Below are 229,290 nucleotides of genomic sequence, written 5' to 3'. Positions count from 1 at the left end.
AGATTTTTTCGAACTCTGAACAGTCGGAAAATTTATCGAAGATTCGTGACACGCTCCTTCCAAAATTGCTTTCCGGTGAGCTGGAGATTCAGGAGATTGACGACTGATGAGCGAGCCGAAAGACACTCCAGCAGTCAGGTACTTTGAGAAAGTCCCTTGTTGGCCCAACTTCGCATCTACGGGCGAGATGGGTGGTGGTCGTGTTCCTGCGACCAAACTAGATAGCTGGAGAGACATAGCAAAGATCATCGAAGAGCCATTCTTCAAACGCCAAAAAACGCAGCTTGTGTTCCGTGGGTCACGTCGTTTCGATTGGTCTCTCACACCGAGTCTTGGCCGCCTAGATTCGCGTGGCATCATCACGCAAGAAGTTGCAAATGCTCAGCTCAAACTTTTCCGGCATGCGATACGTGGCCGCATATCGGACCATACGCTGGTAGACATTGACGACGAAAACACCAAGGAGCTTTGGTCTGTAGGCCAGCATCACGGCTTGCATACACCTTTGCTGGACTGGAGCTATTCGATCTATGTCGCACTGTTTTTCGCTTTTGCCGATGACGATGCTTCTGAAGAAAATCCATTTCGCGCAATTTATGTGCTGAACAAAACTCATGTTGAGCACGATGGGCATTGTCCCGAGGTTACGATTGTCGAGCCACGCAAGGACGATCATGGCCGGTTGGTGAATCAAGCGGGCCTTTTCACTTTGTCAGCGTATGGAGATACGTTCGAAAACGTCTTGATCAACTCACTGCAAGACGAAGTGCTAGGCGAGGTTGATGAGGATAAAGAAGATGAAGAACTCGCCAGGTACCTCTGCAAGATCTACATCCCGAACAAGGATCGCGACGAGTGCCTGCGTCATCTCCGGATGATGAACGTTCACTACGCGAGCCTGTTCCCCGATCTGATCGGCGCTGCAAGCTATTGCAATTCCTTGGTGGCTGAATTTTCCAAGTCGACCCAAGAGGAACAAAAAGTTCAGGTCGATGCTATCGCGCAAGTTCAACCGCTCGTTGAGGAACTACAGCCCGTTACGAATCGAATTGCCCCGCCGACAGAAATCATATTCAGCGTACTGCTGAAGCACGCTGGCATCAGCAATGTTCAGCTTGGTGATTCACCTTCTCTGGTTCTGGAACTGGCAGAGGTTCTTCGAAATACCCAGCTTCCCGATTGGGACCGAAGGGAAAGCATATTGGCGTCGATGCGAACGGCAACTCGCGCTGTATTGCGACGACACGACTACCCTGTTGATTTGCGAGATGCGTTGGTGGATGCATTGATAGAAGCGCTTCCACGTCCGCCACGAGAAGAGGGTGAGGTTCTGGAATGACCGAAAACGACCTCGAACAACTCGCCCTCAGCTGGTTTCAGGACACCGGCTGGGACTATCGTGCCGGGCCGGACATTGCGCCTGACAGCGATACGCCTGAGCGCAGCGACTACCGTCAGGTGCTCTTGCAGGGCGAGTTGCACGAGGCGCTGGTGCGGCTCAATCCGCAGTTGCCTGCATCGGTGCTCGACGAGGTCGCGCATCAGCTCGCCAAGCCTGAGCACCCCTCGCTGATCCAGAGCAATCGCGCCTTCCACGAGGCGCTGGTGAGCGGCGTGCAGGTCGAGGTGGAGATCGAGGGTGAGCGGCGCGGTGATCGTGCGGTTTTGATCGACTTCGAGAACCCTGAGCGCAACCACTTACTGGTGGTGAATCAGTTCACGATTCAGGGCCAAAGCCAGAAAGGTGTGCGGCCGCGGCGGCCGGATCTGGTGTGCTTCATCAATGGATTGCCGATTGCGGTGATCGAGCTGAAGAACCTCGCGGCCGAGCAGGTGGGCATCAAGGATGCGTTCAACCAGTTGCGTACCTACAAGGAGGAGATTGCGGATCTCTTCGTGTACAACGAGGCGCTGGTGATCTCGGATGGGCTGCAGGCGCGCGTGGGTTCGCTGACGGCGAACTTCGAGCGCTTCCTGCCCTGGCGCACGGTGCGGAACGAGAACGACCGGCCGCTGCTGGAGTTCGAGCTGGAGAAGGTGGTGCGCGGCTTCTTCGCGCCAGAGTTGTTGCTCGATTATCTGCGCTACTTCGTGTTGTTCGAAATGAGCGATGGGCAGATCGTCAAGAAGATCGCGGCCTATCACCAGTTTCATGCGGTGCGCGCGGCTGTGCGCGCAGCGGTGATCGCCGCTACGCCAGTGCCGGTGAATACGCTGCAGGAGCAGTGGGCGACTTATGCCGACAAGGTGAAGCCGGGCTCGCGCATGGGTGGCATCGTGTGGCACACGCAGGGCTCGGGCAAGAGTATTTCGATGCTGTGCTTTGCGGCCAAGCTGATGCAGCAGAAGGAAATGCACAACCCCACGCTGGTGGTGGTGACGGATCGTAATGATCTGGACGGCCAGTTGTTCGAGACCTTTGTCGGCGCGCGCAGCCTGCTGCGCGAGCTGCCGCAGCAAGCGGGCAACCGCGAGGAGCTGCGCACCCTGCTGGCTGGGCGGCCTTCGGGCGGCATCATTTTCACGACGGTGCAGAAGTTCACGCCGGATGCGGGCGAGGAGACTTTCCCCCTGCTATCAGACCGCCACAACATTGTGGTGATCGCCGACGAGGCGCACCGTTCGCAGTACGGCTTCCGCGCGGTGCTGGACAAGAAGACCGGTCGCTACAAGTACGGTTTTGCCAAGCATCTGCGCGACGCGCTGAAGAACGCGACCTTCATAGGCTTCACGGGTACGCCCATCGAGGGCACTGACAACGACACGCGTCAGGTGTTTGGCGAGTACGTGAGCATCTACGACATTCAGGATGCGGTGGACGATGGCGCGACGGTACCGATCTTCTACGAGAGCCGGTTAGCCCGGCTGAACCTCAACCCGGCGGAGATGGAACAGCTCAATGCCGATGTGGAGGAGGTCTTTGAGGACGAGGAAGACGCGGCGCTGAAAGAGGCGGAGAAAACCCGCTGGGCCGCGCTGGAAAAACTGGTGGGCGCACAGCCGCGCATCGACCAGGTGGCAGCCGACATCGTGCAGCACTTCGAGGCCCGTAACGAGGCGGTGGCAGGCAAGGGCATGGTGGTGGCGATGAGCCGCGAAATCTGCGCGCGGCTGTACCAGGCCATCGTCGAGCTGCGCCCGGACTGGCACAGCGACGACCCGGCGCAAGGCGCGATCAAGGTGGTAATGACGGGTTCAGCCGCAGACGATGCGCTGCTGCAGCCCCACATCTACAACAACCAGACCAAGAAGCTGCTGGAGCGGCGTTTCAAGGATGTGGCCGATCCACTCAAGCTGGTGATTGTGCGCGACATGTGGCTCACCGGCTTCGATGTGCCCTGCCTGCACACCATGTACATCGACAAGCCGATGCGCGACCACAACCTGATGCAGGCCATTGCGCGCGTGAACCGCGTGTTCCGCGACAAGGAAGGCGGCCTGGTGGTGGACTACATTGGCATCGCCGCCGAGCTGCGCAGCGCGCTGCGCACCTACACCGAGAGCAAGGGCAAGGGCCAGCCGACGCTGGACGCGGCCGAGGCACTGGCCAAGCTCAAGGAATTGATGGAGGTGGCACGGCACCAGTTGCATGGCTTCGACTTCAGCGCTTATCGCACGCAGGCGGCCGTACTCTTGTTGCCCGCTGCGAATTTCGTGCTGGGGCAGGAGGAAGGCAAGAAGCGCTGGGCCGACGTGGTGCTGGCGATCACCAAGGCTTTCTCGCTGTGCGGCACGCTGGACGAGGCGCTGCCGCTGCGCGAGGAGATCGCCTTCTTCCAGGCAATCCGCGCGGTGATTGCCAAGGCGACGACATCGGACGCGAAGCTGACCGAGGAGAGCCGCAATGCGGTGCTCAAGCAGATCCTCGACAACGCGGTGGTGGCCGAGGGCGTGGAAGATATCTTCAAGCTCGCAGGCTTGGAGCGGCCGAACATCGGCATCCTGTCAGACGCCTTCCTCGAAGAAGTGCGCCAGCTGCCGCAACGCAATTTCGCCGTGGAGCTGCTGCAGAAGCTGCTCAACGACCAGGTGAAGTCGCACATGCGAACCAACGTGGTGCTGGAGCGCAAGTTCAGCGAGCGCTTGCAGGCCGCGCTGAATCGCTACCTGAGCCGCGCAGTGGAGAGCGCACAGATCATCGAAGAGTTGATCGCGATGGCGCAGGAGTTTCGTGAAGCTGCAATGCGCGGCGACAAGCTGGGCCTCAACGATTCCGAACTCGCTTTCTACGATGCGTTGGCCGACAACGAGAGCGCGGTGCGTGAGCTGGGCGACGAGGCACTGAAGAAGATCGCGATAGAGGTCACCGAAAAGCTGCGCAACAGCACGTCAGTCGACTGGCAGAAGCGTGAGAGCGTGCGTGCGCGTTTGCGCAACCTGGTGCGCATCACGCTGCGTCGCTACAAATACCCGCCGGACATGCAGGAAGAAGCGATCCGCCTGGTGCTGGAGCAGGCGGAAAGATTGTCTGAGGGTTGGAGTTCCGGTGTGTGACGCCAGCTGACGATTGATTTCTGAGACCAAGAGATACGCGAAATGCCCATCCACCACGCCATCTGGCGCGTCGGCGAGACGCCCACCCAGCTCAACACGACGCGCCTGACCAGCGAGCAGCAGCTCGAAGACATGATCGTGCGCGATCCACGCATTCTCTCCAGCGAGTGGATGTTGATCGGTCGGCAGGTGCATACGCAGGATGGTGGGCGTATCGATCTGCTGGCGATTGCGCCGGATGGTTCGCTGGTGCTGATCGAGCTAAAACGCGACCGCACGCCGCGCGAGGTGGTGGCGCAGGCGCTGGATTACGCATCGTGGGTCGCCGAGCTGACCCCGGATCGCCTGGTGCAGATCTATGCGCGCTTTTCGAACGGTGGCAGTCTGGATGCAGACTTCGAAAAACGCTTTGGCACCCCGCTCGATGAAGAGACCTTGAACCAGACGCACCAGATCATTCTGGTGGCGGCCGAGCTGGACCCTTCGACCGAGCGCATCGTCGCCTACCTGAATGCGCGCGACATCGCGATCAATGTGCTGTTCTTCCAGGTCTTCGAGCACAAGGGCGAGCCCTTGCTGAGCCGCGCCTGGTTGATTGATCCGGGCGAGACGCAGGTGAATGCGGCACAAACCAGCGGCGGTGCGGGTGAGGCGCGTGAGCCCTGGAATGGGGAGTTCTATGTCTCGTTTGGTAGTGGGCGCAGCTGGGAGGATGCCCGCCGCTATGGCTTCATCAGCGGCGGTGGCGGGGCCTGGTACAGCCAGACGCTCAAGCTGCTCCAACCGGGCGACCGCGTGTGGGTGAAGATTCCCGGTACGGGCTATGTGGGCGTGGGGCGTGTGCTGGAACCCGTGCAGCCGGTCAGCAGCTTCAAGCTCGATACGTCGGAGGGCGAGCGGCTTGCCATGGAGGTGCTGCAGCATGGTGAGCGTTATCGCCAACATGCGGATGATCCCGATCTCGCCGAGTATTTTGTCCGGGTGCAGTGGCTCGATACGCGTGAAGCCCGGCAGGCGGTGAATGAAGTCGGTCTGTTCGGTAACCAGAACACAGTGTGCAAACCCACCACCCCGAAGTGGCGCCATACGGTGGAGCGTTTGAAAACCAAGCTCACCAACTGGGATGTGCAGTAGGCTGCTCAAGGGAAGATGATGATCGGTCTCTCCGATATCAAGACCGGCATCGACATCCTGGAGAAACTGGCGGGATGGGTGCGTAGTTTGCGCGCGAAGCGCAAGCAAGCGCCCGAGTCTGTTGCAGGCCGGTTTTTCCGTTTGTTTGAGGCACATGGAGTTCATCGCAACCAGATCCCGCGTTTTTTCGGTCATGGGCTGACTCTGAAGGATGTGCAGAGCGAAGCAGAGCTGCTGCCGAAGCTCGATGAGACGGCGCTGCAAGCGGCCTGCAATCTGTTTGCCGTTCGCCGTGAATGGCTAGACGGTGCGGAAGAGAAAGCTTACGACGGCCATGACTTCTATAAGCATCCCGAGCAGGTCGAAGGTTTCCTGCAATCACTGATCGAAGCAAATCCAGATGGTGACCTGGATGGAGTCCTGCTGGCTTCCGAGGAGAGGGAAGGGCAGGCACTGATCATTCTCAGGGAGACGATTGGCGCCATCGGCGAAAAGCCGATCTACCGTTATCACCTGCTCAACAACTGGACCTTCAGCTACTGGAAAGCACGCGCCTACCTGGCTGCCTGCGTAGCCGTTGCTTGGAGAAAGCGAGTGTGTATCCGCGGCGTCTTTGCGGATCACAAGACAGTTGAGGAGCTTGCTTCAGAGAAATGTTTGGTAGGCGTGGTTTGCGAGGGCTTTGAGGCCTACCTTGGTAGGAAGTGGTACCCCGAAGATATGGCTCTCAAGCCGGAGGTGTTCCTCAAAGGCATCGATCCTGAGCTGAACAACTTCGGCATTTCCTCGGCCATAGGGCTTTTCCCGTGACGTGACCCACATTGGCCACTGGGGAACTGGCGATCTGGAGCTGACCCTTCGCACGCCCGCCGACTTCGAGAAAGCCAAGGCTCTGATCGAGCGGGCGTACCAGGAAAACTGAGCACGCCTACATTTGAGCCGGGGCAATCCAGCAGGATCGGATGAGCAGACCTTGATGCACGAATCGTGTAAGGTTTCGGATCCTTGAGGATGGTTTGTGCGGAATTCTGCATGCATCTTCATTTGCTTCCGGTATCGAGATCCATGTCTGCACACGAGAAAAATCCGGCCTTGAAGAGAGGCCTCAAGAATCGCCACATCCAGCTGATCGCGCTGGGCGGTGCCATCGGCACCGGGCTTTTCCTCGGCATCGCGCAAACCATCAAGCTGGCTGGTCCGGCGGTGTTGCTGGGCTATGCGATTGCCGGCCTGGTGGCTTTCTTCATCATGCGCCAGCTCGGCGAGATGGTGGTCGAGGAGCCGGTGGCGGGCTCCTTCAGCCATTTTGCGAACCGTTATTGGGGCGGCCTGGCCGGCTTCATGTCCGGCTGGAATTACTGGGTGCTGTATGTGCTGGTGAGCATGGCTGAGCTGACCGCCGTGGGTATCTATGTGCAGTACTGGTGGCCCGGCATTCCGACCTGGATCTCGGCGCTGTTCTTCTTCGTGCTGATCAATGCGATCAACCTGCTGCATGTGAAGCTCTTCGGCGAGATGGAGTTCTGGTTCGCCATCATCAAGGTGCTGGCCATCATCGGCATGATCGGCTTTGGTGGCTATCTGCTGATCAGTGGCCAGGGCGGTGCGCAGGCCAGCGTGAGCAATTTGTGGCAACTGGGCGGCTTCTTTCCGCACGGCATTAGCGGACTGGTGATGGCCATGGCGATCATCATGTTTTCCTTCGGCGGGCTGGAGCTGGTGGGCATCACCGCAGCCGAAGCGGATGACCCGGCGCACAGCATTCCGAAGGCCACCAATCAGGTCATCTACCGCATCCTGATTTTCTATGTGGGCGCGCTGGCGGTGTTGCTGTCGTTGTTCCCGTGGGACAAGGTGCAGGAGGGCGGAAGCCCCTTCGTGATGATCTTCCATGCGCTGGATTCGGATCTGGTCGCCACGGTGCTGAACGTGGTGGTGCTGACCGCTGCACTGTCGGTCTATAACAGCTGCGTGTATTGCAATAGCCGCATGCTGCTGGGCCTGGCGCTGCAGGGCAACGCGCCGGAGGCGCTGGCGCGGGTCAATCGGCGCGGCATTCCGGTGGCGGCGCTGGGCGTGTCGGCCACAGCGACGGCAGGCTGTGTGCTGCTCAACTACCTGATGCCCGGCAAGGCTTTCGGCCTGCTGATGGCGCTGGTGGTGGCGGCGCTGATCATCAACTGGGCGATGATCAGCATCACTCACCTCAAGTTCCGCCAGGCCATGGCGCAGCGTGGCGTGACGCCGCGCTACCGCAGCTGGGCCGCGCCACTGACCAACTACCTGTGCCTGGCTTTCATGGCGGGCATCCTGGTGGTGATGTGGCTGACGCCGGACACGCGCATCTCCGTGTCGCTGATCCCGCTGTGGCTGATCGTGCTGTGGGCTTTCCATGCCCTGCGGCGCAGGCTGCCGCAAGCCGCGCTCGGCGAGCCTTTGCCGGCCGAAGCCGAGTAGTCGCCTCTTCGCAGCGCGGCCTTCCAGCCACGTTGTGATTCTTTACGCCATCCTTCACCGGGAACCTGCAGGCATGAGTGATTCCATCGACGACAACGACCGCAAGATGCTGGATCTGTTGCGCCATAACGGTCGCCTCACCAACCAGGAGCTGGCCGACCTGATCGGGCTCTCCGCCTCGCAGTGCTCGCGCAAGCGGATCGCCCTGGAGCAGGCCGGGCTGATCCTCGGTTATCACGCCCAGCTCTCGCCGGAGGCCGACGGCACGCCGGTGATGGGGGTGGTGGAAGTGCGCCTGCTGAACCACACGCCGGAGTCGACCGAGCTGTTCCATGCCTTCGTGCGGCAGGCCGAGTCGATCCGCGATGTGTTCAAGCTCACCGGGGATTACGACTATCTGCTCAAGGTGGCGGTGGCGGATCTGGCCGAGCTGAGTCGCCTGATTCAGCAACTGGCCGGCCTGCGCAACAGCGTGGGCCACCTGCGGACCTCGGTGGTGCTGGAGCGGCTCAAGGAATCCGGCGTGGTGATTGCTCAAGCGGCATCCTGAAGCACATATCGGTGTTATATCTGAAACAAATGCATACTTTGTGCGTTTGTTGTCTTAAAATTGCACGGTTGAATCTTTTTCGTGCAATTCATGAACACCCTGAGCCTTCCTGAACGAGTGCCGCATACAGCGCTTGAAGACATCATTGCCCTGCTCTTCGGCACCCTCGTCGTCTCTTTCGGCGCCAGCTTGCTCAAGCAGGCCGGGGCACTCACCGGCGGCATGGCCGGGCTGGCCTTTCTGATCCACTACGCCACCGGCGTGAAGTTTGGCGTGGCCTTCTTCCTGCTCAACCTGCCCTTCTACTGGCTGGCCTTCCGCCGCATGGGCAAGGCTTTCGTGGTGAAAACCTTCTGCGCGATCCTGATGGTCTCGGTGTTCACCGAGCTGCATCCGCGTTTCATCGATATCTCGCACCTCAACCCCTTTTACGCGGCGATTTTCGCCAGCGTGATCATGGGCCTGGGCTTTCTGGTGCTGTTCCGCCACAAGGCCAGCCTGGGCGGGGTGAACATCCTGGCGCTGTACCTGCAGGACCGTTATCAGTGGCGCGCCGGCAAGATCATGATGGCGGTGGATGTGTGCATCATGCTGGCTTCGCTGGCCGTGGTGAGCCTGCCGATTCTGGCGGCCTCGATCTGCGGCGGCGTGGTGCTGAACCTGATCATCGCGATGAATCACCGCCCGAACCGCTATCTGGCCTGATCCAGAATCCCCACGGATTCCAATACACTGCGCACTCAGCCTAGCGGGCGATGCCTATCTGACTTTTCCGGACCCCGACCCATGTTCCAGCATATCGACGCCTACGCCGGCGACCCCATTCTGTCGCTGATGGAAACCTTCAAGACCGATCCGCGCGCGGATAAGGTCAATCTCTCCATCGGCCTCTACTACGATGCCAAGGGTGTGATTCCGCAGCTCGACGCCGTACAGCAGGCCTACGGCCGCATCGACGGGCGTCGTGCGGTGCCCAGCCTGTATCTGCCGATGGAGGGCATGAAGCCCTATCGCGAGGCGATCCAGGGTCTGCTCTTCGGTGCAGACAGCTCGGTGGTGGCCGCTGGCCGCGTGGCAACGATCCAGACCCTTGGCGGCTCCGGCGCACTGAAGGTGGGCTCGGACTTCCTCAAGCGCTATTTCCCGCAGTCCGAAGTGTGGGTGTCGGACCCGACCTGGGACAACCATGTGGCGATCTTCGAAGGCGCCGGCTTCAAGGTCCACACCTATCCCTACTTCGACCCGCAGACCCTTGGTGTGGCCTTCGACGCCATGCTCGCGACACTTTCCGCGCTGCCCGCAAAGAGCATCGTGCTGCTGCATCCCTGCTGCCACAACCCGACCGGCTCGGATCTCACGCCGGCGCAGTGGGACCGCGTGATCGAAGTCGTGCGCGCCCGCGAACTGATTCCCTTCCTCGACATTGCCTATCAGGGCTTCGGTCTGGGCATGGAAGAGGATGCCTATGCGATCCGCGCACTGGCCGCGGCAGGCCTGCCCTTCCTGGTGGCCAACTCCTTCTCCAAGATCTTCTCGCTGTATGGCGAGCGCGTCGGCGGCCTGTCGGTGGTGTGTGAGAGTGAGGACGCCGCGGCTCGTGTGCTGGGCCAGCTCAAGGCCACGGTGCGCCGCAACTACTCCAGCCCGCCGATGCTCGGCGCCGAGCTGGTCGCCACGGTACTGGGTGATGCCGGCCTCAAGACGACCTGGCTGGCCGAGGTGGAAGGCATGCGCACGCGCATCCTGGCGATGCGTGAAACCTTGCGTACCGCGCTGGGCAACAGCCTGCCCGGACGCAATTTCGACTACCTCGTCGAGCAGCGCGGCATGTTCAGCTACACCGGTCTCTCCGCCGCCCAGGTGGATCGCCTGCGCGAAGAAGCCGGCATTTACCTGATCCGCAGCGGCCGCATCTGCGTGGCCGGGCTCAACGATGGCAACGTCGGCCGGGTGGCCGAGGCGTTTGCGAAGCTGATGGCGTGAGCGCTACCCGCCCGGTTTTCAGCCCGCCCGCAATGGGCGGGTTGAAAATCGGCGGCGGAACTCAAAGGTCGATGCGGTCGATCTGCCAGTTAATGCCCTCGAAAGCGGGCATTTCGCGACCATCATCCACGCCGATCTCAGCCTTGATGATGGCCTCCAGCTTGGTATTCATCACTTGCAGCAGCGCGGCGCTGGATTCGCGCTGGCTGGCGAGGTTGCGCATCTCCTGCGGATCTTGCTGCAGGTCGAAGAGCTCCACGTCGTTCCAGCGGAACAGTTCATCCAGATTCTTCGGCGAATTGCGCTCCAGCGGTGAGAAGTAGCGGCTGAATTTGTAGCGACCGTCAAACACCGTGCGCAGGCTGCCGCGCTTCTTGAAGTTGGGCCGGTAGCCCGCCGCTTTCACGGCTTCCTTGGGGTTTTGCCCGACCGCGCGCGCTTCAGCGATGAGTCGGGTGAGCTCGCTGTCGTTGGTGGCGAGCCCGCTGTAGGTGAATAGCACGCTGTCCCGCACGGCGTGCAGGCCCGCCTTGCCGGGGGCTGTGAACAGGGGCCCGAGATCCTTGCCGGGCAGGGGGCGGCCGGCCACTTCGGCAACGCGGTCTCCCCTTATCCCGGCCATACCGAGCAGGGTCGGTACAAGGTCGATATGACCACTGAGCGCACTGCAATCCTGCCCGCCACGCACATCCGGGTGGGCAATGATCAGCGGCAGATGAATCGCTTCCTGATAGGCCATCGGCCCCTTGCCGCGCAGGCCATGAGCGCCACCCATTTCGCCGTGATCGGAGGTGAAGACGATCACCGTGTCTTCACTGAGGCCCAGTGCGTCGAGCTCGTCCAGCAGGCGCAGCAACTGGGCATCCACCGAGCGGATCGAGTTGAAATAGAAATCCGAGAAGCGTTGCCAGCGGGCGTCTTCGGGCGGGATGCTGCCGAGGGTATAGCCCCAGGCCCGGTTGAATTCGGCGTGCGCGGCGGGTCGCCCGGGGGCATCCAGAGGCTGGCGCAGATTCGCCGGCAAGGCAGCGTTCCAGCGCTGACGATAGGCCGGATGCTCCGGCGCCCGGGCGGCGTGCATCATCAGCTTGCCGTTGTCCTGCACCGATTCGCCAGGCGCATCGGTGTTGAAATACATGATGTCGTGCGGATTCACCAGACTCACGAAGAGTGACCAGGGCTTGCCTTCCTGCTGCAGCGCCTGCCCGGTTTCGCGCAGCCAGGAAACCGCGCTGCCAGCGATCATGTGATCGTGCTTGTAGCCGCCCAGGGTATGCACCAGCACATCGCCGGGCCACACGAAGTCGGCAAAGCCGTAGCCTTCCATTTCCTTCGTGAAGAGCTTGTCCGGAGCCTCGGTATCAAAGGCGGCATTCAGATGCCACTTGCCCTTGTAAGCGGTGTAGTACCCAGCCTTGCGCAGCATGTGGCCGATGGTTGGCACATCGGGAGCGAGTGCTTTCACGTACGGCATGTCGGCGTTCTCGAACATGCGGTTATCCGCCGTCTGCAGGCCGGTGAGCAGCACCGCCCGTGAGCTGGTGCACATCACGGCCGGGCAGTAGTGATTGTGGAAGGTGACACCACGCTGCATCAGCCGCGAGTGGCCGGGCAGGTGCAAGCCCTTGGGCCATTGCTTGATGTAGCGCTCCTGATCCGTGAACACGAACAGGATGTTCGGCTGCCGGGTGCGCGGCTGTGCGGAGCGCGGCAGGGCGGCGGCTGGCGCTGCTGTGGCCTGACTGCTCATGGCACCGGCCAGCAGCGGGGCTGCAGCGGCGGCGCTGGCCATCTGCAGGAAATCACGCCGCGACGTGCTATCGGGTTTCTGCTCTGGGCTTGTGCTCATTGACGCTCTCCATGGGGCCTGCGCCAGCTCATGCGGCAGGCGGTTTGTCGGGGCTGGCTCGTTCAGTGCGAGCCGTGGCGGGGCAGTCTGTATGCTGCCCTGGTCACGTCATCATGGCATTGGCTTCAAACTGACGCAATCGTCAACATGAAGGCAGCGTCAGTCGGGCTCGGCCATCAACTGGCTGACCCGGACGAAGAGTGAATCCTCGGGCAGGATCAGCTCGCCGAGCGGTTCGCGAGCAAGGCGCGCGGCTGTTGCTCCCGGCACGCCCAGCGCCTGCAGGATGGCTTGGGCAAAGAGCTCCGGATATTCCGCCGCGACTTCGCCTGCTGCCATGGTCTCAAACGCGCACACCACGGGGCCCAGCACGAGGTCCTGCAGCAGGCGTGGAGGAAGCGGGCTGAAGCGGCCCGAGGCAAGGCCCGCGCCGATATCGCGCATCAGCTTGGCGGTGGCTTCCCCGCCCTGACGGATGGCGGCCACGCCCCCGCGCGTGACAAAGGCCGCGAATGGCGGACAGCGGCGGGCCAGACTCAGCGCCAGACGCAGGCCTGCCGCGACGCGCGCCCCGGGATCGCGGTGCTGCAGCACGAGTGGATCAATGAGCCGCACGATCTCGTTGCTGGCTGCTTCGGCGGCGGCGGCAAACAGATCTTCGTTGGCCCGGAAGTGGTTGTAGAAAGTGCCGCGTGAAACCCCTGCCCTGGCAATCACTTCGTCTATGACTGAGGCATCTACGCCACGGCTGGCGAAGACCAGCAACGCGCTCTCGATGAGGCGGGTGCGCGTCTTCTCACGGCGAGCCGCGCCAACACGACTGCGGTGATCGGGTGGCGCGGCGGTGAGCGTGCGGCGGGTCATGAATGAGGGCTGGCCGTGAAAAACGCCAGTCTAGCGCCCGCCCGGGCCTTGTGGCAGGCAGGAAAACGCCATTGCCCAGCCAGAATTCCGGCCAGCTCCGCTAGACTCCTCCGGGTGGCTTCTCTCCTTTGCGTGTATGACAGGTCATCCGCCCCATGCCCCTGAGTCTCTTTGCCTACCGCCGCCAGAACGGCAACATGCGCCGCGTCACCAACAAGATCGCGGCGAGTCTGGACGAGGACGTCACGCTGGAAGATCTGGCCGCCGCCACCAATCTCTCGCCGGCCCACATGGTGCGGCAATACAGCCGCCTGTGCGGCGAAGCGCCGATGCAGACCCTGCGCCGGCTGCGCCTGCAGCGGGCTTTTGACCTGATCGGCAAGGGGCCTTACGGCCGCTTCACGGCCATCGGCTTTGCAGCCGGCTACGGCTCCAGCGCGGCCTTCACGCATGCCTTCCGCAAGCAGTTCGGCATCGCGCCGAGCGATGTGCCCTCGATCATCCGCCCCGAACCTGTGCCGCAGCCTCTGGAGCTGGTCTATCTGCCTGAGCGCACGGTGTGGAAGTTCGACTATGAAGGGCTGTACGCCCAGAACGGCTGGTACAAGGCTAACCTCGTCTGGCAATGCACGCTGGCCGGGCGCGATGATCTGTTTTCCTGGCGCATCAACGATCGCGACCATCCCTTTTCCGAGCGTGGCGCGAATCGCGTCAGGCTCACCCACTTTGTGCCTCAAAGCGAATTGCCCACACCGCTGGATGCGGACCGGCTCACCCTGCTCGGCGGGCACTATGTGGTGACCGAAACCGTGTTCAACGAGCGCACTGGCTTTGTCGCCGCGCTGGTGGACCGGATCCGCGACGAGATGGACTGCCGCTTCATTGATCGCCCCAGTCTTGAACGCGAGCCGGCCGAGCGCTGCTGGCGTGTCCCGCAGGAGCGGCGGGTGCTGATGTATCTGCCAGTCGAGCCGCTCAATGCGCGTGGCCGCGTGTTGTGTCAGCGGGCAGAAGCTGCGGCAAGACGCAAATCCTGATCAAAAGTGTGGAGCCCGGATCCGCCATAGTGGGCGGGCGGGCCGCTTCCGGCCCTTGTCCGAGAGAGAGGAGCACGATTCATGCAGCGCAAGTCACCCGCCGGGGAAAAACACGCCGAACTGGAGCTGTTTTCCCTGTCCTGGCCGATCTTCGTCGAGATGGCGCTATTCATGCTCATCGGCACCCTCGGCCTGTGGATGGCCGGCCAGGTGTCGGCCGCTGCGGTGGCCGTGTTTGGCATGGCCAACCAGCTGCGCACCGTGTTCGACCGCATCTTCCGAGTGGTGAGCATGGGCAGTAGCGTGGTGGTGACGCAGAGCCGCGGTGCGGGCGATGCTGCCGGCGCCCAGGCGCTGGCGCGGGCTGGTTTTTCGACCTCGCTGTGGTTGGGCCTCTGCGCCGCGCTGCTGGTGGGCGCCGTGCCGGAGGCGCTGCTGCGTGTGCTGCATCTGCCCGCCGAGCTGATGGCGATGGCCGTGCCCTTCATGCGTGTGATCGCGGTGGCGATGGCCATCGAGGCGGTGAATATCACCATGTTCGCGGTGCTGCGCGCCTTCACCTTCACCAAGGTGTCGATGCGCATGGTGCTGGCGATGAATGTGCTGCATGTGCTGGTCAGCGCGCCGCTGGTCTTCGGCGTCGGCCCCCTGCCGGCGCTCGGCGTGATGGGCCTGGCCTGGGGCCAGCTGGCCTCGCGGGCTCTGGTGTGCGGCCTGCTGGTGTGGATGTGGGCACGCCATCTGGGTGTGCGGCTGTGCCTGCTGGATCTGGTGCATGTGCCGCGCGAGCCGCTGCGTGCCATCCTGCGCATCGGCCTGCCCAGCGCCGGCGAGAAAATCGGCTTCCGGGTGTGCTTCATGGCCACCGTGGCGATGGCCGGCAGCCTCGGCACGGCGGCCCTGGCCGTGCATGCCTATGCCATGCAGATCAACGGAATCGTGAACATGGTGGTGAACGCGGTGGCCAGCGGGGTGGAGATCATCACCGGCCATCTGGTCGGCGCTGGCCGCCTGCGTGATGCCAATGTTCTGATGCGGCGCGCCCTGCGCATTTGTCTCGTCGCCAGCGGTGTTGGCAGCCTGCTGGCCTGGTTGCTGATGCCGCAGGCCATCGCCCTGTTTTCCGATAATCCCGAAGTGCCGGCATTGCTCGCCAGCATCCTCGCCATCGAGCTGTTGGCCGGGCAAGGCCGCGCGCTGAATGTGCTGGTGACTGGTGGCTTGCGCGCCGCAGGCGATGTGCTGTTCACGGCCAAGACCAGCATCTACATCAACGTGCTGGCCGGCACCGTGTTGGCCTGGCTGCTGGGCATTCACTTCGGCTTCGGCCTGCCCGGCATCTGGCTGGGTTACATGGCCGACGAATGCCTGCGTGGCCTGGTGGTGCTGGTGCGCTGGCAATGGCGCTGGTGGACACCGCTGGCCCGCATCGCGCGGCGCCGCGCACTGGCACGGCAGCGGCTGACGGCGCAGGCGAGCTGAAAAATATTCAAGGCCTGATGTAAGGATCAGGCGGGTCGTCCTGTCTTGTCGCATGAGAGGCAAATTCCTGCCTCCACATGAACCGACAGGAGAGACCCAACATGAACAAGCAGATCCTCGCCACTTCCGCCCTCGCTTCCATTCTTGCCCTGGCTGCAGTGCAGCCGGCGTTCGCGGCCGACGATGCCAAGGAAAAGTGCTACGGCGTGGCCAAGGCCGGTGCCAATGACTGTGCCTCGGCCGCCGGTACCCATTCCTGCGCCGGCCAGTCGAAGATGGACAATGACCCGAATACCTTCAAGCTGGTGGCCGCGGGTTCCTGCGCCAAGATGGGTGGCATGCTCAAGGCTCCTGCTAAAAAGTAAGCCGGCATCGGGGCCGCAGCTATGCATACGACACTCCCTCACCGCAGCGCCGGCATCGGCCTGCGCGCCCCGCATTACAGCGAAATTTTGCGCGATCTGCCTGCGCTGGATTTTCTCGAAGTGCATTCCGAGAACTTCTTTCATGCTGGCGGCGCGGCCATGGCCACGCTGGAGGCCGTGCGTGGGCACTATCCGCTGAGCCTGCACGGCGTGGGCCTGTCGATGGGCTCAGCCGAGGGTTTGCGCGTGCCGCATCTGGAGAAGCTCGCGGCGCTGGTCGAGCGTTTCGAGCCGGCGCTGGTCTCCGAGCACATGGCCTGGGCGGCGGTGGATGGCCTGCATCTGGCGGACCTGCTGCCGCTGCCCACTACGCGCGAAGCATTGGCCTGCATGGCCGAGCATGTCGATCAGCTGCAGACACGTTTGCGCCGCCCCATCCTCGTTGAAAACATCTCGGCCTATCTGCGTTTTCGCGATTCGGAATTGAGTGACCTCGAATTTCTCGCCGAGCTGGCGAGCCGCACTGGCTGCGGCGTGCTGCTCGATGTGAACAACCTGTATGTGAATGCCATCAACCATGGCTTCGATGCGCTGGCCGAACTGCAGCGTCTGCCGGCCGCCTGTGTGGGCGAAATTCATCTGGCTGGCCACAGCGAAACACCGCTGGGCCTGATCGACACCCACGGCACGCCAGTGTGTGAAGACGTGTGGCAGCTCTATCGCGCCGCCATCGCCCATTGCGGGCCGCAGCCAACGCTGATCGAGCGCGACACCGATCTTCCGCCGCTGGGCGAACTGCTCGCTGAAGCCGTCCAGGCACGCACGCTGATGTCCGCGGGGGAGCTGGCACATGTCTGAGCTGCTGGCCCTGCAACGGGATTTTGCTGCGGCCCTGCGCGAGTCGGCACAGGCACCGGTTTTTTTGGCGCGGCTGGCCGGCCCGGCGGCGCGCAATGCGGATCTGCTTGCGATCTATCGCGGCAACGCGGTGAGCAATGCCCACGCGGCCTTGCGGCTGGCCTATCCGGTGTGTGAGGAGGTGCTCGGTGTGGAATGTTTCGCGCAGCTGGCACGTCTTTACTGGCACGAGAATCCGGCCAGCGAGGGCGACCTGAATCTGTATGGCGCGTCGCTGCTGGAATGCATCGCCGCGCGCGACGACTTTGCCGAGCTGCCCTGGCTGCCGGATCTCGCCCGGCTGGAATGGGCGCTGCATGAAGCTGGCATGGCGCCGGATCATCAGCCGACGCCTTTCGTGCAGCTGGCCAGCTTGTCGGAGGCAGAGTTGGCCGGAACGCGTCTGCAGTTCCAGCCGGCACTGTGCCTGATCGCATCAAGCTGGCCCATCGCCAGCCTGTGGCAGCAGCATCAAGCCGAGTGGCGGGCGCTGCATGGCGAAGTCTTTCAGCTCGAAGATTGCGGGGCGGAAACGGCGCTGGTCTACCGTGATGGCTTCAAGCCCCGCGTGCTGGCCTTGCCGGCGGCTTCGGCCGATCTGCTGGTCGCGCTGCAGGCTGGTGAGATGCTCCTGCCGGCCTTGTCTGCCTGTGCCGAAAAACATCCGGATTTCGAGTCGCAACACGTTTTGCACGACATTTTCCAGCGTGGTCTGGTCACCGCCATCCTTCCCGGAGAAGCACCATGAACTGTGCCCTGCCCGCCGGCCTGTGCCGCGCTTACGAGTCTGCTCTCGCAGCCCTGCGCGATATGCTGTTGCTCGCCCTGCGTCTCTACATCGTTTGGGTGTTCTTCAAGTCTGGCCTCACCAAGATCGAAGACTGGAGCAGCACTCTGGCTTTGTTCGAGTATGAGTACAGCGTGCCGCTGCTGCCGACAACACTGGCTGCGGTGATGGGCACGGCCGGCGAGTTGCTGCTGCCCCCGCTGCTGGCGCTGGGCCTCGTCACGCGCTTTGCGGCGCTGGGCCTGACGGTGGTGAATGCGATGGCGGTGATCAGCTATCCCGCGCTGTGGGGCTTTGAATGCCCGGCAGCGATTCAGTCCCATTTTTTCTGGGGCGCTGGCTTACTCGTGCTGTTGGCATTTGGCGGCGGGCGTGTAGCGGCCGATCCCGTTGTGTGGCGCAAGTTGTGCGGCAGGGCGCCGGGCGATTGCCGATAATCCCGCCATGTTCTTCAAATCTTCCGCCCAGCGCGAATTCGAGCAAGTGGTGCGAGCGTGGAGCCCGGAGCTCTATCGCTTTGCCTACTGGCTTTCGCGCGACCGCTTTCTGGCCGACGAGCTGGTGCAGGAAACTTTTGCCCGCGCCTGGCGGGCCTGGGATCAGCTGCAGGACAAGGCCAATCCCAAGCCCTGGCTGATCAGCATCCTGCGCAACGAACACGCCCGCCTCTACGCGCGCAAACAGTTCGACTACAGCGACGAAGCACCCGAGGAGCTGAGCCTGCCGGCGCTGGACGACCACGCTAGCCAGTACGAGATGGAGAACCTGATCGGCAGCCTGCCGCTGTCGCTGCGCGAACCCTTTCTGCTGCAGACCCTGGGCGGCTACAGCTGCGCCGAGATTGCCGCCGAGCTGCAGACCAGCGAAGGCGCGGTGATGGTGCGCCTGACCCGCGCCCGCAAAGCCCTGCAGGAAGCCCTGCATGCCCCGGCCAGCGGCCGGAACAGGAAGTTGTCATGAGCCACGAAACTACCCCCGCCAGCTGCCTCGATTTCCGCCGCGAATTCCTCGCGGACCCGCGCCACCTGAGCGCCGCCGCGCAAAGCCATGCAGAAAGCTGTGCCTTGTGCCGCGCCTGGAGCCAGCGCGCCCAGCACGCTGAGCAGCAGATCGCGCAGGCGCTCGGCGCCGTGCCGCTGCCAGAGGGGCTTAACGAGCGCATCCTGCTGCGGGCGCAACACGCCGGGCCGCGCGCGTCGCGCCGCTGGCAGCCACTGGCGCTGGCCGCGAGCATTCTGCTGAGCCTCGCACTGGGCTTCTCGATGTGGCATCTACGTCCGGTGTCGGGCAGCGATCTGGCGCAGGTCGCGGCTCGCCATGCGAATGATGAAGGCTTCGAGTTGGCGATTCACCGCAGCGAGCCGCCCGAGAAGTTCGGTGCCGTGCTGGCCAGCTTTGGTGGCCGCTTGCAGGCACCGCTGGGTGAAGTCAGCTACATCCACTTCTGCCCGGTGGAAGGCTTCGGCCAGGGCTGGCACATCATCTACAACACGCCGGCCGGCAAGCTGACCCTGCTGCTGATCCCGGCGAAAGAGGGCGCGGCGAAAGTTGAGACCGTGCAGGTGGAAGGCCGCAGCGTGAAGGTGGAGCGTGCGGGTGCCGGCTACTACGCGCTGATTGCGGATGACCCGCGCACGCTGGAAGAAGCGGCGGGTAACCTCAAGCGCCGGGTGCGCTGGGAGACTTGAGCACCCGGGCCGCTGCGGCGGCGCATGCTGAAGCAGATCAGGGGAAGCGGTTGTCGCGCGCCACGCGGGTTACGGCATCAACCGAGGGATGGAAGATGACCAGAATCACCGATTGGGGGTCGCCCTGGTTCTTGGCGTCCAGCGGCCATTCCCACACTTCGCCGACGCTGGGCTGATTGCGCCAGATCTTGTTGGGCGTGCCGAGGATGCGCTTCACTTCCTGGCGGGTCATGCCGATGCGGATCCGCACCAGGTTTTCCTGCGTGATGACGATATAGGAATCGGTCAGCAGGCCCTTGCTGTCGAAATCCATCATCACGTTCTGCTGGGTGCCGGGGCGGTCGGCGTATTCGAGGGTGACCGTGCCATCCTGGTTGGGCCACTCGGCGGTGGGTTTTTCGCGCGCCCGCATCTGTTCGAGGGTGATGCTGCCCGGCTTGATGCCTTCGAGGTTGGCCGAGGCACAGGCCGAGAGGAGCAGCAAGGCGGCGAGCCAGTTCCAGCTTTTCATTCCAGATTCCTCATCATGGCCACCGCAGGGATGGCGCAAAGCGAGCATGCTACCAGTTCGATCCGGCAGGCTGGCGCTGCACTCCGGTAAAATCGGCGCATGAATAGTTCAATGCACTCGCGCCGCATCACGATCGCCCCCATGCTGGACTGGACTGATCGTCACTGCCGCCATTTTCACCGCCTGCTGGCGCCGCATGCTTGGCTGTACACCGAGATGGTGACTACCGGTGCCCTGCTCTTCGGCGATGTGGCGCGCCATCTGCGCTTCAATCCCTCCGAACATCCGGTTGCGCTGCAGCTGGGCGGCAGCGAGCCGGCAGATCTGGCGCGCTGCGCGCAGATGGCTGAGGAGTGGGGTTACGACGAGGTGAACCTGAACTGCGGCTGCCCTTCGGAGCGCGTGCAGCGCGGCGCATTTGGTGCCTGCCTGATGAACGAGCCGCAGCTGGTGGCCGAGTGTGTGGCGGCGATGTGCGAAGCCACCAAGCTGCCAGTGACCGTGAAGCATCGCATCGGCATCGATCAGATCGAGCATTACGATTTCGTGCATGGCTTCGTCGATACCGTCTCGAAAGCCGGCTGCAGCACCTTCATCGTGCATGCCCGCAATGCCTGGCTGAAAGGCCTCTCGCCGAAGGAAAACCGCGAGATTCCGCCATTGAGATACGAGGTGGCGCACCAGCTCAAGCGCGATTTTCCGCAGCTCGAGATCCTGCTCAATGGCGGACTGGCGACCACTGCCGCCATCGCCGAGCAGCTCCAGCAGGTGGATGGCGTGATGATCGGCCGTGAGGCCTATAACAACCCCCGGCTGCTGGCCGAGTGGGAGCGCAGCTTCTGTGACCCGGCCTGGGCGCCGAGCCGCGATGCCATCATCGAAGGCATGGTCGAGTACGCCGCGCAGGAAGCGCGTGAACATGGCACACCGCTGCGCGCCATCGTGCGTCACATCCTCGGCTTCGCCAACCATCTGCCCGGGGCGCGGAGCTTCCGCCGCCTGCTGTCGGACCCGAATGCGCTGCGCGATGCGCAGCCGGAGCTGATCCGTGAGGCCTGGGCGCTGGTGGGGGCACGGGCGGCGGCAGAGGATCTGGCGGGCTGAAGCCTGCCCGCGTGAATCCGATCAGATCACCCGCAGCAGTTCGCTGAGCTCGATCTCGATGTCCATCTGGCTGGCCACTTCCTGGCCGCCCCGGCGAGCGGGCAGGAAGCGGGTGCGCTGGAACATCCGGCGCAGGGGTTGCACGTCTCCGGCTTCAGCGCCGAGCACTTCCACTTCATCGACGGCCCCTGTGGCGCTGATGTAGAGCCGCAGGCGCAGGCGTTCAGCGCTCAGCTCGCTGCCCTCCAGCAGCGCAACATCCGGCGCTGAGACTGGCAGCGGCAGTTGCTGCAGGGCTTCGGCGGGCCAATAAGCGGGGTCTGCCGATGTGGACGAGGTGGATGAGGCGCCCGCCGGCTGGGCCGGCTGCGCCGCCGGCGCGGTAGAGGGCGGGGGCGTGGCGGCGACGAAGCGGCCCAGCAACGGCTGCGTGGGGGGCGTGGCGGCTGCCGGCCCAGTTTGCGGGCTGCTGGCTCGCCAGCCCCACAGGCCGCCTGCGTGGAGCAAGGCGGACAGGGCGAGGGCAGCGAGGGCGGGCTTGGCCGGCATGGCGCTCAATCTGCCGTCGGCACCACGCGCCAGTTCAGGCGCTTGACCGAACCGCTGCTGGAGAAGCTGCCGGGCAGGTTCACCACCGTACCGGCGGAGGTGCCGGCGAGCAGCCGAGTCTTGCCGGCGATGTTCACGAAACCAATCTCGGTGGTGACTGAACTCAGTGACAGGGAGGCGACTGACTTGCCGCTGCTATCGCTGAGCAGGCTCTGGCCGGTTGAGAGACTCACCGCGAAGGCGCGCGAAGTACCCGCCGGGGAGCACACCTCGCCGTTGGGCAGGTTGGCGGCGAAGGCCACCACGCCGTTGTTGGCGGTAGGTGTCACGTTGATGCGCTCCGCCACGCCGCTTGAAGCGGCAGACAGATCGAAGTACCAGCCCATGACCTTGGCCGGGTTGCTGCCGATGCCGCTGAGCAGATTGCTGTTCTCCTCAAGCACCGCCCGGGTGATCGGAAAGCTCACGCCATCGGGCAGGCTGGTGCTGCCACCGTAGAAGGCGCCACTCGTACTCATGCCGTCAATGAGGGCGTAGAAGCTCTGGATCTGGATGCTGGCGATGTCGCTGTCGGCCAGCAGGCGCCCGGTGCCGATCAGCACGTAGCGCTTGAGCGAATCCGGCTCGATCTCGATCAGCGGTTTGGTGGTGACGGGCTGCACCGTGCCGGCCGCATCCTTGAGGATCGCGATGCGCGTCGGCGTGGCGTAGCTGCCCGAAGTCGGCGTGAGATCGAGGCGCCATACATTGCCCTGCAGGTCGCCGGCATACAGGGTGTCGGCGGTGCCGTCCTTGTAGTTCGGCACGAAGGCTGAGGCGTGGGCGAGGTTGCTGGCGTCTTTGAGTTCCACGGTTTCAAGCAGGGCGCCAGTGCGCGGGTGGACGAAGAAGAAGTAGCCCTTGCCATCGCTGTTGTTGTAGCCGGAGGTGAGCACTACCACCCAGCCGTACTTGGCGGTCTTCACGACTTGCGCATCGCCGTAGCTGTAGCCCATGCGCGAGTCGGTGAATTCCCACAGCACCTTGCCGGCCACGGCACTTTCGCTGGTCCAGGCCGAGGGGTCGGTCACGTCGATGGCGTAATAGCCCTTGCCGCCCTTGCCAAGGCCGCCGATCAGCAGGCTGTGCCAGTCATTGCTGGTGGCCGTCGGCGAAGGTGTCTTGTAGAAATCGACGTCGAACACATTCGGTGTGGCATCCACCAGATAGTGATGGCTGAAGCTGGGGCTGCCGAGCGAGGAGAGGCCGCCATCGGCGGTATCGAGGCTGCTGTCGCTATACACCAGGCTTGGGATGTAGGCGAAGAGTTCGGCCCCCCCCGTGCTGGCCGTGACCGAGCCATCGAAGGCGTGCAGCATGCCGTCATTGGCGCCGACGTAGACCACCGTCTTGCGGCTGGCGTAAGTGCGCCGGAAGCTGCTATAGCCGGGGTTGTAGAGATCGGTCAGCTCGGCATCCGGGCCGGCCACGGCAGTCACCTTGGAGCCGACGATATCGCCCAGCAGGCTGGTGCGGGTGCGGTATTTGCCGCCGTTGGCGATTTCCTTGCTGCGGTCACCGCGCAGATACAGGATGTAGTCGCTGGCGGACTGGCTGCTGACCCCGGTCACGTAGTTGAAGGAGCCGCTGCAGCTGAGGCTGGTCTGGAAAGGAACGGCGCCGCTGCCGCACCAGGTGACGATCTTGCGGTTGGCCTGGCCGAGGCTGCTGATCAGCCCTGCGGCACTCCACACATCGGTATAGGTCGGGCTGCCACTGCTGTCGTAGCTGGCTGTCTGGCCCTTGAGGCTGCCGGTCCAGGTCGAGGGGTCGTAGCTCGCCACGTAGTTGGCATTGCCGCTGGTGGTCTGACGCGGCGAGGGCGAGGCCAGTGCGGTGGCGGTGGCAGCGGCAGCTTCGGAGCTGATCTTGGCAAAGGCTGTAGTCAGCCCGCTACGCATGGCTTCCGGATTGTTGCCGGTGAAGTAGTTGTCTGGCCGGGAAGCGGTCTTGCTTGAATCCTTGGTGTTGGTGATGGTTTCGGCGTTGGTGTACCAGCTGCTGCTTGCGAGCGTGCTGGTGCCATTGCTCGTTGCATAGGGCTCGAAGCCGTCCGGCACTTCGAAGCCGCCATACTTGGCGGCGAGCCAGTACTGGTTTTTCGGGATGAAGTACTGGTACTCGACGACGTCCATCCAGTAGGTGTTGATGGTCTGAGTGCCGGTCAGATCGCTGCGGATGTCCTTCACATGCGCGTCATAGGCCAGACCGGCGATGTAATTGGTTGCGTTGCCGCCATAGGAGTTCAGCGAACTGCCGCCAGTAGACGAGTTCTTCTTCGTTCCCAGCGCGCCGAGACCCTCGAGTTGACCGACCATGTTGGTGGCCGTCGTCACGTTCACCGTTGTGTCATCCGATGGAATGGTTCCGCCCTGTGCGAGCGAAGTGCCGTACAAGTCGCCGTCGTAGTTGGCATTCACGTCTCCGATGCCGAGGATGAAGTTCTTCTGGCAGCTGTAGGCGATCGGATCGCTCCAGGTGGTGATCACCGGAAAGCCGTCCAGCCGGGTGGCGATGCTGTCGTTGGAGTCGCCGTCGGAGGTCGCCCAGGAAGAATAGGCGCTCACATTGCCGAGATTGCGGAAGTAGCGCGTGGCCGCGTAATACAGTTCGCTGACCGGGTCGTATTTCTTGTAGCCCTTGGTGGTGACCACCTTGCCGAACTTGTTCAGGTAGTTCAGCACGCCACTGTTGGCGATCGTGACACCGGCGGCCGTGGCGGTGGTGGAGGCGGCCGAGCTGTCCGGGTTCTGCAGCATCACCCCGGTGGATGAGCTCCATTCCGCTGCCGTATTGGTAATGGCGGTGGAGCCCGGCACGGGCTGCTCCGGCCCGACAAATTTCATCGGTGCGCGCAGCGCGCCGCCATCCTTGCTCGTTGTCCAGGTATTGATGTAGCCGAGGGCGGCATACCTCAGCTTGCTCGAATAGCTCTGCAACAGGCCCTCTGGCTTGTAATTGCTGCCATAGGCCACGCAGTTGCTCTCCACGCCGACCGTGCTGTCACACACCTTCACGCGGATGTAGAGCTTGTAAATGGTGCTGGCGCTGGCGCCTGCTGAGGAGCTTGAGCTCGACGAAGTGCAATTCCTGCCGCTGCATGTCGAGGATGAGCTTGAGCTGCTGGTCAGGGCATATTGCGCGTTGTAGTCCGTCGAAGCGGGAGTCGAATCGCTGCTCAGCGTGCCGCTGCCAGTCACCCACATCGCGATGCCGCCACCCCAGTTCCGTGTCTTGACTCCTGTGCTCCAGTTGAAAGGCGTGGCTCCGGCTGCGTAGGTCGATGAAAGTGTCTTCTCCGGGGTGTTGGTGGTATGCGTGCCCTGGCTCGAAACATAGGTCTTCTCGAGGATGGTGCTGGTCGTGGTGTCATCGTTGCTGGCCGTGCCACGGGTCCCGCCGGTGAGCACCCAGCGGAAACCATCGAGCGACATCATCGACGACCAGTTGAGATAGTTGCCGCTCCATAGCGGTACGCTCGCCGTGCTGCTGCAGGTGTGCGTGCTCGCCATGCTGTAGGGCGTGAAGTAGCTCTCGGCTGGCGTGGTGCTGTTGTACTTGTAGAGATAGCACTTGGCCGGATCGAAATAGCCGTAGTAGGTGGAACTCGCGACGTAGTCCGTCGTGCCGGGATAGGCCGGGCTGATGGCCGTTGGATATTCCACGGACAGCGCCAGTGCCAGATTGCCCGGCACCGAGACAGACGAAAACAGCGGTGCATCCGCCAGATCGATGTTGGCGGCGTGGGTGGGCAGGCTGGCCAGTGCGGCTGCACTCAGCAGGGCGCCCAGCGGGCGGTGAAAACGGTTCAGTAGGTTCATGGCAATCTCTCGCGGAAGGGCGGGCCGTGCCTCAGCGGGACAGCGTGGTCTGTAGGAAAACCTGGGTATTGCGCGGGCCGCTGACCCGCACGCTGATGCGGTAGACCGGCACGTATTCGGCACCGGCTTTTTTCAGCCAGTTGGTGCCGCCCACGTCAGAGGCGCCCGGGATGTAGACGCAGGTGCTGGCATCAAAACTGCCGGCGCTGGAGCATTGGCGATCGATCACGGTGCGGATCGTCACGCCGGTGCTGCTATCCGTGATGTCAGTGGCGCTCATGCCCTTGCTGCTGAAGGTCGAGTCATTGACCAGCACCAAGGGGATGCCACGCGCATTGGAGGGCAGGATCGTGGCGGAGTAGTTGCTGCCGGCCAGATCCGCCGTGCGGCTGCTGTCGCTGGCGAGCGCACCGCTCTTGAAGAGGGCGATGGCCGCGGCCATGCCGCGTTCGCCTTCATTGACCAGATCACGCTTGAAGGCGAGGTTGCCGGAAAGCAGCACTGAGGTATCCAGCGAACGCAGCAGGGCGACCGCCGAGATCAGCAGGATCACCATGGCGAGCAGGGTCACCAGCAGGATCAGGCCTTGTTGAGAGTGGGCTCTAGCCCGGGGGCGGTAAATGTTGCGCATCGCTTACTCCAGCATCATCGCGTTACGCAGCGGCACGCTGATTTCCAGCGTGCGGTAGCGGTATTTCTGTTCGCTGGCCGTGAGGCTGCGGGTGAATTGCAGACTGCTGCCGAGATCACTGAACAGCGTCAGGCTGCTGGCGCTGACGGCACTTTTCTCGGCCACATCGGTGCGCAGGATCAGGCCGACGCGGATCGCCTTGATCGTGCTGATCAGGCCGTTGGCGGTGCTGCTGCCGTCGCTGAGGGCGCTGAAGGCGTAGCTGCCGCTGGGTTTGACCCAGCTATCCACCTTGCCATCGGCATTGCTATCGAGGCCGTACAGCGCGTGTAGCTCGAACAGGCCATTGGCAACCGCCTGCAAGGGGGTCGCCGAGGTCTGCAACAGGTCGTAGGCATACAGAGTGTTGTTGTCACCCACGCCCAGCACCTGGAAGGCCGGCGGGTTGGAGGCCGCCACATTGCCCAGGTTGAAGGCCATCGCATTTTTCGTGAAACCGGCCACGCTGACCGAGTTGATTTCGGCGGCGTAGTAAGTGCCGGCCAGCGCCAGGCTGCCTGCGCCGCTCTCGCTGAAGCTGCTGCTGACCTGGCTGACGAGGCAGGGCGCGATGCCGCCATTCTTGGCTTCCTGGTCGGTCAGCAGCAGCAGATCGCTGGCGGCGAAGGCGAGGGTGTTCTTGAGCGTGAGGCTGCTGCTGGAAGGGTAATCGGTCAGGTAGGCCGGGGCTTCGCTGCGGCCGGCGGCACCGCTCATCACCAGCAGCACATCCGAGCTGCTACCGCTGGCGGCAGGCGTGGTTCCGTCTGCGAGGATCAGCAGCGGGGCGAGGCGGAAAGTCGTGCCGAGGCTGGCGAAAGGCGCCGGCAGCGCCGTTGTGCGCGGTAGGGTCTGGCTGCCGTTGGTGGCTTGCAGGGTGCAGCCGAAGGCGTATTCGGCGGATTGCGAAAACCCCGAGCCGGCGCTACGCAGCCAGTTGTCGAGCACATAGGCGGCATAGTTGCCGGCCTGGTTGATGTCATTGACCGAGGTGGCACTGCGCTTGCGCGCTTCGAAACCGATCATCACCGAGCTTACGGCGAGCACCAGCAGGGATGCGATGACGATCGCCACCATCAGTTCGATCAGGGTCAGGCCGCGCTGGCGGAGGCTGGACGGGCGGTTCATGGAATCATCACCTTGGTGACGTAGCTGTTGGCCTGCTCAGCGCTCTTGCGCCAGGGAGCCTTCCAGCTGATCGTTACGGTGGCCAGGGCGGCGCTGTCCACACTCACACTGCCGCTCGCCGCAGGCAGGCCGCTGCCGGTGGCGCTGACCTGGGCCTGCCAGCTGCTGAGCGTGGCGGCATCCAGTGTGGTGCTCTGCTGGGCCCACATCTGACTGACGATCTGGTTGGCGAGCAGGGCGGCGCGGGTGCGGTCTTCCGAATCCACCGAGAATTGCGAAGCCTTGGCCTGCAGGGCGACGATGCCCAGCACGCCCAGCGAGAACAGCAGGATCGAGATCAGGGCTTCGAGCAGGGCGGCGCCGCGCTGGCGGTGGGCGAGAGCGGTGTGTTTCATGATGTCGTGCACCCATCCGGATTGCTGACTGACAGGGTTTTCTGCGGATCGCACATGCGTACCTTGCCGCCCGCGTACACCTGCACTGCGAGCTTGCGATCCGCGCCCGTCGTGGTGAGGGTGTAGGTCACGCTGTCGGCAGGTGCCGTGCAGCTTGCCCCGAGGCCGGTGGCGGTATTGCTGACGAGGCGGCCGGCCGAGTTGAAGCACAGTGCGGCATTGCCGCCGCTGATGCTTACCGAATACTGGTTGGCGAGGGTTTCGCCGCGCACGAAATCCGTGCTGCTGGCGGCCTCCGAACTGCCGGTCAGCGGCAGGCTCTGGATGTACCAGTTCGGGCCGCTGCTGCTGGGCGTGGCCGACAGGGCCGGGCTGGCGGCGGTGAGCACGAAGCTGGTCTGGCGGCTGCGCTTGATGGCCTCCACCTGGGCCTGGCGCAGCGCGTTCTGCAGCGCCTCGGCGACGGTGCGCACCCGGTTGTTGGCCAGCCAGGTGGACAGGTTCGGCACCGCCACGAGGGTCAGGATGCTCATCACCGCGATGATCACCATCAGCTCGATCAGCGAGAAGCCGCGCCGGGATGCGCAATGCGGCCTCAGCACGTCTGCCCCTTGCGCTGCACCCAGCAGCCGGTTTGCGGATACGTGCCCCAGCCGGCGGGCAGACTGGTGGTTTTCTGGGTGCCGTCCTGGTCAATCGTATAAACGAAGCCGCTGGTGCTACCGCTGCCGGTGGCGGTGATCGTGTAGGCCGTGGCCGACAGCGCCGAGCCTGCGCATTGCACGCTGAAAGTGCCTGCGGTCTGGGCTGTGGCGCAGGGCGCGGTGTAGCCGGTCACGCTGGCGTAGGTTCGGTTGTCCTGATAGTGCTGCTCCATTTTTGCGCGTGTCGTGGCCAATGCGTTGGTGGCGTCAACCAGGCGGCCGCGGGTCACGTAATCGCTGTAGGCCGGCAGGGCGACGGCGGCCAGGATGGCGATGATGGCCACCGTGATCATCAATTCGATCAGCGTGAAGCCGTCGCTGGTGTTCTTGCGGCCATGGCTGTTGGCCGGGTGTTGCTGCGGGGTATTCATGACTCGATTACCGTGGGTTCTTTACTGCTGGACATCATCCACGGGGGCTTGCAAAACGACCTCAAGGCTTGCAAAAGCACATTTGTTTGCATCAGGGGCCGACCAGCGGTGTCTCCCTCGCCTGTGAGCGGCTCCGGTAAAGTAGCGGGCCGTCTCCTCACCAGCCCTTGCGATGCCCGCCCTGCTTTGTCACCGCGCCAGCCCTCTTCCGCCCCTCAGCGCCTGCAGCCTGTCGCTGGCCTGGCAGGAGGATGGCGCGCTGCAGCTGTGCTATCGCCTGATAGGCGACATTTCCGCCCTGCGCCTTCCGCCCCTCAGCCCGGCGCCCGGCTTTGCTGATGGGCTCTGGCAGCACAGCTGCTGCGAGCTTTTTGTGGCCGAGGGGGAGCGGGGCTATCGGGAATTCAACTTCGCACCCTCGGGCAACTGGGCGGCCTATGCCTTCAGCGACTACCGCGTGCGGCGTGACTGGGTTCCGGATGCGCAGCCACGCATCCGTGTGAGCCACAGCCCGAGCGCATTCGAATTGCAGGTCGACCTGCCCGCTGCGCTGCTGCCGCCCGCCCGACCCTTGCAGCTTGGCGCCACGGCCGTGATCGAAACCACCACGCCTGAGCTGAGTTACTGGGCCCTGCAGCACGCTGGCGAACGGCCGGACTTTCACCGGCGCGAATCCTTCGTCCTGTCCTTGCCATGAACACATTGGCGGCAGCGGTCAGCGCCCACGAATCCTGCCTCGTCCCTCATCTGCCATTCGCGGTCAGTGGCCGCTCCTACAGAAAACGCCTGCCATGACTTCACCTGTCCTCTTCGGCCTCGACCGCCTGCTCACCGACCCCACCCTGCGCGCACCGCTCGCGGGCCGCCGGGTGGCGCTGCTCGCTCACCCCGCCTCGGTCACCCGGAATCTCGATCACGCCCTCGATGCGCTGGCCGCCTGCCCCGAGATCACGCTCAGCGCCGCCTTCGGCCCGCAGCATGGCCTGCGTGGCGACAAGCAGGACAACATGGTTGAATCCCCCGATTACCTCGACCCGCAGCTGGGCATCCCGGTCTTCAGCCTCTACGGCGAGGTGCGTCGCCCTACCGACGCGATGATGGCCAGCTTCGACGTGCTGCTGGTCGACCTGCAGGATCTGGGCTGCCGCATCTACACCTTCATCACCACCCTGCGTTACGTGCTCGAAGCGGCCGCAAAACATGGCAAAACGGTGTGGGTGCTGGACCGCCCCAACCCCGCTGGCCGGCCGGTCGAAGGCCTGAGGCTGCGCGAGGGCTGGGAGAGCTTCGTCGGTGCCGGCAGCCTGCCGATGCGCCATGGCCTCACCATGGGCGAGCTGGGCCACTGGTTCATCGCCACGCTGGGCCTGCAACTGGAATACCGCGTGATCCAAATGCAGGGCTGGCAGCCCGAGGCCGCGCCCGGCTATGGCTGGCCGGAAGAGCGCGCCTGGATCAATCCCAGCCCCAATGCGGCGAATCTCTCGATGGCGCGCGCCTACGCCGGTACCGTGATGCTGGAAGGCGCAACGCTCTCGGAAGGGCGCGGCACCACACGCCCGCTGGAGCTCTTCGGTGCGCCGGATATCGAGGCTCGCGCGGTGATCGCGAAGATGCGCGCACTCGCCCCGCACTGGCTCGCGGGCTGCGTGCTGCGCGAAATCTGGTTTGAGCCGACCTTTCACAAGCATGTCGGCAAGCTCTGCGCTGGCGTGCAGATCCATGTCGAAACGGCGCACTACGATCACGCCGCCTTCCGCCCCTGGAGACTCCAGGCCCTGGCCTTCAAGGCCATCCGCCAGCTGTATCCGGCCTACCCCTTGTGGCGCGACTTCGGTTACGAGTACGAACATGAGCGTCTGGCCATCGACCTCATCAACGGCTCGCCGCTCCTGCGCGAATGGGTGGATGATGCGGCCGCCACGCCGGATGATCTGGACGTGCTCACGCTGGCGGATGAAGCGAGCTGGCGCGCGGAGCGTGCGGCTTTCCTGCTTTACTCCTGAAGACCCCGGCAGCTGGGCGGGTATACTGCGCGGCCTTTCAAGCTTTACGAGAACGCACCATGTCCGCCATTCCCGCCTGCCCCGTCTGCTCGATGGAAAACACCTACCCGGACGGCGACAACTACGTCTGCGCGGATTGCGGCCACGAATTTCCGCAAGTTGCGGCCAGCAGCGAGGAAGACAGCCGCATCGTGCGCGACTCCAATGGCACTGTGCTGCAGGATGGCGATGCCGTGGTGCTGATCAAGGACCTGAAGGTCAAGGGTTCCTCGATCACCCTGAAGCAGGGCAGCAAGGTGAAAAGCATCCGCCTCGTCGGCGATGGCGATCACGAAGTCGACTGCAAGCTCGACGAAGGCAAGTTCATGCTCAAGGCCTGCTTCCTCAAGAAGGTTTGACTGCAGGAGCGGCCAGAGGGCCGCTCCTTGTCTTGTCGAACGTGAGGCCGCTGTTGTGCGACTGAAGTCGCACCTACAGACGTGGCACTCAGCCGCAACTACGGAATCTGCGGCTCCAGCAAGCGATAGCGCAGCAACTGTGGTGCCTGCCCCTCCTCCTGCACGATCACGAATTCCTCGCGCGCCGCGCCATTGGCATAGGCCGTGATGTAGGTGAGGGTGGCCCGGCGGCCGTCCACCGTCGTGGTCATGCGCTCGGCACCGCGCACTTCGCCGAGCCGGGCACGGATCTTCTGCAAGCCGGCGACGAATTCGGCCTGCGCCTGGGCTTCGCGCAGGGCAGGCGCGGCGCGCTGGTAAATACCGGCGAAATCCCCCTCGATCATGGCCAGATGGAAAGCCGGCACGGCGTGTTCCGCTTCGTCTGGATTCACCGGCGGGGTGCAGGCGCCAAGCAGGCAGGCGAGGGCCAGCAGCGCTATCCATTTCCTCATGTCTGTCTCCTGATCGTTCGGCGCATGTTCGCATGCCTGCGTCGGCTACACAGCAGCGGCGAGCAAATTCGCCTTGCCTGCGCCCAGCCGTTAAAATGCTCAGCTTGTATTCGTGGCTGGCGCGTCCGCCCAGCCTTGTCCGTGGAGAAACCGTGATGTACCAGTCCCCCCTTCTGCAAGATCTGCATGCCCGTGGCCTGATTGCCCAGACCACCGATGCAGATGCACTCGATGAAATGCTCGCGAAGGGTTCGGTGACGCTGTATTGCGGCTTCGACCCGACCGCCGATTCGCTGCACCTGGGCCATCTGGTACCGGTGCTGGTCCTCAAGCGCTTCCAGCAGGCCGGCCACAAGCCGATCGCATTGGTCGGCGGCGCCACCGGCATGATCGGCGACCCGAGCTTCAAGGCCACCGAGCGCAAGCTCAACACGCCCGAAGTGATCGCTGGCTGGGTGGACAAGATCCGCGGCCAGGTCGCGCCTTTCCTCGATTTCGAGGGCCCCAACGCGGCCATCATGGCCAATAACTACGACTGGTTCAGCGGCATGGGCGCGCTCGAATTCCTGCGCGACATCGGCAAGCACTTCTCGGTGAATGCCATGATCAAGAAGGAATCGGTGCAGCAGCGCATCAACCGTGATGGCGAAGGCATCTCCTACACCGAATTCTCCTACGCCCTGCTGCAGGGCTACGACTTCGCCGAGCTGAACCGCCGCTACGGCTGCGTGCTGCAGATCGGCGGCTCCGATCAGTGGGGCAACATCACCGCCGGCACCGAGCTGACCCGCCGCATGAACCAGCAGCAGGGCTATGGCCTCACCCTGCCGCTGGTGACCAAATCCGACGGCACCAAGTTCGGCAAGACCGAATCCGGCGCCATCTGGCTCGACGCCAAGAAGACTTCGCCCTACGCCTTCTACCAGTTCTGGCTGAACACGGCGGATGCCGACGTGTACAAGTTCATGCACTACTTCAGCTTCCTTACGGTGGAAGAAATCGCCGCCATCGAAGCTGCCGACAAGGCCGCAGAAGGCCGCCCGCAAGCCCAGCGCATCCTCGCCGAGCAGGCGACCGAACTGGTGCATGGCAAAGCCGCACTGGAAGCCGCACAGCGCATCTCCGCCAGCCTGTTCTCGGGTGATCTGGCTTCGCTGACCGAAAACGATCTGGAGCAGCTGGCACAGGATGGCGTGCCCGGCGTTGAGCAAGACAAATCGGTCAGCAACCTGATCGACCTGCTGGTCGCCAGTAGCTTGGCCAAGTCCAAGACCGAAGCGAAAAGCTTCATCCAGAGCGGCTCGGTGGCGGTCAACGGCGCAAAGGCCGAGGCACTGGACCACGCCATCACCGATGCCGAGCGCCTGTTTGGCCGCTTCACCCTGTTGCGTCGGGGCAAGAAGCTCTACGCCATGATCCGCTGGGCCTGAGCGCGAGCGCCGCACGCCATGTCTGCAAGGGGCCAGATTCCCGCGCGACAGGCGTTCTGGCGCGATCCGGCACTGCCCTTCATCGAAGTTCGCACCGTCGAGGATGGGCGCAGCGTCTGTTACGACCGGCATGCCCATGACAGCTTCTCGATCGGTGCCATCACCGGCGGTTGCAGCACCTATCTGAATGGTCGGCTGCGCGAGCGGGTCGATACCGGTACGGTGGTGCTGATGAACCCGGGCGAGGTGCATGCCTGCAGCCCGCTGGCCGGTACCTGGTCCTACCTGATGCTGTATGTGGACCTCGCTTGGCTGGCGGCGTTGCAGGAAGAACACGGCGTGGCGGCGGGCGGCCAATTCGTGCCGCTGGCGGCGCGCCTGAGCAGGGATCCCGGGCTCTACCGTCGGCTGAGCCAGCTGCACACCACCCTGCTGGATACCTCCGGCGATCTGATCGGCCGCGAAGTCGCCCTGCATGAGTTCTTTGGTGCGCTGTGCCAGCACGCCCCGGCTGTGCCCCAGGTATTGCCGGAGCCGCTGGATCCGCGTCTCGTGCGGGCGGCGGACTTCATCCGCAGCAGCAGCGCCACGGCCTTGCGTCTGGAAGACATCTGCCGCATCGCCGGGCTCTCCGCCTCGCGCCTGATCCGTGCCTTCAAGGCGCAGTACGCCATGACCCCGCATGATTACCTGACCCATTGCCGCATCCAGCAATGCCGCCAGCGCCTACGCCGGGGCGAGCCGCTGGCTCAGGTGGCGGCAGAGACCGGCTTTGCCGATCAGGCCCATTTCCAGCGCGCCTTCAAGCGTTATGTGGCCGCCACGCCAGGTGAATACCGCAACTAGCCCAGCAGCATGCTCGGGGCGCACAGCAGCAGCATCACGGCCAGCCCGCCATTGAGCAGGCGCACCCGTTGTGGCTGCTGCAGCCAGCCGCGCAGATGGCAACCGGCCCAGACCCAGCAAGCCAGCGAGGCGAAGCACACCACGAAGTACAGCGCCGCAAACAGGCCGATCCGGCTCGCCTCGCCATCCGCCGCAAAAGCCCCCATGCCGGCAGCCGAGGCCAGCCAGGCCTTCGGATTGAGCCACTGCATCAGCGCGCCCTGCAGGAACAGCGAGCCGGGGCGCGCTTCGCCGGCCTCGAGCTGACCCTCGTCGCGCCACAGCTTCCAGGCCATGTAAACGAAGAAGGCCGCCCCCGCCCAACGGATCAGTGCCAGCAGCCAGGGCCATTGCAGCAAGAGGGCCTGCAGGCCGCAGCCGATCAGCACCAGCAGCACGGTGAAACCACAGGTGGCGCCGGCCACATGGATCATCCCGGGCAGAAAACCGCGCCGTGCCCCGGTGCCCAGCCCGACCAGATTCACCGGCCCCGGAGAAAGCGAAGCCGCCAGGGCAAACAGGAACATCGGGAGCAAGGAAGTCATGATGTGGGCACGCCGCAAGATCGAAGAAGCCCAGACTGCCCGCTGTGGCCACTCAGGTATTGAACAAAATTGCCGTTCTGGCCCTCATAACCCTCCCTGGGGCGAATACGCGTGATTTTGTTGAGTTTGACGAATCTTGTGTTTTTCCCCGGGACGGGCGTTTGTCCGGCCAAGCTAAAATCCTTTACAGACTGGGCGCTGCGCCTTTCCTGCCTGCACGGTCCGCATTGATCCTGAATCAGGCAAGTGAGGATTCGCCCGCCGGCAGCGCACTCCTGTAGCTGCCGTATAAGGAAGTTCTCAACATGCAATGGATAGGTCTCAGTGAGCAGCCTGCGTCGGTGCTGGTTGCCGACATGCAGCGCCTCGATCTGGCCGCCCTGCTGGCGGAGGAGCCGCGCGCCCCGGTGCTGCTCGAGACCTCGGCATGGCCGCAGGCTGCCGCCTGGGTACGCGCCATCCGGGCCCAGCCGGCTCTGAGTCATCTGCCTCTGTTCCTGGCGACCCGGCCGGACGGCGCGGAGCCGCCAGGCCTTGCCAGCCTGCTTGACGGTATCGCGCTGGATGCCGCCGGGCGGGATGCGCAGGCCGGCGAGATCATGGCCCAGGCCGCCCGCCTGACGCATGTGGCGGCCACGCCCGGCGAGGCGCTGGCGCAGTACCTGGCGTGCCGGCCGGCGCAACGCCTGCATCCGGTGAAGGACTGGACCGCGCCAGCTTATTACCGCTATCCGCTGGTCGAAACCCTGCTCACCGAGGGGGAAGATCCCTATGTCTGGCTCGAGCGCTGGAGCCGCCGGCGCATCCTCGATACCGAGGTGGTCGTCGATCGCCTGCGCCTGTGCGACCAGTGCAGCAGCGCGCACATGAACCATGTGGACGTCTGCCCGTCCTGCGCCAGCATCGATATCACCAGCACCCGCCTGCTGCATTGCTTTACCTGCGGTCATGTCGATCAGCAGGAGAGTTTCCAGCGCCAGCACCGTCTCGAATGCCCCAAGTGCTCGGCCGCCCTGCGCCATATCGGGGTGGATTACGACCGGCCGCTGGAGCAGCTGCAGTGCCGCCAGTGCAAGAATCTGTTCGTCGATGCCGACGTGCGTAGCCAGTGCATGGCCTGTGGCGCGAGCAGCTCGCCCGAGCGCCTGCCGGTACGCCCGATCGCGGTCTATCGCCTGGGCGGTGCCGGGCTGCTGCTGGCGCGCCAGGGCAATCTGTCGCCGGTGCTGTCCGGGCTGGATACGGTCAACTTCATCGTGCCGGCGCTGTTCGAACGCCTGCTGGACTGGCAGATCGCGCTGGCCCGGCGCTATCCCGAGAGCCACTTCTTCAGTGTGATCGGCCTGCGTGTGCGCAACCTGGAGGAACTGGTAAGTACGCTGGGTCGCTCGGTCACCGCGACCCTGATCGATGGGTTCGCCGAGCGCCTGCGCGCCACCCTGCGCACCACCGATCTCACCACCCGGGGGGACGATGACCACATCTGGCTGCTCACCCCGCATACCGATGAAGCCGGCGCGCGTCTGCTGGTGTCGCGCATGCGCGAGCTGGGCCAGGCTTCGCGCCAGGCCAACGCGGCTGTGCTGGCGCTGTCCACCGCGGTGGTCAGCATGCCCGGGGCGGACGGGCTGCCGCTTGAGGCCAACCAGCTGATGGGCCTGATGGCCTCGCGCCTGGAAACCGAGATCGAGACCTGAGCCCATGTTCGAGTCGCGCGGCCTGGCCGAGATCCTGCTGAGCGTGTTCCCGCTGGTGCTGCTGTTCGAGCTGCCGGCCTACCTGCTGTGCTGGCTGGGCGTGATCAGCTACGCATCGCGGCGCACGGCGGCGCGCCCGCAGCTGGATGCCTTCCGGCCGCGCGTGAGCTGTGTCGTCACCTGCTACTCGGAAGGCCGCGACGTGGGCAAGACGGTCGAAACCCTGATCGAGCAGACCTACCCGGGCGTCATCGAGATCCTGATCATGGTCGACGGTGCCGTGCAGAACCGCGCCACCTATCTGGCCGCGCGCGAATGGCAGGAAGCGGCGCGTCGTCATCCGAGTCGCATCCTCAAGATCCTGCCCAAGCGCACGCGTGGCGGCCGCGTGTCCAGTCTCAACGCCGGCCGCCATTTCGCGACCGGCGAAGTGGTGCTGGCGCTCGATGGCGACACTTCGTTCGACAACGACATGGTCTGGCACATCACCCGTCCCTTCGCCGATCCGCAGGTCGCCGGCGTCTCCGGTGCATTGCGGGTGCGCAACGCCGCGGCCAGCCTGGTCGCCCGCCTGCAGGCGCTGGAATACATGCTGACCATCCAGCTCGCGCGCACCGGGCTCACCGCCTTCAACACCGTCAACAACATCTCGGGGGCCTTCGGCGCCTTCCGCGCCAGCCTGCTCGACAGCCTCGGCGGCTGGGACGCCGGCACCGCCGAGGATCTGGACCTCACCCTGCGCATCAAGAAGCGCTTCGGCCCGGGCGAGCGCTACCGCATCGTGCACCAGCCACTGGCCATGGGCCACACCGATGCGCCCACCGAATGGAAGGTGTTCTTCAAGCAGCGCCTGCGCTGGGATGGCGACCTGTTCTACCTCTACGTGCGCAAGCACTGGCACAGCCTGCGGCCGGGCCTGCTGGGCTGGCGCAATTTCATCATGCTGATGTGGACCGGGGTCTACTTCCAGCTCGTGATGCCCTTCATCATCGTCGGCGCCACCCTTTGGCTGGTCTGGTCCCTGCCCTGGCCGGTGCTGCTGGCGGTGCTGGGGCTCACCTACCTGTTCTACACCCTGCTCACCGGCGCTTTGTTCCTGAGCTATCTGCTGCTGCTCTCCGAGCGTCGCCGCCAGGATTGGCCCTACCTCGCCTTCGTGCCCCTGTTCCCCTTCTTCACCTTTGCCTCGCGCGTGTGGAATGCCTTTGCCACCCTGGCCGAGCTGGTCACCCGCCAGCATCTCGATTCCTCCATGGCGCCCTGGTGGGTGCTGCGCAAGACCCGCTACTGACATGTCAGCCACCTTTCTCCTCCGTCTGGTCTGTTGCCTGCTGCTGCTCTGCGCTGGCGCGGTGCAGGCTGCGCCGGCATTCCGCCTGCAGGATTTCGCCGACGCGCTGGAGAGTCACCCGGACTACGCCCTGGCCGGTGCCGAGCGCGAGCTGGCCGAGTCGCAGCTCGAACGTGAGCGGGCCAGTGGCGGCCTGCGCTTGTATGGTGATGCCGGTGCGGCCAACGTCTATGAACCGCAGTTCGGCGGCGGCTCGCGCGATTACTACAGCCTGCTCGGCAGCCTGGGGCTGCGCTATCCGCTGCTCGGCACGGCTGGCGAACAGCGTTTGCGCGTCGGTTATGCCGGTATCGACGCGCTGCTCAGCCGGGTCCAGCGCGAAGCCCTGCGCCAGCGCCTGCTGCAGGATTTGCGCAGCAGCTACTACGGCTATGCCCGGGCCGAGGCGCAGCAGGCCCTGGCGCGCCACTTCCTCGCGGCCGCACCGCAGATCCGTGCGGCCCTGGCACAGCGCCAGCAGGCCGGCCTGCTGCTTGAGGGCGAGGCGCGCGAGTTGGCCCTGAGCCTGACCCAGGCCGAGCGCCAGCAAGCCAGTGCCGCAGCCGAGCTGCTGCGCTTCGGGCGCGAACTGCGGCGCTGGCGCACGGATTTTGCCGGCCAGCTCGTGGCCGGCCCCGGCGGCGGGCTGGATCTGCCGGCGGAGCAGACCAGCGATCAGGCCCTGCTGGCCTTGCAGACCCTGCAGGACGAGCTGGCTCGTGCCGGCAGCAGTCCGCTGCGTGCCAACGCCTATGTAGCCGGCAACCTGCGCCGTGATGATGACCTCGGCCGTGCTTCCAGTATCAATGCCGGCATCAGCTTCGAACTGCCGCTGGATGCGGCCGGCGTTGCCCGCAGCACGCGGCGCGAGTCCGCCGCCCGGGTACAGCGCGCCCGCCTGCTCCTGCAGCAGCAGCGTGACGAGGCGGCGCGCTGGCGTGAGGCCATGCTCAACGAACAGGCCGATGCGCAGGCCGAACTGCGCCTGGCCGCCGCCGCCGCCGCGGCCAGCGGCAGCCGCGTACGCGAAACCGGCCAGCGCGCCCAGCTCAAGGCTGGCGTGGCGGGTGACCCGATCGAGCGCTGGGTCGCAGCGCGCAGCGCCCACTTCACTGCACTCAACGCCTTGATTGCGGCTCAGGCGCGTGCCTGGGCGGCCGGTGACGACAGCCCGCTTACCGCGCAGGGCTGCCTGCTGCCGGCCGCTGCCTGGCTCAGCTGGGAGGCGCTGCGCCAGCCGCCGGCCGAAGCATGTCCGAACCTGCTGGTGGTGCAGCCCGCGCGTCGCGCCGTGTATGCCTGGGGCGGTTTGCAGGCGCTGGAGGGTGAGGCCGTACGGCGGGCGCTGGGCGAACTGCTGGTCAGCGAGGTGTGGCTGTCCTTCAGCCCGGCCGATCTGCAGCAGCTCACTGCGGCTGGTCCCCGCCAGCGCCTGGCCGCGCAGATCCGTGCGCAGCAGCGCGCCGGCCGCCGCGTCAGCCTGCTGCTGGGCGACCCGGACTGGCTGCGCGCGGGGCGCGGCGAAACCCTGCTGGCCATCGTGCGGAACCTGGCCGAGCTGCCTTTCGACGGCCTGCAGCTCGATCTCGAACCGGACCAGCTGAGTCCCGCTGAGCGCAGCGGGCCGGGCGAGGCGCAGGCCTGGCGCGAACTGGCCCGGCGGGTGGCCGAGCTGCGGGCGATCAGCCCGCTGCCGATCGGCCTCAGCATCCACTGGCGGGCCCTCGTGGCCGATGCCGGCGGGCTGTGTGCGGCCTGCCGCGCAGCTGCCAGCGCTGACGACGTGGTGGTCATGCTGTATTCCACTTCAGCCGCCTCGGCCCGTGAGCGCATCCAGCGCATCGCTGCCAATCTGCCCGGCAAGGCGCTGTGGCTGGCGCAGAGCATCGAACCCGAGCTGGCGCCAGACGAGAGTCATTTCCGCGCCGGCCAAAGCGCCTTGCGCAAGCACCTGGAAGGTCTCCAGAGTCTGGCGGAGCAGGGCGTGGTGGCCGGCTTTGCCGTGCAGAGCCTGGAAACCTATCTGAAAGCCAGTCCATGAAAATCCGATTCCGCATTCCGGAAGCCGCTGATCCGCGCCGCGAAGGGGGGCTGAGCCTGCCGCCACAGGAGTCGAAGCGTGTGCCGCCGCGTCTGCGCTGGCTGTTGATCACCCTGCTGGCCCTGAGCCCGGCGATCTGGGTCGCCGTCCACTTTATCCGCGAGTGGCTGTGGGTGGAGGCGCGTGGCTTCGTGATGTTCGAAGAGCTCAGTTTGCAGGCACCGCAGGACGCTACCGTGACCGAGCTGAACCTCAGCAGCGGCAGCCAGGTCACGCAGGGCAGCGTGCTGCTGCGCCTGGACAACCCCGCGCTGCGGGCGGAATACGAAGTCCTGCGTGCAGCCAATGTGGCGGCGAGCGCCAAGGAGGCTGTGGCCATTCATCAGGCTCAGCTGCAGTCCCAGCGGCAGACCCTGAAGGCCCTGCAGCAACGCCAGGCGGCGCTGCATCAGCGTGTGCTGGTGCTGCGTGATCTGGCTGCCCGGGATGCCGCCACGCGCGGCGAAGTGCTGGCAGCGGAAGGCGAGGAGCTGGCCCTGCTCGGCAGCATCCAGGCCCAGCAGGAGAGCATCCTGCGCAGCACGCCTTCACCCTTGCCGGTGGTCAGCGCCTCTTTCTCCGCCGAGCAGCGCGCGCGCCTGGCCAGCCTCGAGGCGCGGATGGGAGAGCTGACGGTGCGGGCGCCGGTGGCGGGTACGGCGGACAACCTGATGCTCACCCGCGGCCAGCGCGTTTCCCAGGGCGAGCCGATGCTGGTGCTGCGCCATGGCCGCCCGCATGTGGTGGCCTTCATGCAGGGCCGCGAGCTGGGGCTGACCCATAGTGGCGAGACGGTGCGCATCGTGCTGCCCAACCGCGTCACGCTGCAGGGGCGCATCCTCGGCCCGGCGCCCTCCACCCGCCGCCTGCCGGAAGAGCTGGCCGGCACGCTCGATCCGCGCAATCAGCGTCTGCAGGTGCTGATCGAGACCGATGCCCTGCCCGCCGAGGCGCGCATCCATCAGCTGCCGGTCACGATCCGCAGCTTCCGCTTCAGCGGCTGGTAGGCGCTCAGGTCAAGACGCCGGCGCGTTCCAGCATCGCGTGCAGCAGCACGTTGCAGCCGGCGGTGATGTGCTCCGGCTTGGCGTCTTCGATCTCGTTATGGCTGATGCCGTCCTTGCAGGGGATGAAGATCATCCCGGCCGGGGCGAGGCGAGCCATGTAGACCGCATCATGGCCGGCACCCGAAACCGCCGGCATCGCCGAGTAGCCCAGCTTCTCCGCCGCCTTCGCCACCGCAGCGATACAGCCCGGCTCGAAGGGCTGGGCAGGGTATTGCGACACCAGCTCGATCTGGATGCCCAGGCCGGTCTCCGCTGCGAGCGCGGCGGCATAGGCGCGGATCTCGGCATCCATCGCATCGACCGCCGCATCGCTTTCGTTGCGCAGGTCGATGGAGAACTTCACCCGACCCGGAATCACGTTGCGGCTGTTCGGATGCACGTGGACCATGCCCACCGTGCCGCGTCCGTGCGGCGCGTGGCGATTGGCCAGCGCCACCACTTCCTGCATCAGGCGCGTAGCCACCTGCAGCGCATCGCGGCGCAGCGGCATCGGCGTGGGGCCGGCGTGCGCCTCCATGCCGGTCACCGTGCAGTCATACCAGCGGATGCCCAGCACGGCCTGCACCACGCCGATCACCTTGTCGTTGTCTTCCAGCACCGGCCCCTGCTCGATGTGGGTCTCGAAGTAGCTGCCAATCGGGTGATCACCCGGCTCCTCCTCACCGATGTAGCCGATGCGGGCGAGTTCCTCGCCGACCTTCTTGCCTTCGGTGTCGGTCGCGGCGTAGGCATGCTCCAGTGTGAAGGCCTTGGCGAACACGCCCGAGCCCATCATCACCGGCACGAAGCGCGAGCCTTCCTCATTGGTCCAGAAAGCCACTTCCAACGGCGCTTCGGTTTCGATGCCGAGATCATTGAGCGTGCGGATCACTTCCAGCCCGGCGAGCACGCCGTAGTTGCCATCGAACTTGCCACCGGTGGGCTGGGTGTCGATATGGCTGCCGGTCATCACCGGCGGTAGCGCCGGATTGCGGCCTTCGCGGCGCATGAACACGTTGCCGATCTTGTCGACCGTCACGCGCATGCCGGCCTCCTTCGCCCAGCCCACAACCAGATCGCGCCCCTGGCGGTCCAGATCGGTGAGGGCGAGGCGGCACACGCCGCCCTTCTCGGTGGCACCGATCTGCGCCAGCGTCATCAGCGAATCCCACAGACGCTCGCCGTTGATGCGCAGCGCGTCGATATTTGTGCTTGTCTTCATGTCCATGATGGGCTCCTGTTCAAGTCCGTACGACTGCGGTCGGCGCGAGTTCGCGGGCGCGCTTCTCCGCCGCCGCAAAACCCGCCCCGAAGGCCGGGCGCTTGATGTAACGGCCCGCGCCGCGCACCGCGCGCAGATCGCCGTTGGCATACACGAGGCGGCCCTGGCTGATGGTGTGCGAGGGCACGCCGGTGAGCGCCATGCCTTCGAAGATGTTGTAGTCGCCCTTGGAATGCTGGGTCTTCACCGAAAGGGTCTTGGTGCCGGCCGGATCCCACAGCACCAGATCGGCATCCGCGCCTACCGCCACACAGCCCTTCTTCGGGTAAATGTTGAAGAGCTTGGCGGCATTGGCCGAAGTGATCGCCACCCATTCGCTGGGGGTGAGGCGGCCGGTATTCACTCCAGCGGACCACAGCACGGCCATGCGCTCCTCGACCCCGCCGGTGCCGTTCGGAATCTTGGCGAAGTTCTCCGCGCCCATGCGCTTCTGCTCGGCGCAGAAAGTGCAGTGGTCGGTCGCAGTGGTGTGCAGCTGGCCGGACTGCAGGCCGCGCCAGAGCGCCTCCTGATGTTCCTTCGGGCGGAAGGGCGGGCTCATCACATGCGCCGCCGCCTTGGTGAAATCCGGATCGCGATAGACGCTGTCGTCCACCACCAGATGGCCGGCCAGCACCTCGCCATATACGCGCTGGCCACGCGCGCGGGCACGCGCGATGGCCTCGGCCGACTCGATGCAGGACACGTGCACCACATAGATCGGCACGCCCAGCACATCGGCAATCGCGATCGCGCGGTTGGCCGCCTCGCCTTCCACCATCGGCGGGCGCGAGAGCGGATGGCCTTCCGGCCCGGTGATGCCCATCTTCTGCACTTCCTGCTGGAGCAGATAGACCAGCTCGCCGTTCTCGGCATGCACGGTGGGCATTGCGCCCAGTTCCAGCGCGCGGCGGAAGCTGTTCACCAGGGTTTCGTCGTCGCACATGATGGCGTTCTTGTAGGCCATGAAGTGCTTGAAGCTGTTGATGCCTTCGTCGCGCACCAGGGTGCCCATGTCATGTCGCACCGATTCGTCCCACCAGGTGATCGCCATGTGGAAGCTGTAGTCGGAGGCGGACTTTTCGGCCCAGCCGCGCCAGGTCTGATACGCCTCCAGCAGCGGCTGCTGCGGATTCGGGATCACGAAGTCGATGATCGAGGTGGTGCCGCCGGCCATCGCCGCTGCGGTACCGGTGAAGAAATCGTCCATCGTCACGGTGCCCATGAAGGGCAGCTGCATGTGGGTGTGCGGATCGATGCCGCCCGGCACCACATACTGGCCGCTGGCGTCCAGCACTTCGCAGCCGGCCGGCGCGAGTGCCGCAGCACCCTCACCCACGGCGGCAATCACGCCGTCGATGCACAGCACGTCGGCGCGGGTTTCGCAGTCGGCATTCACCACGCTGCCGCCACGGATCAGGATGCTCTGGCTCATCTGTCTCTCCTTGAATGCGGGAACTCAGCCCATCTGCGGGAATGCAAACTCCGGGCCCTTGGCGGACTGGCTGTCCGGCCAGCGCTGCATCACGGCTTTCTGCCGGGTGTAGAAGCGCACGCCTTCCGGGCCGTAAGCGTGGTGGTCGCCAAACAGGCTGCGCTTCCAGCCACCGAAGCTGGAGAAGGCCATCGGCACCGGCAGCGGCACATTCACCCCAACCATGCCGACGCGGATATGCCGAACGAATTCGCGTGCCACGCCACCATCGCGGGTGTAGATCGCCACGCCGTTGCCGAACTCGTGATCGTTGATCAGCTTCACGGCGGAGGGCAGATCCGGCATGCGCACGATGCACAGCACCGGACCGAAGATTTCTTCGCGATAGACGATCATCTCGGGCGTCACGCCGTCGAGCAGGGTCGGGCCGACGAAGTAACCGGCTTCGAAACCCGGCACCGCAATCGCGCGGCCATCCACCACCGCCTCGGCGCCAGCCGCCACGCCCTCGCCGATCAGGCGCTTGATGCGCGCACAGGCTTCGGCGGTGATCACCGGGCCCATGTCGACCTTGTCCTGATGACCTTCGCCCACCTTCAGCGCGGCGATGCGGCTCTTCAGGGCCTCGATCAGGGCCGGGCCCACATCGCCCACCACCACCGCCACCGAGATCGCCATGCAGCGCTCGCCGGCCGCGCCAAACGCGGCCCCGATCAGTGCATCGGCGGCCATCGCGATATCGGCATCCGGCATTACCACGAGGTGGTTCTTGGCGCCGCCGAGGGCCTGCACCCGCTTGCCGGCCGCGGTGCCGGCACGGTAGATGGATTCGGCCACCGGCGTGGAGCCCACGAAGCTCACCGCCTCGATCTGCGGATGAGCCAGAATGGCTTCAACGATAGTGCGGTCGCCCTGCACCACGTTGAACACGCCATCCGGCAGACCGGCTTCCTTGAGCCATTCCGCCATCAGCAGGCTGGCTGCCGGATCGCGCTCGGAGGGCTTCAGCACGAAGGTGTTGCCGCAGGCTATCGCCAACGGGAACATCCACAGCGGCACCATCGCCGGGAAGTTGAAGGGGGTGATGCCGGCGACCACGCCGAGCGGTTGGCGCAGCGTCCAGGCATCGATGCCGGTGGCGATCTGGTCGCTGAAATCGCCCTTGAGCAGTTGCGGAATGCCGGTGGCAAATTCGATGTTCTCGATGCCGCGCGCAACTTCGCCCATCGCATCCGGGAAGGTCTTGCCATGCTCGCGCACCAGGCAATCGGCCAGCACCGCCGAGCGCTCCTGCACGATGGCGAGGAATTTGTAGAACACCCGGGCGCGGGCCAGCGCGGATTTCGCGGCCCAGGCCGGGAAGGCGGCGGCAGCCGCCGCCACGGCGGCCTCCAGGTCGGTGCTGCTGCCCAGCAGCAGCTTGCCCTGCACCGCCCCGGTGGCGGGGTTGAAAATATCCTGCGTGGCGACTGGCGTGCCGCGTTGTGCGGCGCCGTTGATCCAGTGACTGACTTCGTAGAGATCGCTCATGGGCTTGGCTTTCACGCGGTGACTTCGCGCATCGGGTTGTTCGGGTGGGTGGTCCAGTTCTGGTACTCGCCGGTTACGGTTTCACCGGTGCGGGTATCCACTTCACCCGGCTTGAGGCTCTTCATCGTGATGCAGCTGGGCACCGGGCAGATCGACACGCACAGGTTGCAGCCGACGCACTCTTCTTCCTTCACCTCGTAATGGCGCTGGCCATCCTTGAAGGCGGTGATCGCCTGGTGGGAAGTGTCTTCGCAGGCCACATGGCAACGGCCGCACTGGATGCATTTGTCCTGATCGATGACGGCCTTGTCGATGTGCTTGAGGTTCAGGTAACGCCAGTCCGACACGGTCGGCACCGCGCTGCCCTGGAAGTCGGCAATCGAGGCGTAGCCCTTCGCGTCCATGAAGTTCGAGAGGCCCGAAATCATGTCTTCCACGATGCGGAAGCCGTAGACCATCGCGGCGGTACACACCTGCACCGTGCCGCAACCCAACGCGATGTATTCAGCCGCATCACGCCAGGTCGAGATGCCGCCGATGCCGGAGATCGGCAGGCCGGCGGTGAGCGGATCACGGGCGATCTCGGCCACCATGTTGAGCGCGATCGGCTTCACCGCCGGGCCGCAGTAGCCGCCGTGCGAGCCCTTGCCGCCGGTGCTGGGGCTCATGATCATGGTGTCCAGATCCACGCCCATGATCGAGTTGATGGTGTTGATCAGCGATACCGCATCCGCCCCGCCGGCCTTTGCAGCGCGGGCCGGGAAGCGGATGTCGGTGATGTTCGGGGTGAGCTTCACGATCACTGGCATCTTCGAATACTGCTTGCACCAGCGCGTGACCATCTCGATGTATTCCGGCACCTGGCCCACCGCCGCGCCCATGCCGCGCTCGCTCATGCCGTGCGGGCAGCCGAAATTCAGCTCGATGCCATCGGCCCCGGTGTCTTCCACCATCGGCAGGATGCGTTTCCAGGATTCTTCCTGGCAGGGCACCATCAGCGACACCACCACCGCGCGATCCGGCCAGTTGCGCTTCACGCGGGCGATTTCTTCGAGGTTGATCGCCAGCGAGCGGTCGGTGATCAGCTCGATGTTGTTCAGGCCCTGCACGCGGCGATCCGGCCCCATCAAGGTGGCATAACGCGGGCCACTCACGTTCACCACATGCGGGTCTTCGCCCAGTGTCTTCCACACCACGCCGCCCCAGCCTGCCTCGAAGGCGCGCACCACGTTGTATTCCTTGTCGGTCGGCGGCGCCGAGGCCAGCCAGAAGGGGTTCGGGCTCTTGATGCCCAGAAAATTGCTACTCAGATCAGCCATCGCTCAATCTCCTAAAGTGTGTCGGGGTCAGGCGCGCAAGGCGGCGTCGATTGCAATCGCGGCCTGTTTGCCGTGCTCGACGGCTTCCACCGTCAGGTCCAGGCCGCCAGCCCGGCAGTCCCCACCCGCCCAGATCTTCGGATGCGAGGTCTGGCCCGACGGGTCGGTCGCGATGCGGCCCTTCTCCAGCACGAGGCTGAGATCCAGCGGCTCGGCCACGAAGCTCTGGCCGATGGCCTTGAGCACCATGTCGGCTTCCAGCGTGAAGGTCTCGCCGGTTTCGACCAGCTTGCCGTTCTCGTCGCGGGTGACGGTGAAAACCGCGCCGGTCACGAAGCCGTCGCTGCCGAGTATTTCGCGCGGTGCGGCCCAGTGGCGGATCGTCACGCCATTGATCTGTGCCCATTGCTGCTCATAAGCCGACGCACTCATGGCCTCCGCTCCGCGGCGATACACCATGGTGACCTCACGCGCGCCGAGCTTCCTGGCCTGCACTGCGGCATCCACGGCGGTCATGCCGCCACCGATCACCACCACGCGGCGGCCCACTGGCACGGCCGAGAGATCCTTGGCCTGACGCAGCTCGGCGATGAAATCCACCGCAGCCTGCAAGCCGACGAGCGCTTGCTCGGCAATTCCCAGCGAATTGACACCGGCGAGACCCATGCCGAGGAACACTGCGTCGTATTCCGCGACCAGGCCACTCAGCGTGATGTCGCGGCCCAGCTGTTTGCCGCATTGAATCTCGATGCCGCCGATGGAGAGCAACCATTCGATTTCGCGCTGGGCGAAGCCATCGGGGGTCTTGTAGCGGGCCAGACCATATTCGTTGAGGCCGCCGGGCTTGCCGTGGGCATCGAAGACGATCACATCGTGACCCAGCGTGGCCAGGCGGTGAGCGGCCGAGAGGCCAGCCGGCCCGGCGCCGACCACAGCCACGCGGCGCCCGCTCGGGGCGGCCCGGGTAAACATCGGCTTGGTCGGTGCGGCAAAGTAGGCGTCGGTCGCAAAGCGCTGCAGCAGGCCGATCTCGACGGGCTTGCTCTCATTGGTCTGGCGCACACAGGAGCCTTCGCACAGGTTCTCGGTAGGGCAGACGCGCGCGCACATGCCGCCCAGCACATTGGCTTCGAGAATCGTCTCGGCAGCGCCCAGCACATTGTCCTGAGCGATGCGCTGGATGAAGTGCGGGATGTCGATGCCGGTCGGGCAGGCTGAAATGCAGGGCGCGTTGTAGCAGTAGTAGCAGCGCTCGGCTTCGAGCAGGGCCTGCAGCGGGTTAAGGGGCGGATGCGCGTCCGTGAAATTGAGGGCGCAGCTTTCGGGCGCGAGGCGGCCTGCGGCAATGCCGGGCAGATCCAGTGCGCCAGGTTTTTCGATGGGGCGGTTCATGCAGTCTCTCCGTGCGTATTGAGGCGGTGCGTGCGGAAGTTGGGGAAATCAGTCAGCCATGGCGATGCGGATCGCGCGGCGCAGCATGTCGCCCATGGCGCGCAGCTCGTCCGGCGTGCTGATGAAGGGCGGGCCCATGGCAATCGTGTCGGCGGTAAAGCGCAGCAGCACGCCCTCTTGGATGCCGGCCTCGAAAGTCTTGAGTGCGCGGGCGCCGGGCTTGCCGGCGATGGGTTGCAGATCCACCGCAGCGGCGAGGCCAATGTTGCGGATGTCGATCACGCCCGGCTCGCCCTTGAGGCTGTGGATCACCTCCTCCAGCACCGGAATCAGGGCCGCAGCCTGTGCGATGGCGCCGCCCTCGGTCAGCGCGTCCAGCGCAGCATGGCCGGCCGCCGCTGCCATCGGGTGGCCGGAATAGGTGAAGCCGTGGCACAGCTCCACCGCGTATTGCGGCGCGTTGATGCCCATGAAGGTCTGGAAGATGTCTTCGCGCACAATCACCCCGCCCATCGGGATGATCCCGTTGGTCACGCCCTTGGCGAAACAGATGATGTCTGGCGTCACACCGAAGAACTGGGCCGCGAAAGGCGTGCCCATGCGGCCGAAGCCGGTAATCACCTCGTCGAAGATCAGCAGGATGCCGTGCTTGGTGCAGATCTCGCGCAGCTTCTGCAGATAGCCCTCGGGCGGCACCACCACGCCCACCGAGCCCTGGATCGGTTCGACGATCACCGCCGCGATGGTGGAAGCGTCGTGCAGGGCGACGATGCGCTCCAGCTCATCGGCGAGATGCGCGCCCCACTTCGGCATGCCCTTCGAGAACGCCATCTCGGAGAGGTTGTAGGTGTGCGGCAGATGATCGACACCGGGCACCATCACCGGGCCGAACATCTTGCGATTGGCCGGCATGCCGCCCACCGACATGCCGCCGAAGCCCACGCCGTGATACGCCTTCTCGCGGCCTATGAAGCGGGTGCGGCTGCCCTCGCCGCGCAGGCGCTGATAGCCATACGCAATCTTCAGCGCGGTATCGACGGCTTCGGAACCGGAGTTGGTGAAGAACACCCGGTCCAGCCCCGCCGGTGCCAGATCAGCAATGCGCTTGGCCAGACTCAGGGTGAGCGGATTGCTGATCTGGAAAGCCGGCGAGTAATCCAGCTCCAGCACCTGGCGGCTGATTGCCTCGGCAATGCCGGCATGCGCGTGACCCAGCGGGCAACACCACAGACCGGAGAGCGCATCGAACAGACGCTGGCCCTCGGTGTTCGTGTACCAGGCCCCCTTGGCGCTGGCCATCAGCTTCGGATGCGCCTGGAAGTAGCGATTCGGCGTAAAGGGCAGCCAGCTGTTGTCCAGCCCCGCCACGCCCGCTTCCTGCGTCGGGACCTGCTTCGGATCGTTCATCGACAGTGCTCCTGAACACGGCAGGCAGGCGGCGCGCTGTGCGCTGCATAACCTGACCGTTTGGTTAAGTTTCAGAAGCTGTTCTTAGCCATTTCCGTGCCACTTACCCTCAAAGGCCGGTGTGGCGCAGAACGCCCGTTTGCGCAAACGAAGCGGGCCACGGGATCTGCACTGCGCTGGGGCGAAAAATGCAGTGCCCCGCATCAAAGTGGATCGTTTGGTCAGAAAAATAAGCTTTGGGTTTGGGCGCTTGCCGTTCTGGAGAACAGGCGGGTCAGTGGGCGTCTCTGAGCGTGAAACCTGTGCCTGGTCATGCGCCGCCAGCAAGGCATCGAACGCGCATCGCAGGAGCCTAGCCCGGATGCAGCGTAGCGGAATCCGGGAGTCATCCTTTGCGGCTAGGAAAAGCCCCGGATTCCGGCATGCCTGCATCCGGGCTTGCTGCAGCTTTCGACTTGTATTCCGGGTCGCGGTCTTTGAAAATCAAGAGGCGGCTGTTCAGGGGTAGGGCGGAGTGCCAACTCCGCCATCCGGAACAACGCACGCATTAGCGCACAGGAAATCCGGTGCGGTTGGCACCGCACCCTACAACTGCGCCGTACGCGGTGCGACAGGTCCGGTGGAACGAAGGGTTCGGCGTTGATTGCAGCCGGATGGCTGCCCCTTGGGTTTCAGTCGATGTTCTGGCCAATGCGCCAAAGAACACCTGATGGATCGTAGAGACAGAAATCACGCATGCGCCAAGCTTGATCTTCCAGCGCGGTGACCTTCACCCCGTATTTTTCGAGCACACCACTTTCGTGGACCTGCTGCCACCATGCATTCACGTCTTCTACCAGGATGTGCATCATGAAATTTTCAGCAAACGCTTCAGCACAGAAATCCTGGAGTAGAAAGCTGACGTCCCCGAAGTGGAAGTAAGCGATACCGCCGCCTTCAGAGGCCATCGTAAAACCAAGGTCCTTGTAGAACTGCTTGGAAAGCTCGAAGTCTTTCGACGGAACAAATGCCTTGATTTCTGTGATTTTGAGATTTGACATGGATGCTTCTCGCTACGACGCCGAACGTGAAGGTGAGCCGTCGGAGGCGGCGGTCTACTCCAACGGCAGGTTAAAGGCCAAAAAAACGCGGGGCCGGCTCATCATGGCCAGGTTACGAAAGAGGCGAGCAGAACCAACGGCGCTACAACTCCGACCAGAAATGAAAAGGTTCCTTCGAGAACCAATCCTGTGCGCTCGATGAAACCACCGTTCGCCCATTCCTGAATCAGAGCGCGCCGAAACCTGGTGTTGAAAACGAACAGCCAGAAGAACGCGAAATAGCCGATGACTTCCACAAATCCGCTCACTCTCGATTTACTCCGTGTCGTGCTGACGGCGCTAGCCCCTGGACGTCCTTCTCGGTGGAAGGGTTAGACGGCATCTCACACGCCTACTGGCAAGTATTCATTGGCTCGTCTGCGCACTCGACCTTCCCCTCAATCTCGTACCAGTTCGCTTGTGCGGCCCCGGCGCAGCGTAGTGACTGAACCCGTCCATTCGCTTTTACCTTGACGGTGATTCCGGCCGATGTCTTCGCTCCCTCGGACTCACTGAAGACGGTGTATTCGGCGTCACCCGTATCGAAGTGAAGCGAAGTTCGATTTTCGTTGGGCCGGAAGTAGTGAAAGTAGTCGAAGGATGATGGTGTGAAGTCTCCATTCCTTGGGTATTCAAGCTCCACTTTGCCCGGGCGTCCAAAGCGGTACTGCACAGACTCTCCCTTCGAACACACCGAGATCTGCTTGCCTGCATTGGTTGAGCAGGAAAAGATAACTCTTTCTTTTGGAGCGCAAAGGCCCTTCGAATCCATGCCAAGAGCAAGGCCTGGGACAACCGTCACAAGGAGTACAAGCAGTTTTTTCATGACGTCTAACGTAGAAGTGAGGGGCTGCCGGAGCTACGACGCCGAGCGTGAAAGCGAGCAGGCGTAGGGCGGGTTAGGCGCAGCAGTAACCCGCGCGGAATAGGTGTGTCCTGCCTGTCCGGAAGGTTTTTCCGCGCGGGTCAATTGACCCGCCTTACCTGGCTTTTTTCCTAATGTTCATGCCCACGCGGACACGGCCAGAAATTTTTCTGGCAATCACTACGCGTAGAGGAGTATCTGGAATTTTGTGGAATCGCTTTTTATGAGCCGGGCTTGACTTCACCGCATTTTCAATTGAAACGAGCCCCTCTTCATCTACAGTAGCGACTACTGCCTGCAACAGTTGGTTTTCGTGATGCCTTCTGCTGCGCTCAGCATTATCTTTGTTGTCGCGAATTGCGTGACGTGAGTGTGCTCCTCTTTCGCCGTAGGTGTTTCGGCGATCTTTTTCATAGCTGAGCTGCTTCTTTTGCTGTGGTGTGCGTCGAGATGTCATAAAGATCTCCGAGGCCTAACGACGTGATGGGCTGCCATAGCGGCAAAGCGGCGAAGGGAAACCATTTGTGCTGGATACTTGCTAATTAGCGTGCCGACCAAGCCCACACTCTTGCACTGAGCCTCGCACGACGCAAGTTGCGACGGCTGCTCGGATGCCCAATATGCAAATGCGCCCATCAATACGATAACGCCCCCAAATACGAGAGCAACCAATGCGCTGGGTGTGAGCTGCGGTTTCTTCATTCGGCTAACGTGGAGATGAGAGGCGGCCGGAGTCGAAGGCGAAGGGGACCGCAAGCGCCGGCTTGCGGACGTCCCTCTTGATCGCAGGGTTAGACAGCAATCTTTTGCACCCGTGTGTTTTTCATCGTTTTACAGTCTGCAAGGTTGCTGGGTCGGGGAACAATTTTCCGCTCATCAAGCATTTCCCTAACTAGTGCGATTGCATCTTCCCTATATTCGCAAGACCACCATTCGGTAGAGGTAAGAACAAAGCGCTTGTTTTGACCGCGAAGCAATAGTGTTCCGCTCGGGGAGAAATCAGCTTCAACAACCTCATTCCACGCAATTTCCCAGTGCCCCCAGTAGGACTTATGCGTAACCCCACGACGATCAATAGAAAAACTTCCAGCCCCTAGAGCTGCGTATACAGATAGCGCTGAAAAGGCAAGCAGGCCAAGACCAGCCCACGGCTGCTTAGCCAAAAAGGCGGCAACAGAGCATCCAATAAACAACAAAAAACATCCGCTACAAACAAAGCGGAATTTCTTCATTTCAATTTTGTAAGAAATGGCCATATGAGGAAATGTCTAACGGTTGACGTGAGGGGGCACCGTAGCGGCGAAGCCGCGGAGGGAACCTGCAAGCGCAGTTTGCGGGCGGTCCCTCTCGACGGACTGGTTAGGCCACAGCTCTAAGGTATGGCGGAGTTGATTTTTCTTGCTCAAGATCGGTGATCCTTAAAAATGGCCAGACAGATATATCACCTGCTTGGTGGAGCTTATAGCGGGCGATTGGAATAACTAGACCAAGCGTAAAAATGACAATTAAGTACCAAGGAAACCGAAAGATTCCTTGAATGCGAGGCCACTCATATTCAAAGTCGGTTTTTAGAAATAATATCCAACGAGCGACTTCGCGTTTTGCATCTCTTGGTAGGCGATATTTGCCTGTAAGTTTATATTCACGCATATCGTCGTAAAGCATCCATGCTCCATTCCAGAATATGGCACTAACGGCACGATCAGATGAACCAAGCGGTAGATTATCCTCAAATTCATCATTACTTATTTGCCCTGCAACTAAATGACGCAGCAATTCAGCGAATTTGTCCCTGGCTAGTCGATCGATCATTTGTGCGGCCTAACGTGTTATAGGGATCAGTTTTGCCGCATAACATCGGCGCATGCCCCCTAACATGGCATGACCGATCAGCGAAGATTGGTTTCCAGACTAGTTTTTCGCGATTCTGCTGTACATCAGACCCGCATTAACAGCGTCGACAAAAACCTTACGCTGCAGATTTCAGGTTTTGAGCTTCGTATGGCCGCTTTGCGGCGGCAAGCTTGAATATCCGAACCTGACCCGCTGCAGCCATTCTAGTCCGCTGGCATCAAGGGTGGCGTCGGTGAGCCGTCGCCCGAGATGATGCCTGTGCCGTCGGTTTTGCCCTTGAGCGTTGCAGAGGCTAGTCGTCCGGAACGCTCGAAGCGGCTGATCCCAGCGGCACTTCAGATCACGCCAGCGTTGTGATCATGACGAAGAGTTGGGAAGCGACGAAAGCCCGCAGGCCCGCAGCGTGACGTTCAGCACATGCTCGAGGGCGCGCTTGCGCGCACGCGGGCTGTGGGTATCCGCACCGAGCACGGCCTGGATCTGCACGTCGAAATCGGCGTAGGTCTGGGTAGTGGCCCACAGCGTGAAAAAGAAGTGGGTGCTGTCCACCGGGGCGATGCGCCCGGCGGCAATCCAGGCCTCCAGCACGGAGGCTTTCTCGCGCACCGTGCGACGCAACTCGCTTTGCAGCATTTCGCCCACTACCGGCGCGCCATGCAGCAATTCGTTGGCGAAGACTCGCGAGGCATCTGGCCGCTCATAGGCCAGGGCCATCTTGTGGCGCACATAGCTCTCGATCGCTTCACGCGGATCAGCGTCTGCCGTGATCACGTCGGTGGGTGAGAGCCAGTCGTGCAGCACCCGATCGAGCACTGCGCGATAGAGCTCGGCCTTGTTGCCGAAGTAGTAATGCAGATTGGGTTTTGGTACGCCCGCTTCTTCGGCGATCTGGGCCATGGTGGCGCCGCCGAAGCCGGCTCGTGCGAAGACGCGTTCGGCGCCGCTGAGGATGGCGGCTTCGTTGAGCTGGCGGATGCGGCTTTTGCTGACGTCTGACTCTTCAACGAGCGCGGCCTTCGCACGGCTTGCGGTTTTCCGGGTCGTCATGGCCATGGTCTCGGGCGGGCAGTGGGGCCCACATTCTAGCTTCCGGGCCGGATGGCCGGGGTAGCCGGGAGGGGGCGGTGCCGCCCCTCCCGGCCGGGCTTGCTTACTTCGCGGCTGCGTCCCACACCATGTGAGTCATGGCGGCCTTGCCCGGATCCTTCTTGATGACCGGATCCGAACCCCCGCTCATCAGCACCTTCACCGTGCGCTCATAGGCGGCCGGGTCGAGGTAGCCGATCTTGGGCGTGTTGGCGTTGGAGATCAGCTTGGCGACGTTTTCCATCTGGCGCTTCTGCACCGCAACGGTGGCGCTGCCCGAAGCATCCTGGGCCACCACGATCTTGGCGGCTTCTTCCGGATTCTTCACTGCGTCGTTCCAGCCCTTGAAGCTGGCCTTGAGGAACTTGGCCATCTTGGCGACGAAGGCCTTGTCACGCAGATTGGATTCGAGCACGTAGAGGCCGTCTTCCAGCGAGGCCACGCCCTGATCCTGATAGAAGAAGGCGAGCAGATCGGACTCTTTCACGCCGGCGTCCACCACCTGCCAGTACTCGTTGTAAATCATGGTCGAGATACAGGCGGCCTGGTTCTGCAGCAACGGATCCACGTTGAAGCCCTGCTTGAGCACGGTGATGTCCTTGCCCGGCTTGTAGCCCAGCTTGTTCATCCAGTTCAGGAAGGGGTACTCGTTGCCGCCGTACCAGACGCCGAGGGTCTTGCCCTTGAGATCCTTGGGTGAGCTCACGCCGGAAGCCTTCTTGCAGGTGAGCATCAGGCCGGACTTGTCGAAGACCTGGGCGATGTTCACCAGCGGTACGCCGGCTTCGCGTGCAGCGAGGGCATCCGGCATCCAGTTCACCACCACGTCGGCCGACTTGCCGGCGATCACCTGCACCGGCGAGATGTCCGGGCCGCCCGGCTTGATCGTTACATCCAGCCCGGCTTCCTTGTAGTAACCCTTGGCCTGCGCCACGTAATAGCCGGCGAACTGCGCCTGCGGCACCCATTTGAGCTGCAGGGTGACCTTCTCGGCCGCCTGGGCGCCGATCGAACCGAAAGCCGCAGCGGCCGCCAGTGCGCTAAAGACAAGATGCTTCCTGAACCTGTTCAACGTGGACATCGGACAACTCCTTGGTTGGGTGAAACGAGGGGGCAAGAACGAAAAGAAGGGGGCTCAGGATTGCGCCGCGCGTACCGACGGATGCCAGAAATTGACGCGCCGCTCGCAGAGCACCAGCAGGCTGTAGAGCGCCGAACCCACGATGGCCGAGAGCACGATCGCGGCCCAGACCAGCGGCATCTGCATGCGCGCAGCCTCGGTGGAGATCCGGAAGCCCAGGCCTGCCGTGGGCGAGCCGAAGAACTCGGCGACGATGGCGCCGATCAGGGCCAGGCTGGCATTGACCTTGAGCGCGCCGAAGATGAAGGGCATGGCGGCGGGTAGTCGCAGTGCCAGCAGCTGCTGACGCGGGCTGGCCGCATAGGAATGCATCAGTTCGCGCTCCAGCTTGCCGGCGGCCCCAAGGCCCGCCAGGGTGCTGACCATGGCCGGGAAGAAGGTCATCAACACCACCACGGCGACCTTGGAAGGCCAGTCGAAGCCGAACCACATCACCGCGATCGGGGCGACGCCGACCAGCGGAATGGTGCTGGTGAGCGAGGCGATCGGCAGCAGGCCGCGTTGCAGGAAGGGGGAGCGCTCGATGGCAATGCCGGTGGCGATGCCCAGCCCGCTGCCCAGCACATAGCCGGTCAGAACGGACTTCAGCACGGTCTGCACAAAATCGCCGCCCAGCTTGTCGGCTTCGGTGAACAGCGCAACGAGGATGTCGGCCGGTGCCGGCAGGAGTACGCGCGGCACGGCAAAGGCCGTCACCAGGAGTTGCCAGAAATAGAGCATCCAGAGTCCGAACAGGACGGCCGTCAGCGTGGCGACCCAGGGCGGCGAATCCAGCATGGCCAGTCGCTGCACGCTGGTGCGGGCGAGCAGGAACTGGGCGATGCACAGCAACCAGAAGGCGGTGGCCGGCTCGGACTCTCCGCTAGGCACCGACAGCAACAGCAGGGCTCCGGTGAGCAGGCTGCCCAGCAGCAACGGGAGGGTGCCGAGCAGGCAGCGCAGGGGTTGCGCCGCCAGCAGCACGCAAACGATCTGGAGTGCCGCGACGCGTAGCGCGGGGCTGTGCAGGGCCGGCAGCGGGATGACCGGATCGAAGCCGCTGAGCGAGAAGGTCTGGCTCAGTGCCAGGCCGGCCGGAATGATCGCCAGCAGTGCGCCGATGGCGCCGGGAAGTTTGGTCTGACTCATGCCTGCCTCCTGCGTCCGACAATCAGGTATTCCACCGCAGCGACCAGCGCGGTGAGCACTACGCCCAGCAGCGCCGCCATGATCAGGGCCGACCAGATCTGCAGGGTGTTGCCGTAGTACGAACCGGTGAGCAGCCGCGCGCCGAGGCCGGCCTGCGCACCGGTGGGCAACTCAGCCACGATGGTGCCGGCGAGCCCGGCGGCGATAGCCACGCGCAGGGAGGGAAACAGGAAGGGCAGGGAAGAGGGCAGGCGCAGGACGAAGAAAGTCTGGATGCGCGAGGCCGAATAGGTGTGGATCAGCTCCATCTCGAGGCGCTGCGGGGCACGCAGGCCCTGCACCATGGCGACCGTGACCGGAAAGAAACACAGGTACATCGCGATCGTGGCCTTGGGCAGCATGCCGGTGATGCCGAGACTGCCAAGAATGATCAGCACGATCGGGGCGATGGCCAGCACCGGCACGCTCTGACTCGCCACGATCCAAGGCATCAGCGCCCGGTCGAGCGTGCGCGAATGCACGATGCATACGGCGAGCAGGCCGCCGAGGGCCAGGCCCATGAGGAAGCCGGTCAGCGTGGCACCGGCCGTGACCCAGGCGTGCAGCAACAGGTTGCGCGGTGAGTCGAGCGGCGCGTCAAAAATCGAGGTCCACAGATCCAGCGCGATCTGATGCGGCACCGGCAGCACCGGGCGCTGCATGCTGAAGGTTGCGGCGACCAGCTCCTGCCAGCTCCAGGCGCCTTGTGGTGCGAGGACCCGCTCGATCACCCCGGCCGCATTGAGCCAGATAGCGAGCAGATACCAGAGGACGAGCCCGACCGCGAGCAGGGTCGCGACCGGAACCAGATGCTGTTGAAACCGATTCTGGCTCATTGATGCCCCTCCGCCAGCGCCTCGCGTACTTCCTGGGCCAGGCGGGTGAACTCGGGGGTGTCGCGGATCGAGAGATCGCGTTCGAAGGGCAGCGGTGATTCGATTACTTTCACGATCCGCCCGGGACGCGGCGACATCACCACGATGCGCGTCGACAGATACACCGCCTCGGCGATCGAGTGAGTGACGAACACTACGGTGCGGCGCTCGCGCAGCCACAGCTGCTGCAACTGCTCGTTGAGCTTGTCGCGGGTGATTTCATCCAGCGCGCCGAAGGGCTCGTCCATCATCAGGATCTTCGGTTCGAAGCCCAGGGCGCGGGCAATCGACACGCGCTGCTGCATGCCGCCGGAGAGTTGCCAGGGATACTTTTTCTCGAAGCCGGCCAGCCCGACCCGCCCCAGCTGCTCGCGCGCAATCTCCTCGCACTCGGCCTTGCTGCGCCCGATCAGCTGCAGGGGCAGCATCACGTTGGCCAGCACGGTGCGCCAGGGGAACAGAGCCGGCGCCTGAAATACATAGCCATAGGCGCGGCGCTCGCGTGCATCGCTTGGCGTCATGCCGTTGACTAGCACCTCGCCTGAAGTGATTGGCTCCAGATCGGCGATTACGCGCAGCAGGGTCGTCTTGCCACAGCCGGACGGCCCGATCAGCGATACGAACTCGCCCCGGTTGATCGTGAAATCGATTTCGCTCAGCGCATGCACCGGGCGATCCGCAGCCTGGTAGATCACGCTGGCCTTGCGGGCTACAACCGCGGGCCGGGCAACGGGGGTTTCAACTGCAGAGTGGGGGCTGGCCTGAAGTTCGGTGGGGTGCGGTGCATTCATCGGGAAGGCGTCCTGAACCGTCAATTTCTTGACCAAATGGTTTAAATTCAGAACACCTATCGCAAACTTCATGCCACCACCGCAATACGCCGCAGAATCGTTCCCGCGCCCGCAAAACGGGTCTCAGACCGTCCGAAAACGGTGCGTGGCAACGCGGGATTGATGCAAATTGGGGCGTCGCAGGCGGCTTGCCTGCTCGTGCGATCTCGGAAGGTGCTGACCGGCTCAGGGGCTGCAGGCTGGTCGCCGACTCGAAGCGGCGCAATGGCGAAAGCGCCCGGGCAGATTCCGGCGCGCTCAGGTGCGTCCAGGCCGTGACATTCAGGCCGGCAGGTTCGGCACAGGTTTTCGGCAGCCGGAAAGCAAAAAGCCCAGCGCGAGGGCTGGGCTTTTTGCTTGAATCTTTGGTGGCCGGTCGCGGAATCGAACCACGGACACGCGGATTTTCAATCCGCTGCTCTACCAACTGAGCTAACCGGCCAAACGAGCCAAGAAATATAGCAATACTTTTTACGTTTGGCAAGCCATTCGTGCAGAGAAACTTGGATGTACCCGCATGTGTAACTCAATTTATCCGTGCGGATGCCGATAGCCCTGCGAATACGTTGAAACAGACCGCTCACCCCATGAATACCGAGAGCTCCCAGAAAGATTATTTCATCACCCCCGAGCAGCTGAGCGTCGGGCTCTTCGTGTTCATCGATCTGCCTTGGTTCAGTCATCCGTTCAGTTTCAACAGTTTCAAGATCCGCAGCAACGACCAGATCCAGACCCTGCGTGGGTTGGGGGTGAAGCGTTTCCGTTATGACCCGGATCGCAGCGACGCTCCGCAGTTTCCGGCCGCCGCCATGGCCACGGTTGAGCCGGTGGCGACGACGGCTGAGGCGTCTTTGCCGGAGTCTGCCGATGCGGCTGATCCGGCTTTGGCCGCCAAGCGCGAGCGCGTTGAGCGTTTGCGCGAGCAGCGCGTTCGTATGGGCAATGTGGAGAAGGCCTTCGTGAAGGCCGCCAGCATCATGCGCAACATCAATCGCAACCTGCAGGCGCGGCCGAAGGAATGTATCGAGGAAATCGGCGAGCTGGTGCAGCAGATGGCCCAGGCCTTTCTTGAGGCCCCCGAACTGACCCTGCATGTGATGGGCGAGAAGGCGGGTGGTGAAGAGGTGTATTACCACGGCCTCAACACCTCGATTCTTTCCATGATGCTGGCCCGCGACATGGGTATGGCCATGGAGGAGGGCAAGGTGCTGGGCCTTGGCGCACTGATGCACGACATTGGTCTGATCGAGATTCCGGACCGGGTGCTGAAGAAGACCGATGAGCTGACCCACGCCGAGAGCGAATTGCGCAAGCTGCATTGCGAGTACGGCGTGCGCATCGGTCAGAAGGCGGGGCTGCCGGGCAGCGTGCTGAGCATCATCTTCCAGCACCATGAGATGGCGGACGGTACGGGCTATCCAAAGGGACTCAAGGGGGAGACGATCCATCCGCTGGCGCGCATCGTGTCGCTGGCAAACTACTACGACAATCTGTGCAATCCGGTGAATACCGCGAAGGCGCTGACACCTCATGAGGCCTTGTCGCTGATGTTCGCGCAGCGGCGTGCCAAGTTCGATGCCAAGGTTCTGCAGATCCTGATCAAGAACCTCGGCGTCTATCCGCCGGGCAGCATCGTGAAACTATCTAACGATGCGCTGGCCTTGGTACAGTCGGTGAATCCGCAGAAGCCCCTGCGCCCCTGGGTAGTGGTGTATGACCCGGATGTGCCCAAGGAAGAGGCCATCATGCTGGATCTGGAGCAGGAGCCCGATATCAATATCAGCAAGGCAATCCGCCCGGGCCAGTTGCCGGCCGAGGTGTTCCGCTACCTGAGCCCGCGTACCCGGGTAACGTATTTCTTTGACGCTGATTCGCGTGGTGGAGGCGGCAGGTCATGAGTCAGCCGGCACCGGAAGCGATCCTGCTCGACGCCTGCAGCGAGATCATGCTGCTGGTCGATCCGGTCTCGCTGGCGATTGTCGCGGCGAGTGCGGCGGCCACCCGCGAGCTGGGCTATTCGCGTGAGGAATTGCTCGGCAAGCTGATCACCGACATTGAATGTGCGCTTGCGGACGTGTTCTTCTGGGAAGAGGTGCGTAACGGTGGCAGTGCTGAGCTGGTGGATGCGGAAGGCCTGCATCAGTGTGCCGATGGCGAAATGCTGGCCACGCTCAAGAATGTGACCCGGATGAGCGAGGCGCCGGGCTGGATCATCGTGCGGGCGCACGGAATCGCAGCCAGGAAGCGTGCTGAGGAAGAGCTGGCGCTGATGACCTCGCAGCTGCGTGCCACGCTCGAAGCTACGGCCGATGGCATCCTGGTGCTGGATCGCCAGGGCCAGATCAGCAATATGAACCGGCGTTTTTCGCGGATGTGGCAGCTGCCGGGTGAGCTGCTGCTGCGCCACGAGGATCGGCGCCTGATGGCCTACATTCTCGACCAGATCAGTGAGCCGGAAATCCATGCGCGACGGATCACCGAACTGGGCGCCGATGACGAGCGCGAGACTTTCGATGCCTTGCCGCTGCGCGATGGCCGCATGTTCGAGTGCAAGTCGCGCCCGGCGCGCCACGGCGAACAGGTTATCGGCCGGGTGTATTGCTTCACTGACGTCACCCAGCGCCACCGCGCCGAACAGGATCTGATCGCCGCGCGCGATGCGGCCACCTCAGCCAGCCGCGCCAAGGGCGAGTTTCTCGCCATGATGTCGCACGAGATCCGCACGCCCATGAACGGCATCATCGGCATGGCCCAGCTGCTCGAATCCACCCCACTGAACACCGAGCAGCATGAGTACGTGCGCACCATGCGGACCTCGGGCGATGCCCTGCTGGCGATCATCAATGACATCCTCGATTACTCGAAGATCGAGGCGCGCAAGCTGGAGCTGGAGAAGACCCGTTTCCGCCTCGACAGCCTGCTCGAAGATCTTGGCCGCCTGTTCTCGCTGCAGGCGCGTGACAAGGGCCTCAGCTATCACAGCCTGATGGCACCGGGCACCCCGCTCAGCGTGGAGGGTGATCCCACCCGCCTGCGCCAGATTCTGGTCAATCTGATCGGCAATGCCTTCAAGTTCACCGCCCGTGGTGCCATCCATGTCACCGTGAATGAAGTGCAGCGCGAGGCTTCGCGGACTCGCCTGCGCTTTGCCGTGCGTGATTCAGGCATCGGCATTCCGGCTGACAAACAGGCCAATATCTTCACGCCTTTCGAGCAGGCCGACATGAGTACCACCCGGCGCTTCGGCGGCACCGGCCTGGGGCTTTCCATCTGCCGCATGCTGTGCGAGCTGATGGAGGGTGAGATCGGCGTCAGCAGCCAGGCTGGCGAGGGCTCGGAGTTCTGGTTCGAGATCTGGCTCGCCTGCGCGGAGGTCGACGTCCAGCGCGAGGCCCGGCCCAGCGTGTCGCAGGCCATGGTGCCGGAGGAGGCCAGCATCCTCATCGTCGAAGACAACAGCGTGAACATCATGGTGATCAGCAACCTGCTCAAGAAGCTGGGTGCTCGTCAGCTCAGTGTGGCCCGCAACGGTCTCGAAGCGCTGGAGCAATGTGCAGCCCGGAGCTTCGACCTGATCTTGATGGATACCCACATGCCCGAGATGGATGGCCTCACCGCCACCCGCCTGCTGAGGGAGCGCGGGGTCAGCACGCGCATTGTTGGTGTCAGCGCCGATGCCATGGCCAGTGACCACCATGCCGCCTTGGGTGCCGGCATGGATGACTACCTGACCAAGCCGGTGGCACTTGAAGCCCTGCGCCGTACCATCGAGGCTTGGCTGGGCGTGGCCTGAGCATCGCCGTCGGGCGCGGACCGGCCTACAATTGCTGCTTCCGTCAGAACAACAAACGAGCGCCCCCGCCATGAGCCAGTATTTCACCCATCACGTCTTCGTCTGCTGCAATCAGCGCGCAGCGCCCGATGCCTGCTGCAACACCCATGGTGCCAGCGAGCTGCAGACCTATGCCAAGGAACGCGTCAAGGAACTGGGCCTGTCCGGCAAGGGCCAGGTGCGTATCAACAAATCCGGCTGCCTCGGCCGCTGTGATGATGGTCCGGTGCTGGTCGTCTACCCGGAGGGCACCTGGTACACCTTCGTCGATAAGGAAGACATCGACGAGATCATTCGCGAGCACCTGCAGAACGGCCGCATCGTGGAGCGCCTGAAGGTATGAAGGCCCTGCCTACTGAAGCCCAGCTGATCGCAGGCCCGGACGGGGCCATCGAGCTGCTGATCGATGCGCCCGAGTCCCCGCGGGGCATTGCGCTGGTTTGTCATCCGCACCCGCTGTTCGGCGGCGCCAACACCAACAAGGTGGCGCACACCCTGGCCCGTACCCTGCGCGATCTGGGCTACGTCGCGCTGCGACCGAACTTCCGCGGTGTCGGCAAATCGGAAGGGACACACGACAATGGTGGTGCCGAGACCGAAGACATGCTCGCCGTGCTCGACTGGGCCCATGCGCGCTGGAACCTGGATGCCTACCGCCCCACCGTGCTGGCCGGTTTCTCCTTCGGCGCTTTCGTCCAGACCCGGGTCGCCAAGCGCCTGAGCGACGACGGGCAGGCCGCCAAACGCCTGATTCTCGTCGGCACCGCCGCCGGGTTTGTCGAAGGTGCTCGCCAGTACGCGACCGAGGCCGTCAGCCCGGACAGCCTCGTGATCCACGGGTCCAAGGATGAAACCGTACCGCTCGCCAATGTGCTGGCCTGGGCCGAGCCACTCGATGTGCCGGTCGTGGTAGTGCCCGGCGCAGACCACTTCTTCCACGGTCGCCTGCACTGCCTGAAGGACATCATTAATCGCTCCTCCTGCGAGTGCCACTGAACAACAGCAATCCTGTAGGGCCGACTGCAGTCGGCCTCCACGTATGGCGTGCGGTTGAAGCCGCACCTACGTGCGACTCACGCTTGATCTCCTGAACAATTCTGAACGGAGCAACATCATGAAGCTGATCGGTTCCCTTACCAGCCCCTATGTGCGCAAGATTCGCGTGCTGCTGCTCGAAAAAGGCATTCCCTTCGAGTTCGTGAATGATTCCCCGTGGGAGCCAGGTAATCATGTGGCGGAGTTCAACCCGCTCGGCAAGGTGCCGGCGTTGGTGACGGATACCGGCGAGATCTTCTTCGATTCGCCGATTCTCGCCGACTACCTTGAAACCCTCGGTGTGTATCCGCCCGAGCTGCCCACTGACGCGCTCGAAGTCCTGCGCGTGAAGCAGCTCGAAGCGTTGGCCGATGGCATTACCGATGCTGCCGTGGTGTGGCTGCTCGAAACCCGCCGCGCCGCCGAAAAACAGGATGCCGCAGTGATCGAACGCCAGCGTGGCAAGATGGAGCGAGGCCTGGATGCTGTCGAAGCGCGTCTGGGCAGCCATGAATTCCTGTACGGCGGCCAGTTCAGCCGCGCGGACATCGCGATGGCCTGTGGCCTGGCCTGGATCGACTTCCGTTTCCCGGCCTATGACTGGCGTAGCAGCCGCCCGGCGCTCGCCGCCCACATCGCGCGCGTGCTGGCCCGGCCGAGTTTCGAAAAGACCATCCCCGTCGCCTGATGCCGCTGCTCATCGAAAACCTGCACAAACACTATGGTGAGCTGGAGGTGGTGCGTGGCATCAGCCTTCAGCTTCAGCCTGGTGAATGCTTCGCCCTGCTCGGCCCCAATGGCGCTGGCAAGACCACCACCCTGCGCTGCGTGCTGGGCCACACCGAGCCATCCGCCGGCAGCATCGAACTCTGCGGCCTGCCGGTACCGGCCCGTGCCCGCGAAGCGCGTGCCAAGGTCGGCGTGGTGCCGCAGAGCGACAGCCTCGACCCGGATTTCACGGTCACCGAAAACCTGCTCACTTTTGCGCGCTATTTCGGCTTGAGCCGGGAGGCGGCACAGGCGCGTGTGCCCGAACTGCTGGCTTTCGCTGGGCTGGAGGCCAAGGCCGACGCGAAAGTGCCGTCGCTCTCCGGCGGCATGAAGCGCCGCCTCACCATGGCCCGCGCGCTGGTTGCCGACCCGGATCTGCTGATCATGGATGAGCCCACCACCGGGCTGGACCCGCAGGCCCGCCACCTGATCTGGGATCGCCTCAAGGGCCTCATCGCGCAGGGCAAGACAATTTTCCTGACCACCCATTTCATGGACGAAGCCGAGCGCCTCGCTCACCGCATCGCCATCCTCGATCGCGGCCAGATCATCGCCATGGGCACGCCACGCGAAGTGATTGCGGCCCACATCGAGCCGCAGGTCGTCGAAGTCTTCGGTGAGTGGCAGGGCCATGAAGGCGGTGCGGCGGCCTGGGCGGCAGCCCATGCCGGTGAGTTTGCGAGCCGCTTCGAAGTGAGTGGCGAAACCGCCTTCTGCTACCTTGAGCACCCCGAAGCCCTGCTCGCCCACCTTGCCGCCCAGGGCGGCCTGCGTACCCTGCACCGCCCGGCCAATCTGGAAGATGTGTTCCTCAAGCTCACCGGACGGGAGATGCGGGATGAGTAAACTCCTGGTTCCACTGGATCTCTCCCCGCGTCGCGCCCTGTCAGTATGGCGCCGTAATGCCGACGTCTGGCGCCGCCTCGCGATCCCTTCCTTGCTTGGCAATCTGGCCGATCCGCTGATCTACCTGCTGGGTCTGGGCCTGGGCCTGGGCGCCCTGCTACCGCAGGTGCATGGCGTGAGCTATATCAGCTTCCTCGCTACTGGCACGGTGGCTTTCTCGACCATGAACGCCGCCACTTTCGAGGCGCTCTATTCCGGCTACGCACGGGCGCATCAGCAGAAAACCTGGGAGGCGATCATGAACGCACCCCTCTCGCTGGACGATGTGATGGCCGGCGAGTGGCTGTGGGCGGCGACCAAATCGCTGTTCTCGGGCGGCGCCATCCTGATCGTGATCAGCCTCTTCGGGCTGGTGCCCTGGACGCATGCGCTGGCGGCGCTGCCGCTGGTGTTCCTCACCGGTCTGTGTTTTGCCGGCATCGGCTATATCGCCACGGCGCTGGCGCCGGGCTATGACTTTTTCATGTACTGGTTCACGCTCTTCATCAGCCCGATGGCCATGCTCTGCGGGGTGTTCTTTCCGCTCGAACAGTTGCCGGCCTTCGTGCAGGGCGCGGCCCTGGTGCTGCCGCTGGGGCATGCCATCGGGGCGATCCGGCCGCTGCTGCTGAGCGGAGCTACGGATGGGCTCTGGCTGCATGTGCTGGTGCTGTCTGCATACGCCCTGATCGGCATGGCGCTAGCCAGAGCCCTGATGCGTCGTCGCCTGCTGCGCTGATTGCCCGCAAGGGCAAGTGCACTTGGGCTGCCGGCCCTCAGAATCAGCGGGCCGGTGCCTTGCCGGGGCTGGCCCGAAGGGCTGCTTAATCTGTCTTGATCATGAAATTACCCCAGGAGTCCGGAAGCGATTCAGACGAGGAGCTGCTTGCGCGACAGGCCACCGGCCTGCTGCGCATGATCATTCTGCTCACCCTGAGTCTGGGCGTCGGTCTCGGTCTACTGGTCGTTCTGGGTAACGAACAGCCGCAGCCACTGGGCTGGGCGGTGGTATTCGGGCTGGCACTGCTGTGTGGGGTGTCGCTTCTTCTGCTGGAACACTATCCGTCAGCCGTGGCGCGGCGGACCTTCACCTGGGGCTTTACGGGCCTGATCGTGTTGCAGTGTCTGCTGGTCAACGGCATCCGCAGCCCGATTGCGGCGCTGTTGCCAGTTGTGGTGATGCTCAGTGCCTGGTCCGGCCGCCAGCGCGAGACGCTCGCTCTGGGCCTCTTCGCGCTCAGCGCGCTGGGCCTGATGGCGGGTTTGGACGGCATTTTCTGGCCCCAGCAGCAACCCCGCTCGGCGCTCAATTTCTGGGCCAGCTATGCCTTCTGCATTATCACTGGCTCCGTCATTGCCAGCCGGATCGCCCACACCCTGCAAGGCCATTACAGTCGCCAGAAGCAACTCGGGGAACAGTTGGCCGATCAGGTGCGCGAGATGCAGCAGGCCAGGGAGAAGTTCTCCACCTTTTTTTTCATGAACCCGGTGCCGGTGAGCATTACCTCACTCAGCACCGGGCGCTATGTGGAGGTCAATCCGGCCTGGGAAAAGATTGGCGGCTGGACCGGCGAGGAGTTGCGCGGCCGTAACTCGCTGGATCTGGGCATCTGGGTTACGCCGGAGGAGCGTGAGGAATGGATTGCCGAATTCAGTGCGGCCGGACGCATGAGCAATCGGCTGACGCGTTTTCGCCTGCGCGATGGTTTGATTCGCTATTTCCTCGCCAGCAGCGAGGTGATCAATTACGAGGGCGAGCGCTGTGTGTTTGCGGCTTTCATCGATATCACCGAGCAGCGCGAAGCTGAGGCCCGCCTGCGCGAACTCAATGTAAAGCTCGAGGAACACGTGGCCGAGCGCACACGCAGCCTCGCTGAAGCCAACCAGTCGCTGGCGCGCAGCCTGGAGACCCTGCAGCAGACGCAGGACGAATTGGTGCATGCTGAAACCATGGCCTCGCTGGGCTCGATGGTGGCGGGCATTTCGCATGAGCTGAATACCCCGATCGGCAATGCACTGACGGTCAGCACGGCTCTGCAGGATCAGGTGCGTGACTTCTCGGAACGCATCCGGCGTGAGCCGATCACCAAGCAGGCCCTTTTCGATTTTCTCGGCGATCAGCACACCGGTGCAGACCTGGTGGCGCAAAGCCTGCTGCGGGCGGCCGAGCTGGTCACCAGCTTCAAGCAGGTCGCGGTGGATCAGGCTTCCGAGCGCCGCCGCGGTTTTGATCTGGCCGGTGCCATGGGTGACATCCTCAGCACCTTGAGGCCCATGTTCAAGCACAAGCCGATCGAGCTGCGCGTTGATCTGGCTCCCGGCATTGCCATGGACAGCTATCCCGGCCCGCTCGGTCAGGTCATCAGCAACCTGACCCAGAACGCCATCCTGCACGGCCTCGATGGTGCAGACCACGGTACGGTCAGCATCGAAACCCGCGCCGTCGGCACTGAGCGGCTGGAGATCGTGGTCAGCGACAACGGTCGTGGCATTGCCGCCGAACACCTGCCGCGCATCTTCGACCCCTTCTTCACCACCCGCCTGGGCCGCGGCGGCTCCGGGCTGGGCCTGTCGATCACCCACCGTCTCGTCACCACCATCCTGGGCGGCAGCATCAGCGTGCGTTCCACCGAGGGCGAGGGTGCCAGCTTCAGGCTTGAGCTGCCGCGCATCGCACCGCAGCGCGAAGAGGTCGCGGACGACGCCTAGCGGCCGGTGGCGCTGGTAAGCTTGCCGCCATGCCTGCCACCGATGCCCTGCTGATTCTTTGCAACGTACCCGATGCCACTTGTGCACACACGATCGCCCAGACGCTCGTGGAACGCCGGCTCGCCGCCTGTGTCAACATCCTCGCGCCTTGCCAATCGGTGTATCGCTGGCAGGGCAAGGTCGAAACCGCCAGCGAAGTACCGCTGCTGATCAAGAGCACGGCCGAGCGTTACGCCGAGCTTGAAAGCGCGCTGCGCTCGCTGCATCCCTACGAAGTCCCGGAAATCATTGCCCTGCCGATTGCTGCCGGCCTGCCGGCTTACCTCGCTTGGCTTGTTCAGGAAACGGCATGAAAGCCCTGTTTACCCTCCTGCTGCTGTGTGCAAGCCTGCTTGGCCATGCCGCCCAGCCCGAACCGCTGCCACCGGAGCAAGCCTATCGCCTTGCCGCCAGCCTGCTCGATGAACGCACGATTGAAGTGCGTTTCCAGATCGAGCCCGGCTACTACCTGTATCAGTCCAAGCTCGGCTTCGCGCTGGCCGGCACTCCGGCGACGCTGGGCAAGATCGCATTGCCACCGGGCCTGCCCCACGAAGACCGGTTCTTCGGCAAACAGCCGGTCTATCGTGAAGGCGTGGTCTTCACCCTGCCACTGGATCAGGCGGTGGGCGAGGGCGCAGTGCTCACCGTGAGCCACCAGGGCTGCGCTGATTTCGGCATCTGCTACCCGCCCAGCGAAGTGCCGATCGAGCTTCACCCGGCCACCATGAGCCAGGTGAGCAAACCCTCTGGCGCCTCGCTGCTCGCGCTTGAAATACCGCCGCCGGGGGCACAGGAAACCGCTTCCGCCGCGGTGTCTGCGCCTGAAGAGGAGCGCATCTCCGGTCTGCTCGACGGCGGCAACCTCCTGCTGATCCTCGCCAGCTTCTTCGGCTTCGGCCTGTTGCTCTCCTTCACGCCCTGCACCCTGCCGATGCTGCCGATCCTCTCCGGCATCATCGTCGGCCACGGCCACAAGATCAGCCAGCGCCGGGCCTTCTTCCTGTGCAGTGCCTATGTGCTGGGGATGGCCGCCACCTATGCTGCGGCTGGAGTCGCCGCGGCCTTCTCGGGCCAGCTGTTGTCCGCTTGGCTGCAGAACGTATGGGTGCTCGGTGCCTTCGCGCTGCTCTTCGTGGTTCTCGCGCTGGCCATGTTCGGTGTGTACGAGTTGCAAGTGCCGGCGCGCTGGCAGCACAAGCTCTCCGCCAGCGCTCATCATCATGGCGGCTCGGCCCGCCAGCTCGCCATCATGGGCGCCATCTCGGCGCTGATTGTGGGCCCCTGCGTTGCCGCCCCGCTGGCCGGCGCCCTGCTCTATATCGCCAAGACGCACGATGCCCTGCTCGGCGGCCTTGCCCTGTTCATGCTGGGCCTCGGCATGGGGGCACCGCTGATCCTGGTTGGCGTAGCCGCGCGCCGCTTCCTGCCCAAACCCGGCGCCTGGATGGAAGGCGTCAAGCGCTTCTTCGGCTTCCTGTTGCTGGCCACTGCGCTGTATCTCGTCGCCCCGGTATTGCCACCGCTCCTGCCCATGCTTGGCTGGGCCGCACTGCTGCTGGTTGGCGGCATTTTCCTGCATGCGCTGGATAGCCTGCCGCCCGATGCGAAGCCGCTGCAACGTCTGTTCAAGGCCCTGGGCATTCTTCTGCTGCTCGCCGGCGCCGCCATCTTCATCGGCGCGCTGGCCGGCAGCCGCAATCCGCTGCAGCCTCTGTCTGGCCTCAGCGGCTGCAGCACGGCAGCCGCCTGTGAAAATACCGCACCGCGCTTCGAGCGCATCAACAGCAGCGCCGAGCTGGATGCGCGCATCGCCGCCAGTAGCCGGCCGGTGATGCTCGACTTCTACGCCGACTGGTGCGTGAGCTGCAAGGAAATGGAGCAACAGACCTTCGCCGATCCGGCCATCGCGGCCCAGCTCGCCGGTTTCACGCTTCTGCAGGCAGACGTCACCGCCAATCTGCCCGAGCACCGCGAACTGCTCAAACGCTTCGGCCTCTTCGGCCCGCCCGGTACTCTGTTCTTTGCGCCGGCCGGCAAGGAAGTGGCGGGTAGCCGGGTGATTGGCTTCATGGCACCGGAGCGCTTCGGCAAGATCTTGCAAAACGTGAAAGGCCACCCATGAGCGATATCGAACGCCTCAATCCGGCGGCCCGCTATGCCGACGCCACGATCTTCAAGGGCTTGGTGCAGGCTGTCGAAGTACCCGCCTCGGAGGAAGGTGATATCCGCAGCCAGACCGCCGAAATGCTGGCTCTGCTTGAATCCACGCTGGAAGCCGCTGGTTCGGACAAGGGCCGGCTGTTGATGGCCACCATCTACCTCATCGACATGGCTGACTACGCGGGTATGAACGAGGTGTGGGAAAAGTGGTTGCCCGCCGGTAGCGCGCCGGCGCGGGCTTGTGTGCAGGTGGCCGCGCTGGCCCGGCCAGGCTGGCGGGTGGAGATTGCGGTGATGGCGGCACAGGGCGCGTAGGTGCGACTTCAGTCGCACACCGAGCGTGGTAGCGAACCGAAGTCCGCCCTACAGCCCTCCTTCACGTTCATGTTTGCCCAAACCCGCACTCAGCTACGGGTCGCGTTTGCCCCCCCGAAGCCCTAAAATGGAGGGTCTGCCGCCCCCGGCAGGCCACAGAAAAGCGTCCCCAGCCATGCAACTCGCCCCAGAATTCGTGACCGCCCAGCCGCCCGTGCGTTTGCGCGAGATTCCTTACAACTACACCTCGTTTTCCGATCGCGAGATCGTGATCCGCCTGTTGGGCGCCGAGATGTGGGCCGTGCTGGATAGTTTGCGCGCCGAGCGCGTCACCGGTCGCTCCGCACGCATGCTTTACGAAGTGCTGGGCGATATCTGGGTGGTGCAGCGCAACCCGTATCTGGAAGACGATCTGCTCGATAATCCGGGCCGCCGCAAGGCCTTGCTCGAAGCCCTGCGCCATCGCCTGCGTGAAGTCGAGAAGCGGCGCCTGGATTCGCAAACCGAAGATGTGGATCGCAGCGAGAAAGTGGGCCTGCTGGTCGCCGCCGCCAACAAGGCAGTGGACGCCTTCGCAGCCCATTTCGAGCGCACCGCCGCGCTACGCGCCAAGGCACTGAAGCTGCTCTCACGCCATACCCGCCGCGACAACATCGCCTTCGATGGTTATGCTCGCGTCGCCCACGTCACCGATGCGACCGACTGGCGCGTCGAATTCCCCTTCGTGGTGCTCTACCCGGATACCGAAGAGGAAATCGGCCATCTGGTGCGTAGCTCGATCGAGCTGGGCCTTACCATCATCCCGCGTGGCGGCGGCACCGGCTATACCGGCGGCGCCGTGCCGCTCACACCGAACTCGGTGGTTATCAACACCGAGAAGCTGATCGATATCGGCAAGGTGGATTTCAATACTTCACTGCCCGGCGTGGAGCAGCCTTACGCCACAGTCTTCACCGGCGCCGGCGTGGTCACGCGCCGGGTGATGGATCTGGCTGACGATACCGGTCTGGTCTTCGCCTGCGACCCGACTTCGGCCGACGCTTCCTGCATCGGCGGCAACATCGCCATGAACGCCGGCGGCAAGAAGGCCGTTCTGTGGGGCACGGCGCTGGATAACCTCGCCTCGTGGAAGATGGTCACGCCAGACGGCAACTGGCTGGAAGTCGAACGCCTGAACCATAACCTCGGCAAGATCCACGATCAGGCCGAAGTGATGTTCCGCCTGAAGCGCTTCGATGCCGATGGCAAGAAGCTGCTTGGCGAAGAATTTCTGACCATCCCCGGCGAGCGTTTCCGCAAGGTGGGCCTCGGCAAGGATGTGACCGACAAATTCCTCGGCGGCCTGCCCGGCATCCAGAAGGAAGGCTGCGACGGCATCATCACCAGCGCGCGCTGGATCCTGCACAAGATGCCCCCCCACACCCGCACGGTGTGCCTGGAGTTCTTCAGCCAGGTACGCGAAGCGGTGCCGGCAATTGTCGAGATCAAGGACTTCATCGAGCGCCTGCCCAAGGTGGGCGATGCGCGCGTGCTGCTGGCCGGCCTCGAGCACCTCGACGAGCGCTATGTGAAGGCTGTCGGCTACGCGACGAAAGCCAAGCGCCACGGCCGGCCAAAGATGGTGCTGATCGGCGACATCGTCGGCGACGACGAGAACGCCGTGGCGCAGGCCGCCTCCGAAGTGGTGCGCCTGTGCAATGCGCGCGGAGCCGAAGGCTTCATCGCCGTGACCGCCGAGACGCGCAAGAAATTCTGGCTCGACCGCTCGCGCACTGCCGCAATCGCCAAGCACACCAACGCCTTCAAGGTGAATGAAGACGTGGTGATCCCGCTGCCGCGCATGGGCGATTATTGCGATGGCATCGAACGGATCAATATCGAACTCTCGATCAAGAGCAAGCTGCGGCTGGTCGAAGCACTGGATACTTTCTTCCGTGGCAATCTGCCGCTACGCGCCACGGAATCGGCGCTGGAAAAAGACGAGCTGATCGGCGACCGCCGCGTGCGCGTGCTGGATGCCATCGCTACCGTGCGCAGCCGCTGGACCTGGCTGCTGGAAAACCTCGATCTGCCGCTGAGTGAGGCCGAAGCGAAGTTCGCCGAGCTGGGCATCAACGCCGGCCCGCTGCAAAACCGGGCCGACGAACTGCGCCTGTTCCATCGCGTTCAAGACTATTCCGTGCGCATTTCGTGGAAGGCCGAGCTGAAGGCCGCCATCGAAGAGATTTTCGAAGGCAACACCTACCGCCCGATCATCGAGCGCATGGAGGCGATCCACAAGGAAGTGCTGCGCAGCCGAGTTTTTGTGGCCCTGCACATGCACGCCGGCGACGGCAATGTGCACACCAACCTGCCGGTGAACTCCGATCACTACGCCATGCTGCAGGAGGCGTACGCGGCGGTCGAGCGCATCATGCATCTGGCGCGCGGGCTGGGCGGCGTGATCTCCGGCGAGCATGGCATCGGCATTACAAAATATGAATTCCTCAGCGAAGAAGAGCTCGCACCCTTCCACGCTTACAAGCAGAAGGTTGACCCGGAAGGCCGTTTCAACGCCGGCAAGCTGATGCCCGGCGCCGATCTGCGCAATGCCTACACGCCCTCCTTCAACCTGATGGGCCACGAGTCGCTGATCATGCAGCAGAGCGACATCGGCGCGATCTCGGCCTCGGTGAAGGACTGCCTGCGTTGCGGCAAGTGCAAGCCTGTCTGCTCTACTCACGTGCCGCGCGCCAACCTGCTCTACTCGCCGCGTAACAAGATCCTCGCCACGTCTCTGCTAATCGAGGCCTTCCTGTACGAGGAACAAACGCGGCGTGGCGTGTCGATCAAGCACTGGGAAGAATTCGAGGACGTGGGCGACCACTGCACGATCTGCCACAAGTGCTACACGCCCTGCCCGGTAGATATCGATTTCGGCGACGTGTCGATGGCGATGCGCAGCCTCTTGCGCAAGATGGGCAAACAGAGCTTCAACCCGGCCAAGACGCTGGCCATGGCCTTCCTCAACACGACCTCGCCGGAGAAGATCAAGTTCCTGCGCAAGGTCTCGATCGAGTGGGCCTACAAGGCGCAGCGTCTGGGTGTGGATCTGCTGCGGCCGTTCAGCAAGGGCAGCACAAAGCAGCCACCGGCCTCGCTGGGCAAGCCAGCGCTGAAGGCGCAGGTGATCCACTTTGTGAACAAGAAGATGCCGGGCAACCTGCCGAAGAAGACCTCGCGCGCGCTGCTCGACATCGAGGACGATCACGTTGTGCCGGTGATTCGCAATCCTGCGACGACCAAGGTCGATTCGGAAGCGGTGTTCTACTTCCCGGGCTGCGGCTCGGAGCGACTGTTCTCGCAGGTGGGCCTGGCCACCCAGGCCATGCTCTATCACGTCGGCGTGCAGACGGTTTTGCCGCCGGGCTATCTGTGTTGTGGCTATCCGCAGCGCGGCTCGGGTCAGGATGACAAGGCCGAGAAGATCACCACCGACAACCGCGTGCTCTTCCATCGCGTTGCCAACACCCTCAACTACCTCGACATCAAGACCGTGGTGGTGAGCTGCGGCACCTGCTTCGATCAGCTCACCAAGTACGAATTCGACAAGATCTTCCCGGGCTGTCGCCTGATGGACATCCACGAATTTCTGCTCGAGAAGGGCGTGAAGCTGGAAGGGGTGAGTGGCACCCGCTACATGTATCACGACCCCTGCCACAGCCCGATGAAGCAGCAGGATCCGCTCAAGACGGTGAATGCGCTGATTACCGGCGTGGCCGGTCAGGCCAAGATCGAGAAGTCGGACCGCTGCTGCGGCGAATCCGGCACGTTGGCCGTGGCCCGCCCGGACATCTCGACCCAGGTGCGCTTCCGCAAGGAAGAAGAGCTGGTGAAAGGCGCAGACAAGCTCCGCGCGGATGGCTTCGAAGGTGATCTGAAGGTGCTCACTTCCTGCCCCGCCTGCCTGCAGGGGCTGCAGCGTTACAACGAAGATGTTGAAAAGCTCGACGCCGATTACATCGTGATCGAGCTGGCCAAGAACATCCTCGGCCCGGACTGGCTGCCCACCTATGTGCAACAGGCCAATACCGGTGGCATTGAGCGCGTGCTGCTCTAAGCCTCCACAAACGTGTGTCATCAAGAAGGCCCGTGTGACTTTTGTCACACGGGCCTTTTGCTTGGCGTCTGTCCCCTCGGGCAAAGCCTCGCAAACTGCCCTTTCGGCAGGCCAGCAAGGCCGGCACGGCTTCGTAGAATCACTCCGCTACCGTATCTATGGATGAAGCCATGCAGCACGCAACCCGCAATGACGATGCCCTGACTACGACTTGCTTCGATCTCGAGGGCTACGAGGTCTTCGCGAATAAAGAAGAGTACCCGGCCACTCTGGCCCTTACGACGCCGGCCGCCTTGGCGGCTAACGGGCCGATTGATCTACCGGCCATCCCCACCGTTTGTCTGTCTCAGCCTCCTGCTCCCATGCGCCTCGACAACTGGCGCTTGGTGCTGGTGCGTGGTGTCATCGAAGCCATTACCCCGAATCACATCGTGGGCTCGGCTGTGCAGATTCCCAAGGGCCGCACCAGCCCGATTGCCGCATTCGATCCGCTGACCCGCCGCGTGCGTACCCACAGTGGCTCGGTGTATGAGCTGGGAATCCCCGAGATGGCTTTCGAGCGCGTGTCGCCAGAGGTCATGCGCTGCCTCGGTTTCTGAGCTAATAAGCACATTGCCTCCTGTCATCCAGCAGGCATGACAGTGGCGCTGTTTTACGGCAGCATGGCATTCCCGAGCGGATTGCTCGGGCTTTCCTCTTCATCTGCCGATCCGCTGCCATCATGTCTTTCCGCCTGCTTGCCTGCATCGCCCTTGTTCACGTTGTTTCAGCGGCTGCCCAGCCGGCTGGTAAGCCCGCGCTGACGGTCAGCCTGGTCACCCCCCAGGCGCAGGAGTGGTCCACCCAGATCACCGCCAACGGCAGCATTGCGGCCTGGCAGGAAGCCATCATTGGCGCCGAGATTGGCGGCTTGCGCCTCGACGAGGTGGCGGTGAACGTGGGCGATCACGTCAAGCGCGGTCAGGTGCTGGCTCGCATGCAGCGCGATGTGGTGGAGGCTGAGCTGGCACAGAGCCGGGCCAGTCTGGCCGAGGCCGAAGCCGCCCTGTTCGAGGCCAAGACCAACGCCGATCGTGCCCGCCAGATCAAGGACAGTGGCACTTTCAGCGCCCAGCAGGTGGATCGCTACATCACCAGTGAGGCGACTGCCCAGGCCCGAGTCGAGGTGCTCAAGGCCAAGCTCCGCGCGGATCAGTTGCGCATGGATAAGACGGTGGTGCGGGCGCCCGATGACGGCACGATTTCCGCTCGTAGCGCCACCCTCGGCGCCGTGCTCCAGGCTGGCCAGGAGCTGTTCCGCCTGATTCGTCAGGACCGCCTCGAATGGCGCGCCGAGCTGCCCGCGGCCGATCTGGCCAAGGTGAAGCCTGGCATGACGGCACAGGTCTTCCCGGCCAGTGGCGAACCGATTGCGGCCACGGTGCGCGCACTCGCCCCGACCGTGGACCCGAAGACCCGCAACGCCTTGGTTTATGCCGATATCAAGACACGGGGTGAAGCGCGGCCCGGCATGTTTGCGCGCGGTGAAATCCGTCTGGGTGCCCAGAAAGTGCTGACCCTGCCGCAAGGCGCAGTGCTGCTGCGCGACGGCTTTGCCTATGTGTTCCGGCTCGGCACGGACAGCCGGGTGCTGCAGACCAAGGTCACGCTGGGGCGTCGCCAGGGCGAGCGGGTGGAAGTCAGTGCCGGGCTGGAGGCGGGCAGCCAGGTGGTCGTGAGTGGCGTGGGCTTTCTCGCGGATGGCGATCTGGTGCGTGTAGCACCGGCCGCAGCACGCTGAGGGGCCGTCCATGTTCAACGTCTCCTCCTGGTCGATCCGCAATCCGATTCCGGCCATCCTGCTCTTCGTGCTGCTCACCCTGGGCGGCCTGCTGAGCTTCCGTGCGATGCAGATCCAGAACATGCCGGACATCGATCTGCCGATGGTCGTCGTCACCGCCAGCCTGCCTGGCGCTTCGCCGGCACAGATGGAAACCGAGATCGCGCGCAAGATCGAAAATTCGGTGGCCGCGATTCAGGGCGTGAAGCATATCTACACCCTGGTGCAGGATGGCACGGCCTCGGTGACCATCGAATTCCGGCTCGAAAAGCCGACCCAGGAAGCCACCGATGACGTGCGCGACGCCGTGTCGCGGATCCGCTCGGATCTGCCCGGCGACATGCGCGATCCGGTGATTGCCCGCTCGTCCATCGCCGGTACGCCGATCCTGACTTACACCGTGGCCTCCTCACGCATGGACGAGGAAGCCCTGTCCTGGTTTGTGGACAACGACGTCGCCCGCTCGCTGCTCTCAGTGAAGGGCGTGGGCGCGGTCAGCCGCGTCGGCGGGGTGACGCGCCAGGTGGGCGTGGAGCTGGACCCGGACCGCATGCTGGCGCTGGGCGCCACCGCCGCCGAGATCTCGCGCCAGCTGCGTCAGGTGCAGCAGGAAGCCTCCGGTGGGCGTACCGACCTGGGGGGCGCCGAGCAATCGGTGCGCACCATTGCCACCGTGCAGAGCGCGACCGAACTGGCCGCCATCGAGATTCCGCTCAGTGATGGGCGCAGCGTGCGCCTGGATGAAGTTGCGAACGTCAGCGACACCATTGCTGAGCGCCGCTCGCAAGCGCTCCTGGACGGCCAGCCGGTGGTGGCCTTCGAGATCGTGCGCAGCAAGGGCGCCAGCGAAGTCGACGTCATGAACGGTGCGCGCAAGCAACTCGAGCAATTGCGCGAACGCCATCCGGACATTGCCATCACCGAGGCCTTCAACTTCGTCAATCCGGTGATTGACAACTACGACAGCTCATTGAACCTGATGTACGAGGGCGCACTGCTGGCAATTCTGGTGGTGTGGCTGTTCCTGCGAGATTGGCGCGCCACCCTGGTTTCCGCCACCGCCTTGCCGCTGTCGATCATCCCGACCTTCGCGGTGATGTACCTGATGGGATTCACCATCAACGTGGTGACCTTGCTGTCGCTCTCGCTGGTGGTCGGCATCCTGGTGGATGACGCCATCGTCGAGATCGAAAACATCATCCGCCATCTGCGCATGGGCAAGACGCCTTATCAGGCGGCGATGGAAGCGGCGGACGAAATCGGCCTGGCGGTGATTGCCACCACCTTCACCTTGATCGCGGTGTTCCTGCCCACCGCTTTCATGACGGGCGTGGTCGGCAAGTTCTTTGTCCAGTTCGGCTGGACCGCCGCGATCTCGGTGTTCTTCTCGCTGGTTGTGGCGCGCATGCTCACCCCGATGATGGCGGCCTACCTGTTGCGCGCCGATACCCCCGGGCATGAGCTGGCGCGCTGGGAGCGTCTCTACATGCGTCTGGCCGACTGGTGTCTGGCTCACCGCGTGAAAACAGCCGTGATCACCATCGTCTTCTTCTTCGGTGTGCTGATCGGCCTCACCCCGCTGTTGCCAGCCGGCTTCATGCCGCCGGACGATCTGCCGCAGACCCAGGTGATGCTGACTCTGCCGCCGGGCAGTACGCTGGTGCAGGCCCAGAGCGTCGTGGCGCAGGCCGAGGCTGTGGTGCGCAAGCATCCGCAAGTGAAGTCGGTCTACACCGCCATCGGGGGCGGCGCCTCGGGGGCAGACCCCTTCGCGCCCAAAGGCGCGGCGGAAGTTGGCAAGGCCACGCTGACCATCAATCTCAGCGCGCGCAGCGAGCGGCGCGGGATCAGCAAGCAGGACATCGAGGCCGACTTCCGGCAGCAACTCCAGGACATTGCCGGCGTGCGCATCAAGGTCGGCTTCGGTGGCTCCAGCGAGAAGTACCAGATGTCGCTCGCCGGGGACGATGGCGAAGTGTTGCTGGAGCAGGCGCGCAAGATCGAGCGCGAGATGCGCAGCGGCATTCCCGGCATCGGAGCGATCACCACCAACGCCAGCCTGGTGCGCCCCGAGCTGGTGATCCGGCCGGACTTCGCGCGCGCCGCTGACCTCGGTGTGAGTGCTGCCGCCATCGCCGACACCCTGCGGGTGGCACTGGCGGGCGATTACGATCAGTCGCTGGCCAAGCTCAACCTTGCCCAGCGCCAGGTGCCGGTGATGGTCAAGCTGCGGGATTCGGCGCGCCAGGATCTAGACCTGATTTCGCGTCTGAATGTGCCCGGTGCACGTGGCCCGGTCAGTCTTGCCAATGTCGCCAGCATCACACTGGATGGCGGCCCGGCGCAGATCAACCGTTACGATCGCCGCCGCAGCGTGAACTTCGAGATCGAGCTCAACGGCCAGCCGCTCGGCGAAGTTGAAGCGCTGGTGCAGAAGCTGCCGAGCGTGCGGCAACTACCACCGGGCGTGACCCAGACTGCCTTCGGTGATGCCGAAGCGATGGGCGAGCTGTTCACCGGCTTCAGCATGGCGATGGGCGCCGGCGTGCTGTGCATCTACATCGTGCTGATCCTGCTGTTCAAGGATTTCGTGCAGCCGGTCACCATTCTTGCTGCACTAGTGCTGTCGGTGCCTGGGGCGATCCTGGCCCTGTTCGTGACCCGCAACGCGCTGACCATGCCGGCCATGATCGGCATGATCATGCTGATGGGGATTGCCACCAAGAACTCCATCCTGCTCGTCGAATACGTGATCATGGCCCGCCGTGATCACGGCCTGGGCCGGCTCGACGCCCTGCTGGATGCCTGTCGCAAGCGCGCCCGCCCGATCGTGATGACCACCGTGGCGATGGGGGCCGGCATGCTGCCGATCGCCATCGGCATGGGCACCGACCCGAGCTTTCGCGCGCCGATGGCCATCGTCATCATCGGCGGCCTGATCACCTCCACCTTCCTGAGCCTGCTGGTGATCCCGGTGTTATTCACCTACGTGGATGACGCACGCCTGTGGGCACTCCAGGTGCTGCGCCGCAAGCGTGCCTGATCCGTCACAATACGACCTCTGCAGCAAGGATTCGCCATGAGCCACACCCCGCACACCATGCCCTTCGAACTCTTCCAGCAATGGCTGTCCGAGGCCGAAAAGAGCGAACCCAATGATCCGAACGCGATGTCCATCGCCTCGGTCGGGCCGGATGGCATGCCCTCGGTGCGCATGGTGCTACTCAAGGGTTTCGATGAGCGCGGCTTCGTGTTTTATACGAATCTGGGCAGCCAGAAGGGGCAGGAACTGTTGGCCCACCCCAAAGCCGCGCTGTGCTTTCACTGGAAGTCGCTGAAGCGCCAGGTCCGTGTCGAAGGCAACGTGGAGCCCGTCAGCAAGGAAGAAGCGGACGCCTACTACGCCAGCCGCGCGCGCGATTCACGCATCGGCGCCTGGGCCTCGAAGCAGTCGCAAGTCATGGAAGGCCGTTTCGAACTGGAACAGCGCGTGGCGAAATACGCCCTGAAATTCGGCATCAGCGAAATCCCGCGCCCGGAGTTCTGGAGCGGCTTCCGCATCGTGCCGACCAAGATCGAGTTCTGGAAAGACAAGCCCTTCCGCCTCCACGAGCGCATCGTGTATCGCCCGACAGAAGACGGCGGCTGGGACACCAGCGTGCTGTTTCCCTGAGCGGCGCCGAACGTTTTCGTAGGTGCGACTTCAGTCGCACAATATAGGTAGCAAGGCCGACTGAAGTCGGCCCCAAGACGACCGCCCCTAGAAAGCTCAAGCGTGCGGGAAGGTCACTACCTGCTCAACATCCAACCGGATGCCGATCGGCTGGCCAATCGTATGGTTGTGGTGACTGGGCACCAGTGACAGCACTTCCGCGCCGCTCGGCAGGCGCAGGGTGTAGAGGATTTCGGCACCCTTGAAGGCCTTGCGGGCCACGATGGCCTGCAGCGGGCTGCTGTCGTCATGCACGATGTCGTCAGGGCGCAGCAGTACGTCCACCACGCATTCGCGGCTGCCATGGCAGCACTCTACCGGTACGTTCGAACTCAGCCGCCCGAGTTCGATTTCCACCGTGGCCGGATCGCGCACCACGCCTTGCACGATGGCGCCCTGGCCGACGAAATCGGCTACGAAGCGGTTCGCCGGCCGGTGGTAGAGCTGCCAGGCATCGGCCCATTGCTGAATGCGCCCTTCGTGCATCACGCCAATCTCGTCCGCCATGGCGAAGGCTTCGTGCTGATCGTGGGTAACCAGAATGGCGGCGGTACCGGCTGCCTTGAGAATGTCGCGCACTTCCAGCGACAGGCGCTCGCGCATCTCACTGTCCAGATTCGAAAAAGGCTCATCCAGCAACACCAGCGCTGGATGAGGGGCTAGGGCGCGGGCCAGGGCTACGCGCTGCTGCTGGCCACCGGAGAGCTCGTGCGGGAATTTCTGTGCTTCGCTGGCGAGGCCAACCAGTTCGAGCATTTCGGCGACCCGTGCTTCGCGCGCCGGCCGTGCCAGCTTGCCGAGGCCGAAGCTGATGTTGGCGGCCACGGAGAGGTGGGGGAACAGGGCGTAATCCTGAAACACCATACCGATGCCGCGCGCTTCGGGTGCCAGGTGGGTGTCGGCACTGCCGATCAGACGCGCCTCGAAGTGAATTTCGCCGCCCAGCAAGCGCTCGAAACCTGCAATCGCGCGCAACACCGTGGTCTTGCCGCAACCCGAAGGCCCCAGCAGGCAGGCGATGGCGCCGGGAGCCAGCTCGAAACCGAGGCCACGCACGACTTCATGCCTGCCGTAGGCGAGGCGCAAATCACGGGTTTGCAGGACGGGTGCGGGCATGTGCAGCAATCGGGGCGAGTCAGATGAGAATCATTATAATCTCGACACTCCTCTCTACCGGCACCACGCCCGTGCAGTCTTTCCTCCCGCGCCTGCGTTCCTCCTTCAGCCCGCTCACCCTTATCGGGGGGCTGTGCGCGCTGATCCTCGCCGTGCCGGTGGTGGTGGTGGCCGGCAGCGTGTTTGCAGGCGGCACCGGCGAGACCTGGGTGCATCTGCTGGAAACCGTGTTGCCCGAGTTCGCGCTCAATACCGCGATCATGGTGGTGGCTGTCGGCGCGGGCGTGGCGGTGATCGGCGTGGCCTGCGCCTGGCTTACCACGATGACCGAGTTTCCGGGCCGGCGCGTCTTCGAGTGGGCGCTGATCCTGCCGCTGGCCTTCCCGGCCTATGTGCTGGCCTACGTCTACACCGATTTCCTGCAGTTCGTCGGCCCGCTGCAGAGCTGGCTGCGAGAAACCTTCCAGTGGACCCGCGCCGATTACTGGTTCCCGGATATCCGCAGCGTCGGCGGCGCCTGCGCGATGTTCACGTTGGTGCTGTATCCCTATGTTTACATGCTGGCCCGCACCGCCTTTCTGGCCCGCGCCGGCAGCCTCACCGAGGCCGCGCGCAGTGCCGGGCTGGGCCCCTGGGCGGCCTTCGTGCGCATCTCGTTGCCGCTGGCGCGGCCGGCCATCGTTGCCGGCGTGAGCCTGGCGCTGATGGAAACGCTGGCGGACTTCGGCACGGTGTCCTATTTCGCGGTGCAGACCTTCACTACCGGCATCTTCCGCGCCTGGTATTCGCTCGGTGACCGCCTCGCCGCCGCCCAGCTTGCCGCGGCCCTGCTCAGTTGCGTGGCCCTGGTGCTGCTGCTGGAAAAGGCTTCGCGCGGACGTGCCCGCCATACTGCTGGCCAGCGCGCCCGTCCCGGCCGGCGTGCCGAGTTGCGCGGGTTGGCCGCCGCGCTGGCGGGCCTCGCCTGTTTTGTGCCGCTGGCTGGGGGCTTCCTGCTGCCGGGCTACTTGTTGCTGCAGATGGCCTTTCGCGAGGGCGATGCGCAACTGGGCAGCCGTTATCTGGAGCTGGTGCATAACAGTCTGCTGGTGGCCGGGCTCACCGCCGCCTGCGCAGTGCTGCTCGGGCTGCTGCTCGCCTACGCCGCACGCATGAGCCGCTCGCGCCTGCCGGTTGGTCTCAACCGGCTGGTCGGCCTCGGCTATGCCCTGCCCGGCGCGGTGATCGCAGTGGGCATCCTGATTCCGGTGACACGTCTTGACCATGTGTTTGCCGTGTTCATCCACTCGGCCACCGGCAGCAACCCTGGCCTGCTCCTGACCGGCAGTCTTGCTGCGCTGATCTACGCCTACCTGGTGCGCTTCCTCACCGTGGCGCTGGGCACCCTGGAAACCGGGCTGGCACGTATCACTCCGTCGATGGACGAAGCCGCGCGCAGCCTCGGCGCCGGCCGCGCCACCACACTCGCCCGGGTGCACTGGCCACTCTTGCGCGGCAGCCTGCTCACGGCAGGCCTGCTGGTGTTTGTGGACGTGATGAAGGAGCTGCCCGCCACCCTGGTGATGCGCCCCTTCAACTTCGACACCCTCGCCACCCAGGCCTACACGCTCGCGTCAGATGAGCGCCTCACCGAAGCTGCAACGGCTTCGCTGGCCATTGTGATCGTTGGCCTGTTGCCGGTGATCCTGCTCTCACGGCGCATCGGCAGGGCTCAATAAACGCCGGTTTTCCGCAGCAGTCGGCGCTTTCGGCAGCTCATTCTGTCACCCAGAATGAAGACATGCGCCTCCTTCCGTTCAGCCGAAACTTCAGCACCGAACTGATCCTGCGTCTGGCCATCCCGCTGGGCGCGCTGGCGCTCGGTCTGATGATCCTGCTAGGTGTGCTGGCCGAGAAACGGGAACGCCAGGTCATCGGGGAATCCCTGGCCCGTGCGGCGGCACGCATGGCAGCGACTCTGGAAGCCAATCTTGCCGAGCGTGTGGCAGATGTCGACCTGCTGGCCAGCCACGGAGCGTGGTATCGGGAGAACGACCGGGAAGGCGCCCAGCGGGCCTTTGATGTGATGCGCACGCGCCATCCCGCGTTTGCCTGGATCGGCCGTACCGATGCCCAGGGCCGTGTGCAGGCGGCTAGCGATGGTTTTCTGCAGGGCGAGTCGATCGCCACCCGGCCGGTATTCAGCGAAGGCAAGAAAGGTCTGTTCCTCGGCGACGTGCATGAAGCCGTGCTGCTCGCGCGCCTGCTGGGACCACCGCCGGACGGCGAGGCGGCCTTGCGCTTCATCGACATTGCCCGCCCGGTGTATGACCAGCACGACAACTATGTCGGCGTGCTGGCGACCTATCTGTCGTGGAGTTGGGTGCGCCAGTTCTTCGAACAGATGCTGACCGATTTTGATCGTGTGCGTGGCGTCGAGCTGCTGATCCTCAATCATGAAAACCGGGTACTGGCCGGCCCGGACCCGCAGGTCGGACGCATGCTCGCGCTGGAGGGAATGGCTAAGCCTGACGGGGCTGGCAAGGCGCATTGGCATGAAGCAGCCTGGCCCGACGAGCCGCGCCATCTGTTTGCCTGGATCGACATGCCACCTCCCGACCATCTGGCTGCGCTGGGCTGGCGGGTACTGGTACGCCAGCCCAGCGACCGGGCTTTGAGCCCGGTACGCCAGCTACGCATCCAGCTAGCTATCGCTGCACTCCTGCTGACGCTCGGTGTGATAGGCCTGGCCTGCATCCAGGCCCGCCGCATTACCCGTCCGCTGGCGCGCATCGCGCAGGCCGCCGAAGCCATCACCGAAGGCGCCGAGCCACGGATTCCGGCCAGTGATTCTCATCTCTCTGAGGTCGATAGTCTTTCCGGCGCGCTGCAGCACATGCTGGACACCCTGACGCACCGGGAGCAAGCGCTCGATGACATGCAGCAACTCGCCCACCGCGATGTCCTCACCGGCCTGCACAACCGACGTGCGCTGGAGTTGCACATGGAGCTTTCGGCTGAACGAGCCCGCCGCAGCGGCGAAGGGCTGGCGGTGCTGGCCATGGATCTGGATGGCTTCAAGGCGGTGAATGACAACCACGGCCATGGCATTGGCGACGCGCTGCTGCGTGATGTGGCGCGACGTTTGCAGGAGGTGGTGCGTAGCGGTGAAATGCTGGCGCGCCTGGGCGGGGACGAATTCGTGGTCCTGGTGGTGGCACCGCGAGCCCAGCTGCAGCAGGTGGGAGAGACCGTGGCGCAGCGCATCCTTGGCTGCTTCGAACGGCCCTTCATGGCGGATGCGCAGGCGCTGCGGGTGGGTTGCAGCCTCGGCGGTGCGCAGGGCGCTGCAGACGACCATCCGCAGGACATCCTTCGCCGCGCCGACGAAGCGCTGTACATCGTCAAGCGCAGCGGGCGAGGGCGCTTTCAATGGTGGACCGGGCAGGCATGAAAAAGCCCCGCACAAGGCGGGGCTTTTTGCTTCAAACCTGATTTGCTCAGCGCCAGCCGGCGCGGTCGAAGATCTTCTGGGCGGTGATGGCACCCTTCGAGGTCTTGCCGATTTCCAGGGTATCGGCCTTGAACGGGCCGAGGCGTTCCAGCGCCGGGTTCTTCACCTTCACGCTGGGCACGGTGGGCCATTCGTTGTTGCCGTCGGCAAAGTAGATCTGGGCTTCGTCGGAGGCCAGATATTCGAGGAACTTCACGGCCGCTTCCTTGTGCGGTGCGGTCTTGAGCATGCCGCCACCCGAAACATTGATATGCGTGCCCCAGCTCTGCTGGTTCGGCCACACCACCTTTACGGCTTCCATCGCCTTGCGGTCTTCCGGGGCGGAGGAGCGCATCATGCGCGCCACGTAATAGGAGTTGGCCAGCGCCACGCCGCATTCACCCGCACCCACGGCCTTGATCTGATCGGTATCGCCGCCCTTGGGGGCCCGCGCGAAGTTGGCGACCAGCCCGCGCACCCAGGCTTCGGTCTTAGCTTCACCTTCGTGAGCAATCATCGCTGCGCCGAGGGACAGGTTGTAGGGATGCATGCCACCGCGCACACAGACCTGTCCTTTCAGCTTCGGATCAGCCAGTTGCTCGTAGGTCTGCACGTCTTCGGCCTTGATCGACAGCTTGTTGTACACGATCACACGGGCACGCGTGGAGAAGGCAAACCACTCGCCGGTGCGCAGGTGCGCCGGGATGCGGCTGTCCAGCACTTTCGATTTCACTTCGGCAAAGATGCCCAGTTCGTCGGCCTTGGCCAGACGCGTGGCGTCCACGGTGATGAACACGTCGGCCGGGCTGTTCGCGCCTTCGTTCTTGATGCGTTCGAGCAGCGCGTCTTCCTGCGCCTCGATGCGGTTGATCTTGATGCCGGTGGCCTTCTCGAAGTTCTTGTAGAGGGCTTCGTCGGTCTGGTAATGGCGGGCCGAATACAGGTTCAGCTCGGTATCGGCAGCCTGGGCGGCCATGCTGGCAAGGCCGCCCAGCAGGGCAGCGGCGAACAGCTTATGCATGAAGACTCTCCTGAAGGGGAAGATTGGGAGCGGCTTTTGATCATACGCAGCGCTGTTGCTTAATGCAAACCATTCTCAAATGGAGTAAAAAACAAAGCCCGCCGAAGCGGGCTGTGTTTATCTACGGCGTGCTTACCAGATCAGCCAGATCCCGGCGATCACCAGTAAGGTCAGACCCAGCAGCTTGCTTTTCTGCTCATCGATGAAGCGTTGGCGCACGGCTGTGCTGACCGGTGGCTGGTGATGCAGCTCCTCACGCAGACTGGGCGTACTGCGGCGGGCCACTGCGGCGCTGTGACGCACCAGGCCTTCCGGCATGTTGCCCATGATGGTGGTTGGCGTGGCATAGGCCGAGGCATCCATCGGAATCTGCTTCTGGCTCTGGCGACGCTCGCCCGCGCGGCGTTCCATGGCTACGCCGCATACCGTGCAGCGTGTGCTGCTGGCCTGACGGCTACCGCACTGGCCGCAGCGTACATATTCGATGACGCTGCTGCCGGCTTTCGCTGCGGGCACGGCAATCGGCTGTGCAGCGCGTGCCGGCTGAGGGACATGGCGCATCACTGGTGCGCTTTCAGCCGGAGCCGCCGGACGCATTTCATCAGCCTCATCCGTGGTGCCGGGCAACTCGAACTGGGTCTGGAGCAAGCCGGCGTAAGGATCCTCGCTGGTCTTGCGTGGTACGGGTGCGGCAGCGTTCACTACGGCAGGCGCTTCGGTCTCGACTTCCAGATCGATCTGCATGCCGATGCGAGCCAGCTCCACCACATAGCGGCTCCCCACATCGGAACTCACTCCGCGCTTGAGAACGGCCTTGCTGCCATCAAAGATGCGCACGATCTGCGCCGGATTCAGCTTGAGGCGAGCGGCGGCGGCCTGCATCACGGCAGCGCGCGTAAAACCATCGAGGGTGCGCCCCCAGAACACGACCTTGAACGTAGCCAGTGCCTGTACCGAGGCGTTGCCCCGTGCGATACGGGCCATTCCGGCATTCATGCCGAGGCCGTGCAGCACGGACAGATAAAGCTTGGCGGACTCTTCAGTGACGCCCTTCTTGAGTACAACCTTGCGGCCACTGAACAGGCGTTCGACCTGCGGCGGGTTCAGCCCGAGGCGCTTGGCGACGGCTGCCTGTACCTTTTCCGGCGCATGCCCATCCAGCAGGCGACCACTAAATACAATGTTGTACATCGAGATTCCCCCGCAATTCTTCTTGTTCCCCGCCGCAAGCGGGTGTTTTGAATCATCTTGGGCAATCTTAACCTGCAGGCCCATTAGGGCATTCACCAACCGCGCCAGACTTTTGCTGCCGAGAAGTTGAGCGTCGCCTATGTACAACAAAAGTACTATGCCTACAGGCTCAATGTTTCATCACGACCGGGCTCGGGGGCAGGTCGTCCCGGCCGCATCACGGGTCAGCGCATGAGCCCCCAGACCAGGGCTGCCACGACGACAGCGGCGGCGATCAGCAGCGGCAGGCGGGAACGCCGGGCGGGTTCTTCCTCCTCCTGCAGCTCCTGTTCTTCCATCAGGGTGTGCAGCGAGGGCCCTTTGGCACGCGGCCTTTCCTGTGGTGACAGATAGGGGCGGGCCGCTTCGGCCGGTGTCACCAGCGTGGTGGGTGCAGCATCGTGGAACACGGGTTGGCGGCCGCCATAAGGCCGACGTGCCGGCAAGTCGACACCACACTTCGTGCATTGCGCGGCCTGCGGCTGATACAGGCCGCAGCGCGGGCAGTTCAGGTAGCCGTCCTGATTGGCCGACGCATACCCTTCGGTGCCACGCCGTGCGGGCGGCGGTGGCATGACCGGAACGGGCATTTCCTCGGCGGGCTCCTCATGTACCACGTTCGAAGATACGTCGTAGCCAGAAAACGCCGTACCGGAGAGATCACAGGCCGTGCGCAACAGGGCACCGAACTGCGGATCATCTTCCCCCTCCGGCGCCGGCGTCTGGGCCTCCAGCGCGGCGGCGGCCTCCGGTGCGGCCTGCTCCATTTCGAGTTCGATCTGCATGCCGATCAGCGCCAGCCCCACCACCAGGCGAGAGCCCTGGTCGCCGGTGATGCCGCGCTTGAGCACGACCTTCGAGCCGCTGAACATCTGCATCAACTGAGCCGGACTCACCCGCAGGCGCTTGGCGGCGGCGGCCATCACGGCGGTGCGTTCGAAGCCGGGCAGCAGGCGTCCCCAGAACACCGCCTTGAACTCGCTACCGTCTTTGCGCGGCGCCTCTTCCTGCGCCAGCGGCACCAGCCGGGCGTCCAGCCCCATGCCGCGCAGCTCGGTCAGATAAGCCTGGCTGCTGGCTTCGGCGACTGCTTTCTTGAGTACCACGGTCTTGCCCGTAAACAGGCGGTCAACCTGTTTTTCCTGCAGACGCAGGCGCACCGCGACATCCATCCGTACGATCTGCGGATCAAAGCCGGGTAGCAAGACTCCGTTGAACTCGATGCGATACATCACTCCCCCTGCGCTCTCATGGCCGATCGCGAATCCGGCAAATTTTTTGTGATTCGCGATTATGCCTAGAGTGACTTTTCATGCCCTTGCTTGCCCGCAAGTTCCGACGAACGCAGGGCTTTTATGTGTGACAAAAGTCACGCTCGCAGTCCATGTCATGACCAGCGGCGGCTTGAGCTGATTGAGCGGAGGTCGCGCGCGGTGTCCTGAACAAGTGGCCAAGTCTGCACCAGAGGCGCACGCCCTGCTCTATTTTCTGGGGCTTTATGGAAGCCTGGTGCCCTCGTTGCGCATGCAAGCCATGACATTTTATGTCTTGACATTTTATGTCTAGACTTCTAGTCTCGAATCACCCTATTGCTTCGACATATTCAGGAGGCGGTGAGAACGATCATGAAAACCCTGCAAGAACAGTTGCGTGGACTGGATCTGATGACGAGTGCTGCACTCGGCGGCTTGAGCGTCCAGCTGCAGCCGATCCCGGGCGATGTGGAGGTGATTCAGGTGAGCATTGAGCAGCGTGACGCCTTGCCGATCTATGTGACCTGCTCCGACAGCCAGGTGCTGTGCATGTGTTACCTGTGGGCCGATGAGGATGTGCGTGCCGAGCGGCGGACGGAATTGCTCGAGACCCTGCTGGATCTCAATCCCTCGGTGCCCTTGTCATCCTTTGGGCGGGTGGGCAAGCACTACGTGCTCCTGGGAGCCCTGTCGCGCAATGCGCGGGCCGAGGACGTGGCGCAGGACGTGGCCGCCTTGAGCGACAACGCCATTGACGCGCTGGACGCGATGTCCGAATTCTTGAATTGAGCGGAGGCGATCATGTCTGTACTGAAGAAACTGGCAACCCTGATGCGCAGCAGCGTGCGCGAGATTGGTGAGAGCGTTGTAGACGCTAACGCCACACGCATCTACGAACAGGAAATTCTCGACGCCAAGCGCAACGTGGCGCAGGCACGTGGCGATCTGACAGGTGTGATGGCCAAGGAAATGCAGAGTGCCCGTGAGATCGAGCGCCTGCGTGGTGAAGTCGCCCGCTATGAGGCCCTGGCACTGGAAGCCCTCACCAAACAGCAGGACACGCTGGCGGAGGAGGTGGCTGGCCGTGTCGCCGAGCTGGAACTTGAACTGAATGAGCAGACCAAGGCGCATGCCAGCTATGCCGTGCAGGTCGCACGCCTGAAGGAGTTGATCAAGGGCGCTGAGGCAAAGATCCGCGAGCATGAGCGCCAGATCGTGATGGCCAAGACGACCGAGAGCGTCTATCGCGCCACGCGCTCCATTGCCGATAGCGTGGATGGCACCGGCTCCAAGCTGCTCAGTGCCAAGGAGTCGCTCGAACGCATTCGCCAGCGTCACGAAGACCTGTCGGATCGCATGACGGCTGCCGAGCAACTGGAGCGCGAAGTGGGCAGCAAGGCGCTGGAAGCCAAGCTGGCGGCGGCCGGCATTGGTCCGGATGCCGATCGCAGGGCCGGCATCCTGGCCCGGATCCGGGCACGCGCCGAAACTTCCGTGGCCTCGAGTGAGGCCGATAAGCCGGCGGTCAGCGAATGAGCGTCAGCAACAAGCCGGCGCGCTGGCAGAGCTCGGATGAAGCGATCCGGGCTGTGCAGGTGGCTTTCGATGTGGAAGAGGCTGTGCTGTCGGCGGTGCGCCAGGCGGCCTTTGACCAGAATCTATCTACCTCGGACCAGATCCGCCAGATTTTGGGCTTGCCTGTTTCGAGCCGCCCCAAGCGGCCACGCCTGACGGTTTCGCTGGCGCAGGCGGATTACGAGATGCTCGGCGCTCGCTATGGCGTGCCTGCAGATGAGCGGCTGGCCATCAAGGAGCGTGTGACACGAGAATTGATTGCCTTTGCGCAGCATGGACAAAAGGGCAGGTCTGGCTAGACCTGCGCCGCCTGCAAGGTCTGGCAAGGAGAATCCGCCTCCAAGCGGATTGCATCGCATAACAGGGCGCCTGGCGTGGCCCGGATGGTACGGGGGAATCATGGGGAGTTTTATGGCAGCGGCTTTCAGTTATCCGACAGCGATACTGAGCGCCTTGCTGCTGGTCGTCGTCTTCTACTGGTTGCTGGCCTTGGTCGGCCTGGTGGATTTCGAAACCAGCGGCATCGAGATCGATACCGATGCGCAACTGGATGGTGATGCCGGCGACATCAGCGTGCTGGCCAGCTACATCCTCGCCATGGGGCTCAACGGCGTGCCTTTCTCCATCGTTGTCAGCCTGCTGACCCTGATTTCCTGGACGCTCACCTGCACCGCCGCAGAATGGCTGCTGCCCTTGCTGCCCGGCAAGCTGCCCGGTCTGCTGGCAGGAACACTGATCCTGCTGCTGTCACTCGCGTTGGCCATCGTGCTGACCGCTCGCATCGTGCGCCCTTTGCGCAAGCTCTTCGTCAGCCATAACGCGGTGTCCAACGCCAGCATCGTGGGGCAGAGCTGTCGCATCCTGACCGGCTCGGTAACCGAAAAATTCGGCCGTGCCGAAGTGGCCACGAATGGTGCGTCGATCAACATCCGGGTCTGGGCGGCCACTCCCAACACCCTGGGCAAAGGCGCCAGTGCAAGGATTCTTGAATACGAAGCCGATACCGGCCGCTATCAGGTCGCAGCCGAGCCCTGAGCGCAGTCCTTCATCACACCCCGTCACTAGCCACTCTCCATCCTTCTTATCCTGAGGATCTTTCATGGAACCGATTTACGTCGCCGCAGGCCTGGGCGCTCTCTTTCTGCTGGTCATCTTCGCGATGTTTGCCAAGTTCTACCGCAAGGTGGAACAGGGCTATGCGATGATCGTGAACACCCTGCGTGCTGAGCCCGAGGTCACTTTCACCGGCCGCATGGTGTATCCCATCATCCACAAGGCCGAGATGATGGATATCGCGCTCAAGACGGTGGAGATCGACCGCACCGGCAATGAAGGCCTGATCTGCCAGGACAACATCCGCGCCGATATCAAGGTGAAGTTCTTTGTGCGGGTGAACAAGACTTCCGAAGACGTGCTCAAGGTGGCGCAGGGGATCGGCTGCGAGCGTGCCTCCAGCCCGGAGACGCTCGAAGAGTTGTTTTCCTCCAAGTTTTCCGAAGCCCTCAAGACGGTCGGCAAGGCGATGGATTTCGTCGAGCTCTATCAGGCGCGTGACAAGTTCCGCGACGAGATCATCCGCCAGATTGGCGATGATCTTTCCGGCTATGTGCTGGAAGACGCAGCCATTGATTACCTTGAGCAGACGCCGCTCTCCAAGCTCGATCCGCACAACATCCTCGATGCCCAGGGCATCAAGAAGATTACCGAGCTGACAGCGGTCGAAAATGTGCGCACCAATGAACTGCGTCGTAACGAAGAGATGCAGATCAAGAAGAAAGACGTTGAAACCAAGGAAACCCTGCTCGAACTGGAGCGTCAGCAGGCCGACGCAGAAGCTCGCCAGGCACGCGAGGTTGCCAATGTGCGGGCGCGTGAAAAAGCAGAGTCCGACAAGGTGGCTGCCGAGGAACACACCAAGGCTGAACTGGCGCGCCTGCAATCCGAACAGCTGATCGCGGTGCAGCAGGAAAACGTGCTGCGCGAGAAGGAAGTGGCGGAGAACAACCGCAAGCGTGCCGTGGCCATCGAAGAGGAAAAGGTCACCCGGGCCCGTGAGCTGGAGATTGTGAATCGCGAGAAGGAAGTCACGCTGCAGGAAATCGAACGGGACAAGGCTGTTGAAGTGCAGAAGAAGGCGATTGCCGACGTGGTGCGTGAGCGCATCGTGGTTGAGCGTACGGTTGCCGAGCAGGAAGAAGCGATCAAGGAATTGCGTGTCGTGGCCGAGGCCGATCGCACCAAAAAGGCCGTCGTAATCACCGCCGAAGGCAAGGCAGAAGAGCAGCTGGTGCTGGAAGTGAAGGCGGCCGAGGCTGAGGAGCGGCGTGCCCGTCACAAGGCGGCCGAGGAGCTGACCCTGGCAGAAGCCAAGCTCAAGGTGGCCGAGAAGCAGGCCGAGGGCAAGAAGCGCGAGGCCGAGGGCGTGGAAGCCATGGCCGCCGCACCGGGCTTGGCCGACGCCAAGGTTCTGATGGTGTCCGCCGATGCCAAGGAAAAGCAGGGCATGGTCGATGCCAAGGTGAAGATCGCCGAGGCCGAGGCCGTCAGCAAATATGGTCTGGCCGAAGCCGACGCCTTGCGCGCCAAGATGGATGCCGAAGCCGAGGGCAAGGAAAAGCTTGGCTTGGCCGATGTGCATGTCCGCAGTGCGGATGCCGATGCCACTGTCAAATCCGGTCAGGCTGAAGCCCAGGTCATTGAAGCCCGCTTCCAGGCTGAGGCCAAGGGCTTGCGCGAGAAGTTCGATGCCATGAAGGCGATGAGCCAGGACACGCGCGAGCACGAGGAATTCCGCATGCGTCTGGAACGCGCGCATACCGAAACCATGGCTGGTATCGAAGCGCAGAGCGGCATCGCCAAGGACCAGGCCGAGGTACTGGGCACCGCACTGGCCAACGCCAAGATCGATATCGTGGGAGGCCAGGGCGATTACTTCGACAGCTTCGTGCGCGCCCTGTCGATCGGCAAGGGTATCGACGGCGCGATTGCCAAGAGCGATACGCTGAAGATCGGCCTCAAGGATCACTTGAGCGGTGAGCGTGACATGGTGGGTGATGTGCGCGACATCATTGGTGCGCTCGGAGGCTCCGCAGCTGAGCTGCAGAACCTCAGCGTGGCGGCTTTGCTGACCAAGGTGGCGCGCGATGGCAATGACAGCCAGAAGGCTGCGCTGCAGACCCTGATCGATGGTTTCCGCAAGTAACAAGGAGCCGATGCAATGAGCGAGAACCGTGATTACCTGGAGATAGCCTTCCGCTCCATCGAGTGTTTTTCCGACGATGGCAAGCTGCGCGTGGACGAGTTGCAGAAGCTGGTCGATGTCGCTTTGCGCGATGGTGTGGTGGATGCCAACGAGAAGCGCGTGTTGCGCAACATCCTGCGTCGCCTCAAGACCGATGAGCTGACGCCGGACATGCTCGCAAAGATCGACGCCGTACGCGCGGCAACGGGCATCTGATGGGCGCGCGCGTTGTTTGCAACTGTGCGCCACGCGCTGAGCTGGTGCGTGTCGAGCTCGCGCCCGGCTTGCCGGCGCAGCAATGCGAAGCCTGTGGTGGTGTGCTGCTGGGCATGGCCGATCATCGCCACTGGCGTGAAGCCGCGGCAGTTTCGGCCTTGCCCGGAGAGGCCGCGCCGGCGCTGAGCGATAGTCCATCGGCGCGGGCGTGCCCTGCCTGTACCCGCCTGATGCAGCGCTATCGCGCAGGCATGACACCGGATTTTCGCGTCGACCACTGCCCGGCCTGCCAGCTGGTGTGGCTGGACAAAGGCGAGTGGCAGGCGTTGGCCCAGGCAGGGCTGGCGACCCGGCTCGGCGAGATCGTCAGTGCAGCCTGGCAGCGACGCGTGCAGAGCGATGAACTGCGTGCGCGGCGCGAAGCTGGCCTGCGCAGCAAACATGGTGATGCCTGTATTGACGAAATCAAACGCGTGCGCGAATGGCTTGATGGCCAAGCGCAGCGCGACGAGTTGATTGCGTTGCTGCGCGCAGGTTGGTAATCAAGCCCCGCTTGCGGGGGCGCTGAACATTCAAGATGGCGAAGATGGACGACACCTCACAAACGCAACCCGCAAGCAGCCAGGCCGAAAGCATGCTGGCTGGCAGCAGCAGCTACGATCTGCTCAAGAAACGCTTGAGCGATCAGGGCGATGTGCTGCTGGCCCAGGCTTCTGCGCTCAATGCTGCGCGCGTCGCAGCCTTCGGCAAGTCTGATCAGGCGCTGATCCTGCGCGCGCGTGCGCGCACCGAAAACAACTGCGTGGCGCGCGACATCGTGCGCATCGGCGAGCTGCTGTTGTTCGGTTTCAACGTCACCCTGGGCCTGCGCCGTGAAACCGCGCCTGGCGACGTGTTTGCCCTGTATCGGCTGGCCTCCAGCGAGGGCGCCGATGAGCTGGAAAGCGTGCCGCTGGCCGGCAGCTTCCTCGAGGACACGCGCTTCGGTTCCGATTTTCGCGAGCTCTACGCCTACTACAAGCAGGCGCAGCTGATCCAGTTGCGGGTGACGCAGGACAAGTTGCTCGCGGCTTTCCGGATTGGTGCACAGCTGGGCGATGTGCGGGTGTTCCGCTGGAACATCGATCGGGATGGCGCGCTTACTTACATCGACAATCGTGGTGAGCGCGACATGGCTTTGCCGCCGACCCACGATTTCGAGTGGATTCCCACCACCCGCGAAGATCACGTGGGCGGCAAGCATCCGCATGTGAACATCCTTGACACCGTGTTCGTGGAAACGGTTGGCGGGGATCTCACGATCAAGATCGAGAACAATAGCGAGACCGGGCTGGGCATCCATTCCGAGCCGGTCGAGGATCGTAATCAGTCTCTGGCGGACGCCGAGATTGCCTATGCCAGGCTCGGTTCGCTGATCCTGCTGCGCGTGCGCCCGTATCGCGAGCAGCTCGAACGTTATCTGGTCTACAACATCCGCACCCAGCAAGTGCTCCGCATCGATGCCATTGGCAAGGCCTGCGTGCAGTTGCCGGAAGACCACGGCATCATTTTCCCCGGTGGTTATTACCTGCAGTCCGGCGAATCGAAGCGTTTCGACATGCCCGGTGAGGTGGTCGACAACCTGCGTTTCAAGCGCATGATCCGTTCGCCCAATGGCGAGGATGTGCTGTACGTCTTCTATGCGCCGGGCATCGGCCACTACGGCCTGTTCACCTACAACCTGATCAACAAGAGTCTGGCCACCCCCATTCTCGCCAATGGCTACGCACGCTATCCGGATGGCCGGGTGCTGGTCTTCATGGCCGATAGCGGTGAGCCGACCCGCGTGCACCCCATGCAGCTGTGGCAGACGCCCTTCTGCAGCGAGGAACACGCGGCGGCTTCCCCCAAGGCGCAAGGATTTTTTGGTCGCGTCGGCAATGCTGAGCTGGTTCGCGGCATATCCGAACTGATGGCCATTGCGCGTGCCCTGCGCGAACAAACCCCTACCCGCACGGCCTACGAAGATCTGATCCGTCAGTGTGTGCGTGTGCAGGACGCTTACTTCTGGCTTGATGCTAACGAGGCCGGTGGCCTGCTTTCCGGCCTGAAGCAGATTGCAGAAGGCGCCCGGCAGACGCTCGATGAGTTCGAGAAAGTCGACAGCATCCGGCGCGAATCGGCGGCGGCACTCACGCGTGCCCAGAGTGAGCAGCGGATATTGATGACCGATGTGGCCAGCATGCTCTGGCACAAACCGGATGATTTCGTGCAGGCCTTGGGCCGCCTGCGTGAGCAGCGTGGCAAGTTGCTGTCCCTGCGCGAGCTGCGCTATGTCGAGCTGGGCGTGATCGATACGCTGGATGCCGATCTGGCGGCCGAACAGGGCCGGGTGGGCGAGCGTGCCGTGCAGTTCCTGGCGGGGGATGCCGCCTTCAATGGCTATCGCGAGGCGCTCGCCAGGCAGGCTGGCGAATTGTTGCAGGCTGCCAACACCAGCGAGATTGATCGAATGCTGGCGGCGCTGGATCAAACGGCCAGCGGTCTCGATCTGCTCACCGAGCAGCTGGGCAGCCTGCCCGGTGGCGATGCGGTGATGCGCACCCGCATCCTGGACCAGATTGGCGCGGTGTATGCCGAAGCCAACCGCCTGCGAGCCGAAGCACGTCGCACCCGTAAAGGGCTGGGGGCAACTGAATCCGCGGCGGAGTTCGGCGCGCAGTTCAAGCTGTTCGGGCAGGCTGTCGAGAACGCGCTGGATTTTGCCGACACGCCGGAGAAGTGTGATGACGCGCTGACGCGTCTGCTGGCCCAGCTTGAGGAGCTTGAAGGGCGCTTCATCGAGCAGGAGGCTTACATCGCCGATATCGCCAGCAAGCGCGAATCGGTCTATGAGGCCATCACCGCGCGCAAGCAGAGTCTGCTCGAAGCGCGCCAGCGCCGCAGCCAGGCGCTGGTGGATGCGGCCGAGCGGATCCTGGAGGGTGTGCAGCGGCGTGTCGCGCAGCTGATTGATCTGCCCGCCGTGCATAGCTACTTTGCCGGTGACCCCTTGCTCGGCAAGCTGCGCAAGCTGATCGAAGAGCTGCGGGCCATGAACGCCGCCGTGGCTGCAGATGAGCTGGATACGCGCCTGAAAACTGCACGCGATCAGGCCCAGCGCGCAGTTCGGGATCGCGCTGAACTGGTCAGCGATGGTGGTAATGCACTGCGCCTGGGCAAGCACGCTTTCACGGTCAGCCGTCAGGCGCTGGATATCACGCTGGCGCCGCGCGATGGCAGCCTCTTCTACCACCTCACCGGTACCGACTATTTCGCGCCGGTTGCGGATGCGCGTCTGGATGCACTCAAAGCCTACTGGCAGCAAAGCCTGATCTCCGAGAGCGCAGCCCTGTACCGTGCCGAGTACCTGGCTGGCAGCTTGCTGGAGTCCGTGCTGGAAGGCCGGGGGCCGGTGGCATGGGATGCGCTGCAAACGCTGTGCTCACAGCCGGAAGGCGCGGCACAGCTTGCTGAGCTGGTGCACAAACACGCTGCCGAGCGCTATCAGGAGGGATATCAGAAGGGTGTGCACGATAGCGATGCCCTGCAGATCCTGACGCATCTGGTCGGCATGCAGTCTGAAGCGGGTCTGCTCGCGTTTGGGCCGCTGGAGCGGGCCTGGGCTCAGCTGTTCTGGTTCCACGGCTGCTTCGATGCCGAGCGTGACACCTGGGCGCGCGGAGCCCGCGCCGCCGAGCAGATGCGGACGCTGTTTGGCGCACGGGCCAGCTTTGAGCGTCTGATGGGCGAGGTGGCTCGCAGCATGGCTGGCTTCATGCTGCGCTTTGGTTTGCCAGATGGACTCGATGAGGCAGCGGTGCTGACGCTGCAGGAGCGCGCTGCCGAATATCTGGTCAGCCAGCTGGCCAGCGAGCGTGGCGTGGAGGCCTGGGTGATTGCGGCTGCCGGGGAGGATCTGGCGGCTGAACTCGTCCGCCAGCTCGAGCGGGCCGGCAAGCTCAGTGCCTGGCAGCAGGATCTTGCCCATGCTCAGCCTGCCGAGCGTTGGGCGCTAGCCTGTGAATGGCTGCGCGCCTTCGATGCGGCGCAAGCGCTGTCGGCCGCAGCCTGGGTGCCCGACGCGGCCATCCAGCTGGCCCAGCCGGCCCAGCGCCTGCGTGTGAACGCCCAGCTGGACCGGGAGCTGCAAGGCCTGCTCGGTGAACATCCGCGTATCGTCGGCGGTGTATTGCGTCTGAACCTGAATGATTTCTGGCAACGCTACATCGCGCACTGCCGCAGCGTGGTGCCGGCCTTTACTGCCTTGCAGGCCTTGCGCCAGGAACTGATCGGCCGCGAGAAGACGCGCCTGCGTCTGGCCCAGTTCCAGGCCAAACCTCTGGCCACCTTTGTGCGCAACCGCCTGATCGATGAAGTCTATCTGCCCATCGTGGGCGACAACCTCGCCAAGCAACTGGGTACGGTGGGTGAAGGCAATCGCACCGATCGCATGGGCATGCTGCTGCTGATCTCGCCACCGGGCTACGGCAAGACCACCCTGATGGAGTATGTGGCGGACCGTCTGGGCCTGGTTTTCGTGCGTATCAACTGCCCGGTGCTGGGGCATGAGGTGACCGGGCTGGACCCGGCCAGCGCTGCCCATGCTGCGGCCCGGCAGGAGCTGGAGAAGCTCAACCTCGGCCTCGCCATGGGCAGCAATGTGATGCTGTATCTGGATGACATCCAGCACACCAGTCCGGAATTCCTGCAGAAATTCATTGCACTTGCCGATGGTACGCGCCGCATCGAAGGCGTATGGGACGGCCAGCCTCGCACTTACGACATGCGCGGCAAACGCTTCGCCGTGGTGATGGCAGGCAATCCCTATACCGAGTCGGGCGACGTGTTCCGGATCCCGGACATGCTGGCCAACCGCGCGGATATCTACAACCTCGGAGATGTGCTGGCGGGCCGCGAAGCGGTGTTTGCGCTGTCCTACATCGAGAACGCGATCACCGCCAATCCGGTATTGCTGCCGCTGGCCTCGCGCGACCCGAAGGATGTGCACCGCCTGGTGCGCCTGGCCGAAGGCGAGGAAGTGGCGGGCAGCGAGTTTTCGCATGCTTACAGCGCTCAGGAACTGGATGAGCTCACTGCCCTGCTGCAGCGCCTGTTCCGTGCTCGCAACATGCTGCTGAAGGTGAATGCCAGCTACATCGCGTCAGCCGCGCAGCAGGAGGATTACCGCAGCGAACCGCCTTTCAAGCTGCAGGGCAGTTACCGCAACATGAGCAAGCTTGCCGCGCGGATTACGCCCCTGATGACGGATCAGGAGCTGGATTCCCTGCTACGCGACCACTATCGCGGTGAGGCCCAGACCCTCACGACCGGCGCCGAAGAGAACCTGCTCAAGCTGGCCCACCTGCTTGAAGCGCCAACGCCTGAAGAGCAGGCGCGCTGGCAGGAAATCCGGGAAGAGTTCATGCGCCTTCGCAAACTCGGTGGCAGCGATGATGGCAGCACGCGAATTGCCAATACCGTGCTCGATCTGGCCCGGGCCGTCGACGGTCTCAAGCGCGATTCGCGCCTGGATGACAGCCTGCGCCAGGGGCTTACGGCGCTGGCGGAAACGCTTGGCGCGATCAAGCCCAAGATCACCATCACGAACGCTGCGCCGGATCTGGCTGGCTTGGGCGAGTCCCTCAAAGGAATGACGGACGCCTACGATCGAGTGCTGCTGCCATTGGTGACGGCCACTTATCACAAGATGAAACTGGACCATACGCTGTGGGAAGAAATGAAGCGCATGTCCGGTTACGTTGAAAAACTTGAAAAATCACTCGAAGCCGGGGCTGTCCGCAGCAAATCCGGTGACAAGGCCTGAGCGAGGAGAAGCAAGCGAATGAAGCGAACCCAGTATGCCTGGCCCCTGCCAGAGGCTATCAACGCTCGCCTGGGCAGCGAGAGCTGGGGCGCCCAGCGTGCCATCTTCGAGGCCGGGCATTTGCTGCTCGTGCTGCACACGCCGCCGCGTGGCGATGGCAACGAGCGTGAGCACGAAGTCTTCCTGCGGCTGCCCGAAGGCAAGTGGATGCACAAGGGGCTGGATCGCGGCGAGCATGCTCTGAACAAATACCTGGAGGACTATCTCGGCCTGCATGCCGAGTTGGAAGGGCGCTTCGAGAAAGCACACGGCATCGACGCGCTGTTTGCCATCATTGACAGCCTGATTCCGATTGCACGTGCCTCTGCCAACATGAAGGCTGCTCTGCAGTCTGCCCGCGAGCAACTGGGCAACGACCCGCGCATCATCGATTTCCGAGATCGCAGCGTCGAGATCGCGCGTGGTTTCGAGCTTCTGCTGGCGGATGCCCGCCTGGCGCTGGAGTTCCGCCTGGCACGCAGCGCTGAGGAACAGACCCGGGCCGCAGAGGCTGGCAACCGGGCCCAGCACAAGCTCAATACCCTGGCCGCTATCGCCTTTCCGTTGATGAGCGTATCGGCCGTATTCGGCATGAATCTGCACAGCGGGCTGGAACAGATGCCGGCGCTGCTTTTCTGGCTGGTGTTCATTGGCGGGCTCGGGCTCGGCATGCTGGTCAAGAGCTGGATCGGCGTTAGTGCGCCCGAAGCGGGCAGCAAGAAGAAGTCCGGACGATCCTGAGCGCCGCCATGCACGCCCACCTTGAAGAAGCCATTACCCGGCTCGAAGCCAGTTTTGTTGATCAGCGCCTCAGCGAAGAAGAGCGGCGCGGCCTGACTGAAGTGCTGCGAGAGGTACGGCCACTCGAAGAGAATCTGCGCCATGTGCGCAAGCTCGCGTTTGCAATTGCCCGCCAGCATCTGGGCGAGGACGCTGCCGTGCAGGATATCTTGCGTTGGCTGGAGGGCGTGATGCGGGCGCTTGATTCCGCGCGCCCAGCCCCTGCTAGCGCCAGCCACGCGGTTTTCTTCAGCCCGGGCCAGGACTGCCTGAACGCCATCCTGCAACGCCTGCGCCAGGCTGCCAGGCAGATCGACATCTGCGTGTTCACGATCTCGGACGACCGGATCAGCGAAGAGATCCACGCAGCATATCGGCGTGGCGTACGTATCCGCCTGATTACCGACAACGAAAAGGAAGACGATGTCGGCAGTGACATCGCCGCGCTGCGGCAGTCCGGCATTCCGGTCCGCGTTGATCGCAGCACCGCCCACATGCATCACAAGTTCGCGCTGCTCGATCAGAGCTACCTCCTCAACGGTAGTTACAACTGGACGCGCAGTGCCGCGCACAGCAATGAGGAAAACCTCGTCGTGAGCAAGGATGCGGCGCTCGTGGCGGCCTTCTCCGCCCAGTTCGAACAGCTCTGGAGTGCTTTGGGCAACTGAAGTTTGCCTACGCCGGCCTTCCGGGCAGTCTCCGGCGGCGGCTCTTCACTTCGGGTCTGGCCCGCCGTCAAGAAAGAAACTCTGTTTCTCTTTGCGGAATCATCATGCATCCCATCCCGAGGTATTTCGTTCTTGCAGGGTTGAGCCTCTTTGCGCTGACGGCCGCCGCGCAGGAATCCCTGCGGCTGTGTCACAACCAGGACGAATCTTTTCCCTGGCTGCTTAAGCGTACGCCCGGAGTCAGCCAGATCATGGCCACCGAAGCAGCCAAGGCGCTGAAGATCAAGCTGGTTCTGCTGCCGATGCCGGGCGCCGGCTGTGTCGAGGCGGTGCAACAAGGCCGCGTGGATGGCGCGATCAGCATAGTCTTCCTGCCGGAACGGCTGACCAGCATGGTGTATCCGGGCCCGGCTAGCGGACCCGCCGATGTCCAGCAGCGCATGTACAACAACAGTGTCAGCCTGTTTCACCGCAAGCAGGACAAGCTGCTCTGGGACGGCAAGAAACTGCAGGTGAGCGGGGTGGTCGGTGTCCGGCGCGGCAATTTCGCGGCTCAAACCCTGCTGGCCATGGGGATCAAAGTGGATAGCACGTCCACGTCCTATGTGGAACTCTTCAAGCGCCTGGAGCGTGGCGAGATTGCTGCCGCTGTCATCGAGACTATCGACGGCAGCGAAATGCTTCGCCATACCATCAGCCTGCGCAGCCTGATTGAAATGCACCCGCAGCCCTTTGAGCGCGAGGCTTTTTACACCGTCTTCTCCAAGGCTTACGCGAGTCGCAAACCTCAGGTCGTGAAGGACTTCTGGAAGCAGATGCAGCAACTACGGACTTCTCCGGAATTCGCTGGAAATGTGCAGTATCTGGTGCGCAATCTGGATTGAGCGCGCAGGTACCAGCCCTTCAACGCAAGGTGGAGCTGGCCAGCTTGGCGGCCAGGGCCAGCAGCACCGCACCGATACAGCGTTCGAACCAGACCATGCGGTGGCGTAGCCAATTCAGCACCTGAGGTGAGGAGAACAGGCTCGCGACCAGCCCGAACCAGAGCAGGGATTCGCCCACAAGCAGGATGCCGATCAGGGCGGTTTCGGCGTGCCCCAGCTCTGGCGTCAGCACCTGAGACAGGATAGAGCCGAAATAGAGCATGGCTTTCGGATTCAACAGGTTGGTCAGGAAGCCGGTTACGAAGGCGCGGCCGCCGGCTTGGGCGGCCTGAGCCTCGGGCAGTGCGCCACGCGAGCGCAGGCACTGCACGCCCAGCAAGCCCAGATAAAGCGTCCCGACGATGGCCAGCAGGCGGGAGAGTCCCGGCAGCGCCGCCAGCACCAGCGACAAGCCCAGCGCACAGATCAGGACATACACACCAATGGCACTGGCTACGCCGGCTGCGGCCCATAGCCCCGTCTGCCGTCCCGAGACGATCGAAAGACGCGTGACCACCGCAAAGTCCGGCCCCGGTGAAATCAGCGCCAGCGCGTGGATGCTCAGTACGAACAGCAGGGAGTCGAGGGACATGGAGAGTTTTTTTGAAACGCGAGGGCTTGCCGAATGCTACGCCGTCTCTCTCAGGTGCGGATGGCCCCCGGCAATTTCAATCTCCTATCGGCTGTCTTTGCGGCGGATTGCACTGTGTTCCGTGTCGTCCTACACGGTTGCTGTGGAGGGTGGCGGGAAAAGCCGGCTGACCCCGTAGGTGCAGGCTGCAATGGTGGCAAGAAATCCGGCCAGAAACCACGGGAAAGGCAGCACTCCGTAGGCCAAGGGCTTGGCGACACCGAGGAAGCTGCCGTAGAGCAGGCAGCCCGCTGAAATCCCGAACATCAGCTTGCGGCGCAGCGCCGAAGCCGTCTGGATGGTTTTCCTGATTCCCCATGAGTTCAAGCCCCACAGCAGCACGAGGCTCACCTTGGTCCACAGCTTGGGATTGTTCAGGTATTCGCTCAGCCCGTTCAGGTAGATGCCGACGCTGATCAGGATGGCACCCGAAATCCACAGATGAGCTTCGCCCCAGTTGAAGACATACCGCCAGACGGGGTGGCTGCTTTCCTCTCCACGCAAGACGCGGGCGAAGTGGAAAATCGCCATCATGGCCGCCACGGTTGCCATGAGGTGGTAGAAGGCCGCAAGCGCGACGATGAATTTTGCAGTCATTTTCAGGCCATCAATATCAGGGGCTTGTCGGGTGTTGTCGGCCCGCAGTGAGGCCGGCGCGAAGGATCGTGTTCTCGGCTGCCCCGTTGTGGGAGCCCCCCGGAATCGGCCGGCACAAGCATTTGGCGGCAGATCAGGATGCCGCGCACACCAATGGCTAACCCAAGGAAAGAACAGGACTTCGTAAATGATAATGATTCCTGATTGGAGTTCATTTACGTATATCAATAAAGTCGGCCTGCGCGGAGCGAAACGCTCTGCCTGAACCTGCCGTCCTCCGCTCGTGCGTCAAATCGCGCCGGAGTAAAGCGGCAGGAATCCGCCCGGTGCGCGCGCTGCAGTTCTGATCAGCTGCGTTGGTGAGCGGCGCGACCAATCCCCGTCTCGCCTGGGGGTACGGCTTCAAGCTGTGTGCTTCGCGGAGTGATGTCCCAAGAGGGCGCGGTGCGTGCTGGCGCGTGATGACATTCGCTAGCATCGATGGCTTCAACCCTTGCTGCCACTGGCGCCGAAAGGACACCGCATGATGGGTCGTATGCCGCCTCCGCCATGTACTACGGCTTCGCTATCGCATCTGGGGGCATTCTTGTGTGGCGTACTGGGGCTGGTACTGAGTGCCTGCGGCAGCCCTCCGGCGCCGCCTCAGCAAGCCGGCGTGCAAATGCACAAGGGGCCGATCTTCAACGAGGCGTTCACGGATGGTTTCATGATTGCCGTGGATGAGCAGCGCTATCAGTTCCGCCCTCAGCTTATTGGCGAAATCCGCCTTGAAAGCGGCCAGCTCGTGGCCTGCGATCCGTTGGTCAGTTGCGATCTCCCCTTCACTCAAGCCGTGCCCGCCGGGCGTTTCCCGCTTCAACTGGCGATAGCCCGCAACGGGGAAGATGAGCGGATCGGTTTCGCCCGAATCGTCTTTGCCCCGGGGCGGATCGAGGCCTGGGAGCTGGCGCTCACCGCCGGCCAGGATCGCGCCAGCCTCAAGCCGGGCGAATTCTTCGGCTACGGCGTGGACAGCGGAACCGGCGCATTCATGGATCTGGCCGCCTTGCGCGAATTCGAAGCGCGGCGCCAGCGTGAGGGCGAGGAATTCGACGATGCTTTGTTCGAAGAACTCGACAAGCATTACCAGCACACGCGCAGCTGGCACCTGCTTGAAACCGCCAAGGGAACAGTGGCCATGTTCTCCAGTGGCTATGGCGATGGTGTGTATTCCACCTGGTTCGGTTACGACAGTCGCGGCAAGCTGATCGCTGCGATCACTGATTTTGGTCTGGTGCCCTGGGAGTGAGGGCTGGCAGGGGCAAAAAAGCTGGAGAGTGCGAGGCCGAGAAATTTTAGCGAGCTCGAAATTTGCAAATCGGCGTACTGCAGTGAGTGGCCCGGATACCGCGTAGCGGAATCCGGGATCAACACCCCGAAAACCCCGGATTCCGGCTTTCAGCCTTCATCCGGGCTACTTGCTGGATGCCCAGCCAACCCAGATACAGCACGCCCACTACCGAGAGGATGCGGGAGAGCCCCGGCAAGGCAAGCAGCACCAGCGATAGCCCGAGCGCGCAGACCAGCACATACATCCCAATCGCCGCCGCCACCCGGCGGCCGCCCACAAACCGGTGCGCCGCCCGGCGACGATGGACAAGCGCGTCACCACCGCAAAATCCGGCCCCGGCGAAATCAAAGCAACGGCGTGAATGCTCATGACGAGCAGCAAGGCGTGAAAGGACATGTGAATTTCCGAAAACCGTTGGATGCGTGACAGAGTTCAGATGCGGGTTGGGAGTGAGGATTCAAGCTGGCAGGACAACTTGCTGAAGCAAGTTAGCAAACAAAGTCGATCCATCCTGCGAAAAGCGCAATTACGATTCCCAGAAATGCTCCGGCGATCAGCCCAAAAGCAACCAGCAGACATTTGCGGACAAGTTGCATCCGAGCATGAAAACGAGGTGCTCCCGCTGCAACACTCATTTTGATTCTCCTGAGCGTGTGGTTACCACGATTGGTCTTTGCCTCACTTTTTCTGTGATGGCCGCATTCAGGTCATCAACGGATTGTCCGGCTGCTTTGGCAGTGCGCAGTATTTCCTGATCGCCCATCCCTTGTGTTCGCGAAGCCTCGGCAAGAGACCAGGCTCGGGTGGCCCGCCGACCGCTACGACAATAGAGCAGCACAGGTTGGCCATCTGGTTGATCGACCACGGATGCTAGCTTGGTAACGACCTCTTCAGGCACTCCGTCACCATGAGGAACAGGTAGATAGATAAAGCGAATGCCGTGCCGTTGTGACTCAGCCTCAATCTCCTGTGATGAAGCTTGTCCAGCCGCTTCTCCGTCCGGGCGGAAATCCACGATTGTTTTGTAGCCGTTAAGTTTGATCTGCTTGACTTGCGAGGTTTCGATCTGTCCGGCTACTGCTACGTACTCGGAGAGTTTTATGGCTTTTAGCGCAGGGTGGTCAGCAGCATATGCATAGGCAAAATAGCCGACCGTAATGGCCGTCCCGGCGATCAGCGCCAACAGGAATAAGTGATGGCTTTTTAAACGCGCAATACGGTGTCTGAGCATGGCAATCTCAAGCAACAAAGGTGTCGCCAAGAATAGTCCAGAAGCATTTCTTCCGGAATCACGATCAGCGTTTCAAAACAAAAACCCCGCCGAAGCGGGGTTTTTGTTTTGAAGCTTTGGTGCAGCAGCACACCAGTCGCGGAGAAACCGTAGCGAGCGGGTCGAGGTTGAAGCAAGGAGCGGAAACGTACGTGAGTACGTTGAGCACCGGAGCTTCAAGATCGGCCCGCGCAGTAGGTTTATCCGCTGGCTGGGGGTTACATGCCCATGCCGCCCATGCCACCCATACCGCCCATGTCGGGCATGCCGCCGGCCGGCTTGTCTTCAGCCAGTTCGCCGATCATGCAGTCGGTGGTGAGCATCAGGGATGCGACGGAAGCAGCGTTCTGCAGTGCGGTGCGGGTGACCTTGGTCGGATCCAGCACGCCCATTTCAACCATGTCGCCATAGACACCGTTGGCAGCGTTGAAGCCGAAGTTGCCCTTGCCTTCGAGCACCTTGGAGACAACCACGGAGGGTTCGTCACCGGCGTTCTGGACGATCTGGCGCAGCGGCTCTTCGATCGCGCGCAGCACGATCTTGATGCCGGCTTCCTGATCGGGGTTGTCACCCTTCACAGCGCCGATTTGCGAGCGGGCACGCAGCAGGGCCACGCCGCCGCCGGCCACGATGCCTTCTTCCACAGCAGCGCGGGTAGCGTGCAGGGCGTCTTCAACGCGAGCCTTCTTTTCCTTCATTTCGACTTCGGTGGCAGCGCCAACCTTGATCACAGCAACACCGCCGGCCAGCTTGGCCTTGCGCTCTTGCAGCTTTTCCTTGTCGTAGTCGGAAGTGGAAGCCTGGATCAGTGCTTCGATCTGGGCGACACGCGCCTGGATGGCGTCAGCCTTGCCCACGCCGTCGATGATGGTGGTGTTTTCCTTCTCGACTTCGATGCGCTTGGCTTGGCCCAGGTCAGCCAGCGTGGCCTTCTCGAGCGACAGGCCAACTTCTTCGCTGATCACTTGACCGCCGGTCAGGATGGCGATGTCTTCCAGCATGGCCTTGCGACGATCGCCGAAGCCCGGAGCCTTGACGGCAACAGTCTTCAGGATGCCACGGATGTTGTTCACCACCAGGGTTGCCAGCGCTTCGCCATCCACGTCTTCAGCGATGATCAGCAGCGGGCGGCCAGCCTTGGCGACTTGCTCCAGAACCGGCAGCAGGTCACGGATGTTGGAAACCTTCTTGTCGTACAGCAGCACGAAGGGGCTATCCATCGTGGCGATCTGACGATCCTGGTTGTTGATGAAGTAGGGCGACAGGTAGCCGCGGTCGAATTGCATACCTTCGACGACGTCCAGCTCGTTGTCCAGGCTCTTGCCGTCTTCAACGGTGATCACGCCAGCCTTGCCAACCTTGTCCATCGCGGTAGCGATGATTTCGCCGATGGAAGCGTCGCTGTTGGCGGAGATGGAGCCGACCTGAGCGATTTCCTTGCTGGTGGAACAGGGCTTGGAGACCTTCTTCAGCTCTTCGATCAGGGCTGCAACAGCCTTGTCGATGCCGCGCTTCAGGTCCATCGGGTTCATGCCGGCGGCCACGAACTTCATGCCTTCGCGCACGATGGCCTGGGCCAGCACGGTGGCGGTGGTGGTGCCGTCACCGGCGATGTCGGAGGTCTTGGAAGCGACTTCCTTGACCATCTGGGCGCCCATGTTCTCGAACTTGTCCTTCAGTTCGATTTCCTTGGCGACGGAGACACCATCCTTGGTCACGGTCGGGGCGCCGTAGGAGCGCTCCAGCACCACGTTGCGACCCTTCGGGCCGAGGGTGACTTTAACGGCATTGGCGAGAACGTTAACGCCAGCAACCATGCGTTCGCGAGCGGAATCGCCGAACTTGACTTCTTTAGCAGCCATTTATAGCTCCAGTGATATTCAGAAAATTCGTGGAATGAAAGGAGGTGCGCTGCGTGAGCGGAGCCTTTAGCCCGACCCGCATTCGTTGCGCGAGACCAGTCCTTACTCGATGACGCCGAAGATGTCTTCTTCGCGCATCACCAGCAGTTCTTCGCCGTCGACCTTGACGGTCTGGCCGCTGTACTTGCCGAAGATGACCTTGTCGCCAGCCTTCAGTTGCAGGGCGCGCACGGAGCCGTCATCCAGCAGCTTGCCGGTGCCGACGGAGACCACTTCACCCATGTCGGGCTTTTCAACGGCAGAGCTGGCCAGAACGATGCCGGAAGAAGTCTTTTCTTCGGCTTCAACGCGCTTGACGACCACGCGGTCGTGCAGGGGACGAATCTTCATATCCACTCCTGTTAAGGGTTTGATTTAAAAAATCTTGGGTGCGTGGCACCCGGGGGAACCCGGGGAGGGCCGGGGCGGCTGACGCCGCGCTGTTAGCACTCTCCCCTGACGAGTGCTAATGATAGGGGCGGGGTGGGGCGGTTTCAAGGGACGACCGTGAACTATTTTTGTTACGCACCAACGGCTTGGGTAAGCCAAGGCGGCCCAAAGCCGCTGGCAGAGGGGCTGCCGACAAGCCTCTGCAGGGGTTGGCGATGCCTTACGGCGCTTTCTGTGCGGACACCACCGGAGGTTTGCAGGTACTCGTCCCGAGCGGGCTCAGTCTGCGTGTTCGGCCTTGTGTCCGCGCCACACAGCGGGGTGGGTACTAATCAGGCTGGCGACGATGATCATGGCGATGCCCAGGATGGAGAGCAGGGAAATCCGGTCTCCCCACAGCAGCGTGCCGTAGAGGCTGGAGAAGATCACCGTCGAATAGCCTACGCTGGCCGTGACGATGGCCCGCCCGCGCCCGAAGGCCCGGCTCAACGTGAGCTGGCCGAGGCCGCCGCACAGTCCGACGGCGATCAGGTAGCCCCACTCAAGCTCACTCGCCTGCGTGGCAGAAGAAGATAGCCACAGCGCCACGGGCAAGGCCAGCAGGGCCGTAGTCAGGGAAAAGATGCACACGGTGCGCCATTCAGGCTCGCCGGCACGCCCCAACTCGCGCAGGTTAAGCTGCGCTACGCAGGTCAGAAAGGCCGACGCCAGGCCATAGGCTGCGCCCACCCACTGTTCCTGGGCAAAGCTTGGCTGCAGCACCAGTACCACACCGGCAAAACCCAGCGCCAGCGCGCCAAACACCGCGCGCGGTGGCGGCTGACGGAAAGACAGGATGCCCGCGAGAAACAGCGCCGAGGTGTTGTTAAGCGTGACTGCCGTGGCCAGCGGCAGGTGCGTGATCGCCAGGAAGTACAGCAGCATCGACAGGGTGCCGGCGGTGGAGCGGTACAGATGGCTTTTCCAGTGTACCGAGTACAGCGAACGCTGCTGCCACAGCACCCATGCGCCCAGGATCAGGGCCGGCACCAGACCACGTACCCCCACGATCTGGCCGATATTGAAATGGCTGCCAACGGATTTTACGCAGGCGCCCATGGTGGCAAACAGAAAGCAGGTCAGCAGCATCCACAGCGCGTTCATCTCGGCATCCCCTGAAAGGAGGCGCCATTCTTCGCCAGAAGACGTCGTATGACAAGCGCTGTTGTCAGCCCTCTTTCCGGCGCTCGGCTTCTTCGCTGGCGAGGCGCAGCCGCTCGCGGCTGTTGGAGAGGTGCAAGCGCATGCCGGCCCGGGCGTTTTCAGGATCACGCCGGGCGATGGCTTCGAGGATGCTCAGGTGCTCCTCGTTGGAGCGGCGCAGATAACCCTGCCCCGGCGCCGAGGAAAACACCGAGGTGTCCAGGCGCGTACGCGGAATCGTATTGATGCCGAGCTGACGGTAGAAATTCTCGAAATACGGGTTGCCGGTGGCCTGAGCCACGAGCAGGTGGAACTTGAAGTCTGCGTCGACCGAGCTGCCACCTGTGCTGAGCTCGTCGTCGAACTCGCGCAGGGCCTGACGCATCTCCTCCACCTGCGCATCCGTGCGACGCAGCGCAGCAAGGCCTGCCGCCTCGGTTTCGACGCTAATGCGCAGTTCCAGCATGGCCAGCAGTTCGCGGATGGTCATGGCCGTGGCGCTGTCCATGTGCAGCGGCGAAGCCACTGGCTGGGCCAGCACGAAGGTGCCCACCCCATGGCGCGTCTCGACCAGCCCGGCGGCCTGCAGGCGCGACATGGTTTCGCGCACCACAGTGCGGCTTACGCCATGTTCGGCCATCACTTCGGGTTCGGTCGGTAACTTGGCGCCGGCCCGATAGACACCGTTGCGGATCTTGCCCGCCAGGTCGTTCATGACTGTCTCGACCAAGCTGGGGCCGCGTTTGCGGGCTGGCAGCAGCGAGCCATCTGCTTTGTTCATAGGGTTTTCCGCAGTCAGAGACAACGCTTATAGGAAACATTCATGCGCTCATTATACTGGCTGATAAGACGTACGACGACATATGACATATCTAGCTGAAGTCCGCAGTGCCTGCCAGGTTTCATAAGGGCACTCGCCGAAAACCCTGATCCGAGGTCAGCATGATTGCAACGCACAGCAGCACCCCGATCGTGACCGAAATGCGGGTGATCCCGGTCGCCGGGCACGACAGCATGTTGTTCAACCTGTGCGGCGCGCACGGCCCCTATTTCACGCGCAACCTCGTGATCCTGCGCGACAACGCCGGCCACACCGGCATCGGCGAGGTACCCGGCGGTGAAGGCATCCGCCAGGCGCTGGAGCGCTCGATCAGCCTGGTACTTGGCAAGCCGATCGGGCTCTACAACAGCGTGCTCAACAGCATCCGGCGCAGCTTCGTGAGCGGCCACACTGCCCACCAGGCCACGGTGCATCAGGTCACCTCGGAATCCGAGGCGCGCGTGCTCAAGCAGCCGCACGAAATCAACCTGCGCATGGACAACGTGATCACCGCCGTCGAAGCAGCCCTGCTGGACCTGCTCGGCCAGCATCTGGGCGTGCCGGTGTGCGAGCTGCTCGGCACGGGCAAGCAGCGCGATGCGGTGCGCATGCTCAGCTACCTCTTCTATATAGGTGAGCGCCAGCGTACCGACCTGCCCTACGCAGCCGAGCCTGAAGCGAAGAGCGAGTGGTATCGCCTGCGCAACGAAGTGGCCATGACGCCGGAATCCATCGTGCGGCTGGCCGAAGCCTCGGCCGAGCACTATGGCTTCAATGACTTCAAGCTCAAGGGCGGCGTGATGCGCGGCGAGGAAGAAATGGCTGCCATCGCCGCCATCAAGCAGCGCTTCCCGCAGGCCGGTGTCACCCTGGACCCCAACGGCGCCTGGTCACTCGCTGAAGCCATCGCCCTGTGCAAGGGGCAGGGCCATGTGCTGAGCTATGCCGAAGACCCCTGTGGGCCGGAAGCCGGCTACTCGGGGCGCGAGATCATGGCCGAGTTCAAGCGTGCCACCGGCATCCGCACGGCCACCAACATGGTCGCCACCGACTGGCGCCAGCTCAACCACTCGCTGAAGCTCGATTCGGTCGACATCCCCTTGGCCGACCCGCATTTCTGGACCATGCAGGGCTCGGTGCGCGTCGCCCAGATATGCGACGAATTCGGCCTCACCTGGGGCTCGCACTCGAACAACCACTTCGATGTGTCACTAGCCATGTTCACCCATGCCGCCGCCGCGGCACCGGGCCAGATCACCGCCATCGACACTCACTGGATCTGGCAGGAAGGCCGCGAGCGCCTCACTACCGAGCCGCCGCGCATCGTCGGGGGCTGCGTCGAGGTGTCCGCGAAACCGGGTCTGGGCATCGAGCCGGACATGGATCGCATCCTTCAGGCCAACGAGCTTTACAAGAAAGTCGGCAGCGGCGCGCGCGATGACGCGATGGCCATGCAGTACCTGCAGCCCGGCTGGAAGTACGACCCCAAGCGCCCCTGTTTCGTTCGCTGAGGAAACTCGCTCATGACCCCCGCACAGCCCTACTCCGCCTTTCCCAACCAGTTTCGCCGCAATCTCATCGCCGGCCAGAAGCTGACCGGCTGCTGGTGCGCACTGGGCAGCCCGATCAGCACCGAAGTGCTGGGCCTCGCCGGTTTCGACTGGATCCTGCTCGACGGCGAGCACGCCCCGAACGACGTGCTCTCCTTCATCCCGCAGCTGATGGCGCTGAAAGACAGCGTCAGCGCGCCCGTGGTGCGCCCAGCCTCGAATGACGCTGTGCTGATCAAGCGCCTGCTCGACATCGGCTTCTACAACTTCCTCGTGCCCTTCGTGGAGAGCTCCGAAGACGCGGCCCGCGCCGTAGCCGCCACGCGCTACCCCGGTGCCGGCATGCGCGGCGTATCGGTGGCGCATCGAAGCAACCGCTACGGCACGGTGAAGGATTACCAGCAGATCATCAACGACAACATCAGCGTGATCGTGCAGATCGAAAGCACCTTGGCGCTGAGCAATATCGAAGCCATTGCCGCCGTCGAGGGGGTGGACTGCCTCTTCGTGGGCCCCTCTGATCTGGCCGCTGGTATGGGGCATCTGGGCAATGCGGCCGATCCCGCCGTGCAGGCAGCTATCACCCGCATCTTTGCTGTGGCCAAGGCCGCCGGAAAGCCCAGCGGCATTCTGGCGCCGGCAGAAACCGATGCGCGTCGCTATCTTGAGATGGGCGCCACTTTCGTCGCTGTGGGCAGCGACCTGGGCGTATTCCGCAGCGGCACGCAGGCCCTGCGCGACAAATACCTCTGAACGACACGCCATCACCCATTCGCACAAGGAGTTTCGCAATGAGCAAGCTGGGTTTCGTAGGTCTGGGCATCATGGGCACGCCGATGGCGGCCAACCTCATCAAGGGCGGCCATGAGCTGGCGCTGTTCACCATCGGCCCGGTGGCCCCGGCGCTGACCGAGGCGGGCGGCAAGGTGTATGCCTCCGCCAAAGAGGTTGCGCAGCATTCCGACATCATTTTCATCATGGTGCCGGACACCCCGCACGTAGCCGCCGCGCTGTTCGACGAAGCCGGCATCGCTGCCGGCCTCACCGCCGGCAAGATCGTGGTGGACATGAGCTCGATCTCGCCGATCGAGACCAAGGAATTCGCCGCGAAGATCCGCGCGCTGGGCTGCGAGTATCTGGACGCACCGGTCTCCGGCGGTCAGGTCGGCGCGGAAGCGGCCACCCTGTCGATCATGGTCGGCGGCAGCGAGACCACGTTTGAAACCGTCAAGCCGCTGTTCGAGCTGATGGGCAAGAACATCACCTTGGTCGGTGGCAATGGTGATGGTCAGACCGCCAAGGTGGCCAACCAGATGATCGTGGCGATGAACATCCAGGCGGTCGGCGAGGCGCTACTGTTTGCCTCCAAGGCCGGTGCCGATCCGGCGCGGGTGCGTCAGGCGCTCATGGGCGGCTTCGCCTCGTCGAAGATCCTCGAAGTGCATGGCGAACGCATGATCAAGCGCACTTTCAACCCGGGCTTCCGCATCGAGTTGCACCAGAAGGATCTGAATCTCGCGCTCACTTCGGCCCGCAAGCTCGGCGTGGCCCTGCCCAACACCGCCACCTGCCAGGAAATGTTCAACACCTGCGCAGCGCACGGCGGCGCGGCTTGGGATCACTCGGCGCTGGTGCGCGCGCTGGAGATCATGGCCAATTTTGAAGTTGGTCAGAAATCCTGAACCACGACCCCCCGGCTCCGCCCCCTGCAGCCCGGGCGGGCCGCTTAACAGAGCAGCCAGAACGCAGCACGGCTTTACCCGATGGCGTTGCACCCCTCCAGGTCAGCGCCGGACCCACCCTCCAGGAGGACTCTTGATCATGAAGAAGGCAATCGGTTTCACGCTCGCGGCCATGACGCTTGTCATCGGCTCCACTTTCGCCCGGGCCGCAGATGTTGCGTGGCCGACGCGCCCCGTGCAGATCATCGTGCCGGCCGGCGCTGGTGGCGACACGGACTTCAACGCCCGCCAGATGGCACGTTACTTCGAGAAGATCACCGGCAAGACGATGATCGTCACCAACGTGAACGGCGGCGGCGGCACGATTGCCATGTCCCAGGTGGCCGGCGCGGCGCCGGATGGCAACACCATCCTGTTCGCCCACACCGGTCACCTGATCGTCAATGAAGTCTCGGGCCTGACCAACGACAAGTTCGACGCCAAGTTCGATATTTCCTGTATCGCCGCCGTCGACAAGAGTGTGGTGCTGGCCGCCGGCAAGAAGTCTGCCCTGAAGGAAGTGAAGGACATCGTCGCCAAGGCCAAGGCTGCGCCGAACTCGGTGATCTACGGCACCGAGCTGGGCGGCTACTCACACCTGCAGGGCCTGATCTTCCAGAAGCAGGCCGGCATCCAGATGAAGTTCGTCGACGTCGGCTCGGCTTCCGACAAGATCACCTCGCTGCTCGGCGGGCGCATCGATCTGGCCTCGATCTCGTACGGCCCGGTGAAGGATTACCAGGCCACCGGCGACATGTTCATGGTCGGCCAGTACAACAAGGCCCGCAACCCGCTGCTCGGCGAGATCAAGACCTTCAACGAACAGGGCATGAAGTTCGACATGGAGAAGCCCTACATCGTCGCGTTCCCGAAGGGAACCAACCCGGCCATCATCCAGAAGATGTCCGACGTGATGGCCCAGATCACCAAGGATCCGGCCTACGCCAAGGCGCTAGAGGAAGGCTTCAAGCAGCCCGTGGCTTTCTACCCGACCAAGGAAGCGATCACCGAGCTCAACGCGGTGCGTGACGATTACATGCAGTACAAGGATCTGCTGCGTCAGAAGAAGTAAGCCTGCAGAGGGGGGCGTGCGCCACGGCGCGCGCCCCTCGGCGCCCGGCTCTCAACCTTCTCCAGGAAAAACATCATGAGCAACATCCGAACACGCGAATTCGCGGTTGGCATCGTCTTTCTGCTGGTCGGCTTTGGCTACCTGTACATGACCAGCCAGCTGCCACGCAAAGAGTTCATCGACGCGGCCTTCGTGCCCTACGTGCTGGCCATCACGATGTGTCTGCTCGGCGGCTTCCAGCTGTGGGACGCCAGCAAGATCGGCGCCGATGCCCCGGCCAAGGCTGAAGACAAGGCGGACTACCGCACCGTCGTGAAGACTCTCGGCCTGATCATCGCCTACGCGGCCCTGCTCGAGCCGCTCGGCTTTCCGGTGATCACGGCGATCTACCTGTTCGCCCAGTTCATCGTGCTGACGCCGAACGACCATCAGGTCAGCCTGCCGAAATATGCGCTGATCGCGGTGCTCACTTCGGCCATCGTCTACGCCACTTTCCGCTATGCCTTCGACATGCTTCTGCCGGTCGGTGTGCTGAGCGCCTTCCTCAACTGACAAGGGGCCCACCATGCTTGCATTGTTCCAGCAGGGCATCGAGATCGTTTTCACCTTCCAGGTGCTCGGACTCATCTTCTTCGGCACCGTGGTCGGCATCATCTTCGGTGCCATCCCCGGCCTCACCGCCACCATGGCGGTGGCGCTGTTCCTGCCCATCACCTATTCGCTCAGCGCCACCTCCGGCATTGCGCTGCTGGTGGGGCTCTACATCGGCGGCGTGTCCGGCGGCCTGATCTCCGCCATCCTGCTGAAGATTCCGGGCACCCCGGCCTCGGTGGCCACCACCTTCGACGGTGGACCGATGATGGAAAAGGGTGAGGGCGCCAAGGCACTCGGCGTCGGCATCTTCTATTCCTTCCTCGGCACCTTCGTCTCCATCCTGGCCCTGATCTTCATTGCGCCCACGCTGGCCAAGATCGCCCTGAGCTTCGGCCCGCACGAGTACTTCTCGATCGCCATCTTCTCGCTCACGCTGATCATCACGCTCTCCACCGGCTCGATGGTCAAGGGCATCTTCTCCGGCGCCTTCGGCTTCATGTTCTCGACCGTCGGCATCGCCCCGGTGGATGCCATTACGCGCTTCACCTTCGGCCGGATCGAGCTCAACAGCGGCTTCGACATCCTGCCGGTGCTGATCGGCCTGTTCGCGATCTCCGAGATCATCAAGGTCGCCGAAGAGGTGAAGAGCGAGCAGCACGCCCAGATCCAGGTGGTCAAGCTGAAGGGCTTCGGCTTCTCGCTCAAGGAGTTCTTCGAGCAGGGCTGGAACTGCATCCGCTCCATCCTGATCGGCACCGGCATCGGCATCCTGCCCGGCATCGGTTCGGGCACCTCGAACATCGTGGCCTACATGGTGGCCAAGAAGCAGTCGAAGAACCCGGAGAAATTCGGCACCGGCTGCATCGATGGCATCGTGGCGTCCGAAGCGGCTTCGTGTTCGGCCGTGGGCGGGGCCATGATCCCGCTGCTGACCCTGGGTATTCCGGGTGACACGGTGACGGCCATGTTGCTCGGCGGCTTCATGATCCACGGCATCCAGCCGGGGCCGTTGCTGTTCATGTCGCAAGGCCCGCTGGTGTATTCGATCTTCATCGCGATGATCGTTTCTGCCGTATTCATGCTGATCTGCGAGCTCTACGGCGTGCGCATTTTCGTGAAGATGCTGGCAATCCCGAAGCACATCCTGCTGCCGATCATCCTCGTGCTGTGCGTGGTGGGCGCCTTCGGCCTCGGCAACCGCATCTTCGACGTAGGCACCATCGTGTTCTTCGGTCTGGTCGGCTACGCCTTCGTGAAGTGCAAGATCCCGCAGACGCCCTTCATCATCGGCCTGATCCTCGGCCCGATGGCGGAGACCAACCTGCGCCGCGGCCTGATGCTCTCGGATGGCAACTTCATGGGCTTCCTGACCGAGCCGATCTCGGCCGGCTTCCTGGCTGTCGCAGTCGCGTCGGTAGTGCTGCACATCTACAAGACCCACGCTGCCCGGCGCAAGCAGCGCGCCGCCAGCCTGGCCTGAGCCAGCCCCCTCAGCAGACCGGTGATGCGCTCACCGGTCTGCTGCGTTGAATGTCATACGCCCTTCAAGCAGGCTTTGAAGGGCTTTGTGTCTTGTCAGGATGCGCCGGAGAACATGATGTTCGAGTTGAGCCAGATCCGTTGCTTCGTTGCCGTCGCCGAAGAATTGCACTTCAGTCGCGCCGCCGAGCGCCTGAACATGACCCAGCCGCCCTTGAGCCGCCAGATCCGTCTGCTGGAGCACAGCGTCGGCGCGCAGCTGCTCGAGCGCAGCAACCGCTCGGTACGCCTCACCGCGGCCGGCAAGGCCTTTTTTCCCGAAGCCTCACGCATCCTGCGCATGGCCGAGGAGGCCGCCACGCTGGCGCGGCGGGTGGGCAAGGGCGAAGCGGGCTCGCTCGCCATCGGCTTTACAGCGGCCTTCGGCTATCACCTGCTGCCGCAGCTGGTGCGCCGTCTCAAGGTGCGTGCGCCCGGCGTGTCACTCACGCTCAAGGAGATGGTGAGTGCCGCCCAGCTTGAAGCCCTGAGCGCAGGCCAGCTGGATGTGGGTCTGCTGCGCCCGCACCCGGGCCACGGCGAGTTGGAAACTCACGCCCTGGGCGGCGAAACCCTGCTCCTGGCGATCCCCGAGCAGGACGCCGCGCTATGGCCCGCCGAGGTGGCGCTGAAGCTGCTGCAGGATCGCAACTTCCTGATGTATTCGCCCTACGAGGCGCGCTATTTCCACCAGCTGCTGGTGGGCTGCTTTGATCGCGCCGGCGTGGTGCCGCGCGTGGTGGAGCATGTGGGGCAGATCCACACGATGCTGGCACTGGTGGCCTCCGGCGTAGGCGTGGCCCTGATCCCCGAATCGGCCAGCGGCCTGCATCTGGAAGGCGTATTGCTGCGCAAGCTGCCTGAGCTGGGGCCGATGGTGGGGCGTGTGGTGTCGTTCCGGCGCGATAACGACAACCCCATGCTGACGCTGTTCCGGCGCGATGTGCTGGCCCCGCTGATGCTGTGAGCGCTCGCTTGTCGACCCTATCCAGAACTGCCGTAAACCCTAGTCACGATACAAAATCTGAATCAATTCAATCATTCATTGGTTTGATGGACGCATAAGCCAGCTCTAGGATTCGTCTCATACCCATCTGCCCTGTGCGGTCGATTTCCGGCCCGCAGGTTTGACTCCCGGAGGAGACAATGACTCAGACCCAAAGCGCAGCAGCCACCCTGGACGGCCCCGTACCTGCGGCCCAAGCCCCGGCGGCAAGCACACCGAAACTGGATTCCAAGGCCCGCTGGGGCATCCTGGCGATGCTCTTCCTGGTGACCACGATCAACTACGCCGACCGTGCCACGATCTCGATCGCCGGCCCGGAAATCCGCCGCGTCTTCGAACTTTCGCCGGTGGAGATGGGCTACATCTTCTCGGCTTTCGGCTGGTCCTACGTGCTGGCCCAGCTGCCCGGCGGCTGGCTGCTCGACCGCTTCGGCTCCAAGATCACCTACTTCTTCTCGATCTTCCTGTGGTCGCTGTTCACACTGATGCAGGGCGCCATCGGCTTCTTTACCGGCGGTGCTGCAGTGGCGGCACTAATCTGTCTGCGCTTGCTGGTAGGCGCCGCCGAAGCGCCGTCCTTCCCCGGCAACAGCCGCATCACCTCGGCCTGGTTCCCGACGCATGAGCGCGGGCTGGCGGCCGCCATCTTCAACTCGGCGCAGTATTTCGCCACCGTGCTATTCGCCCCGATCATGGGCTGGATGGTGCATGAGCATGGCTGGGAAAGCGTGTTCTACGTGATGGGCAGCCTCGGCTTGCTGGTCGCGCTGCTGTGGCTCAAGGTGATCCATAGCCCGAAGGCCCACCCCTCCATCAGCAAGAGCGAGCTCAGCTACATCGAGGAAGGCGGCGGCCTGGTGCATCTGGATGCCGGCCAGGGCGCAGCCAAGAAGGCCGCGCAGGTCGATACCTGGGCCTGCATCAAGGAGCTGCTGTCCAGCCGCATGCTGCTGGGCGTGTATATCGGCCAGTACTGCATCACCACGCTGACCTACTTTTTCCTGACCTGGTTCCCGGTGTATCTGGTGACCGAGCGCCACATGACCATCCTCAAGGCCGGTTTCGTGGCCTCGCTCCCGGCCGTGGCCGGCTTCCTCGGCGGCGTCTTCGGCGGCTGGCTGTCCGACCGCCTCACCCGCAGCGGCTGTTCGCTGTCGGTGGCACGCAAGACGCCCATCGTGTTCGGCATGCTGATGTCGATGAGCATGATCGCCTGCAACTACATCTCCACCGATGCACTCGTCATCGCCATCATGTCGCTGGCCTTCTTCGGCAAGGGCGTGGGCGCACTGGGCTGGGCCGTGGTGTCCGACACCTCGCCGAAGGAGGCCGGCGGCCTCTCCGGCAGCCTCTTCAACACCTTCGGCAACACCGCCGGCATTACCACCCCGATCGTGATCGGCTACATCGTGCAGGCCACTGGCTCCTTCGCTGGCGCCCTGGTGTATGTGGCGGCCTGCGCGGCCCTGGCGATCGCCTGCTACCTCTTCGTGGTGGGTGACATCAAGCGCGTGACGCTGAGCAAATCGATCCGCAACTGAACCTGACCCTCAGCCATGGCGGCCCGCATGGATGGGCCGCCAAGCACTCTCCCCCTCATTTTCTTCCTTGTGGAAAGAACGCCATGAACACACAAACGCACAGCACTCCGGTCATTCGCGAACTGCAGGTGATCCCCGTCGCCGGCCGCGACAGCATGGAGCTGAACCTCTCCGGCGGCCACGGCCCCTTCTTTACCCGCAACATCGTGATTCTCAAGGACAGCGCCGGCAACACCGGTCTGGGCGAAGTGCCCGGCGGCGAGAAGATCCGCCAGACCATCGAGGATGCCCGCCCGCTGATCATCGGCCGCACGCTGGGTGACTACAACGCCGTGCTGAATGCCATGCGCCGCACCTTCGCCGACCGCGATTCCGGCGGCCGCGGCCTGCAGACCTTCGACCTGCGCACCACCATCCACGCCGTGACGGCCGTGGAATCGGCCTTCCTCGATCTGCTGGGACAGTTCATGAACGTGCCAGTGGCAGCACTCCTCGGCGAAGGCCAGCAGCGCGACGCCGTGCAGATGCTGGGCTATCTCTTCTACATCGGCGACCGCAACAAGACCACACTGAGCTACCGCGATGAAGCCGGCGCCGACAACGACTGGTTCCGCCTGCGCAACGAAGAAGCGCTCACTCCCGAGGCCATCGTGCGCCTCGCCGAAGCCACGCACGAGCGCTATGGCTTTCAGGACTTCAAACTCAAGGGCGGCGTGCTCTCCGGCGACGAAGAAATGGAAGCCATCATCGCCCTGCACGAGCGCTTCCCCGAAGCCCGTATCACGCTGGACCCGAACGGCGCCTGGTCGCTCGCCGAAGCCATCCGCCTGTGCCGCGACAAGCACGGCATCCTGGCCTACGCTGAAGACCCCTGCGGCGCCGAGAACGGTTACTCGGGTCGCGAGGTGATGGCCGAATTCCGCCGCGCCACCGGCCTGCCGACCGCCACCAACATGGTCGCTACCGACTGGCGCCAGATGGCCCACTCCTGCCAGTTGCAATCGGTGGATATCCCGCTCGCCGACCCGCACTTCTGGACCATGCAGGGCTCGGTGCGCGTCGCCCAGATGTGCGAGATGTTCGGCCTCACCTGGGGCTCACATTCGAACAACCACTTCGACATCTCGCTGGCCATGTTCACCCACGTCGGCGCCGCCGCGCCGGGCAAGGTCACTGCCATCGACACGCACTGGATCTGGCAGGACGGCCAGCGCCTGACCAAGGAGCCGCTGAAGATCGAAGGCGGTTACATCAAGGTGCCGGAGAAACCCGGCCTGGGCATCGAGATCGACATGGCAGAAGTCGAGAAGGCCCATCAGGCCTACAAGAACATGGGCCTCGGCGCGCGCGACGATGCGGTGGCCATGCAGTTCCTGATCCCGGGCTGGACCTTCAACAACAAGCGCCCGTGCCTGGTGCGCTGAGGACATGAGCATGAATAGCCCTGCCTACACCCCCATCCCCAACAGTTTCAAACGCCGCCTGCAAGAGGGCGAAAAGCTGATCGGCTGCTGGCAACAGCTGACCAGTCCTTTCTCGGTTGAAGTCATCGGCCTTGCCGGCTTCGACTGGATGCTGCTCGACGCCGAACACGCGCCGAACGACATGCAGAATCTGGTCATGCAGCTGATGGCCCTCAAGGACAGCGCCAGTGCGCCGGTCGTGCGGCCACAGTCGAATGATCCGGTGCAGATCAAGCGTCTGCTCGATGCCGGCTTCTACAACTTCCTCGTGCCCTTCGTCGAGAACGCGCAGCAGGCCACCGCCGCGGTGGCCGCCACGCGCTATCCGCCCGAAGGCATCCGTGGCGTATCGGTGGCCACGCGCAGTAACCGCTACGGCACGGTGCCGGACTACCAGAAGGTGGTGAACCACAACATCGTGGTCGCCGTGCAGATCGAAACACGCTCGGCCGTGGCCGACATTGAGGCGATCTGCGCCGTGCCGGGCGTGGATGTGCTGTTCATCGGCCCCTCGGATCTGGCTGCCGGTTACGGCTACCTCGGCGATCCGGGGCACCCCGAGGTGCAGGCAGCCATCGCGACTGTCGTGGCCGCCGGCAAGAAGCACGGGGTGGCCGTGGGCATCCTTGCTCCGGTGGAGGCCGATGCGCGTCGCTATATCGAGATGGGCATCACGATGGTCGCGGTGGGCAGCGACATCGGTCTGCTGCGTGCCGGCAGCCAGACACTGCGCGACCGCTATGCCGGCGCTTGAACAGACATCATTCATTTTTCAGGAGAAGCAAATATGAGCAAGCTGGGTTTTGTTGGACTGGGCATCATGGGCACGCCGATGGCGGCCAACCTCATCAAGGGCGGCCATGAGCTGGCGCTGTTCACCATCGGCCCGGTGGCCCCGGCGCTGACCGAGGCGGGCGGCAAGGTGTATGCCTCGGCCAAGGAAGTCGCACAGAACGCCGACATCATTTTCATCATGGTGCCGGATACGCCGCACGTGGCCGCCGCGCTGTTCGACGAGCACGGCATTGCCGCGGGCCTCACCGCCGGCAAGATCGTGGTGGACATGAGCTCGATCTCGCCGATCGAGACCAAGGAGTTCGCCGCGAAGATCCGCGCGCTGGGCTGCGAGTATCTGGACGCACCGGTTTCCGGTGGCCAGGTCGGCGCCGAAGCCGCCACGCTCTCCATCATGGTCGGCGGCAGCGAGGCCACGTTTGAAGCCGTCAAGCCGCTGTTCGAGCTGATGGGCAAGAACATCACCCTGGTCGGTGGCAATGGTGATGGTCAGACCGCCAAGGTCGCCAACCAGATGATCGTGGCAATGAACATTCAAGCCGTCGGCGAAGCGCTACTGTTTGCCTCCAAGGCCGGTGCCGATCCGGCGCGGGTGCGTCAGGCGCTCATGGGCGGCTTCGCCTCGTCGAAGATCCTCGAAGTGCATGGCGAACGCATGATCAAGCGCACTTTCAACCCGGGCTTCCGCATCGAGCTGCACCAGAAGGATCTGAACCTCGCCCTCAGCTCCGCCCGCAAGCTTGGCGTGGCCCTGCCCAACACCGCCACCTGCCAGGAAATGTTCAACACCTGCGCAGCGCACGGCGGCGCGGCTTGGGATCACTCGGCGCTGGTGCGCGCGCTGGAGATCATGGCCAACTTCGAAGTCGGCCAGAAGGCCTGAGCGGAAAGGGGATGCACATGAGCAGCCAGCGTTCTGCCGAAAGTCTCCTGCGGGACATGTTCCTCGCTGCCATCGAGGCCGCGCAGCCCGCTCACTGCATTCCCGCCTTCCTGCCGGAAGCGCCGCGCGGGCGGCTGATCGTGATCGGGGCCGGCAAGGCCTCGGCGGCGATGGCCGCTGCGGTGGAAGCGGCCTGGCCGGGCAAGCTCGAAGGCCTGGTCGTCACCCGCTACGGTTACGCGGTGCCCTGCCAGCAGATCGAGATCGTCGAGGCCGCCCATCCGGTGCCGGATGAAGCCGGCCTCACGGCCGCGCAGCGCATCCTGGATCTGGTCAGCGGCCTCACGGCGGATGACACCGTGCTGTGCCTGATCTCGGGCGGTGGCTCGTCCTTGCTGCCGCTGCCCCTGCCGGGCCTCACGCTGGCCGACAAGCAGGCCGTGAATCGCGCGCTGCTGGCCTCGGGGGCCTCGATCAGCGAGATGAACTGCGTGCGCCGCCACCTCTCCGCGATCAAGGGCGGACGCCTCGCCGCCGCCAGCCATCCGGCCAAGGTCGTGACCCTGCTGATTTCCGATGTGCCGGGCGATAAGCCCTGCGACATCGCCTCTGGCCCCACCGTGGCGGATATCACCACCTGCGAAGACGCGCTGGCTATCGTGCGTCGCTATGGCATCGCGCTGCCGGCGAACGTGCTCGAAGTGCTCGCCAGCCCGGCGGCTGAATCCATCAAACCGCTCGATCCGCGTCTCGAATATTGCGAGACTCACCTCATCGCCACGCCGCAGATGGCCCTCGAAGCCGCAGCCAAAGTGGCACTGGATGCCGGCGTGACGCCTTACATCCTCGGCGACAGCATCGAAGGTGAGGCGCGCGATGTGGGCAAGGTCATGGCTGGCGTGGCGCTGCAGGTCGTCCAGCATGGCCAGCCTTTCCGCACCCCCTGCGTGCTGCTCTCGGGCGGTGAAACCACGGTCACCCTGCGTGGCCAGGGGCGTGGCGGGCGCAACGTGGAGTTCCTGCTCTCGCTGGGCATCGCGCTGGATGGCGCAGCCGGCGTGCATGCACTGGCCGGAGATACCGACGGCGTCGATGGCGTCGAAGAAATCGCCGGAGCCTATCTCGCCCCGGACACCCTGCAACGCGCCTGGGAGCAGGGCATCCGCCCTAAGGACAGCCTCGCCAATAACGACGGCCATGGCTTCTTCGGCGCACTCGGCAACGCGGTGGTGACTGGCCCGACCCTGACCAATGTGAATGATTTCCGCGCCATTCTGATTGAGGAGCCACAGGCATGAAAACCGTGACCCTGCCTGGCGGCGAAGCAGTGCCCGCACTTGGCATGGGCAGCTGGATGATGGGTGAAGTGCGCGCCAACCGGGCGCGCGAGCTGGCGGCCCTGCAGGCCGGGCTGGATGCGGGGCTGAGCCTGATCGACACTGCCGAGATGTATGGCGATGGTGAATCGGAACGCCTCGTCGGCGAAGCCATCCGGGGTCGGCGCGACGGCGTCTTCCTGGTCAGCAAGGTTTATCCCTTCAACGCCGGGCACCGCAGCATGATCAGCGCCTGCGAAGCCAGCCTGAAGCGTCTCGGGACCGACCGGCTCGACGCCTATCTGCTGCACTGGCCCGGCTCCATCGCGCTGGACGAAACCCTGGAAGCCTTCGAGCGCCTGCAACGTGAAGGCAAGATCCGTTACTGGGGCCTGAGCAATTTCACCGCGCTCGGTATCGACGATGTGCTGAAGGCCTCTCACGGCAAGCTCCCGGTGTGCAATCAGGTGCTCTACAACCTTGGCCGGCGCGGCATCGAATGGGATCTGCAGCCCTGGTGCCGTGCGCACGGCATTCCGCTGATGGCCTACTCGCCGCTGGAGCAGTCGCGCCTGCTGCACGATCCGGGCCTCGGCCGCATCGCTGCCTCCCTGAACGTCACTCCGGCTCAGCTCGCGCTGGCCTGGCTGCTCGGTAACGAGCAATGCATCATCATTCCGAAGGCCTCGAGCCCGCCACGCGTACTCGAAAATGCCGCCGCCCTGTCACTTGAACTGGATGCCGCCACGCGCGCCGCCCTGAACATTTTTTTTCCACCTCCCGCAGCGGCTACGCCGCTCGAAATGCTCTGATGCAGGCTTGCTTCAGGCGTAAAACAGGGCAGGGCGCCGAACACTGTGCCATGGCACGGCAAGGCGATCCAGGCAAGTTATACGCTCGAAGGCAACTCCGCAGGACAAGACGAAAGTGAAGGAAACGCCATGAATATCCCGAATACCGGCAAGGCCCCACTGATCATTCGCATGCACCCGGCCGACAACGTGGCCGTGATCGTCGGCGTGGGTGGCCTGCCCGCCGGCACCGAAGTCGCTCCCGGCGTGGTGCTGCGCGAACATGTACCGCAGGGCCACAAGGTGGCGCTGGAGCCGATCGCCAAGGGCGAGGTGGTGCGCCGCTACGACGTGAGCATCGGCACTGCCCGCGAAGACCTCGCCACTGGCCGCTGGGTGAATGAAAACCTGCTCGCCATGCCTGAAGCCGTGGGGCTCGAAGGCCTGCCGCTGGCCACCCGCAAGCCGCCGCAACATGCGCCGCTTGAAGGCCATACCTTCATGGGCTACCGCAATGCCGACGGCAGCGTCGGCACGCGCAACCTGCTGGCCATCACCACTACCGTGCAGTGTGTGGCCGGCGTGGTCGAACATGCCGCCAAACGCATCCGCGAAGAGCTGCTGCCGCAATATCCGAACGTGGATGGCGTGGTGGCGCTGAACCACACCTACGGCTGTGGCGTGGCGATCGACGCGCCCACCGCGATCATCCCGATCCGTACCGTGCGCAACCTCGCCCTGAATCCGAACTTCGGCGGCGAGGTGCTGGTGGTGAGCCTCGGCTGCGAAAAACTGCAGCCCGAGCGCCTCGATCTGCCCAAGGCGGTGATGCTCAAGCAGGAGAAAGACGACACGGCAGGCCTCGACGTGGTGTGCCTGCAGAACGAGCAGCACGTCGGCTTCGGCGCCATGATCGATTCGATCATGCAGCGCGCCCGCGTCCATCTGGAGCGCCTCAACGCGCGTCAGCGCGAAGTCTGCCCGGCCTCCGCACTGGTCGTCGGCATGCAGTGCGGCGGCTCGGATGCCTTCTCCGGCATTACCGCCAACCCGGCGCTGGGCTATGCCGCCGACCTGCTGGTGCGGGCCGGCGCCACCGTGATGTTCTCCGAGAACACCGAGGTGCGCGATGGCGTGCGCCAGCTCACCGAGCGTGCCGCCACGCCCGAAGTGGGCCAGGCGATCATCCGCGAACTCGGCTGGTATGACGAATACCTGAAGCTGGGCCAGGTGGACCGCAGCGCCAACACCACCCCGGGCAACAAGAAGGGCGGGCTGTCGAACATCGTCGAGAAGGCCATGGGCTCAATCGTGAAGTCCGGCTCATCGGCGATTTCCGGCGTGATCTCGCCCGGTGAGCGACTGGCAGACCGCGGCATCACGTCGGGCCTGGTGTATGCCGCTACGCCGGCCTCGGATTTCATCTGCGGCACGCTGCAACTGGCGGCCGGCATGAACCTGCACATTTTCACCACGGGCCGTGGCACGCCCTATGGCCTGGCCGAATGCCCGGTGATCAAGGTCGCCACGCGTACCGATCTGGCCCGCCGCTGGCACGACCTGATGGACGTGAATGCCGGCCGTATTGCTGACGGCGAGGCCAGCATCGAGTCCCTGGGTTGGGAAATCTTCCAGCTCATGCTCGAGGTGGCCAGCGGCCGCAAGACCTGGGCCGAGCAGCTGAAGCTCTACAACGCGCTGACTCTGTTCAACCCGGCGCCGGTGACCTGATCCGCCGCAGCCCGGATAGCAGAGAAGCCCGCAAATGCGGGCTTCTCTGTTTTTGTACCGGCCCTGCTGCGGGTACAAGGCTCATGGATTGTGCAAGGCCGCGCTGCGTAGCAGGCGCGCCTTGCTTTCGGAAAGATGCATGCGCAGTGCCGCGCGGGCAGCTTCCGGATCCTGGCGTTCGATGGCGAAGCAGATCTGCTCGTGTTCGCGCTGGGCGTGGTTCAGGAACTCCTCGGGCGAACGGCTGCTGAGGCGGCCCGGGCGCATGCTGGCACGAGTCATCAACAACTCGCTGACATAGTGGAAGAGCTTCAGGAAGTGCGGATTGCCAGCCGCCTCGGCAATCAGGCGGTGGAAGCGCAGATCCGGCTCGAGCGCATTTTCATCCCGCAGGATGGCTTGTTCGATGTCGCGCAAGGCCTGCTTCATGGCCTCGAGCTGCTCCGGCGTACGGCGTTGTGCGGCGAGCACCGCGGCTTCTGATTCCAGCCCGATACGCAATTCGAGCAGAGACACCACTTCCTGGATGTCCGTGAGATGGCCCGAATCAATATGGAATCCCTTGGCCGCTTCCTGCTGCAGCACGAAGGCGCCGGAGCCCTGACGCGTCAATACCCTGCCGTTGGCACGCAGGTTGGCAATGGCCTCGCGTACGACAGTACGGCTCACCCCGAACTCGCTGATCATTTTTTGCTCGCTCGGCAATTGGGTGCCGACAGCGTACTGGCCGGAGGTGATCCGTTCGGCCAGGGTGCGGGTCAGCTGGCCAGTCAGGGTTTCGCGCGGCCGGGCTTTAGTCATGCCGTACTCCTGTGGGCTACCTGTCATGATGACTTTTAACTCGTGTGACGTCTTGAACTTATTATATGACTAGTTTCCAGTGCTTTTTCTCCCCAAGGGAAAGCCCTGATGAAGACGTTCTAAGGCCGTATAAATCCAAAAATAGACATTTATTCAAGGATATATGTAAAAAACCTAGGGTAAACGTCTAGGGGTTTAGTGGGTTTGACGCCTTGGCTTCGTGCTCACTACTATTCAGCTCAACACGTATGACGACTGACAAGATGCGGCCCAGGCTCGCAGAACCAGGAGAAATGATGAAGATCGAAAGCATCCGCGGCACCGTATTCACCTACCCGAGCAAGCGCTCGGTGGATAGCGCGGGCCACTCCCATCCGGGACCGGAGAAGGACGCCAAGCTGGCGATGCTGACCATCACCTGTGATGACGGCAGCGCAGGCCATGCTTTCGGGCCGGTCGAAGTGATTCGCCAGCATGTGCTCGACGCTTTCTTCCGCAAGGTGATGATCGGCGCCGATCCCTTCATGCGCGAACAGATCTGGCAGGACCTCGCCCACTGGCAGCGTGGCAGCGCCGGCCAACTCACCGACCGCGCGATGGCCGTGGCTGATCAGGCGCTGTGGGATCTGGCCGGACGCAAGCTGGGCCAGCCGGTGTACAAACTGATCGGTGGTTACCGTGACAAGGTGCCGGCCTACGGCTCCACCATGTGTGGCGATGAGCTCAAGGGCGGTTTGTCCACTCCCGAGGAATACGCCGACTTCGCCCTCAAGCTGGTGGCGCGCGGCTACAAGGCCATCAAGCTGCACACCTGGATGCCGCCAGTGGCCTTCGCGCCGAATGTCGAGATGGACATCAAGTGCTGTGCCGCCGTGCGCGAAGCGGTCGGCCCGAACATCGACCTGATGCTCGATGGCTATCACTGGTACTCGCGCACCGAGGCGCTGAAAATCGGCAGAGCACTCGAAAAGCTCCAGTTCGCCTGGTTCGAGGAAATGATGGACGAGCAGAGCATGTCCTCCTACGTGTGGCTCACCCAGCAGCTGGATATCCCGATCCTTGGCCCGGAATACATGGGCGGCAAGCACCATACCCGCGCCGAATGGATCAAATCCGGCGCCGCCACCATCACCCGTGCCGGCGTGCCGGGCGTGGGCGGCATCACCCCGACCCTCAAGGTGGCCTACATGGCCGATGCCTTCGGCATGAATTGCGAAGTGCACGGCAACGGTGCGGCAAACCTCGCGGTATGCGCGGCGATCAAGAACTGCCAGTGGTACGAGCGCGGCCTGCTCCATCCTTTCCTTGAATACGACGAGGTGCCGGCCTATCTCAACAGCCTGGCCGACCCGATGGACAAGGACGGTTTCGTCCATCTGTCGCAGCAGCCCGGCCTGGGCGAAGACATCAACTTCGACTACATCGCCGCCCACACCGTCACGACTTACTAAGGACCTTCAAAGGCCCCGTCCGACAGAGACAACCAAGGAGACCCGCATGAAATTCAATCGCCTGCTTATTGCTTCCGCCGTCGCACTGGCCCTGGCCAGTGGTCTGGCCGCGGCCAAGACGCCGAACGATCAGCTGATCGTCGGCATGAGCATGAACAATCTGCTGTCGCTCGATCCGGCCGGTGCCACCGGCAATGATGTGGTCGAGGTGAATGCCAACATGTACGACTCGCTGGTCGAACTGGACCCGGCCGACACCTACAAGATCCTGCCGGGTCTGGCCGAAAGCTGGACGGTGGCACCGGACAACCGCAGCATCACGTTCAAGATCCGCAAGGGCGTTAAATTCCATTCGGGTAATCCGCTGACTGCTGAAGACGCCGCCTGGTCACTGCAGCGTGTGCTGAAGCTGAACCTCGCGCTGGCTTCGGTGTGGAAGAGCTATGGGTTTTCCGCTACCAATGTGGAGCAGAACATCCGCGCGCTGGATGCCGAAACCTTGGTGCTGACCCTGCCCGAGCCGACCGATCCGAAGCTGGTGATCTACACCCTCGGCACCTCGGTGGGCGCCATGGTGCTGGATCGCAAGAAGGTGTTGAGCAACGAGAAGGATGGCGACATGGGCAAGGCCTGGCTCACCACCAACGAAGCCGGCTCCGGCCCCTTCGCGCTGAATGACTGGCGCCAGAAGGATGTACTGCTGATGAGCCGCTTTGACGGCTACTGGCGCGGTCCGGCCAAGTTGAAGCGCGTGGTGCTGCGCCACATGACCGAATCGCAGACCCTGCGCCTGATGCTTGAGCGCGGTGATATCGATGTGGCCGCCGGCATGTCGGTGCCCGATGTGGAATCGATGAAAAAGAATCCGAATGCCGTGATCGAGGCGGTCAAGCGCGGCAATGTGTACTACGTGGCGGTCAGCGTGAAGGATCCGAAGTTCGCCGACAAGCGTGTGCGTCAGGCCATTCGTGCGCTCATCGACTATGACGGCATCAACAAGACGGTGATGCCCAACTACGGCCTCTACCATCAGCGCCCGGTGCAGATGGGCCTGCCGGCCACACTGCCCAACCCTGGCTACAAGCTCGATGTGCCGGCGGCCAAGAAGCTGCTCGCCGAAGCGGGTTTCCCGAACGGCTTCAAGACCACCATTCGCGTGCTCTCCGATCCGCCATTCATCAACATCGCCACCAACCTGCAGGCCACGCTGGCCATGGGCGGCATCGAGGCCAGCGTAATCCCGGGTACCGGCAACCAGGTGTATGGCGCGATGCGTGATCGCAACTTCGAGATCATCGTTGGCCGTGGCGGCGGTGGGGCCGAGCCGCATCCGCACAGCAGCCTGCGCTCGCTGGTCTATAACCCGGACAACCGGGATGAGGCCAAGCTGACCAACTTCCAGGGCTGGCGCACCTCCTTCATCAGCCCCGAGATCAATGCCCTGATCGAGAAGGCCGAGATCGAGCAGGACGAGAAGAAGCAGATCGTCATGTATCAGGAAGTGCAAAAGCTCTACGACAGTCAGGTGGGGGCGATCCAGCCGGTGTCGCAGATGGTGGATACCGTGGTCTTGCAGAAGGATCTGCGCAATTTCCACAGTCACCCGGCTTCCACCACGCGCTGGCGCGAGGTCTACAAGCAGCGCTGAGTTCCCGATCGCTCATCCGCGCTCTGCGGATGAGCGCCTCCTGTTGCAACGGAGCATTCCATGTCGATCTTCTTTCCTTCTGGCCGTTCCGCGCGCCGGCTGACCGGTTTCGGCCATCGCCTGGGCATCGTGGCAGTGACCCTGCTGGGCTTGCTGGCCATGACCTTCTTCATCGGCCGCGTGATGCCGCTGGACCCGGTGCTGTCCATCGTCGGTTCGGACGCTGACCAGTCCACCTACGATCAGGTCTTCCACCAGCTCGGGCTGGATCAGCCGCTCTACATGCAGTTCGCCTACTACCTGCGCGATCTGTTGCACGGTGATCTGGGCCGTGCGCTGCTCTCTGGCAATGCCGTCACGGCCGACATCGCCCGCGTTTTTCCGGCCACCATCGAGCTGGCCACCATCGCGATTCTCTTTGGTACCTGCGTCGGCGTGCCGCTGGGCGTGTTCGCCGCCACCCGCAAGGGCCGCATGGGCGACCAGGTGGTGCGGGTGATCAGCCTGTGTGGTTACTCAGTACCCGTGTTCTGGTTCGGCATGATGGGCCTGATCATCTTCTACGCCTGGCTGGGCTGGGCCGGCGGCGCCGGGCGCGTCGATCTGGCCTACGACGGTCTGGTACAGAGCCGCACGGGCCTGCTGCTGATCGACTCGGCGCTGGCCGGCGAGTGGGAAGTATTCCAGAGCGCCATCCGCCACATCACCCTGCCGGCCTGCATCCTCGGCCTGCACTCGATGGCCTACATTGCCCGCATGACGCGCTCCTTCATGCTCAACCAGCTCAACCAGGAATACATCATCACCGCGCGGGTCAAGGGCCTCTCGGAGTTCGAGGTGGTCTGGCGCCATGCCTTCCGCAACATCCTGGTGCAGTTGCTGACCATTGTTGCCCTGGCCTACGGCTCGCTGCTCGAAGGCGCGGTGCTGATCGAAACCGTGTTCGCCTGGCCCGGCTTCGGCAGCTACCTCACTTCCAGCCTGCTGCTGGGCGACATGAACGCGGTGATGGGCTGTGTGCTGCTGATCGGCATCATCTTCGTAACCCTGAATCTGGTGGCCGATGCGCTCTACCAGGTGTTTGACCCCCGCACTCGATAAGGCAGGCACCATGACCACGACAACTCTTCCCGCTGTGGCCCGTGAGCAAACGCCGCAATCCTCCGCCCAGGCCCTGCGCCAGAACCTGGCGCGCAACCTGCGCAAGCTGGTGCGCAATCCGCTGTCGGTGGCGGGCCTGGTGGTGATCGGCGCACTGCTGCTGCTGGCCGCTTTCGCGCCCTGGATTGCCACCCACGACCCGCTGGCTCAGGATCTGGCCAACACCCTCAAGGCGCCGGATGCCGCACACTGGTTCGGCACCGACGAATATGGCCGCGACATTTTCAGCCGCCTTGTGTATGGCTCGCGCATCACGCTCTACATCATCTCGCTGGTGACCGTGATCGTCGGCCCGGTGGGGCTCGCCATCGGTGTGATCTCGGGCTACTTCGGCGGCTGGGTGGATACGGTGTTCATGCGCATCACCGACATCTTCATCTCCTTCCCCGGCCTCGTCCTCGCGCTGGCTTTCGTCGCTGCGCTCGGCCCGGGGCTGGATCATGCCGTGATCGCCATCGCACTCACCGCCTGGCCGCCGATCGCGCGTCTGGCGCGCGCCGAAACGCTGTCACTGCGCAAGGCTGACTACATCGTCGCGGTGCAACTGCAGGGCGCCTCCTCCACCCGCATCCTGCTGCGCCATGTGGCGCCGATGTGTCTGTCTTCGGTGGTGGTGCGCCTGACCATGAATATGGCCGGCATCATCCTCACCGCCGCCGGCCTCGGCTTCCTGGGCCTTGGCGCCCAGCCGCCGGTGCCGGAGTGGGGCGCGATGATCTCGGCGGGGCGCCGCTACATGCTGGAGTGCTGGTGGCTGGTGGCCATGCCCGGCGCCGCCATCATGTTTGCCAGCCTGGCCTTCAACCTCTTCGGTGATGGCATGCGCGACGTGCTCGACCCGCGCTCTGAATAAGGGAGTCTCCATGATGAATCTCGATCAAACCAATCTGGACCCCCTGCTGCAAGTGGAGGACCTGCGCGTGAGCTTCACCAGTGGCGGTTCGCTGGTCGATGCGGTGCGCGGGGTGTCGTTCAGCCTCGGCCGCGAGAAGCTGGCCATCGTTGGCGAATCCGGCTCGGGCAAGTCCACCGTGGGCCGTACCCTGCTGCGGCTGCATCCGAAGAGCGCCCGGATCACCGCCAGCAAGATGCAGTTCGGCGACATCGATCTCGCCACCTGCTCCGAGAAAACCATGCAGTCCATTCGTGGTCAGCGCATGTCGATGATCATGCAGGATCCGAAGTACTCGTTGAACCCGGTGATGCGCGTCGGTGATCAGATTGCCGAGGCCTATCTGGCGCACCACAAGGTCGCGCGTGCCGAGGCCAATCAGCGCGCGCTGGCGATGCTCGAAGCGGTGCGCATCCGCGATCCGCAGCGCGTGTTCCGCATGTATCCGCACGAAGTGTCCGGCGGCATGGGCCAGCGCATCATGATCGCCATGATGCTGATCACCGAGCCCGAAGTGGTGATCGCCGATGAGCCGACCTCCGCACTCGACGTGTCGGTGCGCCTGCAGGTGCTGGCTACGCTGGACGACCTCGTCTCCAAGCGCGGCCTTGGCCTGATCTTCATCAGCCACGATCTGAATCTGGTGCGCAGCTTCTGTGACCGGGTGCTCGTGATGTATGCCGGCCGCGTCGTCGAGTCCATCGCCGCCGCCGATCTGGAGCATGCGAAACATCCTTATACCCAGGGTCTGCTGGCGTCCTTGCCGAGCGTGGACGTGCGCCGTGAGCGCCTGCCGGTGCTGCAGCGTGACCCGGCCTGGCTTACCGAATCCGTCGGCGTCTGAGGAGAAACAAGATGGCAATGATCGAAGTCGACAAGCTCAACCTGACCTTCGGCGAGGGCGAAGAGGCCAACCAGGTTCTGCATGACGTGAGTTTCGAAGTCGGCGATGGCGAGGCCTTTGGTCTGGTCGGTGAATCCGGCTCCGGCAAGACCACTGTGCTGCGCTGCCTTGCCGGCCAGTACAGCCACTGGAGCGGGAGCCTCGCCATCCACGGCGAGAAGCTTGGCCGCCAGCTCGATAAGGCGCGCTGCCGCAAAGTGCAGATGGTGTTTCAGGATCCCTACGGCTCGCTGCATCCGCGCCATACCGTCGAGACGGCACTGCGCGAACCGCTGGCGATCCACGGCATCGGCGACGCGAGCCGGCGTATCGACACGATCCTCACCAAGGTCGGCCTGCCGACCAATTTCCGCTATCGCTATCCGCACCAGCTCTCCGGCGGCCAGCGCCAGCGCGTGGCGATTGCGCGTGCCCTGATCCTTGAGCCGCGCATCCTGTTGCTGGATGAACCGACCTCGGCACTGGATGTGTCAGTGCAGGCCGAAATCCTCAACCTGCTGGCCGACCTGCGCAAACAGGAAGGCCTCACCTACCTGCTGGTGACGCACGATCTGGGCGTGGTCGCCCATCTGTGCGACCGCGTGGCGGTGATGCAGCAGGGCCGCATCGTCGATCTGATCGAGAGCGCCAGTCTGGTCGGCGCGGTACCCGAGCACCCCTATACCCGCATGCTGGTCGAAGCGAGCCGCCACTACAGCCGTGAGATGGCTGAAGTCGGGGCCGACCTCACTCCCGCTGAAGCCGTCTGAACCCAGGAGAATCCACCGTGGACATGATCCTCAACCGTTTCAAACGTGGCCTCGCTGAAGGCCAATTGCAGATCGGCCTGTGGTCGCATCTGTCGAACCATGTCAGCACCGAAGTCATCGGTGGCTCTGGTTTTGACTGGATCGTGCTGGACGCCGAACACTCGCCCAACGAAACCTTCCAGTTGCACCAGCAGCTCCAGGCCCTGTCCGAGGGCGGCAGCAGTGCCGTGGTGCGCGTGGCCTGGAATGACAAGGTGCTGATCAAGCGGGTGATCGACATTGGTGCCCAGACCCTGCTGATTCCGCAGGTGCAGAACGCTCAGGAGGCCGCCGAAGCGGTGGCCGCAACACGCTATCCGCACGACGGCGGTTTGCGTGGTTTCACCGGCCTGTCGCGCGCTTCGCGTTTTGGCCGCATCAAGGATTATCACCAGCGCGCTGCAGATGAAATCTGCGTGGTGGTGCAGGTGGAAACCGTTGAAGCCCTGGAGCAGATCGAAGCCATTGCCGCCGTCGAAGGTGTTGACGGCATCTTCATCGGCCCCGGCGATCTCTCGGCGGCCATGGGCTTCATCGGCAATCCGGGCCATCCGCAGGTGCAGGCCGCGATTGCAGACGCCGTGAAGCGCATTCGTGCCGCCGGCAAGCCGGCCGGCATCCTTACCGGCGACGAGGCCCAGGCGCGTCAGTACATCGAATGGGGCTGCTGTTTCACCGCCGTGGGAGCCGACATCGCCCTGCTGGCGCGGGCCTCCGAGCAACTCGCGGCACGCTTTGCGCCGCTCAAGAACACTTGCCCACAGGCCGCCTGAGGCCGCGTTTCAATCACCGGACAGTCACAGGAGTTTCGACATGGAAAAAATCGGTTTCATCGGCCTTGGCATCATGGGCACGCCGATGGCGGGCCACCTCATCGCCGCGGGCTACCCGGCGTATCTGCACACCGTTGGCGAAGTGCCGCCCTCACTCGTCGCCGCTGGCGGCATCGCCTGCCGCAGCGCGGCCGAAGTCGCGGCGCAGGCCGATATCGTGATCATCATGGTGCCGGACACCCCGCACGTCGAAGCCGTGCTCTTCGGTGAAAACGGTGTGGCGGAGAGCATTTCTGCCGGCAAGGTGGTGGTGGACATGAGCTCGATCTCGCCGGTGGCCACCCAGGAATTCGCGCAGAAGATCGAAGCCCTCGGCGCCGACTACATCGACGCACCGGTCTCTGGCGGTGATGTGGGCGCCAAGGCTGCCAGCCTGACCATCATGTGTGGCGGCAAGGACAGCGTCTTCGAGCGCGTGCGCCCGCTGTTCGAGAAAATGGGCAAGAACATCACCCTGGTGGGCGAGGCCGGTGCCGGCCAGATCACCAAGGTGGCCAACCAGATCATCGTCGCGCTGACCATCGAAGCGGTCGGCGAAGCGCTGCTGCTGGCCTCCAAGGCCGGCGCCGATCCGGCCCGGGTGCGTCAGGCGCTGATGGGCGGTTTTGCCAATTCGCGCATCCTCGAAGTGCATGGCGAACGCATGATCAAGCGCAACTTCGCACCGGGCTTCCGCATTGCCCTGCATCAGAAGGATCTGAACCTCGCCCTGTCCACCGCGCGTACGCTGGGCCTGTCGCTGCCCAACACTGCGACCTGCCAGGAGCTCTTCAACAGCTGCGCCGCACGGGGCGGTGAAGCCTGGGATCACTCCGGCATGGTGCGCGCGCTGGAGCTGATGGCCAATTTCGAAATCGGGCAATCCGCCTGAGGAAAGGGCACGCGTGACGTACGATCCTCAGGTGCTCCTGCGCCAGATGTTCGCGGCGGCGGTGGCCGCCGCTCAGCCGGCACGTTGCCTGCCCCCCTTTCTGCCGCCGCCCCCGCGCGGGCGCTTGGTGGTGATCGGTGCCGGCAAGGCATCGGCCGAGATGGCGCGGGTGGTTGAAGGGCATTGGGCGCGGCCGCTCAGCGGGCTGGTGGTCACGCGCTACGGCTACGAGGTGTCCTGCCAGCGTATCGAGATCGCCACTGCGGCGCATCCGGTGCCGGATGAGAATGGCCTCAATGCAGCGCGCCGCATGCTTGAACTGGTGGGTGGCCTGACGGCCGACGACACCGTGCTGTGCCTGATTTCAGGCGGCGGCTCGGCCTTGCTGCCGCTGCCGCTGGAAGGGCTGCCGCTGGCCGACAAGCAGGCGATCAATCGCGCCCTGCTGGCCTCCGGGGCCACGATCAGCGAGATGAACTGTGTGCGCCGCCACCTCTCGGCGATCAAGGGCGGGCGCCTCGCTGCAGCCTGCTATCCGGCGCGCGTGGTGACCCTGCTGATTTCCGATGTACCGGGCGATCATCCGGTGGATATCGCCTCCGGCCCAACCGTGGCTGATCCTACGAGCTGCGCCGATGCGCTGGCCATTGTCGAGCGCTACGGCGTGGTTCTGCCGGCCGCCGCACGCCGCTTGCTGGAGAGTGGCGAGGGCGAATCGGTGAAACCTGGCGACCCGCGCCTGGCGAACAGCAGCTGCCACTTGATCGCCACTCCGGCGCTGGCGCTGGAAGCTGCGGCGAAACTGGCGCGTGAGGCCGGCTTTGCCGTCTTCAATCTTGGCGACAGCCTGGAAGGCGAGGCGCGTGACATGGGCAAGGTGATGGCCGGCATCGTGCGCAACGTGGCGCTCAATCAGCAACCCTTTCCGTTGCCCTGCATCCTGCTCTCCGGCGGCGAAGCCACCGTCACTGTGCGCGGTGATGGGCGCGGTGGGCGCAATGTCGAATTCCTGCTCTCGCTGGGCGTGGCGCTCGATGGCCTGGCCGGCGTCTGGGCCATGGCGGGTGATACCGACGGCGTTGATGGCCAGGAAGAGATCGCGGGCGCAGTGCTTACTCCGGATAGCCTGCAACGCGCCTGGGCACGGGGCATTCGTCCGCGCGCAGCACTCGACGCCAATGATGCGCATGGTTTCTTCGGTGCGCTGGGAGACTCCGTGATCACCGGGCCAACCCTGACCAATGTGAATGACTTCCGCGCCATCCTGATCGGGGCTGCGGGCTGATCGGCGGTGGCATGCATCCTGTTTTCCCTTGTCTGGAGCTGGTCATGAGAAATCCTGCCGGGCCTGTGCTGACCTTTCTGCTGGGCTTGTCCCTGAGCGGCTGCAGTCTGCTTGCGGCGCAGCCAGTATCGCCACAGGTCGCGCCTGGGAGCGCCAGCCGCCCTGTGCTCAATGCCGAGGAAGCTGGCCGTTTCACCCGGGAGCACTACTTCGCGCACAAGGGCCGGCTGTCGGCCCCCGAGCATGATCCCTGGCAGCCTCAACCCATTGATCTGGCTGGCGTGAAGGCCGACTTCGTGGTCGGCGCAGGCGGCAGCCATGCCACCGTGCAGCAGGCGGTGAACGCAGCGATTTCCAGCGGCAAGCGCAGCCGTCAATACATCCGCATATTGCCCGGCACCTATACCGGCGCAGTGTATGTGCCGATCGATGCTGGCCCGCTGACCCTCTACGGCAGCGGCAAGCCTGAAGAGGTGAATATCGAGCTCACCCTGGATGCGCGCACCCCGCCGTCGGCCTACATCGCAGCGCTGAATCCGGCCGGTCAGTTCAAGGCGGGCGACCCGGCCTGGGCCATGTACCAGGTGTGCGCCGGCCAGGCCGCCGACAAGCCGATGGATACGCCCTGTGCCGCCGTGATGTGGGTGCAGGCCGATGGCTTCCAGCTCAAGAACCTGACGGTGACCAACACCCTGCTCGAATCGGTGATCGACGCCAAGCGCGAAGGCCATCAGGCGGTGGCCCTGCGCAGCGATGGCGATCGTGCCCAGTTCGAGCAGGTGCGCCTGATCGGCCGTCAGGACACTTTCCTGGTGAACGTCGGCGAGGCGCCCACGCCCACCAACAAGGTGGGCACTTATCCGCTGGACAAGATTGCGCGGGCTTACATCCGGGATGCCTACATCGAGGGTGATGTGGACTTCGTGTTTGGCCGCGCTAACGCAGTGTTCGAGCAGTGCGAGTTCCGTGTGGTGTCCACCCGCCGCAGCGTGCCGGCGATCGTCTTCGCACCGGACAGTGTGCCGGCCTCCTCGCTGGGCTTTCTGGTCATTCACAGCCGTATCACGGGTGACAAAGGCCATCAGGCGCTGAAGTTCTCCAAGCTCGGTCGCTCCTGGGATCAGGGTGCGGGCGGCACCGGCTATCTGCCGGGCAGCTCGCCCAATGGCCAGCTGGTGATCCGCGACAGCTATATCGACCAGAGCTTTGATCTCGCTGCGCCCTGGGACAAAGCGGCCACCACTGGCCGGCCGCATCGCGGTAATGTGGCCGCCAGCCGCAATTTCGATGACCCCGCCTTCAACCGGCTGTGGGAGTTCAACAACTACGGGCCAGGGGTACAGCTGGTGCCGTGAGCATGCGCCTGGCACTCTGAGCTTCCCTGATTCCTGCCATTTTCTGTCCTGTGGAGTATCTGCATGTCCTTCAAGAAATCTCATTCCCTGATCTGTCTGGCGATGGCTGCACTTGCACCGAGCGCCTGGGCCGTTACCGACATTCGTATCCCGGCCAAGATTTGCGACGTGACCGCTTACGGTGCCAATGGCGAGCGTCAGCAGATCGTGCTCAACACCACGCCGATCCAGCAGGCCATTGATGACTGCGCGCTCGCCGGTGGCGGCACCGTGCTGTTTCCGCCCGGCAACTATCTGACCGATCCGATCTTCCTCAAGAGCAATGTCCGCCTCAAGCTGGAAAAGGGCGCCATCCTGGTCGCCTCCAGCATTGAATCGAGCTATCGCGCCACGCCTGAAACCAAGTACGCCGAAGCCGAGAACGGCTGGCTGCCCTTCATTAGCGTGGCAGGCGCCGAGAACGTGGCGATCAGCGGCGAAGGCACGATCGATGGGCAAGGCGCGGTGTGGTGGGAGCGCTGGCGCAGCAATGTGCGCGCCAATCCGGCCAAGCGCGGCTCCACTGATCGTCCGCGCCTGATCTACATCCGCAACAGTCATAACGTGCTGGTGGAAGGCGTGACCATCACCAACTCGCCGAGCTTCCATGTGGTCATGCGCTACTCGGAAGACATCGACGTGACCCGCACCCGTATCGTCAGCCCGCCGTTTGCGCCGCACACCGATGCCATCGACCCGATCGACAGCCGCAACATCCGCATCACCCACAACTACATCGACAACAACGACGATCACGTGGCGATCAAGGCCGAGAAGGCCGATCCGCGCTATCCCGATGGCGTTACCAGCAACATCTACATCGCCCACAACACCATCAAGGGCGGCCGTGGCATCTCCATTGGCAGCGAGTCTGCGGGCGGCGTGTCGAATGTGCTGGTCGAGCACAACAGCTTCGAAGGCTCGATGTACGGCCTGCGCATCAAGAGCCCGCGCGGCAAGGCCGGCAAGGTGACGAACATCACCTACCGCGACACGAAGATGGTGAACGTCGGCGTGCCGCTGGTCTTCTCCGGCTACTACAAGAGCGCACCGGAGAATGCCGAGGAACTGGCCAAGGCCCTGGCCGAAGGCGGCTTCGTGGTGGGTGACCAGCTCTACCCGGCGGATTCCGATCCGGCCCAGGCCTTTGATGCCGTGAAGACGCCGCACTTCAGCAACATCCGCATCATCAATCTGGTGTCCACCGGCAAGAGTAAGGCCGCGGGTTACATCGTCGGCGTGCCCGAAGCCCCGATCAGTGCGTTCAGCTTCGAGAATGTGAAGATCGAGGCCGAGCGTGGTCTGCTGATCCGCAATGCCAGCGTCGAGGCACGCAAGTTCTCGCTCAAGGCGCGCATGGGTAACCAGCTGATCCTGCAGAAAGATGCCAAGCTGAACCAGAAGTAAGCAGCGTTCGAACCGGGGCCAGCCGAGCTGGCCCCGATCCACAACAAGAGAGCCCTCATGAAATACATCCGCAGCCTGCGCACGCTGTGTGCCGTTTCGTCCTGCCTGGGTCTGCTGGCCTGCGCGCCGACCAGCACCTATGTGTACGTATCGAGTTCGGCCAGCAAGAGCATTCTGGTCGCTGAGCTTGACCGTGCCCATGGCACCCTTACGCCGCGCCAGACGGTCGCCGTCGATGGCACGGTGATGCCACTGGCAATCAGCCCGGACAAACGCTTCCTGTTTGCCGCCCTGCGCTCCAAGCCCTATGCCGTGGCGGCCTTCGCGATCGATCCGCAATCCGGCCAGTTGCGCCACCTCGGCAACTATCCCTTGCCTGAGAGCATGGCCAGCATCGCCACAGACCGCAGCGGTCGGTTCCTGCTGGCCGCCTCCTATGGCGGCAATCTGCTCAGCGTGAGCCGCATCAGCGTCAGCGGCGAAGTAGCGCCCGCGCACCAGATCATCCCGACTCTGCCGATGGCGCATAACCTGCAGGCCACGCCGGACAACCGCTTTGCCTTCGCCACCAGCCTCGGCGGCGATGTGTTGCTGCAATTCAGGCTGGATGTCATGGAGGGGCTGCTGAACCCGAATGCGCCGGCCGAGCTGGCCTTGCCGGCCAAGTCTGGTCCGCGCCATCTGGCGTTTCATCCGGGCGGCCGCTTCGTCTATCTGATGGATGAGCTCGACGCCCGTGTGCACTGCTTCAGCTTCGACGCGGCCAGCGGCACCCTGAGCCCGGTCGCCAGCTTCGGCAGCCTGCCGGCCGGCTTCAGCGGCAAGGTCGCCGGAGCGGATATCCACGTTACACCGGACGGGCGCTTCCTCTACACCTCGGACCGGGGTTCCAACACCCTGGCGGGCTTCAAGGTGGATGCCGAGACCGGTGCCTTGAACCTGATCGGCCACTGGCCCAGCGAAACCCAGCCGCGCGGCTTCAACATCGATCCGGCAGGCCGTTACCTGATCGAAGCCGGCCAGAGCTCCGGCATGCTCAGTGTGCATGCGATTCGCGCCGACGGCAGCCTTGAAAAGCTGGGCCGTTACCCGGCTGGCCAGGGCCCGAACTGGATCGAAATGATCAGCCTGCCACGCTGAAGTCTGCGACAAGAAAAAAGGGGGCTCGCCTGGCGAGCCCCCTTTGTTTGTCTGCAGTCTCGCTCAGGCCTGCGGATAGTCGACGTAGCCGACGCGCGGGTCCGGCTGACCGTAGCCGTAGAAGCTCTCTGGCTTCGGCGCATTCAAGGGCTGCTCGCGCAGGAAACGCAGCGGCAGATCCGGCGTGGCGATGAAGTCCTTGCCGAAGGCCACCGCATCGGCTTCGCCGCTGCTCAAGAGGGCATCGGCCTGGCTGCGGCTGAGGCCCTGGTTGGCGATATACACACCGCCGAAGGCCGCCTTGAGGGCCGGGCCGAGGCGCGGCGCATCCTGCGATTCGCGGGCGAACAGGAAAGCAATCTGGCGCTTGCCCAGTTCGCGGGCGACGTAGCTGAACGTGGCCAGCGGATCGCTGTCACCCATGTCGTGCGAGTCGCTGCGCGGTGCGATGTGCACGCCGACGCGGCCGGCGCCCCACACGCTGATGGCAGCGTCGGTTACTTCGAGCAGCAGGCGGGCGCGGTTTTCGAGACTGCCGCCGTACTGGTCGCTGCGCTGATTGGTGCTGTCCTGCAGGAACTGGTCGAGCAGATAGCCATTGGCACCGTGGATTTCGACGCCGTCAAAACCAGCGCGCAAGGCATTTTCGGCGCCCTGGCGGTAGGCTTCGACGATGTCTGCGATCTCGGCGGTGTCGAGTGCGCGCGGGGTCACGTAATCGCGCATCGGGCGCAGCAGGCTGACATGCCCGGCTGGCTGGATGGCGCTAGGGGCCACCGGCAGCTCGCCGTCCAGATAGTCCGGATGGGAGATGCGGCCCACGTGCCAGAGTTGCAGGAAGATGCGCCCGCCGGCGGCATGCACTGCGCGGGTTACCAGCTTCCAGCCTTCAACCTGGGCGTTGGACCAGATCCCCGGGGTATCCGGATAGCCCACGCCGAGCGGGGTCACCGAGGTAGCTTCGCTGAGGATCAGGCCGGCGCTGGCGCGCTGGGCGTAGTACTCGGCCATCAGCGCGTTGGGCACGCGGCCCTCGCTGGCGCGGCAGCGCGTCAGCGGGGCCATCACGATGCGGTTGGGCCACAGCAGATCGCCGGCCTGGAGGGGTTCGAAGAGGATGCTCATGGTGTGGGTTTCCTTGTGGGCTGCGGGGAGGGGGTCAGAGCTCGTGCTGCATCTTGCGCAGGAAGGCGGCGATCACCGATTCGTTGCGCGAATAGAAGATCCACTGGCCGATCTTGCGGGTGCTGACCAGGCCGGCGCGCTGCAGGCTGGCCAGATGCGCCGAGGCGGTGGAGTGCGAGAGGCCGGTTTTCTCGAAGATCTTGCCGGCGCACACGCCCATTTCGAGCGGATGGGCCTGATCGGCGAAATGCTGCTCGGGCGTGCGCAGCCAGGCCAGGATCTCGCGCCGCGCCGGGCTGGCCAGCGCTTTGATGATCTCTTCCAGCTCGGTTTCGGCGAGCGTGATTGTTTCGTCGGAAGTGGAATTTTCTTTCGTCATGTAGCGAATCGTAATTCGTTATTAAACGAAATACAAGCGCGCGACGAAAAAAACCAGCCCGATGGAGGGGCTGGCGGGTGTGGATCATCCATGTGGTGGATGCGCCAATGCGGGTTCAGGGGGCTGATGTGGCGGCCTTCTTGGCCTTTTTCTCGGCCGCCTCGCGGGCGCGTTGATCGTAGCGGGCCGCGTCGGCCTTGGCGCGAGTGGCGCGTTCGGCCGCTTCCTGCTCTCGCTCTTGGCGCGCTTTCTCGGCCTCTGCCACGCGCGTCTTCTTGTCGGCATCGGCCTTGGCCTTGGCCTCCGGGCCAGGCTGGGCTGCCGGTGCCGGCTTCAGCGGGGGCGGCACGATCGGCGTGCCACCTTCCGGCGCCTCACCCCGGGGCGTGCCGCTCTGCGTTGGCACCGGCGGGCGGGTCGGCTGCGGGGCGGACTTCTCTGCATCCTCAAGTTCCAGCACCTTGGATTTGGCGCGTCGCTCGATCAGGTTGGCATCGATTTCGTACTGACGCACCACCTTCATGCGCTCGATATTGGCGAGGCGCGCCTTTTCGCGGCAGGCGTTGACCAGGAATTTGGCGTAGCAGGCAATGTCGTCGCGCTTGAACGCGGCTTCGGATTCGCTGCGGCGGGCATCCGCATCGCGCCGCAACTCCGCCGCCAGCTGTTGCTGCTCCTTCGCCTCGGCGAGGGTTTGGGGCGGCATCGGCAGGTCGGCCGAAGGCTGCGGGCCAACGGCCTGGGCCAGCGGGCAGGCGATCAACAGGAGGAACACAAGCTTCTTGATGGACATGGGGAGCTGGGCCTCGCGGGCCGGTAGAATGCGCATTGCTTCCAATTCTCCCAGACCCTACGGCCTTGATCCAGTTCCGTAATCTTGCGCTCGCGCGCGGCGCTCGTCGCCTGATCGACAATCTCTCCCTGCAGATCCACCCCGGCTGGCGCATTGGCGTGGTCGGCGCCAATGGCACCGGCAAGTCCAGCCTGTTCGCGCTGCTGCGCGGCGAGCTGCAGCAGGAGCAGGGCGATCTTGATATTCCTTCCGCCTGGACCATTGCCCATGTGGCGCAGGAGACCCCGGCGCTCAGCTGCTCGGCACTGGATTACATCCTCGAAGGCGATGCCGAACTGCGCCGCGTGCAGCGGGATCTGGTGGCGGCTGAAACCGCGCACGATGGTCACCTGATCGGTGAGCTGCACACCCGCCTGCAGGAAATCGACGGTTACTCAGCCAATGCGCGCGCCTCCACCTTGCTGCACGGGCTGGGCTTTGGTGACGCGGACTTCGGCCGGCCGGTGTCGGATTTCTCCGGCGGCTGGCGCATGCGCCTGAATCTGGGGCAGGCACTGATGTGCCGCTCCGACCTTCTGCTGCTCGATGAGCCGACCAACCACCTCGATCTGGATGCGGTGGTGTGGCTGGAAAAATGGCTCGCCGCCTATCGCGGCACTTTGCTGCTGATCTCGCACGACCGGGATTTTCTCGATGCCTGCGTCACCCACATCGCTTTTCTCGACGCGCAGAAGCTCACCCTCTACACCGGCGATTACGACGCCTTTGAGGATCAGCACGCCGCTCAACTCGCCCAGCAGCAGGCGCTGTTCGAGAAGCAGCAGCGCGAAGTCGCGCACCTGCAGAAATACATCGACCGCTTCCGCGCCCAGGCCACCAAGGCACGTCAGGCGCAGAGCCGGATCAAGGCGTTGGCGCGAATGGAGCGGATCACCGCTGCGCACGTCGACACGCCTTTCGATTTCGCCTTTCCCGAGCCGGACCGTGCGCCGGACCCGATGGTGACGCTCAAGGATGTGCAGCTGGGTTATGGCGACAAGACCATCATCGCCAAGCTCAAGCTCGAATTGCGCCCCGGCGCGCGCCTGGGCCTCCTGGGGCCGAACGGCGCGGGCAAATCCACCCTGATCAAGCTGCTGGCCGGCGATCTGGCCGCCCAGAGCGGCACGGTACTGCTCGGCAAGGGCGTGGTGCTGGGCTACTTCGCCCAGCATCAGCTGGAGCAGCTGCGGCCGGATGAATCGCCGCTGCAGCATCTGATCCGCCAGGAGCCGATGACCCGCGAGCAGGAGTTGCGCGACTACCTCGGCGGCTTCGATTTCCGTGGCCCGATGGCCGACGCCAAGGTCGGGCCGTTCTCGGGCGGCGAGAAATCGCGCCTCGCGCTGGCCTTGCTGATCCGTCATAAACCGAATCTGCTGCTGCTCGATGAGCCGACCAACCACCTCGATCTGGAGATGCGCCACGCGCTGACCCTGGCGCTTTCCGAATACGAGGGCAGCATGGTGCTGGTGAGTCATGATCGCGCCTTGCTCAGAACCGTGTGTGACGACTTCCTGCTGGTGGCCGATGGCCTCGCTCAGCCCTTCGATGGCGACATCGAGGACTACCTGGTGTGGCTCGATGCGCGCCGCTCACGTGAGGCGGCGGCCCGGGTGGATGTGCAGGCGGCTGATGACAAGGCCACGCGGATTGCCAGCCGCGAGGCCGAGAAGGCTGACCGGCAGGCGCGCATCCAGCGCCGCCGACCCTTGCTCAAGGAGCTGGAGCAGCTCGAGCGCAAGTTGCAGGGCTGGCAGGGTGAGAAGAAGCTGCTCGACGAGCGCGTGTCTGACCCGGCGCTGTATGCCAGCGGCGATGGTGCGCTGGTGCAGAGCCTGCTCAAGCGTCAGGGCGAGTTGGGCGCCAGCATTGATGCCGGCGAGGAACGCTGGCTGGAGATTCAGACCGAGCTGGAGGAAATCGGCGAAGTCTGACAGCCGGACAAAGCAGACCGGTTCCAGAAAACACAAAGCCCCTGCCGGCGAACCGGACAGGGGCTTTTGCTTGCTGCGTGCTCAGCTTACTTGGTCGAGCACTTGTTCGGGTTGCCCAGCGGGTCGGAACCGAAAGCAGCCACGGTACAGGCGATGGTCTTGCCCGAACCGACGTACTTGCTGACCCACGAACCCTTACGGCCGAAAGCCACCCAGCCGGTGCTGCCAGCGGTACAGGTGCCGCCCAGATCGGCACACTTGCTGTAGCCGCTCGGATAATCACCGGTGCCGGACAGAACCGGTGCAGTGCTGGCCGAGGACGAAGCGGCAGCACTGGAGGCGGCGGCGCTCGAAGCAGCGGCCGAGCTGGCGGCAGCCGAGCTGGACGCCTTGCTGGACGACGCAGCGCTCGAAGTGGCAGCGCTGGAAGCCGCAGCAGAAGACGCAGCAGCCGAGGAGGTGGAGCCGCTACAGGCCGAAGCCGTCAGCACGGCGCCGTTCTTGCCCACGCCAGCGTAGGACGCCAGCTTGTCCTTCACGCACTGAGCCGGAACCGGCTCGTAGGTGTAGGTCAGCGAAGGCTTGGTGGTCAGCGTGGAGACCCAGGTGTCGGCGTTGATGCCACCCGATCCAGCAGAGGTCCAGGTGATGCCATAGGTGGCATTGCTGGCGGCGCTGGTGGTGTTGTTGCTGTCCAGATACCAGGTGCCGCAACCCACTGTGTCATAACGGCAGGTTACCGGTGAGATCGAGTTTTCGAAGTAGTTGCGTTCGATCAGTGCCTTGCCACCCGCGCGAACGTTGATACCCGAATCGGTGATCTTGCTGTACAGGTTGTTGTAGGCATGCACGATACCGCCACGTTGCAGCGGCAGGCGGGCATTCACGTTGTTGTAGATGTTGTGGTGATAGGTCACGTTGCGCTGGAAGTCGGTGGTGCCACTGCTCTGGGTGTGGCCATCCAGGCCGACTTTCTTGCTGTCGTGAATGTAGTTGTAAGAGACCGTGGTGTGGGTCGAGTTCTTCTTGATGTCGATGGCCGACTCAAAGGTCAGGTCACCATCGGGCGAGCCATTGCACTCGTTGTTGACCGAGAACAGCTCGTTGTGGTCGATCCACACGTTCGGCGAGTTGTCGACGCGGATCATGTCGGCATCGTTGTTGGCACCGGCCAGCGCTCCGATCTTCATGTTGCGGACGATCACGTTGCTGGAGTTGATGATGGGGATGCCGAAGTTGGCCGAGGAGCCGTTGGCGCCCTGAATGGTCAGGCCGTAGGTGAAGTCCTTGACCTCAACCTTGCGGTAAGCGTCGTTCCAGCGGGGGTTCGGGCAGTTGTGGTTGGCATCGATGGTGTGATCTTTGATCACCTGAGCGATCAGTGCGTCTTCGTTACCGGTATAGGTCAGGATCAGCGGCAGCTTGGCGGCCTTGGCGGCGGCGATTTCTGCGTTCATCTGGTCCATGGTGGCCGCGCTCTTGACGAGGGCACCGGCCACATTGCCGCCATCGGTGGTGGCGAAACCGCCGGTATTGGCTGCGAATGCTCCGCCAGCCAGCAAGGCGGCGACAACTGCGACGGATGTCTTGAGGGTGAAGCTCATTGACTTGTCTCCTGCTTATATAGGTATGTTTTTGTGCAGCGCCACGCTTCGGATCGTTGCGTGGTGGCTGCGCCGACGCACTGTTTTTTTCGTGCGACGGCGTGAATAAAACATTTTGTTGAGCGGAAAACAAGCCCTTATGGGCATAAATAATTGTTTCCTGTGACGGAAGGCATTCGTTTGTTTTTGGCGCGGACAAAATCTGAAAAAACCGGCCTGATTGCTACACCTTGTCTGGCAAAAATAGGCGATTCAAGCGGTTTGATGCTCTTGTTGTCGGACTTTTGTTGCTGTTGTCTGTCTTTTGGTCGAGCAAGGCTGCAAGGCGCCGGGCGGTGTTTCTTGGCCTGGGGGCACTCGTCAAACCGCCATTCCCGCCGCGTAACCGCTGGCCCAGGCCCACTGGAAGTTGTAGCCGCCCAGCCAGCCGGTGACGTCCATGACTTCGCCGACGAAGTGCAGGCCGGGCTGGCTGCGCGCCATCATGGTCTTCTGGTCCAGCGCGCGAGTGTCGACGCCGCCGAGCGTCACTTCGGCCTTGCGATAGCCTTCGGAGCCTGAGGGCTTGAGCTCCCACTGGTTGATGCTGGCGGCAAGCTGCCGCAGAGCTTTGTCGCCCGCCTCGGCAATCGGGCGGCCAGCGAGGCCCGCGCGCTCCACCAACAGCTCCGCCATGCGTCGCGGCAGCCATTGCGCCACCACGCTTACCACATGCTGGCGCGCGCCGTTCTTGGCAGCAAGCAGTTCGCTGTCCACCTTCAGGTCCGGCAGCAGATTGATGCGCAGGGCGTCGCCCGGCGTCCAGTAAGAGGAGATCTGCAGGATCGCCGGGCCGGACAGGCCGCGGTGGGTGATGAGCAGGTCTTCGCGAAAGAAGCCGGCGTTGCAGGTGAGCTCGACTTCCAGTGCAATGCCAGCCAGCTCGGCGAAGGGCGCGCTGCCGGCGTCGAAGGTCAGCGGCACGAGGCCGGGGCGCGGCGCGATCACCGGAATGTCGAACTGGCGGGCGATGCGGTGGCCGAAATCGGTGGCGCCGATCTTGGGGATCGACAGGCCGCCAGTGGCGATCACCACGGACTGGGCGAGTACGCTGCCGGCGTCGGTATCCACCCGCCAGCCCTCGTTTTCGCGCTGCAGGGCCTCGACCTTGCAGGGCTGGCGCCAGGCGACATTGCCATTGCTGCATTCGGCGACCAGCATGTCGATGATGTTCTGCGCGGAGTCGTCGCAGAACAGCTGGCCCTTGTGTTTTTCGTGCCAGGCAATGCCATGGCGGGCTAGCAGGGCGAGGAAATCCTGCGGTGTGTAGCGCGCGAGGGCGGAGCGGCAGAAATGCGGATTCTCGGAGTGGAAGTTAGCTGGGCCGGCCTGCAGATTGGTGAAGTTGCAGCGCCCGCCGCCGGAGATGCGGATCTTCTCGGCCAGCGCGGTGGCATGGTCGATCACCAGCACGCGCCGGCCGCGTTGCCCGGCCACGCTGGCGCACATCATGCCGGCCGCACCGGCACCGATCACCACTACATCGAAAGTCTCAGTCACAAGGCTTCTCCTCAATGGGCAGCATGATAGCCGGCGGCTTGCTGCCAGCCGGTAGAATGTCGCTACCAACAGGATTCCGGGGGCCCCATGAGCGAGGCTTATCTAGTCAATTTCACGCCACAGGAGACGCGCGTCGCGCTGCTCTACAACGGTGTGGTGCAGGAACTGCACATCGAACGCGAACATGCGCGCGGTTTCGTCGGCAACATCTATCTCGGCAAGGTGGTGCGCGTGCTGCCCGGCATGCAGTCCGCCTTCATCGATATCGGCCTGGAGCGCACCGCCTTCCTGCATGTGGCGGATATCTGGGTGGATCGCTCGGCCGGCGAGCAGCAGCGCCCGATCGAGCGCATCCTCACTGAAGGCCAGAGTCTCATCGTGCAGGTGCTCAAGGATCCGATCGGCACCAAGGGTGCTCGCCTGTCGACTCAGCTCTCCATCGCCGGCCGCCTGCTGGTGTATCTGCCGCAGGACAAACACATCGGCATCTCCCAGCGCATCGAGAGCGAGGCTGGCCGCGAAGCCCTGCGCGCCCGTCTGCAGGGATTGCTGCCCGGTGAGGAAAAAGGCGGCTTCATCGTGCGCACGCAGGCAGAGCAGGCCAGCGACGAAGAACTTGCTGCCGATATCGCCTACCTGCGCAAGCTGTGGGCCGAGATCCAGCTTCAGCGCACTGAAGGCAAGCCGCCTGCGCTGCTCTACCGCGACTTGAACCTCGCCCAGCGCGTGCTGCGCGATCTGGTCGGCAGCGACACCGAGCAGGTCATCATCGACTCGCGCGAGAACTTCCAGAAGCTCAGCCAGTTCGCCAGCGATTACATGCCGCGTGTGGCGCATCTCCTGGAGCACTACTCCGGCGAGCGTCCGCTCTTCGATCTGCATGGTGTGGAAGACGAAATCCAGAAGGCGCTGGCGCGGCGCGTCGACCTCAAGAGCGGCGGCTACCTGATCATCGATCAGACCGAAGCCTTGTGCACCATCGATGTGAACACCGGCGGCTTCGTTGGCGCACGCACCTTCGACGACACCATCTTCAAGACCAATCTCGAAGCGGCTCAGGCCATCGCCCGCCAGCTGCGCCTGCGCAATCTGGGCGGCATCATCCTGCTCGACTTCATCGACATGGAAAACGAGGAGCATCGCCTCACCGTGCTGGCCGAGCTGACCCGCGCCCTGGCCCGTGATCACACCAAGGTTTCGGTCGGCGGCTTCACTTCGCTGGGCCTGGTGGAGATGACGCGCAAGCGCACCCGCGAGTCACTGGCCCATGTACTGTGCGAAACCTGCCCCACTTGCGGCGGGCGTGGTGAAGTGAAGACTGGCCGGACCGTGGCCTACGAAGTGATGCGCGAGGTGGTGCGTGAGGCGCGTCAGTTCAACGCGCGTGAATTCCGCATCCTGGCTGCGCCCGGCGTGGTCGATCTGTTTCACGACGAAGAAGCGCAGGCGATTGCCAATCTGCAGGATTTCATCGGCAAGCCGATTTCCTTCCATGCCGAAACCAGCTACACCCAGGAGCAGTTCGACATCGTGCTGCTCTGAGAAGCTGTTCCCGACCTGACGGCGAGGCCGCTCATTGATAACCGAGAGGACTCATGCGCAGCTCGGACTCCTCATTGATCAACGTAAACTCCGGTTCCTGTGCTGCGCTGCTACAGCCCCTGCTGACGGCCTCTCGCTACAGATCGTGAACAGCTTCCGAGCGTCTAGTGTCGGCCCATGAAAAAGCCCCCGCCGGGTAACCGGACGGGGGCTTTGTTTGAGTGCTGCCGATCAGTTACGGAAGGAGCACTTGTTCGGATTGCCAGCCGGGTCGGCGCCGAAGGCGGCGACGGTGCAGGCGATGCTCTTGTCCACACCGACGTACTTGGTCACCCACTTGCCCTTGCGGCCGAAAGCCACCCAACCGGTGCCACGACTCGGCGTGCAGGTCTTGCCTTCGTCAGCACACTTGCTGAAGTTGTTGGGGTAGTCACCCGTGCCGGAGAGGACCGGAGCGCCAGACGCTGCGGACGATGCAGCCGACGAGCTGGCTTTGCTGGACGAAGCGGCGGAGGAACTGGCCTTGCTGCTGGCTGCGGCGCTGGAGGCTGCCTTGCTCGAAGCAGCGGCAGAGCTGGCGGCTGCCGAGCTCGAAGCCTTGCTGGACGACGCGGCGCTGCTGGCGGCTGCAGCCGAGCTGGCGGCCTTGCTCGAGGCAGCGGCCGAAGAGGTTGCGGCGGAAGAGGCAGCAGCCGAGCTGGTGGAGCCGCTACAGGCGGCAGCCGTTAGCTGAGCACCGTTCTTGCCCACGCCGGCGTACTGGGCCAGCTTGTCCTTCACGCACTGCGGGCTGACCGGCTCGTAGGTGTAGCTGAGGGTCTTCGGGAAGGCGCCAGTGGTGGTCCAGCTGTCGGCGTTGATGCCGCCCGAACCAGCGTCGTTCCAGGTGATGCCGTAGGTAGCGTTATCCGCTGCGCTGGTGGCGTTGTTACCACGCAGATCCCACTTGCCGCAGTTGGCGGTGTCGTAACGGCAGGTGATCGGGTTCTTGGCGTTCTGGAAGAAGTTTTTCTCGATCAGTGCATAGCCACCGGTGCGCACGTTGATGCCCGAGTCGGTGATGCCGTCGTACAGGTTGTTGTAAACGTGGATCCAGCCACCGCGTTGCAGCGGCAGGCGGGCGTTCACGTTCTTGTAGTAGTTGTGGTGGTAGGTGATCTCGCGGCCGTTACCGATGTCGGAAGCCGAGGAGCCATCCAGGCCGACCTTCTTGCTGTCGTGGATGAAGTTGTACGACACGGTGATGTTGTGCGAATCCTTCTTGATGTCGATCGAGGATTCGAAGGTCAGGTCGCCGTCGGGCGAGCCATTGCACTCGTTGTTCACCGCAAACATTTCGTTGTGGTCGATCAGCACATTGGAGGCGCTGTCGATGCGGAACATGTCTGCGTCGTTGCTGGCACCGCCCAGGGCACCGATCTTCATGTTCTTGACTACGACGTTGCTGGAACCACCGTTGATCACAATACCGAAGTTGGCCGAAGAGCCGTTTGCGCCTTCGATGGTGATGCCGGCGGTGTAGTTCTTCACCTCGACATAGCGGTAGGCATCGCTCCAGTGCGGAGCCGGGCAATTGTGGTTGGCGTCGATCGTCGAGTCCTTGACGATTTGGGCAATCAGCGCGTCTTCATTGCCGGTGTAGGTGATGTGCAGCGGATAAGCGCCGGTGGCCACCTTGCTGCCAGCGTCATTCACGCGGGCATTGGCGATGATGGTGTTGATTTCGGCGTAGGTCTTGGCGGTAAACTTGCGGGCGCTACCGATGTTGCCGTCAGCCGTGGCGAAACCACCGGTGGAGGCCGCGAAGGCGCTGCCGGCCAGCAGCGCTGCGACAACTGCAGCGGTGGTTTTGATCGTGAATCGCATGGGATTGCTCCTACTTCTAAAGTTTTATTCCGGGGGTGGCGCGGTAACACCACGAAGGCGTGCTTCTGCCCGGGTGAATTTGGACATGCGCAGAGGTATGTTCCCAAGCGCTTTCTTATGACCGTTCCTACACGGCGACGAACGGTTGCTGTAGGAGTTTGTCCTACAAAATCAGGCGGGATAATGTGAACGGTCCCACCCGTATTGACTTATTTTTCAAGGGTATACCGCCTATGCTGAGCCTTTCCCGCCCTCGCGCTGTCATTTTCGACATGGACGGCCTGCTGCTCGATTCCGAACGTGTGGCCTTGCGATTTTTCGAGCAGGCTTCGCGTGAGTTGGGTACGCCCTGGTCCGCTGAGGTCGGCCTGTCGCTGGTCGGGCTTAATTCGAAAGATGCCAATCTTTTGATTTTAAAAGCCTTTGGCGAAGATTTTCCGCTCGAAGCCCATCGTCAGCGTTTCGGCGAACTGTACGAGGCGGCCATTGTGGCGGGGGACATTCCGCTCAAGCCCTATGTGCGTGAATTGCTGGATTATCTCGTGGCGGCGGACATTCCGCGTGGCGTGGCGACCTCCACGCGGCGCACGCGCGCCGAGGCCAAGCTTGCACGCGTCCATCTGCTGCCTTATTTCGGCGCGCTCACCTGTGGGGATGAAGTGGTGCGCGGCAAGCCGGCACCGGACATCTATGAACTGGCCGCCCGTCGGATCGGTGTGGAGCCACGTGATTGCCTAGCTCTGGAAGACTCGAATGCCGGCGTGCGCGCTGCGGTGTCTGCCAGCATGCCGGTGGTGATGGTGCCCGACCTGCTGCGCCCGGAGGCGGATATCCGTCGCTACGGCGTACCGGTAGTGGATTCGCTCAAGGATGTGCTGATCGCGTTGATGTAGTTTGACCACCAGCAGGCTGACACCCATACTCGAAAAGCCTTCATTCGACTGACAGGAGCTGCACACCATGGAGCCCAACCGTTTTCTCGTCATCGAATTTCTCGACGGCAAGAAGGAAAGCTTCACATTTCCCGCTCCGCCCAGCAGCCCGGCGGCCCGCAAGATGCGCCTGGAAGACTTCATGCAGGGCCAGTTCGTGGTGATCCAGCTCGAGCACGAGATCCAGCTGTTTCCGCTCAGTGCGATTCGTTCTATCCGCCTCTCGGGCTTCATGGGCCTTGGGCCCAACGATGAGATTGGTTTGCCGATCTCGGCAATCCGCGGCGCTGAGCAGATCTGAGCGCCTAGCTCAAAGCTGCATTTCCGGCACGTCGGCCGGGATTTCAAGTTCCGCTTCGGTGGCCGCAACCACCTCGGCCACGCTGACGCCCGGTGCGGTTTCGAGCAGGCGGGCACGGCCGTTGGCGAAGTCGATCACAGCCATATCGGTGACCACCAGATCCACGATGCGCGCCGAAGTCAGCGGCAGGCTGCATTCGCGCACGATCTTGGATTTGCCCTTGGCCGTGTGCTGCATGGCCACGATCACCCGCCGTGCGCCGGTCACCAGATCCATGGCGCCGCCCATGCCGGGCACCATCTTGCCGGGAATGGTCCAGTTGGCGAGGCGCCCGCGCTGGTCCACCTGCAGGCCGCCGAGCACGGTCATGTCCAGATGGCCGCCACGGATCAGGGCGAAGGACATTGCGCTGTCAAATGCGCAGGCGCCGGGCAGGGCACTCACCGGCTTGCCGCCGGCATCGGTCAGGCGCGGCTGGGCCATGCCGGGATCCGGTACGGCGCCGGTGCCGATGAGGCCGTTCTCGGACTGGAAATGAACGTTCATGCCGGCGGGCAGGTAATTGGCGACCAGGGTCGGGATGCCGATGCCGAGATTCACGAGCATGCCTTCGCGCAGTTCGCGGGCGATGCGGCGGGCGATCAGTTCTTGTGCGTCCATGGCTCTCACTCGTGGGCTATCAGGTAATCGACCAGCACGCCGGGGGTCATCACGTGATCGGGGCTGATCACGCCGGTCGGCACGATGCTCTCGGCATTCACGATCACGGTGTCGGCCGCCATCGCGACGATCGGGTTGTAGTTGCGCGCAGTGAGTGCGTACTGCAGGTTGCCGAGGTAGTCCGAGAGAAAGGCGCCGACCAGTGCGAAGTCTGCGCGCAAGGGCGTTTCGAGCAGGTATTCGCGCCCATTCACCTCGATCTTGCGCTTGCCTTCTTCAACACTGGTGCCGATGCCGGTGGGCGTGAGCACGCCACCCAGTCCGGCGCCGCCGGCACGGATGCGCTCGATCAGGGTGCCTTGCGGCACCAGCTCGCATTCGAGTTCGCCGGCCAGCATCTGCCGCTGGGTTTCCGGATTCAGGCCGATGTGGCTGGCGATCAGGCGGCTCACGGCGCGTGCCGTGATCAGCTTGCCGATGCCGCGACCGGGCGCGGCGCTGTCGTTGGCAATCACGGTGAGATTCTTGCGGCCCTGACGGACCAGTTCATTGATGATGGGTTCGGGTGTGCCGACGGCCATGAAGCCGCCGATCATCAGGCTGGCTCCATCCGGGATCAGGGCCACGGCATCGGCAAGGGAAATGGTCTGCATCGCGTGTTCCGCCGGGAGTATTGAGAGCGGGGCGGCCGCGGCCACCCCGTATTCAGGATCAGGCCACGATGTGCAGGCCGGCATCCACGAAGATGGTGTCGCCGGTCATGCCCGAGGCGCCACCGCCGACGAGGAAGGACACCACGCGGCCGACCTCGTCGATCGATACCATGCGCTGGCCCGGTGAGCGCGTCACGGCCATGTCGATCAGCTCGTCGAAGTGGGCGATGCCGCTGGCGGCGCGGGTCTTCAGCGGGCCGGGCGACACGGCATAGACGCGGATGCCATGCTGGCCAAGCTCGTTCGCCATGTAGCGCACCGAGGCCTGCAGGGCGGCCTTCACCGGGCCCATGATGTTGTAGTTGCCGACGACCTTGTCGGCACCGTAGTAGGTCATGGTGACCAGCGCGCCGCCATCCTTCATCAGCGGCTCGGCGTAGCGTGCCATCTCGATGAAGGAGTGGCAGGAAATCTGCATCGACTGCAGGAAGCCTTCCTGCGAGCAATCCACGATGCGGCCGTGCAGGTCATCCTTGGGCGCGAAGGCGATGGAGTGGATCACGAAGTCCAGCTTGCCCCATTCCGCCTCGATCTGCTCGAACACGGCCTTCATCTCGCCGGGCCTGGCCACGTCCAGCTGCATCAGCAGCGAGCAGTCGATCTGCTTGGCGAGCGGCTCCACGTACTGCTTGCTCTTCTCGTTGAGGTAGGTTAGTGCGATGTCGGCGCCGAAGGCGCGCAGCTTGGCGGCACAACCGAAGGCGATGCTATCGGCGTTGGCCACGCCCACCACGAGGCCCTTCTTTCCCTTGAGCATGTCGCCCACGCGGGAGTTTTCGTCCCAAACCTTGGGCAGCGGATCGACGGAATTCGGATCGGTAAAGGTGGTGGCCATGCTTGCTCCTCGGAATCGGTTCAGGGAATGTTGCAGCGGCGGATGCTGCAAAGCAGCAAATTCAGGATAGCAGCCCTTTTCAGCATATGGCTATGGATGCTGCCTCGCGGCAATGACGCTAGCGTGACGATTGCCCGCAAGGGCCTGCCGCGATCACTTGCCTTGAGCCGCTTCAAGTTGCTGGTAATACAAAACCACTACAATGCGGATCTTTCTGCCTCTTGCGGGCAGTCCGGGAATTTTCGCGGAGTGCGGTAGCGCGCCTTCCGCCAGGGTTTTTCCATTTCACGTTCGAGGAACAACACGATGTTCAAGATCCAGACGCTCAACAAGATCGCCGCCTGCGGCCTCGACCGCCTGCCGCGCGACAACTACGAATCGGCCACCGAGATCGTCAATCCGGACGGCATCCTGCTGCGCTCGGCCGACATGCACAGCATGGACATCCCGGCCTCCGTGAAGGCCATTGCCCGCGCTGGCGCTGGCGTGAACAACATCCCGCTGGACAAGTGCTCCGAGCGCGGCATCGTGGTGTTCAACACCCCGGGCGCCAACGCCAACGGCGTGAAGGAAATCGTGATTGCCTCGCTGCTGCTCTCTTCGCGCAACCTGTACGAAGGCATCACCTGGGCCAACACGCTCAAGGGCAAGGGCGACGAGGTGCCGCCGCTGGTCGAGAAGGGCAAGGCCCAGTTCGTTGGTCCGGAAATCCAGGGCAAGACCCTCGGCGTGATCGGCCTCGGTGCCATCGGCGTGCTGGTGGCCAACGCCGCCAACGCGCTGGGCATGCGCGTCATCGGCTTTGACCCGTTTGTGAGCGTGGACGCCGCCTGGAAGCTCTCGCACGAAGTGCAGAAGGCCGCCAGCCTGGACGCGATGATCGCCGAGTGCGACTACATCACCATCCACGTGCCGGCCACCAAGGACACCAAGAACCTCTTCAATGAAGAGCGCATCGCCCGCATGAAGAAGGGCGCGCGCCTGATGAACTTCAGCCGTAATGGTTTGGTGGACAACGCTGCCATCAAGGCCGCGATCGCTTCCGGCCATGTCGCCGGCTACGTCATCGATCTGCCCGAAGATGAACTGCTGGGTGTGGACAAGATCCTGTGCGTGCCACATCTGGGCGCCTCGACGCCGGAATCGGAAGACAACTGCGCCGTGATGGCGGCCGACCAGACGCGTGAATTCCTGGAGCGCGGCAACATCAGGAATTCGGTGAACTTCCCGGCCTGCGAAATGGCCCCCACTGGCAAGACCCGCATCACGATCAGCAACAAGAACGTGCCCAACGTGATCAGCAGCCTCACCGCCGCTATCGGCGCCTCGGGCCTGAACATCGACGACATGCTCAACAAGAACCGCGGCGACTATGCCTACAACATTATCGACGTGTCCGGTGACGTGTCGGCGGATCTGGTCGCCAAGCTGCAGGCCGTGGATGGTGTGATCAATGTGCGCGTGATTCCGAACTGCAAGTAAGTCGTCGCAGCTTCCGCTAATCTGGAAAGGCCCGTCCGTGAGGACGGGCCTCTTTCCTTCTGGGCCGTACGCAGCCCACTTTGCTGGACCGGTAACACCCTGATGAAGCTTTCCTACCCCGTACTGGCCGTGCTGATGGCCTTCCTGAATGCCATCGGCCCCTTCGCCATTGACACCTATCTGCCGGCCTTCCCGGCCATGCAGGCCTCGCTGCAGACCGACGCGGTCGCCATGCAGCAGTCCCTCACCGCCTACATGATTCCCTTCTCGGTGATGATGCTGTGGCACGGAGCCATCTCTGATTCACTAGGCCGCAAGCGGGTGATCCTGGCCGGGCTGGTCGTCTTCCTGATTGCCTCCATCCTCTGCGCCAGTGCCGGCAACATCCATGTGCTCCTGCTCGGCCGCGCCCTGCAGGGCCTCTCGGCAGGCGCCGGCGTGATCGTGGGCCGCGCCATTGTGCGCGATCTGTTCGACGGCCCGGCCGCGCAACGCCTGATGTCCCACATCGCCATGGTGTTCGCGATTGCCCCGGCGATTGCGCCGATCTTTGGCGGTTTTCTCACCGAGCATCTGGGCTGGCGTGCCATCTTCTGGTTCCTGACCCTGCTGGCGGCGGTGCAGATCGTGATGACCTGGCGTGTGCTGCCCGAAACCTTGCCGCCCGAGAAGCGCCAGCCGTTGGCCGCCGGCCACATGCTGGCCGGCTACCGCGCGGTGCTGGGCAGCGGCCCCTTCGTATTCATCGCCCTGGCCATGAGCTTCATCTTCCTGGGCTTCTTCCTTTACGTGATGTCCGCGCCGGTGTTTCTGATGCGTCATCTTGGGCTGGGTGCCACCGAGTTCGGCTGGCTCTTCGTGCCGTTGGTGTGCGGCATGATCGGCGGTTCGATGACGGCGGTGCGCCTCTCGCACCGCTTCACCCAGTTGCAGGTGATCAAGCTCGGGTTCGCGATCACCGCCCTCGCTGCGGTATGGAATCTGGCGGCCAATTTGCTGTTGCCGGACAGTGTCGCGACCCGCATTCCGCAACTGGCGCTGCAGAGCTTTGCCATGAATCTGGCCTTCCCCAGCCTGACCCTGATCGCGCTGGATCTCTTCCCGGCGCGGCGCGGCATGGCCGCCAGCTGCCAGGGCTTCATCCATACGATGATCATGTCGGTGCTGGCCGGAGTGGTGGCCCCGATGGTGTGGCACTCCACCCTGACCATGGCGTGGACCATGGCCGGCTTCTGGCTGTGTTCGGTGGTTTTCTTCGCCTGGAGCCGACACCTGAGCGTTAAGCCCGGAAATGCACCGGAAAAATCCTGAAAAGCCGCTACAAGGGGATGTTTCTCCAGACTTAGAATACTGACATCGTCATGAAAGCCGCCTGCCATGAAAAAACTCGTTCTTGCTTCGAATAACGCCGGCAAGTTGCGCGAATTCCAGGCCTTGCTGGCCCCGCTGGGCTGGACGGTGCTGCCGCAAGCGGAACTGGGCGTGCCGGAAGCGGATGAGCCACACTGCACATTCATCGAAAACGCCCTGCTCAAGGCCCGCCACGCCGCCGCGCATACCGGGCTGCCGGCCTTGGCAGACGATTCCGGTATCTGCGTGAATGCTCTGCAGGGGGCGCCCGGTGTGTATTCGGCCCGCTTTGCCGGTGCGCCGAAGTCCGACGAACGCAACAACGCCTTGCTCATTGAAAAGCTCAAGGGCGAGGTGGACCGCCGCGCCCACTACGTTTGCGTGCTGGCCATGGTGCGGAGTGCCGAGGATCCGCAGCCGCTGATCGCCGAGGGCGAATGGCACGGCGAGATCATCGATGTGCCGCGCGGCGCCGGTGGTTTCGGTTACGACCCCTATTTCCTGCTGCCCGAGATGGGCCAGACCGCCGCCGAACTCGATGCGGCACTGAAGAACGCCCTGAGCCATCGTGGCAAAGCCAGTCGCCTGCTGATCGAACGCCTGCGCGGACTGGGCTGAGATCATGGACGCCCTGCTCGAGCAGTGCCGCACGCGTTTTGCCGACACCCTCGCGGCCGCGCTGGCCGAATGTGGCTTGCGCCTGCCGGCCGTGCAGGAAGTGATCCGGCGGGAGGCCGCCAGTGCCTTCCGTGAGCTGGCTGGCCTGCACAGCAAGGAGGAATACCAGCGCCTGCGCAGCGTCACGGCTTCGCGTATCAGCCTGGTGCACCCGGAGGATATGGACCTCACGGTGGCCCTGATCAATCTCAGCCACGCCCTGGGAGACGCCTGCGAACGCGAGTTGCCACGCCTGCACCTGCTCTTCATGCGCCTGCTCGGGCAGGACAGCTCTGTGCTGGACCAGCTTCCCGTGGGGCCGGATGCCGTCTGCGTGGCTTTGCGCGGGGTATGTGATTCCGGCGAGATCGCGCCGGAGCTGCGTCTCGAGCTGCCGGATCTGGTCCGGCCCTATCTGAGTGTGCTGCTCCGCGAGCTCTACAGCGGGCTCACCGAAACCTTGCAGGCGGCTGGCGTGGAACCGGTGTCCCTGCTGCGCTCCGGCCAGGAGGCGGGTGGCAGCGGCTACCAGCCGCTGCAGGAGCGGGTGCCGCTGGCCAGCGGCGATGGCAAGGGCTACGGGGGCCCCGGCAGCGAAAGCCTCAACATCGGGCGTACGCTGGATGGCCCGCTGGGTCAGTTGCAGGAGCGTTTGCTGCGCAATCGCCAGAGCGGCGCCGCTGCCAGTGCGCCGACCCTCGATCCGGCCCTGCTGGCGGCCATCATGGAACGCGTCTTCATCTGGCTTACCGAGCGCCAGCAGGCCGCTGCCGATGCTGCGCCGGGCAGCCTGGCCGAGCTGCAGGCCCTCCTGCCCGCCGCCAGCAATGCCACGCTGGATGCCATCAATCTGAGTTTTGACGTGCTATGCGCCGATGCCCGTCTGTGCCCACCAGTACGTGCCAGCCTCGCACGCCTGCGCCTGCCGGTAGCCAAGGCAGCGCTGATTGAGGGCGAGGTGCTGGGGCAGGCCGACGGGGTGGTCAGCCGTTTCCTTGAGGCTTTGCTGCGCCTGGGCTATGCCCTGGCGCCCGATGCCGCGGCGGCGGACCCGCTGTGTAGCGCCATCGATGCGGCGGTGCTGCGCATCCAGCGCGAGTTCGAGCGTGATCCCGCCGTGTTTGCCCGCGAAGCCGCGCTGCTGGGCGAGCATGAAGCGGCTTTGCTGGCCCGCCAGGCGGAAGCCTGCACTGCTTTCCAGCCCGCCTTGCAGCAGGAGGCCCAGCGCGAGCATTCGCGCAATCGCGCCGCACGCGCCGTGCGGGCGCTATGCGCTGGCGATCTGCCACGGCCGGTGCGGGTCTTTCTTGAACGTCTGTGGGTACGCGTGCTGGCCGCGATCCACCAGCATGGTGGCGGCGAGAAATCGCCGGCCTGGCTGCGCGCCTTGCGCACTGCCAACCAGCTGGTCGAGAGCGTGCAGCCGCGCAGCGATGCGGCCAGCCGCGATGCCTTGCTGGCTGGCTTGCCGGGCCTGCTGGCCGAGCTGCGTGCCGGCCTGGATGCCATCGGCACGCCGGAAGCCTTGCGTGAGCGCGCTTTTCAGAGTTTCGCCAGCCTTCATGCGCTGGCCATGCAGGGGCGTGAGTCCGGGCCCTCATTGGGCGACGACATCCTGAAAGCGACGCCGCCCCGCCTTGAAGCCGCCAGTCAGCAGCCGGGTCTGCAATGGGTGCGTCTGGCGCCGGAAACCGACAGCCCGCCGCCCGAGTGGATTGCCCAGCTGGCGGCAGACCACTGGCTGGACCTGTGCCTGCCGGGCGAGGCCGGCAGCCTGCGGCTCCGGATCTGCGCCTGCGAGGGCAGCCCGAGGATGTATCTGGCGTGCACGCTGGATGCCACGCGTTGCCTGGTCATTCCGCAGCGCTGGCTACAGCAGACCGAGGCCCGGGCGCAGGCCTTGCCTGCCGGCGCGCTCTTCGAGCAGGCGGCCGAGACGGCGCTGCGCGCAGGGGCGGGCTATCATTGAACCGTGGAAGCCGCCCTGGCGCTTCCGGGAGCCCATCATGAAAAAAACCATTCCCCTGATTCTTGCCCTTACCCTCTCCTTGGCCAGCACCCTGAGCCTGGCTCAGAAACTGGAGCCGATTGCTGAAATTCCGCCGCCGCCCGCTGGTGCCAACGATCCTGAGCCGGAGATCACGATCCGCAATCGTGGCGGTGATCGCTATGAGGAATACCGCCTCCATGGTCAGCTCTACATGATCAAGGTGACCCCGCGTGTAGGCCCCGCCTATTACCTCGTATCCCGCGAGCGGGGCGGTGCATTTCAGCGCGTGAATGATCTGGATCGCGCCCAGATGATTCCACAGTGGGTGCTCTTCAGCTGGTAAGCAGCGCTTGCCCACACAAGAAAGCCGCCTTGCAAGGCGGCTTTTTCATGCGCTTGGCTTGCCTCAGCGGGCTGGCCTGGCCACTGGTGAGCTGACCAGCGAATTGAGCCAGTTCTCCAGATTGGAGTAGCCGTTGCGGGCCAGCTTTGCGCCATCTGCCGGGTTCTCCGGATCAAGGCGTCGGGCGATTTCCCAGTCATCGGGTATGCCATCTCCATCCGTGTCGAGCGGCGGCGTGCCCTGCGGCACAGCGGGCCAGCTGCCAACTTCTTCCTGCGAGTCGATGATGCGGCCGCTGCCTTCGGAGACCTGCTCGATCACGCGTAGATCCACCGAATCGCGCCAGGGGTAGCTGGCACCGACGTCGCTGAGCACCCGGATGAAGGCGTCCAGGGCCGGCCAGGTGGTCACCGCCGGGGCGGCGAAAGCCTGCGCAGCCACGGTGTATTTGTCCGGCGCGGGCTTGACCTTGTCGGGCGGCGCGCCCGCGCCAAGCAGCCTGGAGTTGTCCCGTGAAGCGGCCGGATTGCCCTGCATGAAATTGCCGGCCACAAAGAGCTGGATCTTGCCCGGCGTGGCCTTGTCGGTCATTACCAGTGGCTCGATCAGCACCGAGTATTTCGCCGGCTTGATGTAGTTGTTTACGTAATTGATATTGATCCAGCCATCATTGGTGCCGGAGGCGTAGTCGCCCCAGCCGTAGATCACGTTGTTGCGAAAATCGATGCTGCTGGGTGCCGTGTTCTTGAAGTAGTTGTCACCAAAGCGTGGGTTGCGCCCGCGATGGTGGGCGTACACGTTGTGATGCAGAGATACGCCGCCATTCACGCGCAGCAGCGAGCCGTAACCGTGCGCGCCCTTGGCATGTACGCTCTTGTTGAGGCTCTCGGCGATCAGGCTCCACTGGATCGTGATATCAGCCACATCCCCTTCGGTGGACAGCGATTCGTCGGTGGACCAGCCGGCGCTCACATGGTCGATCACCACCCGGCGTGCGCCGTGCATCACGCCCAGGGCATCGTCTTCGGTCTTCGTCAGGTTGCCGAGGCGGAAGCGCATGTAGCGCAGCACCACATCGCTGGCATAGATGCGCGTGGTGTAGCCGGCCACCGTCACGCCGCCGCCAGGCGAGGTTTGCCCGGCAAGCGTGATATTGGGGTGGCGGATCGCCAGCGGCGACTGGAGATGAATCGTGCCGGCCACCCGGAACACCACCGTGCGCGGCCCTTCGGTTTCCACCGCCGCACGCAGGCTGCCGGGGCCGGCGTCATTCAGGTTGGTGACGGCGATCACCCGCCCGCCGCGTCCGGCCACGGTATCGGCCCCGAAGCCCTCGGCGCCCGGAAAGGCCGGCAAGGCAAAAACGGCAGAAGAGGCGAGCAGCAGGCTGGCGGCCAGTGGCGCTCTGGCGAAACGCTGAATGGACATGATGGCGCGGTCTCCGGACAATGATGAAACCGCCTCTGACCGGGCGGATTGCTGCAGCATAACGAATGCGCCCCCGCAGAGGTGGCAGCGCGGCAGATATCACACTCATTCCAGCGGATTTCACAAACAACCCGACCATGAAGCCTGATTCCCTCGCCGTACGCGACTACCTGCAGGGCCTGCAGGATGGCATCGTCGCCACCCTCGAAGATTTCGATGGCCAGCCCTTCCGCACCGATGCCTGGCAGCGCCCGGAAGGCGGTGAAGGCATCACCCGGGTCATCGAAGGCGGTAACTTCTTCGAGCGTGGCGGGGTGAATTTCTCGCATGTCTTCGGCAGCAAGCTGCCGCCTTCTGCCTCGGCCAACCGTCCGGAACTCGTCGGCAGCGGCTTCGAGGCGATGGGCGTATCGTTGGTGCTGCATCCGCGAAATCCCTGGTGCCCCACGGTGCACATGAACGTGCGCTTCTTTATTGCCCGGCCGCAGGATGAAGCGGCCGAGCCGACGTGGTGGTTTGGCGGTGGCATGGATCTCACGCCCTACTATGGCTTCGAGGACGATGCCCGCCACTTCCATGCCACCTGCAAACAGGCGGTGGCTTTTTTTGGGCCGGCGCTGCATCCGCGTTTCAAGGACTGGTGCGACAAGTACTTCCACCTCAAGCACCGCAACGAAGCGCGCGGCGTGGGCGGCCTGTTCTTCGATGATTTCAACGAGCTGGGCTTCGCCAACAGCTTCGCGCTGACCCGCTCGGTCGGCGACGCTTTTCTCAAGGCGTATCTGCCGATCATCGAGCGCCGTCGTGACACGCCTTACGGCGAGCGCGAGCGTGATTTCCAAGCCTACCGGCGCGGCCGCTATGTGGAGTTCAACCTGGTTTTCGACCGCGGCACCCTGTTCGGCCTGCAGTCGGGCGGGCGTACCGAATCCATCCTGATGTCGCTGCCGCCCGAGGTGAAGTGGCGTTATGACTGGCAACCGGAGCCGGGCAGCGCCGAGGCTAGGCTGTATACCGATTTCTTGCCGGTGCGGGACTGGGTCTGACGATGAACAAGCAGAAACTCCGCCGCACTCCGCCTCAGGAACTTGCTGTTGCCGCCGCAGGCTACCAGCGCGAAGCCGTCATCCCGCATTGCCCGACGTGTGCAGCGCCCTGTTGCAAGCTCGACAAGCTGGTGCTGGAGCTGGAATGGGCACAGCTCAAGGGCCTCTGGCAGCTCGAAGAATCACGCAAGGCTTTCGACAAACGCCTCGCCACAGGTCGGGGCCCGATCGAGATCCGCCCGGCCAACGGTCTCTACTACGCGCACAGCAAACCCTGCCCGGCCTTCGATGCGGCCTGCGGCTGTACGGTCTATACCACCCCGCTCAAACCGGTGGGCTGCAGTGATTTCCCGGTCTATGAAAACGAAGGTGAAATCATGGCCGATCTGCGCTGCGAAGCCGTGGATCTCGAGGCGCTGAAGGCCGCGCTGACCCGTGATCTCGGGCCGGATACCCGCATCAAGCAGTCGGCCGACCGGGACTTCCCTTTTCTGGTCACGTTGTCCGTACAGCGCTAGTCCTGGCGGGTTTCGCTGGCGGGCCTGAAGAGGGAGTGGAACGCGCGATCGGCGCGCAGTATGTGGTTGGCCACCATGTCGACGATCAGGAAGTCGATCAACTCTGCCGCAGCGGCGGCGGACTGCGCTTGCGTTAGCTCGGCGCGCAGCCTAGCCGCCTTGCTGAGCAGGCGCGTGTGTTCCAGGCGGTGGGCGATGAGCCCCGGCCAGTCGGCCTCTCCCAGCACCTCTTCCTCATAGCGGAAGTGGCTGTGCAGGTCGTCGATGAGTCGATCGATGGCTGCGCATACGCTCGCCAGATTGCCTGGTTCCAGTTTGGCGGCCGTCTCTTGCACCCTCTCGACGCACTCGAACAGGCTGCGGTGCTGGGCATCGATCTGGCTATGGCCCGATTCGAAGTGGCGTCGCCACAGCAGGCGGGCATGGCGTACCGTCATCGCGTGATCCTGCGCATCACGCGGGGGGGCGGCCAGCACGACGCGGTTACGCCCTTCCGACTTGGCGCCGTAGAGCGCCTCATCGGCCCGCGACAGCGCGCGTCCGATGCTCTCATGAGGCGTGGCCCATTCCGCAACGCCGATGCTGACGCTGACCTTCAGGCCGCCACTGAAAGCCAGGCTGGCAATTGCCTGGCGAATCTTCTCGGCTGCCGTCGCTGCATGTCCGGCGTCGGCATAGGGCATCAGCACGGTGAATTCATCGCCACCCCAGCGGGTAACCAGATCGGATTCGCGGATGCAGGCTTTTACGGTCTGGGCGACCTGCTTGAGCACCTGATCGCCGATTTCATGCCCGCAGCTGTCGTTGATCGATTTGAAGTGATCGATATCGAAAATCAGGATGGCGACTGGATAGGCGTGGCGCTGTGCCCGCTCGTGTTCCAGCGGTGCCCGCTTCTCGAAGTGGCGGCGGTTCCACAGCCCGGTCAGGGCATCGGTTTCGCTCTGCGCGCGCAGCCGCTGCTCCAGCTCATGGCGCTCGGTGATATTGCTGGCTACCCACACCACAGCCTCTTCGCCGTCGACACGGAAGGCCAGGGCCTGCACGCGTCCCTCGAACCAGATGCGTTGCTGCGGCCCGTCGCTACTCAGCCCCTTCACGTCGCTGCCGGCCAGCCCGTATTCCACCACATGCAGCGTGCCGGCCTGCAGTGCTTTGGCGATCTCAGCGAGGAACCAGTCTGCCTTCTCCGCCACCAGTACATCGCTGATGCGTTGCCCGACCAGGCCGCTGCCGTCGTGGTAGTAGCGGGCGTCCGAGCCACCCAGTACCGCTACGTAGCGGCCGCTGCGAGTCAGGATGAAGACCGGGTCGGGCAAGGCGCCGAGGATCTCGGTCAGTTCGGCGAGGGAGAACATGCGGTTGGCCCGGCGGTGTGCGTTGCAGAAACAGACCTTTTGTACGACAGGCGCGCCACTTTGTTAAGCCTGTACCCGAGGGCGATGCGGCATTCCGCCACGCTGCGCATGAAACAGGTGTTCGCCCTGACTGATTCGGTGGACCATGCTCAGTCCTTGCGCACGTCGGACCAGGCTGCACCGGTCAGGCTAGCAAGCTGGGCCGGGCTCAGCGGGAAGACCGAGAAGGGTGTGCCGGCTGCCGCCCACAGGCGCTCGAAGCGCAGCAGATCGGCATCCATCACCAGCCGTACCGGCTGGGCGTGGCCCAGCGGGGCGACACCCCCGATCACATAGCCGGTGGCGGTACGCACGAAATCGGCATCCGCCCGGCCCAGGGTTTCGCCTACCAGGGCAGCCACCTTTTTCTCGCACACCCGGTTCTCGCCGCTGGCGATCACCACCACTGCCTGATCGCTCTGCTTGCCGCGGAAAACGATGGATTTAGCGATCTCGGCCACGCTGCAGCCCACCGCTTCGGCGGCCTCGGCCGAGGTCCGCGTCGGTTGCTCGAATTCGACTACCGTGGTGGAAACACCTGCCTCATCCAGAAGTTGCTGGATGCGGCGGGCGTTAGGGTGTTCGGCAGGCTTCATTTCAGTGCCCCGCGAAATCGACCAGCGTGAACAGCTGCAGGCCTGAGTCACGCAAAAGCTGCGAGCCGCCCAGCTCGGGCAGGTCAACAATCGCCGCACCCTCCACCACCGTGGCGCCGAGGCGCTCGAGCAGCTTCTTGCCAGCCATCATGGTGCCGCCGGTGGCGATCAGGTCATCGATCAGCAGTACGCGGTCGCCGGCTTTGCAGGCGTCGGCATGCATCTCGACGGTGGCGCTGCCGTATTCGAGTTCGTATTCCTCGGCGATCGTGGTGTAGGGCAGCTTGCCCTTCTTGCGGATCGGCACGAAGCCCACGTTCAGCTCATAGGCCACGATGGAGCCGATGATGAAGCCGCGCGCGTCCAGTCCGGCCACCACGTCGATCTTCTGGTGCATGTAGCGCAGCACGAAATGCTGCACCAGCACGCGGAGCGCCGCCGGGTCCTGCAGCAGCGGGGTGATGTCACGGAATTGCACGCCCGGCTGAGGCCAGTCGGGCACGGTGCGGATATGGTCGCGCAGATTGTTGGGGTCGAGCAGCATGGTTTCCTCCAGATAGCGGCAGGATTCTAGCCCGCCAGACGGCTCCGGGGCCGCTGCTATACTTTGCGCTTGACCGGGCGCAGACCCGGCCCCAAATGGGCTCCAGACAGCTGTTCCCCGGCTGCTGCCCCTGCTACTGCAAGAGAGATCATGAAAAAAGACGCATCGCACCACCTCGAAGCTTTCCTCTTCGGCAGCCGCTGGCTGCAAGCTCCGCTCTACCTCGGCCTGGTCTTCGCTCAGGGCGTGTACGTGTTCAAGTTCCTGCAGGAGCTGATCCATCTGGTGACTCACGCGGTGAGCTTCACCGAAGTGGACATCATGCTGATTGTGCTGGGCCTGATCGATGTGGTGATGGTGGCCAACCTGTTGTTGATGGTGATCGTAGGCGGCTATCAGACCTTCGTCTCGCGTCTTGATCTGGATGATCACCCGGACCAACCGGAATGGCTCTCGCATGTGAATGCCGGCGTGCTCAAGATCAAGCTGGCCACGGCGCTGATCGGCATCTCCTCAATCCATCTGCTCAAGACCTTCATCGAAGTCGGCAGCAAGATGGCCCAGGCCACCGATCCCTTTGCGCTGACTCGGCTCGAGCATGGTGTGATGTTCCAGATCGGCATCCACCTGACTTTCGTTCTCTCGGCTCTGGTCATGGCCTATACCGACAGGATCATGAACAGCACCCTGCTGTTGAGCAAAGACCTCGAACATTGATTCGTAGGGCGGGCTTCAGCCCGCCATGTCCGGTTGAGGCAGCACCTACGGCCCCAGCCATGTCAGCCCTAGCCGAAAACAAAGAGAGAACTTATATGGCCACCATCAAGCAAGCCGACCTGATTGACAGCGTCGCCTCCGCCCTGCAATACATCAGCTACTACCATCCGGTGGATTACATCAAGGGCCTCGCCCGTGCCTACGAGATGGAGGCCAGCCCGGCCGCCAAGGATGCGATGGCGCAGATCCTGATCAACTCGCGCATGAGTGCCGAAGGGCACCGCCCGATCTGTCAGGACACTGGCATCGTCACCGTCTTCCTCAAGGTCGGCATGAACGTGCAATGGGAAGGTTTCACCGGTTCGCTGGAAGATGCGGTGAACGAAGGCGTGCGCCGCGCCTACAACCATCCGGACAACAAGCTGCGCGCCTCGGTGCTGGCTGACCCGGCCGGCAAGCGCGCCAACACGAAAGACAACACCCCGGCAGTGATCAACACGAGCATCGTGCCGGGTGACAAAGTGGATGTGATCGTCGCCGCCAAGGGCGGTGGCTCCGAAGCCAAGAGCAAGTTCGCGATGCTGAACCCCTCAGACTCAATCGTCGACTGGGTGCTCAAGACCGTGCCGACCATGGGCGCTGGCTGGTGCCCGCCCGGCATGCTCGGCATCGGCATTGGCGGCACCGCCGAGAAGGCCATGCTACTGGCCAAGGAAGCGCTGATGGAGCCGATCGACATCCTCGACCTGATCGAGCGCGGCCCCAAGACCCGCGCCGAAGAGCTGCGCATCGAGCTGTACGAAAAGGTGAACGCGCTGGGCATCGGCGCCCAAGGCCTCGGCGGCCTGACCACCGTGCTGGATGTGAAGATCCTCGACTACCCGACCCACGCCGCCAACCTGCCAGTGGCGATGATTCCGAACTGCGCCGCCACCCGCCACGCCCACTTCGAGCTGGATGGCAGCGGCCCGGTGTATCTGGATCCGCCTTCGCTGGAAGACTGGCCGAGCCTCACCTATGACTCGTCCAAGGGACGCCGCGTGAATCTCGACACCGTGACGCGCGAAGACGTTGCCTCGTGGAAGCCGGGCGATGTGCTGCTGCTCAACGGCAAGATGCTCACCGGCCGCGATGCCGCGCACAAGCGCATGACCGACATGCTCAACAAGGGTGAAAAGCTGCCGGTCGATCTGGCTGGCAAGTTCATCTACTACGTCGGCCCGGTCGACCCGGTGCGCGACGAAGTCGTCGGCCCGGCCGGCCCCACCACCGCCACGCGCATGGACAAGTTCACCGAGCAGGTGCTGGCACAGACGGGTCTCTTGGGCATGATCGGCAAGTCCGAGCGCGGCCCGGTCGCCATCGAAGCCATCAAGAAGCACCAGTCGGTGTACCTGATGGCTGTGGGCGGCGCCGCCTACCTCGTCTCCAAGGCGATTAAGGCCGCCAAGGTGCTGGCCTTCGAGGATCTGGGCATGGAAGCCATTTATGAGTTCACCGTGCAGGACATGCCGGTGACTGTGGCGGTGGATTCCACCGGCATTTCGGTACATGAAACCGGGCCGAAGGAATGGCAGGCAAAGATCGGCAAGATTCCGGTCAAGACTGTCTGAAACCCCACCTGAAAGCCCGCAGCGATGCGGGCTTTTTCTTGTGCACGTGCTGACCTCAGTGCCAGCTCACATCCAGCACCCGAACAAACACACGATCCCGTTCCGTGCTATCGAGTTGTGCTGTGAGGCGCTGCTGCAGTTCTTGTGGTGAGCTTGGCTTCTTGCCGCTTTCATTACGCATGCAAATCGAAGCTAGCTTCTTCCTGTTCTCATCCAGGGGAACCGCATCGTCTCGTCCAAACCAAAGGATCAGATAGACACCAAAGCCGTTGGCGAGAGGGGCTGTTGTGTACTGTGCGATCAACTGCGAGCGCAGGGCCGTCCATAACTCTTCGTGCCAATACCCTTTGATTTCTATCGGGATCTTGAATTCATTCCGATAGGAAACCTGAATATCCGCACGCTTGTCACGCACGTAATCCGCCTCGGGCTCACAGCTGATTCCCAGGCGATCCAGCCGCGCTCGCAGACGCCGGAGCAATTCGTCACGGCACCGGTTTTCTTCCCGATGACTGACGGGTTTCTTGTTCACGACGTTCCAGAAGGACGCATAGCCATCGTCGTTTTCATGCTGGATCTCGTAGGCAATCTGATCCAGATGATCCAGTACCAGCGCGGCCAGATCGGCGTGACTGGTTGGCGCACCATTTTTCAGCACCTCTGCTGCCTCGCGCAGAGTCGGGAAGCGGAAGTTGCTTTCCCGTTGCCGAATGGCCTGCTGATGACGGGCGTTCTCCAGATACCACTTGAGCTTGTGCAAAGATGGCAATGAGAGCAAGCGCTCGATTTCGGCACCCGCGGTCACATCGTCCGTGGCACCGAGTTGGTCAATGTAACGGCGAACCTGATCACCTCGAGTATTTGCATCACTCAAAAATCCGCCGGTCTTTGGCCACTCAAGCTCTGCGTGAGGAGTCATCAATTCGATCAGCTTACCTGTGACGAATATGGGTAATGCCTGATCAAGGTCAGGCAGGCCAAATCGGCCACCCAGAAAATCAGCGAGGCAATCGCTTCTCTTTGAAGTTTTTCCAACGAAGGCCCACAGAGGATCGGCTTTGGCCGGATCAAGCAACATCGCTACAGCATGCCAGCGTACTGCTTGAGAGACATTCAGCTTCCTTACGTTCTGTAGTTTCGTATCGCACAAGCGAGCCAATTCCTCTGGCACGAGCCGGAGCGCCAGCTTGAGCAATCTACCTAGGGTATTGGTCTGCCCTTCACGTGCTCGCACAGGGAAAATTTCGAGCAATTTTGGCAAGGCGAGTCTTGCCGCTATCTGATTATCAGAGTCTTCCAGCACTTGAATGCCATCGATCAGATCACGCCCAGCTTTGAACACAGATTCCGCATAACGAACCAAGCTCTGGGAGAACAGCGGCGAACGTTCCTTCGCAAGGTGCTTTACCCATTTCGGAACGCCCTCTCCTAGAGTGAGCCAAAGCGTAAGTATGCTATCCAGCGTTGCATCGGTCAGAACATCAATTTGCTCTACTCCGCGCTGCCACCTGAGTTCCATGCCAATCTGGCAAGAGAGGCCTATTCTTGGGTCTTTCTGCGCAAGGTAGAGATCAATGATGGCTTGCGGCTCGGGCAAATCGTCATGCTCTGGACAAAGGCGAAAGCCGACTTCTGCCTTGGAAAGAATCTCGACGCTGTCTTCAATGAAATTGGAAAACCGGGCTAGTGGAGTTTCCCCAGAAATACCGGGGAGTCGTCCTTTCCACACACATGCAAGGTGATGCATCACGCTTGCAGTCGCCGTGCCTTTTTCGATTTCCGGCAGGTGCTGGGCAATTTCGATCAAGCGTTGGCGTCTCGATTCGGCATAGTTTTTCGCACGTGAAACCCTTCTCTCTGCCTGCTGTCTTCTCCAGTCTGGGATTTCCCATGACAAAAGCGGTTGCAGCAAAGACAAGCGTTTTGAGTCTTGGCAGGCCCAGTCTTCGATTGCTTCCAACGTCAAGCCGGCATTGCCTTTCCCGTATTGCAGCGCATTGATTGCGTGTTGCAAATGCTCCTGGATGAGCTCGTCATGCTTGGCTTGGGTTGCTTGCGTGAAGTGCCACAAACCGAGGTCTTCAGGCTCAGGCATGTCATTCAAAACATTCAGTTCGGCATAGAGGCTCCGTGGAAAACTCTTCGCGCGCAGGCTGCGCCGATAGTGTTCGGCCAGCACGTCCTTGTATCGCCGAGAATGGTTCTTGAACCAGTTATCTACAGCACTTCTTGATTCCTGATCTATCGGCACGTGCCCGATTACACCCAACCACGTATAAAGGCGCTCAGTTGCAACGCTTGTGCCGAATGTTTCCAACGCACGTGTGATCAGCCTACCCGTTAGAAAACTGCTGAAAGTTGTCTCGTGGTGGAGATCCGTTCTTCCCGCCAGACCGTCGAGAAAGACGGAAATATCTTCATCGCGGATACATTCTGGAAAGTGACGTGTCCAGAAGAAATGGTAGTTCCCGATATATGAATCGTGATCGGGAATACGCAGGAACCTCAGTAAGTCCTTTGCTTCCAGGGTGCCGGGGTAAAGATCCATCAAAAGGATAGCTGCCAGCTCCCCCTCGTCATCTTTTACATGCCCCTGGTGAATGTCTTCAAGCAAGCGCATGGCCTTGTCCGAGCATGCCCACATTACCCACACATCAAGCGCTTTGCGTCTGAGCCAGCGTCGCAAAGAGTCGTCGCACGCGATTCGGAGTACGAGTGGCGCGAACTCCGTCAGATCGCTGCGGTCCAGCACATCCAACACGCAATCCACCATCGTCTGACTGGCATCATCTCGTTCGGGTGCCTGCAGGATCTTGCGAAAGTCTTCAAACAAAGCCGGATCGGCCAGCGCGCCAAAGCGATGGGCTTCACCGAGGTGGCCGCGAAACCCGGAAAATTTCTCGGCCTCCCGCCGCAAGCCTTGCAGGATCGCGCGCTTGTTCGCAGGGTTCATGGGTTTCACGTCGCCATAGATCACCACGGTAAGCGGGTCAGCCTCGATGAGACGTTGACGCACGCTCAGGCAATGCACAGCCAGCCAGGCGAAGAGCCCACGCAGCCCGGCAACTACGCCGCCATCGGTGCCCAGAAGCAGGGTCAACAGGCGCGGCAGAGGCAAGCCCTTGGCGTCGATCTGCTTGCCCAGCCAGCGGGCGGCGAGGTATTCCGCCACGCTGCGATGGACGGGTTGCAGGCGCTCTTCGATGTCATCCGGTCGGAAAAGCTTGCTGCCGATGGCCTGGCGGGCGCTGGTGGGATCGGGTGGTGAGAACTCTTCGAGCACCGGGAAACGTTCGCTGGCACCCGCGGCCTCGGTGGCGACACCATTGCGGTCTGCCAATAACATGACGGCGCAAAGCTGGCCTGCGGCATCGAGAACCTGATCGACCAGGGCAGGCTTGTCGCGTTTTGCGCGGCGATGTTTCGGGTTGTGCTCTTCCGCCAGTTTCTCGCAGGCGAGGCGGTAAGTGTCATCACGCGAGCCCGGCCAATCAGCGCCACGAATGGCTTTAGCCAGCATTTCAAGCGTTTGCGGGTTGGTGAGCAGATCGGCCACGCCACGTGCCTTTGCGCTTGCCACGAATGCGGTGGAATCGGTGACCTCGGGGTTGTGCTGGAGAATCGTGAGAATGTCGTTTTCGCTGAGCGGCTCGAGGCTCAGGACGCTGATCTTGCCATCCGGCGTTGCGGCTTTGATGTCATCTCTATCGGCTGCACCGTTCCAGTCCGCCGCACGGCAGGCAATACGGAAAGGAGGTTTGCCGAGACGACCGAGGCGATTGCGCAGCTGCCGCAAAAGGCTGTCACCTGTGCCACTGCCGCGGACTTCATCCAGCCCATCAAGAAACAGGGTTTTGCCCTGCCAGGCGGGGTCTGGATCAAGGTCGATGAATTCGGCGATGCGCAGGTATTGCCCACCTGTTTGCTCCGCTTCATTCTTGAGCGCTGTCGATTTTCCCGCACCCGGCTCACCGAGCAGCACCCAGGCGTGTTCGGCACAAAAATCCCTCAATTCGCCGGGCAAGTCGGTTTTGGGACGTTCACTGGCTTCCGGCTGTCTGCGAACACGACGTGATACCTGGATCATGCTTTGGTCGGACACTCATGAGGAGAAGGAAGTATCCACTCGACATGTTTGCTTGGGCAAGTCACATACACGTTCTGTGCTGCAGCTAGCGAGACCTGCTGGCAAAATGTCGAGCATGAAGCGCTTCGAATTCCGCCTCGACATCAGCCCCACCCAATACCTCGCCTATTACCGTGGCGAGGTGTTGCAGGTGGTGGTGAATCTGGCCAACGGCCAGACCATGAGCTTTCCGGCCGGGCTGCTGCGCGAATTCGTTTTGGCCGACGGCATCCACGGCGAATTCGTGCTGACCTGCGACGATCACAACAAGGGCGCCAGGCTCAGCCGCAGGCCGCGACCGCGCTCGATCCGGGTGCGCGCCTGAGACGCTGCACGATCTGTAGCGAGAGGCCGTCAGCAGGGCATCGATACGCACAGGAACCGGAGTTTATGTTGATAAATGAGGATTCCGAGCAGCGCATGAGCCCTGATCACGGCCTCGCAGTAAGATCGTGAACAGCTTCTGAGACTTGTCTGTCAGGGGCGCAGGCAGTGCTGGTCGGCCTGGCAAGCGAGTTGGCGGGCGCGCTGCAGATCGCGCTCCTGTTCCTGACCGACCATCCAGCCAGCCACGTAAGCGACAACCAGCAAGCCCAGCAGCATGGCTGCCAGGTGCGACAGGCTGAAAACCGGCAGGCGCCAGCCTGGCAGGCTGGCGAGGGAGCGGGGTGCGTTATCGGGATGCATGAGCTGTCCTCCGTAGTTCAGATTCATCAATTCATCAGTGCGAGGCCGAGGGATCCACGGCGCGCGTGGCGCGCGGGGCTAGCCAGATGCTGCAGGCCGCCACGAACAGGATCACGGCGATCAGCATGAACAGTTGGTTGGTGGCGAGCATCACGCTCTGGCCTTCGACCAGGCGTTCAAGCGAGCCGAGGGTGCCCGGGTCTTGCAAGGCATGGGCGGCTGAGCCGAGTGGATCGAGCTGGCTGGCGACGCCGGCCTGATTCACCGGATCGAGCGTGGCCACCATGTCGGCGCGGTTGAACTGGATGCGGTCTTCCCAGCTGGCGGTGGTCAGCGAGGTGGCAAAGGCCCCGGCGAGCGTCCGCAGGAAGTTCATCAGGCCGGCGGCTGAGGCGGTCTCGCGTTCTTCCACGCTGCCCAGGATCTGGCCAGTGAGCGGCACGAAGAAGAAGGGCATGCCGATGCCCATCACCAGCAGCGGCAGGGCGACCTGCCAGTAGGTCATGTCGGTGGTGCCGAAGGCGCGCCACAGGGTGACCGCGCCGAGCCAGGAGACGCCGAAGAAGACCAGCGGACGCGAGTCGATCTTGCTCGAGAGCATCGCTGCGAAGGGCGCGCACAGCACCGCCAGCACGCCGCTCCAGGCCGTGGCCATGCCCGACCAGGTGGCGGTGTAACCCATGTGCTGCTGCAGCCACAGCGGGGTCAGCACATTGGCGCCGAAGAAGGCGCCGAAGGCCAGCACCAGCGTGAGTACGCCGAAGGAATAGCCGCGATGGCGGAACACCCGCAGGTCCACGATCGGGTGGCGCTCGTTGAGCTCCCAGATCAGGAAGGCCGCGAAGCCGATCACGGCCACGATGGCGAGACCTACGATGAGTGGCGAGGAAAACCAGTCCAGATTCTTGCCTTCGTCGAGCATGATCTGCAGGGCGCCAACCCAGATGATCAGCAGGGCGAGGCCAATTTTGTCGATCGGTGCCTTTTCCAGACCAGTCTCGTAGCGCTTGAGCAGACCCCAACCGAACCAGGCGCAGATCAGGGCAATCGGCACGTTGATGTAGAAGATCCAGGACCAGTGGCTCTGGTCGCAGATCACCCCGCCCACGATGGGGCCGAGAATCGGGGCGACCAGGGTGGTCATGGCCCAGATGGCTGTGGCTGCCGCGGCTTTGTCCTTCGGGAAGATGCGCAGTAGCAGGGTTTGCGACAGCGGCATGAGCGGGCCACCGGCCAGCCCCTGCAGCACGCGCGCGCCCACCAGCATGCCCAGTGAGTTCGAGAAGCCGCACAACAGGGATGCGAGGCCGAACAGGGCCATGGAGGTCACGAACACGCGTACCGCGCCGAAGCGCCCGGCCAGCCAGCCGGTGAGCGGCACGGTGATGGCCTCGGCCACCGCGTAGGAGGTGATCACCCAGGTGCCTTGGCTGCTGGTGACGCCGAGACTGCCGGCGATGGTGGCAACCGAGACGTTGGCGATGGTCATGTCCAGCACGGCGATAAAGTTCGCCAGTGCCAGCACCAGTGCGCCGACGATCAGCATGCCCCCGCGCAGGGGCTGCTCGCCGTTGGGGAGAAGAGCCTGATTCATGGGACGGTGCTCAGTTGGTGCTGCTGCGGGTGTCGATGGTGGCATGCATGGAGAGGCCGACCTGCAAGGGGTGAGCGGCCAGATCGGTTGGGTCGAGCTCGATGCGCACCGGCAGGCGCTGCACCACCTTGATCCAGTTGCCGCTGGCGTTCTGCGCCGGGATGGCGGCGAAGGCTGCGCCGGTGCCGCCGGAGAAGCCGGCCACGGTGCCGTGGTAAGTCACCTTGTCGCCGTAGATGTCAGCGCGTAGCTCGACCTTCTGGCCTACGCGCACGTCCTGCAGCTGGACTTCCTTGTAGTTCGCATCGACGTGCATGTGCGCCACCGGCACCACCGAGAGAAGATTGGCACCGGCCTGCACACGCTGGCCCACCTGCACCGTGCGACGTGCCACCACGCCATCCACCGGCGCGCGCACCACGGTGCGCTGCAGGTCGACCAGGGCCTGGTCGCGGCGGGCGCGTGCCAGTGCCACTTCGGGGTTGTTTTCGAGCGTGCTGTCGTCGATCAGCACCGAATTCGCTTCACGCGAGCCGACGGCGGCGGCGCGGTTGGCGCGGGCTTGAGCGGCGCCGGCTTTGGCGGCCGCCAGCGCAGCCTGGGCTGCATCAAAACTGTTGCGAGCGCGGCTCAGCTCTTCGCCGGAGACGGAGCCGGAGCCGGCCAGGGCTTCACGGCGACGCAGATCGATGCCGGCGCGTTCGAAATCGGATTCGGCCGAAGCGAGCTGGGCAGCGGCGCGCTGTTCGTCGGCTGCCCGTGCGGCAATCTGGGCCGTGAGACCGGCGTCGGTTGCTTGGAAACCACGCACCTTGCGTACCGCACGACCATATTCGGCTTCGGCCTGGGCCAGCGCCAGGCGGGCATCGGTGTCGTCGATCACGAACAGCACATCGCCGGCCTTCACGGCCTGGGTATCGCTGACCTTCACTTCGCGCACGGTGCCGCCGACGGCGGGGGTCACCTGGGCAATCTCGGCGGCGGCATAGGCGTTATCGGTGGTGACGAAGTGTGAGGCGTAGAGACCGTAGTAGAGGCTGTAGCCGACCGCAGCCAGTGCTACGACGCCGCCGAGTGCGGTGAACAGGGCCTTGCGGCGCTGGCCGTTGCGGGCATCGATGGCGAGGTCTTCTTCGCTGACGGCGTGGATCTTGGCGGTGGAGGTCTGGGACATGATGGTTTTCCTTGAATTCGGGTCGGGGGAGAGGGTCGGTTTCAGTTGTGCTGGTAGCCGCCGCCGAGGGCACGCACTAGGGCCACGTCGAGGCTGAAGGCGCGCGACTGCAGATCGGTCAGGCCACGCAGGCTGCTGAGCATCGCGTCTTCGGCGCTGAGCACGTCGAGGTAGTTCGAGAGGCCGCCGTCATAGCGGTTGCGGGCGATCTGCCAGGCCTGCCTGGCGGCGCCGAAGGCGGCTTCGCCACGCTCCAGACGCGGTGCCAGGGCACGCTGGCTCACTGCGGCATCGGCCACTTCACGCAGCGCCTGGGTCACGGCGCTGTCGTAGTTCGCCACGGCTTCTTCGTAGTCGGCGCGGCGGCTCTTGTACTGCGCCTGCAGGCGTCCGCTGTCGAAGATTGGCAAGGAAATCGCCGGGCCGACCGAACCGATGTCCGAACCAGACTTGAAGAGCTGGTCCAGCCCCAGGGATTGCACGCCGATGAAGGCGGAGAGATTCACGTTCGGGTAGAACTCGGCCTTGGCCGAATCGATACGCTTGGCAGCGGCTTCGGCGCGCAGGCGGGCGGCGATCACGTCCGGGCGGCGGCCCAGTAATTCCAGCGCGAGCTTGCCGGGCAGGCCCGGCGCGTGGTCGAGGCGGATCGTCGGGCGGGCGATGGCGAGGCCACGGTCCGGGCCGGCGCCAAGCAGCTCGGCGAGGTAATTGCGCTGCAGGGCGATGCTCTCGTCGGCGGCCAGCAGATCGCCTTCAGCCGAGGCCTGGCGTGCTTCGGCGCCACGCACGCTGCCGAGCGTTTCGAGGCCGTTGGTATAGCGTTCCTGGAACAGCTGGGCGGTCTTGCTGCGCACTTCCAGCGCGGCGGCGGCGGTGTCGCGGGCGGCGTGCAGGCGGGCCAGCTCGGCGTAGCCACTGGCAATCGAGCTCGACAGCAGCAGCGCAGCCTGGGCGGCATCAGCGGCAGCGGCTTCGCGCTCGGAGGTGGCGGCAGCCACGGCGCTGCGGTTCTTGCCCCAGAAATCCAGCTCCCAGCTGAAGTCCAGACTGACCCGGCCATAGTCGTTCCAGCCCAGCGGCGACATGCTCTTGGGCGTGAGGTAGTTGTAACTCTGCTTGGCTTCGGACGCCGAGGCATTGGCCGTGAATTGCGGCCCGCCGCTGGCCTGACGGGTCTGCACACCGGCTTCAGCACGTTGCAGGCGGGCGGCAGCGGCGCGCAGGCTGGGGGCGCCGGCCAGTGCTTCTTCGATCAGGCGATCAAGCTGGGCATCAGCATAGTCATTCCACCAGCGATCCTGCGGCCAGCGTTGGGCGGGGGCGGCGAGGCTCTGCTCGGCGGACCAGTCCGAGGCAGGCTTGAGTGCGCTGAGCGGGCCGGTTTGCGGAATCTGGGCACAGGCTGCGAGGCCCAGCAGGCTGGCCAGCGCCAGGACGGTGAGGGAGGATGAAACCCGCGCTGCAGCAGGGGGATTGGGGAGGGAGGGCACGACGGCTTCCTTATTAACTGTACTGTACGGTACAGTTTTAATTGACAGCGGCGCCTTGTCAAGCAAAACTGTACGGGTGAGTTTAAAAAAAGGTTTCAGCCATGCGGATCAAGTGCGAAGCACGTCGCCAGAACATCGTGGAAGTCGCCAGCGAGGTCTTCCGGGAGTTCGGCTTCGAGGCCGCCTCGATGTCCGAAATCGCGACGCGGGTAGGCGGCTCAAAGGCCACGCTTTACAGCTACTTCAGCTCCAAGGAGGAGCTGTTCGTGGCCGTGGTGCGCCAGTTTGCCGAGGCGCACATGCGCGAAATCTTCGCCCTGCTCGATCCTGCTGCGGATCTGGGCAACACGCTGCAGGTTTTCGGTGAACGCTTCCTGGGCCGGATCAGCCAGCCGGATATGGTTTGTGCGCACCGCAATCTGTTTGCGGAGGCTGGCAAGAGCAATGTGGGACGTCTGTTCTACGAGCGTGGCCCGCTCGAAGGTTTGCAGATGCTGGCCGACTTCATGCAGCAGGCGATGGCGCTGGGCAAGCTACGCAGCGAAGACAAGATGATTGCTGCCCACCATTTCCTCGGCCTGCTCAAGGCTGAGAGTCTGGAGCGCCTGCTGCTGGGCGTGCAGGATGAGATCGAGCCGGCCAGCATTGCGCCGATGGTGGCACGTGCGGTGCAGGTCTTCCTGTGCGGCTATGCGCCGGCCACCGTCTGAGGTGGCCGCCGGCGGATCAGCTTACTTCGGCGCTGCGTCGAGTGCGTAGCGCGGGGAGCGCGGGCCGTACAGGATGCCGTTGGGGCGCGCGGCCAGCAGGCGCTGGCTGGTGACCCCGGCCACGCGGTGGCCCTGATCGCTGAGGGTGTTGACGATCTGGTCGACCGCCGCCTTGACCAGCATGCCGATCACGCCATTCCCGGAGTTGCCCTGATCCTCGTTGGTGGAGGCCGTGGCTGAGCCGATCCACAGCGTGTCGCCGCTGCGCAGATCCACCAGACGGCCGCTGCAGGTGACCCGCGTGTCGCTGGAGAAGATCTGGTAGCGCGTGCCGTAGTCGGTGATCTCGATGTACATCACGGTATCCGCGCCAAAGATCTCGTGCAGCTTAGCGGGCGCCACGGCGTGGATTTCGTCGGGCTGAGTCAGGCCGTTCTGGCGGAAGGTTTCATCCACCACGGTGACCGGATAGACGTAGTAACCGGACTCGGCCAGCGGGTAGCTGACGTAGGACATCACGCTGTTGCTGGCCTTGATGTCCGGTGACTTGTTCACTGGTGGCAGAACCAGAATGGAGCGCGGCTGGGCGCGCCGGAAGGCTGTGTAGTCATAGGCTTGCGGCGAGGTGGCGCAACCGGTGGCGAGCGCGGCCAAGGCCAGCAGCGGGACGAGCTTCAGGATGCGGATCATGCTTTGCCTCCGGCCAGTTTGCGGAGCAGGAAGTCCATGTAAGCGGCCGATTCCGGGAACAGGGTCTTCTCGGTTTCGAAGGCCTGACGCGCCAGTTCCGGCTTGCCCTCGTTGATCTGCAGTAGCCCCAGGTGGGCGTAGAAGCCGGGGGGCACGGATTTGTTGGCAGCCTTGGCTTCTTCGATGATTTTCTGCAGGGCGAGGATCTGCTCGGGGTGGCTGCTGCCCTCGTTCTTCAGATAGGCATACAGCTGCGGCTGATAGTCACCCCAGTAGTAGAGCGTGGGCGTGCGGGTGGCGCAGCCACCCGCCAGCAGGGCGGCCAGTAGCAGGCCGCCGAGTGTGGTCTTGATCCGCATCGGAAGCTGGTGCCTTTACTGGACGGGGCGCCAGGCGCCGCTCTCGACGCCGCGCACGAGATTGTTCACCGCTTCGCGGATGGCCAGATCCAGCACCTTGCCGTTGAGGGTCGAGTCGTAGCTGGCGGTGCCGCCGAAGCCGACCACCTCGCGGTTGGACAGGCTGTACTCGCCGGCGCCCTGCACCGAATAGACCACTTCGGAAGTCAGCACGTTGACCACGTTCAGATTCACCTTGGCGTAGGCCACCTGCTCGCGGCCACGGCCCAGGATGCCGAAGAGCTGCATATCGCCGACTTCCTTGCGGCCGAACTCGCTGACGTCGCCCGTCACCACGTAATTGGCCCCCTTGAGGTTCTGCGCCTGCTTGTTGAGACCGGCTTCCTGGGCGATTTCCTGCATGTTGTCGCGGTCCAGCACGACGAAGCGGCCAGTCTGCTGCAGATGGGTGATCAGGATGGTCTTGGCCTGGCCGCCGAGGCGGTCGACGTTGTCGGAGAATACGCCGCGCAGATAGCTCGAACGGTTGTCGAACTTGCCGACCGACAGCGGGCTGCGTGCGCCGGCATAGGGCTGGTTGGCGGTTTCGACCTTGGCTACGGCCAGGCTGCGGGAGGATTCGGTGGCGCAGCCGGCCAGCGTGCACAGGGCGGCCAGCAGCAACGGGAAGAAGGAAAGTTTTGTCATGTTCGGGTCCTCGACAAGGGGGCCGCCGGCATCGGCAGGCCGCGCGGAGCCCCGCAGCATACCTGATCGCTATGCCCAGCCCGGCATACGGTGCCTGACGGCAAGCTGACCATCGGTGAAGTCCTGCGTAGAGAGGCGAGCGGAAGCTGCTAGAAAGAGGGATCTGCCCTCAAGGAAGTTTTCATGCCCGCCCGCCAGCCAGCCTCCGATCTCGATGAAGACCGCCTGTTGCAGACCCTGCATGAGGAGCAGCGCCGCATCGGCTTGCGCCTGGGGCCGGTCAGCATCGTCTTGAATGTCGGTTTTGCCTTGCTGTTTGCGATCCTGCAGATCTGGCCGCTCGCCGCCAGCTACCTGGCCGGCAGCCTGTACTACCTGTGGGTGTTCCGGGCAACCAATGCGCCTGGCTACCGGCCTAACCGGCTGGTGCTGTGGATATGGCTGGTGATTTTCGCCCAGGCCTTGCTGGCGGTGCTGTTGCTGGGCCCCGGGGCTGGCTTCCAGCTGTACCTGGTAGGCACCCTGCTGCCGAGTTTTTCCAGCCTGAGCCGGCCGCTCTCGCACAAGCTCTTCCAGGGCGCGGTGATCGTTGCTTTCTTCCTGCTCTGTGACACCTGGCTGGCGAGCGAGACTCCGCTCTACGCGCTGACCCCCAGGCTGACTGCCATCCTGCGCCACTTCAACATCCTCGGCTTCTGCGCCATCCTGGCCTGGATTGCCCATGCCCATGCCTTGTCCGTGCATGAGGCGGAGCAGGCGCTGCACCGGATCGCCAGCAGCGATCCACTCACCGGCCTTTTCAACCGCCGCGCCATCACCGAACTCGCCGAACGCGAGATCGCCCGCAGCCAGCGCACCCACCAGCCGCTGTCACTGATCCTGTGCGACATCGATCATTTCAAGCGCATCAATGACAGCCACGGTCACGCAGCGGGGGACCATGTGCTGCAGACGGTGGCCAAGCTGCTCCAGGCGACCGTACGCGAGTACGACTGCGTGGCTCGCTGGGGCGGCGAGGAGTTCCTGATCCTGCTGCCGGATGCGACGGGAGCAGGGGCTGCCGCGATTGCCGAGCGCCTGCGTGCAGCCGTTGAGGCGTGTGTGATCAGCTTTGAGGGCCAGGCGATTCCGGTCACCCTGACCCTCGGTGTGAGCCTTCTGGACCCACAGGAAAACTGGCATGCCGCCATCAACCGGGCCGACGAAGCGCTGTATCGCGGCAAGGCCGGCGGACGCAATCGCGTCGAAACTGGCGTATAGATGCATCGGTTCCGTGCATAGAAGCCCTGCCTTGACGGACAATGGCGGTTGTTTCGCCATGTTGAACGAGGTTTCCAGATGAAGGCCAAGGGTTTCACCACCGCCATCCTCCACAGTGATCGCGCCGGCGGTATCGAGCATGGCTCACTGCACAAGCCGGTGCACAACTCGATCACTTTCGAGCATGCCAGCGCTGCCGATATTGCCGCCGTGTTCCAGGGCAAGCAGGCCGGCTTCACTTACGGTCGTCAGATCAACCCGACCGTGGTGGCGTTGGAGAAGAAACTCAGCCTGATGGAAGACGGGCTCGCTACCTGTTGCTTCGCCACCGGCATGGCGGCCATCAGCGCCACCTTCCTGGCGCTGCTGAAGGCAGGAGATCATCTGGTGTCGAGCGCATTCCTGTTCGGCAACACCAACAGTGTCTTCAATACCTTCAAGAACTTTGGCATCGAGGTCACTTTCGTCGATGCCACCGATGCGCAGAATGTTGAGGCCGCACTGCAGCCGAACACCCGCGCAGTTTTTGTTGAAACCATTGCCAACCCCTGTACCCAGATCGCCGATCTGGCCGCCATCGGCCAGCTCTGTGCGGCGCGCGGCCTGCTCTACGTGGTCGACAACACCATGACTTCGCCATGGAACTTCCGCCCCAAGGCAGTGGGTGCGCATCTGGTGATCAATTCACTGTCGAAATACATCTGCGGCCATGGCAACGCTTTGGGCGGTTCGGTGACTGAGACCGGCCTGTTCGACTGGAGCCGCTTCCCCAACCTGATCGAAGGCTACAAGACCGGCGCGGCCAGCAACTGGGGCCTCACCCAGATCAAAAAGAAGGGCCTGCGTGACATGGGCGCCACGCTGGCGCCGGAAGCCGCGCACCACATCGCCATCGGCGCCGAAACCCTGCCTCTGCGCCAGCAGCGTGCGGCTGACAACGCTGCCCGGCTCGCTGCCTGGTTTGCCGCGCAACCGGCGATTGCCAGGGTTTTCCATCCGAGCCTGGCGAGTCATCCGCAGCACGCGCGCGCCCGCGAACTGTTCCGCAACTTCGGTGGCCTGATGGCCATCGAGCTGAAGCCGGAAGTGGATTGCTTCAAGTTCCTCGATGCGCTGGAGCTGGCCGTGCTGGCCAGCAATCTGGGCGACAACCGCACGCTGGTGATTCCGGTGGCGCACACCATCTACGCCGAGATGGGGCCGGTGCGCCGTGCCGAGATGGGGATTGCTGACGGCACGGTGCGCATCTCGGTCGGTATCGAGGATGCCGACGATCTCATTGCCGACTTCGAGCAGGCGCTGGCCAAGGCCGGGTGATTGTCCGCGCGGGCCGGTTCCGGCCGGACCGCAGCGCAATCTGTCTCTGACAGCATGCGGCGATTGAGCCTGCTGGTTCCCCCCGTGCTTGGCCGGCGAGGGCTTCAGGCAGGCATGCTGCAGGGGGCCGGCGGAGGCGCTGGCCGGCAATGCGCTTCGTGCTCCGTTTCCGCAAACACTTCCTGGGCGGCGAACAGGCCATTCAACGCAGCCGGAAAGCCGGCGTAGACGCTCATCATCATGATGGTCTCAATGATCTGCTCGCGGCTGCAGCCGACATTGAGTGCCGCGTGGATATGCACCTTGAGTTGCGGTTTTGCATTGCCGAGCGCCGTCAGGGCAGCGACTACACCTATCTCGCGAGACTTCAGATCGAGGCCGGGGCGGCTGTAGATGTCGCCAAAGGCAAAGGACACCAGCAGGCGGGCGAAATCCGGCGCGATGTCCTGAAGTGCGGCGATCACCTTCTCGCCGGCCTGACCATCAACTTCGGCGAGTTTTGCGAGGCCGTTCTGGAAGCGGGTTTCTTCGTGATTCAGCATGTTTGATCTCCGTGTTTGCTGCATTCATGGAGATGCGCAGGGCGTCGTGATACCCGTCCACCTTGTCGGCCAGAAAACCCGCCAGAGCCTGCAGGCGGGCGATTTCCTCGCGGACGTGAGCAAGCTGGGCTTCCATCATCGCGCAGCGTTCGGCCTGCGTGCTGCTGCCTTCTCGTCGTAATCCGGCGTAGCGCAGCATTTCGGTGATGGACATGCCAGTTTGACGCAGGCGCATCAGGAAGCGCAGCCAGTCCAGATCAGCTGCCGTGTAGCGTCGTCGCCCGCCGGCATCCCGCGCTACGTTCTGAATCAGGCCGATCCGCTCGTAGTAGCGCAGGGTGTGGGGGCTCAGACCGGTGCTCGCGGCGAGCTGCTGAATGCTGAGTTGCGTATCCATGGCGGCATTCTCGAAGTTTGAGTGCACTCGAAGTCAAGCACGCCGTGCTGCCCGGTGGCAAGGCGGCCAGCGCCAGGCCGGGCTTAGCGGAGATACGAGCGCAGGGCGGCAACGACCTGCTCGACATCCTGCGTGCGCTCTTCGGGCGTGGCTTCCGGATCCCCCAGATGCTCGCGGATGTGGCCTTCCAGCACCTGGTTCATCAGTCCGGCTACCGCACCGCGCACAGCCGCGATCTGCTGCAGTACGGCCGCACAGTCGCCACCTGCATCGAGCGTGGTTTCCAGCGAGCGCAACTGGCCCTGGATACGGCGTACGCGGGTCAGCAGGGGTTTGCGATCACGGATGGTATGGGCCATGGCAGGTCTCGGGTTTATACTGGGGGGGAGTATATACACCGAGCACAAACAATCATGCAATCGCGCCCTTCCGCTCATCACTGCCTGCAAGCGGGCCAGTTCGATGCCGGCAATCCGCTCGCCGAGCGCAAGACGCGCTGGGCGGTAATCCTCACCGCCGTGATGATGGTGGCCGAGATCGCCGGCGGCTGGTATTTCAACTCGATGGCGCTGCTGGCCGATGGCTGGCACATGAGCTCGCATGCGCTGGCCCTGGGGCTGTCGCTGCTGGCGTATGCGCTGGCGCGGCGCTATGCGGCGGATGCGCGTTTTTCTTTCGGCGCCTGGAAATTCGAGGTGTTGGGCGGCTACACCAGCGCCCTGTGCCTGGTCGGCGTGGCGCTGCTGATGGTATGGGAGTCGGCCCAGCGCCTGTTTTCCCCGCTGCCGATCCGCTATGACGAAGCCATGCTGATCGCAGCCATCGGGCTGGGCGTGAATCTCGTCTGCGCCTGGCTGCTGCACGATTCGCACGGGCACGGGCACGATCATGAGCACGAACATCATCATGATCACGCACACGACCATCATCACCACGACCTGAACCTGCGTGCGGCCTATCTGCATGTGCTGGCCGATGCGGCCACCTCGGTCGCTGCCATCATCGCCCTGTTCGCCGGTAAGTTGTGGGGTGCGGACTGGCTCGATCCGCTGATGGGCATTGCCGGCGCGCTGCTGGTCGGCAAATGGGCCATCGGCCTGCTGACCCAGACCGGCCGCGTGCTGCTGGATGCGGAGATGGATGCGCCGGTGGTGGAGGAAATTCGCGAGGTGATCGCTGCCAGCCCGGTGCCGGCCACGATTCGCGATCTGCATGTGTGGCGCGTGGGCAAGGGCAGCTATGCGGTGATCCTGAGCCTGACGGCGAGTGAGCCGGTGAGTGCGGAGTACTTCCGCGCCCAGCTGGCGATCCATGAAGAGCTGGTGCACATCACCGTCGAGCTGGAGCCACAGCCTGTCGTGTAATCCGATTGTCATCCTGCGGTAATCCGCCGGCAGCAGACTGCGGGCCTTTCTACGAGGCCCGAAGTTCATGAAATATTCCCTTGCGGCAGGATCCTGCCTGCTGCTCGCCAGTCTGCTGACCGCTTGCGGTGGTGCCGGCTCCAGCGAGTCAGCCACGCCCTCCTCTTCTTCCAGCGCTACCAGCAGCCTTGCTTCTTCCGCGGCCAGCGTCAGCAGCAGTGCCTCAAGCGCCAGTGCGGCGAGCAGTGTGGGGGCTTCGTCGGCATCCAGTTACAGCGTGGCCGCGCTGAGCTTTGATCTGGAAACCGAAAACATGGCTGCCGCGAGCGGTGATGTCGATGATCCTGCAATCTGGGTACATCCCACGGATCGCAGCAAGAGCCTGGTGGTGGCCGCAGTCAAGGATGGCGGCCTGAGGGTTTATGACCTGCAAGGCCGGGCGGTGCAGAGCATCGCTGCCAGCATCCTGGTGCATGACACGGCCGGCAAGAGCCGCTTCAACAATGTCGACGTGGTCTATGGCTTCAAGCTGGCCGACGGCACGACGGTCGATCTGGCGGTGGCCAGCGATCGTGGCCAGGATCTGATCCGGGTCTGGAAGATTGATGGCGACAGCGCCGCTCCGCTTACCGACATCACTTCGGCCACGCCTTTGCGCCTGTTCCCACTGGTGCCCGCGACTGGCAGCGAGGCGGACAGCAGCGCGGATGTGTCGATCAAGGTTTCCAAGCAGAACACGGTGTATGGTCTGACCCACTGGAGCGACAGCGCGAGTGGCAAGCACTATGTGCTGGTGAATCAGCGCAAGCAGGCGCGGGTGCAGCAGTTCGAGCTGGTGGCCGAGGTGGGCGGTACGGTCAACGTGGCAGCCGTGAGCGGACGTGACTGGCGCTTCCCCTATACCTACAAGGGCCAGAGCCTGCTGGAAACGAGCGACACTGATGCCTCGCGCGATTGGAGTCCGCAGTTTGAAGGCATGGTGGTGGATCAGCGCAACGGCATCCTCTACGCGGGCCAGGAAGACGTGGGGATCTGGCGCATCAATCTGAAGACCGGCGAGAAACTCGATAGCACGGCGCCTTTCTACGAGACCCGAGGCAGCGGTGTGGCGAGCTATGTGGACGGGACCAGCAGCGTCAAACACAGCTTCTTCAACCCGGAGAGCCGCATCTCGCGCGATCTGGAAGGCCTCAGCATCTACTACGGCCCGGACGGTGGTGGCTATCTGATCGCCTCCAGCCAGGGCGGCGCGCATGGCACCGGTGCAACCCTGGCTGATGCGCCGTATGACGACAGCTTCGTAGTACTCACGCTCGACGGCAGCAAGACGCCGGTCTTCAAGGGCGGCTTCCGCATCAGCAAGGGCGCGGCCGGGCAGCTCGATGGGGTGCAGGAGTGTGATGGCGCGGACGTGATTGCGCTGCAGCTGCCGGGCTATCCCTATGGCGTGTTCATCAGCCAGGACGGCTATAACGACGACCTGGACAATCTGAGCGATGTGACTCACCAGACCAATCTGAAGTACACCTCCTGGGAAAAGATCGCCACCGCGCTCGGGCTGGCTAAATACGACAGCTTCGATCCGCGCAAATTCTGAGCATGTGAGCGCCGGCCCGCTGGCCGGGCTGGCGCTCAGGCGGGTTTCTGAGAGGGCGGCTAGGCGCGTTAAACTCGGGGTTTCCCTGAATCACCCGTTGCCCGATGTTCGCGTTGCTTCGACGTTTTGGCCTGGATGGCTTCATCCTTGCCCTGCTGGCTTCTGCATTGTTTGCCGCTGTGTGGCCAGAGCTTGGCCGCAGCGGCGGTCTGCTCCATCTGGACTGGTATGCCAGCTGGGGGGTGGCCGTCGTTTTCCTGCTCTACGGTTTGGGCCTGTCGCCAGCGCGGATGCGCGCAGGCTTGCTCAACTGGCGCCTGCACTGCGTGGTGCAGGGCGCTACCTTCATCCTCTTTCCGCTGTTGGGGCTGCTGCTGGATGCCATGCTCGGCAAGTTGTTTGCCGCGCCGCTGGCGCTGGGTCTGTTCTACCTGTGCGCCCTACCCTCCACCGTGTCGTCTTCGGTCACGATGACCTCCATCGCCCATGGCAACGTGCCCGGTGCGATCTTCAATGCCAGCCTGTCCAGCCTGATCGGGGTGTTCATCACGCCGCTGTGGGTGAATGCCTATCTGAAGACCCAGGGCGCCGGCCTGCCGCTCGGGCCGGTAATCGGCAAGATCGTGCTGATGGTAGTTGTGCCCATCGTGCTCGGCCAGTTGCTGCGACCCCTGCTGCTGCGCCAGCTGGAGCGGGCTGCGCCGGTGACGCGCTGGCTGGACCGCGCCACCATCGTCGCCATCGTGGCCAACTCCTTTGCCGATTCGGTGCACGAAGGCGTGTGGGCGCAGCAAGGCATCCTGACCCTGCTGGCGATCGCAGCCATCGCGGTTGTCCTGTTCTGGGGCGTAATGGGCCTTCTGGCGCTGTTGTGCGACCGGCTCGGTTTTTCGCGTGAGGACCGTATCGCAGCCCAGTTCTGCGGCTCCAAGAAATCGCTTGCGGCCGGGGTGCCGATGGCCGGCATCATGTTTGCCGGCAATCCGGCGCTGGGCCTGATCATCGCGCCGATCATGATCTTCCACCTGTTGCAGCTGGTGATGGTGAGTGTGCTGGCGCGGCGCTGGGGCCAGCAGCACAAGGCCTGACTATCGACGCAGCCGGCGTGGCCAAGGCAGCCAGTTCCAGCCGAGGCCGTGTCCGCTGGCGAGCTGCACGATGAGGCGAAGGCCCAGCCAGCCGGCCAGCGCCATGCCGATCACCAGCAGGCCGTAGGACAGGCGCCAGTCCAGGCCGGCGGTCCACACGCTGAACTCGGACATGCCACCGATGCTGGCGACCAGATTCAGCGGCAGGAAGATCACGCTGATCAGGGTCAGGTTCTTCAGCAGGGTGTTGACGTTGTTGTTGATGATCGCGCCACGCGCATCCATCAGGCCGGACAGCACGCTCGAATAGATCGCCGCCTGGCGCGCGCACTGCTGCATGTCCAGCACCGTGTCATGCAGCATCTCGGTCTGCACGGGATTCAGCTCAAGGCGATGGGTGGCGCTGCGCAGCTTGGCCAGCACCGCTGCGTTGGCTTCGATGCCGTCCACGTAGTAGATCAGGCTCTCGGAGAGGGCCAGCATCTGCAGGTAGTAGCGGTTCTCCATCGACACGCTGATCTTGCTGCCCAGCTCGGCGTTGATCTGCTTGATGACTTTCAGGTGGCCCAGATAGTGGTGCACCGTGTGCAGCAGCAGCTTGAGCAGGAAATCGCTGAGGCTGTGGATGCCGCGGAATTCGCGCTCCGAGAAGTCCGGCTCGCCTTCGGCGGTGACCAGCACCACCGCATCGGGGCGCACGAAGATGCCCACCGAGGCCACGTCGAAGCGCAACTGGGCGCCGATCGAAACGTTCTTGGGGCGCTTCCAGATGATGTTGGCGGCGCCTTGCGCACCGAACTCGACACGCGGGATCTCTTCCGGGTCCAGTGCGGCGTCGAGATCGTAATCATCGAGCCCGAGCGTGCTGCGCAACTCCTCGCGCTCGGCGCGATCCGGCGCGGCGTAGACACGGATCGGCGCTGCGGCCGGATCGCCCTCGGCTTGCTGGATGGTGCCGGCCTGCAGGTTGAAGCAACGTTTCATGGCGGGGTCCGGGAATGGATCTGCCCGAGTATAGGGGCTGGCCTGGCGGCGGCGATGCCATTTAGAAGCCGGCGGTGATCCCTGTGAACACGATGGTGTCGAGATTGGTTGCGTCGCCGCGCACCTTCTCGCGGTATTTCTGCAGCATCGCGACCTGCAGGCCCAGTGTCGAATTGATCCGTGTCGACAGGGCGCCCTGCATGGCGAAACGGGTGCCGCCGCTGACCGAGTCCGGATACACCACCAGGCGATGGGTGAAGCGCGAGTGCTCGGAAATGTCGTAGCGCAGCTCGGAGCCGAGCAGGCCTTCGATGCCGCGCGAGGCCTCCTCGCCACGATAACGCTCTTCACTGTAGGCAATACCGGTGTAGGCGTTGAAGCTCAGGGTGTCCGAGGCAAAGAGATGCGAGCCTAGGCCACCGCCCGCGCTGCCGCGCGACTGGAGCTCCTGCACGCCATCGCGTTCGGCACCTAGCGCCAGGTAGCCGAACATGTCCTGACCGAAGCTGCGTTCGCTGCGGAAATCAGCGTTGATGTTGTCGGTATCGCGTTCACCGTTCTCGGTGCCGCGTACCGCGATCACGTTGGCGAGCAGGCGGCGGTTGGCGGTTGTCCGCACCGCATCGAGGGTCATCGAACCCTGGCTGGAGTTCGTGGAGCCTTGCTGCAGGGTGATGCCGAGGCCGAAGGAGCCGTTCCACTTGTCCGAAGGCGCATCGATTTCCGGCGCCCGGGCAAGGTTGTTGAAGAGCGGATCCTTTACTTGCGATGGCAGGGGTGGTGGTGGCGCGGGGGGGGGCGACTCGGTTTCTTCAGGGGCCTGGGCGAGGGCTCCGGTGCTGGCCAGCAGGCACAGCAGGGGCAGGATGTTGCGATACAGCGGGCTGGACATGGATCGTTCGGGAGAGTTGAAGCTGGTGTGAGTGTGCCTCGTGGCAGGAGTTCCGTGCCGGAATGAAAAAGGCCTGCTTGCGCAGGCCTTGGGCCGGACGCTGCAGGCGCCGGTTCAGCTGGCAGCCTTGCGGGTGCGGGTTGTCTTGGTCGCTGCCGGTTTCTTGGCGACCTTGGCCTTGGCTGCGGGGGCCGCTGCCGTTGCCTCTTCGCCCTCGGTCACCGCGACGGCCTTGGCTGCACCCGCCTTGGGAGCCTTGGGGGCACGTGGCTCGAATTCGAAGCCGACCTTGCCGGCCTTGGCATCCCACACCAGCATGGCCGAGAACTTGCGATGCGTACGTGAAGATACGAACAGGCGCAGCAGATCCGTCTTGCCGGTGGTGAGCAGTTTCTGCATCTGCTCGATTTCGATCGGCTGCTGCAGGATCACCTTGCCGGAGCGGAAGTCGCAGCTCTTTTCGGGGCCAACAGCCTTCTCGCAGACATAGGTGGTGCCGTGTTCATACACGCCACTGGCACACTTGGGGCAGCTGCCGAGGCTGGTCTGGGCCGAGAAGTCCGGCGCTTCGGCGGCTTCACCGTCACGTGGCTGACCGAAGTCGAACTCGGGCAGTTTGTCGTCATTGAGGCGAATTTCGGCGTTGAAGGCACGCCCCATCTTGTTGCGGAAGCCCAGCAGCGGGCCGACGCGGCCGGTGGTGAGCAAGGTTTCGATCTCGTGCGGTTCGAACTGGCGACCGGCGACGATCTTCCACAGCGAGTAGTCGCAATCTGAGCACTGGAATTTCTTGTAGTTCTCGCGGATCAGGCCGCCGCATTTGGGGCAAGGGGCTTCGAGAATGCCGAAGTCGCCGGGGATGGTGTCTGAATCGTAGGTCTTGGCGCGTTCCACGATCTCGCGCGTCATGGCCTCGATGTGGCCCATGAATTCGGCACGCGTGAGCAGGCCCTTCTCCATCTGCGCCAGCTTGTATTCCCACTCGCCGGTCAGCTCGGCGGAAGACAGCTCGGTGATCCCCAGACCCTTGAGCAGGGTGATCAGGGAGAAGGCCTTGGCGGTCGGGATCAGCTCGCGGCCTTCACGCAGCATGTAGGTTTCGGCGATCAGGTTCTCGATGATCTGGGCGCGGGTGGCCGGCGTACCGAGGCCACGGCCGCCCATCGCAGCGCGCAACTCTTCATCGTCGACCAGTTTGCCTGCGCCTTCCATGGCGGAGAGCAGGGTGGCTTCGTTGTAGCGTGCGGGCGGCTTGGTGACGCTGGCCTTGACGTGAATTTCTTCGGTTGTCGAGCCTTCGCCAGCCTGTACCGGCACCAGCGAGCCGGTTGCCTCTTCGCCCTCGATCGCGGCTTCCTTGCCATAGATGGCCAGCCAGCCAGCGTTCACGAGAACCTTGCCCTCGGTCTTGAAGGCCTCGTTCTCGACGCGGGTGATGCGGGTGGTGATCTGGTATTCAGCGGCCGGGAAGAATACGGCGAGGAAACGCTTGGTGACCAGGTCGTAGATCTTGTACTCGGCTTCGCTCAGGCTCTTCGGCGCGGTACCGGTCGGCACGATGGCAAAGTGGTCCGAGATCTTGGCATTGTTGAATATGCGCTTGTTCGGCTTGACCCAGCCACGCTTGATGATTTGGGTGGCAAAACCGATGTACTCGTCCGGCAGCGCACCGAGAATGCCTGGTACGGTCGCCACGTAGTCTTCAGGCAGGGCGCGCGAATCGGTCCGCGGATAGGTCAGCACCTTGTGCTTTTCGTACAGGGCCTGGGCCAGCTGCAGGGTGGTGCGGGCTGAGAAGCCGAAACGGCCGTTGGCCTCGCGCTGCAAGGAGGTCAGGTCGAAGAGTAGAGGCGAGAGCTGAGTCGAAGGCTTGGACTCCTCCTCAACCTTGCCCGGCTTGCCGGCGCATTTGGTGCGGATGGCGTCGGCCTTGGCCTTGTCCCAGATGCGCGGCGCGGTGGCGTGCTCGTCATCCTCCGGCTTCTTGAAGTTTTCGTCGAACCAGCGGCCGGCATATTCGCCAGCGGAGACGCCGAACGTGGCTTCGACTTCCCAGTAATCGCGCGACTTGAAGGCGCGGATGCGTTCTTCGCGTTCGACTACGATGGCCAGCGTCGGCGTCTGTACCCGGCCCACGGTGGTCAGATGGAAGCCGCCGCTCTTGGAGTTGAAGGCGGTCATGGCGCGGGTGCCATTGATGCCGATCAGCCAGTCACTCTCGGCGCGGCACATTGCCGCTTCGCGCAAGCCACTCATCTCGTTGGCCGTGCGCAGACGCTGGAAGCCGTCGCGAATAGCCTGTGCGGTCATGCTTTGCAGCCACAGGCGCTGTACCGGCTTCGCGGTGCCGGCGTGCTGGGCTACATAAGTAAAGATCAGCTCACCTTCGCGCCCCGCGTCACAGGCGTTGATCAGGCCGCTCACGTCCTTGCGCTTGATCAGCTTGGTCAGGAGGCGCAGGCGTTCAGCACTCTTCTCGATCGGGTTCAGTGCGAAGTGTGGCGGGATCATCGGCAGGTGGGTGAAGCTCCACTTACCGCGCTTGACCTCGAATTCCTCCGGCACAGCCAGCTCAAGCAGGTGGCCGACGGCTGAGGACAATACGTAGTCATCGCTCTCGAAATAGTCGCCCTGGCGGGTAAAGCCGCCCAGCGCCCGGGCAATATCCTGAGCAACAGAGGGTTTTTCGGCGATGATGAGTTGTTTGGTCATGGTGGCCTGGACAGGCAAAAAAACGCGGCTGTAAAGCCGCGGTTGTTGAAACTGCTCTGGATGATAGAAGTGCTGCGCCCGGCGGCGCAAGTTTTCCCGCTGAAAGCCGGCTCTTGGCTTTCAGTGCACGGCTACCGTGGTTTGCCACTCATCCTCGACGGTTTCGACTTCGTCGGTGAGCAGCTCATCGAGAATCAGGGCGTCGACACTGGCACGCTCCTGCCACAGCACCATCAGCACGATGACCTTGAACTGGGACAGGCCGATCTCTGCCTCAGGCAGCGCCATGGCTCGTTCAATGGCCATTTCGCGCCTGCGCATATCGAGCACGCCGGCACTTTCAAGGAAGCTCATGAAGCCGCGGCTGGCAACGTCCAGGCGGGCGCTTTCCGCTTCGGTGAAGATGCGCATCGAACCGCTGGCCGGTTTGGGGGCCGCCTGACTGGCGACCAGGCGCAGGCCGCTGAGCCATTCGACCGCTTCGGCGATGTCGCCTTCTTCAAAACCGACGGCAGTGAGTTTGCGGGTCAGTTGCTCCGGCTCTTCCGGGCAGGCATCCGCGTAGCCATAAGTCTCGAACAGATAAACCAGAATGTCGATCATGGCAGCTCCTGCTTGTGTGCCGCCAAACGGCGCGGCACTAGGTGATTCTTTGGAACCGGCCCCCGGCCAAGCGCGCAATGCGTCCGTCGAGTTCCAGTGTGGTCAGGATGGCGAAGAGCGCATCCGGCGTCAAGCCCGCCCGAGTGCCTAGTGTGTCCGGATCGACCGGATCAAAGCCCATCTGACCGAGCAAGCCGAGCTCCTCCGCGTCAGCGCTTGCCTGGGATACCACCGGGGCGATGTGGGCGTTGTGGGCCCAGTCGAGCTCTTCGAGCACATCCTGGGCGCTTTCGACCAGCTTGGCGCCCTGCTTGATCAGGCGATGGCAGCCACGCGCCTGCGGTGAATGGATCGAGCCGGGAATCGCAAACACATCACGCCCCTGTTCGATCGCCGTGCGGGCGGTGATCAGCGAACCGGAATCCACCGCCGCTTCCACCACCAGCACACCGCGCGCGAGGCCAGAAATGATGCGGTTGCGGCGAGGGAAGTTGTAGGGTGTCGGTGGCGTGCCGAGCGGGAATTCCGAAATCACCAGGCCATTCTCGGCAATGCGCCGGGCAAGCGCGGCATTGCGTGCCGGGTAGATCCGGTCGGCTCCGGTGCCGATCACCGCGATGGTGCTGCCGGCGGCTTTCAGCGCGCCGCGATGGGCTGCCGCATCGACCCCCAGCGCAAGGCCGCTAATCACGGTAAGGTTGGCGGCCGCAAAGGCTTCCGCGAAGGCCTCAGCATTGGCTTCACCCTGCGGTGTGGCAGCACGTGCGCCAACCATGGCGATGGCTGGCTGCTGCAGCAATTCGACGCGTCCCTTGGCGTAGAGAAGGCTGGGAGGGTCGGCGATCTGCAGCAGCGCCTGGGGATAGGTGGCGTCGCCAAGAGTCAGGATGGCATTGCCAGGCTCATTAGCCCAGACCAGTGCGGTTTCGACCAGGGCGCTGTTGTCGTGGGTACGGAGGGCGGTGGCAAGCTTCTCACCGATCACCTGCGCCAAAGAAAACTGCCCGGCGGCAAAGATCCGCTCGGGCAGTCCGAAGGTAGCCAGCAGCTCTCGCTGCCGTTCCGGGCCGATGCCCGGAATCAGGCACAGGCGCAGCCAGTAGCGCAGGTCGCTGGCGCTCAATGCGTCAAGGCGCGCTGACCTTGTCGCCGACCTTGACCGGGCCGGTGGCGTCCATTACCAGGGCGTAGGAAAGCCGATTGAAGGTGCGGAACACATAGGCCAGGCCGATGCGGGAGTCCGGCAGATTGACCTTCTGCGAGCTGCGCAGGCTTTCCAGATAGGTGACCGTGCCGTTCACCCGCGTCAGTGCAACCAGATGGCCAGGTTCCATGCCTTGATCACGGCCGGCGGCGATAGCGATGACCGAACCACGGCCTGCGTCGCTTACGCCATCGTAAATGGAGGCTACGGAAGTCTGCAGAGAGGCTGCTGGCGGGTGCGGCGGTGCTGCCATCAAGCTCGTCTTGGATGAGGGCTCCAGGCGATTGCCAGCAATCACTTCACTGACCGAGTCGGTCAGTGCCAGTTCGGCGACCTTGCCGTTGGCTTCGGGCTGCACCACGCGGGCCTTGGCAACCAGTTTGGCTTCATGGCCCAGCACGGCACCCGAGTACGGATCCTTGATCGGCTGGGCGCGGCGATAAATGTCCCATGCGTCGATGCCGGGCGTGAGGTTGCGGGCGTAAGTGGTGTCACCACGTGCGCCGACAATCACACGGCTTTCCTGGTTGGCGACGATGGTTGGCAGCGCGGGATTGTCACCATACTCGTCGACCAGCGGTTCGACGAGGAAGGCACGGATGGCTTCCAGCGGGATGCTGGCGATCGGGGAAAGAGCGTCTTTGGAATACACCTGAGGTGACAGGCGGTCCCCCCCGGTCACCTGACCATCGACTGACTTGCCGATCGAGAGAGTGCCGTTGGCACGATCCAGCACTACCACCTGACCCGGATAGATCAGGTGCGGATTGCGGATCTGCTCCTGGTTCATCTTCCAGACTTCCGGCCAGCGCCAAGGCTGCTTGAGGAACATGCCGGAGATACCCCACAGGGTGTCACCCTGTTTGACCGTATAGCTGTCTGGCGCACTATCGGCGATCGGCGAATTGTCGGCGGCACCGGCGTAAGCGGTGGCCATGGCCACGATCAGTGCGAGAAGCGATTTTCTGAGCATTGCGAACCCCGTAAATGGTTGGTCGCGGCGCGGAGTCGTTCCGGAAACGCTAAACTCCTCGCCTTGTTAGGCGTGCAGGCTGCTTTGCAGCCGGCCTATTCATTACTTGACCAGACGCTGCAGATATTCAAGTTTTGCGTTAGATTCTGCATGTAGCTCACTCATCCAGCAAGGGTTTTTCAGACAAATGGCGCTGCTGCCCATCCTCCGCTATCCCGATCCCAAACTGCATACCAAGGCCAAACCGGTGGCTGTTGTGGACGAGCGTATCCGCAAGCTGGTGCGTGACATGGCTGAGACCATGTACGAGGCACCGGGCATTGGCCTGGCCGCCACCCAGGTTGATGTGCATGAACGCGTCATCGTCATTGATGTCTCTGAAGACAGAAGTGGCCTGCTGGCCCTGATCAACCCGGAAATCATTGCGCGCGATGGCGAGCAGACCTGCGAAGAAGGTTGTTTGTCGGTGCCAGGCATCTATGACACGGTGACTCGGTCCGAGCATGTGACGGTACGTGCCCTGAACGAGAAGGGCGAGCGGATCGAGTTCGAGGCCGATGGCTTGCTCGCCGTATGTGTGCAGCACGAGATGGATCACCTCGAAGGCAAGGTTTTCGTCGAATATCTCTCGCCTCTCAAGCAGAACCGCATCAAGACCAAACTTGCCAAGAAGGCACGCATTACGGCTTGATGCACAGGACTGAGCCATACGCGTGCTGAGCGCTCGGTGAGCACTTCCTACCGACACTGTCGGTGCATGTTTGCCCGGTCCTCAATCCTCAGTCTTCGCAACCCAGAAAATGAAAATCGCCTTCGCCGGAACCCCGGAATTTGCCGCCGTCGCCTTGCGCGCCATCCTTGCCGCAGGTTTTGAAGTGCCGCTGGTGCTGACCCAGCCGGATCGCCCGGCCGGGCGCGGCATGCAGCTGCAACCCTCGGCGGTCAAATCGGTCGCGCTGAAACACGGCATTCCGCTCGACCAGCCCGAAAAGCTGCGCACGCCCGAGCAGCAGGCTGCGCTCGCTGCCTGTGGCGCCGACGTGCTGGTCGTGGCCGCCTACGGCCTGATCCTGCCGCAAATGGTGCTGGATCTGCCGCGCCTGGGCTGCCTGAACATCCACGGCTCACTGCTGCCGCGCTGGCGTGGTGCAGCACCGATTCACCGCGCCATCGAAGCGGGCGACGCCGAGACCGGCATCACCATCATGCAGATGGAAGCCGGGCTGGACACCGGCCCGATGCTGTTGAAGCAATCGCTACCAATCCTGTCCGCCGACACCACCGCCAGCCTGCACGACAAGCTTGCTGCACTGGGCGGCGAGATGATCGTCGCGGCGCTGCGGGCGCTCGAAAATGGTCCCTTGCCGGCAACGGTCCAGCCTGAAGACGGCGTCACCTACGCCCACAAGATCGACAAGGCCGAGAGCCAGCTCGATTTCCGCCAGCCCGCCGCTGTGCTGGCGCGCAAGCTGCGCGCATTCGACCCCTTTCCCGGTGGCGCGGCGAACATCGCCGGCACGCCGCTCAAGCTGTGGGCAGGTGAAGCAATGCCGGGTTCTGGCGAACCCGGCACGGTGCTGAGCGCAGATGCAAACGGTGTTGTGGTGGCCTGTAGCGAAGGCGCCTTGCGCCTGACCGTGCTGCAGAAGCCGGGCAGCAAACGCCTGCCGGCCGGGGATTTTCTGCGCGGTTTTGCGCTGACAGCCGGTGCCCGCTTCGATCTGCCCGCCTGAACCAGGATTGAATCTTTTTTCCTGACCCCCATCTAAGCTTCGCGTGCATGAGCACGGTTTATCTCTGGAAGGCAGGTTAAGACAATGTTCAACTGGCTCAAGACTTCGATCCTGATGGCGGGCATCGTGGCCTTGTTCGGCGTGGTCGGCGCGATGATCGGCGGCAAGCAGGGCATGATCCTGGCGCTACTCTTCGGCGGCGCGATGAACGTGTTCTCCTACTGGTTCTCGGACAAGATGGTGCTGCGCATGTACAACGCGCAGGAAGTCGACGAGGCCAGCTCGCCCTACCTCTACAACATGGTCAGGCAGCTCGCTCAGCGCGCCCAGTTGCCGATGCCCAAGGTGTACATCATTGATGAGCACCAGCCCAACGCCTTCGCCACCGGCCGTAATCCGGAAAACGCTGCCGTGGCGGCCACCACCGGCATCCTGCAGATGCTCACCGAGCGCGAACTGCGTGGCGTGATGGCGCACGAGCTGGCCCATGTGAAACACCGCGACATCCTGATCTCGACGATCTCGGCCACCATGGCCGGCGCGATCTCGGCGCTCGCCAATTTCGCGATGTTCTTCGGCGGGCGCGATGAGAATGGCCGCCCGGCCAATCCGATTGCCAGCATCGCCGTCGCCTTGCTTGCTCCGCTGGCCGCCAGCCTGATCCAGATGGCGATTTCTCGGGCGCGTGAATACGAAGCCGATGCGGGCGGTGCTCAGTTCTGCGGTGACCCGGATGCGCTGGCCGACGCGCTGCAGAAGATCGACTACTACGCGCGCGGCATTCCGATGCCGGTGGCGGACGAGCATCCGGCCACGGCGCAGATGATGATCATGAACCCGCTTTCGGGCGGTGGCTTGGCCGGGCTCTTCTCGACCCACCCGCCTACCGAAGAGCGCATTCGTCGCCTGCGTGCGATGCGCTAAAGTAGCAGGGCCGCTGTAGGGCGGACTTCAGTCCGCCACCACGTCCCGCGTGCGGCTGAAGCCGCACCTACGAAATCCAAAGCCCGGCCTCGCGCCGGGCTTTATTCATTCCGGCAAGGGTGCAAAGAGCTCGGCGATGTCGGCTTCGCTAAACTTCAGCTCGCCCTCCGCATCGCCACTGAGCACCGCAGCGGCCAGCGCGGATTTCTTCTCTTGCAGGGCGACGATGCGCTCCTCAATGCTGCCGGCGGCGATCAGCTTGTAGACGAAGACGGACTTGCTCTGGCCGATGCGATGCGCGCGGTCGGTGGCCTGATCCTCGGCCGCCGGGTTCCACCACGGGTCGAAGTGGATCACGGTATCTGCGGCAGTGAGGTTGAGCCCCACGCCGCCGGCCTTCAGGCTGATCAGGAACAGCGGCACCTGCCCGCTCTGGAAGGCTTCCACGGCTTCCTGGCGTTTGCGCGTCTGGCCGGTGAGCTTCACGTAGCCGATGGCGGCCTGCTTCAGCTCGGCTTCGATCAGGCTCAGCATGCTGGTGAATTGCGAGAACAGCAGCACGCGGCGGCCTTCCTCGATCAGCTCGGGCAGCATCTCCATCAAGAGATCGAGCTTGGCGCGCTCCTTAACTCGCGTGGCGCTGGGCATGTCCAGCAGGCGCGCATCGCAGCACACCTGACGCAGCTTGAGCAGCGCATCGAGAATCACGATCTGGCTGCGCTTGAAACCCTTGTCGGCGACCACGGCGCGCACCTTCTCGTCCATCGCCGCGCGCACGGTTTCGTAGAGATCGCGCTGGCTGCCGGCCAGCTCCACCGTGCGCAGCACGATGTTCTTGGGCGGCAATTCGCTGGCCACGTCTTCCTTGCGACGCCTCAGGATGAAGGGCTTTACGCGGCGTGAGAGCAGCTCGCGGCGCAGGCTGTCGCCATTCTTTTCAATCGGGGTACGCCAGCGCCGGGTGAAATCGCGGTTGTCACCGAGAAAGCCCGGCAGCAGGAAATCGAACTGGCTCCACAGCTCGCCGAGGTGGTTCTCCATCGGCGTGCCGGTGAGGCACAGGCGGTGCCGCGCATCGAGCTCGCGCACCGTGGCGGCGGCCTTGCTGGCGGCGTTCTTCACGGTCTGCGCCTCATCGAGAATCAGCAGGTGGTAGCTGTGCGCCTTGAGCTGCTCGGCGTCGCGCCACACCAGCGGATAGGTGGTGAGCACCACATCATGCTGGCCAATCGCCGCGAAATCGCGCTGCGGGCCGTGCAGAGCCAGCACGCGCAAGGCCGGCGCGATATGCGCAGCTTCGCGCTGCCAGTTGAAGACCAGCGAGGTCGGCAGCACCACTAGCGCCGGGCGTTCCAGACGGCCAGCCTGCTTCTCGGTGAGCAGGTGGGCGAGGGTCTGGGCGGTCTTACCGAGGCCCATGTCGTCGGCGAGGATGCCGGCCAGATCGAGCGCGCGCAGCTGCTGCAGCCAGGCCAGACCCTCAAGCTGATAGGGGCGCAGCTGCAGGCCCATGCCGGGGGGCTGGGCCACCGGTGCGGGACGGGCCAGTTCGTGCAGACGCTGGCGGGCGACCTGCAGCGCCCGCAGGCCGTCCTGCGAGCGGGGCGGCGGAACCTCGCTGAGCCGGGCGGCGTCCAGTGGTGAGAGGCGCAGCCGGGCGCTGCCGTCGAAGAGATCGAGGAAGGCCCGCAGCACCGGGCGGATGCGCGCCACCGGCAGGCTCACGCGCTGGCCTTCATCCAGCGTGAGTTGCAGGCGGGCGTCGTCCGCGAGCTTGTCCAGCCCGCCGGCACGGCTCACCGCCGGATGCTCCAGCAGGCCCGCCAGCAAGGGCGCCAGCTCGACGCGCCGCCCTTCCAGCTCGAAGCCCAGACTCACTTCCAGCCAGCCGTTTTCGCCGGGTTCGATGTCGCTGAAGAAGTCGTCGATCTCGACGATGTGGTGGCGGAAATCTGCGGTCAGCTCCAGTGCCCAGCCGGCGGCGCGCAAGGCCGGTGCGAGCCGGCTCATCCAGTGCTGCCAGTCCTCTGCGGCGGCGAGTGCGAAGAGGTTCTTTTCGGTGGGCTGGGACCAGTACTGGAACAGGCCCCGCGGGAGCGCCTCGAAACCGAGGCGCGCCAACAACTCCAGCGCGCGCAGCTCGGCGGCGGTATCGCGCACGAGGCGCACGGTTTCACTGCCCAGCACGCGGAACTCGCGCGTGTCGTCCAGCGCCACCTCGATGCCGGCGTAGTCGAAAGCGGGCTGGGCGAAATCCAGCCAGTCGCGGAACAGCGGCGGGTACTGGCGCCAGCGCTTGGCGGTGTCGACCATGCGGCTGTAGAGGCGCAGGCGTGGCTGCGGTGCCACGCGCACTTCGCGCAAGGCCGTGGCGCGGCCCTGCGGGCGCGGCAAATCCGGCGCGAATTCGGCCAGCTCGCGTGCCACCACGGCTGCATCCACCGGGCGCAGGGGTGGGGCGCCGAGCAGGCGGCTGGCCTGCCGCGGTGGTAGGCCCAGTTCCAGCGGACCCGCGCTGTGCCCGGCTTCGTCCACATACCAGGGCGGCTCGGTAGGCAGCAGGCGCAGGCCGGCGAGCCCTTCGATCGCCGGATGCAGGCAGCCATCCTCGCGCATCTGCCAGCCCAGCCGCGCCGTGCGCGCCGGGCCTGGCTGCAGCGCGGCGAGCTGCAGGCTGCTGAAATGGCAGCGGCCGGTCGCGAGCAGACGCGGCAACACTTCTTCGACCTTGCAGCCATCGAGGCGCAGGCGCAGGTAGTAGCCTTCGCGGTCGCGCGTCAGCCACAGTGCCCGCAGAATGGCAATGTCATTGTCGTCCACAAAGGCCGGCGGCTGGATCAGGGCACGCTCGATGTTGCCCCACTCGGCCGGGCGCTCCGGCAGGCCGCCATTCAGCGCCGGGCGGATCTTGTACAGGCGCACCGTGAGCAGGCGCCCGTCCGGCGAGGCTTCAAGCAGGTAGAAGAGCTGCTCGCGGCTGCGCGTGGCCTCGCGCTTGGCGGGCGCTTCCACTTCTTCGCGGAAATCGCGCAGCCAAGCCAGTACGGCCGGGTCCGGCAGGGCCTTCTTCTCGCCGCGCTGATCGATGGCGGCCAGCAGGGTGGCGGCGCAGTGCTTGCAGGCGTTGCCGACCGGGCAGGTGCAGGAGGCGTTGAGCTGGGTGCCACGCTTGGCCGGATGGAACACGACACGCACCGTGTAAGGCCGCCGCTCGGTGCCCTGCACCAGCGCGCTGACCTCGAAATCACTCACATGCAGCTGGCTCACTGCGGCGATGTAGGCCTCGCCCTTGGCGAGTGCGTCCGCACCCAGGGTGCGCAGGATGTCATCACGGCTGAAGTGGCGGGCAGGAGCGCTGGCGTGCATGAAGCGGAAATTGCGGACAAAGGACCCAGTTTAGCGCGGGCAGCCGACGATCCAGCCCTCAAGCGGATCGACTCCCGCCGGCAGCCCGAAACCTTCGTCGCGCAGCAGCCAGGCGTGGGCGGCCTGCAGCAGGGCCAGTACGGCGTCGAGGCTGTCGCCGCTGGCGTCATCGAGCAGTTGCGCGGCCAGCGCGGAGGGCAGGTCCAGCACCGGCCCAGCCGCACCCGCGCACAGGCCGGCGATGATCTTTTCGCGCTCGGCACGGCGCTCCAGTGTCTGCTTCGCACGCTCGTCACTCTTGTAGGAGGCCTGCGTAAAGCGGCGCGCCAGCAGGGCCGGATAGGCTTCCAGGGCGAGGCGCTGCGGGTCGCCGGCGTGCAGGCCGGGAAGACTCAGGCCGGCGGAGAGCAGGCGTGGCGCGCCCTCGAAGAACATCAGGCCGACCGGCGGATTGACCAGCTTCATCGGGCTGTGCGAGCGGGCTGGCCCGTCACAGGCGCGGTGCAGGTAGCGGCTGCCCATCGGCCGGCCCTCACGCACTGCATCGAGCGCAGCCTTGAAGGCCGGCTTGCCGAGCGTGTGAATGTGCTGGATCAGCCCGGCCCAGTCCTGCGGCCAGCCGAGTTGCTCGACCAGCGCGCGCGGCAGACCGAAGGGGAAATCGAAGCCGCCGAGCCAGGGGCCGGGGCGGGCCAGCACCGCTTCAAAGCTGGCCCAGTCCGCGCAGGATTCGATGCCGGCGAGTTGCAAACCGTTTGCCCTCAGCTCGCCACGGGCCACGGTGATCGGCTTGCGGCGGCTGGGCGCGGAGGTGAAGTCCACGCCCAGCAGCAAGGGGGCCTTCATCTCCAGTCGCCGCGCAGCTCAAGGATGCGCTCGCGCAGCTCGACCGGCTTGAGCCCTTCCGGCGCCAGCACCTCGCCCACTACCAGCTCGACGCGATTGCGCAAGCCGCGCGGGAAGAGCTTGCTCATCGCACTGCCGTAGGCGCGCGAGAAATAGCCGCCCCACAGCCCGCGCAGGGCCATCGGAATCACCGGCACCGGGTTGCGGCGCAGGATCTTGTTGAGGCCGCCCTTGAAGGGGCCGATCTCGCCGTCGCGGGTGATCGTGCCTTCGGGGAAGATGAAGATCAGCTCGCCGGCGTCCAGCGCGCGGGCAATTTCTTCATAGGCGCGCTGCACCGATTCGCGGTCCTCCTGCGCGCTGGCCACCGGAATGCAGCGGCTGGCGCGGAACAGCCAGCGCACGAAGGGTGTGCGGTTGATCTGGTGATCGATCACGAAGCGCGGCTGGCGCGGCAGCACGCCCATCAGGATCACCGCATCGGCGAAGCTCACGTGGTTGCACACGGCGAGCGCCGGGCCGCTGGCCGGCACATTGGCGAGGCCGCTGGGGGCTACGCGGTAGATGCTGTGGGTCAGCGTCCACGCGATGCAGCGCAGATAGAACTCGGGCACGGCGCGGTAGATCAGGCCGGCAACCAGCAGATTCAGCAGCGCGCAAACCAGGAACAATTGCGGGATCGTGAGCCCGGCGGCGAGCAGCCCAGCCGTGATGCCGGCCGAGGCCACCATGAAAGCGGCATTCAGGATGTTGTTGGCGGCGATGATGCGCGAGCGTTCGGCCACATTCGAGCGGCTCTGCATCAGCGCATACAGTGGTACGGTGAAAAAGCCGCCACCGACGCCGATCATCACCATGTCGAGGAGGATGCGCCAGCTGGCGGGCTTGGCCAGGAAACCCGCCAGGGTGAGCGCTGCTGGCGTACCGGTGGGGCTGGCCAGCCACAGGTCGAAGGCAAACAGGCTGATGCACAGCGTGCCGAGCGGCACCAGGCCCAGCTCCACATGCTTGCCCGACATGCGCTCGCACAGGAAGGAGCCCGTCGCGATGCCGACGATGAAGGTACCCAGCAAGGTGGTAACCATCAGCTCATCGCCGCCCAGCACACCCTGCACATAAGGGGCGAACTCGGTCAGCAGCAGGGCGCCGAAGAACCAGAACCAAGAGATGCCCAGTAGCGCCATGAACACGGTCTTGTTGCGCGCGGCGAGCTTCAGGTTGCGCCAGGTTTCGGCGATGAAGTTGTGGCTCACCTTGAGCTCTGGCGCGGGTGAAGGCGCCGGCGGAATACGCCGGCTGGCCGCGTAACCCAGCCCCGCTACGATCACCGTGAGCACGCCGCACAGGTCCGCTCCGATCTGCGGAATGGCCATCAGCAGGCCGGAGAGCACGCTGCCGGCAAGGATCGCCACGAAGGTGCCGCTCTCCACCCAGGCATTGCCGGCGACAAGTTCGTCCGGATGCAGGTGCTGCGGCAGGATCGAATACTTGAGCGGGCCGAAGAAGGTGGAGTGCAAGCCCATCATGAACAGGGCGAAGAGCAGCAGCTCCACATGGCGGGTGAAGAAACCCACGCTGGCGACCACTGCGATACCGATCTCCACCGCCTTGATGATGCGGATCAGGCGGCTCTTGTCGTACTTGTCCGCCAGCTGGCCAGCCAGCGCCGAAAACAGGAAGAAGGGCAGTACGAATAGCCCCGCCGCCAGTTGCACCGCCACCGCCGGCGCCAGTCCGAGCACCTGGCCGGCCTGGAAGGTGATCAGCAGCAGCAGCGTGTTCTTGAACACGTTGTCATTGAACGCGCCACAGAACTGCGTGAGGAACAGCGGGCCGAATCGACGGGCGCCGAGAAGCTGCAGGGTGGAGCGGGAAGGTTCGATGGACATGCGCAGGGAGCCGGTCAGGATGCCGGGCGAGGATAACGCAGGCCAGAGCCCGCGGCGAGCCTCACAGCTGGCAGCAGCGCAGTGCCACTGGTCGAGTTTCCGTGAATTAAGTCACGGATTCTGCTTAGGATTCCACGCACATAACAAGCAGTTTCGGGGAGTGAAGCAATGCGTCAGGTCTTTCTGGTCGGAGCGGTGGCCGCTCTCATGCTGGCCGCGTGTGGCGGCGGCGGTGGAAGTGCGGGTAGCAGTGGAGGCGCCTCCGCGTCGTCGGTTTCGGTTCAGGCGAGCAGCACAGCGGCCAGCAGCATCGCCAGTTCCAGCACGGCGAGCAGTGCCAGCGGAGGTTTGGGCCTCAGCAATGGCTTCAGCGCCTTCTACTCCGACCCGAATTCGCAGGTGCGCAACTGGGTAGCCGCCAATCCCGCTGACTCACGCACCGCCACCATCAACAGCGCGATCGCCCAGCAGGCCTTCGGCAAGTGGTTCGGCGAATGGAGTGGCGATATCGCCACTGCCGTGAGTGGCTATGCCAGCGCGGCGCAGAGCGCCGGCAAGATCCCGCTGCTGATTGCCTACAACATTCCCAGCCGTGATTGCGGCTCTTACAGCGCCGGCGGCTCCAGCGGTGGTGACGCCTACAAGACCTGGATCAGCGCATTTGCTGGTGGCATCGGCAGCAAGCCGGCGATCGTGATCCTTGAGCCGGACGCGCTGATGCAGCTCGACTGCCTGCCCTCGGATGCCGACCGCACGGCGCGCCTGGCACTGCTCAATTACGCCGTCGACCAGTTTGCCGCCAAGGCTCCGAATGCCTGGGTCTATATCGATGCAGGCCATTCGAACTGGAAGAGTGCGGCTGATACTGCTACCCGCTTGATCAATGCCGGTGTGGCGCGGGTGCGTGGTTTTGCCCTGAACGTGTCCAACTACCGGGCCGATACCGAACTGCAGACCCACGGCGCGGCCGTGATCGCGCAGCTTCAGCTCCAGGGCAGTGCCGCCAAGCCTTATGTGATCGACTCTTCGCGCAACGGCAATGGCCCGAACGGCAGCGAATGGTGCGACCCGGCTGGCCGCAAGGTCGGTGCCACCAGCAAGGTACTGAGTCTTGGTAGCGGCATGGAGATGGCGCTGTGGCTCAAGGCCCCGGGCGAAGCCGATGGCTGTGCAGCCGGCGCCGGCCAGTTCTCGCCGGACCTGGCCTATCGCCTCGCCACGGGCGGCTGAGCCCCTTAGCCCGGCGCTTGCCGGGCTTTTTACGCCTGGAAGATGCTCCGCATGAAACGCCTCCTGCCTCTCATCCTGCTGCTGCTCAGCGCGTGCAGCGAACCCCTGCCTGCCGACAAGGAGATCTATGCCGGCGACTGGGAGGGTCCTGGCATGCTGCTGTCGATCAGCAGTGACGGCCGCCTGTATTACCAGCGCGCCCAGGGTAGCAACAGTACCTCGCTGGATGTGCCGATCCAGCGTTTCGAGGGCGACAACATCGTTGCCGGGTTGGGGCCGGCCTCGGCCACCTTCGTTGTCAGCCAGCGTCCGCACCCGGAGCAGGGTGAGTGGGTGATGGTGGTGGATGGCGTGCGTCTGGTGCGCCAGGAGTAAGCGCGCCGGGTGGCACAAAACCAGTGCAAGTGGCCCTGCAGCAAGCCCGCAAGCGGTTTTCTGGATTTCACTACATCTAGTCGGGTTATTTGTATCTGCTACTAGGTATAGTTGTCATCGGCTTGACTCCGACTAAATACAGCCCCTACACTCCGTCCCGACGGTGTCGGGAAGCCAGCTCGCTGGCGCTGCCCCCGCAACTGTGACCGGCGAGTGCCGGCATGCCACTGGGATGATCCGGGAAGGCTGCCGACAGGCTTTGACCCGGCAGCCAGGAGACCGGCCGTCACACAGATAAAACATCAACTGGAGCGGGGTGTCTCCGGGGCCGATGCGACGCTGCCTGCAGGCCTGCGTTCACCGCCCCCCGGCATGCCGTTCCCCATCAAGAGAGAGAGCCGGCATGCAACATTCCGCCATCGCGGTCGAGGCCGCCCGCAGCAGCGCGCCCAGCAGCATTTCCAGCAGCGAATCCGACTTTGCCGCCAGCCAGGCAGGTCTCGAGCTGATCCGCCGCAATGGCGCTGTGGTGCCCTTCCAGGCTGAGAAAATCAGCGTGGCGCTGTCCAAGGCTTTCATCGCGGTCGAGGGTGGGCAAGGCGCCGCTTCGGCGCGCATCCGCGAGCTGGTGAATCAGCTTACGGCGACTGTGGTCGGTGCGCTGACCCGCCGCCTGCCTGGCGGCGGCACGGTGCATATCGAAGATGTGCAGGATCAGGTCGAACTGGCCCTGATGCGCGCCGGCCAGCACGATGTGGCCCGGGCCTATGTGCTCTACCGTGAGAAGCGCTCTTCCGAACGCGCCGCCCAGCAGGCTGCCGTGCCCGCTGCCGCGCCGGCCCGCCTGCATGTGCTGGATGGCGACGAGCGTCGTCCGCTGGATGAAGTTGCCCTGCTTGGCCAGATTCGTGAAGCCTGCGTTGGCTTGGGGGATGTGTCCGCCGAAACCGTGCTCGAACACGCCCTGCACAATCTCTACGACGGCGTACCGGTGGCTTCCGTGCGTCAGTCTCTGGTGCTCGCGGCGCGCACCCTGATCGAACGTGATCCGGATTATTCCAAGCTGGCTGCCCGCCTGCTGCTGCGCAGCGTGAGCATCGAAGTGCTGGGTGAGGAGCTGGGCCAGGTCGCCATGGCTGCGCGCCTGCCGGAAGCTTTCCCAGGCCTGATCCGCGAAGGCGTCAAGGCAGGCCTGCTCGATGCGCGTCTGGCTGAATACGACCTGCCGCGCCTGGCTGCCGCCCTGAAGGCCGACAACGATCTGCGCTTTGACTACCTCGGCCTGCAAACGCTCTACGACCGCTACTTCCTGCACATCGAAGAGCGCCGCATCGAGCTGCCGCAGAGTTTCTTCATGCGCGTGGCGATGGGACTGGCACTGAATGAGATCGACCGCGAAGCGCGCGCCATCGAGTTCTACCAGCTGCTTGCCAGCTTCGATTTCATGAGCAGCACGCCGACCCTGTTCAACAGTGGCACCTGCCACTCGCAGCTCTCCTCCTGCTATCTGACCACGGTAGCTGACGATCTGGACGGCATCTATCAGGCGGTGAAGGAAAATGCCCTGCTTCAGAAGTATGCCGGTGGCCTGGGTAACGACTGGACCCCGGTGCGTTCGCTGGGCAGCCGCATCAAAGGCACCAACGGCAAGAGCCAGGGCGTGATCCCCTTCCTCAAGGTGGTCAATGACACGGCGCTGGCCGTGAATCAGGGCGGCAAGCGCAAGGGCGCGGTGTGTGCCTATCTGGAGACCTGGCACCTCGACATCGAGGAGTTCCTGGAGCTGCGCAAGAACACTGGCGATGAGCGCCGCCGCACGCACGACATGAACACCGCCAACTGGATTCCGGATCTCTTCATGCAGCGCGTGATCGCCGGTGAAGACTGGACCCTGTTCTCGCCTTCCGATGTGCCCGACCTGCACGAGAAATTCGGCAGCGCCTTCCGCACTGCCTACGAGGCCTACGAAGAGAAGGCCGCACGTGGCGAGCTCAAGCTGCACAAGAAGCTGCCCGCCGTGCAACTGTGGCGCAAGATGCTGACCATGCTGTTCGAGACCGGCCATCCCTGGATCACCTTCAAGGATCCGTGCAACCTGCGCTCGCCGCAGCAGCATGCCGGTGTGGTCCACAGCTCCAACCTGTGCACCGAGATCACCCTCAACACCTCCGACACCGAGACCGCCGTGTGCAACCTCGGCTCGGTGAACCTGCCGGCCCACCTGGTGCAGATCGAGGGTGAGTGGCAGCTTGATCAGGCCAAGCTCGCCCGCACCGTCAGCACCGCCATGCGCATGCTCGACAACGTGGTTGACATCAATTTCTACGCCACCCCCAAGGCGCGCACTTCCAACCTGCGCCACCGCCCGGTGGGCCTCGGTGTGATGGGCTATGCCGACTGCCTGCACCGCATGGGCCTGCCTTTCGCCTCGAATGAAGCCGTCGAATTTGCCGATCGCTCCATGGAAGCCGTCTGCTATCAGGCCTACTGGGCCTCCAGCGAGCTGGCCCGCGAGCGTGGTGTGTACTCCAGCTACCGTGGCAGCCTGTGGGATCGTGGCATCCTGCCGCACGAGTCGATTGCCCTGCTCGAAGAAGGTCGCGGCGAAGCGGTGGAAGTAGATCGCAGCGCGCGCCTCGATTGGGATGCCCTGCGCAGCCAGATCGGCCGCTACGGCATGCGCAACTCCAACTGCGTTGCCATCGCACCTACCGCCACCATTTCCAACATCATCGGTGTCTCCGCCTGCATCGAGCCGGATTATCAGAACCTCTACGTGAAATCCAACCTCTCCGGTGAATTCACGGTGGTGGGCGAACACCTGGTACGCGATCTGAAAGCCCTCGGCCTGTGGGATGAAGTGATGATCGCTGACTTGAAGTATTTCGATGGCTCGCTGGCCCGCATCGACCGTATCCCGGCCGAGCTCAAGGCCCGTTACGCCACTGCTTTCGAGGTGGACGCGGTGTGGCTGATCGAAGCCGCCGCGCGCCGCCAGAAGTGGATCGATCAGGCCCAGTCGCTGAACCTGTACCTGGCTGCGCCCTCGGGCCGCAAGCTCGACGAGATCTACAAGCTGGCCTGGAAGCGTGGCCTGAAGACCACCTACTACCTTCGCACCCTCGGTGCCACCGCCATGGAGAAAACCTCCGCCCCGGTCGAGCAGATCAATGTGCCCGCCGAGCCCAAGTTCTGCTCCATCGACAACCCCGAATGCGAGGCCTGCCAATGAGCTCCCTGAATTTCGAAGACTGGGGCAGCCCCGCGCCCGCCCTCCAGCCCGTGGCGACCGGCTCCGCACCGGCGCCGCAGGCGGCTGCGCCGGTGCCGCGTGGTGTCACCGGCAACATGCCGCACCCTGCGCTGGCTGCCGTCCGCGCGCAGGACAAACGCATCGTCAACGGTCAGGGCGATATCAACCAGCTCGCCCCGTTCAAGTATCCGTGGGCCTGGGATTTCTTCCTCAACGCCAACAAGAACCACTGGACCCCGCTCGAAATCTCGATGGCGCAGGACGTGCATGATTACCAGCATAAACTCACGCCGGCGGAGCGCCATGTGTTCGAAAACGTGCTGGCCTACCTCACCACCTCGGACATCCTCGCCATGCGCAACATCGGCCTGGCGGTGATGGAAAAGATGAGCGCGCCCGAACTGCAGATCTACCAGGCGCGTCAGGTGTACGAAGAAGCGCTGCACACCTGGACCTACCAACACTGCATCGAAACCCTGGGCATCGATCAGCAGGAGATCTACAACCGCTACCGTGTGGTGCCCGAGATCAACGCCAAGATCTCGCTGGCCAACCGTCGCCTCGAGCGTGTCATGCGTTCCGACTTCGACCTCGCCGATCGCGACAACCTGCACGAGTTCGCGCTCTCCTACATGTTCTTCGCCGGCATCTTCGAAGGCTGCTGGTTCTACAACGGCTTCACGCCGATCTTCGCCCTGCAGCGCCGTGGCCTCATGAAGGGCGCCGCCGAGCAGCTGCAATACATCATGCGCGATGAAGTCCTGCACTGCGCCTTCGGCATCCGCGTGGTGCGCGAGCTGCTCAAGGAAGAGAACCTCACACTCGATCCGCGCGCTGTGCAGGAGTTGTGGGAAGAAGCCGAAGCCGCTGAGTCAGGCTATGCCGGCTACATCCTGCGCGAGCCCATCCTCGGTTACTCGGCCGATCTGCACCGTGCCCAGTTCCGCTTCATCGCCAACCGCCGCGCGCGTCAGATCGGCCTGGCCGAACCCTTCCCGGGCGCCGAGAACGTGCTGCCCTGGCTGGACGAGCAAGCCAACCTGCGCAAGGAGAAGAACTTCTTCGAGACCCGCGTCACCGAGTACCAGACCGGCGGGGCATTGAGCTGGGATTGAGGTGTGTTGGAGTATGAAATGAAAAGGCCTCGCAGTACGCGAGGCCTTTTTCTTGGAGTCTTTCCAGAGTGAAGCGGCAAGCCTGTATTGCTTCGTGACCCTACCTCAAATTCACCGGCGCTGCGCCTCATGATCAGGCACCTCGCGGATCATCTCGCCTTCGATCACCATGCCATCGGAGTTCTCAGCTGGGCTGCGTGGTGCAAAGGGCTCCTGCTGCACGGGGGGCTGGGCTCGCAAGGCACGGCGCAGGGCGCGAGTCTTCCACCAGAAATAGCCCAGAAACACTGCGCCCCCGACCAGCACTACGCCCAGCGCCACCACCGAGAACATCACCATGGCCACGATCGCCACCAGCGTGAACAGCCCCGCCACGATCCGGGTAAAGGGGCCGGCTGGGGTGCGTGGGCGCGAAGAGGGGATACGGATGAAAACGGGTGAAGGCATGACAGGTGATCCTTGTAGCCAGCGAGCCGGCTGGGTGCGGGGAAGATGGAGGTTCAGAGCGAGGATCCGGCAAAAGATTCCCCGGCCGGGCGTGTGTCCGTTTTCCTGATATGGGGGAGAAGGGCCAGGTTTCAATGCCGATCTTGCCGAGGAGGGCGCGCGCAGCGACTGACGCCGATGCATGGCCAGGCCTGGGAGCGAGTCGTTCTGGGCACACAAAAATTAACTAGACGACCGGTCTATTTTTGCTTTAGGATCCAGGCCATGAACTCCGAACGCCCCGATACCCGTCAGCACATCCTTGCCTGTGGCCAGCAACTCATTGCGGCCAAGGGGTTCGTGGGGGTCGGGCTGGCCGAGATTCTGACGACCGCAAAAGTGCCCAAGGGCTCCTTCTATCACTACTTCGCGTCGAAGGAAGCCTTCGGCGTGGCCTTGCTGGAGAGCTACGAGGCCAGCTACCTGAATCGTCTGGCGGCGCTCAACGCGCGGCCCGGGCTCGATGGCGCACAGCGGCTGCTGACTTATTTCGAGCGCTGGGCCGAAACCCAGCGCGGCGATGATGCGGCCGAGTACTGCCTGATCGTGAAGCTCAGTGCCGAGGTGGCTGATCTTTCCGAAGCGATGCGGGCTCGCATGCTGGCGGCCACCGATGCTGTGCTGCGCGAGCTGGCCGGGCATGTCTCTGCTGGCCAGGCAGATGGCTCGATCGGCAATCCGCAGGATGCCGCGGCGCTGGCGCAATGGCTGTATGAAGCCTGGCTCGGCGCATCCTTGCTGGCCAAGCTGCGGCGGGACGACAGCGCCTTTGCCGGCGCCATGGAAAAAACCCGCGAGCTGCTGCAACTGAACTGAAACAACACGACGCACGCGGTGGGGCAAAGGCCTCGCCGCTTTTTTTGATCCCGAACTAGACGATCGGTCTAGTGCGAAATGCCCGAGGACTCTCCCATGAGCGCATCTGCCTCTCTCAACCGCCGCATCGTGCTGGCTTCCCGCCCTGTCGGCGAGCCCACGGCCGCCAATTTCCGCCTCGAAACCACACCCGTACCGCAGCCCGCCCAGGGCCAGGTACTGCTGCGTGCGCTCTACCTTTCGCTGGATCCTTATATGCGTGGCCGTATGAGCGCCGCCAAGTCCTACGCCAAGCCGGTGGAACTCGGCGATGTGATGGTGGGCGGCACGGTAAGCTGCGTCGAAAACTCGCTGCATCCGGATTTCAAGGCCGGTGACCTGGTGCTGGCCTATACCGGCTGGCAGGACTACTTCCTCTCCGACGGCAGTGGTCTGCACAAGCTCGGTGATCTCGCCCAGCCTTCCCTTGCGCTGGGCGTGCTGGGCATGCCCGGCTTCACGGCCTATATGGGCCTGCTTGATATCGGCCAGCCCAAGGCCGGCGAAACCGTAGTGGTCGCGGCCGCCAGTGGAGCGGTGGGCGCGGTGGTAGGGCAGATCGCCAAAATCCTCGGTTGCCGTGTGGTGGGTATTGCGGGTGGGGCGGAGAAATGTGCCTATGTGACGCAGGAACTCGGCTTTGATGCCTGTATCGATCACCTTGCGGACGACATGGCTGCACAGCTTGCCGCTGCCTGCCCGGCCGGGATCGACGTGTATTTCGAGAACGTCGGTGGCAAGGTCTTCGATGCCGTGCTGCCCCTGCTCAACACCAAGGCCCGCGTGCCCGTGTGCGGCCTGATCGCCAGCTACAACGCCACCGGCCTGCCGGAGGGGCCGGATCGCCTGCCGCTGCTGGCCAGCACCATTCTCAAGCAGCGCATCCGCATGCAGGGCTTCATCATTTTTGATGACTACGGCCATCGCTATCCGGAGTTCCTGCAGCAGATGGGCGAATGGTTTGCGGCCGGCCGGATCAAGTTCCGCGAAGACGTTGTGCATGGCCTTGAAGCCGCCCCCGAAGCACTCATCGGCCTGCTCAAGGGCCGCAACTTTGGCAAGCTGATCGTCAAGCTGGCCGACTGAACACCTCAGCCCCTACACGGAGCAAAACCATGAAAAACGTCCTCATCGTTCTCACCTCGCATGACCAGCTTGGCAACACCGGCCTCAAGACTGGTTTCTGGCTCGAAGAATTTGCCGCCCCCTACTATGTGTTCAAGGATGCCGGACTCAACATCACCCTCGCTTCACCCAAGGGCGGCCAACCGCCGCTGGACCCCAAGAGCGACGAGCCAGACTTCCAGACCGAAGCCACCCATCGCTTCCGCGCCGATGCAGCGGCTGTGGCTCATCTCGCCAGCACCCTGCGTCTTGCCGATGTCCGGCTCGCCGATTTCGACGCCGTGTTTTACCCCGGCGGTCATGGCCCGCTTTGGGATCTGGCTGAAGACCCGCACTCCATCACTCTGATCGAAGCCGCCGTTGCCGCTGGAAAACCGCTGGGCACTGTGTGCCACGCCCCGGGTGTGCTGCGCCATACAAAAAATGCCGATGGCACGCCGCTGGTGCAGGGCCGCCACGTCACGGGGTTCACCAACACTGAAGAAGAGGCCGTGCAGCTCACGAAGGTGGTGCCCTTCCTCGTTGAAGACATGCTCCAGGCCAATGGCGGCCACTACAGCAAGGGGCCGGATTGGGCCCCGTACGCCGTGGTCGATGGCACACTGATCACTGGGCAGAATCCGGCCTCCTCCGAACTGGTCGCCCAGAAAATCCTTTTGGCATTATCCTGAAACCCTCCGGTTTCATCCCCACTCCTGAAACATCGAAAGTGAGTCCCCATGTCTGATCTGCTGAAAAAGCTCCAATGGCGCTACGCCACCAAGAAGTTCAACCCGGCGAAGCAGGTGCCGCAAGAGAAGATCGAGCGCATCCTCGAAGCCATTCGCCTCACCGCCACCTCCAGCGGCCTGCAGCCCTATGAAGTGATCGTCGTCAGCAATCCCGAGTTGCGTGCCCAGATCCAGCCGCATGCCTGGAACCAGGCCCAGATCACCGAAGCCTCGCACCTGCTGGTCTTTGCTGCATGGGATAACTACACCAGTGATCGCATCAACATGATGTTCGACCTCGTGAACGACGAGCGCGGCTTCAAGAACGAAGGCTGGGAAAACTATCGCCAGCAAGTGCTTGGCAGCTATGTGCCGCGCGATGCCGAGGTCAACTATCAGCACGCAGCCCGTCAGGCCTACATCGGCCTCGGCACTGCGCTGATCGCCGCCGCTGAAGAAGGCGTGGACAGCACCCCGATGGAAGGCTTCGATCCGGTCAAGGTCGATGAAATCCTCGGCCTCAAGGCACGCGGCCTGCGTTCCGTCATCATCCTGCCGCTCGGCTACCGTGCCGACGAGGGCGACTGGCTGCAAAACCTGAAGAAGGTGCGCCGCAGCCGCGACAAGTTCATCATCGAGCTCAAGTAAGCCATTGGCCGGGGAGCGCAGCATGCGCTGCCGCTCCCTGCGCCGCTTACCCTTATTCAGGATTCAAGGAAAACCCATGAGCATTTACGTATTTGCCAGCGTCACCCCAAAAGCCGAGCATCTTGAAGCCGCCGAAATCATCCTGCGCGCCGCCGTGAGCGAATCCCGCAAGGAAGCCGGTTGCCTACGCTACGACCTTTTCAAGACCGTGCAAGGCGAGACCTCTTTCCAGTTCTTAGAGGCCTATACCGATCAGGCTGCCCTGATTGCCCACGCCCAGTCTGCTCACTTCCTCACCCTCAAAGAACAGATTACCCCGCTGCTCGCACAGCCGCTCACGATCAGCATCACCAGTGCCGTGGATGTAGCCGCCTGATCCGGCCCAAGCCTCCATGCAGACCGCCGCCAGCCTCGCCACCCTCCTTATCGCCCTGCTGCAAAGCTGGATCCTGATCCTGGAAATGTTTCTCTGGACCCACCCGCTTGGCAAGAAAACCTTCCGCCTGAGTGACGAGTTCGCGCAGGCCTCCCGTGTGCTGGCAGCGAATCAGGGGCTCTACAACGGCTTCCTTGCCGCCGGCCTGTTCTGGAGCCTGTGGCTGGGGCCGGAGGGCGTGGCGGTGCGCCTGTTCTTTCTTGGCTGTGTGCTGGTGGCCGGCATTTTCGGCGCCGCCACGGTCGGCAAGAAGATCCTCTTCGTGCAAGGCATTCCCGCCGCGTTGGCCATGGGGCTGGTGTGGCTGGCGGCCTGAGCTGCAGGCAGCGCTTTAGCCCTGAGCAGAGTGCAGGCCTCAAAGCCATTCCCCAACCCAATCTAACGAGCCCGACATGATTGATCATCTTGACCACCTCGTTCTCACAAGCACCAATCTGGAAGCCACCATTCGCTTCTACACCGGGCTGCTGGGCATGCGTCACGAGCAGTTCGGCAACGGGCGGCATGCGCTGAAATTCGGCAACCAAAAAATCAATCTGCATGTGCGTGGCAGCGAGTTCGAGCCCAAGGCACATCTGCCTGTGCCGGGCGCGCTCGATCTGTGTTTCATCGCCGCCATCCCGTTGGATGAAGTGATCGCCCGTATTACCCAGGCTGGCGGAACGATCATTGAAGGTCCGGTGCAGCGCACGGGGGCCACCCACAAGCTTCGCTCGATCTACCTGCGGGACCCGGATCTGAATCTGATCGAGATCTCCGAACAAGTCCCGGAATAGCCCGGAGTCCGATCAGATCAGAAACGGGGGTTCTTCCCCATGTTTTCAAGCACTTGAAAGCACGCGGCGCGTATGCACTCAGAGAAAGCCGGTGCCCGAACATGGGCCGGCAATCGTCTTCAGATCGCTTGCGACGATATGAAAATGCGTACCCTGGACTTCTCCCCGCGCAGGATTCTGATCGACTGCAGCGAATCCCTGCTGCTGATCAGGGGCGAAGCGGCGTAAACCTAGCCGTTTGAAGCATCTCAACCCCTCCGGAGATACCGGCTGGGGTTGGGATATCGGAAAGCGCTGCACCCCGTCAGGGGTGCTGGTTCAAGGTTACGTCTGGCTGGATGAGAGAGTGCAGATGCCACACAGTGTGAACGTCGATCCGCGACCGGGCTCCGAGCGCACATCAATATCACAGCCCAGATAGGTCGCCTGCGCCCTGGAGATGGCCAGGCCCAGACCATGGCTCTCGCTGGCGACCCGGTCATCGAAAGTGCGGTAGGCATCAAACAGCAACGGGAGCTGATAGGCCGCGATGCCGCGCCCACTGTCGCGCACCTCGATGCATAACTGCTGACCTTCAGGGTAAGCCGTACGCAAGCGGGTGCCGATATACACGCGGCTTCCCTGAGCGTGTTTGATGGCATTACTGATGAAATTAATGACGATGGATTCGAGCATGCGCTGGTCAGCCCAAGCCTGGCGCCGATGTCCCAGGGCAAAGCGCAATTGCACCCCGCGCTCCTGTGCCAGGCTGGCAAGCAGTTCGCGCGCATGAGCAAACAGGTCATCTAGTTCCACTGACGCCAGACTCACCGGCACTGCGCCTGATTCGAGCTTGGAAAGCTCCAGCAAGTGACTGATCTGTCCATGAACAGCGCTGACCGCCGATTCGATCTTGTCGGCCGTCTGCGTGACCACTTCCGATGCACTACCTGGCGGTGCGTGATGACGCAGAAAGCTCGCGTAATGCGCGATGGCACGAATAGGCTGCTTCAGATCATGGCTGACTCCGGCGAGAAACAAGCCTTTGGTGAGCAAGGCTTTTTCAGCTTCGCCCTTGCGTAACGCCAGGTCGTCAATCAGGTTCTGGTTCTCATACCGCAGGCGTACTGCTTCACGCAGCATCTGATTGGCCTGGCGTGCATAGTTGAACACCACAACCAGAAACAAAACATTGATACCCGCCACAACCAGATGATCAGTGCCTCCGCTTAGCATCAGCCGCAGCAGGTAAGGCACATAGGCCGGCAACACCAGCATGAAAAATCCCGGCAGGTAGACCGACAAAGGCACCACCGCACCCACCACGATCACGGTCATGTAAGTGCTCAGGATAACCAGATTCATCGCGTGTGAAGCATCGAAGTACATCCAGGCGAACGCTCCTGAAACAGCACCGATCGGGATGCTCAGAATTGCTTGTCCGAGCAAGGTGGTTTTCGATACATCTGTATGGGGCTGGCGGCGCTTCATATGGCGCAGGAAAAGCTCGCGCGCCAGCACGGAAGCCACGGCAAACAATAGCCAGGCAGCGATAGCGACGTTTGAAACCTTGTCATGCAGCTGCCAGGCATTGAGCGCCAATATCAGCGCTGTCCCGAGAATCGGAAAACTCAGGTCAAAGAGCACATGCCGGGCCAGCGCACGGGCCTCGAATAACTCGAAACTCTGGTTCGGGGTAGACACCTTCACGTACGACCTCCTGCATGCAGTTCATCCGTAGATGCGCGCACGGCCTGAAATTGCGCACCGAATGCATACCGACGGACTGAGTCAGGATTGTGTCGATACAATGCATACGCTCAGATCATAATCCACAACAATGGCCGCCCCCATCAAGGTGTTGATTGCCGAGGACCACGCTCTGCTGGTTGATGCCCTGCGAATGCTGCTGGGCACACAGGCCGACATGCACTGTGTGGGCGTTGCGCGCGACGGCGAGCAGGCCCTGTCCATGGCCAGAACGCTGCAACCGGACATCTTGCTGCTCGACATCGGATTGCCTCGGCTGGATGGTTTGTCCGTGGTAGAAGGCTTGCGACATGCCGGAGCCAAGGTCAAGGTGCTGATTGTCACTGCCCGGCTGGACCCGCAGTCCATCCGCGCAGCCCTGGGCTTTGGCGCTGCCGGCTACCTGCCCAAGGACGAAGACAGTGACGAGCTACTGCTCGCCATCCGGCGTGTGGCCGAAGGCCGACGCTATATCAGCGCTGCCATCGCCCAGCTCTTCCTCCCCGAAGCGCCGGTCAATACGCACGGCAACAAACTCACCGCCAGTGAAAGCACCGTACTGCAACTGGTGGGCGAAGGGCTGACCAGCAAGGAAATCAGCCGCCGACTGGATATCAGCGAGGCCACCGCGCGCAAACACCGCGAAAACATCCGGCGCAAGCTCGGCATCCGCAACAGCGCGGAAATGGCGGCCTACGCCATTCGCACGCAAGCCCCTTTGCGGGATTAATCGGCCGCTTTTTTGCGATCGGCATACGCCCAAGTGCGTATGAGCCCGAGGCGAAGCTAAGCACTTGGGCGAATTGTGGTTGGCAAACCCTCACTCCTACGATGTGACCATTCGTATCCATGGCATACCGACTTGCAAGCCGCAGCTGCACTTGGGGTTGCCCTTTGAAGTAGTTCCGAATGCAATTTTTGGGGGCGTTATGGTCGATATCACTTTCCTGAAGCGAAATGAGCTTGCCAAATTGGGCTTTGATGCCGCCGATAGCGCAAAACTGATTGACCTACGCGTACGATTTGGCACCTTAGTCAGCTCCGATATGATCGAGCGGCTGACGAACACGCTCTCCGCCAATGGGGTCAAAGCCCTCAAAGCAGCCATGCGCGATCCGAGCCCAGTGCGCGCGCAGGAGCCGCTGCCTAGCTTAATTCTGACGCTGATCCCCAACCCGCCCATGCGCTCCGCGCCTGGGATGACGCTGACCATCAGACTGCGGCGACACGTCGACGACGAAGATTTCGAGGCGCCAATCCCCTTCACCCTAGGCGGCGAGACGCGCTTACCCATCATGGATGTGAACCTCGCGCATCTCATCTCCTATCAGGTGAAAACCGCGGTGGGTGAGATCGTCGCCGAGCGGGTTCTGGCTCCCGTGGAGAGCCGTGGTGAACTGCGCGGCACGGCTTGGGTCGCAACACCGCCGCTGGTGGAGGGCGAGACGGCGGTGGTCAAATCTGGAGTGCTCACTGCGCGCCTGTTTGTCGACACGTTGCGCCCCGCAGCCACCCCACCCAAACCCGCAACCCCTGCGCCGCTGTTCGCACGCAGTGGCAAGTTCGTGGTGATCGGCCAGCCGAATTTCGGCTTTACCGGCTATGCGCTGAGCGCAGCTTTGGCGACCCCTGCTCTGCTTTCGGCCATCGCGGACACCCTTGATACCTCAGGTGGCAACACCGCCGCTCAGGCACGCTTTGCCCCGACCGACGCGCGCTTCGGCGCGCTGCTGGCAGCGCTGCCGCTGGTTGCCGGCGAAATCGACTACGCGGGCGGCTTTCGTTTGCGCCAGGAGGGCTCGAGCTTGACAGGGATCGAGGGTTGGGTCTGGGTACTCACAGGCCCGGACGCCGTTGTGGGCTTTCGCCCCGATGCGACGCCCGCCCAACCTGCACCAGAGGCCCTCATCTTTCTGAACGCAGACCTCGCACAACAGCCGAGCAACGGTCTGCCCACGGATGCGACCGAAGCCAGCCTGTTGGCGCGCCCCGATCTGTTCTCTGACGATCCGGGCTCCAGTTGCCGCCCCTTTTCGAGTCCTGGCCGCATCCTGGGGGAAAAGCGGTTTCGCACGGTTCTGCGGGTGACCCAGCCGCAAGTCGCACGCGCTGGTCTGACCCCGATTTCCTTCGAGGACCAAAGCCAGCGCCCCGTCGAGTTTCCAAGGCGCGGCGTCGATCCCAACAATCCGATCGAATACGAAGTCGATCCCTCACGATTTCAGGCGCAGAGCGTGGCATTTGGTCATGTGATTGAACATGTCGTGCGCTACCGCTCCAACGGCTACTCTCTGGGTAATGTGGCCCATAGCCTGACCTTGGCCCCGCGGGAGAAGCGGCGGGTCATGAAGGTTGAGTTCAGCCGCATCGACAAGGGGAGCCGCGACGAAGACACGCAGTCCGCCGACGAGGTCAAGGACGGCCTCGATTCCCAGCACTCGTACGATGATGTTGTCTCGGGCGCGCTCAACGAGTGGAGCCGAGGCTCCTCGTCAGCCATGGCTGGCGGCTTTGGCGCTGGAGTGGGGGCACTTTTGGGGCCCGTGGTGCTTGGGGGGGGGGTGTCGGGTGGCGGGTCGCAATCTGACGCGAGCCAGCAGAGCCATCGCGACACCATGGCCCGCGAAAGCCAGAACCTGCGCGACTCGATCCGCCGTTATGGCGAAAGCCTGCGCAAGCTGGAAAGCACGGTCGTGACCGAGACGAGCCAGAGCGAGACTGTGACAGGTACGAGCGAGGTGGTGCAGAACATCAACTACACGCGCGCGCTCTCGATCGTCTACTACGAGATCCTGCGTCACCTGCGCGTGGACACCGAGGTGGGGGCTGTCAGCGAGTGCCTCTTTGTACCGATGCCGGTCCTTCCCTTCACCGATGAACGGATCGCGCGCCACCGCAAGATCCTCAGCCGTTTTGCCCGTGGCACGTGGGAGAAGTCCGTCTTCCACAACCTCGATGACATCCAGCGCGACTTCGTGGGCAGCGATGTGCCCCGTGGGTTTCAGGCAGATCATCCCCTCACGTATCTGTCAGGTAGCCTGACGATCAAGATGAGCATCGAGATGCCCGCGGGCGGCACAGCCACGGGGCCGGCCACGACCTATCCCGATGGCCAACTGCTCCAGACCTCAGCGCAGCTTGAAACCGCGTGGCAACCCTTTGCAGACCTGATCCCGATGCCCGTTCCGATCCTGGCCACGACACTCGCGAGTCTGCGGACGCGGCCGCAAGACGCTGAGCGGCTGTTTCGCACCCAGATCGCGCCCACCATGGCCCGTGGGGTACTGGACAAGCTGACCCTGTCTGCGGGCCAAGCCATTGAGGCGATCGATTTCACGCTTGCCTCCAGCTACGTTCGCGGCCAACCCCTGCGGGTGGACTTTGATGTGACACTCGACGGCACGCTCACGCGGCGCCAGCTGGAGCACATGATTCTGCGTCTCGACCCCAAAGCGAAACTGCCGAAAGGCTCATGGGTCAACCTGACGGGTGCCACGATCAACTTTGCAACGCGGCACTACAAGGGCAGCCAGAGCGCCTCGGGCAGCACGCGCGATCTGATCGACCCGGTGACGGGCGTGCCCCATACTACCGGCGCGCAGATCGACCTGTTGTGCACCGACACCGACAACCTGGATCTGCAGAAGCATCTGCGTGAGGGATACCAAAAACTCAAGCAGGCGCTGGCCGCCAATCCCTTTCGCTATCACAAGGCAATCTGGAAGGGGATCGACCGCGACGAGCTCTACGCGCTGCTGGATGGCTATGCGATCTCACCCACAGACGGGCGGTCCATTGCATCAGTGATCGACCCCACACCGCTGGGCATTCTTGGCAACAGCCTCGTCTTTGCAACGCGCACCACCTGGCCGCTCGACGAGAGTGTCAAGACCTTTGCCGATCTCAAGGCGCGCTATACCTCAGGTTCGCCCGTGGCCGATCCGATCCGCATCAGCCTGCCAACCTCGGGGCTCTATGCCCGCGCGCACATGGACGAATGCATCGCCGCCGAAGAGCACAACGGCAGCTTTGACTGGGTGTTCGACAGCACCGAACCCGAATTGGCCGACTTTCCCACGGGCATGTTCGCCTCTCGCGCCATGGCTGCACAGGGCCTGTCACCCACCCCCCTACCCGAGACGATCATCAACCTGCAAAACGCGCCGGCAGCCCCTGCGCCGACGGGACTTGCCAGCACGCTGGCGGCGCTCGGCACCGAAGGCTTTCGGGACATCACGGGGCTTGCCGGCACCCAAGAGAACCTGCGCGCGGCCATGGCCAATGCCACGAGCCTTGCCGCGAGCGGCATGAGCCAAGGGGCCAAACTGGCCGAGCTCGCCTCGGACGCGCGCGCGGGCAAGGACATCAACGCCTTGTCCGCTGCCCTCCAGAAGGCCGTGAAAGCGGGCATTTTGCCTGCGGGGAGCGCCACGCAGTCCTTGACCGACATGGCCGCGCGCAAGGGCGGAGGCGGCCAGCCACCCGCCAGCGACCTGCACGAGCGGGCGCTTGAGAGCGATGGTGAGGTCACGCATAGCTCGACCGAGAGCGATGGCACCACCAAGACGACGACCAAGAAAGCGCCCGTGGCAAATCCTGATCCCACAACCGATGTTTTTGTTGTTCCAATCCCCCGTGCAAAGAGTCCGCAGGTTCTCTTCCTCAACTTCGCCACGGCCAAATCTGAGCTGAGGCCCAAACACGTCGAATATCTCCGGCACCTGGCTGCCATCATCGGCGTCAAGGTCGAGGATGTCGTATCCATCGAAGGCCATGCCAGCAATTCTGGCAGCGAGAAGTCGAACGAGGAGATCGGCGAGAAGCGCGCCTTGGCGATCTTTAACGAATTGCACCGACTGGTCAGCCCCCTCGGCGCCAATCCGGACTACACGCCCGACAAACTCAAGAACAGCGGGGAGGTCGGCAGTTTCCGCGGCCAACTCGCCGGTAACGCTGAGATCGACAGGATCAAAGGCGCCGACCACCCCAACGATCCCGTTGAAAAGGCTGTCCTGGTCACCCTGCGCGACGGCGTCGACCTGACGAAGAAGCCCGAGTCCGTCAAGCTTGGCAATGTCGACATCACCTATATGGACAACTACATCTATGTCGGCGACGACACATTCTGCTCAGCGCCAGACGGCACCGTCACCCAGTTCAGCGGCAACACGATGAAGGTGCTGTCGGACAACGAGACCAAGGTGCAGATCGGCGACACGACACTCCATGTGAGCCTCAACTTCCTGAACAACATATCTTTCAGCCTCTTTAGCGGCAACTCCTTCTCTAGCGGCAACATCTCCTTCTCGCCTGACTCAGGGACGGGCACCGTCGGCACGCCCGTCGTGACTCCGCCGCTGGCCGACCAGCTTCGCGATAACTGGATGATCAAACTTTTTGATCCGGAAATCCCAAAGCCGACCTCGATGATGGATGTGCTGACTGATCTCGCAAAAATGATCCTGTCCCTGCCTACCCCGGTGAGTCTGCCTGCCAGCCCACATCCACTTCTCGAGACATTGGTGGACAGCGCAAAGACCCTCGTTGGCAATGGCCCGGCAATGTCGGACTCAGAAAGGGCAGAGGCTCTCGTTGATGTCTTGATCGACGAGCTTGGTCTCGACAAGATGAAGGCGATCCTCGGGATGATCCGTTTTGGCCAAATCACCATGCGCGGGCAGATCAAGGCAGAGGATAGTGCGAACAACTCCTTTGCCACGATTGAAGGCTTGTTCACAGGAACGGGCATCATCGTCGGCGCCACGGGCAGCTCCGTAGTTGCGGGGCAACCCTCACGGGCGGTGATCCTCGATAATGCGTCGTATATGACAAAGGAAAAGCGGACCCTCAATTCGTGGGAGCACTCACGCACCAAACTGCGCGAATTCGCCTACATCGACAACGGTGCGATGAATGTTGTCGGCGCCAGCATGTTCGCTGCAGCGACCCTGACCGGGGCGCTGGAACAGCTCGTCAAGGGTGTAATGCCAGATCTCATAGGTCTGATCGCCGATGCGGCAGTCAGCACGATGAATGACGTGTTGGGTCAGGCTCTCGAAACACTCAATAATTATGGGCCATCGTCAACTGTGCGCTTCACGGCCTTCGAGGGAGACGCAAAGGATCAGATCAAGCGCACCAATGCGGGTTCGTCAGGAATCGAAGGGATACGCATTGTCGCCATAGCCCCCGACCAAATTTCCTTTACAAAGACATGAACGGGGCGGAAGTTACCAGTGGCAAGCCGGGCCACTCTCCAATATTTTCGGCCGCAGCAGGTCTCGCCGCTGCAGATTGTCGCGCGTGCATGCTGACCCCGACCGGAAACTGAGCCAGGACATGGCGCAATCGCCGGGAAGCCCATCCGGCCCGCCGCGTGTCATCGCGTGCGTCGCCGCGCCTCGTCCACCGCCTGCACGAGCAAAGGCACCGCGCTGCGAATCCGCTCAACCGGCACGCCGCCGTAACCGAGATTCATGCCGTGGCGCAGGGTGCTCGCGTTCTGGTAGTACATCGATAGCGGCCGCACGACGAGTCCGCGCGCCATCGCGCCGGACGCCACCACCGTGTCATCCAGCGGCACTCGAAAATGGTAGAGCAGTTGCAAACCCGCATGCCCGCCGGACATTTCCACCGCCCCGCCCAGCCAGCGATCCATCTCCTCGACCAGTACATCACGCCGCTCGCGGTAGATCTGGCGCATGCGGCGGATGTGGGCGCTGAAGTGCCCGTCGGCGATGAACTCCGCGAGCGCGGCCTGCTCGATCAGGCGCCCGCCGCGATACAGCTCCGCATTGCCGATCTGGAATGATCCGGCAAGATCCTCCGGCAACACCATGTATGACAGCCGCAAGCCCGGAAACATGGCTTTGCTGAAGGTGCCCAGATAGATCACGCGCTGCTTGCGGGCCAGCCCGAACAGGGATGCGACGCTGCGATTGTCGTAGCGCTGTTCGTTGTCGTAATCATCCTCGATGATCCAGGCGCCCGTGCTGTCTGCGCCTTCCAGCAGGGCCAGGCGTCGCTCCAGGGAGAGCACCGTACCTGTTGGATACTGGCACGTAGATCAGGCGCGGCGGGGCATTCCAGTCTTCCGGACGTGGTGCCATGCCGCCCTCATCCAGGGGGATCGGCACGGTCTCCAGTCCCGCCGCCCGTAGCACGTTGCGCGCGCCCCAGTAGCCCGGCTCCTCCAGCCACACACGATCACCCTGATCACACAGCATCCGTGCGCACAGGTCCAGCGCCTGGTGTGAGCCGTTGAGGATGAGGATCTGGCGCGGCTCGCAGCGCATCAGGCGGGAAGCGCCGAGATACTCCGCGATGGCGCTTTTGAGGGGGCCGTAACCACTGCCGGCGTAGTCGAGCAAATGCCCCTTGTCTCGCGCCAGGTTCTTTCCGACGAGCCGCTTCCAGGTGGCAAACGGGAAGTGCTCGGTATCCGGCACGCCGGGGATGAAGGCACCACGCTGGATCGTGCTGCTGGCGGCATGGCTGGCGATCTGGTTGCCGCGCCGCGACAAGCCCTCGCGGCGCGTGCCGATCAGGCGTTTCTGATTGGCGAAATGCTCCCTCCCGCTGAGTGCCTCGGATACGAAGGAGCCTGCGCCCGGCCGGCCTTCGAGATAGCCCTCCATGAGCAGCTGCTCGTAGGCGCGCACCACGGTGTTGCGCCCCAGATCCAGTTCGATGCTGAGCTGGCGCGTGGAGGGCAGCTGGTCGCCGCCGCGCAGGCGGCCGTCGAGGATGGCCTGGCGCAGCGCCAGATAGAGGCGGCTATACAGTTGCGGATGGGGTCGGGCGTCTTAGCTGTGGACATGCTGGCTGCTCCGCAAGAAAGCTGTTCAAGATCACGAAAAACTCGATGTGGGCGCACAACCAGCGTAGAGCAGGAAATGCCTTCCGCCGCGGCCCGAACTACAGTTCAAAAACCACGACCAGCAGCCACAGCGCAAGTTGCGCCAGCGGCAGAAGCAATGCCAGCAAGGCCAGGCTCAGGTAATAGCGCTGCGCTGACCAGCATTGGGCCGCGCGGATCAGCAGAAAACTGCTCAAGGCCGTAAGCGGCATCCCGACCAGCCCGGCCAGCATCACGCCCAGCCCGACAAAGGAGCCATTGCCCCGGCTGGCAAGAATGATCAGCCAGGTGACTGCTGCCTGGAAAATCAGCGGGGCGCCAATACCGAAAAGGTAGCGCAAGGGTTCTTCCTGCCGGACGCCGCCTACTTGGCCGCCGGGATGTTGATCAGCGGCGTGCTGCTCATGTTGGCCGGGATCACCACGGTATGGGCCGAGCCTTTCTCGGCGAACTTCGCCAGGGCCTGATTCACTTCGTGCTGCAGGTATTCGCGGGTGAGCGAGCCGGAGATGATGGCCTGGGCCTTGGCGATGCCTTCGGCTTCGGTGATCTTGATCTGGGCTTCGCGCTTGGCGATTTCGGTCTGGATCGTCATGGCTTCGAGGCGCTTCTGGTTGGCCACGGCGGCGCGGATCGATTCTTCGATGGAAGGATCGGTCATCACCGAGCGGATCACCACGCGTGACACGGAGAACACCTTCGGGTCATTGGCTTCGAGCTGGGCCTGCACATTCTTGTGCATGGCCGCGGCGATTTCGTCGCGCTTGGTGTGCAGGATCAGCGAATCGACCCTGGAGACTTCCTCATAGGCCGCGTTGCGCACCAGACGCGAGACCAGACCGTGGGCGGGGAACCACACGCCGCTCTCCTCATCGCGGGTGGACTGGTTGGCGTACTTGGCCTGCAGCTCGGTGATGCCGCCGGGGGCGACGTGGTAGTAAATGGTGATGTCCATGTCGCGCAGGCTGAGGTTGTCCCGCGCCTTGGGCGTGAGGTCCTGCACGTCGATGGCGATTTCCTTGGCGGTGAATTCCTGCACCTTGGAGATAAAGGGCCATTTCATGTAGATACCGGGCGGGATCTCCTCCGGCGAGATCACGCCCAGCGTGGTGCGGATGCCCACGTTGCCGGTGCCGATGGTGCCGAACACGCCACTGAGCGCGAACAGACCGATCAGGATCAGCACCAGAAACCCGCCAACTTTCGACAACCATTGCGCCAGCATGCTGCTCTCCCTGCGTGCTGAATATGATTCGTAAAGCATAAAACCCGGCTCCGCCCAGCACGACGCCAGGCTTTCCAGGCGTGCGGTCGGGCTGCTCTCGCAATGGAAGCACGGCAGGCTTCGGCGAAAGTAAGCCTAAATGGGGATTAATCAGCGTGATTTCAATGACTTGAAATTTACGTCCCGTGCTCGCAGATAGGGAGGGCAGGCGCTCACGGTGAGGCCTGCTCAACCCTTATATCGCTTACGAGGATATGAAAAATGCGTACCTATGATTTCTCCCCGCTGTACCGTTCCGCCATCGGCTTCGATCGCCTGGCCCAGCTCGCCGAAACCGCGCTGCGCACCGAGCAGCCCAGCTACCCGCCCTACAACATCGAGCTGGTGTCGGAAGACAAATACCGCATCAGCATGGCCGTGGCCGGCTTCAGCCGCGATGAGCTGGACGTGGAAACCGAGAAGAACACCCTCAAGATCATCGGCAAGAAGGCTACCGAGCCCGGTGAGCGCACCTTCCTGCACCGTGGCATCGCCGCGCGCGATTTCGAGCAGCGCTTCCAGCTCGCCGACCATGTGAAAGTGGCCGCCGCCAGCTTCGAGAACGGCCTGCTCAATATCGAGCTCGAGCGCGAAATTCCTGAAGCCCACAAACCGCGCAAGATCCTCATCGACGGCGGCGAATCCCTGCCGCTGATCAAGGGCGAAGCCGCGTAAATTCAAAAGTCCGCCCAATACAAAGCCCCCATCCGGAATGACCGGCGGGGGCTTTTGAGTTTTGGGGCTCATCCGGGAACTCGAACGGCGGGCCTTCAGGTGCAGGGCATCGTGAATAGCGCTACCCCCCAACTCAACGCGTGTAGCGAAGTACAACAGATGAACACCAGCAAAGCACCTTGTGCCTGCACCGCACGCGACAAGGATTCGTGGCCGAGCGCACGGCTAGGCCGCATTGCGCTTGGCGGTTGCGAGCAGACCGGCGGCCATAAGAAATACTGCACCGGTAACGCGACTGAAGAGCGTTGCCCTGCGCGGCTGCTGCAGCCAGTGTCGGGCCTTTGCTGCTGTTAGCGCATAGACGGAGAGCCAGAACAGCTCGAAGAAGATAAACGTTAGCCCGAGAACTAGGAACTGCGTTGCCTGAGGTGCGGATGGTTCGATGAACTGCGGGAACAACGCCCCGAAGAACAAGAGCGCCTTAGGGTTGCTTACGCCGACCAGGATGCCGCGAACAAAGAGCGTACGACGGCTGACCTGAGGTTGTGATTCTTCCGGTACTGCAATGTTTGATGCTTTGGAGAGTAAGGACGTGACACCGAGATAGGCAAGGTATGCAGCGCCAAGCCATTTCATAGTTGAGAAGAGTGTCTCGGATGCTGCCAAGACTGTACCAAGACCAAGCATTGACAAGAACATGATGCAAGCGATAGCTAATGTGCTGCCAAGCGAGGCGATCATTGCGTGGCGAGGGCCGTATTGAACGGATGTTGAAATGCACATGAGAACGCTAGGTCCCGGTGTAACGGTCAAGACCAGCACAGCCGCGACATAGAGAAGCCAAATTGAGAGAGTCATTTTTTGTAGGAGGAATGAGAAGTCGTTGCCTATGCGGCCTAACGTTTGACGTGAGGGGCCGCCACAGCGGCGAAGCCACGAAGGGACCCCACAAGCGCAGCTTGTGGGCGGTCCCTCTCGACGGAATGGTTAGGCGCCTGTTCTTGCCCGCGCAGACCCTGAGCCAGTAGTGACAACTTGGTAGCGGCGAGGAAATGCATTCTCATTGATTGCCCCAGCGCCAACGCGGGGGCTCACCCTTAACCCAACAAACCGCAATTAGCACTGCGCTTAAAACCGCTGAGTAGGCAACGAACATTGCGGGGTGGTGTGAGGGCAGGAGGCAGATGGCGCCACCAGCCAGCAAGACAAAGAAGGCGACAAGCACTGCCCAACCTTGCCAAGTGACAGGGAGGCCCCAGCCCCAGCCATACCGCTTCGCAGGAAACCAATGCTTTTGTTCGGATGACATTATTAAGACCTCCTTTTGCATGTACTGCGTTGTGGTGACCATCGTGCGCTACGGACAATCTTCAGGCGCCTAACGTTTGAGTTCAGCGGACGGCAAAAGCGCCAGCTTTTGACGGTCCGCTGGAACGAAGTGTTAGCCTAAAGTTTGTAATTTCTGATCCATTGCAGGACATCCTGAATGTCTTTTAGCTCCATATCCCATCTACTACGTATCTCATTGTTGACATACTGAATGGCGTCGGGCGTGAAGGTTGATGTCGTAGCAATGACTGATTTGTTTGGACCATTTCTAGTTGAGTGGACGCCGTAAACTTCCCTGACAATACCTACATCGACCTTGCTGTCTAAAGCATGCCTTTTGCACTCGATGAAATAACAGGTTTCTAATCCTAGAACATTCCGATGAATCGCGATGACGTCCTTGCCGCCATCGCGAGTTCTCTTTGTTAAAGTGACTTGGTAGCCCTGTGCTCTAAAAATTTCAGCAACTATTTCCTCGAACTCCCTTGGTGTTATTCGATAGATGTGGCTGCTGTCCTCTTGTATAAGCTTTATGAGTTGTGGGATGGTGTTCTTGATCTCTGAAATATCAGTTATCAACCTGCTTTCAGGGACGAATATTTGCTTGGCAGGTGGAAGCCAGATTGGACTCTCGTCAATAAACTCTATTTCTGCGACTTGAGTGATGGTTGCCCCGGTGGATTTCATGGATAAATGATTGAGGACACCTTGCGGATATTCAACTACGTGCAATTCAATTGATATATTTGTTCCGCAATTATCACAGTCAACCTCTAGTTCGCCGAGGTAATAGGTTTCTGGGCCCATGCCTCGTTCCGAACCAGAAATAGGTTCAAGGTCGAACCAATTTGATGGTACAAAATTTGGCGAATTGCATTTCGTGCAATTGAAATCAACATTGTTACTTAGTTGCCACATAGATATCGAATTCCGACGACAGGGGCTAACGTTTGACGTGAGGGGCCGCCGTAGCGGCGAAGCCGCGAAGGGACCGCCCACAAGCACAGCTTGTGGGCGGTCCCTCTCGACGGAATGGTTAGGCGCAAATAAGACCCAATTGGGGTCATATTCAGCCTACGGCTCATAGAAATTTACATTTATTTCCGCTTCTTCGCCAACGAGTGGATGAAAATTTTTATCCCCAAGAACTCGAACTAAGAAGTAGAACGGTTCCGATGGATTTAGGCCAGAAAATTCATTGGCCATTCTCTCTCTTGACTTTGTTGTATCAATGCAATACCCGCTGCTATGGCATAGCTCAACAGAAATGTTGTTTGGGGAATTTCTGTAATTCCAGCGATACATGACGTGCGTTATCTTGGCCTTTGGATTTATGTTTGCTTTTTGTACTGCAATATTTGTGTAGAAATCTTTGTTTGGTGCGTCGATGTTTTTTAGTTTTGCTTTAGAAACATAAAGATTCATGGCTGCGTGTGCATTCCATGAACTAAAAAACAAGGCGAATAATATGATTGAGCGCAGCATACGAAGCCTAACGTTTGACGTGAGGGGCCGCCGTAGCGGCGAAGCCGCGAAGGGAACCAACAAGCGCAGCTTGTGGGCGGTCCCTCTCGACGGAGTGGTTAGGCGGTTTCATCGCTGACTCGGGATGTAACGGCAAGATTCGACTTCTATCTTTTTTAGATTCGCGTGCTCAGCTATTGACTGAAGTGACCGCAGATTTGGGCAGGCATAAAGATCAAGGTGTTGAAGTTCTCTCAATTCCCCGATGCCTGCCAATGATTCGAGTTTACGAGATGTAAGGGACAGGCGTTGAAGGCCCGATAGCTTGCACAGTGAGGAGAGATCTTCGAATGGGAAATTCACGATATTCAAATACCGAAGACTTTGTGCTGAAAGCAGCGCCTCCATGCCCTTAGACCACCGAAGCAATGCTATACGCAGCGAAGGAAAATTTTCTGCATCTAACGTACTTTTCGCGCTGGTTTGCAGCCCCAATACCTCAAGCATATTCAAACAATTAAGTGGTTTTATGTCTTTTACCGCAGAAGAGTAGATCTCGACCGAGCGTAGGCTCTTAAACTGAGATAAAAATCCTAAATCTGCATCGCGAAACCCAACCGACTCACTCAAGCGCACAGCTCTTACATCCCCGACATTCAAGCGAAACGAACACTCGGCATTCCACGAGCCTTTGGGTATAAGAACTCGCCCAATCCCGTGCTCATCATCACGAAGTTCATATGAAGCGGACATTGAATAAAACGCCTAACGTTTGACGTGAGGGGCCGCCGTAGCGGCGAAGCCGCGAAGGGAACCCACAAGCGAAGCTTGTGGGCGGTCCCTCTCGACTGCAGGGTTAGGAGTCATTGCCACCGAACTACATCGCCCACACAAAGCAAGCCCTCTTCACATTGGACTACCTTTTTGGATTGTTCACTGTATGAGGTCAGCTGTCTGCGGGGCGAGCACGAGAAGTTTATTACTGCGTCCGCATCTTTAAAGCCTGCGTTGCCTTTGGCTAGTCGCCCGAATAGCTTAACTGCCCGTTCTTCTAGCTTTTCGGTGGTGTCCGCATCGCTATACTTGCACTCCCCTTGCTTTAACTGGCCGAGGATAGCAAATGGCCTAGGGGGTGAGTTCTTGGTCACCGGTACATCGGCTAAGCTCGGCGATGATGAGACCGCCAAGATAGTTCCAACCATGAACACCAATAAGCCTTGGCAACCGAATTTCACTGGGTACTCCTAACGTTTGACGTGAGGGGCCGCCGTAGCGGCGAAGCCGCGAAGGGAACCCACAAGCGCAGCGTGTGGGCGGTCCCTCTCGACGGAATGGTTAGG

Annotated in this window: 203 protein-coding genes, 1 tRNA gene, 1 pseudogene and 1 riboswitch (1 of these 206 only partly in view); of the genes and pseudogenes, 120 read left to right on the top strand and 85 right to left on the bottom strand. The window is 63.2% G+C overall.

Annotated elements, in window-relative coordinates:
- From C0V76_RS01015 to C0V76_RS00970, 9 genes are all read left to right on the top strand, one after another.
- Positions 1–107, top strand: the final stretch of a protein-coding gene (locus tag C0V76_RS01015) for a restriction endonuclease subunit S (RefSeq protein WP_216821614.1). 1,084 nt of this gene lie to the left of the window's left edge; the window shows 107 of its 1,191 coding nt (coding positions 1,085–1,191); its start codon lies off the left edge, out of view; it ends in the stop codon at positions 105–107.
- Positions 107–1,339 (top strand): FRG domain-containing protein, encoded by a 1,233-nt coding sequence (locus tag C0V76_RS01010; RefSeq protein WP_101940504.1) that lies wholly within the window; start codon positions 107–109, stop codon positions 1,337–1,339. Before C0V76_RS01015 ends, C0V76_RS01010 begins: the two co-directional genes overlap by 1 nt.
- The gene (locus C0V76_RS01005; RefSeq protein WP_101940503.1) at positions 1,336–4,494 is read left to right on the top strand and encodes a type I restriction endonuclease subunit R; all 3,159 of its coding nucleotides are present in this window, start codon (positions 1,336–1,338) and stop codon (positions 4,492–4,494) included. Before C0V76_RS01010 ends, C0V76_RS01005 begins: the two co-directional genes overlap by 4 nt.
- Positions 4,495–4,536: 42 nt before the next feature.
- A complete protein-coding gene (locus C0V76_RS01000; protein ID WP_101940502.1) occupies positions 4,537–5,628 on the top strand; it encodes an endonuclease NucS domain-containing protein in 1,092 nt (363 codons plus the stop codon).
- A 15-nt stretch (positions 5,629–5,643) separates the two neighbouring features.
- Entirely contained in the window at positions 5,644–6,438 is a 795-nt protein-coding gene (locus tag C0V76_RS00995; protein ID WP_101940501.1) for a hypothetical protein, read from the top strand.
- A gap of 255 nt (positions 6,439–6,693) precedes the next feature.
- Complete coding sequence (locus C0V76_RS00985; RefSeq protein ID WP_101940500.1) at positions 6,694–8,085, top strand: amino acid permease; 1,392 nt, start codon at positions 6,694–6,696, stop codon at positions 8,083–8,085.
- Positions 8,086–8,158: 73 nt separating this feature from the next.
- On the top strand, positions 8,159–8,635 hold the full coding sequence (locus C0V76_RS00980) for an Lrp/AsnC family transcriptional regulator (protein ID WP_101940499.1): 477 nt from the start codon (positions 8,159–8,161) through the stop codon (positions 8,633–8,635).
- Between the two features lie 90 nt (positions 8,636–8,725).
- The gene (locus C0V76_RS00975) at positions 8,726–9,340 is read left to right on the top strand and encodes a YitT family protein (RefSeq protein WP_101940498.1); all 615 of its coding nucleotides are present in this window, start codon (positions 8,726–8,728) and stop codon (positions 9,338–9,340) included.
- An 81-nt stretch (positions 9,341–9,421) separates the two neighbouring features.
- Positions 9,422–10,618: an amino acid aminotransferase gene (locus tag C0V76_RS00970; RefSeq protein ID WP_101940497.1), complete on the top strand. Its 1,197-nt coding sequence runs from the start codon at positions 9,422–9,424 to the stop codon at positions 10,616–10,618.
- Positions 10,619–10,679: 61 nt separating this feature from the next.
- Here C0V76_RS00970 and C0V76_RS00965 read toward each other — a convergent pair whose 3' ends face one another.
- Both C0V76_RS00965 and C0V76_RS00960 read right to left on the bottom strand, forming a co-directional pair.
- Positions 10,680–12,467 carry a sulfatase-like hydrolase/transferase gene (locus C0V76_RS00965; protein WP_101940496.1) on the bottom strand — a complete coding sequence of 596 codons (1,788 nt, stop codon included), beginning with the start codon at positions 12,465–12,467 and terminating at the stop codon, positions 10,680–10,682.
- 159 nt (positions 12,468–12,626) lie between these two features.
- A complete protein-coding gene (locus C0V76_RS00960; RefSeq protein ID WP_101940495.1) occupies positions 12,627–13,331 on the bottom strand; it encodes a TetR/AcrR family transcriptional regulator in 705 nt (234 codons plus the stop codon).
- Between the two features lie 155 nt (positions 13,332–13,486).
- Between C0V76_RS00960 and C0V76_RS00955 the strand changes: the two genes are divergently transcribed.
- From C0V76_RS00955 to C0V76_RS00920, 8 genes are all read left to right on the top strand, one after another.
- The gene (locus tag C0V76_RS00955) at positions 13,487–14,368 is read left to right on the top strand and encodes a helix-turn-helix transcriptional regulator (RefSeq protein WP_101940494.1); all 882 of its coding nucleotides are present in this window, start codon (positions 13,487–13,489) and stop codon (positions 14,366–14,368) included.
- Between the two features lie 81 nt (positions 14,369–14,449).
- Positions 14,450–15,850: an MATE family efflux transporter gene (locus tag C0V76_RS00950; RefSeq protein ID WP_101940493.1), complete on the top strand. Its 1,401-nt coding sequence runs from the start codon at positions 14,450–14,452 to the stop codon at positions 15,848–15,850.
- Positions 15,851–15,951: 101 nt separating this feature from the next.
- A complete protein-coding gene (locus C0V76_RS00945) occupies positions 15,952–16,215 on the top strand; it encodes a DUF2282 domain-containing protein (RefSeq protein ID WP_101940492.1) in 264 nt (87 codons plus the stop codon).
- Positions 16,216–16,236: 21 nt separating this feature from the next.
- Positions 16,237–17,073: a DUF692 domain-containing protein gene (locus C0V76_RS00940; RefSeq protein ID WP_101940491.1), complete on the top strand. Its 837-nt coding sequence runs from the start codon at positions 16,237–16,239 to the stop codon at positions 17,071–17,073.
- Entirely contained in the window at positions 17,066–17,860 is a 795-nt protein-coding gene (locus tag C0V76_RS00935; protein WP_101940490.1) for a DNA-binding domain-containing protein, read from the top strand. Before C0V76_RS00940 ends, C0V76_RS00935 begins: the two co-directional genes overlap by 8 nt.
- Complete coding sequence (locus C0V76_RS00930) at positions 17,857–18,336, top strand: DoxX family protein (protein ID WP_101940489.1); 480 nt, start codon at positions 17,857–17,859, stop codon at positions 18,334–18,336. Before C0V76_RS00935 ends, C0V76_RS00930 begins: the two co-directional genes overlap by 4 nt.
- A gap of 7 nt (positions 18,337–18,343) precedes the next feature.
- On the top strand, positions 18,344–18,859 hold the full coding sequence (locus tag C0V76_RS00925) for a sigma-70 family RNA polymerase sigma factor (protein WP_101940488.1): 516 nt from the start codon (positions 18,344–18,346) through the stop codon (positions 18,857–18,859).
- Complete coding sequence (locus tag C0V76_RS00920) at positions 18,856–19,587, top strand: DUF3379 family protein (protein WP_101940487.1); 732 nt, start codon at positions 18,856–18,858, stop codon at positions 19,585–19,587. The genes C0V76_RS00925 and C0V76_RS00920 overlap by 4 nt, the downstream gene beginning before the upstream one ends.
- A gap of 37 nt (positions 19,588–19,624) precedes the next feature.
- Here the strand turns inward: C0V76_RS00920 and bamE are convergent, their stop codons facing one another.
- Positions 19,625–20,098, bottom strand: coding sequence for an outer membrane protein assembly factor BamE (gene bamE / locus C0V76_RS00915; protein WP_158239096.1), 474 nt, complete (start codon positions 20,096–20,098; stop codon positions 19,625–19,627).
- Positions 20,099–20,197: 99 nt separating this feature from the next.
- Here bamE and dusA point away from each other — a divergent pair, with 99 nt between their 5' ends.
- Positions 20,198–21,202 (top strand): tRNA dihydrouridine(20/20a) synthase DusA, encoded by a 1,005-nt coding sequence (dusA, locus tag C0V76_RS00910; protein ID WP_216821613.1) that lies wholly within the window; start codon positions 20,198–20,200, stop codon positions 21,200–21,202.
- Between the two features lie 21 nt (positions 21,203–21,223).
- Here the strand turns inward: dusA and C0V76_RS00905 are convergent, their stop codons facing one another.
- Genes C0V76_RS00905 through C0V76_RS00875 form a run of 7 tightly spaced genes read right to left on the bottom strand, consistent with a single transcriptional unit; the run spans position 21,224 to position 28,879 of the window.
- A complete protein-coding gene (locus C0V76_RS00905) occupies positions 21,224–21,751 on the bottom strand; it encodes a hypothetical protein (protein WP_101940484.1) in 528 nt (175 codons plus the stop codon).
- 5 nt (positions 21,752–21,756) lie between these two features.
- The gene (locus C0V76_RS00900; RefSeq protein WP_101940483.1) at positions 21,757–25,611 is read right to left on the bottom strand and encodes a pilus assembly protein; all 3,855 of its coding nucleotides are present in this window, start codon (positions 25,609–25,611) and stop codon (positions 21,757–21,759) included.
- A gap of 31 nt (positions 25,612–25,642) precedes the next feature.
- On the bottom strand, positions 25,643–26,242 hold the full coding sequence (locus tag C0V76_RS00895) for a hypothetical protein (RefSeq protein WP_101940482.1): 600 nt from the start codon (positions 26,240–26,242) through the stop codon (positions 25,643–25,645).
- 3 nt (positions 26,243–26,245) lie between these two features.
- Positions 26,246–27,409, bottom strand: coding sequence for a PilW family protein (locus C0V76_RS00890; protein WP_101940994.1), 1,164 nt, complete (start codon positions 27,407–27,409; stop codon positions 26,246–26,248).
- The gene (locus C0V76_RS00885) at positions 27,406–27,804 is read right to left on the bottom strand and encodes a fimbrial assembly protein (protein WP_101940481.1); all 399 of its coding nucleotides are present in this window, start codon (positions 27,802–27,804) and stop codon (positions 27,406–27,408) included. The genes C0V76_RS00890 and C0V76_RS00885 overlap by 4 nt, the downstream gene beginning before the upstream one ends.
- A complete protein-coding gene (locus C0V76_RS00880; RefSeq protein WP_101940480.1) occupies positions 27,801–28,406 on the bottom strand; it encodes a GspH/FimT family pseudopilin in 606 nt (201 codons plus the stop codon). The genes C0V76_RS00885 and C0V76_RS00880 overlap by 4 nt, the downstream gene beginning before the upstream one ends.
- Positions 28,400–28,879 carry a type IV pilin protein gene (locus C0V76_RS00875; RefSeq protein WP_101940479.1) on the bottom strand — a complete coding sequence of 160 codons (480 nt, stop codon included), beginning with the start codon at positions 28,877–28,879 and terminating at the stop codon, positions 28,400–28,402. The genes C0V76_RS00880 and C0V76_RS00875 overlap by 7 nt, the downstream gene beginning before the upstream one ends.
- A 172-nt stretch (positions 28,880–29,051) precedes the next feature.
- Here C0V76_RS00875 and C0V76_RS00870 point away from each other — a divergent pair, with 172 nt between their 5' ends.
- The 3 genes from C0V76_RS00870 (at position 29,052) to C0V76_RS00860 (ending at position 31,283) form a co-directional block, all read left to right on the top strand.
- Positions 29,052–29,576: a DOMON-like domain-containing protein gene (locus C0V76_RS00870; RefSeq protein ID WP_101940478.1), complete on the top strand. Its 525-nt coding sequence runs from the start codon at positions 29,052–29,054 to the stop codon at positions 29,574–29,576.
- Between the two features lie 94 nt (positions 29,577–29,670).
- The gene (locus C0V76_RS00865) at positions 29,671–30,885 is read left to right on the top strand and encodes an exo-beta-N-acetylmuramidase NamZ domain-containing protein (protein ID WP_101940477.1); all 1,215 of its coding nucleotides are present in this window, start codon (positions 29,671–29,673) and stop codon (positions 30,883–30,885) included.
- A 59-nt stretch (positions 30,886–30,944) separates the two neighbouring features.
- Positions 30,945–31,283, top strand: coding sequence for a zinc ribbon domain-containing protein YjdM (locus C0V76_RS00860; RefSeq protein WP_101940476.1), 339 nt, complete (start codon positions 30,945–30,947; stop codon positions 31,281–31,283).
- 98 nt (positions 31,284–31,381) lie between these two features.
- On the opposite strand, the gene C0V76_RS00855 is transcribed toward C0V76_RS00860, so the two are convergent.
- The gene (locus C0V76_RS00855; protein ID WP_101940475.1) at positions 31,382–31,777 is read right to left on the bottom strand and encodes a DUF4019 domain-containing protein; all 396 of its coding nucleotides are present in this window, start codon (positions 31,775–31,777) and stop codon (positions 31,382–31,384) included.
- Positions 31,778–31,932: 155 nt separating this feature from the next.
- On the opposite strand from C0V76_RS00855, the gene tyrS reads away from it, so the two are divergent.
- Both tyrS and C0V76_RS00845 read left to right on the top strand, forming a co-directional pair.
- Complete coding sequence (tyrS, locus tag C0V76_RS00850; protein WP_101940993.1) at positions 31,933–33,207, top strand: tyrosine--tRNA ligase; 1,275 nt, start codon at positions 31,933–31,935, stop codon at positions 33,205–33,207.
- Between the two features lie 18 nt (positions 33,208–33,225).
- The gene (locus C0V76_RS00845) at positions 33,226–34,053 is read left to right on the top strand and encodes an AraC family transcriptional regulator (protein ID WP_101940474.1); all 828 of its coding nucleotides are present in this window, start codon (positions 33,226–33,228) and stop codon (positions 34,051–34,053) included.
- Here C0V76_RS00845 and C0V76_RS00840 read toward each other — a convergent pair.
- The gene (locus C0V76_RS00840) at positions 34,050–34,637 is read right to left on the bottom strand and encodes a LysE family translocator (protein ID WP_101940473.1); all 588 of its coding nucleotides are present in this window, start codon (positions 34,635–34,637) and stop codon (positions 34,050–34,052) included. The two genes, C0V76_RS00845 and C0V76_RS00840, sit on opposite strands and share 4 nt — an antisense overlap.
- A 305-nt stretch (positions 34,638–34,942) precedes the next feature.
- Here C0V76_RS00840 and C0V76_RS00835 point away from each other — a divergent pair, with 305 nt between their 5' ends.
- From C0V76_RS00835 to C0V76_RS00820, 4 genes are read left to right on the top strand one after another with little or no spacing between them, the layout of a single operon-like run.
- The gene (locus C0V76_RS00835) at positions 34,943–36,334 is read left to right on the top strand and encodes a diguanylate cyclase domain-containing protein (protein WP_101940472.1); all 1,392 of its coding nucleotides are present in this window, start codon (positions 34,943–34,945) and stop codon (positions 36,332–36,334) included.
- 4 nt (positions 36,335–36,338) lie between these two features.
- Complete coding sequence (locus C0V76_RS00830) at positions 36,339–37,625, top strand: glycosyltransferase (protein ID WP_101940471.1); 1,287 nt, start codon at positions 36,339–36,341, stop codon at positions 37,623–37,625.
- A gap of 1 nt (position 37,626) precedes the next feature.
- Entirely contained in the window at positions 37,627–39,705 is a 2,079-nt protein-coding gene (locus C0V76_RS00825) for a TolC family protein (protein ID WP_158239095.1), read from the top strand.
- Positions 39,702–40,751 (top strand): HlyD family secretion protein, encoded by a 1,050-nt coding sequence (locus tag C0V76_RS00820; RefSeq protein WP_101940469.1) that lies wholly within the window; start codon positions 39,702–39,704, stop codon positions 40,749–40,751. The genes C0V76_RS00825 and C0V76_RS00820 overlap by 4 nt, the downstream gene beginning before the upstream one ends.
- A gap of 4 nt (positions 40,752–40,755) precedes the next feature.
- Here C0V76_RS00820 and C0V76_RS00815 read toward each other — a convergent pair whose 3' ends face one another.
- The 18 genes from C0V76_RS00815 to C0V76_RS00745 all read right to left on the bottom strand — a co-directional run bounded on the left by C0V76_RS00815 (position 40,756) and on the right by C0V76_RS00745 (position 58,473).
- Positions 40,756–42,018, bottom strand: a complete 1,263-nt coding sequence (locus C0V76_RS00815; RefSeq protein ID WP_101940468.1) for a Zn-dependent hydrolase — start codon at positions 42,016–42,018, stop codon at positions 40,756–40,758.
- A gap of 13 nt (positions 42,019–42,031) precedes the next feature.
- Entirely contained in the window at positions 42,032–43,486 is a 1,455-nt protein-coding gene (gene hydA, locus C0V76_RS00810) for a dihydropyrimidinase (RefSeq protein WP_101940467.1), read from the bottom strand.
- A gap of 24 nt (positions 43,487–43,510) precedes the next feature.
- The gene (locus C0V76_RS00805) at positions 43,511–45,031 is read right to left on the bottom strand and encodes a CoA-acylating methylmalonate-semialdehyde dehydrogenase (RefSeq protein WP_254048162.1); all 1,521 of its coding nucleotides are present in this window, start codon (positions 45,029–45,031) and stop codon (positions 43,511–43,513) included.
- Complete coding sequence (gene preA, locus C0V76_RS00800; protein WP_101940466.1) at positions 45,028–46,335, bottom strand: NAD-dependent dihydropyrimidine dehydrogenase subunit PreA; 1,308 nt, start codon at positions 46,333–46,335, stop codon at positions 45,028–45,030. Before preA ends, C0V76_RS00805 begins: the two co-directional genes overlap by 4 nt.
- Before the next feature lie 27 nt (positions 46,336–46,362).
- Complete coding sequence (locus C0V76_RS00795; protein ID WP_101940465.1) at positions 46,363–47,727, bottom strand: NAD(P)-dependent oxidoreductase; 1,365 nt, start codon at positions 47,725–47,727, stop codon at positions 46,363–46,365.
- Positions 47,728–47,775: 48 nt separating this feature from the next.
- Positions 47,776–49,134 carry an aspartate aminotransferase family protein gene (locus C0V76_RS00790; protein WP_101940464.1) on the bottom strand — a complete coding sequence of 453 codons (1,359 nt, stop codon included), beginning with the start codon at positions 49,132–49,134 and terminating at the stop codon, positions 47,776–47,778.
- Between the two features lie 671 nt (positions 49,135–49,805).
- On the bottom strand, positions 49,806–50,174 hold the full coding sequence (locus tag C0V76_RS00785; protein ID WP_101940463.1) for a VOC family protein: 369 nt from the start codon (positions 50,172–50,174) through the stop codon (positions 49,806–49,808).
- Between the two features lie 101 nt (positions 50,175–50,275).
- Positions 50,276–50,482: a hypothetical protein gene (locus C0V76_RS00780; RefSeq protein ID WP_101940462.1), complete on the bottom strand. Its 207-nt coding sequence runs from the start codon at positions 50,480–50,482 to the stop codon at positions 50,276–50,278.
- A gap of 83 nt (positions 50,483–50,565) precedes the next feature.
- The gene (locus C0V76_RS00775; RefSeq protein ID WP_101940461.1) at positions 50,566–51,039 is read right to left on the bottom strand and encodes a hypothetical protein; all 474 of its coding nucleotides are present in this window, start codon (positions 51,037–51,039) and stop codon (positions 50,566–50,568) included.
- Between the two features lie 154 nt (positions 51,040–51,193).
- Positions 51,194–51,535: a hypothetical protein gene (locus tag C0V76_RS19465; protein WP_143707316.1), complete on the bottom strand. Its 342-nt coding sequence runs from the start codon at positions 51,533–51,535 to the stop codon at positions 51,194–51,196.
- A gap of 334 nt (positions 51,536–51,869) precedes the next feature.
- A complete protein-coding gene (locus tag C0V76_RS19460; RefSeq protein ID WP_143707315.1) occupies positions 51,870–52,334 on the bottom strand; it encodes a hypothetical protein in 465 nt (154 codons plus the stop codon).
- A 103-nt stretch (positions 52,335–52,437) separates the two neighbouring features.
- On the bottom strand, positions 52,438–52,890 hold the full coding sequence (locus tag C0V76_RS19455) for a hypothetical protein (protein ID WP_143707314.1): 453 nt from the start codon (positions 52,888–52,890) through the stop codon (positions 52,438–52,440).
- A gap of 399 nt (positions 52,891–53,289) precedes the next feature.
- Positions 53,290–53,979, bottom strand: a complete 690-nt coding sequence (locus C0V76_RS00770; RefSeq protein WP_101940991.1) for a TetR family transcriptional regulator C-terminal domain-containing protein — start codon at positions 53,977–53,979, stop codon at positions 53,290–53,292.
- 103 nt (positions 53,980–54,082) lie between these two features.
- Complete coding sequence (locus tag C0V76_RS00765; RefSeq protein WP_101940460.1) at positions 54,083–55,099, bottom strand: ABC transporter substrate-binding protein; 1,017 nt, start codon at positions 55,097–55,099, stop codon at positions 54,083–54,085.
- Between the two features lie 54 nt (positions 55,100–55,153).
- Complete coding sequence (locus C0V76_RS00760) at positions 55,154–56,287, bottom strand: ABC transporter permease (RefSeq protein WP_101940459.1); 1,134 nt, start codon at positions 56,285–56,287, stop codon at positions 55,154–55,156.
- Positions 56,284–57,162, bottom strand: a complete 879-nt coding sequence (locus C0V76_RS00755) for an ABC transporter permease (RefSeq protein WP_101940458.1) — start codon at positions 57,160–57,162, stop codon at positions 56,284–56,286. The genes C0V76_RS00760 and C0V76_RS00755 overlap by 4 nt, the downstream gene beginning before the upstream one ends.
- The gene (locus C0V76_RS00750; RefSeq protein WP_101940457.1) at positions 57,159–57,992 is read right to left on the bottom strand and encodes an ABC transporter ATP-binding protein; all 834 of its coding nucleotides are present in this window, start codon (positions 57,990–57,992) and stop codon (positions 57,159–57,161) included. Before C0V76_RS00750 ends, C0V76_RS00755 begins: the two co-directional genes overlap by 4 nt.
- Positions 57,993–58,397: 405 nt before the next feature.
- Positions 58,398–58,473, bottom strand: a tRNA-Phe gene (locus C0V76_RS00745).
- 145 nt (positions 58,474–58,618) lie between these two features.
- On the opposite strand from C0V76_RS00745, the gene C0V76_RS00740 reads away from it, so the two are divergent.
- The 16 genes from C0V76_RS00740 (at position 58,619) to pdxH (ending at position 79,371) form a co-directional block, all read left to right on the top strand.
- Complete coding sequence (locus tag C0V76_RS00740) at positions 58,619–59,929, top strand: HD-GYP domain-containing protein (RefSeq protein ID WP_101940456.1); 1,311 nt, start codon at positions 58,619–58,621, stop codon at positions 59,927–59,929.
- A complete protein-coding gene (locus C0V76_RS00735) occupies positions 59,926–61,824 on the top strand; it encodes a PAS domain-containing hybrid sensor histidine kinase/response regulator (protein ID WP_101940455.1) in 1,899 nt (632 codons plus the stop codon). Before C0V76_RS00740 ends, C0V76_RS00735 begins: the two co-directional genes overlap by 4 nt.
- Before the next feature lie 70 nt (positions 61,825–61,894).
- Positions 61,895–62,206: a ferredoxin gene (locus C0V76_RS00730; RefSeq protein WP_101940454.1), complete on the top strand. Its 312-nt coding sequence runs from the start codon at positions 61,895–61,897 to the stop codon at positions 62,204–62,206.
- The gene (locus C0V76_RS00725) at positions 62,203–62,859 is read left to right on the top strand and encodes an alpha/beta hydrolase (RefSeq protein ID WP_101940453.1); all 657 of its coding nucleotides are present in this window, start codon (positions 62,203–62,205) and stop codon (positions 62,857–62,859) included. The genes C0V76_RS00730 and C0V76_RS00725 overlap by 4 nt, the downstream gene beginning before the upstream one ends.
- Positions 62,860–62,977: 118 nt before the next feature.
- Positions 62,978–63,586: a glutathione S-transferase gene (locus tag C0V76_RS00720; RefSeq protein ID WP_101940452.1), complete on the top strand. Its 609-nt coding sequence runs from the start codon at positions 62,978–62,980 to the stop codon at positions 63,584–63,586.
- Positions 63,586–64,515, top strand: a complete 930-nt coding sequence (locus tag C0V76_RS00715) for an ATP-binding cassette domain-containing protein (RefSeq protein WP_101940451.1) — start codon at positions 63,586–63,588, stop codon at positions 64,513–64,515. Before C0V76_RS00720 ends, C0V76_RS00715 begins: the two co-directional genes overlap by 1 nt.
- Positions 64,508–65,293: an ABC transporter permease gene (locus tag C0V76_RS00710; RefSeq protein WP_101940450.1), complete on the top strand. Its 786-nt coding sequence runs from the start codon at positions 64,508–64,510 to the stop codon at positions 65,291–65,293. Before C0V76_RS00715 ends, C0V76_RS00710 begins: the two co-directional genes overlap by 8 nt.
- A 101-nt stretch (positions 65,294–65,394) precedes the next feature.
- On the top strand, positions 65,395–67,263 hold the full coding sequence (locus tag C0V76_RS00705) for a sensor histidine kinase (protein ID WP_101940449.1): 1,869 nt from the start codon (positions 65,395–65,397) through the stop codon (positions 67,261–67,263).
- Positions 67,264–67,292: 29 nt separating this feature from the next.
- On the top strand, positions 67,293–67,616 hold the full coding sequence (gene cutA, locus C0V76_RS00700) for a divalent-cation tolerance protein CutA (protein WP_101940448.1): 324 nt from the start codon (positions 67,293–67,295) through the stop codon (positions 67,614–67,616).
- Positions 67,613–69,427 (top strand): protein-disulfide reductase DsbD, encoded by a 1,815-nt coding sequence (gene dsbD, locus C0V76_RS00695; protein ID WP_101940447.1) that lies wholly within the window; start codon positions 67,613–67,615, stop codon positions 69,425–69,427. Before cutA ends, dsbD begins: the two co-directional genes overlap by 4 nt.
- Entirely contained in the window at positions 69,424–69,780 is a 357-nt protein-coding gene (locus tag C0V76_RS00690) for a RidA family protein (protein ID WP_101940446.1), read from the top strand. Before dsbD ends, C0V76_RS00690 begins: the two co-directional genes overlap by 4 nt.
- A gap of 175 nt (positions 69,781–69,955) precedes the next feature.
- Entirely contained in the window at positions 69,956–73,879 is a 3,924-nt protein-coding gene (locus C0V76_RS00685) for a DUF3683 domain-containing protein (protein ID WP_101940445.1), read from the top strand.
- 170 nt (positions 73,880–74,049) lie between these two features.
- Positions 74,050–74,478, top strand: a complete 429-nt coding sequence (locus tag C0V76_RS00680; protein WP_143707313.1) for a hypothetical protein — start codon at positions 74,050–74,052, stop codon at positions 74,476–74,478.
- Between the two features lie 122 nt (positions 74,479–74,600).
- The gene (locus C0V76_RS00675) at positions 74,601–75,659 is read left to right on the top strand and encodes an efflux RND transporter periplasmic adaptor subunit (protein ID WP_101940443.1); all 1,059 of its coding nucleotides are present in this window, start codon (positions 74,601–74,603) and stop codon (positions 75,657–75,659) included.
- A gap of 10 nt (positions 75,660–75,669) precedes the next feature.
- Positions 75,670–78,741, top strand: a complete 3,072-nt coding sequence (locus C0V76_RS00670; protein ID WP_101940442.1) for an efflux RND transporter permease subunit — start codon at positions 75,670–75,672, stop codon at positions 78,739–78,741.
- 36 nt (positions 78,742–78,777) lie between these two features.
- Positions 78,778–79,371, top strand: a complete 594-nt coding sequence (gene pdxH, locus C0V76_RS00665) for a pyridoxamine 5'-phosphate oxidase (protein WP_101940441.1) — start codon at positions 78,778–78,780, stop codon at positions 79,369–79,371.
- A 96-nt stretch (positions 79,372–79,467) separates the two neighbouring features.
- On the opposite strand, the gene C0V76_RS00660 is transcribed toward pdxH, so the two are convergent.
- Positions 79,468–80,526: an ABC transporter ATP-binding protein gene (locus tag C0V76_RS00660; protein ID WP_101940440.1), complete on the bottom strand. Its 1,059-nt coding sequence runs from the start codon at positions 80,524–80,526 to the stop codon at positions 79,468–79,470.
- A gap of 23 nt (positions 80,527–80,549) precedes the next feature.
- On the opposite strand from C0V76_RS00660, the gene C0V76_RS00655 reads away from it, so the two are divergent.
- A complete protein-coding gene (locus C0V76_RS00655) occupies positions 80,550–82,244 on the top strand; it encodes an iron ABC transporter permease (RefSeq protein ID WP_101940439.1) in 1,695 nt (564 codons plus the stop codon).
- A 62-nt stretch (positions 82,245–82,306) separates the two neighbouring features.
- Positions 82,307–83,959, top strand: coding sequence for a GGDEF domain-containing protein (locus C0V76_RS00650; protein ID WP_101940438.1), 1,653 nt, complete (start codon positions 82,307–82,309; stop codon positions 83,957–83,959).
- A gap of 46 nt (positions 83,960–84,005) precedes the next feature.
- On the opposite strand, the gene C0V76_RS00645 is transcribed toward C0V76_RS00650, so the two are convergent.
- From C0V76_RS00645 to C0V76_RS00635, 3 genes are all read right to left on the bottom strand, one after another.
- A complete protein-coding gene (locus C0V76_RS00645; protein ID WP_101940437.1) occupies positions 84,006–85,019 on the bottom strand; it encodes a Fe(3+) ABC transporter substrate-binding protein in 1,014 nt (337 codons plus the stop codon).
- 132 nt (positions 85,020–85,151) lie between these two features.
- Entirely contained in the window at positions 85,152–86,210 is a 1,059-nt protein-coding gene (locus C0V76_RS00640) for a hypothetical protein (protein WP_143707312.1), read from the bottom strand.
- A 224-nt stretch (positions 86,211–86,434) separates the two neighbouring features.
- Positions 86,435–87,481, bottom strand: coding sequence for a hypothetical protein (locus C0V76_RS00635; RefSeq protein WP_101940435.1), 1,047 nt, complete (start codon positions 87,479–87,481; stop codon positions 86,435–86,437).
- 393 nt (positions 87,482–87,874) lie between these two features.
- Here C0V76_RS00635 and C0V76_RS00630 point away from each other — a divergent pair, with 393 nt between their 5' ends.
- From C0V76_RS00630 to C0V76_RS00580, 11 genes are all read left to right on the top strand, one after another.
- Positions 87,875–88,291, top strand: coding sequence for a DUF2170 family protein (locus C0V76_RS00630; RefSeq protein WP_101940434.1), 417 nt, complete (start codon positions 87,875–87,877; stop codon positions 88,289–88,291).
- A gap of 12 nt (positions 88,292–88,303) precedes the next feature.
- Complete coding sequence (locus C0V76_RS00625; protein ID WP_101940433.1) at positions 88,304–89,038, top strand: PspA/IM30 family protein; 735 nt, start codon at positions 88,304–88,306, stop codon at positions 89,036–89,038.
- Positions 89,035–89,376, top strand: coding sequence for a hypothetical protein (locus C0V76_RS00620; RefSeq protein ID WP_101940432.1), 342 nt, complete (start codon positions 89,035–89,037; stop codon positions 89,374–89,376). The genes C0V76_RS00625 and C0V76_RS00620 overlap by 4 nt, the downstream gene beginning before the upstream one ends.
- A 112-nt stretch (positions 89,377–89,488) precedes the next feature.
- Complete coding sequence (locus C0V76_RS00615; protein WP_216821612.1) at positions 89,489–90,112, top strand: OB-fold-containig protein; 624 nt, start codon at positions 89,489–89,491, stop codon at positions 90,110–90,112.
- 64 nt (positions 90,113–90,176) lie between these two features.
- Positions 90,177–92,279, top strand: a complete 2,103-nt coding sequence (locus C0V76_RS00610; protein ID WP_101940430.1) for a flotillin family protein — start codon at positions 90,177–90,179, stop codon at positions 92,277–92,279.
- 15 nt (positions 92,280–92,294) lie between these two features.
- The gene (locus C0V76_RS00605) at positions 92,295–92,534 is read left to right on the top strand and encodes a hypothetical protein (protein ID WP_101940429.1); all 240 of its coding nucleotides are present in this window, start codon (positions 92,295–92,297) and stop codon (positions 92,532–92,534) included.
- The gene (locus C0V76_RS00600; RefSeq protein ID WP_101940428.1) at positions 92,534–93,076 is read left to right on the top strand and encodes a zf-TFIIB domain-containing protein; all 543 of its coding nucleotides are present in this window, start codon (positions 92,534–92,536) and stop codon (positions 93,074–93,076) included. The genes C0V76_RS00605 and C0V76_RS00600 overlap by 1 nt, the downstream gene beginning before the upstream one ends.
- A gap of 44 nt (positions 93,077–93,120) precedes the next feature.
- Positions 93,121–98,379: a DNA repair ATPase gene (locus C0V76_RS00595; RefSeq protein WP_216821611.1), complete on the top strand. Its 5,259-nt coding sequence runs from the start codon at positions 93,121–93,123 to the stop codon at positions 98,377–98,379.
- An 18-nt stretch (positions 98,380–98,397) separates the two neighbouring features.
- Positions 98,398–99,159, top strand: a complete 762-nt coding sequence (locus C0V76_RS00590; RefSeq protein WP_101940426.1) for a hypothetical protein — start codon at positions 98,398–98,400, stop codon at positions 99,157–99,159.
- 8 nt (positions 99,160–99,167) lie between these two features.
- Positions 99,168–99,866: a phospholipase D-like domain-containing protein gene (locus C0V76_RS00585; RefSeq protein ID WP_101940425.1), complete on the top strand. Its 699-nt coding sequence runs from the start codon at positions 99,168–99,170 to the stop codon at positions 99,864–99,866.
- Between the two features lie 104 nt (positions 99,867–99,970).
- Positions 99,971–100,750: an ABC transporter substrate-binding protein gene (locus C0V76_RS00580; RefSeq protein WP_101940424.1), complete on the top strand. Its 780-nt coding sequence runs from the start codon at positions 99,971–99,973 to the stop codon at positions 100,748–100,750.
- Between the two features lie 19 nt (positions 100,751–100,769).
- On the opposite strand, the gene C0V76_RS00575 is transcribed toward C0V76_RS00580, so the two are convergent.
- Both C0V76_RS00575 and C0V76_RS00570 read right to left on the bottom strand, forming a co-directional pair.
- Positions 100,770–101,381: a LysE family translocator gene (locus C0V76_RS00575; protein WP_101940423.1), complete on the bottom strand. Its 612-nt coding sequence runs from the start codon at positions 101,379–101,381 to the stop codon at positions 100,770–100,772.
- 129 nt (positions 101,382–101,510) lie between these two features.
- Positions 101,511–102,017, bottom strand: a complete 507-nt coding sequence (locus C0V76_RS00570; RefSeq protein ID WP_101940422.1) for a DUF2214 family protein — start codon at positions 102,015–102,017, stop codon at positions 101,511–101,513.
- A gap of 661 nt (positions 102,018–102,678) precedes the next feature.
- On the opposite strand from C0V76_RS00570, the gene C0V76_RS00565 reads away from it, so the two are divergent.
- The gene (locus tag C0V76_RS00565) at positions 102,679–103,305 is read left to right on the top strand and encodes a DUF4241 domain-containing protein (protein ID WP_170023196.1); all 627 of its coding nucleotides are present in this window, start codon (positions 102,679–102,681) and stop codon (positions 103,303–103,305) included.
- A gap of 118 nt (positions 103,306–103,423) precedes the next feature.
- On the opposite strand, the gene C0V76_RS00560 is transcribed toward C0V76_RS00565, so the two are convergent.
- The 6 genes from C0V76_RS00560 to C0V76_RS00535 all read right to left on the bottom strand — a co-directional run bounded on the left by C0V76_RS00560 (position 103,424) and on the right by C0V76_RS00535 (position 108,871).
- On the bottom strand, positions 103,424–103,624 hold the full coding sequence (locus tag C0V76_RS00560; protein ID WP_371459946.1) for a LysE family transporter: 201 nt from the start codon (positions 103,622–103,624) through the stop codon (positions 103,424–103,426).
- 354 nt (positions 103,625–103,978) lie between these two features.
- Positions 103,979–104,578 (bottom strand): TIGR01244 family sulfur transferase, encoded by a 600-nt coding sequence (locus C0V76_RS00555; RefSeq protein ID WP_101940419.1) that lies wholly within the window; start codon positions 104,576–104,578, stop codon positions 103,979–103,981.
- Between the two features lie 257 nt (positions 104,579–104,835).
- The gene (groL, locus tag C0V76_RS00550) at positions 104,836–106,479 is read right to left on the bottom strand and encodes a chaperonin GroEL (protein WP_101940418.1); all 1,644 of its coding nucleotides are present in this window, start codon (positions 106,477–106,479) and stop codon (positions 104,836–104,838) included.
- Positions 106,480–106,581: 102 nt separating this feature from the next.
- On the bottom strand, positions 106,582–106,869 hold the full coding sequence (gene groES / locus C0V76_RS00545) for a co-chaperone GroES (RefSeq protein WP_101940417.1): 288 nt from the start codon (positions 106,867–106,869) through the stop codon (positions 106,582–106,584).
- A 318-nt stretch (positions 106,870–107,187) separates the two neighbouring features.
- Positions 107,188–108,051: a DMT family transporter gene (locus C0V76_RS00540; RefSeq protein ID WP_101940416.1), complete on the bottom strand. Its 864-nt coding sequence runs from the start codon at positions 108,049–108,051 to the stop codon at positions 107,188–107,190.
- A 64-nt stretch (positions 108,052–108,115) separates the two neighbouring features.
- Positions 108,116–108,871, bottom strand: a complete 756-nt coding sequence (locus tag C0V76_RS00535) for a FadR/GntR family transcriptional regulator (protein ID WP_101940415.1) — start codon at positions 108,869–108,871, stop codon at positions 108,116–108,118.
- Positions 108,872–109,032: 161 nt separating this feature from the next.
- Here C0V76_RS00535 and C0V76_RS00530 point away from each other — a divergent pair, with 161 nt between their 5' ends.
- The 14 genes from C0V76_RS00530 (at position 109,033) to garD (ending at position 124,891) form a co-directional block, all read left to right on the top strand.
- Positions 109,033–110,421 carry an enolase C-terminal domain-like protein gene (locus C0V76_RS00530; protein ID WP_101940414.1) on the top strand — a complete coding sequence of 463 codons (1,389 nt, stop codon included), beginning with the start codon at positions 109,033–109,035 and terminating at the stop codon, positions 110,419–110,421.
- A 12-nt stretch (positions 110,422–110,433) separates the two neighbouring features.
- Positions 110,434–111,213: a 2-dehydro-3-deoxyglucarate aldolase gene (gene garL, locus C0V76_RS00525; RefSeq protein WP_101940413.1), complete on the top strand. Its 780-nt coding sequence runs from the start codon at positions 110,434–110,436 to the stop codon at positions 111,211–111,213.
- Between the two features lie 38 nt (positions 111,214–111,251).
- On the top strand, positions 111,252–112,142 hold the full coding sequence (gene glxR, locus C0V76_RS00520; protein WP_101940412.1) for a 2-hydroxy-3-oxopropionate reductase: 891 nt from the start codon (positions 111,252–111,254) through the stop codon (positions 112,140–112,142).
- Positions 112,143–112,281: 139 nt separating this feature from the next.
- Positions 112,282–113,253 carry a tripartite tricarboxylate transporter substrate binding protein gene (locus tag C0V76_RS00515; RefSeq protein WP_101940411.1) on the top strand — a complete coding sequence of 324 codons (972 nt, stop codon included), beginning with the start codon at positions 112,282–112,284 and terminating at the stop codon, positions 113,251–113,253.
- Between the two features lie 75 nt (positions 113,254–113,328).
- Complete coding sequence (locus tag C0V76_RS00510) at positions 113,329–113,805, top strand: tripartite tricarboxylate transporter TctB family protein (RefSeq protein WP_101940410.1); 477 nt, start codon at positions 113,329–113,331, stop codon at positions 113,803–113,805.
- 13 nt (positions 113,806–113,818) lie between these two features.
- The gene (locus C0V76_RS00505; RefSeq protein WP_101940409.1) at positions 113,819–115,327 is read left to right on the top strand and encodes a tripartite tricarboxylate transporter permease; all 1,509 of its coding nucleotides are present in this window, start codon (positions 113,819–113,821) and stop codon (positions 115,325–115,327) included.
- A gap of 24 nt (positions 115,328–115,351) precedes the next feature.
- Positions 115,352–116,332 carry a LysR family transcriptional regulator gene (locus C0V76_RS00500; RefSeq protein WP_216821610.1) on the top strand — a complete coding sequence of 327 codons (981 nt, stop codon included), beginning with the start codon at positions 115,352–115,354 and terminating at the stop codon, positions 116,330–116,332.
- A 179-nt stretch (positions 116,333–116,511) separates the two neighbouring features.
- Positions 116,512–117,912, top strand: coding sequence for an MFS transporter (locus C0V76_RS00495; RefSeq protein ID WP_101940408.1), 1,401 nt, complete (start codon positions 116,512–116,514; stop codon positions 117,910–117,912).
- 83 nt (positions 117,913–117,995) lie between these two features.
- A complete protein-coding gene (gene gudD / locus C0V76_RS00490) occupies positions 117,996–119,336 on the top strand; it encodes a glucarate dehydratase (protein ID WP_101940407.1) in 1,341 nt (446 codons plus the stop codon).
- Between the two features lie 10 nt (positions 119,337–119,346).
- On the top strand, positions 119,347–120,129 hold the full coding sequence (gene garL, locus C0V76_RS00485) for a 2-dehydro-3-deoxyglucarate aldolase (RefSeq protein WP_254048161.1): 783 nt from the start codon (positions 119,347–119,349) through the stop codon (positions 120,127–120,129).
- A 33-nt stretch (positions 120,130–120,162) separates the two neighbouring features.
- Complete coding sequence (gene glxR, locus C0V76_RS00480; protein WP_101940405.1) at positions 120,163–121,053, top strand: 2-hydroxy-3-oxopropionate reductase; 891 nt, start codon at positions 120,163–120,165, stop codon at positions 121,051–121,053.
- A 17-nt stretch (positions 121,054–121,070) separates the two neighbouring features.
- Positions 121,071–122,351, top strand: coding sequence for a glycerate kinase (locus C0V76_RS00475; RefSeq protein WP_101940989.1), 1,281 nt, complete (start codon positions 121,071–121,073; stop codon positions 122,349–122,351).
- Positions 122,348–123,181: an aldo/keto reductase gene (locus C0V76_RS00470; protein WP_101940404.1), complete on the top strand. Its 834-nt coding sequence runs from the start codon at positions 122,348–122,350 to the stop codon at positions 123,179–123,181. Before C0V76_RS00475 ends, C0V76_RS00470 begins: the two co-directional genes overlap by 4 nt.
- A gap of 129 nt (positions 123,182–123,310) precedes the next feature.
- Positions 123,311–124,891 carry a galactarate dehydratase gene (garD, locus tag C0V76_RS00465; protein ID WP_101940403.1) on the top strand — a complete coding sequence of 527 codons (1,581 nt, stop codon included), beginning with the start codon at positions 123,311–123,313 and terminating at the stop codon, positions 124,889–124,891.
- An 81-nt stretch (positions 124,892–124,972) separates the two neighbouring features.
- Here garD and C0V76_RS00460 read toward each other — a convergent pair whose 3' ends face one another.
- Positions 124,973–125,692: a FadR/GntR family transcriptional regulator gene (locus tag C0V76_RS00460; protein WP_101940402.1), complete on the bottom strand. Its 720-nt coding sequence runs from the start codon at positions 125,690–125,692 to the stop codon at positions 124,973–124,975.
- A 293-nt stretch (positions 125,693–125,985) separates the two neighbouring features.
- Here C0V76_RS00460 and C0V76_RS00455 point away from each other — a divergent pair, with 293 nt between their 5' ends.
- From C0V76_RS00455 to C0V76_RS00400, 12 genes are all read left to right on the top strand, one after another.
- Positions 125,986–127,143, top strand: coding sequence for a mandelate racemase family protein (locus tag C0V76_RS00455; RefSeq protein WP_216821609.1), 1,158 nt, complete (start codon positions 125,986–125,988; stop codon positions 127,141–127,143).
- 46 nt (positions 127,144–127,189) lie between these two features.
- Entirely contained in the window at positions 127,190–128,791 is a 1,602-nt protein-coding gene (locus tag C0V76_RS00450; RefSeq protein ID WP_101940400.1) for an ABC transporter substrate-binding protein, read from the top strand.
- A 60-nt stretch (positions 128,792–128,851) separates the two neighbouring features.
- The gene (locus tag C0V76_RS00445; protein WP_101940399.1) at positions 128,852–129,892 is read left to right on the top strand and encodes an ABC transporter permease; all 1,041 of its coding nucleotides are present in this window, start codon (positions 128,852–128,854) and stop codon (positions 129,890–129,892) included.
- A gap of 10 nt (positions 129,893–129,902) precedes the next feature.
- Positions 129,903–130,805 carry an ABC transporter permease gene (locus C0V76_RS00440; protein ID WP_101940398.1) on the top strand — a complete coding sequence of 301 codons (903 nt, stop codon included), beginning with the start codon at positions 129,903–129,905 and terminating at the stop codon, positions 130,803–130,805.
- 10 nt (positions 130,806–130,815) lie between these two features.
- Positions 130,816–131,688, top strand: coding sequence for an ABC transporter ATP-binding protein (locus C0V76_RS00435; RefSeq protein ID WP_216821608.1), 873 nt, complete (start codon positions 130,816–130,818; stop codon positions 131,686–131,688).
- Between the two features lie 11 nt (positions 131,689–131,699).
- Positions 131,700–132,497: an ABC transporter ATP-binding protein gene (locus C0V76_RS00430; protein WP_101940397.1), complete on the top strand. Its 798-nt coding sequence runs from the start codon at positions 131,700–131,702 to the stop codon at positions 132,495–132,497.
- 23 nt (positions 132,498–132,520) lie between these two features.
- Positions 132,521–133,309, top strand: a complete 789-nt coding sequence (locus C0V76_RS00425; RefSeq protein WP_254048182.1) for an aldolase/citrate lyase family protein — start codon at positions 132,521–132,523, stop codon at positions 133,307–133,309.
- A 40-nt stretch (positions 133,310–133,349) separates the two neighbouring features.
- Positions 133,350–134,240 (top strand): 2-hydroxy-3-oxopropionate reductase, encoded by an 891-nt coding sequence (locus C0V76_RS00420; RefSeq protein ID WP_101940395.1) that lies wholly within the window; start codon positions 133,350–133,352, stop codon positions 134,238–134,240.
- Positions 134,241–134,286: 46 nt separating this feature from the next.
- Positions 134,287–135,525, top strand: coding sequence for a glycerate kinase (locus tag C0V76_RS00415; RefSeq protein ID WP_101940987.1), 1,239 nt, complete (start codon positions 134,287–134,289; stop codon positions 135,523–135,525).
- Between the two features lie 44 nt (positions 135,526–135,569).
- Entirely contained in the window at positions 135,570–136,880 is a 1,311-nt protein-coding gene (locus C0V76_RS00410; RefSeq protein WP_101940394.1) for a putative acyl-CoA thioester hydrolase, read from the top strand.
- Between the two features lie 63 nt (positions 136,881–136,943).
- Positions 136,944–138,326 (top strand): glycoside hydrolase family 28 protein, encoded by a 1,383-nt coding sequence (locus tag C0V76_RS00405; RefSeq protein WP_101940393.1) that lies wholly within the window; start codon positions 136,944–136,946, stop codon positions 138,324–138,326.
- A gap of 57 nt (positions 138,327–138,383) precedes the next feature.
- Entirely contained in the window at positions 138,384–139,466 is a 1,083-nt protein-coding gene (locus tag C0V76_RS00400) for a beta-propeller fold lactonase family protein (protein WP_101940392.1), read from the top strand.
- A gap of 63 nt (positions 139,467–139,529) precedes the next feature.
- On the opposite strand, the gene C0V76_RS00395 is transcribed toward C0V76_RS00400, so the two are convergent.
- The 3 genes from C0V76_RS00395 to C0V76_RS00385 form a co-directional block, all read right to left on the bottom strand.
- On the bottom strand, positions 139,530–140,591 hold the full coding sequence (locus tag C0V76_RS00395; RefSeq protein ID WP_101940391.1) for an alkene reductase: 1,062 nt from the start codon (positions 140,589–140,591) through the stop codon (positions 139,530–139,532).
- Between the two features lie 34 nt (positions 140,592–140,625).
- Entirely contained in the window at positions 140,626–140,970 is a 345-nt protein-coding gene (locus tag C0V76_RS00390) for a helix-turn-helix transcriptional regulator (protein ID WP_101940390.1), read from the bottom strand.
- A gap of 115 nt (positions 140,971–141,085) precedes the next feature.
- Complete coding sequence (locus C0V76_RS00385) at positions 141,086–141,799, bottom strand: hypothetical protein (protein ID WP_101940389.1); 714 nt, start codon at positions 141,797–141,799, stop codon at positions 141,086–141,088.
- 29 nt (positions 141,800–141,828) lie between these two features.
- Between C0V76_RS00385 and C0V76_RS00380 the strand changes: the two genes are divergently transcribed.
- Positions 141,829–143,739, top strand: a complete 1,911-nt coding sequence (locus tag C0V76_RS00380; protein ID WP_101940388.1) for an ATP-binding cassette domain-containing protein — start codon at positions 141,829–141,831, stop codon at positions 143,737–143,739.
- 86 nt (positions 143,740–143,825) lie between these two features.
- On the opposite strand, the gene C0V76_RS00375 is transcribed toward C0V76_RS00380, so the two are convergent.
- Both C0V76_RS00375 and C0V76_RS00370 read right to left on the bottom strand, forming a co-directional pair.
- Entirely contained in the window at positions 143,826–145,343 is a 1,518-nt protein-coding gene (locus C0V76_RS00375; RefSeq protein WP_101940387.1) for a pectate lyase, read from the bottom strand.
- Positions 145,344–145,703: 360 nt separating this feature from the next.
- Positions 145,704–146,882 (bottom strand): NAD(P)/FAD-dependent oxidoreductase, encoded by a 1,179-nt coding sequence (locus tag C0V76_RS00370; RefSeq protein WP_101940386.1) that lies wholly within the window; start codon positions 146,880–146,882, stop codon positions 145,704–145,706.
- An 87-nt stretch (positions 146,883–146,969) separates the two neighbouring features.
- Here C0V76_RS00370 and rng point away from each other — a divergent pair, with 87 nt between their 5' ends.
- Positions 146,970–148,424, top strand: a complete 1,455-nt coding sequence (gene rng, locus C0V76_RS00365) for a ribonuclease G (protein ID WP_101940385.1) — start codon at positions 146,970–146,972, stop codon at positions 148,422–148,424.
- Positions 148,425–148,655: 231 nt separating this feature from the next.
- Here rng and C0V76_RS00360 read toward each other — a convergent pair whose 3' ends face one another.
- On the bottom strand, positions 148,656–150,290 hold the full coding sequence (locus C0V76_RS00360; RefSeq protein ID WP_101940384.1) for a pectate lyase: 1,635 nt from the start codon (positions 150,288–150,290) through the stop codon (positions 148,656–148,658).
- A 233-nt stretch (positions 150,291–150,523) separates the two neighbouring features.
- Here C0V76_RS00360 and C0V76_RS00355 point away from each other — a divergent pair, with 233 nt between their 5' ends.
- The gene (locus C0V76_RS00355) at positions 150,524–151,183 is read left to right on the top strand and encodes an HAD family phosphatase (RefSeq protein WP_101940383.1); all 660 of its coding nucleotides are present in this window, start codon (positions 150,524–150,526) and stop codon (positions 151,181–151,183) included.
- 67 nt (positions 151,184–151,250) lie between these two features.
- Entirely contained in the window at positions 151,251–151,523 is a 273-nt protein-coding gene (locus C0V76_RS00350; RefSeq protein WP_101940382.1) for a hypothetical protein, read from the top strand.
- A 9-nt stretch (positions 151,524–151,532) separates the two neighbouring features.
- On the opposite strand, the gene C0V76_RS00345 is transcribed toward C0V76_RS00350, so the two are convergent.
- Genes C0V76_RS00345 through fabI form a run of 3 tightly spaced genes read right to left on the bottom strand, consistent with a single transcriptional unit; the run spans position 151,533 to position 153,731 of the window.
- Positions 151,533–152,183 carry a 3-oxoacid CoA-transferase subunit B gene (locus C0V76_RS00345; protein ID WP_101940381.1) on the bottom strand — a complete coding sequence of 217 codons (651 nt, stop codon included), beginning with the start codon at positions 152,181–152,183 and terminating at the stop codon, positions 151,533–151,535.
- 5 nt (positions 152,184–152,188) lie between these two features.
- Entirely contained in the window at positions 152,189–152,836 is a 648-nt protein-coding gene (locus tag C0V76_RS00340; RefSeq protein WP_101940380.1) for a CoA transferase subunit A, read from the bottom strand.
- Between the two features lie 58 nt (positions 152,837–152,894).
- Positions 152,895–153,731: an enoyl-ACP reductase FabI gene (gene fabI / locus C0V76_RS00335; RefSeq protein ID WP_173893956.1), complete on the bottom strand. Its 837-nt coding sequence runs from the start codon at positions 153,729–153,731 to the stop codon at positions 152,895–152,897.
- Positions 153,732–154,037: 306 nt separating this feature from the next.
- Between fabI and C0V76_RS00325 the strand changes: the two genes are divergently transcribed.
- The 5 genes from C0V76_RS00325 to C0V76_RS00305 all read left to right on the top strand — a co-directional run bounded on the left by C0V76_RS00325 (position 154,038) and on the right by C0V76_RS00305 (position 159,553).
- Positions 154,038–155,213, top strand: a complete 1,176-nt coding sequence (locus C0V76_RS00325) for a phosphoglycerate dehydrogenase (protein ID WP_101940378.1) — start codon at positions 154,038–154,040, stop codon at positions 155,211–155,213.
- Positions 155,214–155,315: 102 nt separating this feature from the next.
- Complete coding sequence (locus C0V76_RS00320) at positions 155,316–156,524, top strand: multidrug effflux MFS transporter (protein WP_101940377.1); 1,209 nt, start codon at positions 155,316–155,318, stop codon at positions 156,522–156,524.
- Between the two features lie 66 nt (positions 156,525–156,590).
- Entirely contained in the window at positions 156,591–157,181 is a 591-nt protein-coding gene (gene rdgB / locus C0V76_RS00315; RefSeq protein ID WP_101940376.1) for an RdgB/HAM1 family non-canonical purine NTP pyrophosphatase, read from the top strand.
- Positions 157,182–157,185: 4 nt separating this feature from the next.
- Positions 157,186–159,189 carry a DUF1631 family protein gene (locus C0V76_RS00310; protein ID WP_101940375.1) on the top strand — a complete coding sequence of 668 codons (2,004 nt, stop codon included), beginning with the start codon at positions 157,186–157,188 and terminating at the stop codon, positions 159,187–159,189.
- Between the two features lie 37 nt (positions 159,190–159,226).
- On the top strand, positions 159,227–159,553 hold the full coding sequence (locus tag C0V76_RS00305; RefSeq protein WP_101940374.1) for a DUF2782 domain-containing protein: 327 nt from the start codon (positions 159,227–159,229) through the stop codon (positions 159,551–159,553).
- A gap of 63 nt (positions 159,554–159,616) precedes the next feature.
- Here the strand turns inward: C0V76_RS00305 and C0V76_RS00300 are convergent, their stop codons facing one another.
- The gene (locus C0V76_RS00300; RefSeq protein ID WP_101940373.1) at positions 159,617–160,981 is read right to left on the bottom strand and encodes a polysaccharide lyase family 1 protein; all 1,365 of its coding nucleotides are present in this window, start codon (positions 160,979–160,981) and stop codon (positions 159,617–159,619) included.
- Positions 160,982–161,118: 137 nt separating this feature from the next.
- On the opposite strand from C0V76_RS00300, the gene hemF reads away from it, so the two are divergent.
- Together hemF and C0V76_RS00290 are read left to right on the top strand one after the other, a co-directional pair.
- Positions 161,119–162,027, top strand: coding sequence for an oxygen-dependent coproporphyrinogen oxidase (hemF, locus tag C0V76_RS00295; protein ID WP_216821607.1), 909 nt, complete (start codon positions 161,119–161,121; stop codon positions 162,025–162,027).
- A gap of 2 nt (positions 162,028–162,029) precedes the next feature.
- A complete protein-coding gene (locus tag C0V76_RS00290) occupies positions 162,030–162,545 on the top strand; it encodes a hypothetical protein (RefSeq protein ID WP_101940371.1) in 516 nt (171 codons plus the stop codon).
- Here the strand turns inward: C0V76_RS00290 and C0V76_RS00285 are convergent.
- From C0V76_RS00285 to C0V76_RS00275, 3 genes are all read right to left on the bottom strand, one after another.
- Positions 162,542–163,903, bottom strand: a complete 1,362-nt coding sequence (locus C0V76_RS00285; RefSeq protein WP_101940370.1) for a diguanylate cyclase — start codon at positions 163,901–163,903, stop codon at positions 162,542–162,544. The genes C0V76_RS00290 and C0V76_RS00285 overlap by 4 nt on opposite strands.
- 149 nt (positions 163,904–164,052) lie before the next feature.
- On the bottom strand, positions 164,053–164,538 hold the full coding sequence (locus C0V76_RS00280) for a YbaK/EbsC family protein (RefSeq protein WP_101940369.1): 486 nt from the start codon (positions 164,536–164,538) through the stop codon (positions 164,053–164,055).
- 1 nt (position 164,539) lies between these two features.
- Positions 164,540–165,082, bottom strand: a complete 543-nt coding sequence (locus C0V76_RS00275) for an adenine phosphoribosyltransferase (RefSeq protein WP_101940368.1) — start codon at positions 165,080–165,082, stop codon at positions 164,540–164,542.
- A 150-nt stretch (positions 165,083–165,232) separates the two neighbouring features.
- On the opposite strand from C0V76_RS00275, the gene C0V76_RS00270 reads away from it, so the two are divergent.
- Positions 165,233–165,799 (top strand): TIGR00645 family protein, encoded by a 567-nt coding sequence (locus C0V76_RS00270; RefSeq protein WP_101940367.1) that lies wholly within the window; start codon positions 165,233–165,235, stop codon positions 165,797–165,799.
- 95 nt (positions 165,800–165,894) lie between these two features.
- Positions 165,895–167,412 carry a fumarate hydratase gene (locus C0V76_RS00265; protein WP_101940366.1) on the top strand — a complete coding sequence of 506 codons (1,518 nt, stop codon included), beginning with the start codon at positions 165,895–165,897 and terminating at the stop codon, positions 167,410–167,412.
- 55 nt (positions 167,413–167,467) lie between these two features.
- Here C0V76_RS00265 and C0V76_RS00260 read toward each other — a convergent pair whose 3' ends face one another.
- Positions 167,468–171,499: an NACHT domain-containing NTPase gene (locus tag C0V76_RS00260; RefSeq protein ID WP_101940365.1), complete on the bottom strand. Its 4,032-nt coding sequence runs from the start codon at positions 171,497–171,499 to the stop codon at positions 167,468–167,470.
- A gap of 115 nt (positions 171,500–171,614) precedes the next feature.
- Here C0V76_RS00260 and C0V76_RS00255 point away from each other — a divergent pair, with 115 nt between their 5' ends.
- Entirely contained in the window at positions 171,615–171,863 is a 249-nt protein-coding gene (locus tag C0V76_RS00255) for a DUF2835 family protein (protein ID WP_101940364.1), read from the top strand.
- A 152-nt stretch (positions 171,864–172,015) separates the two neighbouring features.
- On the opposite strand, the gene C0V76_RS00250 is transcribed toward C0V76_RS00255, so the two are convergent.
- The 4 genes from C0V76_RS00250 to C0V76_RS00235 are packed head-to-tail and all read right to left on the bottom strand — an operon-like array spanning position 172,016 to position 176,486.
- On the bottom strand, positions 172,016–172,225 hold the full coding sequence (locus tag C0V76_RS00250; protein ID WP_143707311.1) for a hypothetical protein: 210 nt from the start codon (positions 172,223–172,225) through the stop codon (positions 172,016–172,018).
- 34 nt (positions 172,226–172,259) lie between these two features.
- The gene (locus C0V76_RS00245; protein WP_254048159.1) at positions 172,260–173,819 is read right to left on the bottom strand and encodes a DHA2 family efflux MFS transporter permease subunit; all 1,560 of its coding nucleotides are present in this window, start codon (positions 173,817–173,819) and stop codon (positions 172,260–172,262) included.
- A 10-nt stretch (positions 173,820–173,829) separates the two neighbouring features.
- Complete coding sequence (locus C0V76_RS00240) at positions 173,830–174,993, bottom strand: HlyD family secretion protein (protein ID WP_101940362.1); 1,164 nt, start codon at positions 174,991–174,993, stop codon at positions 173,830–173,832.
- A gap of 41 nt (positions 174,994–175,034) precedes the next feature.
- Positions 175,035–176,486: an efflux transporter outer membrane subunit gene (locus C0V76_RS00235; RefSeq protein ID WP_143707310.1), complete on the bottom strand. Its 1,452-nt coding sequence runs from the start codon at positions 176,484–176,486 to the stop codon at positions 175,035–175,037.
- 101 nt (positions 176,487–176,587) lie between these two features.
- On the opposite strand from C0V76_RS00235, the gene C0V76_RS00230 reads away from it, so the two are divergent.
- Entirely contained in the window at positions 176,588–177,196 is a 609-nt protein-coding gene (locus C0V76_RS00230) for a TetR/AcrR family transcriptional regulator (protein WP_101940361.1), read from the top strand.
- Positions 177,197–177,217: 21 nt separating this feature from the next.
- On the opposite strand, the gene C0V76_RS00225 is transcribed toward C0V76_RS00230, so the two are convergent.
- Genes C0V76_RS00225 through C0V76_RS00215 form a run of 3 tightly spaced genes read right to left on the bottom strand, consistent with a single transcriptional unit; the run spans position 177,218 to position 178,932 of the window.
- Positions 177,218–177,886 carry a DUF799 domain-containing protein gene (locus C0V76_RS00225; protein WP_101940360.1) on the bottom strand — a complete coding sequence of 223 codons (669 nt, stop codon included), beginning with the start codon at positions 177,884–177,886 and terminating at the stop codon, positions 177,218–177,220.
- A complete protein-coding gene (locus tag C0V76_RS00220) occupies positions 177,883–178,245 on the bottom strand; it encodes a DUF4810 domain-containing protein (protein ID WP_101940359.1) in 363 nt (120 codons plus the stop codon). The genes C0V76_RS00225 and C0V76_RS00220 overlap by 4 nt, the downstream gene beginning before the upstream one ends.
- Positions 178,246–178,260: 15 nt before the next feature.
- Positions 178,261–178,932 (bottom strand): CsgG/HfaB family protein, encoded by a 672-nt coding sequence (locus C0V76_RS00215; RefSeq protein ID WP_101940983.1) that lies wholly within the window; start codon positions 178,930–178,932, stop codon positions 178,261–178,263.
- A 183-nt stretch (positions 178,933–179,115) separates the two neighbouring features.
- Between C0V76_RS00215 and C0V76_RS00210 the strand changes: the two genes are divergently transcribed.
- Positions 179,116–180,192, top strand: a complete 1,077-nt coding sequence (locus C0V76_RS00210) for a GGDEF domain-containing protein (RefSeq protein WP_101940358.1) — start codon at positions 179,116–179,118, stop codon at positions 180,190–180,192.
- A 78-nt stretch (positions 180,193–180,270) separates the two neighbouring features.
- The gene (locus C0V76_RS00205) at positions 180,271–181,509 is read left to right on the top strand and encodes a cystathionine gamma-synthase family protein (protein WP_101940357.1); all 1,239 of its coding nucleotides are present in this window, start codon (positions 180,271–180,273) and stop codon (positions 181,507–181,509) included.
- A 104-nt stretch (positions 181,510–181,613) separates the two neighbouring features.
- On the opposite strand, the gene C0V76_RS00200 is transcribed toward C0V76_RS00205, so the two are convergent.
- The 3 genes from C0V76_RS00200 to C0V76_RS00190 form a co-directional block, all read right to left on the bottom strand.
- On the bottom strand, positions 181,614–182,051 hold the full coding sequence (locus tag C0V76_RS00200; protein ID WP_101940356.1) for a carboxymuconolactone decarboxylase family protein: 438 nt from the start codon (positions 182,049–182,051) through the stop codon (positions 181,614–181,616).
- Positions 181,993–182,448: a MerR family transcriptional regulator gene (locus C0V76_RS00195; protein ID WP_101940355.1), complete on the bottom strand. Its 456-nt coding sequence runs from the start codon at positions 182,446–182,448 to the stop codon at positions 181,993–181,995. The genes C0V76_RS00200 and C0V76_RS00195 overlap by 59 nt, the downstream gene beginning before the upstream one ends.
- Positions 182,449–182,531: 83 nt before the next feature.
- Complete coding sequence (locus tag C0V76_RS00190; protein ID WP_101940354.1) at positions 182,532–182,807, bottom strand: metal/formaldehyde-sensitive transcriptional repressor; 276 nt, start codon at positions 182,805–182,807, stop codon at positions 182,532–182,534.
- A 54-nt stretch (positions 182,808–182,861) separates the two neighbouring features.
- Here C0V76_RS00190 and dmeF point away from each other — a divergent pair, with 54 nt between their 5' ends.
- From dmeF to C0V76_RS00175, 3 genes are all read left to right on the top strand, one after another.
- The gene (dmeF, locus tag C0V76_RS00185; protein WP_101940353.1) at positions 182,862–183,812 is read left to right on the top strand and encodes a CDF family Co(II)/Ni(II) efflux transporter DmeF; all 951 of its coding nucleotides are present in this window, start codon (positions 182,862–182,864) and stop codon (positions 183,810–183,812) included.
- Between the two features lie 67 nt (positions 183,813–183,879).
- Positions 183,880–185,409, top strand: a complete 1,530-nt coding sequence (locus C0V76_RS00180) for a phytase (RefSeq protein ID WP_101940352.1) — start codon at positions 183,880–183,882, stop codon at positions 185,407–185,409.
- 104 nt (positions 185,410–185,513) lie between these two features.
- Positions 185,514–186,497 (top strand): bile acid:sodium symporter family protein, encoded by a 984-nt coding sequence (locus C0V76_RS00175; RefSeq protein ID WP_101940351.1) that lies wholly within the window; start codon positions 185,514–185,516, stop codon positions 186,495–186,497.
- Here C0V76_RS00175 and C0V76_RS00170 read toward each other — a convergent pair whose 3' ends face one another.
- The 6 genes from C0V76_RS00170 to C0V76_RS00145 form a co-directional block, all read right to left on the bottom strand.
- Entirely contained in the window at positions 186,498–187,481 is a 984-nt protein-coding gene (locus C0V76_RS00170; protein ID WP_101940350.1) for a magnesium transporter CorA family protein, read from the bottom strand.
- Between the two features lie 61 nt (positions 187,482–187,542).
- The gene (locus C0V76_RS00165) at positions 187,543–188,373 is read right to left on the bottom strand and encodes a YdiY family protein (RefSeq protein ID WP_101940349.1); all 831 of its coding nucleotides are present in this window, start codon (positions 188,371–188,373) and stop codon (positions 187,543–187,545) included.
- Between the two features lie 114 nt (positions 188,374–188,487).
- Positions 188,488–191,085, bottom strand: a complete 2,598-nt coding sequence (locus tag C0V76_RS00160) for a DNA topoisomerase III (protein ID WP_101940982.1) — start codon at positions 191,083–191,085, stop codon at positions 188,488–188,490.
- A gap of 120 nt (positions 191,086–191,205) precedes the next feature.
- Entirely contained in the window at positions 191,206–191,688 is a 483-nt protein-coding gene (locus C0V76_RS00155; protein ID WP_101940348.1) for a DUF494 family protein, read from the bottom strand.
- 37 nt (positions 191,689–191,725) lie between these two features.
- Positions 191,726–192,811 carry a DNA-processing protein DprA gene (gene dprA, locus C0V76_RS00150; protein WP_101940347.1) on the bottom strand — a complete coding sequence of 362 codons (1,086 nt, stop codon included), beginning with the start codon at positions 192,809–192,811 and terminating at the stop codon, positions 191,726–191,728.
- 4 nt (positions 192,812–192,815) lie between these two features.
- Positions 192,816–193,865 (bottom strand): LysM peptidoglycan-binding domain-containing protein, encoded by a 1,050-nt coding sequence (locus tag C0V76_RS00145; RefSeq protein WP_101940346.1) that lies wholly within the window; start codon positions 193,863–193,865, stop codon positions 192,816–192,818.
- Between the two features lie 187 nt (positions 193,866–194,052).
- Between C0V76_RS00145 and def the strand changes: the two genes are divergently transcribed.
- The 3 genes from def (at position 194,053) to htpX (ending at position 196,522) form a co-directional block, all read left to right on the top strand.
- Positions 194,053–194,556, top strand: a complete 504-nt coding sequence (gene def, locus C0V76_RS00140; RefSeq protein WP_101940345.1) for a peptide deformylase — start codon at positions 194,053–194,055, stop codon at positions 194,554–194,556.
- A gap of 109 nt (positions 194,557–194,665) precedes the next feature.
- Positions 194,666–195,598 carry a methionyl-tRNA formyltransferase gene (gene fmt, locus C0V76_RS00135; protein WP_101940344.1) on the top strand — a complete coding sequence of 311 codons (933 nt, stop codon included), beginning with the start codon at positions 194,666–194,668 and terminating at the stop codon, positions 195,596–195,598.
- An 84-nt stretch (positions 195,599–195,682) separates the two neighbouring features.
- Complete coding sequence (htpX, locus tag C0V76_RS00130; protein ID WP_101940343.1) at positions 195,683–196,522, top strand: zinc metalloprotease HtpX; 840 nt, start codon at positions 195,683–195,685, stop codon at positions 196,520–196,522.
- Between the two features lie 105 nt (positions 196,523–196,627).
- Here htpX and C0V76_RS00125 read toward each other — a convergent pair whose 3' ends face one another.
- From C0V76_RS00125 to C0V76_RS00115, 3 genes are read right to left on the bottom strand one after another with little or no spacing between them, the layout of a single operon-like run.
- Positions 196,628–199,888 (bottom strand): DEAD/DEAH box helicase, encoded by a 3,261-nt coding sequence (locus tag C0V76_RS00125; protein WP_101940342.1) that lies wholly within the window; start codon positions 199,886–199,888, stop codon positions 196,628–196,630.
- Between the two features lie 30 nt (positions 199,889–199,918).
- Entirely contained in the window at positions 199,919–200,734 is an 816-nt protein-coding gene (locus C0V76_RS00120; RefSeq protein WP_101940341.1) for a DUF429 domain-containing protein, read from the bottom strand.
- Positions 200,731–202,623 (bottom strand): MFS transporter, encoded by a 1,893-nt coding sequence (locus C0V76_RS00115; RefSeq protein WP_101940340.1) that lies wholly within the window; start codon positions 202,621–202,623, stop codon positions 200,731–200,733. The genes C0V76_RS00120 and C0V76_RS00115 overlap by 4 nt, the downstream gene beginning before the upstream one ends.
- Positions 202,624–202,791: 168 nt before the next feature.
- Between C0V76_RS00115 and C0V76_RS00110 the strand changes: the two genes are divergently transcribed.
- From C0V76_RS00110 to C0V76_RS00095, 4 genes are all read left to right on the top strand, one after another.
- Positions 202,792–203,853, top strand: a complete 1,062-nt coding sequence (locus C0V76_RS00110; protein WP_216821606.1) for a glycoside hydrolase family 6 protein — start codon at positions 202,792–202,794, stop codon at positions 203,851–203,853.
- Positions 203,854–203,904: 51 nt separating this feature from the next.
- Positions 203,905–204,228 (top strand): hypothetical protein, encoded by a 324-nt coding sequence (locus C0V76_RS00105; protein WP_101940339.1) that lies wholly within the window; start codon positions 203,905–203,907, stop codon positions 204,226–204,228.
- A gap of 144 nt (positions 204,229–204,372) precedes the next feature.
- A riboswitch (cobalamin riboswitch) is annotated at positions 204,373–204,531 on the top strand.
- A 100-nt stretch (positions 204,532–204,631) separates the two neighbouring features.
- Positions 204,632–207,460: a ribonucleoside-diphosphate reductase subunit alpha gene (locus C0V76_RS00100; RefSeq protein ID WP_101940338.1), complete on the top strand. Its 2,829-nt coding sequence runs from the start codon at positions 204,632–204,634 to the stop codon at positions 207,458–207,460.
- Positions 207,457–208,596, top strand: a complete 1,140-nt coding sequence (locus C0V76_RS00095; RefSeq protein WP_101940337.1) for a ribonucleotide-diphosphate reductase subunit beta — start codon at positions 207,457–207,459, stop codon at positions 208,594–208,596. Before C0V76_RS00100 ends, C0V76_RS00095 begins: the two co-directional genes overlap by 4 nt.
- A 111-nt stretch (positions 208,597–208,707) precedes the next feature.
- On the opposite strand, the gene C0V76_RS00090 is transcribed toward C0V76_RS00095, so the two are convergent.
- Complete coding sequence (locus tag C0V76_RS00090) at positions 208,708–209,043, bottom strand: hypothetical protein (RefSeq protein WP_101940336.1); 336 nt, start codon at positions 209,041–209,043, stop codon at positions 208,708–208,710.
- A gap of 264 nt (positions 209,044–209,307) precedes the next feature.
- Here C0V76_RS00090 and C0V76_RS00085 point away from each other — a divergent pair, with 264 nt between their 5' ends.
- The 7 genes from C0V76_RS00085 (at position 209,308) to C0V76_RS00055 (ending at position 213,632) form a co-directional block, all read left to right on the top strand.
- Positions 209,308–209,898 carry a TetR/AcrR family transcriptional regulator gene (locus C0V76_RS00085; RefSeq protein ID WP_101940335.1) on the top strand — a complete coding sequence of 197 codons (591 nt, stop codon included), beginning with the start codon at positions 209,308–209,310 and terminating at the stop codon, positions 209,896–209,898.
- 96 nt (positions 209,899–209,994) lie between these two features.
- Positions 209,995–211,023: an NADP-dependent oxidoreductase gene (locus C0V76_RS00080; protein WP_101940334.1), complete on the top strand. Its 1,029-nt coding sequence runs from the start codon at positions 209,995–209,997 to the stop codon at positions 211,021–211,023.
- Between the two features lie 29 nt (positions 211,024–211,052).
- Positions 211,053–211,733, top strand: a complete 681-nt coding sequence (locus C0V76_RS00075; protein WP_101940333.1) for a type 1 glutamine amidotransferase domain-containing protein — start codon at positions 211,053–211,055, stop codon at positions 211,731–211,733.
- Positions 211,734–211,781: 48 nt separating this feature from the next.
- Positions 211,782–212,420 carry an NAD(P)H-dependent oxidoreductase gene (locus tag C0V76_RS00070; RefSeq protein ID WP_101940332.1) on the top strand — a complete coding sequence of 213 codons (639 nt, stop codon included), beginning with the start codon at positions 211,782–211,784 and terminating at the stop codon, positions 212,418–212,420.
- A 76-nt stretch (positions 212,421–212,496) separates the two neighbouring features.
- Positions 212,497–212,796, top strand: coding sequence for a putative quinol monooxygenase (locus C0V76_RS00065; RefSeq protein ID WP_158239093.1), 300 nt, complete (start codon positions 212,497–212,499; stop codon positions 212,794–212,796).
- A gap of 16 nt (positions 212,797–212,812) precedes the next feature.
- Positions 212,813–213,172, top strand: coding sequence for a DUF1304 domain-containing protein (locus C0V76_RS00060; RefSeq protein ID WP_101940330.1), 360 nt, complete (start codon positions 212,813–212,815; stop codon positions 213,170–213,172).
- Positions 213,173–213,248: 76 nt separating this feature from the next.
- Positions 213,249–213,632 carry a VOC family protein gene (locus C0V76_RS00055; protein ID WP_101940329.1) on the top strand — a complete coding sequence of 128 codons (384 nt, stop codon included), beginning with the start codon at positions 213,249–213,251 and terminating at the stop codon, positions 213,630–213,632.
- 324 nt (positions 213,633–213,956) lie between these two features.
- Here C0V76_RS00055 and C0V76_RS00050 read toward each other — a convergent pair whose 3' ends face one another.
- Positions 213,957–215,321, bottom strand: coding sequence for a HAMP domain-containing sensor histidine kinase (locus C0V76_RS00050; RefSeq protein ID WP_101940328.1), 1,365 nt, complete (start codon positions 215,319–215,321; stop codon positions 213,957–213,959).
- A gap of 130 nt (positions 215,322–215,451) precedes the next feature.
- Between C0V76_RS00050 and C0V76_RS00045 the strand changes: the two genes are divergently transcribed.
- Positions 215,452–216,090, top strand: coding sequence for a response regulator transcription factor (locus tag C0V76_RS00045; RefSeq protein ID WP_101940327.1), 639 nt, complete (start codon positions 215,452–215,454; stop codon positions 216,088–216,090).
- A 64-nt stretch (positions 216,091–216,154) separates the two neighbouring features.
- Entirely contained in the window at positions 216,155–221,578 is a 5,424-nt protein-coding gene (locus tag C0V76_RS00040) for an OmpA family protein (protein WP_143707309.1), read from the top strand.
- A 161-nt stretch (positions 221,579–221,739) separates the two neighbouring features.
- On the opposite strand, the pseudogene C0V76_RS20410 reads toward C0V76_RS00040, so the two are convergent.
- From C0V76_RS20410 to C0V76_RS00025, 3 genes and pseudogenes are all read right to left on the bottom strand, one after another.
- Positions 221,740–223,144, bottom strand: a pseudogene (locus tag C0V76_RS20410) (PLP-dependent aminotransferase family protein).
- A gap of 133 nt (positions 223,145–223,277) precedes the next feature.
- Positions 223,278–223,559: a hypothetical protein gene (locus tag C0V76_RS00030; protein WP_101940325.1), complete on the bottom strand. Its 282-nt coding sequence runs from the start codon at positions 223,557–223,559 to the stop codon at positions 223,278–223,280.
- A 23-nt stretch (positions 223,560–223,582) separates the two neighbouring features.
- Entirely contained in the window at positions 223,583–224,443 is an 861-nt protein-coding gene (locus C0V76_RS00025) for an SPFH domain-containing protein (protein WP_158239092.1), read from the bottom strand.
- Positions 224,444–224,704: 261 nt separating this feature from the next.
- Between C0V76_RS00025 and C0V76_RS00020 the strand changes: the two genes are divergently transcribed.
- Positions 224,705–225,157, top strand: coding sequence for an Hsp20 family protein (locus C0V76_RS00020; RefSeq protein WP_101940323.1), 453 nt, complete (start codon positions 224,705–224,707; stop codon positions 225,155–225,157).
- A gap of 225 nt (positions 225,158–225,382) precedes the next feature.
- Here C0V76_RS00020 and C0V76_RS00015 read toward each other — a convergent pair whose 3' ends face one another.
- The 4 genes from C0V76_RS00015 to C0V76_RS19445 form a co-directional block, all read right to left on the bottom strand.
- On the bottom strand, positions 225,383–225,940 hold the full coding sequence (locus C0V76_RS00015; protein WP_158239091.1) for a LysE family translocator: 558 nt from the start codon (positions 225,938–225,940) through the stop codon (positions 225,383–225,385).
- A 663-nt stretch (positions 225,941–226,603) separates the two neighbouring features.
- Complete coding sequence (locus tag C0V76_RS00005; protein ID WP_158239090.1) at positions 226,604–227,293, bottom strand: restriction endonuclease; 690 nt, start codon at positions 227,291–227,293, stop codon at positions 226,604–226,606.
- A gap of 267 nt (positions 227,294–227,560) precedes the next feature.
- Positions 227,561–227,911 (bottom strand): flagellar protein FlhE, encoded by a 351-nt coding sequence (locus C0V76_RS19450; protein WP_143707308.1) that lies wholly within the window; start codon positions 227,909–227,911, stop codon positions 227,561–227,563.
- A gap of 168 nt (positions 227,912–228,079) precedes the next feature.
- Positions 228,080–228,703: a hypothetical protein gene (locus tag C0V76_RS19445; protein ID WP_143707307.1), complete on the bottom strand. Its 624-nt coding sequence runs from the start codon at positions 228,701–228,703 to the stop codon at positions 228,080–228,082.
- Positions 228,704–229,290 lie beyond the last annotated feature (587 nt).

Origin of the sequence: Uliginosibacterium sp. TH139 (assembly GCF_002855595.1) — a bacterium.
GTDB lineage: Bacteria > Pseudomonadota > Gammaproteobacteria > Burkholderiales > Rhodocyclaceae > Uliginosibacterium > Uliginosibacterium aquaticum.
Note: the sequence above shows the minus strand (reverse complement) of the source record. Positions and strands in the feature narration are given on the sequence as shown.

Coding starts and splice junctions, on each gene's coding strand:
- C0V76_RS00775 (WP_101940461.1), bottom strand. CDS start 51,039: ATGAAAAAACTGCTTGTACTCCTTGTGACGGTTGTCCCAGGCCTTGCT.
- C0V76_RS00320 (WP_101940377.1), top strand. CDS start 155,316: ATGAAGCTTTCCTACCCCGTACTGGCCGTGCTGATGGCCTTCCTGAAT.
- C0V76_RS00905 (WP_101940484.1), bottom strand. CDS start 21,751: ATGCCGGCCAAGCCCGCCCTCGCTGCCCTCGCCCTGTCCGCCTTGCTC.
- C0V76_RS19445 (WP_143707307.1), bottom strand. CDS start 228,703: ATGTCCGCTTCATATGAACTTCGTGATGATGAGCACGGGATTGGGCGA.
- C0V76_RS00215 (WP_101940983.1), bottom strand. CDS start 178,932: ATGACAAAACTTTCCTTCTTCCCGTTGCTGCTGGCCGCCCTGTGCACG.
- C0V76_RS00920 (WP_101940487.1), top strand. CDS start 18,856: ATGAGCCACGAAACTACCCCCGCCAGCTGCCTCGATTTCCGCCGCGAA.
- C0V76_RS00935 (WP_101940490.1), top strand. CDS start 17,066: ATGTCTGAGCTGCTGGCCCTGCAACGGGATTTTGCTGCGGCCCTGCGC.
- C0V76_RS00280 (WP_101940369.1), bottom strand. CDS start 164,538: ATGAAGCCTGCCGAACACCCTAACGCCCGCCGCATCCAGCAACTTCTG.
- C0V76_RS00305 (WP_101940374.1), top strand. CDS start 159,227: ATGAAAAAAACCATTCCCCTGATTCTTGCCCTTACCCTCTCCTTGGCC.
- C0V76_RS00105 (WP_101940339.1), top strand. CDS start 203,905: ATGAAACGCCTCCTGCCTCTCATCCTGCTGCTGCTCAGCGCGTGCAGC.
- C0V76_RS00415 (WP_101940987.1), top strand. CDS start 134,287: ATGTTCGCGGCGGCGGTGGCCGCCGCTCAGCCGGCACGTTGCCTGCCC.
- C0V76_RS00435 (WP_216821608.1), top strand. CDS start 130,816: ATGATGAATCTCGATCAAACCAATCTGGACCCCCTGCTGCAAGTGGAG.
- C0V76_RS00455 (WP_216821609.1), top strand. CDS start 125,986: ATGATGAAGATCGAAAGCATCCGCGGCACCGTATTCACCTACCCGAGC.
- dmeF (WP_101940353.1), top strand. CDS start 182,862: ATGCAATCGCGCCCTTCCGCTCATCACTGCCTGCAAGCGGGCCAGTTC.
- C0V76_RS01010 (WP_101940504.1), top strand. CDS start 107: ATGAGCGAGCCGAAAGACACTCCAGCAGTCAGGTACTTTGAGAAAGTC.
- C0V76_RS00705 (WP_101940449.1), top strand. CDS start 65,395: ATGAAATTACCCCAGGAGTCCGGAAGCGATTCAGACGAGGAGCTGCTT.
- C0V76_RS00355 (WP_101940383.1), top strand. CDS start 150,524: ATGCTGAGCCTTTCCCGCCCTCGCGCTGTCATTTTCGACATGGACGGC.
- C0V76_RS00985 (WP_101940500.1), top strand. CDS start 6,694: ATGTCTGCACACGAGAAAAATCCGGCCTTGAAGAGAGGCCTCAAGAAT.
- C0V76_RS00080 (WP_101940334.1), top strand. CDS start 209,995: ATGAGCGCATCTGCCTCTCTCAACCGCCGCATCGTGCTGGCTTCCCGC.
- C0V76_RS00170 (WP_101940350.1), bottom strand. CDS start 187,481: ATGAAACGTTGCTTCAACCTGCAGGCCGGCACCATCCAGCAAGCCGAG.
- C0V76_RS00385 (WP_101940389.1), bottom strand. CDS start 141,799: ATGCGCATTCTACCGGCCCGCGAGGCCCAGCTCCCCATGTCCATCAAG.
- C0V76_RS00290 (WP_101940371.1), top strand. CDS start 162,030: ATGAACAAGCAGAAACTCCGCCGCACTCCGCCTCAGGAACTTGCTGTT.
- fmt (WP_101940344.1), top strand. CDS start 194,666: ATGAAAATCGCCTTCGCCGGAACCCCGGAATTTGCCGCCGTCGCCTTG.
- tyrS (WP_101940993.1), top strand. CDS start 31,933: ATGTACCAGTCCCCCCTTCTGCAAGATCTGCATGCCCGTGGCCTGATT.
- C0V76_RS00925 (WP_101940488.1), top strand. CDS start 18,344: ATGTTCTTCAAATCTTCCGCCCAGCGCGAATTCGAGCAAGTGGTGCGA.
- C0V76_RS00795 (WP_101940465.1), bottom strand. CDS start 47,727: ATGAACCGCCCCATCGAAAAACCTGGCGCACTGGATCTGCCCGGCATT.
- C0V76_RS00395 (WP_101940391.1), bottom strand. CDS start 140,591: ATGAGCATCCTCTTCGAACCCCTCCAGGCCGGCGATCTGCTGTGGCCC.
- C0V76_RS00570 (WP_101940422.1), bottom strand. CDS start 102,017: ATGACTGCAAAATTCATCGTCGCGCTTGCGGCCTTCTACCACCTCATG.
- C0V76_RS00220 (WP_101940359.1), bottom strand. CDS start 178,245: ATGCGGATCAAGACCACACTCGGCGGCCTGCTACTGGCCGCCCTGCTG.
- C0V76_RS00350 (WP_101940382.1), top strand. CDS start 151,251: ATGGAGCCCAACCGTTTTCTCGTCATCGAATTTCTCGACGGCAAGAAG.
- C0V76_RS00265 (WP_101940366.1), top strand. CDS start 165,895: ATGGCCACCATCAAGCAAGCCGACCTGATTGACAGCGTCGCCTCCGCC.
- cutA (WP_101940448.1), top strand. CDS start 67,293: ATGCCTGCCACCGATGCCCTGCTGATTCTTTGCAACGTACCCGATGCC.
- C0V76_RS00830 (WP_101940471.1), top strand. CDS start 36,339: ATGTTCGAGTCGCGCGGCCTGGCCGAGATCCTGCTGAGCGTGTTCCCG.
- C0V76_RS00645 (WP_101940437.1), bottom strand. CDS start 85,019: ATGCATAAGCTGTTCGCCGCTGCCCTGCTGGGCGGCCTTGCCAGCATG.
- rdgB (WP_101940376.1), top strand. CDS start 156,591: ATGAAAAAACTCGTTCTTGCTTCGAATAACGCCGGCAAGTTGCGCGAA.
- rng (WP_101940385.1), top strand. CDS start 146,970: ATGAGCGAGGCTTATCTAGTCAATTTCACGCCACAGGAGACGCGCGTC.
- C0V76_RS00110 (WP_216821606.1), top strand. CDS start 202,792: ATGCGTCAGGTCTTTCTGGTCGGAGCGGTGGCCGCTCTCATGCTGGCC.
- C0V76_RS00325 (WP_101940378.1), top strand. CDS start 154,038: ATGTTCAAGATCCAGACGCTCAACAAGATCGCCGCCTGCGGCCTCGAC.
- C0V76_RS00155 (WP_101940348.1), bottom strand. CDS start 191,688: ATGATCGACATTCTGGTTTATCTGTTCGAGACTTATGGCTACGCGGAT.
- C0V76_RS00630 (WP_101940434.1), top strand. CDS start 87,875: ATGAAAACCCTGCAAGAACAGTTGCGTGGACTGGATCTGATGACGAGT.
- C0V76_RS00685 (WP_101940445.1), top strand. CDS start 69,956: ATGCAACTCGCCCCAGAATTCGTGACCGCCCAGCCGCCCGTGCGTTTG.
- C0V76_RS00635 (WP_101940435.1), bottom strand. CDS start 87,481: ATGTATCGCATCGAGTTCAACGGAGTCTTGCTACCCGGCTTTGATCCG.
- C0V76_RS00400 (WP_101940392.1), top strand. CDS start 138,384: ATGAAATACATCCGCAGCCTGCGCACGCTGTGTGCCGTTTCGTCCTGC.
- C0V76_RS00190 (WP_101940354.1), bottom strand. CDS start 182,807: ATGGCCCATACCATCCGTGATCGCAAACCCCTGCTGACCCGCGTACGC.
- C0V76_RS00875 (WP_101940479.1), bottom strand. CDS start 28,879: ATGAATACCCCGCAGCAACACCCGGCCAACAGCCATGGCCGCAAGAAC.
- C0V76_RS00995 (WP_101940501.1), top strand. CDS start 5,644: ATGATGATCGGTCTCTCCGATATCAAGACCGGCATCGACATCCTGGAG.
- C0V76_RS00070 (WP_101940332.1), top strand. CDS start 211,782: ATGTCTGATCTGCTGAAAAAGCTCCAATGGCGCTACGCCACCAAGAAG.
- C0V76_RS00890 (WP_101940994.1), bottom strand. CDS start 27,409: ATGAACCGCCCGTCCAGCCTCCGCCAGCGCGGCCTGACCCTGATCGAA.
- glxR (WP_101940412.1), top strand. CDS start 111,252: ATGAGCAAGCTGGGTTTCGTAGGTCTGGGCATCATGGGCACGCCGATG.
- C0V76_RS00640 (WP_143707312.1), bottom strand. CDS start 86,210: ATGTACAACATTGTATTTAGTGGTCGCCTGCTGGATGGGCATGCGCCG.
- C0V76_RS00375 (WP_101940387.1), bottom strand. CDS start 145,343: ATGAGCTTCACCCTCAAGACATCCGTCGCAGTTGTCGCCGCCTTGCTG.
- C0V76_RS00865 (WP_101940477.1), top strand. CDS start 29,671: ATGACTTCACCTGTCCTCTTCGGCCTCGACCGCCTGCTCACCGACCCC.
- gudD (WP_101940407.1), top strand. CDS start 117,996: ATGAACACACAAACGCACAGCACTCCGGTCATTCGCGAACTGCAGGTG.
- C0V76_RS01000 (WP_101940502.1), top strand. CDS start 4,537: ATGCCCATCCACCACGCCATCTGGCGCGTCGGCGAGACGCCCACCCAG.
- garD (WP_101940403.1), top strand. CDS start 123,311: ATGAATATCCCGAATACCGGCAAGGCCCCACTGATCATTCGCATGCAC.
- C0V76_RS00405 (WP_101940393.1), top strand. CDS start 136,944: ATGTCCTTCAAGAAATCTCATTCCCTGATCTGTCTGGCGATGGCTGCA.
- C0V76_RS00690 (WP_101940446.1), top strand. CDS start 69,424: ATGAGCGATATCGAACGCCTCAATCCGGCGGCCCGCTATGCCGACGCC.
- C0V76_RS00605 (WP_101940429.1), top strand. CDS start 92,295: ATGAGCGAGAACCGTGATTACCTGGAGATAGCCTTCCGCTCCATCGAG.
- C0V76_RS00885 (WP_101940481.1), bottom strand. CDS start 27,804: ATGAAACACACCGCTCTCGCCCACCGCCAGCGCGGCGCCGCCCTGCTC.
- C0V76_RS00460 (WP_101940402.1), bottom strand. CDS start 125,692: ATGACTAAAGCCCGGCCGCGCGAAACCCTGACTGGCCAGCTGACCCGC.
- garL (WP_254048161.1), top strand. CDS start 119,347: ATGAATAGCCCTGCCTACACCCCCATCCCCAACAGTTTCAAACGCCGC.
- C0V76_RS00815 (WP_101940468.1), bottom strand. CDS start 42,018: ATGGACATGAAGACAAGCACAAATATCGACGCGCTGCGCATCAACGGC.
- C0V76_RS19450 (WP_143707308.1), bottom strand. CDS start 227,911: ATGAATCTTTATGTTTCTAAAGCAAAACTAAAAAACATCGACGCACCA.
- pdxH (WP_101940441.1), top strand. CDS start 78,778: ATGAGCCACACCCCGCACACCATGCCCTTCGAACTCTTCCAGCAATGG.
- C0V76_RS00205 (WP_101940357.1), top strand. CDS start 180,271: ATGAAGGCCAAGGGTTTCACCACCGCCATCCTCCACAGTGATCGCGCC.
- C0V76_RS00930 (WP_101940489.1), top strand. CDS start 17,857: ATGAACTGTGCCCTGCCCGCCGGCCTGTGCCGCGCTTACGAGTCTGCT.
- C0V76_RS00785 (WP_101940463.1), bottom strand. CDS start 50,174: ATGTCAAATCTCAAAATCACAGAAATCAAGGCATTTGTTCCGTCGAAA.
- C0V76_RS00530 (WP_101940414.1), top strand. CDS start 109,033: ATGATTGCAACGCACAGCAGCACCCCGATCGTGACCGAAATGCGGGTG.
- groL (WP_101940418.1), bottom strand. CDS start 106,479: ATGGCTGCTAAAGAAGTCAAGTTCGGCGATTCCGCTCGCGAACGCATG.
- C0V76_RS00195 (WP_101940355.1), bottom strand. CDS start 182,448: ATGGATACGCAACTCAGCATTCAGCAGCTCGCCGCGAGCACCGGTCTG.
- C0V76_RS00760 (WP_101940459.1), bottom strand. CDS start 56,287: ATGAGTCAGACCAAACTTCCCGGCGCCATCGGCGCACTGCTGGCGATC.
- C0V76_RS00620 (WP_101940432.1), top strand. CDS start 89,035: ATGAGCGTCAGCAACAAGCCGGCGCGCTGGCAGAGCTCGGATGAAGCG.
- C0V76_RS00710 (WP_101940450.1), top strand. CDS start 64,508: ATGAGTAAACTCCTGGTTCCACTGGATCTCTCCCCGCGTCGCGCCCTG.
- C0V76_RS00410 (WP_101940394.1), top strand. CDS start 135,570: ATGAGAAATCCTGCCGGGCCTGTGCTGACCTTTCTGCTGGGCTTGTCC.
- bamE (WP_158239096.1), bottom strand. CDS start 20,098: ATGAAAAGCTGGAACTGGCTCGCCGCCTTGCTGCTCCTCTCGGCCTGT.
- C0V76_RS00895 (WP_101940482.1), bottom strand. CDS start 26,242: ATGCGCAACATTTACCGCCCCCGGGCTAGAGCCCACTCTCAACAAGGC.
- hydA (WP_101940467.1), bottom strand. CDS start 43,486: ATGAGCCAGAGCATCCTGATCCGTGGCGGCAGCGTGGTGAATGCCGAC.
- C0V76_RS00270 (WP_101940367.1), top strand. CDS start 165,233: ATGAAAAAAGACGCATCGCACCACCTCGAAGCTTTCCTCTTCGGCAGC.
- C0V76_RS00085 (WP_101940335.1), top strand. CDS start 209,308: ATGAACTCCGAACGCCCCGATACCCGTCAGCACATCCTTGCCTGTGGC.
- C0V76_RS00515 (WP_101940411.1), top strand. CDS start 112,282: ATGAAGAAGGCAATCGGTTTCACGCTCGCGGCCATGACGCTTGTCATC.
- C0V76_RS00945 (WP_101940492.1), top strand. CDS start 15,952: ATGAACAAGCAGATCCTCGCCACTTCCGCCCTCGCTTCCATTCTTGCC.
- C0V76_RS00450 (WP_101940400.1), top strand. CDS start 127,190: ATGAAATTCAATCGCCTGCTTATTGCTTCCGCCGTCGCACTGGCCCTG.
- C0V76_RS00770 (WP_101940991.1), bottom strand. CDS start 53,979: ATGACGACCCGGAAAACCGCAAGCCGTGCGAAGGCCGCGCTCGTTGAA.
- C0V76_RS00445 (WP_101940399.1), top strand. CDS start 128,852: ATGTCGATCTTCTTTCCTTCTGGCCGTTCCGCGCGCCGGCTGACCGGT.
- C0V76_RS00840 (WP_101940473.1), bottom strand. CDS start 34,637: ATGACTTCCTTGCTCCCGATGTTCCTGTTTGCCCTGGCGGCTTCGCTT.
- htpX (WP_101940343.1), top strand. CDS start 195,683: ATGTTCAACTGGCTCAAGACTTCGATCCTGATGGCGGGCATCGTGGCC.
- C0V76_RS00720 (WP_101940452.1), top strand. CDS start 62,978: ATGAAGCTGATCGGTTCCCTTACCAGCCCCTATGTGCGCAAGATTCGC.
- C0V76_RS00440 (WP_101940398.1), top strand. CDS start 129,903: ATGACCACGACAACTCTTCCCGCTGTGGCCCGTGAGCAAACGCCGCAA.
- C0V76_RS00345 (WP_101940381.1), bottom strand. CDS start 152,183: ATGGACGCACAAGAACTGATCGCCCGCCGCATCGCCCGCGAACTGCGC.
- C0V76_RS00585 (WP_101940425.1), top strand. CDS start 99,168: ATGCACGCCCACCTTGAAGAAGCCATTACCCGGCTCGAAGCCAGTTTT.
- C0V76_RS00390 (WP_101940390.1), bottom strand. CDS start 140,970: ATGACGAAAGAAAATTCCACTTCCGACGAAACAATCACGCTCGCCGAA.
- C0V76_RS00255 (WP_101940364.1), top strand. CDS start 171,615: ATGAAGCGCTTCGAATTCCGCCTCGACATCAGCCCCACCCAATACCTC.
- C0V76_RS00300 (WP_101940373.1), bottom strand. CDS start 160,981: ATGTCCATTCAGCGTTTCGCCAGAGCGCCACTGGCCGCCAGCCTGCTG.
- C0V76_RS00870 (WP_101940478.1), top strand. CDS start 29,052: ATGCCCGCCCTGCTTTGTCACCGCGCCAGCCCTCTTCCGCCCCTCAGC.
- preA (WP_101940466.1), bottom strand. CDS start 46,335: ATGGCTGATCTGAGTAGCAATTTTCTGGGCATCAAGAGCCCGAACCCC.
- C0V76_RS00980 (WP_101940499.1), top strand. CDS start 8,159: ATGAGTGATTCCATCGACGACAACGACCGCAAGATGCTGGATCTGTTG.
- C0V76_RS00100 (WP_101940338.1), top strand. CDS start 204,632: ATGCAACATTCCGCCATCGCGGTCGAGGCCGCCCGCAGCAGCGCGCCC.
- C0V76_RS00475 (WP_101940989.1), top strand. CDS start 121,071: ATGAGCAGCCAGCGTTCTGCCGAAAGTCTCCTGCGGGACATGTTCCTC.
- glxR (WP_101940405.1), top strand. CDS start 120,163: ATGAGCAAGCTGGGTTTTGTTGGACTGGGCATCATGGGCACGCCGATG.
- C0V76_RS00580 (WP_101940424.1), top strand. CDS start 99,971: ATGCATCCCATCCCGAGGTATTTCGTTCTTGCAGGGTTGAGCCTCTTT.
- C0V76_RS00160 (WP_101940982.1), bottom strand. CDS start 191,085: ATGACCAAACAACTCATCATCGCCGAAAAACCCTCTGTTGCTCAGGAT.
- C0V76_RS00855 (WP_101940475.1), bottom strand. CDS start 31,777: ATGAGGAAATGGATAGCGCTGCTGGCCCTCGCCTGCCTGCTTGGCGCC.
- C0V76_RS00610 (WP_101940430.1), top strand. CDS start 90,177: ATGGAACCGATTTACGTCGCCGCAGGCCTGGGCGCTCTCTTTCTGCTG.
- C0V76_RS00510 (WP_101940410.1), top strand. CDS start 113,329: ATGAGCAACATCCGAACACGCGAATTCGCGGTTGGCATCGTCTTTCTG.
- C0V76_RS00180 (WP_101940352.1), top strand. CDS start 183,880: ATGAAATATTCCCTTGCGGCAGGATCCTGCCTGCTGCTCGCCAGTCTG.
- C0V76_RS00755 (WP_101940458.1), bottom strand. CDS start 57,162: ATGAGCCAGAATCGGTTTCAACAGCATCTGGTTCCGGTCGCGACCCTG.
- C0V76_RS00940 (WP_101940491.1), top strand. CDS start 16,237: ATGCATACGACACTCCCTCACCGCAGCGCCGGCATCGGCCTGCGCGCC.
- C0V76_RS00680 (WP_143707313.1), top strand. CDS start 74,050: ATGCAGCACGCAACCCGCAATGACGATGCCCTGACTACGACTTGCTTC.
- C0V76_RS00950 (WP_101940493.1), top strand. CDS start 14,450: ATGCAGCGCAAGTCACCCGCCGGGGAAAAACACGCCGAACTGGAGCTG.
- C0V76_RS00715 (WP_101940451.1), top strand. CDS start 63,586: ATGCCGCTGCTCATCGAAAACCTGCACAAACACTATGGTGAGCTGGAG.
- C0V76_RS00590 (WP_101940426.1), top strand. CDS start 98,398: ATGAAGCGAACCCAGTATGCCTGGCCCCTGCCAGAGGCTATCAACGCT.
- C0V76_RS00285 (WP_101940370.1), bottom strand. CDS start 163,903: ATGTTCTCCCTCGCCGAACTGACCGAGATCCTCGGCGCCTTGCCCGAC.
- C0V76_RS00060 (WP_101940330.1), top strand. CDS start 212,813: ATGCAGACCGCCGCCAGCCTCGCCACCCTCCTTATCGCCCTGCTGCAA.
- C0V76_RS00065 (WP_158239093.1), top strand. CDS start 212,497: ATGAGCATTTACGTATTTGCCAGCGTCACCCCAAAAGCCGAGCATCTT.
- C0V76_RS00430 (WP_101940397.1), top strand. CDS start 131,700: ATGGCAATGATCGAAGTCGACAAGCTCAACCTGACCTTCGGCGAGGGC.
- C0V76_RS00275 (WP_101940368.1), bottom strand. CDS start 165,082: ATGCTGCTCGACCCCAACAATCTGCGCGACCATATCCGCACCGTGCCC.
- C0V76_RS00960 (WP_101940495.1), bottom strand. CDS start 13,331: ATGACCCGCCGCACGCTCACCGCCGCGCCACCCGATCACCGCAGTCGT.
- C0V76_RS00055 (WP_101940329.1), top strand. CDS start 213,249: ATGATTGATCATCTTGACCACCTCGTTCTCACAAGCACCAATCTGGAA.
- C0V76_RS00625 (WP_101940433.1), top strand. CDS start 88,304: ATGTCTGTACTGAAGAAACTGGCAACCCTGATGCGCAGCAGCGTGCGC.
- C0V76_RS00540 (WP_101940416.1), bottom strand. CDS start 108,051: ATGAACGCGCTGTGGATGCTGCTGACCTGCTTTCTGTTTGCCACCATG.
- C0V76_RS00820 (WP_101940469.1), top strand. CDS start 39,702: ATGAAAATCCGATTCCGCATTCCGGAAGCCGCTGATCCGCGCCGCGAA.
- dusA (WP_216821613.1), top strand. CDS start 20,198: ATGAATAGTTCAATGCACTCGCGCCGCATCACGATCGCCCCCATGCTG.
- C0V76_RS00090 (WP_101940336.1), bottom strand. CDS start 209,043: ATGCCTTCACCCGTTTTCATCCGTATCCCCTCTTCGCGCCCACGCACC.
- C0V76_RS00835 (WP_101940472.1), top strand. CDS start 34,943: ATGCAATGGATAGGTCTCAGTGAGCAGCCTGCGTCGGTGCTGGTTGCC.
- C0V76_RS00670 (WP_101940442.1), top strand. CDS start 75,670: ATGTTCAACGTCTCCTCCTGGTCGATCCGCAATCCGATTCCGGCCATC.
- C0V76_RS00145 (WP_101940346.1), bottom strand. CDS start 193,865: ATGCTCAGAAAATCGCTTCTCGCACTGATCGTGGCCATGGCCACCGCT.
- C0V76_RS00210 (WP_101940358.1), top strand. CDS start 179,116: ATGCCCGCCCGCCAGCCAGCCTCCGATCTCGATGAAGACCGCCTGTTG.
- C0V76_RS00425 (WP_254048182.1), top strand. CDS start 132,521: ATGATCCTCAACCGTTTCAAACGTGGCCTCGCTGAAGGCCAATTGCAG.
- C0V76_RS00900 (WP_101940483.1), bottom strand. CDS start 25,611: ATGAACCTACTGAACCGTTTTCACCGCCCGCTGGGCGCCCTGCTGAGT.
- C0V76_RS00600 (WP_101940428.1), top strand. CDS start 92,534: ATGGGCGCGCGCGTTGTTTGCAACTGTGCGCCACGCGCTGAGCTGGTG.
- C0V76_RS00250 (WP_143707311.1), bottom strand. CDS start 172,225: ATGCATCCCGATAACGCACCCCGCTCCCTCGCCAGCCTGCCAGGCTGG.
- C0V76_RS01005 (WP_101940503.1), top strand. CDS start 1,336: ATGACCGAAAACGACCTCGAACAACTCGCCCTCAGCTGGTTTCAGGAC.
- C0V76_RS00500 (WP_216821610.1), top strand. CDS start 115,352: ATGCGCTCACCGGTCTGCTGCGTTGAATGTCATACGCCCTTCAAGCAG.
- C0V76_RS00245 (WP_254048159.1), bottom strand. CDS start 173,819: ATGAATCAGGCTCTTCTCCCCAACGGCGAGCAGCCCCTGCGCGGGGGC.
- C0V76_RS19465 (WP_143707316.1), bottom strand. CDS start 51,535: ATGACATCTCGACGCACACCACAGCAAAAGAAGCAGCTCAGCTATGAA.
- C0V76_RS00750 (WP_101940457.1), bottom strand. CDS start 57,992: ATGAATGCACCGCACCCCACCGAACTTCAGGCCAGCCCCCACTCTGCA.
- C0V76_RS00495 (WP_101940408.1), top strand. CDS start 116,512: ATGACTCAGACCCAAAGCGCAGCAGCCACCCTGGACGGCCCCGTACCT.
- C0V76_RS00340 (WP_101940380.1), bottom strand. CDS start 152,836: ATGCAGACCATTTCCCTTGCCGATGCCGTGGCCCTGATCCCGGATGGA.
- C0V76_RS00075 (WP_101940333.1), top strand. CDS start 211,053: ATGAAAAACGTCCTCATCGTTCTCACCTCGCATGACCAGCTTGGCAAC.
- C0V76_RS19455 (WP_143707314.1), bottom strand. CDS start 52,890: ATGATCGATCGACTAGCCAGGGACAAATTCGCTGAATTGCTGCGTCAT.
- C0V76_RS00970 (WP_101940497.1), top strand. CDS start 9,422: ATGTTCCAGCATATCGACGCCTACGCCGGCGACCCCATTCTGTCGCTG.
- C0V76_RS00200 (WP_101940356.1), bottom strand. CDS start 182,051: ATGCTGAATCACGAAGAAACCCGCTTCCAGAACGGCCTCGCAAAACTC.
- C0V76_RS00015 (WP_158239091.1), bottom strand. CDS start 225,940: ATGTGCATTTCAACATCCGTTCAATACGGCCCTCGCCACGCAATGATC.
- C0V76_RS00470 (WP_101940404.1), top strand. CDS start 122,348: ATGAAAACCGTGACCCTGCCTGGCGGCGAAGCAGTGCCCGCACTTGGC.
- C0V76_RS00005 (WP_158239090.1), bottom strand. CDS start 227,293: ATGGGCCCAGAAACCTATTACCTCGGCGAACTAGAGGTTGACTGTGAT.
- C0V76_RS00260 (WP_101940365.1), bottom strand. CDS start 171,499: ATGATCCAGGTATCACGTCGTGTTCGCAGACAGCCGGAAGCCAGTGAA.
- C0V76_RS00595 (WP_216821611.1), top strand. CDS start 93,121: ATGGACGACACCTCACAAACGCAACCCGCAAGCAGCCAGGCCGAAAGC.
- C0V76_RS00565 (WP_170023196.1), top strand. CDS start 102,679: ATGCACAAGGGGCCGATCTTCAACGAGGCGTTCACGGATGGTTTCATG.
- fabI (WP_173893956.1), bottom strand. CDS start 153,731: ATGGCCACCACCTTTACCGATCCGAATTCCGTCGATCCGCTGCCCAAG.
- C0V76_RS00360 (WP_101940384.1), bottom strand. CDS start 150,290: ATGCGATTCACGATCAAAACCACCGCTGCAGTTGTCGCAGCGCTGCTG.
- C0V76_RS00575 (WP_101940423.1), bottom strand. CDS start 101,381: ATGTCCCTCGACTCCCTGCTGTTCGTACTGAGCATCCACGCGCTGGCG.
- C0V76_RS00655 (WP_101940439.1), top strand. CDS start 80,550: ATGAGAATCATTATAATCTCGACACTCCTCTCTACCGGCACCACGCCC.
- garL (WP_101940413.1), top strand. CDS start 110,434: ATGACCCCCGCACAGCCCTACTCCGCCTTTCCCAACCAGTTTCGCCGC.
- C0V76_RS00860 (WP_101940476.1), top strand. CDS start 30,945: ATGTCCGCCATTCCCGCCTGCCCCGTCTGCTCGATGGAAAACACCTAC.
- C0V76_RS00765 (WP_101940460.1), bottom strand. CDS start 55,099: ATGTCCACGTTGAACAGGTTCAGGAAGCATCTTGTCTTTAGCGCACTG.
- groES (WP_101940417.1), bottom strand. CDS start 106,869: ATGAAGATTCGTCCCCTGCACGACCGCGTGGTCGTCAAGCGCGTTGAA.
- C0V76_RS00725 (WP_101940453.1), top strand. CDS start 62,203: ATGAAGGCCCTGCCTACTGAAGCCCAGCTGATCGCAGGCCCGGACGGG.
- C0V76_RS00240 (WP_101940362.1), bottom strand. CDS start 174,993: ATGTCCCAGACCTCCACCGCCAAGATCCACGCCGTCAGCGAAGAAGAC.
- C0V76_RS00615 (WP_216821612.1), top strand. CDS start 89,489: ATGGCAGCGGCTTTCAGTTATCCGACAGCGATACTGAGCGCCTTGCTG.
- C0V76_RS00975 (WP_101940498.1), top strand. CDS start 8,726: ATGAACACCCTGAGCCTTCCTGAACGAGTGCCGCATACAGCGCTTGAA.
- C0V76_RS00225 (WP_101940360.1), bottom strand. CDS start 177,886: ATGATCCGCATCCTGAAGCTCGTCCCGCTGCTGGCCTTGGCCGCGCTC.
- C0V76_RS00650 (WP_101940438.1), top strand. CDS start 82,307: ATGCGCCTCCTTCCGTTCAGCCGAAACTTCAGCACCGAACTGATCCTG.
- C0V76_RS00660 (WP_101940440.1), bottom strand. CDS start 80,526: ATGCCCGCACCCGTCCTGCAAACCCGTGATTTGCGCCTCGCCTACGGC.
- C0V76_RS00675 (WP_101940443.1), top strand. CDS start 74,601: ATGTCTTTCCGCCTGCTTGCCTGCATCGCCCTTGTTCACGTTGTTTCA.
- C0V76_RS00420 (WP_101940395.1), top strand. CDS start 133,350: ATGGAAAAAATCGGTTTCATCGGCCTTGGCATCATGGGCACGCCGATG.
- C0V76_RS00740 (WP_101940456.1), top strand. CDS start 58,619: ATGAATACCGAGAGCTCCCAGAAAGATTATTTCATCACCCCCGAGCAG.
- def (WP_101940345.1), top strand. CDS start 194,053: ATGGCGCTGCTGCCCATCCTCCGCTATCCCGATCCCAAACTGCATACC.
- C0V76_RS00120 (WP_101940341.1), bottom strand. CDS start 200,734: ATGAAGGCCCCCTTGCTGCTGGGCGTGGACTTCACCTCCGCGCCCAGC.
- C0V76_RS00045 (WP_101940327.1), top strand. CDS start 215,452: ATGGCCGCCCCCATCAAGGTGTTGATTGCCGAGGACCACGCTCTGCTG.
- hemF (WP_216821607.1), top strand. CDS start 161,119: ATGAAGCCTGATTCCCTCGCCGTACGCGACTACCTGCAGGGCCTGCAG.
- C0V76_RS00230 (WP_101940361.1), top strand. CDS start 176,588: ATGCGGATCAAGTGCGAAGCACGTCGCCAGAACATCGTGGAAGTCGCC.
- C0V76_RS00020 (WP_101940323.1), top strand. CDS start 224,705: ATGCGTACCTATGATTTCTCCCCGCTGTACCGTTCCGCCATCGGCTTC.
- C0V76_RS00535 (WP_101940415.1), bottom strand. CDS start 108,871: ATGAACAAAGCAGATGGCTCGCTGCTGCCAGCCCGCAAACGCGGCCCC.
- C0V76_RS00310 (WP_101940375.1), top strand. CDS start 157,186: ATGGACGCCCTGCTCGAGCAGTGCCGCACGCGTTTTGCCGACACCCTC.
- C0V76_RS00115 (WP_101940340.1), bottom strand. CDS start 202,623: ATGTCCATCGAACCTTCCCGCTCCACCCTGCAGCTTCTCGGCGCCCGT.
- dsbD (WP_101940447.1), top strand. CDS start 67,613: ATGAAAGCCCTGTTTACCCTCCTGCTGCTGTGTGCAAGCCTGCTTGGC.
- C0V76_RS00825 (WP_158239095.1), top strand. CDS start 37,627: ATGTCAGCCACCTTTCTCCTCCGTCTGGTCTGTTGCCTGCTGCTGCTC.
- C0V76_RS19460 (WP_143707315.1), bottom strand. CDS start 52,334: ATGGCCATTTCTTACAAAATTGAAATGAAGAAATTCCGCTTTGTTTGT.
- C0V76_RS00125 (WP_101940342.1), bottom strand. CDS start 199,888: ATGCACGCCAGCGCTCCTGCCCGCCACTTCAGCCGTGATGACATCCTG.
- C0V76_RS00165 (WP_101940349.1), bottom strand. CDS start 188,373: ATGTCCAGCCCGCTGTATCGCAACATCCTGCCCCTGCTGTGCCTGCTG.
- C0V76_RS00555 (WP_101940419.1), bottom strand. CDS start 104,578: ATGCTCAGACACCGTATTGCGCGTTTAAAAAGCCATCACTTATTCCTG.
- C0V76_RS00735 (WP_101940455.1), top strand. CDS start 59,926: ATGAGTCAGCCGGCACCGGAAGCGATCCTGCTCGACGCCTGCAGCGAG.
- C0V76_RS00790 (WP_101940464.1), bottom strand. CDS start 49,134: ATGAACGATCCGAAGCAGGTCCCGACGCAGGAAGCGGGCGTGGCGGGG.
- C0V76_RS00025 (WP_158239092.1), bottom strand. CDS start 224,443: ATGCTGGCGCAATGGTTGTCGAAAGTTGGCGGGTTTCTGGTGCTGATC.
- C0V76_RS00505 (WP_101940409.1), top strand. CDS start 113,819: ATGCTTGCATTGTTCCAGCAGGGCATCGAGATCGTTTTCACCTTCCAG.
- C0V76_RS00095 (WP_101940337.1), top strand. CDS start 207,457: ATGAGCTCCCTGAATTTCGAAGACTGGGGCAGCCCCGCGCCCGCCCTC.
- C0V76_RS00955 (WP_101940494.1), top strand. CDS start 13,487: ATGCCCCTGAGTCTCTTTGCCTACCGCCGCCAGAACGGCAACATGCGC.
- C0V76_RS00965 (WP_101940496.1), bottom strand. CDS start 12,467: ATGAGCACAAGCCCAGAGCAGAAACCCGATAGCACGTCGCGGCGTGAT.
- C0V76_RS00175 (WP_101940351.1), top strand. CDS start 185,514: ATGTTCGCGTTGCTTCGACGTTTTGGCCTGGATGGCTTCATCCTTGCC.
- C0V76_RS00845 (WP_101940474.1), top strand. CDS start 33,226: ATGTCTGCAAGGGGCCAGATTCCCGCGCGACAGGCGTTCTGGCGCGAT.
- C0V76_RS00730 (WP_101940454.1), top strand. CDS start 61,895: ATGAGCCAGTATTTCACCCATCACGTCTTCGTCTGCTGCAATCAGCGC.